Source organism: Escherichia sp. E4702, assembly GCF_963883545.1.
Lineage (GTDB): Bacteria > Pseudomonadota > Gammaproteobacteria > Enterobacterales > Enterobacteriaceae > Escherichia.
Map to the genome: position 1 here is coordinate 343,715 of NZ_CAWORF010000017.1, position 208,199 is coordinate 551,913.

A 208,199-nucleotide genomic window follows, 5' to 3' on the forward strand; every position below is an offset into this window, starting at 1 on the left:
CGGCAGGGATAAGACGAAAAATCCGAGATTAGTTAATCATATATGAATCCAGTACCCGCGCAGCGTGAATATTTCCTCGACTCCATCCGCGCCTGGTTGATGTTGTTAGGGATCCCTTTTCATATTTCTTTAATCTATTCAAGCCACACCTGGCATGTGAATAGCGCAGAACCATCCTGGTGGCTGACACTTTTTAACGATTTCATCCACTCGTTCCGCATGCAGGTATTTTTCGTTATTTCTGGTTATTTTTCCTACATGCTTTTTTTGCGCTACCCATTGAAAAAATGGTGGAAAGTTCGCGTCGAACGTGTGGGGATCCCGATGTTAACGGCCATTCCTCTGCTGACCTTGCCGCAATTCATTATGCTGCAGTATGTCAAAGGCAAAGCAGAAAGCTGGCCTGGCCTGTCATTATATGACAAATATAATACACTGGCCTGGGAATTAATTTCGCACCTGTGGTTTTTACTGGTATTGGTGGTCATGACGACACTTTCCATATGGATATTTAAGCGCATCAAAGATAATTTAGATAATTCCGATAACAAAAATAAAAAATTCTCAATGGCTAAACTATCGGTGATCTTCTTATGCCTCGGCATCGGCTATGCGGCAATAAGAAGAACGCTCTTTATCGTTTATCCGCCTATTTTAAGCGATGGCATGTTCAATTTTATTTTCATGCAGACGCTGTTTTATATGCCGTTTTTTATCCTTGGCGCATTAGCTTTTATTTTCCCTAATCTTAAAGCCTTGTTTACCACACCTTCTCGTGGTTGCACACTCGCTGCAGCAATGGCATTTGTCGCATATTTGCTCAATCAACGTTACGGTAGCGGCGATGCCTGGTTGTATGAAACCGAGTCGGTGATCACGATGGTACTCGGCTTGTGGATGGTGAATGTGGTTTTCTCCTTTGGTCACCGTTTGCTCAATTTTCAGTCGGCGCGGGTGACCTATTTTGTAAACGCATCGCTGTTTATCTACCTGGTTCACCACCCGTTAACGCTGTTTTTCGGCGCATACATCACCCCGCATATCACCTCAAATTGGCTTGGTTTTCTCTGCGGTCTGATATTTGTGATAGGGATTGCGATAATTCTGTATGAAATTCATTTACGCATTCCGTTGTTGAAGTTTTTGTTCTCCGGAAAACCGGCTATTAAGCGCGAGAATGATAAAGCACCAGCCCGCTGAGCCACGCTTACAATAACCATTCAACGGGTAATATTGACGCCAGTCTGACCAAAACCCGCTTCCAGAAACTGGTTGCGGGTTCTTTTTTGAGAATAATTTCTTCCTTCCCGTGGCGATCGACCCAGTTAATCCGCCCCCACCGATCCAAACGCAACTGCCAGGCCGCATCATACTGACTCTGAATAAAGCGTTTATCGATCAGTTGCGCCAGCGTTTTGCTCTCTATTACCAGGCCCATTTCAGTGTTGAGCAATGTTGAGCGCGGGTCGAAATTGAATGAACCAATAAATACAGTTTTGCCATCGACACTGAAGGTCTTGGCATGCAGACTGGCACCGGAATTCCCGGTTATTCCGCGGTCGTGCAGTGTACCGGGTTGTTCCTGCGTCGGCTTCAGCTCATAGAGTTCCACGCCATAACGGAGCAATTTTTTGCGCCAGCGTGCGTAGCCAGCATGCACCACAGCGACATCATTGGCGGCAAGTGAGTTGGTTAAGATTGCTATCTTTACCCCTTTTCTTACCATTCGTAACAGTTGCGCTACACCTGCACGCGTCGGCACAAAATAGGAAGAGATAATATCAATCCGCTCGCCGGGTGACCCCATGATATCGAACAGACGCTGCGGCAGAAGGGAATGGCGTTTTGCTTTGCCCTCCCCTTTCGCAGGATCATCACTTAATAAACGCGTTTTTGCCCAAATAAGCGGTAACGCCCCCTCAACGAGTTGATTCATAAAAGGGCTTGATTCCAGTTTATGCAAATAGCGATGCGTGATGCTGTCATTATGCCAGGATGCGGGTAGCTCAATACGATCAGCCATTTCACCTTCTGGCACATCCAGAACATGCTGCAAGGGTGAAACTGATTTGCAATACCAGTAGCGGGCGAAATCATCAGCGACGTCCTCAACAACCGGCCCCATTGCCATCACATCTAAATCTGAAAAAAGCGGTTCTTCTCCTGCTCCAAAATATGCATCGCCGATGTTTCTCCCCCCCACCAGCGTCACCACGCCATCGACGGTAAAACTCTTATTGTGCATACGTCGATTGAGACGGGAAAAATCGGTGATATAGCCAAGCGGACGCAATAAGCGAAATGAGAAAGGATTGAAAAGTCGAACTTCAATCCGCGGATGACTATCGAGCAAGCGTAAAATGTCATCAAGTCCGGGTGTATTGTTGTCATCAAGCAACAAACGAACGCGAACGCCACGCTTCGCGGCGGCTAACAGAGCGGAAAACAGTAACCGCCCCGACATATCGTCCTGCCAGATGTAATACTGAACATCCAGCGTATGTTCCGCCATTTCTGCCAGGCGATAACGTGCGGCAAACGCATCCAGACCTTTATCAAGGGGGAAAATGCCGCACAGTCCTGGATGTTGCGAACACAAGGGCAACACCGCGCTCGCCAGCCGGGGCAAATCATTCATCTCCTTGTTGGGTAAGGAGTCTTTCGTAGAGATGGGCGTTTTCTTCATCATAACAGACAAAGTATACCTGCTCGGGTAAAGCGTGACGGGTAATAAATTCCGAAACGGTTTTTACTGCTATTTCAGCCGCTGCAGCGCGTGGGTATCCATAAACACCAGTACTAATGGCAGGGAAAGCTACCGATGTATAACTGTTCGCCGCCACCAGTCGCAGACTATTGAGATAGGCATCCTGTAATAGCTGATCTTCATTTTGTTCTCCGCCGCGCCACACTGGTCCAACAGTATGTACAACAGCTTTGGCGGGGAGATCGCCTGCGAGGGTAATTACTGCGTGTCCCGTAGGGCAGTCGCCCTGTTGTTGTCTGACTTTTAAACAGGCATCCAGCAGCGCCGGACCGGCAGCGCGATGTATAGCGCCATCGACGCCGCCTCCCCCCATCAACGATGGATTTGCCGCATTAACAATCACATCAACGGTCAGTTTGGTAATATCGCCCTGTACAACATGAATACGCGATTTCATAACGCCTCCTTACACCATCTTGTTTCTTAAGTGTACAGCAGGGTTTTTAGAGAAATCGCATTTTTCTTGTCGGCGACGTGAGTGGTTCAGAAACTTAGTTATATTCGATATTCATCACAGCCAGCTTTTTCTGCTCATCAAGATACTGCACTTTTACTGAGGCAATTTGCGCATTTTTAACTTTGCCGCTCATTAGCTCTTTGCTGGAATACGTTTTGCTCTGTACAGGACCATTTTGCATACAGGTCATTTCAACTGGCGCTTGTAGGGAGCTCACGTCACACGCCGGTTCCACAATTTGACCATAAAAATGAATCACGCCACCTTGCGCATTGCTTTCCGCTGTTGCAAAGAAAGGAAAAACCAGGCTGCCAAGCATAAGGGAGTTTAATAACGGTCTGAACATCTCTTCTATTTCCTCAATGATTAATCATCCTTGAGGGTGTGTTATCCATGCTTTCAGGTGGCCGATTCGTATCAGACCATTCTCTTCCGGCTCATTTTATGCTCAACTATCAATACATTAAGACTTTCCTGAAGAGGGCGGCCATTGTTGTGATAAATGAAGTGACTGTCCATCAGAAACAGTAACAACTATTTTCACCCGATCGTCCGGGGAAATATTTAAACTCAACTTCGTCAAGGCAATGGGTTGATTAGCGGGTAATGAAAGGGTCTTTTCTTGCTTCGTCTGACTTTGTCCCGAACTGCCTTCACGCAGAGATAATATTTGCACCCGGCACAAGCATGATTGCGTCAGAGTAACCTCAGGAATAATGGTGTACATGTCACCTTGTTGGGTTGTATTAAAGGTTATCTGGCTGGAAAGCGCCGCGAGAAGTAATAACGCGTTCATACTATTCTCCCGAAAAAAAAACAGGGCTTGCGCCCTGTTTCTGTAATACAAATTCTGTATTAGTACTGATGAGCGGTCGCGTTGTTACCAAAGCCAACCTGAGTTACGTTGACACTGGAGTTAGATGCAGTCTGGTCAACTGCTGCACCGTTGCCGCCACCGAACTGTTTAACAGTCATTTCAGAGTTTTTACCGTTCCACTGATCCAGTGTCGCGCTGTTACCAAAGCCACGTTGGGTCAGTTCAATTGAGCTGTCATCAGAACCTTGTCCCACATCTGCGCCGTTACCGCCGCCGTGCTGGGTAATTGTCAGATCAGAGTTGCGGGCATCAGCCTGCAATGCAACAGCAGAGTTACCGCCACCGTATTGGTAAATATTCAGTTCTGAATTCGGGCCGCTGTTATTACCGCCACCACCGTGGTTGCCGCCGCCACCACCGTACTGAGGAATAGAACCTGCCAGAGCGCTACCGGAGAATACGATTGCTGCAATTGCTGCTACTTTTAAAAGTTTCATGTAAAACCCCCATCGGATTGATTTAAAAGTCGAATGGAAATTAACGCTGTGTTACGCGAATAGCCATTTGCGACTGTCTCTGCACTACAATTGCCGTTTTTTGAGTACCATGCTGCGTAATATTTGCTTTATTACCAGAACCTTTCTGGATAATCATTGCAGTATTACCATATGCGCCCTGCGAAATACTGGCATCGTTGGCATTGCCCGCCTGATCAATATACGCAAGGTTATAATCTCCTGTCTGGTCAATCTTTGCCCGGTTGTTATTACCATCTTGCGAAACAACCGACAAAAGTTTAGAGCCTCCCTGCCGTAACTGTGCACTATTATTAGCACCAGCTTGACCAATTATGGCTGCCTGATTAAATGAAGACTTACTCAATTCATTTACCGCAAAGTTATACTCTGAATTAGCTAAATCATAACCTGCCGCGGCTGCAATCCCAGGCGCACCCAGTACTGTTAACATCATAAATAACAATCTGTTTTTCATGTTGTCACCCTGGACCTGGTCGTACATTTAAGAAATTTAAATCATTTCAACTTGGTTGTTAACGCAAACCGTTTTTTGTTAACGCTGCGTTACGATGGAAAGTATGTCTGCGGAAATATTTTTAATAACTCACCCGCGCGTTGTATTTTTCTTTTTTTACTCATGCCAAAGTATTAAAACTCGCGTAAATACGCTGTTATTTACGCAAAAATTATTTTGTTTACTTTTAAACCGTCGTTTTTTGACCACGAAAATTCGACAAACTATCTCTCCTCATGATTCACGAAGATTCTGTCGATATGTTTACCTGACAAGCCGTCACAAACATCATTTTTTTGCAGCCAAAAATTGTCCATGAAGAGAATCTGAAAATGCAGACAATTTTAGCGCAACAAAAGGACCAGAGATAAATAAATTTTATAAAAACAATCATGTAGTTACGCGTATTTGTATGACTTTTCAAAATTGTGCAATAAAAGCCATATGTACAACTTTTCTATCATTACCAAACTTAACAACCCCTTAATGTTAACAAATTTAATTACTAGATTACATTTTGTTACATGTTTAACACTTGATTTAAGATTTGTAATGGCTAGATTGAAATCAGATGTAATCCATTAGTTTTATTTTTTACCCATTTAGGGTTGATTTATTACTACACACAGCAGTGCAACATCTGTCAGTACTTCTGGTGCCTTTATTGAATAAAGGCAGCTGTCAGGTGTGCGATTAATAAAAAGAGCGGGGTTTCATCATGTTTAATGAAGTCCATAGTATTCATGGTCATACATTACTGTTAATCACTAAACCTTCCTTGCAAGCGACTGCGTTATTGCAGCATTTAAAACAATCGCTGGCAATCACAGGAAAACTACATAACATTCAACGTTCTCTGGACGATATATCTTCTGGCTGCATTATTCTGTTGGATATGATGGAAGCAGATAAAAAACTCATCCATTACTGGCAGGATACATTAAGCAGAAAACACAACAACATCAAAACACTGTTGTTAAATACTCCAGACGATTACCCGTACCGCGACATTGAAAACTGGCCTCATATCAACGGTGTTTTTTACGCCCTGGAGGATCAAGAACGCGTCATCAATGGGTTGCAAGGCGTCTTACGCGGGGAATGCTACTTTACGCAAAAACTTGCCAGCTATCTGATTACACATTCAGGTAACTATCGTTATAACAGCACGGAATCTGCCCTCCTTACTCATAGGGAAAAAGAGATCCTTAATAAACTGCGTATCGGCGCCTCCAATAACGAGATTGCTCGTTCGCTGTTCATCAGCGAAAATACGGTTAAAACGCATCTTTATAATCTTTTCAAGAAGATAGCAGTCAAAAACCGGACTCAAGCAGTCTCATGGGCAAACGATAACCTCAGGCGATAAAGCCATGAAACGTTATTTATGCTGGGTTGTAGCAGCGAATATTTTCTTCGCTGCGGGGAATGTTCACGCCGTAGAGGTAGAAGTACCGGGATTGTTAACTGACCATACTGTTTCATCCATTGGACACGATTTTTATCGTGCCTTTAGTGATAAATGGGAAAGTAGCTATACCGGGAACTTGACGATTAATGAAAGGCCCAGTGCACGATGGGGAAGCTGGATCACCATAACGGTAAATCAGGACGTTATTTTCCAGACTTTTTTATTCCCATTGAAAAGAGACTTCGAGAAAACTGTTGTCTTTGCACTGGCACAAACTGAAGAAGCACTGAACCGTCGACAGATTAGTCAGGCTTTACTGAGTACGGGCGATTTAGCGCCTGATGAATTTTAAATTAAATTGTCCGGAGGCTGCAATGCGTGTCAAACATGCAGTAATTCTACTCATGCTAATTTCGCCAATAAGTTGGGCCGGGAATATGACCTTCCAGTTCCGCAATCCTAATTTTGGTGGCAACCCCAATAATGGCGCTTTTTTACTAAACAGCGCCCAGGCACAGAACTCGTATAAAGATCCAAGCTATGATGATGACTTTGGTATTGAAACGCCCTCGGCGTTAGATAACTTCACCCAGGCCATTCAGTCACAAATATTAGGTGGGCTGCTGACAAATATTAATACGGGTCAGCCAGGACGAATGGTGACTAACGAATATATCGTCGATATTGCCAACCGGGATGGTCAGCTGCAACTGAACGTAACCGATCGTAAAACGGGTCAAACGTCCACGATTCAGGTTTCGGGATTACAAAATAACTCAACCGATTTTTAAGCCCCAGCTTTGTAAGGAAAATAATATGCAGCGCTTATTTGTTTTGGTTGCAGTCATGTTGCTGAGTGGATGCTTAACAGCACCACCAAAAGAAGCCGCCAAGCCGACATTAATGCCTCGAGCTCAAAGCTACAAAGATTTAACCCATTTGCCTTCGCCAACGGGCAAAATCTTTGTCTCGGTATACAACATCCAGGATGAAACTGGACAATTTAAACCCTATCCGGCGAGTAACTTCTCCACCGCAGTTCCGCAAAGCGCGACCGCCATGTTGGTCACCGCATTGAAAGATTCGCGTTGGTTTGTACCACTGGAGCGTCAGGGCCTACAAAACTTACTGAACGAACGTAAGATTATTCGTGCGGCACAAGAAAACGGCACCGTTGCGCTCAATAACCGGATCCCGCTACAGTCGCTGACGGCAGCCAATATCATGGTTGAAGGGTCGATTATTGGTTATGAAAGTAATGTGAAATCGGGCGGTGCCGGGGCGAGATACTTCGGTATTGGCGCCGATACGCAGTACCAACTTGACCAAATCGCGGTGAACTTGCGTGTCGTTAATGTCAGCACCGGTGAAATCCTGTCATCAGTGAACACCAGTAAGACCATTCTTTCCTATGAAGTCCAGGCCGGCGTCTTCCGCTTTATCGACTACCAGCGGTTACTGGAAGGGGAAGTAGGATATACCTCGAACGAACCCGTTATGCTATGCCTGATGTCGGCGATTGAAACCGGTGTTATCTTCCTGATTAATGATGGTATCGACCGCGGTCTGTGGGATTTGCAGAATAAAGCAGATCTGAAGAATGACATTCTGGTGAAATACCGCCATCTGTCAGTACCGCCGGAATCCTGATCCATAAAAATGCCGGAGTATTAATCCGGCTTTTACATATTCAATATAAAGCGTGATTCTCTCACGCTTTATTTTTTACTTGTTGCTCATGGTTAGCGGTCTTAGCACTGCGCGCCGCCAACCAAAGCCCACTGTTTTTCATCGCGTAACCAAACACCAGCCCAAGCGCCAGAGATGGCAATACCAGTTTCCAGTTTCCCTGCGCGGCAAACGTCGCACACGCACCGATAAATGTACCCGGAACAAATGACAGCAATAGCTGTTTGGCCTGAATACACATCAGGAAAGCGACAATGCCAGTCATGACATAGCCAACTATTTCCAGATGGGGTGCCAGCGCACTACCGTAAATAATGACCATTGCCCACACCACACCGCTAAGCAGCGTTGCAGCGGAGATCGCCAACCCTTTCAGGCCGCCTTGCGGACAGGCAAAGTAGGCCGTGCAGCCAAGGAAACCCGCCCAGCTGAGTAAACCAAGGGAAACGGCCACCCATCCCCAGATACCGGAGAGAATGCCCGTTGTGATTGCAATAGAGAGAAGTATGTTCATGCCGCGAATGATAGCAGAAAACGCGGCCATGAATGAGATCGAGCACACATTTTATGCAACGTAGAGTTTGATGTTGCATTCACTAGTGATCACGATCACACTTATTCTTCTTTTTCTTCCTCAAGTTCATCCCACATTGCGCCGATAGCATCGCGGGTCAGTGGTGCCATAGTGCGCCAGAACGGCGTGGTTGCATGGGCCTCAATTTTACCGAGAAATGCGCCACACCACGGCAACAGATACTCGCTGAACAACGTTTCCAGTGCTTCGCTTTCATCTTCCGTTGACTGATCTTCCAGCCAGGAAGCCGCAAGCAGTAACGTGCCGATGTGATCGGCTGGCGTATCTGCTAACGGCATCCCGCGTTCTGAAAGAAAAGCACGCACTTCCGCTTCCGTCGCGCCCTCTACCCAGGCACTGCGGTAAGGCGGTACTGCACATTCATCGCCGATAAACAGCGCATTGTAATCGGCAGATACTTGCGCCATATCACAACTTTTCTGCAAGCGTGCCAGCAACTCATCCTGCTCCAGAGGCCAGCTCGCCGCCAATTTTCCCTCACGAATCAGGGTAAACAGCGGAACCAGTAAAGGGTCCTGCGGTTGGCGGTAATAAAGTGACCCCAGTACACGACACAGGATAGAAAACTCGTTCATTTATTTATTTCCATAAAAGCAATTAAAGTTCAGCAAATTCCGCAATCGGCGCCATACCGCGGGATTCCAGGAAGTTGAGTAAACGGCGCGGTGAAACATTCAAAATGCGTTCTTCTGGAAAATCAACCGCGTCAAGAATTTTACGACACTCTTCAAAATCACCCATAGTAAACGCGGTATGAGAATCCGAGCCTAATGCCACCCAACCGCCAGCATCGCGCACCGCAGCGGCAACTGCACGGCAGTTATCTTCACTGCCTTTGCGCGAGTGTAGGAAGGACGAATTATTGATTTCCAGCGCTACCTGGTGTTTCGCGGCTGCTTCCGCAACTGCTTTGAAATCAATGGAATATTTCGGATTGCCCGGATGGCTTATTATGTGCACATTGCCGCTGGCGATAGTCGCGATCATCGCTTGCGTATTGGTCACTTCATCATGTGGTGCAAAAACCGGTTCATGAAAACCAGCAATGATTAAATCCAGCGACTCAAACATTTTGCCGCTACAGTCAATTTCACCGTCAACATTTTTAATGTTGGCTTCAATGCCGCGCAGGATCCCTACCCCATCAACCACTCGTGGCCAAATACGCATATTAATGAAATGCCAGTGATGCGGCGCATCTTCCATATCCGGGCCGTGATCGGTAATTGCAAAAAGCTTGATTCCCTTCTGTTTAGCCTGGGCAATGTAGTCACTTAATGTGCTGTATGCATGCGTGCTGGCAACGGTATGCATATGTAGGTCGACGGGATACATAACTCTCTCCTGTATTCAATTCTTGCCAAGGATAGCAGGAATCCTGGCGCTTTATTAGTAGCCTCGAACTCGGTCGACTTGCCCACTGACAGCCTCACCTCTTTCTAGCTGGGAAATGGTGCGCGAAATATACTCCACCGCTTCGACGGGGCGAGTAATAGCTGCCACATGTGGTGTTATCGTGACGCATGGATGTTGCCAGAGCGGGCTTTCCGGCGGTAAAGGTTCACGATTAAAAACATCCAGCATTGCTCCTTTAATCTTGCCACTTTCCAGCGCCGCGAGCAGGTCATCTTCCACCACATGGACGCCACGCGCCAGATTAAGAAGATACGCGCCATCCGGTAATTGATTGAATAATTGTTGATTAATAATGCCGATCGTTTCGGGCGTATTCGGTAACAGATTAATCAGTACCCGGCATTGACTCAGAAATGCCTTCAGCTCCTCGCTTCCAGCAAAGCTTTGTACATCTGGCCAGGATTTACGACTGCGACTCCAGCAACGCAGCGGAAAGCGCCATGTTTGTAGACTCTGTGCGACTTTACCGCCCAACACGCCAGCGCCCAGGATGCCAATTGTAAAATCTTTCCGATGATATTCAGGCAGCGGTTGCCAGTGTGAAGCATTTTGCTGGATTCGATAATCGTCAAAACGTCGGAACCAATGTAGCACCTGGCTAACAGCATATTCCTGCATTTGCTCGCCCATACCGGTATCTTCCAGGCGGAAAAGCGGAATGGAGGGTTTAAGCATTTCAGGGTGTGCCTGTAGTTTACTCAATATAGAATCCACTCCGGCACCTAGTGCAAACACTGCTTTAAGATCGCGTCCTGCCAGCATTTCAACAGGAGGATGCCAGACTAATGCATAATCCGCGCCCTGGTTATCTCCGTTTTTCCAGGCTCTGACCCTGGCATGAGGTATCGCTTTACTCAGCGCCTCAATCCACCATTTTGAGTCAAAGGTTGGGTGATAAAAGATGATATCCATATTGGCTCCCGAAAAGAGTTAAGCGGAATTTATTCGCGCTTATTGTTATGATCTGCAAGGAACATCAGAATAGCAAATCTGCTGTCGGTGGTAAAAAAAGCAAAACTTGCTTATTTAAGCCACAAATTGATTGAAGTTTGAATAAACGCACTTTTTTTAAAAAAAGTTTGTTGACCCGAGGCGACTATTTCCCTAAATTAGCGCCCGTTCCAGCAAGACAGGAACAACAATTTGGTGAGGTGTCCGAGTGGCTGAAGGAGCACGCCTGGAAAGTGTGTATACGGCAACGTATCCGGGGTTCGAATCCCCGCCTCACCGCCATATTTTAAGAAGAGCTCGTACGAAAGTATGGGCTTTTTTTTTGCATGTTGCACAGCCCGGCGGGGATGAGAAGCCCGGCCCCGGGTTCGACAACTGGCGCCAGCCAGTTGGACAGACCGTTAACGCAGTGAACGGGCTGCCCGCAGGGCGAGCGAAGGGAGTCAATCCCCGCCTCACCGCCATATCTTAAGAAGAGCTCGTACGAAAGTACGGGCTTTTTTTTCGCATGTTGCACAGCATGGCGGGGATGAGAAGCCCGGACCCGGGTTCGACAACTGGCGAAAGCCAGTTGGACAGACCGTGAACGCAGTGAACGGGCTGCCCGCAGGGCGACGAGGAATTTCCCAACATAGTCTCCTGTTGCGTTCAGAAAGGATGAGGTAAGCGATACCTTGTTTTGTAAAATCATTTTTGCATTAGATAATACCGAAATATTATTTATTATTTACCAAGGCAAAAGCTGAATATAAATGTACAAAGTGATTCAATTCTAACTATTGCGGGTAAATGGATGGGAGTATCCTTTAATAACAGACAGCATGACTATGCTCTTCTGAAGCGAGCACAAGACAAAAGAGTTTCCGATATTGCTTTAGGAACTCTTGATACAAAAGATCCTGATGCTGATACTCACCTGCTTCTTGTTGAAGCAAAATAAATCTTAACTCTTACGAAACAGGTTGGCATTCAGGCACTCCAGACTCGCATATGTTCATGATCTACAAACAAAGACTCAAGATGTCATATCTGCGATGAATTCTACAAATTCTAAAATGGAGGATAAAGCATGAACTTAACTGAAATTTCAAAAGAAATTGAAAAATTGAAATACCATATAAGTATCCTTGGTGACATAATCGATTACCATAATCATCCTGTGGAGTCATTAACTATTTCAATGGATTGGAATGAAAGAAACATTAATCGTACACATGATATATTTGAAAAATACGATGAAAAATTAAGCAACAATGAAAAATTAAAATGGTATGAATTTGAAAACGACTTAAAAGATGAACTCGATATTGAATACCAAATGGTAAAACAAGTTATTCTTGCTTTTTACAAAAACCATCAGTGGACAGATGTTTGTTATCAATATGCGCTGAGTTTTGGCCCCAACATACCTGCTGAGTTTTACCAAATTATTCGCCACAATAACTGATTGTTTGTCTGGTAGTAGGCTAAATCTATTACCAGATAAATGCATTTGTTCATAATCATTTATTTATCCACTAATCTATCGCACAAACTGATATGGAATTGATTCGGGCGATGAGGCAGTAAATTATATACGATATTAATAATAATTTTGCGCATGTATTAATATCAATCAGTATAGTTTTCATAGTAAATCAATTTAAGGATAGAACCATGTATAATACAAAGCGGATTGCCTGGTGTGCATATAAAAAAGGGTATCATACAGGGGAGAGTATAAAATGGTTTTCATATTTCCACTCAATTCTTACTGGAGCCTGCTTTACCTTTTTTATTGGGCTTTTTAGTGTACCCCCTGTTAACATCTCCAATAGTTTTCCGCTGTGGTGGGCTACGTTAGGGTTCGCAATATCAACATTACTGAACACAGGCTTCTCATTATTTTACATATTCGCAAGTGGCGAAAGGGAATTCATTTTTGAACTACACTCATATAGTAAAGTCGGTAACTTATTGATTATTATTTCATTAGCACTACCAGTAATTTCATTTATCATGTTACTTTTTTATTACTCCACACATATTGGCGTAATTATTTTATTTGTCACCGCCATCATTTTATTGATAATAAAAAGAATGTTTTCAGAGATAAAATCAACGAAGGATAAAATAGAAAAGAAAAAGTTATGGTCAATTGAAAACGAAAAGTTTGATGATTATGATACAATATGTGAACATTATGACTTTCCAATTTTCACACCAGAAGAACAAACCCAGAGAAATATTGAGTTTTATTTCCTTATCAAAATAAATAAAATTATTAAAAATTTTCAAGACAGCAACCCTCAAATCGACAACATGGATAATATTGATTTTTTCAATAACGAATTACTCAGCATTATTCATGAAATGTATAACAGCAGAAATTTCCACCCGGGAATTTTATCAAAAAAAACAAAGGAATTGATTTTATTAACCATGACCGACAACAATGAATTGAACAAGGAAAAAATCGCAGAAGAGCTGACAAAACTGAATGAATATATTGAGAACAGACTTTATTATTTAAAATAGCTATCCTGCATTGCAACTAAACCGGCTGTAGGTAGTTTCAGATAAATTTGCACTCCGGGCATACACAGCAAAAACAAAGCCCGGTTAGCCCGGGCTCTGCGCTTGTAATACGCTTAACTATAGGCATGTAGCGTACGTTGGCAAAGTGCCGAACGTACGCAATCATTTTTGCCGAACCGGACGATCCCGACCATTTCATCTTCTTCGAAACGTTCCAGCGCGTCACTTAATCCGGAGCGCACGCCGCGAGGCAGATCGCATTGCGTGATATCACCATTGACGATAACCGTTACGTTTTCCCCGAGGCGGGTTAAAAACATTTTCATTTGCGCGGCAGTCACATTCTGCGCCTCGTCAAGAATGACAACTGCATTTTCAAAGGTACGTCCACGCATATAGGCGAACGGCGCGATTTCCACCTTCCCTATTTCCGGTCGCAGGCAATACTGCATAAAGGAAGCCCCCAGGCGCCGGACCAGCACGTCATAGACCGGACGAAAATAGGGAGCAAACTTTTCTGCGATATCCCCAGGTAAGAAGCCAAGATCTTCATCGGCTTGCAAAACTGGACGGGTGACGATGATCCTGTCGACATCCTTATGTATCAGGGCCTCTGCCGCTTTTGCCGCACTGATCCAGGTTTTACCGCACCCGGCTTCGCCCGTAGCGAATATCAGCTGCTTACTCTCAATAGCCTTCAGATAGTGCAATTGCGCTTCATTTCGCGCCACGATTGGCGAAGTATCGCGACTGTCGCGGGCCATACCAATGGCTTCTACGCCGCTCATCTGCACAAGCGAGGTGACCGATTCTTCTTCACGCTGTTTATGGCTGCGTGAATCCCGTCTCAGCACACGTTTCGCTTCGCGACGAGCTTTGATCACTGCTTTTTGTCTTCCCATGGAGAGCACCTTGAGTTGTTTGTATTCATCACACGCGCCGTTGGCAGCGCGATTATGCGCACGAACATCAGAGGGTTGGCTTCCTTGTAAGCCATAGTTTGCTTTTGGAAATAACACCGAAAACGGCTACGCGCACCATTTACGGCGTCGGTAACACGAGAAAAGGGAGGAAGTGAGTAAAAATACAGAGTGACGAAGTTGCTACCGGAGGAGAAATCTCCGCGTTTGGTCGAGCGTTGATTGTCAAAAACATGTCCAGTACAGGACGTTACCATCCGCGATCTCCATAGTGACTGACTATCACTGCCGGGAACTACCGCTGTTACTTAATAAGTACAACAGTTTTCGCATTCATTGCAACAATATATTTACTTATATTTAACCATAAAACACCATTTCAGTGACATTAGTTTCTACTGGAAAGATGACAGAGTAATGACAGTGATGAAAAAAGCTGTGTGCTTTCAGCAGGATTCGCATCAGGCATCTGCGCACGAACGCCGGATGCGGCGTAAACGCCTTATCCGCCTAAAAACATTAAACCTGCAATAGCGCCCTTCCCAGGTAATCATTCGCATTCTTCACCCCCGGTAGCGCAAAAAAATAACCGCCGCCGATAGGTTTAACGTATTCCTCCAGCGCTTCGCCATTGAGCCTTTTTTGTACTGTCAGGAAGCCCTTTTCCAGATCGTGTTGGTAGCAGACAAACAATAACCCCATATCCAGTTGCCCGGAGTTGGTGACGCCCAACGAATAACTGTAGCCACGACGCAGCATCAGGCTGGATTCACTCTCCGCCGTGCGGGGATTCGCCAGACGAATATGGCTGTCCAGCGCAATCACCTTCCCTTCCGGATCGCTGGCGTAATCCGGCACATCGTGCTCATGCTTCATCCCCAGCGGCGCACCGGTTTGCTTATCACGGCCAAAAATCGTCTGCTGTTCTTTCAGCGGCGTTCTGTCCCAAAATTCCACTCGAAACTGAATCAAGCGTACTGCCTGATAGCTGCCACCGATTGTCCACGCAGGCTCCTGCTGATCTGCCGTCACCCACACCACTTGTTGCATCAACTTATCATTCTGGCTATCGGGATTGGCGGTGCCGTCTTTAAAACCCAGCAAATTTATCGGCGTCTCTTTGCCTTTACTACGCGCTGCGTGATCGGAAATAAACCCTTCCCGCTTCCAGCGCGCACTGAGCAAATCCGGCGTGTGTTTGATGATATCGCGCAGCGCATGGATCACCGTATCCTGGGTGTTGGCGCAAATTTGTAGCAACACATCACCATGACATAACGCCGCATCCAGCGAGTCGTTGGGGAAACGCGTCATCTTCTGCAACTTTTTCGGCATCTGCGGCGCAAGCCCAAAGCGCTCATCAAACAATGAGTGGCCCACCGATAACGTGATGGTGAGATTATCGGGCACAATGTAGTCGCCAAGAATGCCGGAATCGAGTGGTGGCAGGCGCGGATTTGGCGTTTCTGGTGCTGCTCCGCCCTGAGTCAGAAAAGCAAAACGCTGAGTCAACAAGCGAAACAACCGCTCAAGATCGGCTTTATCGCTGGCAAGCACATCAAACGCCACCAGCATCATTGCGGCCTGTTGTGGCGTCAGGATCCCTGCCTGATGCTCACCATAAAACGGCTGTTTCTCATTGCGTGCATCCGGTGAAAGCGTACCCGGCGCACTTTGCGTTTTTTGTGCATGAGCGACCGGACAACTTCCCGCCAGCGCCAGTGCACCAATCCCTTTCAGTAAACGTCGGCGTGACGGTTCATTCACACCGTTTTCATCTTCATACTGCATAACGCTTAGTCCAGCCCCAGCACACCGCGAAGTTGCGCCAGATCTTCCGCCAGCGCAGTAATCGGCCCTTTCAGTGCATTCCGGTCGGCATCGGTCAGTTTGTCGTAGGTTTCAAAACCGTCTTTGGTACGGTATTTCGCCAGAATGGTATCGACCTTTTTGAAGTTAGCATCGACTTTTGCCAGCAGCTCCGGGTTGGCTTTTTGTAGTTGTGGACGCAGCAGATCGACTATTTTCTGCGAGCCTTCAACGTTAGCCTGGAAATCCCACAGATCGGTGTGGCTGTAGCGATCTTCTTCACCGCTGATTTTGCTGGCTGCCACTTCCTCAATCAGTCCGGCTGCGCCGCCGACCACTTTTGAAGGTGGGAAAGCCAGTTCACTGATGCGTTTTTGCAAATCGACCACATCGGTATAAAGCTGGTCAGTGTACTGATCCATTCCTTTGGTGGTGTTGTCGCCAAACAATGCTTTTTCCAGACGGTGGAAACCAGTGAATTTCGGATCGGCGGCTTTTTGCTCGTAATCATCTTCACGGGCGTCAATGCTGCCATCCAGATCGGAGAACAGTTCAGCAATCGGTTCGATGCGCTCATAGTGCTGGCGCGTTGGCGCATACAGTGCTTTCGCTTTTTCGATATCGCCTGCTTTAATAGCGTCGGTAAAGGCTTTAGTGTCGGTCACCAGCTGCGTGGTTTCCGTCATGACATACGCTTTATATGCAGTAATTGCACCACCAAGACTTAACAGCGCATCACTTTGCGCCGCATCCGCCGTTGCCTCACCTTTGACGATTAACTTCCCTTTCGGGTTAGTCAGCAGGCCGCAGGTCATATCGTATTCGCCAGGCTGTAAATTCGCCGTCATTTTCTGGCTAAAGCCAGGGGCGATATTTTCCCGCTCTTCCACCACCATCACGCCTTTAAGGATCTCCCACTCCAGCGCCTTCTGACTGTGGTTCTGAATGATAAATTGCGTTTTCCCGGCGTTAACCGTAATGGACATCGGTTCGCACTGCTTGTCTGTCACGGTCACTTTGACCTGCGGCACATCAGCGGCGTTAGCCATAAAAGCAGAAGAAAACAGCGCAGCCACGCTCAACTGCAATGCGTTACGGCGGAAGTTAATGGTCATGACGAGACTATCCCTTTAAAGTATGTTGTAACTAAGCAAGAGTTTGCGTCGTATTTGCTACGCAGAACGAGACGCTGTCGCCCCTGCGCGTGGTGGCAGGGCAAATGCCACCAGCGCCGGGATGAGATAAATAAACCAGACGGCGACTTCGCTGACGCTCGGTGCTTCCTGATAGCCAAAAATCCCTTCCATCAGTGTGCCAAACAGCGAGTGAGTTGAGAGCACCGCGCTCATATCGAAGGCGATTTCCTGAAAGTGGTTCCACAATCCGGCTTCATGAAATGCGCGAATGGCACCAGCTGCCAGCCCTGCGGCGACGAAGAGAATAAACAGACTGGTCCATTTAAAAAATGCACCAAGATTGAGGCGAATACCGCCCCAGTAGAGCAGGAAGCCGAGCACCACGGCTGTAGCAAGACCGAGCATTGCACCCAGCGGCGGCCAGATCCCGACATCTTGTTGAAATGCCGCCAGCAGGAAAAAGACCGACTCCAGCCCTTCCCTTGCAACGGCAAAAAAACCATCATCACCAGCGCCCAGCCATGATGATTTCCACGCTGCAATGCGCTATCGACTGCCTGTTCCAGTTGCACTTTGACGTTGCGCGACACTTTACGCATCCAGAAAACCATCCAGGTAAGGATCACCACGGCGATCACCGCCACGATACCTTCAAACAGTTCCTGTTCTTTTTGCGGGAATTCGCCGGTGGTTTCATTAATGAAGATACCCAAGCCCAGGCACAACGCAGCGGCAAGCAATACGCCAATCCACATCACACCAATCCACCGGCCTCGCTGGGTACGCTTAAGATAGCTGGCAATCAAACTGACAATCAGCGCGGCTTCAAGTCCTTCGCGCAACATAATGAGAAACGGAACAAACATGCCACCACCCTTAAACGTTTTTCTGAGTCAATCTATGCAAAGAAAAGTAAATCGCAGTGATAGCGATTATCATTACGGCGAGGAAAAACACAAGCAGAATGTAGTAATAGTGATGAGAAAATGTAAAATTTTTTTGAGAGAAAACACAGAGGGCAATCACCGATTGCCCTCTGCTTGCTTCCCATTATAACGTGGGATTTTCGTTAAAACGCCTTCCCTTAGCTTTCCTGCAACCGTGACGGCGGCGCTGAATGATAGTGCGCATCTGCTTCAGCAAAGCGTTTTTGCATCGCCGCTGACGGCGCTTTACCCAGCAAACTGAACACCACAATCCCGATACTGCCGAAGATAAAGCCCGGAATAATTTCGTACAGACCCAGCCAGCCGAACTGCTTCCAGACGATAACCGTCAGCGCACCGATGATCATCCCCGCCAGCGCACCGTTGCGCGTCATGCGTGACCACATCACCGAGAACAGCACCACCGGACCAAACGCCGCGCCAAAGCCTGCCCACGCGTAGCTCACTAAGCCCAGCACGCGGTTTTCCGGGTTTGCCGCCAGCGCAATCGCCACCAGCGCCACTACCAGCACCATCACACGCCCTACCCACACCAGTTCTTTCTGGCTGGCATGTTTACGCAGAAACGCTTTATACAAATCTTCAGTAATCGCACTGGAACATACCAGCAACTGGCAGCTTAAGGTTGACATCACCGCCGCCAGAATCGCCGACAGCAGAATCCCGGCAATCCACGGGTTAAACAGAATTTGCGCCAGTTCGATAAACACACGCTCGGCGTTCTGATTTACCGCACCAGCCAACGCCGGATGATCGTTAAAGTAAGCAATCCCAAAGAAGCCAACAGCCACCGCCCCTGCCAGGCAGAGGATCATCCAGGTCATACTGATACGACGCGCATGGACAATACTATGGTGAGAATCCGCCGCCATAAAACGCGCCAGAATGTGCGGCTGACCGAAGTAACCCAGCCCCCAGCCCATCAGCGAGATAATGGCAACAAAGTTCAGCCCTTTGAGCATATCCACGTTTTCGATGCTCTTTTGTTTGATCACTTCCAGCGAGTCGCCAAAGCCACCGACACTGATAATGACGATAACCGGCGTCAGGATCAGGGCAAAAATCATCAGGCTGGCCTGTACAGTGTCAGTCCAGCTCACCGCGAGGAAACCGCCAATAAAGGTGTAAAGGATCGTCGCCGCAGCTCCTGCCCACAGAGCCGTTTCGTAGCTCATGCCGAAGGTGCTTTCAAACAGACGCGCGCCTGCCACAATGCCCGAAGCGCAATAAATGGTGAAGAACAGCAAAATAACCAGCGCGGAGATAATGCGCAAAATGCGGCTTTTATCTTCAAAGCGCCCGGTGAAATAATCCGGCAGAGTTAAGGCGTTATTATTGTATTCGGTATGAACACGCAACCGCCCGGCCACCAGCTTCCAGTTAATCCACGCGCCTAATGTCAGGCCAATGGCGATCCAGCTTTCGGAAATCCCGGAAAGAAAAACCGCGCCCGGCAACCCCATTAACAGCCAGCCGCTCATATCCGACGCACCCGCCGATAATGCCGTCACGAATGGCCCAAGGCTACGACCGCCCAGAATATAATCGTCAAAGTTTTTCGTTGATCGCCAGGCGATAAACCCAATCAATATCATGCCAAAGATATAGACACAAAATGTCACCAACATCGGTGTGCTAATAGCCATCTAAAGTCTCCAAAAATTATTATCGGCAATGTCGAAACTTGCCGTTATATCTGCCACCGGAACGGGGTAACAGAGTTTATGTTTTACCAGGGCGACCGTATCCTGCCGGAAGTGCTGGTTATTCACAATCGATTTAACACATCATTTACATCAAATTTTATTGCCCAGCGATACTATTTTTCATCAGGTTGCACTTCCTCACATTTTTTACGGTTGCACCTTTCAAAAATGTTAACTGCCGCAGAGAAAAAGTCTGCGTTACTTTTTTAATCCCTGTCATATCGATTTCTTTTATTAACATTTCATTCATTTTTAAGCTTGCTACGTAAGTCACATTTAACGCGGTTGCACAAAGTTGCAACATAATAGATATTTCACGATAACGTTAAGTTGCACTTTTCAGAACAACAGGAGTAATGGCATGGGAACCACCACCATGGGGGTTAAGCTGGACGACGCGACGCGTGAGCGTATTAAGTCAGCCGCGACACGTATCGATCGCACACCGCACTGGTTAATTAAGCAGGCGATTTTTTCTTATCTCGAACAACTGGAAAACAGCGATACCTTGCCGGAGCTGCCTGCACTGCTTTCTGGCGCGGCCAATGAGAGCGATGAAGTACCAACTCCGGCAGAGGAACCACACCAGCCATTCCTCGACTTTGCCGAGCAAATTTTGCCCCAGTCGGTTTCCCGCGCCGCTATCACCGCCGCGTATCGCCGCCCGGAAACTGAAGCGATTTCTATGCTACTGGAACAAGCTCGCCTGCCGCAGCCGATTGCCGAACAGGCGCACAAACTGGCGTATCAACTGGCCGATAAACTGCGTAATCAAAAAAACGCCAGTGGTCGCGCAGGTATGGTCCAGGGGTTATTGCAGGAGTTTTCGCTGTCATCGCAGGAAGGCGTGGCGCTGATGTGTCTGGCAGAAGCGTTGTTGCGTATTCCCGACAAAGCCACCCGTGATGCGTTAATTCGCGACAAAATCAGCAACGGTAACTGGCAATCACACATTGGTCGTAGCCCGTCCCTGTTTGTTAATGCCGCCACCTGGGGGCTGCTGTTTACCGGCAAACTGGTTTCCACCCATAACGAAGCCAGCCTCTCCCGCTCGCTGAACCGCATTATCGGTAAGAGCGGTGAACCGCTGATCCGCAAAGGTGTGGATATGGCGATGCGCCTGATGGGCGAGCAGTTCGTCACGGGTGAGACCATCGCGGAAGCGTTAGCCAATGCCCGCAAGCTGGAAGAAAAAGGTTTCCGTTACTCTTACGATATGCTGGGCGAAGCCGCACTGACTGCCGCAGATGCACAAGCGTATATGGTTTCCTATCAGCAGGCGATTCACGCCATTGGTAAAGCGTCTAACGGTCGTGGCATCTATGAAGGGCCGGGCATTTCAATCAAACTGTCGGCGCTGCATCCGCGTTACAGCCGCGCCCAGTATGACCGGGTAATGGAAGAGCTTTACCCGCGTCTGAAATCACTCACCCTGCTGGCGCGTCAGTACGATATTGGTATCAACATTGACGCCGAAGAGGCCGATCGTCTGGAGATCTCCCTCGATCTGCTGGAAAAACTCTGTTTCGAGCCGGAACTGGCAGGCTGGAACGGCATCGGTTTTGTTATTCAGGCTTATCAAAAACGCTGCCCGCTGGTGATTGATTACCTGATTGATCTCGCGACCCGCAGCCGTCGCCGTCTGATGATTCGCCTGGTGAAAGGCGCGTACTGGGATAGCGAAATCAAGCGTGCGCAGATGGACGGCCTTGAAGGTTATCCGGTTTATACCCGCAAGGTGTATACCGACGTTTCATATCTCGCCTGTGCGAAAAAGCTGCTGGCGGTGCCGAATCTAATCTACCCGCAGTTCGCGACGCACAACGCCCATACGCTGGCAGCGATTTATCAACTGGCAGGTCAAAACTACTATCCGGGTCAGTACGAGTTCCAGTGCCTGCATGGTATGGGCGAGCCACTGTATGAGCAGGTCACCGGGAAAGTTGCCGACGGCAAACTTAACCGTCCGTGTCGTATTTATGCCCCGGTTGGCACACATGAAACGCTGTTGGCGTATCTGGTGCGTCGCCTGCTGGAAAACGGTGCTAACACCTCGTTTGTTAATCGTATTGCCGACACCTCTTTGCCACTGGATGAACTGGTCGCCGATCCGGTCACTGCTGTAGAAAAACTGGCGCAACAGGAAGGGCAAACGGGATTACCACATCCGAAAATTCCCCTGCCGCGCGATCTTTACGGTCAGGGGCGCGACAACTCGGCAGGGCTGGATCTCGCCAATGAACACCGACTGGCCTCGCTCTCTTCTGCCCTGCTCAACAGTGCACTGCAAAAATGGCAGGCCTTGCCAATGCTGGGACAACCGGTAGCGGCAGGTGAGATGTCGCCCGTTATTAACCCTGCGGAACCGAAAGATATTGTGGGCTATGTGCGTGAAGCCACGCCGCGTGAAGTAGAACAGGCGCTGGAAAGTGCGGTTAATAACGCGCCAATCTGGTTTGCCACTCCTCCGGCTGAACGCGCGGCGATTTTGCATCGCGCTGCCGTGCTAATGGAAAGCCAGATGCAGCAACTGATTGGTATTCTGGTGCGTGAAGCCGGAAAAACCTTCAGTAACGCCATTGCCGAAGTGCGCGAAGCGGTCGATTTTCTCCACTACTACGCCGGACAGGTGCGGGATGATTTCGCTAACGAAACCCACCGTCCATTAGGGCCTGTGGTGTGTATCAGTCCGTGGAACTTCCCGCTGGCTATTTTCACCGGGCAGATCGCTGCCGCACTGGCGGCAGGTAACAGCGTGCTGGCAAAACCGGCAGAACAAACGCCACTGATTGCCGCGCAAGGGATCGCCATTTTGCTGGAAGCGGGTGTACCGCCAGGCGTGGTGCAATTGCTGCCAGGTCGGGGTGAAACCGTGGGCGCGCAACTGACGGGTGATGATCGCGTGCGCGGGGTGATGTTTACCGGTTCAACCGAAGTCGCTACGTTACTGCAACGCAACATCGCCAGCCGCCTGGATGCTCAGGGTCGCCCGATTCCGCTCATCGCTGAAACCGGCGGCATGAACGCGATGATTGTCGATTCTTCAGCACTGACCGAACAAGTCGTAATAGATGTGCTGGCCTCGGCGTTCGACAGTGCGGGTCAGCGTTGTTCGGCACTGCGCGTGCTGTGTCTGCAAGATGAGATTGCCGACCACACGTTGAAAATGCTGCGCGGCGCAATGGCCGAATGCCGGATGGGTAATCCGGGTCGCCTGACCACCGATATCGGTCCGGTGATTGATAGCGAAGCGAAAGCCAATATTGAGCGCCATATTCAGACCATGCGTAGCAAAGGCCGTCCGGTGTTCCAGGCGGTGCGGGAAAACAGTGAAGATGCCCGTGAATGGCAAAGCGGCACCTTTGTCGCCCCGACGCTGATCGAACTGGATGACTTTGCCGAATTGCAAAAAGAGGTCTTTGGTCCGGTGCTACATGTGGTGCGTTACAACCGTAACCAGCTGCCGGAGCTGATCGAGCAGATTAACGCTTCCGGTTATGGTCTGACGCTTGGCGTCCATACACGTATTGATGAAACCATCGCCCAGGTCACTGGCTCGGCCCATGTTGGTAACCTGTATGTTAACCGTAATATGGTGGGTGCAGTGGTTGGTGTGCAGCCGTTCGGCGGCGAAGGGTTGTCCGGTACCGGGCCGAAAGCAGGCGGTCCGCTCTATCTCTACCGTCTGCTGGCGAATCGCCCGGAAAGTGCGCTGGCGGTGACGCTCGCGCGTCAGGATGCAGAGTATCCGGTCGATGCGCAGTTGAAAGCCGCATTGACTCAGCCGCTAAATGCACTGCGGGAATGGGCAGCAAATCGTCCAGAATTGCAGGCGTTATGTACGCAATATGGCGAGCTGGCGCAGGCAGGAACACAACGATTGCTACCAGGGCCGACGGGTGAACGTAACACCTGGACGCTGCTGCCGCGTGAGCGCGTGTTGTGTATTGCGGATGATGAGCAGGATGCGATGACTCAGCTCGCCGCCGTGCTGGCGGTAGGCAGCCAGGTGCTGTGGGCGGATGACGCGCTGCATCGTCAGTTAGTGAAGGCATTGCCATCGGCAGTCAGCGAACGTATTCAACTGGCGAAAGCGGAAAATATAACCGCTCAACCGTTTGATGCGGTGATCTTCCACGGTGATTCGGATCAGCTTCGCGCATTGTGTGAAGCGGTTGCCGCACGGGATGGCGCAATTGTTTCGGTTCAGGGTTTTGCCCGTGGCGAAAGCAATATCCTGCTGGAACGGCTGTATATCGAACGTTCGCTGAGTGTGAATACCGCTGCCGCTGGCGGTAACGCCAGTTTAATGACGATCGGTTAAACAGGTAGCCGGAGGATGTTACAACCTCCTCCGGCATCTTTAACGTGGTCGAATCCCCTCAATAATAATCCGCTGCACGTTTTCAACCGTTTGATTGAAAAACACCTCATCGCGCAACGTCGCGCCTGTCACCGCCTCCACCTGAGGGGCAAAATCGGCGTAATGTTGAGTGGAAGCCCAAATCATAAAAATCAAATGCTGCGGATCAATCGGCGCGAGTTTGCCGCTTTTGACCCAACCGGCAATCAGCGCCGATTTTTCATCAATTAATGCCTTCAAATCGCCCGTCAGTTCATCCATTAACAACGGCGCGCCTGCCAGCATCTCCATACAGAACAGGCGCGAAGCCTGCGGATAATCGCGGGAGACTTCCAGCTTCAGACGGATGTACTCTTTGATCGCCGCCAGCGGGGCGAAATCTTCACGAAACGCTTTTAACGGTGCCAGCCAGATATCGAGAATTTGCCGCAGCACGGCAATATACAGCGCCTCTTTTGACGGGAAGTAATACAGCAGATTGGTTTTTGAAACACCCGCCAACTCTGCAATTTGCTCCAGCCGTGTGCCGTGAAAACCGAATTGCGAAAAAGTGTCCAGTGCCGCGCTAAGAATCGCTTTTTTCTTCGCGCTTACTGCGCGCGAACGTTTACCCGTTGTTTTCACTGCGCCTTGCGTCATGCGCTCTCCCCTCTTGTAGATTGGCAACAGGATAGCAAAACCCCCGCCCGGCCTCGACCTTCTGCACTCTCATCGCGCACGAACGCATGTTTTATGTGCAACTGTTTTGACCGTTTAGTCCACTTTTTACCAGTCATTTTCAACAACCAAACATTAACGCATTAATAACATTGAACTTTTAAAAACTGGCATCCGCTTTGCAAACAAGCCAATACGCGGCTGAAAAGGATATGCAGGATGCAGCGCCCCGTCTGACTTTCACTTTACGAGACGAAGAGAGGTTGATGATGAAAATTGGCGTATTCGTACCTATTGGCAACAACGGCTGGCTCATTTCGACCCACGCGCCGCAGTACATGCCGACCTTTGAACTGAATAAAGCATCGTGCAAAAAGCGGAGCACTACCATTTCGATTTCGCCCTGTCGATGATCAAACTGCGTGGCTTTGGCGGCAAAACTGAGTTCTGGGATCACAACCTTGAGTCGTTCACCTTGATGGCGGGGTTGGCGGCCGTGACCTCGCGCATTCAGATTTACGCCACTGCTGCCACCTTAACGTTACCTCCGGCAATCGTCGCCCGTATGGCCGCAACCATTGACTCCATCTCTGGCGGGCGTTTTGGCGTCAACCTCGTGACTGGCTGGCAAAAGCCCGAGTATGAGCAGATGGGTATCTGGCCTGGCGATGACTATTTCTCCCGTCGTTACGACTATCTCACCGAATATGTTCAGGTGCTGCGCGACCTGTGGGGCACGGGGAAAAGCGATTTTAAAGGCGATTTTTTCACCATGAATGATTGTCGCGTCAGTCCGCAACCGAGTGTCCCCATGAAAGTGATCTGCGCCGGGCAAAGCGACGCTGGCATGGCGTTCTCCGCTCAGTATGCCGATTTCAACTTCTGTTTCGGCAAAGGCGTAAATACCCCTACGGCTTTCGCCCCGACCGCTGCGCGGATGAAACAGGCCGCAGAGCAAACCGGGCGCGACGTTGGCTCTTATGTGTTGTTTATGGTGATTGCCGACGAAACCGACGATGCCGCTCGCGCCAAATGGGAACACTACAAAGCGGGCGCGGATGAAGAGGCGTTAAGCTGGCTAACCGAACAAAGTCAGAAAGATACCCGCTCCGGTACTGACACCAACGTCCGTCAGATGGCCGATCCCACTTCGGCGGTAAACATCAATATGGGGACGTTAGTCGGTTCTTACGCCAGTGTCGCGCGCATGTTAGATGAAGTCGCAAGCGTGCCTGGTGCCGAAGGCGTGCTGTTGACCTTCGATGATTTTCTGTCGGGAATCGAAACCTTCGGCGAGCGCATTCAACCACTGATGCAGTGCCGCGCCCATCTCCCTGCGCTGACTCAGGAGGTGGCATGATGACAACCTTAACCGCTCGACCGGAAGCCATTACCTTCGATCCGCAGCAAAGTGCGCTGATCGTGGTGGATATGCAAAACGCTTATGCCACGCCAGGCGGCTACTTAGATCTCGCCGGGTTTGATGTCTCAACCACTCGCCCGGTCATTGCCAACATTCAAACCGCCGTGACCGCAGCGCGAGCGGCAGGGATGTTGATCATCTGGTTTCAAAATGGCTGGGATGAACAGTATGTCGAGGCTGGCGGCCCCGGCTCACCGAATTTTCATAAATCGAACGCCCTGAAAACCATGCGTAAGCAGCCGCAGCTGCAGGGGAAATTGCTGGCGAAAGGCTCCTGGGATTATCAACTGGTGGATGAACTGGTGCCGCAGCCTGGCGATATTGTGCTGCCGAAGCCGCGCTACAGCGGTTTCTTCAATACGCCGCTGGACAGCATTTTGCGCAGCCGCGGAATACGCCATCTGGTTTTCACCGGTATCGCTACCAACGTCTGCGTCGAATCGACGCTACGCGACGGCTTTTTTCTGGAGTATTTCGGCGTGGTGCTGGAAGACGCAACTCACCAGGCGGGGCCGGAATTTGCGCAGAAAGCTGCGTTGTTCAATATCGAAACCTTTTTTGGCTGGGTCAGCGACGTCGAAACGTTCTGCGACGCGCTTTCGCCCACGTCTCTTGCCCGTATTGCCTGAGGAACTTACTTATGCCGAAATCCGTAATTATTCCCGCTGGCAGCAGCGCACCGCTGGCCCCCTTCGTTCCCGGCACGCTGGCTGATGGCGTGGTGTATGTCTCCGGTACGCTGGCTTTTGATCAACATAATAACGTGCTGTTTGCCGATGACCCAAAGGCGCAAACCCGCCACGTTCTGGAAACCATCCGCAAGGTTATCGAAACTGCGGGCGGCACGATGGCGGACGTGACCTTCAACAGCATCTTTATTACCGACTGGAAAAATTACGCCGCGATTAACGAAATCTACGCCGAGTTTTTTCCGGGTGATAAACCGGCGCGATTCTGCATTCAGTGCGGACTGGTAAAACCTGACGCGCTGGTGGAAATCGCCACAATTGCGCATATCGCCAAGTGAGGCCGCGATGAAACTTTCACTCTCACCTCCCCCTTATGCTGATGCGCCCGTAGTGGTGTTGATTTCAGGTCTTGGCGGTAGCGGCAGTTACTGGTTACCGCAACTGGCGGTGCTGGATCAGGAGTATCAGGTAGTCTGTTACGACCAGCGCGGCACCGGCAATAATCCCGACACGCTGGCAGAAGATTACAGTATCGCCCAGATGGCAGCGGAACTGCATCAGGCGCTGGTAGCCGCAGGGATTGAGCGTTACGCGGTGGTCGGCCATGCGCTCGGTGCGCTGGTGGGAATGCAGCTGGCGCTGGATTATCCCACGTCGGTAACTGTGCTGGTCAGCGTTAACGGCTGGCTACGAATAAACGCCCATACGCGCCGCTGTTTTCAGGTTCGCGAACGATTACTGTATAGCGGCGGCGCACAGGCATGGGTGGAAGCGCAGCCGTTGTTCCTCTATCCCGCCGACTGGATGGCGGCCCGCGCACCTCGCCTGGAGGCAGAAGACGCGCTGGCACTGGCGCATTTTCAGGGCAAGAATAATTTACTGCGTCGACTTAACGCCCTCAAACGCGCTGACTTTAGTCACCATGCGGATCGCATCCGCTGCCCGGTGCAAATCATCTGCGCCAGTGATGATCTGCTGGTGCCATCAGCATGTTCCAGTGAGCTTCATGCCGCCCTGCCCGATAGCCAGAAAATGGTGATGCGCTATGGCGGACACGCCTGCAACGTGACCGATCCCGAAACGTTTAATGCTCTGTTACTCAACGGGCTTGCCAGCCTGTTACATCACCGTGAAGCCGCCCTGTAAGGAATTGCTATGAACGAAGCCGTTAGCCCTGGTGCGCTTAGCACCCTGTTCACCGATGCCCGCACTCACAACGGCTGGCGGGAGACACCCGTCAGCGATGAGACGCTACGGGAGATTTATGCCCTGATGAAATGGGGGCCGACATCAGCTAACTGTTCTCCGGCACGGATCGTGTTTATCCGCACGGCAGAAGGAAAAGAACGTCTGCGCCCGGCGCTTTCCAGCGGCAATCTGCAAAAAACCCTGACCGCGCCCGTCACCGCTATCGTCGCCTGGGACAGTGAATTTTATGAACGGTTACCGCAACTGTTTCCTCACGGCGATGCCCGCAGTTGGTTTACTTCCAGCCCGCAACTTGCCGAAGAAACAGCGTTTCGCAACAGCTCCATGCAGGCGGCCTATCTGATCGTTGCCTGCCGTGCGCTGGGGCTGGATACCGGCCCGATGTCGGGTTTCGACCGTCAACACGTGGACGACGCCTTTTTGCGGGCAGCACGCTGAAAAGCAATCTGCTGATTAATATCGGCTATGGCGATAGCAGCAAACTTTTTGCGCGCCTGCCACGTCTGTCCTTTGAAGAAGCCTGCGGGCTGTTGTAAGGAGCAAACTATGAACATTGTCGATCAACAAACTTTTCGCGATGCGATGTCCTGTATGGGCGCGGCGGTCAATATCATCACCACGGACGGTCCAGCCGGGCGCGCCGGGTTCACCGCCAGCGCCGTCTGCAGCGTGACCGACACGCCGCCCACATTACTGGTGTACCTGAATCGTGGGGCGTCCGTCTGGCCGGTATTCAATGAAAATCGAACGCTGTGTGTAAATACACTTAGCGCCGGGCAGGAGCCGCTTTCAAACCTTTTTGGCGGCAAAACGCCCATGGAACACCGCTTTGCCGCCGCCCGCTGGCAGACGGGTGTGACCGGATGCCCGCAACTGGAAGAGGCGCTGGTTTCGTTTGACTGCCGTATCAGCCAGGTGGTGAGCATCGGCACCCACGACATTCTGTTTTGCGCCATCGAGGCGATTCATCGTCACGCCACCCCCTACGGCTGGTGTGGTTCGATCGCAGTTATCACGCGCTGATGCGCCCTGCTTGTTAACCTCCTTAAGGAGACAGCTGATGGCAATGTTCGGTTTTCCTCACTGGCAGTTAAAATCGACCTCTACAGAGAGCGGCGTGGTCGCGCCGGATGAACGATTGCCGTTTGCTCAGACGGCAGTAATGGGCGTTCAACACGCGGTGGCGATGTTTGGCGCGACGGTGTTAATGCCTATCCTGATGGGGCTGGATCCCAATCTTTCCATTTTAATGTCGGGGATCGGCACGTTACTGTTTTTCTTTATTACCGGAGGACGCGTTCCCAGTTATCTCGGTTCCAGCGCGGCTTTTGTTGGTGTGGTGATTGCTGCAACGGGCTTTAACGGCCAGGGCATTAACCCGAATATCAGCATTGCGCTGGGCGGGATTATCGCCTGTGGGCTGGTTTATACCGTCATTGGCCTGGTGGTGATGAAGATCGGTACGCGCTGGATTGAACGCCTGATGCCGCCCGTAGTGACGGGCGCGGTGGTGATGGCGATTGGCCTGAACTTAGCGCCTATCGCGGTAAAAAGTGTATCGGCTTCGGGCTTTGATAGCTGGATGGCGGTAATGACGGTGCTGTGTATTGGGCTGGTGGCGGTGTTTACCCGTGGCATGATCCAGCGGTTGTTGATTCTCGTAGGGTTAATTGTCGCCTGTCTGCTGTATGGCGTGATGACCAACGTTTTAGGGCTGGGAAAAGCCGTCGATTTTACTCTCGTCAGTCATGCTGCCTGGTTCGGTCTGCCACATTTTTCCACTCCTGCTTTTAATGGTCAGGCAATGATGCTGATTGCGCCCGTGGCGGTGATTCTGGTGGCGGAAAACTTAGGTCATCTCAAGGCAGTCGCCGGGATGACCGGACGCAATATGGACCCGTATATGGGGCGGGCATTCGTCGGTGATGGGCTGGCAACGATGCTTTCCGGCTCTGTCGGCGGTAGCGGCGTGACCACCTATGCTGAAAATATCGGTGTGATGGCCGTGACGAAAGTCTACTCAACGCTGGTGTTTGTTGCTGCTGCCGTCATCGCCATGCTGTTGGGCTTTTCACCGAAATTTGGCGCGCTGATTCATACCATTCCTGCAGCGGTGATTGGTGGTGCATCAATTGTTGTGTTCGGGCTAATTGCCGTCGCAGGCGCGCGGATCTGGGTACAAAACCGTGTGGATTTAAGCCAGAACGGCAATTTGATAATGGTCGCGGTAACGTTAGTGCTGGGCGCGGGTGATTTTGCTCTCACGCTGGGCGGCTTCACGTTGGGAGGGATCGGCACGGCAACTTTTGGCGCGATTTTACTCAATGCGTTGTTAAGCAGAAAGTTGGTTGACGTTCCACCGCCAGAAGTTGTTCATCAGGAGCCATGAACAGAAAACCGCCGGGATTACCGGCGGTGCAGATTGTTGACAACGTACGCATTGTTCATGCCGGATGCGGCGTAAACGCCTTATCCGGCCTACAAAACAGTGCAAATTCAATATATTGCAATCTTCTGTTAGGCCTGATAAGCATCGCGCATCGGGCAAGCTTACATTTGTCATCAGTATCAACCGCCGGGTAACCGGCGGCGATGGCTTTTTGACGAGGTACAGACAAAAATGCATTCGTCATTGATTAGCCCGGCTAGTTGTCGCTTTTGCCGTGGCTGCTTTTGCCACCTTTTTTACCTGCTTCAGATGCGCGCTGCGGGTCATTTTTGAAATTCCCCCCGCTGTGCTGTCCACCTTTTTTACCTGCTTCTGATGCTCTTTCGCGGTCTTCTGCAAAATTACCTGAACCGCCTCGATGGTTTGCCATTACTGACCTCCGTCTTGATGTAGACATCATATTGCATTGCATAGAATTAACGCGGCGTATGGCGGTGCCATATTTTCGCTACGTGGGACTAAGCTTAGTGAACTGACGCGGGTGGACCCGCGTTTGGTAATATCCTGCAACAGGTTCTGCGCGAGAATAGATATCATTTCCAATAATTATCCATAAGCCTCTCTTATGATTAAAAAAAACGCTATGGGATAAAAATGTATCATTTTGCGACAAATTTACGCGCTTGTGAAAGTTGTTATAAATCAAATAAGTGGTTGTGAAATTTGCACTCTGAAAAGGACGTCTTATCTTTAAAAGAGTGGTAGCGAATCGCTACGGAATAGAGATAACACGAGGAGTGGTTAGAAATGGCTAAAGTTCTGGTGCTTTATTATTCCATGTACGGACATATCGAAACGATGGCGCGCGCAGTCGCTGAAGGCGCAAGCAAAGTCGATGGCGCAGAAGTTGTTGTTAAGCGTGTACCGGAAACCATGCAGCCGCAATTATTCGAAAAAGCAGGCGGTAAAACGCAAACTGCACCCGTTGCAACTCCGCAAGAACTGGCCGATTACGACGCCATTATTTTTGGTACGCCAACCCGCTTCGGCAATATGTCCGGGCAAATGCGTACCTTCCTCGACCAGACGGGCGGCCTGTGGGCTTCTGGCGCATTGTACGGAAAACTGGCGAGCGTCTTTAGCTCTACCGGCACTGGCGGCGGTCAGGAACAAACCATCACATCCACCTGGACGACACTTGCGCACCACGGCATGGTGATTGTCCCTATTGGCTACGCAGCGCAGGAACTTTTTGACGTCTCGCAGGTTCGCGGCGGAACGCCGTACGGCGCAACCACCATTGCAGGCGGTGACGGTTCACGCCAACCCAGCCAGGAAGAGTTGTCTATCGCACGTTATCAGGGGGAATATGTCGCTGGTCTGGCAGTTAAACTCAACGGCTAATCTTCAACAGGAGGATACGCATGCCAACTCAAGAAGCGAAAGCTCATCACGTGGGTGAATGGGCATCTCTGCGCAATACGTCGCCGGAAATAGCCGAGGCCATTTTCGAAGTCGCCGGGTACGACGAAAAAATGGCGGAAAAGATTTGGGAAGAAGGTAGCGATGAAGTGTTAGTCAAAGCCTTTGCTAAAACCGATAAAGATTCGCTTTTTTGGGGCGAACAGACCATCGAACGTAAAAACGTTTAATCAGCGACTCCCCCGCTTCTCGCGGGGGAACTTTCAAATTGTTGACAACGTGCGCTTTGTTCATGCCGGATGCGGCGTGAACGCCTTATCCGGCCTACATGATCGTGCAAATTCGATATAGTGCAATTCTCGGGTAGGCCTGATAAGCGTAGCGCATCAGGCAATCTCACGTTTGTCATCAATCTCATATTCCCCCGCTTCTCGCGGGGGAGCTTTCTGTTATTTCACCGCTTCATTCAACACGCTATCAAACTTATCCATTGGGCAAAAACCGTTGGCATCTATCGGGCAGCCGGTTAATTCCAGCGTCACACGCTGCGCAGGGGCCTGCAACGTTAACGCATCGGCATTACGCAACTGTTCCGAACTCTGGTACACATACTCGATTTTCATCAAATCGCGATTAGCTTTGCTGTCATGCCAACGCTGGAAAACGATTTTGCCGCCAATCGGCGTGCGTTCGTTCTGGTCATGCAACTGATACGGTTTGAAATCCAGCGCCGTTAACAGAGAGGCAATGTTTGAGTCGTGCCCAACCAGCACTGTGATTTTCGGCGCACTGGCACGATCGGTAACCAGGGCTTTGTCGATATAACTGACCAGCGGTTTCGCGACATTACGCGCCACTTCCGGTGAAGTAAACAGGCTATCCTGGTAACCGTTTTTCAGTTTCGACAACACTTTCCATTGTTGATCTGATTTGATTTCCCCCCAGGCCACCTGATCCATCGGGAAACCTTCGTAGTATTGCAGGGTGAACGCGTCCACCAGCGAGTTGCCCACTTTTAGCGGCCCGGAAACGCCTGGTTCTTGTTGATACTTCGCGCTAAAGATATTTTTACCGTCCACCAGCGAACACTGCTGTTTCTCTTTGCAGGCTGGTGAATCTTTATAGTTAACGATTTTTTCCAGTAACTGGTAGCTGTCGGTAAGCTGAAGTTTGCCGAGCTCTTTTTCCATTGCCGCTACCGCCTGCTCACTGAATGCGGCGGAATCATCGGTGATCACCGGGTTAAAGGTTGGGTCCATAGTGCCCATTTTTTCCTGGTGATGAACAGGAATATCACACCCAGGGAATGCGCCGGTAATAAAGAACTGTGCGGTCGCAACGGTTCGTTGCAGACTATTGGCATAGGCATAAACGGTGTCCGGCGGCGGGCATTCACCCGTTTTCACTATTCCCTGCTCTGCCAGCCACTCACGCATGTAATGGCCCATATACACTTCCAGCACGCCGCCTTTGGTCGTGAGTTGTCCACCGGGAACATCCCACTCCGGCCATTTATTCGGCGTCGACTGCTCAAGCACACTGCCATTATTTGCCAGAGGCGCACGTAAGTTATGACGGCTCATGAGTAGCACTTGCTGTAATTGATAGCCTTCCGGCACGGTCTGTGCCTGAGCATTCGAAGAGAGTAAAACCATCCCAGCCACGGCCGCAGCGATTAGCGTTTTTTTTCATTCCCATCACCTCTTTAGTTATCAATCAATTAAGAGTGTGACAGAAATATGGCATTTTTCCGGGAACAGGTTCGCAATTTAGCAGATGACGAGGCGGGAAACCGTCAGGCGATAACGGACAATAGTCGCGCTATCGCCTGGTTTGTATCGTTAAACTAATATCTGAAACAGCAAGGCAAAAAGAATGATATTGGCAATGACAATGGCCCAACCGTTATAAAGCATATATTTCAGGTGAGTTGATTGTGCCAGCCCCATTTGACCGAACATATCCGATGAAGGGAAAGGCCCAAACCAGTCCACTTGCGATGAGGCTAATAATACTGCCGTTGTACCCTGTGGCGGCACTCCCGCAGCCATCAACATCGGACCAAATATTTTATGCGTGAAGGTCATCTGAGCAACAGCAGCACCTGGCACATGACCGATAATGTTAAAGGCAAAAATGCAGAAGCAAAGCCATGCCGGAGATATCCCGGTTAACAGTGGTTGTGTGTATTCGAGCAATCCCTGATACGCCTGCAGGCTATCCATAAGTTCCAGAATCGGGTTATACAGCCAGTAGAGCAGAAACATCCACACCAGTCTGCCACAGCCTTTATACAGCGCTTGCAGGATCCCGGTTGGGCTTAATCCGCCCACCAGCCCGGTGATCAACGCCACCAACAGCATAACGATAATGGCAAAACTAAAACCTGCTTTTATCACTACACCGATTACCGCCATCACAATAATGGTTGCAGCAAATGCCAGGGCGCTGAGTTTGCGACGACGATCGCGGGCAGGATCCTCTTCTTCCTGAGTTTTCTCTGAGAGATCCACTTCGTAGTGTAATTTTCCTTCCGTCATCTTCTGAATTCGCCCGGCCATTATCCAGCCAGCAAATAACGTCACGGCGCTCATTGGCAGCCCGACGTACATCAGGTATTGCGGATAAGTCAGGCCGCCGAGTTGTAAAATCGTCACGGTACTGGGAGTAAATGGCCCGGTAAACAATCCCACTGACCCCGCCGTCATCATCAGTGCAGCCACTGTAGGCGGTGTCAGCCGTACTGCCGCCGCCACGGGAATAATCACCGCAACAATAATGGCGTTGCCGCCTGCCATAGTACCCAGCGCGCCACAGATGAGAATGGATGAGACGACGATACCAAATTTGACCCGTGTCTGGCTGGAAAGCCCGATACGATGCACCACAAATTTGACCAGTTCAACGGCGGCTCCGGTACGTGTTGCCACTTCACCTACGCCTGCGCCAAGCATAATGATCAAACCAACAGTGGCGATAAACGATCCCGTCGATTTTGCCAGCATGGCGCCCATTTCAGGTAAGCCGGTGGAAGTCATTATCATCGCAATAATAATCGATGAAATAACCGCCAGAACAATATCGACGCCTATCAACGAGAGCACCGCTAACGCCACCAGTGGTGTAAAACCAAGCAGTCCGAGTTCATTACCTGGACGCCCCTGGCACCAGAACGCTATCAGTAAAAATGCAATCAATAACAAGCCAATAATGACATTCTTTTTGGTGATATTTTGTCTGGTTAGTGAACCACCAGCGAGCATTGAGTCACTCATATAACTCCTTAACCCCATCGAATCGACTTTCAATATCAGCCGATATATTTGGACAGCTCAGAAAATATCCCCCCTCGTTATTATTGTTAGCAAAATGCACTGAGGGTTTGTCCGGGTACTACAGGTATTATTCTGAGTTCGTAATTAACCCCTTTAGGTGGGCAAATAACGCATTGTTACCAGAACAGGCGTTACGCATTAAATTTATGTTAACTTAGTGTTACCATGAAATGACTTTTTATCTATCGTCTATAACTCTGGGTTAACTCTTAATGAAACTGCGCCACCTGGAAATCTTCTATGCTGTGATGACATGCGGGACACTTTCACGGGCAGCGGAATCGCTGAATATTTCCCAGCCGGCCGCCAGTAAAGCGTTAAAAAACGCTGAGCAAAAACTCGGTTTTCAGCTCTTTCAGCGAGTTCGTGGCAAGCTTCTTCCAACCAGCGAAGCGATCACACTTTTTGAAAAAGCGCAGTCGATTTATCACGAACTCGACAACCTGCGACTGCTGGCCGATAACCTGACGCGAGATCCGCGAGCCAGAATAGCCCTGGGATGCCTGCCAAGCCTGGGATTAAGTCTGGTGCCGGAAATAGTCACGGCGTTTTACCAGCAGAATGCGAATCTGGTCATGACACTGACGACAGAGCACACTGAAACGCTGGTTAAAAAACTTGATCTGCGTGAGATTGATCTGGCCCTGACGCTACAGCCGATTCAACAGGGGGAAATTATGACGACGCTGATCGCCGAAGTTCCGCTGGTTTATATCGACCGGGACTATCGCCAGGGCGCAGTAGAAATAGACAAGATTGACCAACAACGCTGGATTTCTCCCGGCCCTCATTCCCTTTCCGATGCAATAGCTAAACGACGTGATTTTTTGACGACGCGCCTGAATGTCCAGACCTATTACATGGCCACGGAATTTGTAAAACGCGGAATGGGATGCAGTATTACCGATATTTTCTCTGCCCGTCATAACCTCCCGGCAGAGACGATTCACCCCATCGCCCCGCCAATGAAAATTGACCTTTGCTTGCTACGCCGCGCCGACGTTTCACTTAGCCCCATTACACAAAAATTTGTCGATTTCCTCTGTCAGCAATTACGTCTCCAGCTGCGAGCCATTAACCTTGAGTTATACCCTGAAAATAAAAAGTCAATTGCCCCTCAGGTCTAAATGCTTTGACATAACCCCAACGCATTTATTAGCGGTGGATATCTCAGGTGATGAAAAAACGCATTGTAATTATTGGCGGCGGGGTAATTGGTCTGGCAACAGCATGGGTGCTGGTAAAACAGGGCCATCAGGTGCAATTGTTAGAACGCAACAGCCAGGCAGGCGTCGCCACCAGTTTCGCTAATGGTGGGCAACTCAGTTATCGCTACGTTGCTCCTCTGGCGGATAAAGGCGTACCGATGCAGGGAATTAAATGGATGGGGAAAAGCGACTCCCCCCTCAATATGCGTTTGCGCATGTCATTTAGCCAGTGGCGCTGGTTGCTGGAATTTTTACTGGCCTGCAATAGCCGGACAAATAAACTCAATGGCGACCATATTTTACGCTTATCACTGTTAAGCCGTCAGGTCATGGAAGAGTGGCTGCTGGAAGATAATCTTGATGATTTTCACTGGCGCCGTTCTGGCAAACTGATTATTCATCGCCGCCCGCAAGATTTAGCCAAAGCGGCAAAAGGCATTAATCCGCAATTTCAACAGGCTTTGTCACGCGAAGAGTGCGTTCATCTTGAACCAGCACTAAAACATATTGGTCATTCATTGTGTGGCGGTATTTACTCCCCCGGCGATGAAACGGCGGACTGCTATAAGTTCTGCCAGGCATTACTTGCCAAACTTAATGCCAGCGCAAATTTTTCGCTACAAACCGATTGTGAAGTTTTGCAGTTGAATAAAAAAGGCGAGCGCATTGATTCCATCACCACCAGCACAGGAACACTGGTTGCTGATGATTATGTCGTTGCCGCGGGTAATGGCAGTAAGCATTTACTTGCCGAAACCGGGACTCACGTACCGCTCTGCGGTCTGAAAGGTTACAGTCTGACGCTCCCCTTCCCACAAGAAATGGGGATCGCACCGCAAATCAGTGTCACCGACTATGGTCATAAAATTGTCTATGCCCGCCTCGGTGAGCGGTTGCGTATCGCCGCCATGGTCGATATTGGCTATGACGGAAATGAATTGCGCCCTGAACGAATCAATGCCTTAAAGCAGATCGTAGCTAACAGTTTTCCGCAACTGCAAGGTATCGATGATGCTGAATTATGGACAGGTATGCGTCCATCCACCCCTGCGGGTCCGCCACTATTAGGACGGGCGAAGTATCAAAATCTGTGGATGAATCTTGGTCAGGGCAGTCTGGGCTTTACGCTGGCGGCGGGTAGTGCCGTGGTGTTAGGCGCGCTGCTGTCGGGCGAAGATCCTACAATTTCCCTTGATGGACTGACATGGAGCCAATCAGCTTGAATATCAAACGTAATAACCCACAACCTCGTCTTGCCGCCAGTGTGGAATATGGCAATCTTGTATTTCTCTCCGGTCAGACACCGAAGAGCAATACGCCTTACATCGCGCAACAAACGCGCGAAGTGCTGGAGAAAATCGACGCATTACTTGCTGAAGCTGGCAGTGATAAATTTCATCTCTTGTCCGCTCAGGTATGGCTGAAAGATATCAGCCGCGATTTTGCCGATTTCAACGACGTATGGGTTAACTGGCTGCCAGAAGGATATAGCCCGGCACGTGCTGCCGTGCAGGCTGAGATGGCCCGCCCGGAGATTCTGGTTGAAGTGATGGTCACTGCGGTAAAAGCCGGATAATTCACCATTTTCCGCCCCCTGACAACGTCGTCATGGGGCTTAAACACCCCCTCTTTTACCTGCCAAAATTCAGGCTGAAAATATCATTTTTAGTTATGTTTTTATCACTGGCCTACGATTTTTTCTGATTTCCCCTACACTTAACTCTGATACCTTGTCAGGGGTTTCCCTTTGTCTGTATTGATTTACGCGAGATAACGCTATGGAATTAAAGGATTATTACGCCATCATGGGTGTGAAACCGACGGACGATCTCAAGACAATCAAGACCGCCTATCGTCGACTGGCCCGCAAATACCATCCAGATGTCAGCAAAGAGCCCGATGCCGAAGCCCGCTTCAAAGAGGTCGCTGAAGCCTGGGAAGTGTTAAGTGATGAACAGCGTCGCGCTGAATATGATCAGATGTGGCAGCATCGCAACGATCCGCAATTCAACCGCCAGTTCCAGCATGGCGACGGTCAGAGTTTCAATGCCGAAGATTTTGACGATATCTTCTCGTCAATTTTCGGTCAACATGCCCGCCAGAGCCGTCAACGCCCCGCCACACGTGGCCACGATATTGAAATTGAAGTTGCGGTATTCCTGGAAGAAACGCTTACTGAGCACAAACGTACCATCAGCTATAACCTGCCGGTTTATAACGCCTTTGGCATGATCGAACAGGAAATCCCGAAAACGCTGAATGTGAAGATCCCGGCGGGCGTCGGCAATGGCCAACGTATCCGCCTGAAAGGCCAGGGGACGCCAGGCGAAAACGGTGGTCCAAATGGCGACCTGTGGCTGGTGATTCATATAGCCCCGCATCCGTTGTTTGATATTGTCGGTCAGGATCTGGAAATTGTGGTGCCGGTTAGCCCGTGGGAAGCGGCTCTGGGTAGCAAAGTCACTGTACCAACCCTGAAAGAAAGCATTTTGTTGACCATTCCGCCAGGCAGTCAGGCCGGGCAACGATTGCGCATTAAAGGCAAAGGTCTGGTAAGCAAAAAACAGACTGGTGACTTGTATGCGGTACTGAAAATCGTCATGCCGCCGAAACCGGATGAAAATACTGCCGCGCTGTGGCAACAACTGGCAGACGCCCAGTCGTCTTTTGATCCACGTAAAGATTGGGGGAAAGCATAATGGCTCATGTTACGGTGACTTTTACCATTACCGAATTTTGCCTGCATACCGGCATTTCTGAAGAGGATTTGAATGAAATTGTCGGTTTGGGGGTGGTTGAACCGAGAGAGATCCAGGAAACAACCTGGGTATTTGATGACCATGCCGCCATTGTGGTGCAACGCGCGGTACGTCTGCGTCAAGAACTGGCGCTGGACTGGCCTGGGATCGCGGTGGCGCTGACGTTAATGGATGATATTGCACATCTGAAACAGGAAAACCGTCTGTTACGCCAGCGGCTTTCCCGGTTTGTGGCTCACCCGTGAGTGTGGCTGCCGGATGCGATGACGCATCTTAGCCGGTCTACAAAGATCACCGTTCCCGTAGGCCGGATAAGGCGTTCACGCCGCATTCGGCGGCGCTGCCATAATGCCTGATGCGACGCTTAACGCGTCTTATCAGACCTACAAAAATCACCGTTCCCGTAGGCCGGATAAGGCGTTCACGCCGCATCCGGCGGTTGTGCCATAATGCCTGATGCGACGCTTAACGCGTCTTATCAGGCCTACCAATCGGCATTATCTCTATTGGTTATCGCAAGCAATAACTGGCTTAGTGCCGCGTAAAAACCAAAGCTGTCATACTGATGGCAACGCACAGCAAACTCTGGTAACCATTGCCGCAGCGCCGTCAGTGTTTTTTGCCGCAGATTGTCGATTCTTCGCGCAGGAACGGTTCCCTCTCCGAGCGAAAAATACAGATGACTCAACAACTCCAGATAGATCGCCAGATGATCTGCCGGTTCGTTAAAATTGCCACTGGTTTCCATACCTGCCTCAGCTAACAAGCGTTTAATCTCTTGCTCGTCCTGTTTATAGGCCGAAGCATACGGCAGCGCCGCTTGTTTGTCGGTCATCAGAAACAGGCCGCAAAAGTCAGCGGCCAGTTCCAGACGGGCATCGTCACGTACCGTCAAGGCGGCGATTTTAGCTTCCAGTTCGTTCACCGCCGCAGCCAGCGGCGGTTCGCTTTTCAGCAAAGAAAACCATTCAGCCATCTGCACACTGGCGATTTGCGTCAGTTGTTCATCATCCAGTTCACGGGAGAACAACTGCGCCAGCCAAGCGTAAACACAGGCAATCTGTTGTGGCGTAAGGATAGTCATGATTTCACCTGTGACGCCGGAACATATTCGCACTGCGCCACCATCTCTACGGGACCATCAAACGCCGTCACCTGCTCCACTGTTCCGCTGTACTTCTCAATTTCCACCAGCGTAGTGTGCGCACTGGTCGCCTGCGCTAGCTGCGAAGTACCGATGTCGATGGTCAACACGTTGGGGTTACCGTATTTACACAGCGCACCAGGCTCGCCGCCTTTATCTGGATCGTACCATGCCCCTTCATGAATTCGCGCCACACCGGGTGCATAGCGGTCAGAAACTACTGCCCCTGCCAACACCTGACCGCGAGCGTTAAAGACGCGTACCACATCACCGTTACGAATGCCGCGCGCGCTGGCATCCTGCGGGTTAATGAACACTGGCTCTTTACCTGCTACCATATATTGCTGACGCAGCGTTTCCGACTCACATAACTGCGAGTGAAGTCGGAAATCCGGATGCACAGATTGCAGATGCAACGGATATTTCTGCGAGCCGGGCCCACCGTGGGAGCGTTCGATTTTCTCAAACCACATCGGATGTCCCTGACAATCGTCATAGTTCATGTCGGCAATGGTTTTCGAGTAGATCTCAATCAGGCCACTCGGCGTGCCCAGCGGTTCGAGATCCGGATCTTCGCGGAATGCCTGGTGGCGAACAAACATCTGCGGATGGTCAAACTCGACGTACTCTTTGTTATTCCAGAAGTCATCAAACGCTGGCAGATGAACGCCGCGTCCTTTGCCTTGTTGTACACCTTCCTGCCAGATGCGTTTCAGCCAGCCCATTTCGTCCAGCCCTTCGGTAAAGGCTTCTTCGCGATTAAAGCGACGGCACAGCTCGCGGAAAATATCAAAGTCGTTACGCGCCTCGAACTGCGGCGGCACGGCCTGTTTCATGGCGATAATGCCACGGTTGGAGTGGTTGCCGTACTGGTCGAGATCGTTACGCTCAAACTGCGTGGTCGCAGGCAGCACGATATCGGCAAAGCGGCAGGTTGAGGTCCACTGGTTATCTATGGCGATAACCGTTTCCAGCTTGCGCCAGCCTTCAATAATGCGATTGATCTGCTGATGGCGATGGAACGGGTTAGTTCCGGCAAAAATACACATTTTCAGCGGCGGCAGTTTTACCGATTTACCATTCCAGTTGATTACTTTCCCCGGTTCGAGGATCGCATCGACAAAACGGGCAATCGGAATGGTACTGCTGTAGCCTTTGTAGTCGCTGTTGTCGTGGACAGGCGGAATCGACGTTGAGCCGGAGAAACCGCTCAGAATGACGCCTTTACGCCCCGGCGTGCCTGCACCGTTATAGTGCCAGCCAAAACCAAAGCCACCGCCCGGCAGGCCAATTTGTCCCAGCATCGCCGCCAGAACCACAACCATCCACGCCCACTGTTCACCGTGCTGCATACGCTGTACGCACCAGCCAGCAATAATCTGCGTTCTGTTGGCCGCCATCTGCCGCGCCAGCCCGCGAATGGTTTCGGCATCAATGCCAGTCAGTTTTTCAGCCCATGCGGCATCTTTCGGCTGACCGTCTTTCTCGCCCAACAGATAGGGCAGAAACTGCTCAAAGCCCACGCAGTAGTTAGCGAGGAAGTTTTTGTCGTACAGGTTTTCGCTGTACAACGTATGCGCCAGCGCCAGTTGCAGCGGCACGTCAGTTTGCGGGTTAACCGCAATGTGCTTCACATGCTCGCGCCCCAGATACTCATGGGTGGATGTGACAACCGGATCGATGCTGATGACCTCAATTTCACCGGCTGCGACTTTCGCTTTTAGCTGCTCGTAATATTCATAAACATCGTGATCCGGGCACCACCAGTTTGCCTGCTGGTTTTTCAGCAAATCGGAGCCCCACAGCACAATGGTTTTGCTGTTCTGCAAGACCAGTGGCCAGGAGGTTTGCTGTTCATACACTTCCATGGAGCCAACGACACGCGGCAGGATCACCTGCGCAGCACCGGTGGAGTAATCCCCGCCGGTACCAACGCTATTACCATGCAAGGCAATAGCTTTCGCCAGCATCCCCGAAGCGTTATGGAACATCCCCGTCGATTGCCAACCGCTGGCGGTCAGCAAGGCACTCGGCCCGTGAGTTTTCTGTACGCGTTCCAGTTCTTCATAGAACATGTCGAGGGCTTCATCCCAGCTCACGCGCACAAAACGGTTATCACCGCGCTGGGAGGTGTCGCTCAGATGGCGCTTACGCAGCCAGTCCACGCGTACCATCGGATAACGAATACGCGCCGCGTTGTGTACGTGGTCAGGCAATCCGGCGATCATTTTCGACGGATATTTATCCAGTTCGAACGGTTTTGCCGCCACAAAGCGCCCCTCCTTCACCGTCGCGCGGATAGCCCCCCAGTGCGAGCCGGTAAGAATGCCCTCTTTCGAGGTGACGGCCTCAGTCGCCGCTTGCGCCGCAGTCGCACGGCGCGGCGTTAACAATGACGGCCCCAGCATCCCGGCGACAGTTAAGCCGCCGAGTTGTGCCAGAAAACGCCGACGTGATGCCTGAAAGAGATCGTTATTGTTCATTATTTTTCTTCCTTCTTATCGCCGTGAGCCTTACCTGCGGTGTCAGACGCATTCATTTGCAGATATTTCAACAAGGTGCGTTCTTCACGTTTATCGAGGCTGGTAAAGCCAATCATGCCGTTGAGCGTGCCGATCCAACCGTTAGCGTCAAAGTGGGATATTTCCGGTGCGCCGTGGCACTGGTTACAGGTGCCGTTGTACAGCGAATCCGCATAAGCCCAGATCGGTTTGATATCGTTCACCATATCGCCTTTCTTCATCCACGCGGTGGCCTGCAACTTGCTCCACTCGGTATTGGTGTCGGCAACGGTGGTTTTCTCCAGCGTTTTCACCTGCTGCTGCACATCGCCACGAATCGAGGCAACAAAGATACGTTTACCTGGGAATTGGGTGAGTACACGCTGACGTCCGGCGCTTTCCGTCCAGCCGGTAATTTCAATTTGCAGCCAGTCGCCGTCACGTTTAAGGACTTTCACTTCCGAGGCGGGCAGCAGAGAACCAGACGCTTCTTTATCGCCTTTCGCCGCATAAATCGGCTTAATATCAATGGAGTACAGTGTGTCACCACTATCATTAGCACTGGCGCGCAGCTCATCGAACTGCTTACGGAAGCCGCTACTCATATCCGGTAACTGGTGGGCAATACCTTTATGACAGTCAATGCAGGATTGATTATCTTTCGCTGCCACCTTCATCTGACGTGCCGCTTCAGGATGCTGCTTCGCATGATCCATCGCATCGTAGTTATGGCAGGAGCGGCAGGTTGCCGAGTTGTTTTCTTTCATTCGCGCCCATTCACGCTCGGCAAGTTCCGCGCGTTTGGCTTCGAATTTCTCAGGTGTATCAATGGAGTGGGCAATAAAGGTCTGGTAGATATCGTTGCTCGCTTCCAGTTTGCGCTTCACCATGCCTGGAATATCCGGCGGGATATGACAGTCATGGCATTCAGCTCGCACGCCGGAGGCGTTCTGGAAATGCACCGACTGTTTATATTCTTCATACACCGGTTGCATACTGTGGCAACTGACACAAAATTCGGTTGTGCTGGTGACTTTGATCCCAACGTGTGGCAATACAATCAGCGCAATGCCAATCACAATCCCAATAGCGACCAGCGCCAGTACCGACCAACGAGCACTGGGTCGGCGTAGCACGTTCCAGAGTTTCCGCATAATAGCCCCTGTAAAATTATGGTTTAGTGAAGCGATCTTAATGAGCAAATATGAACAGCGGCACTGGTCAGGATGAACGGCTTACGGCAGAATATGAACAGATATGAACAGAATGAGAAAAACCCTCTGATGCCACATCACATTGTTATTGTTGAAGATGAGCCGGTTACCCAGGCGCGATTACAAACCTACTTCACTCAGGAGGGGTATACCGTTTCCGTTACGGCGAGCGGTGCCGGGCTACGGGAAATTATGCAAAATCAATCAGTGGATTTAATTCTGCTGGATATCAATTTGCCCGATGAAAATGGCCTGATGTTAACCCGCGCCCTGCGAGAACGCTCAACGGTGGGGATTATTCTGGTTACCGGACGCAGCGATCGGATTGACCGGATTGTTGGGCTGGAAATGGGCGCAGACGATTACGTCACCAAACCGCTGGAACTGCGCGAACTGGTAGTACGGGTGAAAAATCTGCTCTGGCGAATCGACCTCGCGCGACAAGCTCAACCGCTCACTCAGGACAACTGCTATCGCTTTGCCGGTTATTGCCTGAATGTGTCGCGCCATACGCTGGATTTGGATGGCGAACCGATTAAACTGACCCGCGCAGAGTATGAAATGCTGGTGGCGTTTGTGACCAATCCCGGCGAAATTCTCAGCCGCGAACGTCTGCTGCGTATGCTCTCTGCCCGTCGGGTGGAAAACCCTGACCTGCGCACTGTCGATGTGTTAATTCGTCGTTTACGTCATAAACTCAGCGCGGATTTACTGGTGACACAACATGGCGAAGGTTATTTCTTAGCCGCTGATGTGTGCTGATAAAAATAGACCGGACGAAATCCCCCTGGCGACAGCGAGCGGCGGATATGTTCGCGGTCGGCATTTTTCGGCGTCAGGACTAAAATCGGTGGGCTGACATTATCAGACACCGATTGCCCCTGTAATTGCCTGATGGCCTGCTCAACCGCCAGTTCCCCCTGCCAGACCATTTGATCGCTGGCAGCCATAATCACTCTTCCCCGCTTCAGCCCGCGATACACCTGATGTGAAAGATAAAACGACACCACAGTAAGCGGCGTTTTCAGGTTGCGCCCTTCACCCATTGCCGCCTCTGCCGCAATGGCCGTTCCGGCAACGACGTCGATTTCTGGATGGCGTTCCAGCATCTCCTGCAACAGGTTACGCTGGATTTCAATATCGTTATCGCCGAGCGCAATATCGACAATACGCACCGGGCTTCCGGCTATGGCTGCGCGAAAACCCTCTACCATCTCCTTACTGCCCCCGGCGTTATCGGGGCCGGGCATCAACAGCACGTTCAATGGTTTTCCGTGGCTCCATTGCACCAGATATCGCCCTGGTTGATAGCCCATCTGAAACCAGGGCACGCCAACGCGGCTTTTCACCTGGGGAGCATCAATAGCATTTACCAGTTCGATCACCGGCAGACTTGCTACCTGCGTTTGCAGGTCGGGAAATGACGTCGTGCTACTACCGAGCAAAATGGCCTCTGCGCCCCACTGTTTACACTGGTCGATTTGTGCTTGCTGGGTAGCCAACTGGCTGTAGCCGCCTGCCTCCAGCACTTTTAAATCCACACCGTAGCGGCGAGCAGCCTCCTGCATACCATAGTTCAACGATAACCAGTATGAATCTTTCAGGCTGGGGTAAAGCGCACACAACTTCCAGGGACGATTTGCCTTTAACGGCATAACAGGTTGCACCGTGAAATGCTGCGCATCATGCCAGCGCAGCAGATTATCAGCCGAAAATGCCGACAACATGAAAAGGGAAAGAAGTAAAAATAGCAGTACGCGCATGATAGCCTCATCAATAATAAGGCTTTATGCTAGATGCATTCCGCTTTGCGACTCAACCTTTTTCACCTTAAGTACACTGACCGTGAATTTAACCCTGACCCGAAGACTCTGGATGGGCTTTGCCCTGATGGCGCTGTTAACCCTGACCAGTACCCTGGTGGGATGGTACAACCTGCGTTTTATCAGCCAGGTGGAAAAAGACAACACTCAGGCATTGATTCCTACCATGAATATGGCGCGCCAGTTGAGCGAAGCCAGCGCCTGGGAACTTTTCGCCGCGCAGAACCTGACCAGTGCCGATAACGAAAAGATGTGGCAGGCACAGGGGCGAATGCTCACCGCACAAAGCCTGAAGATTAATGCGTTGCTGCAAGCGTTACGGGAACAAGGTTTTGACACCTCCGCTATTGAACAACAGGAGCAGGAGATCTCCCGTTCGTTACGTCAACAAGGGGAACTGGTGGGGCAGCGTTTGCAACTGCGCCAGCAACAACAGCGACTCAGTCAGCAGATAGTCGCCGCCGCCGATGAGATCGCACGCCTGGCGCAAGGTCAGGCGAATAATGCGGCAACCTCCGCCGGAGCGACCCAGGCCGGGATTTACGATTTGATCGAACAACATCAGCGTCAGGCCGCAGAAAGCGCACTCGATCGGCTAATTGATATCGATCTTGAGTACGTTAACCAGATGAATGAACTGCGCCTTAGCGCCCTGCGGGTGCAGCAAATGGTGATGAATCTGGGGCTGGAACAGATCCAGAAAAATGCGCCAACGCTGGAAAAGCAGCTCAATAATGCGGTGAAAATTCTGCAACGTCGGCAAATACGCATTGAAGATCCGGGAGTTCGTGCTCAGGTCGCAACAACGTTAACTACCGTTAGCCAATATAGCGATTTGCTGGCGCTGTATCAGCAGGACAGCGAAATCAGCAATCGCCTGCAAACTCTCGCCCAAAATAACATTGCCCAGTTCGCACAGTTTAGTAGCGAAGTCAGTCAGCTGGTCGACACCATTGAGCTGCGTAATCAGCACGGGCTGGCGCATCTGGAAAAAGCCAGTGCACGCGGGCAATATAGCCTGTTATTGCTGGGAATAGTTTCTCTTTGCGCACTGATTCTGATCCTCTGGCGCGTGGTTTATCGCTCAGTCACGCGTCCACTTGCCGAACAAACGCAGGCTCTGCAACGCTTGCTGGATGGTGATATCGACTCCCCTTTCCCGGAAACCGCTGGCGTGCGGGAGCTGGACACCATCGGGCGGCTGATGGATGCTTTTCGCAGCAGTGTTCATGCGCTTAATCGCCACCGCGAACAGCTGGCGGCGCAGGTCAAAGCGCGTACAGCTGAATTGCAGGAACTGGTGATAGAACACCGACAGGCACGGGCGGAAGCAGAAAAAGCCAGCCAGGCAAAATCGGCGTTTCTGGCTGCGATGAGCCATGAGATCCGCACTCCGCTGTACGGAATTCTCGGCACCGCGCAGTTGCTGGCAGATAACCCGGCGCTTAACGCCCAGCGTGATGATTTGCGGGCGATTACTGACTCTGGCGAATCATTACTGACCATCCTCAACGATATTCTCGATTATTCGGCTATCGAAGCTGGTGGCAAGAATGTTTCGGTCAGCGATGAGCCCTTTGAACCGCGCCCACTGCTGGAAAGTACCCTGCAATTAATGAGCGGACGGGTTAAAGGTCGTCCGATTCGACTGGTAACGGAAATTGCCGACGATCTCCCAACCGCGTTAATGGGCGATCCGCGCCGTATTCGCCAGGTTATTACCAATTTGTTGAGTAATGCCCTGCGTTTCACCGATGAGGGGCAGATTATCCTACGCAGCCGCATTGATGGCGAGCAATGGCTGGTCGAAGTGGAAGACAGCGGCTGTGGTATTGATCCCGCGAAACTGGCTGATATCTTTCAGCCATTTGTTCAGGTGAGCGGCAAGCGCGGCGGCAGTGGACTGGGACTGACTATCAGTACCAGTCTGGCTCAGGCGATGGGCGGCGAACTGACCGCCACCAGCAGGCCGGGAGTAGGAAGCTGTTTTGGCTTACGGTTACCGTTACGTGTTGCCACTGCGCCTGCACCAAAAACAGTCAATCAGGCGGTGCGTCTGGACGGTTTACGATTACTGTTGATTGAAGATAACCCGCTAACGCAGCGTATTACCATCGAGATACTTAACACCAGTGGCGCTCAGGTCGCAGCCGTAGGAAATGCCGCGCAGGCTTTAGAGACGCTGCAAAATAGTGAACCGTTTGCTGCCGCACTGGTGGATTTTGATCTGCCGGATATCGACGGCATTACACTTGCCCGGCAACTTTCGCTGCAATATCCGTCGCTGGTTTTGATTGGCTTTAGCGCCCATGTCATCGACGAAACGCTGCGCCAGCGTACCAGTTCGCTATTTCGCGGAATTATCCCTAAACCGGTGTCGCGTGAAGTGCTTGGTCAGTTACTGGCGCACTATCTGCACCTGCAAACACATAACCATCAACCACTGGATGTATCGCAGCTCAATGAAGATGCGCAGTTAATGGGGGTGGAGAAAATCCACGAATGGCTGACATTATTTAAACAACATGCCCTGCCCCTTCTCGATGAAATGGACACTGCTCGCGCCATACACGACAGCGACAAAATCAAACGTGCCGCGCATCAGTTGAAAAGCAGCTGTGCCAGTCTGGGCATGCGCAGTGCCAGTCAGTTGTGCGGACAACTTGAGCAGGAACCATTAACCGCGGTCCTGCCGCGTGAAGAAATTACGCGTAGCATCGCGGCCCTGGAACTGTGGCTGAATAAGAAAGCCCCGAACCCGATGTGAATCAATATCATCCCGTTAAGAAAACTTAGAATAGTGGCATTTGGTATGCAACTTAACGGGCGGGCAAAATTATGACAGAGAAAAAAAGAATCCGCTGGCAGCGACGGCCAGGCACGACGGGCGGTAAATTACCGTGGAATGACTGGCGCAATGCCACGACCTGGCGTAAAGCGACGCAATTATTACTGTTGGCAATCAATATTTATATTGCCGTCACCTTTTGGTACTGGGTGCGCTATTACGAAACAGCAGGTAATACGGCATTTGTCGCCAGACCGGGTGGCATTGAAGGTTGGCTGCCGATTGCTGGTCTGATGAATCTGAAATACAGCCTTGCAACAGGTCAGTTACCTTCCGTGCACGCCGCCGCGATGCTGTTATTGGTCGCTTTTATCATTATCAGCTTACTGCTGAAAAAAGCCTTTTGTTCGTGGCTATGCCCTGTTGGTACGCTCTCTGAATTAATTGGCGATCTCGGAAAAAAAGTGTTTGGTCGACAATTCGCCCCTCCACGCTGGCTGGATATTCCTCTACGCGCGGTGAAATACTTGCTATTAAGCTTTTTTCTTTATATCGCGTTATTCATGCCCGCCCAGGCGATTCACTATTTTATGCTATCGCCTTATAGCGTGGTGATGGACGTTAAAATGCTCGATTTCTTTCGCCATATGGGGAAAGCGACATTAATCAGCGTGACGGTTTTGCTGATTGCCAGCCTGTTTATTCGCCATGCCTGGTGTCGTTATCTTTGCCCATATGGCGCGCTGATGGGACTGGTTTCGCTATTATCGCCGTTTAAGATTCGTCGCAATGTCGAAAGCTGTATCGACTGCGGTAAATGTGCGAAAAATTGCCCATCACGGATCCCGGTCGATAAATTAATTCAGGTCAGAACGGTGGAATGTACCGGTTGTATGACCTGCGTGGAGTCATGCCCGGTGGCCTCAACATTGACCTTTTCGCTGCAAAAACCTGCGGCAAATAAAAAGGTCTTTGCCTTGTCTGGCTGGCTCATGGCACTACTGGTATCAGGAATTATGTTCGCGGTGATTGCTTATGCGATGTATGCGGGAGTATGGCAAAGCCCGGTGCCGGAGGAGTTGTACCGACGCTTAATTCCACAAGCGCCAATGATTGGTCACTAAATTAGCAACAAGCGGAACATCACCTCGCACGGGGTGATGTTCACAAAATCACATTATTTTGATTTTGACATCATAACTTTCAAGCCCGGTCATTTTCTCCCGCGCGGTGAAGCGAATTTCAGAGACTTCTTTCCCTGTGTTCTTGTTAAATTCGGCGATTTTTTGCGCGATAAAATCTGAGATTTCCGTTTCGGCTTGTTTTTTTAGCTCTTCAATATTCACTGTTAACCTCTTCTGGTCTTAAAAGACAGCAACACGCCAGTAAGGTGTTGGTTCCCGGTACCTGGTCAGGTAAGAAATGTTATAAGCTATCTCCCTGAAAGATTCAATAATCAACAGGTTATCGCTTATTATACATACAGAGTTGAGGAAAAATAAGCCAGATATAAAAAAGGCTCCACGAGGGAGCCTGATATTATTTGGTGAAATCCAGTGGTGTCTGGTCAGTGCGTATTTGCAATGCGATGTTATCAAAGGTGATCATCATCGACTTGCAGAAAATACACTTTGCACCTAAAGGGTTTCGCTCCGTCACATCGAATGCCGATGTGCGGTACTGTGAACCATGACAACATGGACAGCGGAAATGGAGATGCTGAGTAATAGCGGCAACCTTAGAGCGTAACAACGTTCGCTGCCGAGGGACCACGTTGCCCCTGCTCAATAGAAAATTCGACTTTCTGATTTTCGTTCAGCGTGCGGAATTCATTGCTCTGGATGGCGGTGAAATGGACGAAAACGTCCTTGCTGCCATCATCAGGAGTGATAAAGCCGAAACCTTTATCTGCGTTAAACCATTTTACTAAACCAGTCATTTTATTAGACATATTTTTACTTCCTTCATTTTGGGCCTTTCGGCAAACAGGGCTTTAATACAGAAACTACTTAGTGTTCAGGAGAGAGACTCAAAAGAAGGGGATAATGCCTGATAATGAGAACTGCTTTAGTAAACTACTTTGTATGATGTCTGTCTTTCAAACCGACGCAGCTATTAACGCATGATAAATAAGATTAAGCAAACTTTATTTTGGCCGTCCAGCGGTCTTAAATAAAACTGGCTTTATTTTATTTAGACCGTATAGTGCAGCGCAGATTTATCAGTAAGGAATTTGTTTGTCCCGTAAAATGACAGGAATTGTCAAAACCTTTGATCGCAAAAGCGGCAAAGGATTCATCATCCCCTCCGACGGTCGTAAAGAAGTCCAGGTCCATATTTCCGCATTCACCCCCCGCGACGCAGAAGTGCTCACCCCAGGGTTACGCGTGGAATTTTGCCGCGTCAATGGCCTGCGTGGCCCCTCAGCGGCAAACGTTTATTTGTCCTGATGGAGAGTGCATGCCGGAATGCGTGCTTCATTCACGATTTGCGTAAAATCCGCCAACGAACACATGCCCTGCGCGTTTCTTTCGCCACACTCAGCCAACGTTAACGCCACTTTGCCTGGCGGCGTTTTTAGCGACAACGGAGTTTTGTCACGCATCTGCTGTAGGGTCTGGAATACCAGCGATACATGAATCCACTGGCTGTTATCACTAAGTCGCCGCCAGCGTTCAAAAACCAGTTCGCCCCCCGGTGGGGTATTATCCGGCTGGCCTGGTAGCGTCCAGTTAAGCTCTAACGCGCCCCCCAGATTCGCCAGATTAGTGTCGTGTCCGGCAATAAATAGCAGTGAAGTGGGTAATGTCACGCCATAAACCTGTTGTTGCGTGTTATTTGGCGTCAGCGCCGTCAGCACTAAATCCAGCAACGGCGTGGCACGACTACGGGCAACATCTGGTGTCCGTTGCAGCAAATAAAACTGCGCGTTATGCAGACTTAGCAAGGTGTTCCACTGGTGTGAATCAGTAATTCGTCCCCAGCCAGGCTCCGGCATTCCCTGTGCCTGCTGCAGGAGAAATATCTCCGTCAGCATTGAAGCCAGGCTTGCCGCACCGGTCAGGGATACATTGTCATCACTCACTTTGAGTTCGGACGGCAATGCCTGAGTCAACGTACAACTTTCGTCCTGATTGTCTCGTTTAAGGCACAGATTTGATTGCTGGAAATTGAGAACCTGCTCCAGTTCGCGAAATGCGGTTTGCCGATGCTCGGTAAACTCCGCTATCGATCCCCCTGCTCTACTGAGAATAGTCGCGGTAACGTTCGGCTTATCCAGTTGGCAAACGCCAGTTTTAAGGGGATTAAACAGGGGATCGGGCAGGGAAGTATCTGGCTGGGTATGTACTGTAATCGTACAGTTGGGTGCCAGCCCGGCAGCAAAGGCTTCACCTGTTTTACGCGTACGTTCATCGACATCCGCAATAATCGCAACCTGATCAGGTTTCGGGCAGCCATTTTTTGCCAGTAAACCGTCAGCGACCAGGCGTTGGCGTTGATAATGCCCAAGATAAGTGACCAGTTCGCCGCCACGCGGGGTCAACCAGCCCAATTTCACCGGCCACTCGGGCCATGTGTCTGGAGTGACATCCTGCATGAGTGGCGTGGCTTTGGTGGGCGCACGCACGCCATGACGGCTGACAATCACCACCCGCTCCAGCTTCAGTTCCGGCTCACTCTGAGCGAATGCTGGTGGCGAGGTTAACGGAATCAGAAGAGATAAAAATGGGATCAAAATCGCTTTCATCGATATGTTTCCGTTTTTCATATCCGACATGACTGCCTGATGCGACGCGTCGTATCAGGCCTAAGTTCGTTGTACGCCAGTCATCCCTTCAGACGCGGATCCAGCCATACCAACACGACGGTAGAAAGCGAACACATCAACAAAATGCCGACGAACCACAATAGATACCACATTGTTCTTGCTCCTTAGTACAGCTCATGATCGTGACGGCGCAGCGTTTCAGTCGTCATACGACCCCACATTTTGTAGTAGCTCCATAAAGTGTAGAGCAACACTATTGGCAAAAATATCAGTACAATTACTAACATAATGCTAAGTGTCAGTTGGCTGGAGGTACTGTCCCATACGGTCAGGCTGGATATCGGACTGATACTCGAAGGCATAACAAAGGGAAATAACGTAACGCCAGCGGTGAAAATCACACCAAATTGCATCAATGACGCCATCAGAAATCCCCAACCGGGGCGACCACGGTAAATTGCCATCGCCGTCAGTAACGGGCAGAAGAAGCCGAGCAGTGGGAAGATCCACAAAACTGGCGATTCGATGAAGTTATTCATCCAGGCGCCTGGCAGTACCGTCACCATTTTCATCAGTGGATTGGACGGACCGTTGACATCCTGAGCGAGTAACACAAAGCCATCAATACCGACCCACAGCCAGTAACCCGCCAGCAGGAAGCAGAGCATCACCAGCAGCGCAGCATGTTTGGTCGCCAGTTGTGAACGCAGATGAATAGCGCCAACGGTTTTCAGCTGCAACCAGACGCCCCCTTGCAAAATCACCATACCCAGACTGAGCAAGCCGCACAGCAAAGGGAATGGCGTCAGCAACTGCCAGAAGCTACCGAGATAATCCACGCGTAATTGCGGTGTGAAGGCAAACGGCACGCCGAGCAACAAGTTGCCGAAGGCGATACCAAAGACCACTGGCGGGACCAGACTACCAATGACCAGACCGGCATCCCACATTTTGCGCCAGCGGGCATCCGCTATTTTGCTGCGATAATCAAAAGCTAACGGGCGGAAGAACAGCGAGCACAGCACCAGGATCATCGCCACATAAAAGCCAGAAAACGCCGCTGCATAGACTCTGGGCCAGGCGGCAAATAATGCCCCACCTGCGAGGATCAGCCAGACCTGGTTACCCTCCCAGTGAGCGCCAACGCTGTTGATCACTATCCGGCGTTCATCATCGTCACGCGCCACCAGTGGCAGCAGACAACCGATCCCCATGTCAAATCCGTCGGTGACCATAAAGACCACCAGAATGACGCCCATCAGCAGCCACCAGATGAACCGTAATGTTTCATAATCAAACATGACTCTCTCCTTTACCCCTGTTGCTGCGCTGGTTGTTCACTCTGCATCGCACTCGGCCCCAGGCGGGCATATTTCTGCATCAGGTAGACTTCGGCGATTAAGAACAGGGTGTAAAGCCCTACGATCATGATCAGAGAGAAGGCCAGTTGGCCCGTGGTTAATGCAGAGTGCGCGGAGTATGTCGGTAAGATGTCCTGAATCGCCCACGGCTGACGACCAAACTCGGTCATAAACCACCCGGCTTCAATGGCAATCCACGGCAGTGGCAAACTCCAGAGCGCCATTTTCAGCACCCAGCGATGTTGATCGATTTTGCCGCGCAGCGTCTGGACGATCGCAATCAGCATCACCAGTAACAGCAGCGAACCGCAGCCAACCATGATGCGGAAACTCCAGAATACCGGCGCAACTTGCGGGATTGCGCCACGCATCGCCGCCTGGTACTGCGCAGCAGTGACATGATTCATATCCGGTGCATAGCGGGAGAGCAGCATGCCGTAACCGAGATCGCCTTCTAACTCGCGAAACGCCTGTAATACATGCGGCTCGCGGTTGCCCTGCGATATCTCCTGCATTAACAGCCAGGCTATGCGTCCCCGTTGCAGCCGTGGGTAGGTTTCGGCCATCAAATTTTTCAGCCCGGGAACAGGTTTATCCAATGAATGAGTGGCGAGGATCCCTAACAGGGCCGGGATTTTAATGGCAAAAGCGTTGCGTTCTTGATCTTGTTCCGGCCAGGCAACGAGATGGAACGGCGCGGGTGCAGGTTCGGTTTGCCACTCCCCTTCCATCGCCGCCAGTTTTACCGGCTGTACTCGTGCGACTTCATATGCAGAGCTGTCTCCGAGTTGCAGCGCGCCGATTATTGCCAGGGTCCCGAAGACAGAACCGATGGCAAACGAGCGGAGTGCAACGTCGCGCTCCCGCCCACGCAGCAAATACCACGCGCTGATCGCCATAATGAACATTGCCCCGGTCACATAACCTGCCATCACCGTGTGCACAAATTTCACCTGGCTGACAGGGTTAAAGACCAGATCGCTGAAGCTGGTCATCTCCATACGCAGGGTATCGATATCGAAATGCGCCCCGGTCGGGAACTGCATCCAGCCATTGGCATTCAAGATCCACAATGCGGAGATATTTGAACCGAATGCCACCAACCAGGTGACCAACAGGTGTTGGTATTTATTCAGGCGTTGCCAGCCGAAGAAGAACAGACCGACAAAAGTGGATTCGAGGAAGAAGGCCATTAATGCTTCCATCGCCAGCGGTGCGCCGAAAATGTCGCCTACATAGTTGGAATAGAATGACCAGTTAGTACCAAACTGAAACTCCATCGTCAGGCCAGTGGCCACGCCGAGAGCAAAGTTGATACCGAAGAGCTTACCCCAGAAACGCGTCATATCGCGGTAGATTGTTTTGCCGGTAACCACGTAAATAGTTTCCATGATGGCCAGCAAAAAAATCAGCCCCAGGGTAAGGGGCACAAATAAAAAGTGATACAGCGCGGTCAGCGCAAACTGCCAGCGCGATAAGTCAATAACATCCCACATGCTAACTCCTGTAGGCGAAGAGAGGGTAATAACCCTTTAATAGTAGATCCCTCTTTTTATCCTTACAGTTTGTAGGTAGTTGTATTCGCTAATTGCGATATTCACAGGACCGAAAGCGATATTTGCCACCGTTTTTACTGTTGTGCGCTTTCCGCCAGCCACTGACAAACCTCGCCAAGACGCTGCGCAGAGTCCGCCAGATCTTCCGACGCAGCCAGCACAACTTCGGGTATCGGGCAGATTTCATAACTCTCAAGCAGCGGGCCTTTTAAGGTGTCCATACAGCGTAAATGCCAGACATGGCGTAATCCCGTAGCGTTGATATAGCTCTCGCCATAGCCAATGGTGCGAATCTGAATATTGCCCGACCCACAGAGACGTGAGAGAAAAAGCCGGTCAGCTTCGCTGATGGGTAACTGCGTCAGGTTAATACTGTGCGGCTGCGCGTCGGGGTTTCGCACATGCGCCAGCAACTCATGGGCCAGCGGTAAGCCATTCATCAGGCCAACGATGGGGGGCGGTAATAGCGAATCTGTCGGCAGCGCGTTTTGCGTTGCCGCCTGCCACAACGCCAGCGGCGCGCAACCAGCCTCCAGTTTGTCCTCCAGCAACTGTTCGCCGCGACGTCTGCGTACACGCCATAATCCACAGAAGATCGCCTCCTGAATTTCACTTTCACTGCCGTCAGCGTGCTGGATGCGCACTGACACTTCCCCTTCCCCAAGCAGCGTATTGATGAAATGACGATCGTCGGCGTTGAGATTTAACAGATCGACTGCCAGCACCTCACCCAGCGGCGGCTGGCGTTCACTTAGTTGATGTTGTAACTCGTTTAACAGCGCAATCACCTGCGGGCTATGCACACATTGCTCCAGTGCCGCCATACTTGGTTCATCATTCACCTGACAGGTAATCGGCAGTGGATTCATACTGAAACTGTCGTCGCCAGGTTGTGTTCCCGGTCCCAGCAGATGGAAGAAAGTGTCGCTCATGAGGCTCGCTCCTGTTGCGGTTCGACAAGCCCACGCATCAGGTTTATCAGCTCCGCCCACGGGTGAATGCCGTTCAACACGCCGCGATAGCGACCGCCGGTAAACACCAGGGTGGCGGGAAAGCGAAAAACACCAAAGCGATCGCCAATGGCTTCGCTTTGCGCAAGATCGGCAATCGCCACCTTCCACGCATAGTCTGGAAACTCGCGCAGTAGCTCGCCGATCATTACCGGATTGTCGCTGACTTCAGGCGTCCGTTTTGGGTCACAGCTTAACAACACCACACTGTCTGGCGTTTGCGTAAGCCAGTCATCAAGATGGGATTCACTGACCGGCGTCCAGCCGCGCGCCAGCATTCGTTGCCACAACGCATCAAATGGTGTGTCGTTGCTCATCCCTGCTCCTCCAGCGTCATCCGGTACTGGCGCAAACGAACGCCTTCGTAATTTTCCATCGACAGACAGTCATAATTGAGACAACGAGACTCCTCAGTCGGTTGCGGTACAACTCCCCACTCAGCCAGCTGGACCAGCGCCGCCTGTTCCGCAGCGGGCAGTTGCTCCCGCGCCAGTTCGCTCAGGCTGCCGCCGTAGTCGTCGAGCATCGCGGGTTGCAGGCCGACGAGGGCAATGTGTGCTGGCAGATGTCCGCGGATATCTGCCAGCGCCAGCACTTCGGAGAAACTGTTCTGGTGCAGGCTCATTTTCTTCGCGCTGAGATAGGCCGGAATACGTTCTCCGGCATAGGTTTGTAGCGTTCCTGGCTCCAGCCCATAATCAATGGCATCGAGAATCAACAAGTGGCTGGCGCTTTCGACATAGCCCAGCAAGTTCAGCCCCTGAGTGCCGCCATCAACAATCTCCACTTCCTCGGGCCAGTGATAATGGGCATACAGCCGTTCTGCCACCCGCACGCCGAAGCCTTCATCGGCCCACAGCAGGTTGCCCAGCCCCATTACCACCACGCGTTGCTCGCTCATGAACGCTCCTTGTTGCTTTTGACTTTAAAAAATTTGTGGCTGCGGTAGCCGTTCACCATGGTGGAGATCACCGTGTCGTCAGACATAATGTCTTCACGCAACGCCATGTACACATGACCGATCACAAACGCGCCAATCAGCCACATCCCCAGCCGATGCCAGCTGTGAATGTCCATTGAGTTGCCGCCCGTCCAGTAGAAAAATTCCACCACGTAACGGAACGGTGTGAAGATGGCGTACTGACTGTGTTCGCTGAACAGCGCAAAACCGGTGATGATCATAAAAACGGACATCAGGAAATAGCCGAACATCGCGGCCTGGGCGATGGGATTATGACCAATATCAGCACTCGGGCGTTTTGCCAGAAACAGATACCAGCGAATTTCATACCACACGCCCAGCCACCAGCTTTTACGCCACACTGGCACGATAAACAGCTCGCGGGAGTAGCGATTACCAACAAATGCCCAGTAGATCCGCATCAGTAATACCACGGTAAAAATCATCCCGGCGCTGAAGTGAATTAACCGGATGTACCCCATGTAGAACAGATAAGTCGCCTCGCCGCTGACCGAAGGCAGCGGTTTGCCAATAAAGTAGCCAGTAACCATCAACACTGCCATGCACAGCACCGTCAGCCAGTGCCAGATCCGCACGGGCGCTTCAAAGACATAGTGGCTGACAACGTTGTCGCTTTTCTGTTGCATGATGATTCTCCTTCGCTGTTAACGCACCTGCACGGAGATAAGCTCGCTACCGTCGTTGCCCAGCACGTGAGTTGAACAGGCGAGGCACGGGTCGAAGCTGTGCAAAGTACGCAGGATTTCCAGCGGCTGTTCAGGAATAGCCATTTTGGTGTTCATCAGCGCCGCTTCATACGCACCAATTTGCCCTTTGGGATCGCGCGGGCTGGCGTTCCAGGTGGTCGGCACCACGCACTGATAGAGATCAATCTTGCCATCGCGAATGGCGGCCCAGTGGCCTAACGCCCCGCGCGGCGCTTCGGTAAAACCGACGCCCCGGCACTCTTTCGGCCAGGTCGCAGGCTCCCATTTTTCGGTAGAGGCAGTGGCGAGATTGCCGTTTTTCAGGTTGGTCATCAGCTTGTCGAAGAAGTACTGCAACTTACCTGCGGCCCACTGCGCTTCGTGCGCGCGGCACAGAATGCGGCCTAAAGTCGACTGGATGCCGGAAAGCGGCAGGTTCAGCGCCGACATCATGCGATCGACCGACTCAACGGTCGCAGCATCGCCTTTGTGGTAAGCGATTAACGTGCGCGCCAGTGGCCCCACTTCCATCGCATGGCCGCGCCAGCGTGGCGCTTTGATCCACGAGTAGCGTTCCTGTTCATTCAGCTGCTGAATGTTGGTGTCACTGCCTTTGACATCGCCGGGGTTGTACCACGGATCGGTAATACCATCGAAAGGATGACGTCCAACCCGATCGTCGGGATAACGATACCAGGCGTGATCGACAAACTCCTGCACCTGCTGCGGATCCACTAAATCTACTGGCAACACGTTTTTGAAGTCGCCGTTAATTACTGCGCCGCCAGGCATCAACAAACTTTTCTCACCAAAGTCGTTGGCGATATCGGGGAACGCACCGTAGCTGAGGACGCATTGATCCGAAAGGCCCGTGCCGATCTCGCTCCACGGTTTGTTGAACTGGCCGATGGCTAAAGCGTCGGGGATCATCACGTTATTAATGAAGTCCGCCGTACGGGTAATGATCGACTGCACCAGGTTCAGGCGTTCCATATTGACCGCCCCGACCGCGCCGCTTTCGTCAATGTTAATGGCGCAAGGCATCCCGCCGACAATCCAGTTTGGATGCGGGTTTTTACCGCCAAAGACCGCGTGGATTTTGACAATTTCACGCTGGAAATCGAGAGCTTCGAGATAGTGGGCAAAGCCCATCAGGTTGGCTTCTGGCGGCAGTTTATATTGCGGATGGCCCCAGTAGCCGTTGCGGAAGATCCCCAACTGCCCGCCTTCAACAAATTTCTTCAGTCGGTTTTGCACATCGAAGAAATATCCAGGAGACGATTTCGGCCACGAGGAGAGGCTTTGCGCCAGTTCGGAGGTTTTACGCGGATCGGCTTTCAGCGCATCTAACACATCGATCCAGTCCATCCCGGCGAGCTGATAGAAATGCACCAGGTGATCGTGGCACCAGAGCGTTGCCAGCATAATATTGCGGATGATATTGGCGTTGTCCGGCACTTTAATACCGATGGCATCTTCGATGGCGTAAACCGAAGCCAGGGCGTGTACACCGGTGCAAACGCCGCAAATACGTTCAACGAACGCCCACGCATCGCGCGGATCGCGCCCTTGCAGGATGATCTCCAGTCCGCGAAACATCGTGCCGCAGGAGACGGCATTGGTTATCACATTCTGATCGTTGATGTTTACTTCGCAGCGCATATGGCCTTCGATGCGCGTGATCGGGTCGACCACCAGGCGGCGCCCGGCATTGTTGATGGTGTATCCCTGAGTTTCGTACTGAGTGCTCATGCCTGTTTATCCTCGTTGCCCGGCTGTTGTTCTGCTTCTGCAAGTTGCTGGTTATGACGTCTGCGCTGGTCAACGGCGCTGGCGACTGCATGTACGCCAACCGCCGCAGCCACCACGCCAAGCGCGGTTAAGCCGACGGTATCGGCGGTGGAGTGAGTCCCCATTTGCGGAATATCGACCACGCGGCTGTAGAACGAGCCGCGATCCCAGAAGCCATTTTCAGAACAGCCAAGACAACCGTGACCAGACTGGATCGGGAAGGAAACGCCATCGTTCCAGCGGGTAGAGGAACAGGCGTTATACGTAGTTGGCCCTTTGCAGCCCATTTTGTACAGGCAGTAACCTTTACGCGCCGCGTCATCATCCCAACTCTGGACGAACTCTCCGGCGTCGAAGTGGGCGCGGCGATAGCATTTATCGTGAATACGCTGACCATAGAACATCAGCGGACGCCCCATTCTGTCGACATCCGGCAGGCGATCGAACGTCACCATGTAAGTAATGATGGCGCTCATCACATCCGGGATCGGCGGGCAGCCAGGCACTTTGATAATGGGTTTGTCGGTGATGACTTTGTCGATAGGCGTTGCCTGCGTCGGATTAGGTCGCGCGGCCTGCACGCAGCCCCAGGACGCGCAGGTTCCCCAGGCGATAATCGCACTGGCCCCGGCAGCGGCACGTTTGAGTTTCTCAATAAACGGTCGACCGCTGCTGATACAGAACATCCCCTGCTCGCCCAGCGGCGGATTGCCCTCTACCGCAAGGATATATTTGCCATTGTATTGTGTGATGATGTCTTCAAAGACTTCTTCCGCCTGAGTTCCGGCGGCAGCCATCAGAGTATCGTCGTAGTCGAGAGAAATAAGGGAAAGAATGACATCCTTCGCCAGTGGGTGAGCGGAGCGGATAAAAGATTCGGTACAGCAGGTGCATTCCAGACCGTGGATCCACACCACCGGAATGCGCGGTTTATTTTCCAGCGCCCAGGCAATCTTTGGTGCCATTCCCGCGCCTAATCCCAGCGAGGTTGCAGCCAGACTGCAATATTTGAGAAAGCTGCGCCGGGTGACTCCCTGACGCCGCATGGCCTGGTAAAATGTCTCCTCGTTATTCATATCGCACGTCTCTTCTCCTTGCGACACCAGCAGGACGCCGGGCGCTTATGGGTCGGCAAGCGACGTCCCTGTAGCAAGGCAAACCATCGTTTTACGTGAGATGCTGAAAACGAAAGCTCATCCTTATGCACTGGCGCACGTCGCCAGAAAGTATTGTTAATAAATCGTAGTGAAACTTTTGCACAAAACAATACAAACAGTGTGGATTTGTCTTTTAGCGATAAAAATGGACCTTATTTTCCTTAAGGTTTGGCGCAGAAGAATTACGAGCCCATTTTTATGGCGACAGAATGTCCAAATTGCTGTTATTTCAAGCTATCGACACGCATTTGTCTGTTTTTCAAGCAAACAAACAAATTGGGGGTTTACACGACGCATCGGGATGTTTATAGTTCGCGTCATTCCGGAAGTGTGGCCGAGCGGTTGAAGGCACCGGTCTTGAAAACCGGCGACCCGAAAGGGTTCCAGAGTTCGAATCTCTGCGCTTCCGCCAAATAAGATAAGGGGTTAGCTAAATGCTAACCCCTTTTTCTTTTGCCTGTCAAAATGCTATACCACACTCAGTGGCTTAACCATCCTCTGCTAAACCTGTTCCAGATCAAATGCGTAAAGATGGGTAAAACCTCTGGGTAGCTTTCGGCATTATCATTATGCTGCTTCATTAATTACATCTGTCATAGAGAGTGACTCAATGGATCGTATTGTTAGTTCTTCACATGACCGTACATCGCTGCTTAGCACCCATAAGGTGCTGCGTAATACCTATTTTCTCCTGAGCCTGACACTGGCCTTTTCGGCGATTACCGCGACGGCCAGTACGGTTCTGATGCTGCCATCTCCGGGGCTGATTCTGACGCTGGTGGGTATGTATGGTTTGATGTTCCTGACCTATAAAACGGCGAATAAGCCGACCGGGATTATCTCCGCGTTCGCGTTTACCGGTTTTCTGGGTTATATCCTCGGGCCAATTCTGAACACCTATCTGTCAGCCGGAATGGGTGACGTAATTGCCATGGCGTTGGGCGGTACGGCATTAGTGTTCTTCTGCTGCTCTGCGTATGTGCTGACCACTCGCAAAGATATGTCGTTCCTCGGCGGTATGCTGATGGCGGGTATTGTTGTTGTCCTGATCGGGATGGTGGCGAATATCTTCCTGCAACTGCCTGCTCTGCATCTGGCGATCAGCGCGGTGTTCATTCTGATCTCCTCTGGCGCAATTCTGTTTGAAACCAGCAACATCATCCACGGCGGTGAAACGAACTACATTCGTGCCACTGTGAGCCTGTATGTGTCGCTGTATAACATCTTCGTTAGCCTGTTGAGCATTCTGGGCTTCGCCAGCCGCGATTAATCTCGCCCGCTATCTCTTTCTGAGCCTCGCTTTATGCGGGGCTTTGTTTTTTGTTACACTGCCGCCAGTCTGACTAAGGTAGTAAATAATTATGCTGATCTTCGAAGGTAAAGAGATAGAAACCGATACCGAAGGCTATCTCAAAGAGAGTAGCCAGTGGAGCGAACCACTGGCGGTGGTCATTGCAGAGAACGAAGGTATTACACTGTCGCCAGAACACTGGGAGGTGGTGCGTTTTGTGCGTGACTTCTACCTGGAATTTAATACATCTCCGGCAATTCGTATGCTGGTTAAAGCGATGGCGAATAAATTTGGTGAAGAGAAAGGCAATAGCCGCTATCTGTACCGACTGTTCCCGAAAGGCCCGGCAAAGCAAGCCACCAAAATTGCTGGCCTGCCTAAACCGGTAAAATGCATTTAACGAATACGGAAATCCGTTAACTCCCCGGAGGGATGATGCGGCTCGCTAAGCACCCGTTCCACACGCGCTGAACGCGGGCCGCCGCTTTTTAACCACTGCATTAATTTTTCCACCTGCCCTTCTTCACCGCAGGCAACGACTTCCACGCTGCCATCGTCAAGATTTTTGGCGTAACCAGTTAATCCCAATCTTTTCGCTTCGTACTGGGTGGTATAGCGAAACCCTACGCCCTGAACCCGGCCGTATACCCAGGCAATTATGCAGACTTTCGACATGACTGCTCCCCTTATCCTTAATGGACGCGTTGCAAATCCATGGAAAACTCCGGACAATGGCGCCCATTTCTTTGCATCGACAGAATAGTTAATTATGAGTGTACGTTTAGTGTTAGCCAAAGGGCGCGAAAAATCATTACTTCGTCGCCATCCGTGGGTTTTTTCCGGCGCCGTTGCCCGGATGGAAGGTAAAGCCAGCCTCGGAGAAACCATCGATATTGTTGATCATCAGGGAAAATGGTTAGCACGCGGCGCTTATTCGCCAGCATCGCAAATCCGTGCGCGCGTCTGGACGTTTGACCCGTCCGAATCCATCGACATTGCCTTTTTTACTCGCCGTTTACAACAGGCGCAAAAGTGGCGCGACTGGCTGGCGAAAAAAGATGGCCTCGATAGCTATCGTTTAATCGCTGGCGAATCTGATGGCCTGCCTGGCATTACTATCGACCGCTTCGGCAATTTTCTGGTGCTGCAACTGCTGAGTGCTGGCGCAGAGTATCAGCGCGCGGCATTAATTAGCGCCCTGCAAACGCTCTATCCGGAGTGCGCAATTTACGACCGCAGCGACGTCGCTGTACGTAAAAAAGAAGGTATGGAGCTGACCCAGGGTCCCGTTACCGGCGAGCTGCCGCCTGCCCTGCTGCCGATTGAAGAACACGGTATGAAGCTGCTGGTGGACATTCAACACGGCCACAAAACGGGCTACTACCTGGACCAGCGTGACAGCCGCCTGGCTACCCGCCGCTACGTTGAAAATAAACGCGTACTCAACTGTTTCTCCTATACCGGTGGTTTCGCCGTCTCGGCATTAATGGGTGGATGCAGCCAGGTAGTCAGTGTCGATACTTCGCAGGAAGCCCTGGATATCGCGCGGCAGAACGTTGAGCTGAACAAGCTGGATCTGAGCAAGGCTGAGTTTGTCCGTGATGACGTTTTTAAATTGCTGCGTACCTATCGCGATCGCGGTGAAAAATTTGACGTTATCGTGATGGACCCGCCGAAGTTTGTTGAGAATAAAAGCCAGTTGATGGGCGCATGCCGTGGCTATAAAGACATCAACATGCTGGCCATTCAGCTGTTGAATGAAGGCGGAGTTCTCCTGACTTTCTCATGTTCTGGCCTGATGACCAGCGATTTATTTCAGAAAATCATCGCTGACGCCGCAATTGATGCCGGTCGTGATGTACAATTTATAGAGCAGTTCCGTCAGGCCGCCGATCACCCGGTGATCGCTACCTACCCGGAAGGGCTATATCTGAAAGGGTTTGCCTGTCGCGTCATGTAACTTGAAAAGTGAAATTTTGCCCATATATCAAAGGTAAAGATTTCCCGGGAGGTGACTATGATTGCCAGCAAATTCGGTATCGGCCAGCAGGTCCGCCATTCCCTGTTAGGTTATCTCGGAGTGGTCGTGGATATCGACCCGGTTTACTCGCTCTCTGAACCGTCGCCTGATGAGCTGGCGGTGAATGACGAGCTTCGTGCCGCTCCGTGGTATCACGTGGTGATGGAGGATGACAACGGCCTACCGGTTCATACCTACCTGGCTGAAGCCCAGCTAAGTAGCGAATTGCAGGATGAACATCCAGAGCAACCGTCAATGGATGAGCTAGCGCAGACTATCCGCAAACAACTCCAGGCGCCGCGTCTGCGTAACTAATCCTCATAAACATGCCCGGAAGGTTTTCGCCTTCCGGGTATTTTTTTATTTCGCCAGGCCCAGACGAGGGATCTCAATCGCCGGGCAGCGATCCATCACCACGTTTAGCCCTGCATCACGCGCCAGCACTGCCGCCTGTTCATTTATAACACCCAGCTGCATCCATAAGGTTTTCGCACCAATAGCGATCGCCTCCTGCGCCACGCCCCATGCTGCTTCTGAATTACGGAAAACATCGACCATATCCACTTTTTCCGGAACCTCCGCCAGCGTGCCGTAACCTTGCTGGCCTAACAGCGTTTTACCGGCGACCTTTGGCGAGACGGGAATAACGTGATAGCCCTGATCGAGCAGATACTTCATTACGCGATAACTTGGACGATCGGGTTTGTCACTTGCTCCCACAAGCGCAATGGTGCGAGTGGACGTTAAAATGCCTGCAATATCGGTTTCTTTCATCATTTCCTCCAGACTATTTACCAAAGTGTACGACAATCCCGACATGCCAACCATGTAGCTACTACGAATGTATGAGAGCAAAAGCAGAAAACATGTCTATATGTTAGTAAGTATGATTAAAGAAAAATTTTGATACATTATTAGTCGGGCGGTCTTTGGACAGGAGCTACCTATGAAAACCGGCATTATGACCACCTTGATTGCACTGTGTTTGCCGGTATCCGTTTTTGCCACCACACTGCGGCTATCCAGCGATGTTGATCTCCTGATACTCGACGGTAAAAAGGTTTCCAGTTCTCTGCTTCGCGGTGCTGATAGCATCGAACTGGATAATGGACCACATCAGTTAGTGTTTCGCGTTGAAAAGACAATCCATCTTTCCAGTAACGAAGAGCGACTTTATATCTCCCCGCCGCTGGTCGTTAGCTTTAATACCCAGCTCATTAGTCAGGTGAATTTTCGTCTCCCTCGCCTGGAGAATGAACGAGAAGCGAACCATTTTGACGCAGCGCCGAACCTTGAATTGTTAGATGGCGATGCGACGCCGATTCCGGTGAAGCTGGATATTCTCGCCATTACCTCTGCCGGGAAAACAATCGATTATGAGCTGGAAGTCGAACGCTATAACAAATCCGCGAAACGCGCTTCGCTACCGCAATTTGCCACTATGATGGCGGACGACAGTACACTGCTCTCCGGCGTTTCGGAACTGGATGCAATTCCTCCGCAGTCACAGGTGCTCACTGAACAACGGCTGAAGTATTGGTTTAAACTGGCTGACCCACAAACGCGTAATAACTTTCTGCAATGGGCGGAAAAACAACCTTCTTCCTGAGATTTTTGTGCCTGTGCGCAGGCTTTTTCAGTCTTTATCTTGCAGCGATAAGTGCTTACAGTAGTCTGTAGGAAAGTTAACTACGGATGTAAATTATGGAACTGACAACTCGCACAATGGCGGCGCGTAAACATATTGCGCTGGTGGCACATGATCACTGCAAGCAAATGCTCATGAGCTGGGTGGAACGGCATCAGCCGCTTCTGGAGCAGCACGAACTTTATGCAACGGGCACCACGGGTAACTTAATTTCCCGCGCGACAGGAATGAACGTCAACGCGATGCTGAGCGGCCCGATGGGCGGCGATCAGCAGGTTGGCGCATTGATCTCAGAAGGGAAAATTGATGTGCTGATTTTCTTCTGGGACCCGCTGAATGCTGTACCACACGACCCCGACGTGAAAGCGTTGCTGCGTCTGGCGACGGTGTGGAACATTCCGGTCGCCACCAACGTGGCAACGGCTGATTTCATCATCCAGTCACCACATTTCAACGACGCTGTAGATATTCTGATCCCGGATTATCAGCGTTATCTCGCAGAACGCCTGAAGTAAGTTCGCACAGGCGGCACTCGCCGCCTGCTTCTTACGGTTTCCTTGCTACCGGTACATCCAGTTTTTTCAGGTCGTCCACAAAGGGAGAAGGATTCTCTTTGCTGAACAGTACCCAAACCCGATGCCGTGCGCGAGTGAGCGCAACGTACATCAATCGCCGTTCTTCGGCGTCCGGGTAGTCCTCTACCGGTGGCAGTAGCGCCTCTTCCATAATGGACTCACGCGCCACAGCCGGGAAGCCATCACTCCCCTTCTGCAAACCAACGATGATGACGTAGTCGGCCTGTTGCCCTTTGCTGGCATGAATGGTCATAAAGTCGATTTGCAGCTTCGGCCAGCGCGTCGTGGCTTTATCCAGAGTAACGGGCTTCAGATGGTGGTAACGCGCCAGTACCAGAATGCGCTCTTCGGGTTTGACATAACCAGATAGCTTGTCCAGTAAAGCGTCAAGCTGACTCTCATCCAACAAGGTGACGGCTTTTTTGTCACCATTCGTTAAGCTATTCAGCGGTTTTTTCAACTGATTAGGGTTCTGCTGAATAAAACGGTTTGCCACCTCTCCGATACGGCTATTGAAACGGTAAGTCGTGTCTAAATCACAGCGATCGCCTTCACCAAAGTTTTCATGGAAGGCCGTGGTGAGCGACATTTGCGCGCCGCTGAAGCGGTAAATAGCCTGCCAGTCATCGCCAACGGCAAACAACGTTGTCTGACTATTTTGTTTACGCAATGCTGCCAGCAAGGCCGCTCGCTGTGGGGAGATGTCCTGGAATTCATCAACCAGAATATGTTTCCACGGGCTGATAAACCGCCCTTTCTCAAGGATAGCAATCGCCTGATGAATCAGACCTGAAAAATCGACGGCATTTTCCGCTTTCAGCGCACCTTTCCAGGCTTTCAGCAACGGTGCCATCAATTTGATTCGTTTACTGAACAGATCCCGAATCTCTTCTGGCGCACTGGCAATCATTTCAGCCTGCGCGCCACCGTGCATCCGCATCAGACTGACCCAGCGATCGAGGCGAGATGCGAGACGACGCTGCAATTTTTCATCATCCCAGAAGTTGCCTTCTGGCACTGACCACTGCAGTTCTTCCATCAACCATTGTCGCCAGCCCTTCGCCTGTGCTTTCTTTTCACTACACTGCTTGCGCCACTCAGCAATAAAGAGTTCATGGCGGGCTGCGGTGTCATTTTCCAGGTTGCTGACTGTCGGTACTTTTTTGCTGCCTTGCTGAATAATATGCAGGGCCAGAGAATGAAACGTGCGCGCGGTAATCTCTTCGGTATGCAGCCGTTCGCGGATCCGCTCGTCCATCTCTTCCGCCGCTTTTCGGCCAAACGCCAGCAATAAAATTTGCTCGGGAGATGCTTCACCACGCGCCAGTAACCAGCCTGCGCGCGCCACCAGCACAGACGTTTTTCCGCTTCCTGCGCCAGCCAGCACTAACAGGGAATGCTCACCATTAACCACCGCCCGGGCCTGCGCCGGATTAAGCGGTGAAGACTCAACCTGACGGAAAAAATCCGCATATTCGTTAAGCATGGTTTCGGTATACGCCTGATTATGCTGCAACCGACTGCCTTCAATATCTTTCAGCCAGGCCTGACATTTGCGCCACGCCTCACGACAGTTATCAAATTCCTCCAGGCGATTAACCGGTAATGGCAACGCTGACAAAGCCTGACGAATTTGTTGCTGTACCCCAGTGGTTTGCTCCCGCGTCAGCCATTTATTTTCTCCAGTGCGGGCAGCAATAAGATCCAGTTGTTGCTGCAATACGCCAGCGGCAATTTCGCTCATTTCCTCGCTCCAGCGCCGCCAGTGAGCATCAAGATGATGGTGAAAACGCTGCGTCTCTGCCCATTCAGTGCCATGCAGACGCACGACTTTTTCATCAGGCAATACAAATTCCAGCTCACCCCATACCAAACCACGTTTGCAGTGAATAGCCAGTAATTGATTGAAAGGAATAAGGTATTCGTGGCGATCGCCGGAAACTTTTATCCCGGCATTGAGGATCACCGCCCGATCGTAAGGGTGCTGTGCCAGACGTTTGCCAAGAGTTGTCGCTTTCAGTTCCATGTCTCTGTAGATCCACACGATGTCATTTCTTATCAGTGTAACCGCCAGAGAAAACGTGCTCCAGCCCAAAAAAACGTTACAATTGCCGCCCATTACTGAAAACCACAGTAAAGCGAGGTTTTATGCGTACCGTTTTGAACATTCTGAACTTTGTGCTTGGCGGATTCGCCACCACTCTTGGCTGGCTGTTAGCGACCCTGGTCAGTATTGTGCTGATTTTTACCTTACCGCTGACACGATCCTGCTGGGAGATAACCAAACTGTCTCTGCTGCCTTATGGCAATGAAGCTATTCATGTCGATGAACTAAACCCGGCAGGCAAAAATGTGCTGCTTAACACTGGCGGTACGGTGCTGAATATTTTCTGGCTGGTTTTCTTCGGCTGGTGGCTATGTCTGATGCATATCGCAACAGGTATCGCGCAATGCATTTCCATCATTGGTATTCCGGTTGGTATTGCGAACTTTAAAATTGCCGCTATTGCACTGTGGCCGGTCGGACGCCGCGTGGTATCGGTAGAAACAGCTCAAGCTGCGCGTGAAGCCAATGCACGTCGCCGTTTCCAATAATCCAACATTATGGCCTTTATGCTAAGTCCTTTGCTCAAACGCTATACCTGGAACAGCACCTGGCTGTATTACGTGCGCATTTTTATCGCACTTTGCGGCACTACTGCGTTTCCGTGGTGGCTGGGTGATGTAAAACTTACGATTCCGCTGACTCTCGGAATGGTGGCGGCAGCACTGACCGATCTCGACGACCGACTGGCGGGACGTCTGCGTAATCTCATTATTACGCTGTTCTGTTTTTTTATTGCCTCGGCTTCAGTAGAGCTGTTATTTCCGTGGCCCTGGCTGTTCGCCATTGGTTTAACGCTCTCCACCAGCGGCTTCATTTTGCTCGGCGGCCTGGGTCAACGCTATGCGACCATCGCTTTCGGTGCATTGCTGATTGCCATTTACACGATGTTGGGAACCTCCCTGTATGAGCACTGGTATCAGCAGCCTATCTATCTGCTTGCTGGTGCGGTTTGGTACAACATCCTGACGCTTATTGGTCATTTGCTGTTCCCTGTCCGCCCGTTGCAGGACAACCTGGCACGTTCTTATGAACAACTGGCGCGGTATCTGGAACTCAAATCACGTATGTTTGATCCTGATATTGAGGATGAAAGCCAGGCACCGCTGTATGATTTGGCGCTCGCCAACGGGCAACTTATGGTGACGCTGAACCAGACGAAAATCTCGTTGCTGACCCGCTTACGCGGCGACCGCGGTCAGCGGGGAACGCGTCGTACACTACATTACTATTTTGTAGCGCAGGATATCCACGAGCGGGCAAGCTCTTCACATATTCAGTATCAAACGCTGCGAGAACATTTTCGCCACAGCGATGTGCTGTTCCGCTTCCAGCGCCTGATGTCGATGCAGGGACAAGCTTGCCAACAATTGTCACGCTGTATTTTGCTGCGTCAGCCTTATCAGCACGATCCACATTTTGAACGCGCTTTTACGCATATTGACGCCGCACTTGAGCGGATGCGCGAAAACGGTGCGCCCGCCGATCTACTAAAAATACTGGGATTCCTGCTGAACAATTTACGTGCCATAGATGCCCAACTGGCGACTATTGAATCAGAACAAGCCCAGGCGCTGCCCCACAATGCAGACGAAAATGAACTCGCCGACGACAGCCCTCGCGGGTTTAGCGATATCTGGCTGCGTCTTAAACGTAACTTAACGCCGGAGTCTGCACTCTTCCGCCATGCAGTGAGAATGTCGCTGGTATTGTGTGTTGGTTACGCCATCATTCAGATAACCGGAATGCATCACGGATATTGGATCCTGCTGACAAGTCTGTTTGTCTGCCAGCCAAACTATAACGCCACGCGCCACCGTCTGAAGTTAAGGATTATTGGTACGTTGGTGGGTATTGCGATTGGTATTCCTGTGCTGTGGTTTGTTCCGTCACTGGAAGGACAACTGGTGCTGCTGGTGATTACCGGCGTGCTCTTTTTTGCCTTCCGTAACGTGCAATACGCTCATGCAACGATGTTCATTACGCTTCTGGTGTTACTGTGCTTCAACTTGCTGGGTGAAGGTTTTGAAGTCGCGCTGCCTCGCGTAATCGATACACTGATCGGCTGTGCAATAGCATGGGCGGCGGTGAGCTACATCTGGCCCGACTGGCGGTTTCGCAATCTGCCGCGAATGCTTGAACGCGCGACGGATGCTAACTGCCGTTATCTCGATGCCATTCTTGAGCAATATCATCAGGGGCGTGACAACCGTCTGGCGTATCGTATTGCCCGTCGCGATGCTCACAACCGTGATGCTGAACTGGCGTCGGTGGTGTCGAATATGTCCAGTGAACCGAACGTCACACCGCAAATTCGCGATGACGCATTCCGTTTACTGTGCCTTAACCATACGTTTACCAGCTATATTTCTGCCCTCGGCGCACACCGCGAACAGTTAACCAACCCTGAAATTCTGGCGTTTCTTGATGACGCAGTTTGCTATGTTGATGACGCGCTACATCATCAACCTGCCGATGAAGAACGCGTCAATCAGGCATTAGCTGGCCTGAAACAGCGGATGCAACAACTTGAACCGCGGGCAGACAGCAAAGAACCTCTGGTCGTACAGCAAATCGGGTTACTGATTGCATTACTGCCAGAAATTGGCCGTCTGCAACGTCGGATTACTCAAGTTCCTCAGGAAACTCCTGTTTCGGTGTAATAGAATCTGCCCATTCTGCAAGCTCCTGGCGGCGTGCCACCGGGAGCGCAGCTTCATGAATACCGATAATTGCGCCTTCAAGCATGAACAGAATCTTTTCTGTCACCAGACTGTTATGCTGCCGTAGTCGCAACCAGCACATTTTCGCCCCAAGTATACGTAGCGCCCGAACATCCTTAATCCCCACTTCCCCGAGAATCGCTTCCAGGTGATAAGACATATTGGGCAAATCTTTCAGCCGTTGCTGGGTGTCGCGCGTACTTTTCTCTTTAAGCGCAGCGTCCAGCGAATATTTCGACAGCCGCACCAACTTCTGTTGATTCCGCCATAAGCTTTCATCAACCCGGTAGTAATTGAGAGTAACGGGGCGGCCACACTTTTTGTATGTCAGCCAGACTGGCGGATGTTTTACACAGTACTGTGCGCTTTGCTCACAAGCCCGAAGATACAACTCACCATCAGAAACCATCGCAAACACTGTATCGTCAACGGTCAGACTGTAACTGCCAAACAACGATCGATATTCAATAGTGCCTAACATCGATAGATATTCTTGTGACTTATAGATCCGCTTGTAGGAGAGGCTTTTCATAAAATTCCTTTTAAAATCATAATATAAAAGAATAATTCACATTAACGGATCCGTTAAATACGAAAATAGGCAACTTATTCTCAAGGGGCAAGATTAATTTAAGTTTTCAGGTCACCAACGACAAAAATTGCGAGGCTCTTTCCGAAATTTGTGTTGATCTTTGTTGTCACTGGATGTACTGTATATTCATACAGTAACTCACAGGGCTGGATTGATTATGTACACTTCAGGCTACGCAAATCGTTCTTCGATGTTCTCCTCCACAGCAAGCAAAATTGCGCGTGTCTCTACGGAAAACACTACAGCCGGGCTAATTAGTGAAGTTGTCTATCGCGAAGATCAGCCCATGATGACGCAACTCCTGCTTTTGCCATTATTACAGCAACTCGGCCAACAATCGCGTTGGCAACTTTGGTTAACGCCACAACAAAAACTAAGTCGTGAATGGGTTCAGGCAGCGGGACTACCCTTAACTAAGGTGATGCAGATAAGCCAGCTTTCCCCTTGTCACACCGTGGAATCGATGGTTCGTGCTTTGCGTACGGGAAATTACAGCGTAGTGATCGGTTGGTTGGCAGACGATCTGACAGAAGAAGAGCATGCTGATCTTGTCGATGCCGCCAATGAAGGTAACGCAATGGGGTTTATTATGCGTCCAGTAAGCACACACTCTCACGCCACGAGACAACTTTCTGGGCTAAAAATTCACTCAAATTTGTATCATTAAGTAAATTTAGGATTAATCCTGGAACTTTTTTTGTTAACCCGTAGACGCTTTCACTTGTCACTAATTTTACTTGTGGAGGCTTGTCTGAAGCGGTTTCCGCGATTTTATCCTGTAAAGTATCGTTAACAAAAAAGGTTAAACGTACCTTATACAAGTCTTTTTTTTCATATGCCTGACGGAGTTCACACTTGTAAGTTTTCAACTACGTTGTAGACTTTACATCGCCAGGGGTGCTCGGCATAAGCCGAATTTATCGGCAGAGTTACAATTGAGCAGATCCCCCGGTGAAGGATTTAACCGTGTTATCTCGTTGGAGATATTCATGGCGTATTTTGGATGATAACGAGGCGCAAAAAATGAAAAAGACAGCTATCGCGATTGCAGTGGCACTGGCTGGTTTCGCTACCGTAGCGCAGGCCGCTCCGAAAGATAACACCTGGTACACTGGTGCTAAACTGGGCTGGTCCCAGTACCATGACACTGGTTTCATTCCTAACAATGGTCCGACCCACGAAAACCAACTGGGTGCAGGTGCTTTTGGTGGTTACCAGGTTAACCCGTATGTTGGCTTTGAAATGGGTTACGACTGGTTAGGTCGTATGCCGTACAAAGGCGACAACATCAACGGCGCATACAAAGCTCAGGGCGTTCAACTGACCGCTAAACTGGGTTACCCAATCACTGACGATCTGGACATCTACACTCGTCTGGGTGGTATGGTATGGCGCGCAGACACCAAGGCTAACGTACCTGGTGGCCCATCCTTTAAAGACCACGACACCGGCGTTTCTCCGGTATTCGCAGGTGGTGTTGAGTACGCGATCACTCCAGAAATCGCTACCCGTCTGGAATATCAGTGGACCAACAACATCGGTGACGCTAACACCATCGGTACTCGTCCGGACAACGGTCTGCTGAGCCTGGGTGTTTCCTACCGTTTCGGTCAGGGCGAAGCAGCTCCAGTAGTTGCTCCGGCTCCGGCTCCGGCTCCAGAAGTACAGACCAAGCACTTCACTCTGAAGTCTGACGTTCTGTTCAACTTTAACAAAGCAACCCTGAAACCGGAAGGTCAGGCTGCTCTGGATCAGCTGTACAGCCAGCTGAGCAACCTGGATCCGAAAGACGGTTCCGTAGTTGTTCTGGGTTACACTGACCGCATCGGTTCTGACGCTTACAACCAGGGTCTGTCCGAGCGTCGTGCTCAGTCCGTCGTTGATTACCTGATCTCCAAAGGTATCCCGTCTGACAAGATCTCCGCACGTGGTATGGGCGAATCCAACCCGGTTACTGGCAACACCTGTGACAACGTGAAACAGCGTGCTGCTCTGATCGACTGCCTGGCTCCGGATCGTCGCGTAGAGATCGAAGTTAAAGGCATCAAAGACGTTGTAACTCAGCCGCAAGCTTAAGTTCTCGTCTAATAAAAAACCCCGCTACTGCGGGGTTTTTTTTCATCTGTAGTAAAGTAAATGACCTTCGCCAGTTATTCCTTACCAAGTAATGCCTGCAAATCCTGCTTCAAAGAAGACATTTTATTCGCATACTTCTCTTTGTGTTCCGCATCTTCAATCAGCTGGACAATCGTTTCGGATAGCGTTTTACCACGACGTTGCGCAAGCCCTGCTAACCTTTGCCAGACAATAAATTCCAGATCGATAGATTTCTTGCGCGTATGCTGATGCTCCGCATTAAAGTGCCGTTTTCGTCTGGCCCGAATCGTCTGTTTCATGCGATTAAGCAGCTCTGGATTCATATGTTTTTCAATCCAGCCATTTACGAGTACAGGTTCGTTCTCCAGCGATAGCAACACATCGACGGCTTCCTGGGCGGCACTGGCCTCTATGTAACGGGTGATCAACTCACCTTCACGGTGCTTCTTCACCAGATATTTCCATTTCCAACCACTTTCAAGATTTTCAAGTTGTTGATATTTCATAGCGATCTCAATGTTACCGTGTAACTCTTTACAGAATATCAGCTTTTTACCTGCTTGATGAAAAGAATCTCTGTCCTGTGAGCTTTAACGCCCATGCCGGGACTTTTGTCGGTGCTTTCTACGTGTGCTGCAGTGCCGGTTACGGTATAATCGCGCCTTTGACAACAGACTAAAAAACATCGACTTTGACCATTACGAAACTTGCATGGCGTGACCTGATTCCTGATACCGAAAGCTATCAGGAAGTATTCGCACAGCCACATTTGATTGACGAAAACGATCCTTTATTCAGTGATACTCAACCGCGACTGCAATTTGCGCTTGAGCAGTTGCTGCACGCGCGGGCATCATCCTCTTTTATACTGGCAAAAGCGCCGGAAGAATCCGATTATCTGAATCTTATAGCCGATGCTGCACGCACGCTACAAAGCGATGCAGGCCAACTGATGGGCGCTCACTATGAGATTTCCGGCCACACCATACGCTTACGGAACGCAGTTAGCACTGACGATAATTTTGCGACCTTAACCCAGGTTGTTACTGCTGACTGGGCTGAAGCCGAACAGCTTTTTGGCTGTTTGCGCCAGTTTAATGGCGACATTACCTTGCAGCCAGGACTGGTACATCAGGCCAATGGCGGCATTTTGATTATCTCCTTGCGTACACTGCTGGCCCAGCCATTGCTGTGGATGCGTCTGAAGAACATCGTCAACCGCGAACGCTTCGATTGGGTAGCATTTGATGAGTCGCGCCCTCTCCCCGTCTCTGTACCTTCAATGCCATTGAAGCTGAAAGTCATTCTGGTAGGCGAACGCGATTCATTGGCCGATTTCCAGGAGATGGAGCCAGAACTGTCTGAACAAGCGATCTATAGCGAATTTGAAGATACTCTGCAGATAGTCGATGCCGAATCCGTAAGCCAGTGGTGTCGCTGGGTGACTTTTATCGCCAGACTTAACCACTTGCCAGCGCCAGATGCCGACGCCTGGCCGGTACTTATCCGCGAAGCAGTACGCTATACCGGTGAGCAAGAAACGCTGCCACTTAGTCCGCAGTGGATCCTCCGCCAGTGTAAAGAGGTCGCTTCATTGTGCGAAGGTGATACCTTCTCTGGCGAGCAGCTAAACTTAATGCTACAGCAGCGGGAATGGCGCGAAGGTTTCCTCGCCGAGCGCATGCAGGATGAAATCCTTCAGGAGCAGATCCTGATTGAAACCGAAGGTGAACGCATCGGGCAAATTAACGCCCTTTCGGTCATTGAATTTCCAGGCCATCCACGCGCATTTGGCGAACCTTCTCGCATTAGCTGCGTTGTGCATATTGGCGATGGTGAATTCACCGACATCGAACGGAAAGCGGAGCTTGGCGGCAACATTCACGCTAAAGGGATGATGATCATGCAGGCGTTTTTGATGTCGGAACTTCAGCTTGAGCAACAGATCCCTTTCTCGGCGTCACTGACCTTTGAGCAATCATACAGTGAAGTGGATGGTGACAGCGCATCAATGGCCGAGCTCTGCGCTCTGATCAGCGCCCTTGCTGATGTCCCGGTGAATCAGAGTATCGCCATTACAGGTTCAGTGGATCAGTTTGGTCGCGCCCAGCCTGTGGGCGGTCTGAATGAGAAAATCGAAGGCTTCTTTGCTATCTGCCAGCAGCGTGAGTTAAGTGGGAAGCAAGGTGTGATTATCCCCAGCGCTAACGTTCGCCATTTAAGTCTTCACAGTGAACTGGTGAAGGCAGTAGAGGAAGGCAAATTCACCATCTGGGCAGTGGACGATGTGACTGATGCACTGCCGTTATTATTAAATCTGGTGTGGGATGGCGAAGGCCAGACGACGCTGATGCAAACTATCCAGGAACGTATCGCGCAAGCATCGCAACAGGAAGGGCGTCACCGTTTTCCGTGGCCACTACGTTGGCTGAACTGGTTTATTCCGAACTGATCGGACTTGTTCAGCGTACACGTGTTAGCTATCCTGCGTGCTTCAATAAAATAAGGCTTACAGAGAACATGGTAGATAAACGCGAATCCTATACAAAAGAAGACCTTCTTGCCTCTGGTCGCGGTGAACTGTTTGGTGCTAAAGGCCCACAATTGCCAGCACCGAACATGCTGATGATGGACCGTGTGGTCAAAATGACTGAAACGGGCGGTAACTTCGACAAAGGGTATGTAGAAGCAGAGCTGGATATTAATCCGGACCTGTGGTTCTTCGGTTGCCACTTCATCGGCGATCCGGTAATGCCGGGCTGCCTAGGCCTGGACGCGATGTGGCAGCTGGTAGGATTCTACCTCGGCTGGCTGGGCGGCGAAGGTAAAGGCCGCGCCCTGGGCGTTGGCGAAGTGAAATTCACAGGCCAGGTGCTGCCGACGGCGAAAAAAGTGACCTATCGTATTCACTTTAAACGCATTGTTAACCGTCGTCTGATTATGGGCCTGGCGGATGGCGAAGTGCTGGTTGATGGTCGTTTGATCTATACCGCCAACGACCTGAAAGTGGGTCTGTTCCAGGATACGTCTGCATTCTGATTTTAATCAGACAGAGTATATAAAGGCGAAACCTCCGCAATGCGGAGGTTTCTTTTTAAAGAGACAGAATCAGGCCATTACTACCCTGTCCGCCATGGCTTCTCGCCAGCCTCCCAGCCATTGTGACCTTTGATTCAGCGTCTGATAGGGACACATTTCTTTTGAGCGTCCGGCGATGCCGGCCTGATAACCACGTTGATGTGCCCGTTCCAGGCGATCTCGTTTTTGTCTCTTCATGCCTCGTTTCCCTCATACTGGTTTCTGGTGGAAAAGAAAACAGTGATTACTAAATGTGCAATCACAGTTAAGCAATACCGCGAATCATAACTGCCGTCAATGCGCAAAATTCACGCCACTGCCATATTTGTGAGCTACACGGGCATGTCGGTTGTACAAAAAATGTGAAGCGGAACAAGTTTTCCCATGGCTTATAAACAAAAAAACCGCCTCAGGCTACATGCCGGAGACGGTTATATTTACAAATCTTTATAATTAAGGTAGACGCTTTATCTCTTGCGCAATAGTAGCGGCTTCCTGACTCCAGACACTGGCCAGTACTTTCACCATTTCATCGTAGCCATCCTGATTCTGCACCCCTTCCACACGGAACGGACGTTTTATCAGTTGTCCCTGATGGTTTAGTAGCCACTCGCCGCTCACAATCACCTTACCATCGTAACGGCCGTTAAACTCCGTCACAGTCACATTAAGCGTGTCCTGGGTGCTTCCCAAAGGCTGGGAAGCTACGACCCAACCGGGCAGTTGCGCACTCAGGTTAGCGACCAAAGTATTGCGCAACTGTTGATCCAGCGGGCTGGCCCACAGGTTGTTATTGGCAATCACATACTTCACATCACTGGTTTGATAAACCACACCATTCCCCGCCAGATAATCAGGAACAACGACCTGCTCTACCCATAGCAGGCGGTTACCCTGGCTGGCGGTACTTTGCGTACCGCTCTGCACCACAGGTAATTGGTAATAGTTTTTGTTAATTTCACCGGAGCTGCATCCGGCCAGCCACAGTGCCGCTATCGTCACTAGCCACTTTTTCATTGTTTCGCCCTCTTCGGCTCTGGATCTTTTTTATCCTTCGCTTCAAATACCAGCGCGTTGCTCTTCTCGTTGAGCGTTTTCAGAACCGGTTGCAGTTCACGCAATACCTGATCAAGACGCTGCATATCCGCCACCATCTTGTTATAAGCTGCGGAACCCGGCTGGAAGCCCTGCATGCTGCGATTCAATTCGCGCAGTGTCGACTGCATATCCGTCGGCAACTGTTGCATCGACTGGCTGGCAAGGATCTTGTTCATACTATCCAGCGTAGTCTGCAGGTTTTTCATCGTGCGCTGACTTTCCGACAACGTACTGGTCGCCTGTTCAATCATCGGATTCAACGGCAGTTTGTTAATCTTATCCAACGCTTCCATCAGACGTTGCTGGATTTGCGCCAGACCACCGCTAACGGTCGGGATTATTTGATAGCCATTAAACTCACGCACACCGGTAATTGCCGGAGCATTTGGATAGAAGTCCAGATCGACGTACAGCGCTCCCGTGACCAGATTCCCGGTTTTCAGTGAACCGCGTAAACCGCGCTTCAGCAATTCGGCCAGGTGTTCTACCACATCAGCATTTTCACCTAACTGCATTTTCAGTCGTTCTGGTTCAATACGCACCATGACTGGAATGCGATAATCATCGTTAAAGACCTGACGCATATTCGGCGCAAAGAATGGCACTTTGCTTACCGTACCGAGACGAATACCGCGGAATTCCACTGGCGCGCCAGGTTGCAGACCGCGTACCGAATCTTTAAAGAACATCAGATAATCAATGTGATCTGTGTACAGTGAATCCTGGATACTCTTCTGATCATCATACAAAACGAATGACGTTTTTGGCGCAACCGGCTGTCCCAAATCCAACCCTTCAGGCACGTCAAAGCTGACACCACCACTTAGCAACGTCGTCAATGACCCCATCTCTACGCGCATCCCCGCCGAGGTCAGATCCACTGCTATGCCGCTATCTTTCCAGAAGCGAACGTTGCTCGTTACCAGGCGGTCATAAGGCGCATTGATGAACAGTTGATAGCTGATATTACGCTTCTGGGTATCGAAGGTGCTGGTTTCAACCGACCCTACGCGATAACCACGAAACAGCACGGGATCTCCCGCCGTGAGTTGCCCAGCTTTGTTGCTGTCAAGAATGACACGGATCCCTTTGGCATCTGGTGGGGCCAACGGTGGAGAATCAAGCAAATCATATTTTGTTTGCTTGCTGCCTGCAGCCCCCGGTTGCAACTCGATATACACACCGGAAAGCAACGTACCAAGGCCACTAATGCCTTCACGACCAATTTGTGGTTTCACTACCCAAAAGACCGTATCTTTGTGCAGCAGTTTTTCCATACCGGCGTTGAGACGCGCTTTGATTTCAACATGCGTTAAATCATCAGCCAGCGTGGCACTTTCGACCACACCGACGTCCACGCTACGACTTTTAATGGTAGTCTTGCCGCCTTCTATTCCTTCCGCATTAGCAGTGATCAGGGTAACTTCCGGCCCTTGATGACTGTAATGATAAAAAAGTACCCAAGCCCCGATGAGTGCCGTAACGATGGGAAATATCCACACAGGGGACCAGTTCTTCACTTTCTGGATTTTGGCTTCCCCACTATTAGATTCCATACTGTCAGGACTCCTCATGCTCTGGTTCAGGTTGACGATCCCACGACAAACGTGGATCAAACGTCATCGCAGAAAACATTGTCATAATGACGACTAAAGCAAACATTAATGCACCCATTGCCGGATAAATACTCATTAAGCCTCCCATACGCACCAGCGCCGAGAGCACCGCTATCACGAAAACGTCAATCATTGACCAGCGGCCTACAAACTCAACAACTTCGTAAATCAAATGCATTCTTTCACTATCACGCTTGCCGTGCCCTTTCGCATCCCAGCACAGCCAGGCTATGGCGATCATCTTTAAAGTTGGCACCATGATACTGGCTAAAAAGATGACGGCGGCAACCGGATAAGAGCCTTCGCTCCATAATAAGATAACCCCGGCGAGAATGGTCGACGGCATCTTAGAGCCTAAAAAATCGGTCACCATAATGGGTAAGATGTTCGCCGGGAGATATAACATGATCGACGTAAAAAGCAGTGCCAGCGTCCATTGCAGACTGTTTTTGCGTCGAACATATCCTTTGGTGCCACAGCGCGGACACACTGGATCATCGGCAGGAAGAATTGCCGTACAGCATGAGCAAGAGCGCAGCCCCTGGCGTATTCCCGTTATGCCCGGTTTCAGCGTCTGGTGAAGCTCTGGCATCGGGGCAATATCATCCCATAACCAGCGGCGATCAACGCACTGAAAGGCGCGTAATTGCAGCACACAAAATAAACACCAGGGAATGAAACTACTGCCCACGCCAATGCTGCCGTAAGCCATCAGTTTGACAAAACTGACCAACACACCGGCAAGGAAAATCTCCGCCATTCCCCAGGTTTTAAGCTGAAAAAGTACCCGCCCCAGTTGTTCTTTTAAACGAACTGGTATTTCCGCGCGATTAACCAACAGTAAAATAGTAATCAGGCAAAACGCGGGGACCAGTTGTACAAACAACAGGAAAAAAAGTACCGAGGCTGGCATAGTCCTCGGAAAACAGTACGCCCGGGATTTCCAGCAACGTAATCTCACTGGTTACCCCTGCAACGTTCATATTGACAAAAGGGAACAGGTTGGACAGCAGCAGCATGAACAGTGCAGCCAACGCATAAGCGGTAGGACGCTGTCGAGGGGCATCCCACGCAACGGTTAACGTTGTGCCACACCGAGGACATGCCGCCTTCTGACCATGCTCAAGGTGGGGTAAAACCACCAGCATGTCACACTGCGAACACAGGATGTGCTTCGCGGCATGATGATGTTCGCACATTGGTACTCCTTAATGATGCGCTATTCTACAGAATGCTGACATAGCACTCGCTTGCCGGATGCTGAACTACCGCATTATCCGCTCAGGGAGCTCGTGGAAACGCAATAAATTGACGTTTCCACCCAGGCCAGACAAGCGTAGCGCATCAGACAATTTGGCCGTTGTCAGCAGTCTCTCTTTTCACTTAACTGATTAGCGATCAGCCACCATTTTTTAATGCTTCAAGATACTCCCAACGTTCAAAAGCCTGCTCCAGTTCCTGTTCAGCGGCAGTCAGATCAGCGAGCACTTTTTGCGTATGCTCATGGGGCTGGCTGAAGAAAGAGGCATCTGCCACCTGCGCCTGTAAGGCTTCCAGTTTTGCTTCCAAATCTTCAAGCAGTTGCGGTAGCTGTTCTAATTCGCGCTGCAATTTATAGCTTAGTTTGCTACTGCTGCGTTTTACAGTTTCTGCTTTCGGCGCAGCTACTTCTTCGTTTTTTTTCACCGCAGGCTGTTTTAACACCACATACTGTTCTTGCTGTCCGCGCGCGTCGTGATAACCGCCGACATAACGGCCAATTTTGCCGCCACCTTCGAAGATCCAGCACTCTGTTACGGTGTTATCAACAAACTGACGATCGTGACTAACCAGCAATACTGTACCCTGGTAGCTGTCGATCAGCTCTTCAAGCAGTTCCAGCGTTTCAACATCGAGATCGTTGGTCGGTTCGTCGAGGATCAGTAAGTTACTGGGTTTCAGGAACAGACGCGCCAAAAGCAGACGGTTACGTTCCCCGCCAGAGAGCGCGCGCACCGGCGTCATCGCCCGTTTCGGATGGAACAGGAAGTCCTGTAAATAACCCAGTACATGGCGCGGTTTACCATTAACCATCACCTCTTGCTTACCTTCAGCAAGGTTATCCATCACCGTTTTGTCGGGATCGAGTTCCGCACGGTGCTGGTCAAAATAGGCGACTTCCAGTTTAGTGCCGACGTGAATGCGTCCGCTGTCCGGCTGAAGTTGACCAAGCATCAGTTTCAGCAGCGTGGTTTTGCCACAGCCATTCGGGCCAATCAGGGCAATTTTATCGCCACGTAGTACCTGGGCAGAAAAATCTTTCACCAGTTGCTTACCGTCAACCTGGTAGCAAACGTCTTCCATTTCGAAAACGATCTTACCGGAGCGACTGGCCTCTTCTACCTGCATCTTTGCAGTACCCATTACCTCGCGACGTTCACCGCGTTCACGACGCATTGCTTTCAGCGCACGCACGCGGCCTTCATTACGGGTACGACGCGCTTTGATCCCCTGACGGATCCACACTTCTTCCTGTGCCAGTTTGCGATCGAACTCGGCATTTTGTAGTTCTTCCACGCGCAGGGCTTCTTCTTTTTCCAACAAATACTGGTCGTAATTACCCGGATAGGTGACCAGTTTGCCGCGATCGAGATCGACAATACGCGTCGCCATATTGCGAATAAATGAACGGTCGTGGGAGATGAAAATAATCGTACCGTTGAACGTTTTCAGGAAACCTTCCAGCCAGTCGATGGTTTCAATATCCAGGTGGTTAGTCGGTTCATCGAGCAGCAACACGCGCGGATTGCTCACCAGCGCTCGCCCTAATGCGGCTTTACGCAACCAGCCGCCGGAAAGCGACGACAGCGCGACGTTAGGATCTAATCCCAGCTGTGCCAGCACTTCGTTGATGCGGTTTTCCAGTTGCCACAGGTTGTGGTGATCCAACTGTTCCTGAACCTTCGCCAGTTCGTTGAGATTCTTCTCGCTCGGGTCGTTCATCACCAGGCGCGAAATATCGTGATAGCGTTTCAGGTATTCCGCTTGTTCTTCAATGCCTTCGGCAACGAAATCATAAACGCTACCCTCAACGTTACGCGGCGGATCCTGCTGCAAACGCGCAACGATCAGATCCTGCTCGTAAATAATGCGACCGTCATCCAGCCCCTGTTCACGGTTGAGGATTTTCATTAACGTCGATTTGCCTGCGCCGTTACGGCCCACCAGACAAACACGTTCGTTATCTTCGATATGCAGTTCTGCGTTATCGAGAAGCGGCGCGTCGCTGAACGACAGCCATGCGCCATGCATACTGATTAATGACATTACTATTCCTTTCAGGCTGCGGTAATCAGCCAGCAGTTGTGGATCTGGCGGTTACGGGCGAAATCCTGGGAGAGCGTTTTTTGCGTAATTTCTTGTGCTTTCAGTCCCAGTTTTGCCAGTCCGTCAAGATCCATACGGAAACCACGTTTGTTGTTCGAGAACATGATCGTCCCACCTGCACGCAGCAGACGTTTCAAATCTTTCATCAGCGCCAGATGATCGCGCTGAACATCAAACGCATCTTCCATTCGTTTTGAGTTAGAGAAGGTTGGCGGATCGATAAAGATCAGATCGAACTGTTCATTAGCCTCACGCAACCACGCCAGGCAGTCGGCCTGAATGAGGCGATGCGCACGACCGGTTAAGCCATTAAGGCGCAGGTTTCGTTCTGCCCACTCCAGATAGGTACGCGACATATCCACCGTAGTGGTGCTGCGCGCGCCGCCTAATCCCGCGTGCACGGTGGCGCTACCGGTATAGGAGAACAAGTTGAGGAAATCTTTGCCTTTGCTCATCTGACCGAGCATACGACGGGCGATACGGTGATCGAGGAACAAACCAGTATCAAGATAATCCGTCAGGTTCACCCACAAGTGAGCGTTATATTCGGTAACTTCCAGAAACTCGCCCTTCTCGCCCAGTTTCTGGTACTGATTTTTGCCCTTCTGGCGTTCACGGGTTTTCAGCACCAGTTTGTTTGGCGCAATCCCGAGTACCGAAATGGTCGCCGCGATAATATCGAACAGACGTTGACGCGCTTTGTGCGCATCAATGGTTTTTGGTGGCGCATACTCCTGCACCACCACCCAATCGGCGTAGCGGTCAACGGCAACGTTGTATTCCGGTAGATCGGCGTCGTACAGGCGGTAGCATTCAATGCCTTCCTGACGCGCCCACTTCTCGAATTTTTTGAGGTTCTTACGCAGACGGTTGGCGTAGTCTTCTGCCACCATTGCCGGTTTGCTGTCTGGAGTGCTTTCGGCAACGTGGTAATTTTTCTGCACGCAGTCTAATGGACCGTTTTTCGCTTTGTACTGTTTGTCTGCACGCAGCTGCAGGCAACTTAACAGATCCGGCGAGGCACTGAATAAAGAGAGATTCCAGCCGCCGAACTGATTTTTCATGATTCGGCCCAGCAGGCTATGCAGCGCAATCAGCGCCGGTTCGCTGTCCAGACGTTCGCCGTATGGCGGGTTGCTCAACACTGTACCGTACGGCCCTTTCGGCAGAGGATTGGTCAGTTGCGCGACATCTTTCACTTCAAAAGTGATCAGTTCGCCAATCCCCGCAAGACGGGCGTTAGTGCGCGCACGTTGAATCACCCGCGCATCGCTGTCGGAACCGTAGAAATGAGAGTTGTACTCAGCCAGACCTTTACGGGCGCGGGTTTGCGCTTCCGCTTTTACTTCTTGCCAGATAGCTTCATCATGTTGCGCCCAGCCGCTAAAGCCCCAACGCCCGCGGTGCAAGCCCGGTGCGCGGTCGGTCGCCAGCATCGCCGCTTCAATCAACAACGTACCAGAACCACACATTGGATCGAGCAGCGGTGTTCCTGGCTGCCAACCGGAACGCATCACAATTGCCGCCGCCAGAGTTTCTTTGATCGGCGCAATACCTGCACGATCACGATAGCCGCGCAGATGCAAACCATCACCACTTAAATCGAGAGCGATGCTGGCGGTTTCTTTATTTAGCCAGACGTTCACGCGGATATCCGGCGCATCGCGATCGACATTCGGACGCGGCAGATTCTTACGGGTGAAAGCATCAACGATCGCATCTTTGACTTTCATCGCGCCGTACTGGCTGTTGCGGATGGTGTCATTCAGACCGCTGAAGTGGACAGCAAAGGTCGCGCCAGGATTAAACATCTCTGTCCAGTTGATCGCCTGAACGCCGAGATAAAGGTCTAAGTCACTGTAAACCTTACACTCGCCCAGCGGCAACATAATACGCGAGGCCAGGCGACTCCACATCAGGCTCTGGTAAACAAGCCGCGTGTCGCCCTTGAAATGGACCCCACCCTGAACCACCTGGCATTCAACGGCCCCCAGGTTTTCGAGTTCAGTTTTTAACAGCTCTTCCAGCCCACGGGCCGTACTGGCAAACAGAGAATTCATATCGTCACTTTTACTCTAAGGCCTACCGCAGTAGGCGTAATTGTTGCAGTCAGTTTGGACATGGACAGCACGGAGAAACCGGAACGTACACCAGTACGTGAGGATTTCGAGCACTGCCCAGGGCTAAACTGACAAATAAAATAGCCTAACGGGATAGGCACTAAGAAAATTGTTGCGCATTATAGCTAATAAGCGCGTCATGTCATAAAGTTGAGGGCTTATTTTCATTTGAGGACCGCACCGTGACGACATTAACCCGGCTTTTTATTCATCCTGTTAAATCGATGCGCGGCATCGGTCTGACGCATGCTCTGGCTGATGTCAGCGGTCTGGCCTTCGATCGCATCTTCATGGTCACAGAACCTGACGGTAGGTTTATTACTGCCCGCCAGTTTCCGCAGATGGTGCGGTTTACCCCTTCGCCCGTGCATGACGGCTTACATCTCACCGCGCCAGATGGCAGCAGCGCATACATCCGTTTTGCTGATTTCGCTATGCAGGACGCGCCAACCGAAGTGTGGGGTAACCATTTTACTGCACGCATTGCGCCAGATGAGATCAACAAATGGTTAAGCGGCTTTTTCTCCCGTGAAGTGCAACTGCGCTGGGTAGGACCGCAGATGACACGGCGCGTAAAACGCCATAACACTGTACCCTTGTCGTTTGCTGATGGCTATCCGTATCTGCTCGCTAATGAAGCCTCACTGCGTGATGTGCAGCAACGCTGCCCGGCAAGTGTAAAAATGGAGCAATTTCGCCCCAATCTGGTGGTTTCCGGCGCGGCAGCCTGGGAAGAAGATACCTGGAAAGTGATTCGCATTGGCGATGTGGTGTTTGACGTGGTAAAGCCCTGCAGCCGCTGTATTTTCACCACTGTCAGCCCGGAAAAAGGACAAAAGCATCCGGCAGGCGAACCGTTAAAAACGCTGCAATCATTCCGCACTGCCCAGGATAATGGCGATGTCGATTTTGGTCAGAATTTAATTGCCCGCAATAGTGGCGTTGTTCGTGTTGGTGATGCAGTGGAAATTCTTGCAACTGCACCGGCGAAAATCTACGGCGCGGCAGCCGCAGACGATACTCTCCCGACAACGCAGCAAATGGATGCAAATGTAGATATCGACTGGCAAGGACTGGCATTTCGCGGTAATAATCAACAGGTTTTGTTGGAGCAATTAGAAAATCAAGGGATTCGGATCCCCTATTCTTGCCGCGCGGGCATATGCGGAAGTTGTCGGGTTCAGCTTCTGGAAGGCGAAGTCACCCCGCTGAAAAAATCAGCTATGAGCGACGACGGGACAATTCTTTGCTGTAGTTGTGTACCGAAGACTGCATTGAAACTGAAAGGTTAAACGGCCTGTTCAAGGCTGAAGCTGTCATAACTCATATGAGGTTTCAGTCTGTCATTCATAATTTTGATGGCGTCACCCAGTTGCATGGCGCGACCAGCGATGACAACACAAGGCTGCGCAAGGAGACACAGCGCGGCATTTTCGCCAGATTCAACAACCAGAAGGCTGACTTGTTCATTGGTATCGCTTAACCAGACACAGGCTGCATCACCCGGCACTGGCGACCACATTTCACCATGAGAAACAAAATGCCAGCTTTTCGGCATTTGCGGTTTGAGATAACGAACTGCCACCAGCGCATTAAGCACCAGTTCAGCTTTTTGTTCTTTTGATAAGTTAAGGTCGCGGCATTTTTCTTCAAACGAGAAATAGAGCGCGGCGTCATCAACGCAGAATCCCGCTGGAGAAAAGGCATCTGGTGTCAACATCTTGCGCGCAAAACGTGAGCGAAATAGCATGCCATTGGCTAGATCAAGCATCATTCGATCATGCTCTTCATCATAATACCAACGCCAATTATCGTCTGGTTTAATTCGCATATGCTTCTCCTCTACCCTATAAATCCACTGCAACATATTCCATTGTCGCTTCGCTTAATAACCTCAACAAAAAAGTACAAAATGTCTAAATAAGTAACAGCAATGAATATAAAACAACCAGGGCTGAAAATAAAGCCCTGATTATCTTATAAAGAGAAAATGAAAGAAATAATTAGATATGGTTAACGATTTCTTTAATCAGCGGCGGACCTTTAAAAATAAAACCGGAATAAATTTGCACCAAAGAAGCCCCTGCAGCAATCTTCTCGCGAGCAGCAATTACCGAGTCAATACCACCAACACCAATAATCGGTAAGCGGCCGTTTAATTCCTGCGACAAGCGACGAATAATTTCCGTACTTTTTAATTGTAAGGGACGACCACTTAAGCCACCGGTTTGATCACAATTTTTCATCCCCTGAACCAAAGAACGATCGAGTGTCGTATTAGTTGCAATGACGCCATCAATATTATGGCGAACTAAACTATCGGCAACCTGGATCAACTCTTCTTCAGAAAGATCCGGCGCGATCTTCACTGCTATTGGTACATATTTGTGGTGGTGCGCTTGCAGATCATTTTGTTTATTTTTAATTGCCGTTAATAAATCATCCAGAGCTTCGCCATATTGCAGAGTGCGTAATCCCGGGGTATTTGGTGATGAAATATTGATGGCAATATATCCTGCATAGGCGTAGATTTTTTCCATACAAATCAGATAGTCATCTTTGCCTTGCTCAACCGGCGTATCTTTATTTTTGCCGATATTGATTCCCAGAACACCGTCGTAGTGGGCTTTTTTAACGTTCTCTACGAGGTTATCAACGCCGAGGTTATTAAAGCCCATACGGTTTATTAAACCTTCAGCATCGACCAGGCGAAAAAGACGCGGTTTGTCGTTTCCTGGTTGTGGACGCGGGGTAACAGTACCGATCTCGATCGATCCAAATCCCATTGCACCAAGGGCATCAATACACTCCCCGTCTTTATCAAGACCGGCAGCCAGGCCAAGCGGGTTTTTAAAGGTCAGTCCCATACAGTTAACCGGCTTCGCTGGAACATTTTGCCGAACAAGCGCTTCAAAGGGTGTTCCGGTGATGCGGCGTAATTGCTGAAAAGTAAACTCGTGTGCGCGCTCTGGATCGAGCTGGAAAAGGGCTTTACGAACGAAGGGGTAGTACATGAACTCTCCTGGATTCCCGGTGTGCAAACCGGGGGCGTATTATGTGCGAGTTCGCAGCAAAAGGGAATTGACCTGCGGCAATAAATAGCAAACGTTTTCTTGTTGCGCCTTTTTTATGCTTTTTTTGGCTTTCCTTCTTCAGATAAATCATTTCGACTCACGAACGCCCTCTGTCAGACTGACCGAATTGTTATCAATGTTAACAAAATAAGAACGATTGGTTATAAGGAGAGAGTATGCGTGTCATCACCCTGGCGGGTAGTCCTCGCTTTCCTTCTCGCTCCAGTTCCTTACTGGAATATGCGCGGGAAAAACTGAATGGCCTGGATGTTGAGGTTTATCACTGGAATCTGCAAAACTTCGCCCCGGAAGATCTGCTCTATGCCCGTTTCGATAGTCCGGCACTCAAGACCTTCACCGAACAGCTGCAACAGGCCGATGGACTGATAGTCGCTACACCTGTGTATAAAGCCGCCTATTCTGGCGCGCTGAAAACCCTGCTCGACCTACTGCCAGAACGCGCTTTGCAAAGCAAAGTGGTACTGCCACTGGCGACGGGCGGCACGGTGGCTCATCTGCTGGCGGTCGATTACGCCCTTAAACCAGTTTTAAGCGCGCTGAAAGCCCAGGAGATCCTGCACGGCGTGTTTGCCGATGACTCGCAGGTGATTGATTACCAGCACAAACCCCTGTTCACGCCAAATCTGCAAACCCGTCTTGATACCGCGCTGGAAACCTTCTGGCAGGCGCTGCACCGCCGTGATGTTCAGGTTCCTGACCTTCATTCTCTGCGAGGTAATGCCCATGCGTAACATCATTAAACTGGCGCTGGCGGGATTACTTAGCGTCTCAACACTTGCAGTTGCTACGGAGTCGACTCCAGAAGCGTTACATATTGGCTACCAGAAAGGTAGCATTGGTATGGTGCTGGCAAAAAGCCACCAGTTACTGGAAAAACGCTATCCGCAAACAGAAATCTCGTGGGTGGAGTTTCCCGCAGGTCCGCAAATGCTGGAGGCGTTAAACGTTGGCAGTATTGATCTCGGCAGTACGGGGGATATTCCACCCATCTTTGCTCAGGCCGCCGGGGCTGATTTGGTATACGTGGGCGTCGAGCCGCCGAAGCCAAAAGCCGAAGTGATTCTGGTTCCAGAAAACAGTCCGATCAAAACCGTAGCCGATCTTAAAGGCCACAAAGTTGCCTTTCAGAAAGGTTCCAGTTCGCACAACCTTTTACTGCGCGCCCTGCAACAGGCCGGGCTTAAATTCACCGATATCCAGCCCACTTACCTGACGCCCGCCGATGCCCGCGCCGCGTTCCAGCAAGGTAACGTCGACGCCTGGGCTATCTGGGATCCCTACTACTCCGCCGCGTTATTACAGGGCGGCGTGCGGGTGTTGAAAGATGGCACTAGTCTCAATCAAACCGGATCGTTTTATCTGGCAGCTCGTCCCTATGCAGAAAAAAACGGCACCTTTATTCAGGGTGTGCTCACAACCTTTAGTGAGGCCGATTCATTAACCCGCAGCCAGCGCGAGCAAAGCATCGCTTTACTGGCAAAAACAATGGGCTTACCGGCTCCGGTAATTGCCTCGTATCTGGATCATCGTCCTCCCACCACCATCAAACCGGTTAACGCCGAGGTTGCCGCCTTACAGCAGCAAACGGCAGATCTGTTTTATGAAAACCGTCTGGTGCCGAAAAAAGTCGATATTCGCCAGCGCATCTGGCAGCCCACGCAACTGGAAGGAAAACAATTATGAGTCTGAATATGTTCTGGTTTTTACCGACCCACGGTGACGGGCATTATCTGGGAACGGAAGAAGGTTCACGCCCGGTTGATCATGGTTATCTGCAACAAATTGCGCAAGCGGCGGATCGTCTGGGCTATACCGGTGTGCTAATTCCAACGGGGCGATCGTGTGAAGATGCGTGGCTGGTGGCGGCGTCGATGATCCCGGTGACGCAGCGGCTGAAGTTTCTTGTCGCCCTGCGCCCCAGCGTAACCTCACCTACCGTTGCCGCCCGCCAGGCCGCCACGCTTGATCGTCTCTCTAACGGACGCGCGTTGTTTAACCTGGTCACAGGCAGCGATCCACAAGAGTTGGCAGGCGACGGCGTATTCCTCGACCATAGCGAGCGTTACGAAGCTTCGGCGGAATTTACCCAGGTCTGGCGACGTTTATTGCTGGGCGAAACGGTGGATTTCAACGGCAAACATATTCATGTACGCGGAGCCAAACTGCTCTTTCCACCAATTCAACAGCCCTACCCCCCGCTTTACTTTGGCGGATCGTCAGACATCGCCCAGGATCTGGCCGCCGAACAGGTTGATCTTTATCTCACCTGGGGCGAACCGCCGGAACTGGTTAAAGAGAAAATCGAACAAGTGCGTGCGAAAGCTGCCGCGCATGGACACAAAATTCGTTTCGGTATTCGTCTGCATGTGATTGTTCGTGAAACTAACGACGAAGCGTGGCAGGCCGCCGAGCGGTTAATCTCGCATCTTGATGATGAAACTATCGCCAAAGCACAGGCCGCATTCGCTCGGACGGATTCCGTAGGACAACAGCGAATGGCGGCGTTACATAACGGCAAGCGCGACAATCTGGAGATCAGCCTAATTTATGGGCGGGCGTTGGCTTAGTCCGCGGCGGTGCCGGGACGGCGCTGGTGGGCGATGGTCCGACGGTCGCTGCGCGAATCAACGAATACGCCGCGCTTGGCATCGACAGTTTTGTGCTTTCGGGCTATCCACATCTGGAAGAAGCGTATCGGGTTGGCGAGTTGCTGTTCCCGCTTCTGGATATCGCCATCCCGGAAATTCCCCAGCCACAACCGCTGAATCCGCAAGGCGAAGCGGTGGCGAATGATTTTATCCCCCGTAAAGTCGCGCAAAGCTAAGGAACACGATGATGGCAACGCCAGTGAAGAAGTGGTTATTGCGCGTTGCCCCCTGGTTTTTACCGGTGGGCATCGTGGCGGTGTGGCAACTGGCCTCCTCAGTTGGCTGGCTGTCGACGCGTATTTTGCCCTCTCCGGAAGGAGTGGTGATGGCGTTCTGGACGCTCTCCGCCAGCGGCGAATTGTGGCAGCATCTGGCGATCAGCTCCTGGCGGGCGTTGATTGGCTTTTCAGTTGGCGGATCGCTGGGGTTGATTCTGGGGCTGATTAGCGGACTATCTCGCTGGGGAGAACGGCTGCTGGATACCTCAATTCAGATGTTGCGCAACGTGCCGCATCTGGCGCTGATCCCGCTGGTGATTTTGTGGTTTGGCATTGATGAATCCGCGAAAATCTTTCTGGTGGCGCTCGGCACGCTTTTCCCCATTTATATCAATACCTGGCACGGCATCCGTAATATCGATCGCGGGCTGGTGGAAATGGCGCGTAGCTATGGCTTATCCGGATTACCGCTGTTTATCCATGTGATCCTGCCTGGCGCCCTACCCTCAATTATGGTCGGCGTGCGTTTTGCATTGGGCCTGATGTGGCTGACGCTGATTGTTGCCGAAACCATTTCTGCCAATTCCGGTATTGGTTATCTGGCGATGAATGCGCGGGAGTTTTTGCAAACGGACGTGGTGGTAGTCGCTATTATTCTTTACGCCCTGCTCGGCAAACTTGCTGACGTCAGCGCGCAGCTGTTAGAGCGTCTCTGGTTGCGCTGGAACCCGGCTTATCATCTGAAGGAGGCCACGGTATGAATACTGCTCGTCTGAACCAGGGCACACCATTGTTGCTCAATGCAGTAAGCAAACATTACGCGGAAAATATCGTCCTGAACCAACTGGATTTACATATTCCGGCAGGTCAGTTTGTGGCGGTGGTGGGCCGCAGCGGTGGTGGCAAAAGTACCCTGCTGCGCCTGCTGGCCGGGCTGGAAACGCCAACCGCAGGCGATGTGTTGGCAGGCACCACACCGCTGGCTGAAATTCAGGAAGACACGCGAATGATGTTTCAGGATGCGCGTCTGCTGCCGTGGAAATCGGTGATTGATAACGTTGGGTTAGGCCTTAAAGGCCAGTGGCGCGATGCCGCGCGTCGGGCGTTGGCTGCGGTAGGACTAGAGAATCGCGCCGGGGAATGGCCTGCCGCACTTTCAGGCGGGCAGAAACAGCGAGTGGCGCTGGCAAGAGCGTTGATTCATCGACCGGGTTTATTGTTGCTTGATGAACCGCTCGGGGCACTGGACGCCTTAACGCGACTCGAGATGCAGGATTTGATTGTGTCACTTTGGCAGGAGCACGGCTTTACCGTACTGTTGGTGACGCATGATGTGAGCGAAGCGGTGGCGATGGCTGACCGGGTGCTGTTAATTGAAGAAGGAAAAATTGGTCTGGATTTGACGGTGGATATCCCCCGTCCGCGCCGGTTAGGATCAGTGCGATTAGCGGAGCTGGAAGCGGAAGTGTTGCAGCGGGTGATGCATCGTGGGAATTCTGAACAACCGATTCGGCGTCAAGGTTAATATGCCGGATGCGGCGCACAAAACCAGCAATTTCAACGGGCTTGCAGGCCTGATAAGACGCGTCAGCGTCGCATCAGGCAGTTGGACACGGTTGCCGGATGCGGCGTGAACGCCTTATCCGGCCTACAAAACCAGCAATTTCAACGGGTTTGTAGGCCTGATAAGACGCGTCAGCGTCGCATCAGGCATGTTTGTATCAAGCCAGAGCTTTAGTTATCTTCTCGTACAGATCGCCAGAGAGATTTTCCAGCCCTTTCAACTGTTCCAGCGCCGCGCGCATTTTCTCCTGACGTTTGGCATCGTAACGTTTCAGGCGAATCAACGGCTCAATCAGACGTGAAGCCACCTGCGGGTTACGGCTGTTCAGGTCAGTAAGCATTTCCACCAGGAACTGGTAACCGCTGCCATCTTCGGCATGGAACGCTGCCGGGTTGCTGCCCGCAAACGCGCCAATCAACGAACGAATACGGTTCGGGTTACTCATGGTAAATGAGCGATGCTGCAACAGGCCTCGCACCGTCTCCAGCACATTCGCCGCCGGGCTGGTAGCTTGCAGGATAAACCATTTATCCATCACCAGACCGTCCTGATGCCACTTATCGTCATATTCCTGCATCAACTTGTCACGGCATGGCAACTGCGCAGCAACCGCCGCAGAGAGCGCCGCCAGCGCATCGGTCATATTGTTCGCTTCGTGGAACTGCTTGCTCACCAGCACATCAGCCAGATGCGTTTCACCAAAAGCGAGGAAGCGCAGGCAGGCATTACGCAGAGTGCGTTTCGCAATATCTTCATGCTCAACGCGATACTCGCTCTGGTAATTCGCGTTATAGATTGCCAGCAGCTCATCCGCCAGTTCAGTCGCCAGAGTACGGGTGAGTGCTTCGCGCACTTCGGCAATGGCAATCGGATCAATGATATCGAACAGTTCCGCCATTTCATTGACGGAAGGCAGCGTGAGGATTTCTGCCGCCAGTGCCGGGTCAATCTTCTCATCGAGTAGCACCGCGCGGAAAGCATCAGCCACATGCACCGGCAGAGACAGCGGCTGTCCTTGCTGATGACGGGCGACGTTCAGCTTGATGTAGGTTGCCAGCAGACTTTGCGCCGCATCCCAACGGGAGAAATCATTACGCGCATGACGCATCAGGAAGGTCAGTTGCTGATCGCTCCACTTATATTCCAGTTTCACTGGCGCAGAGAATTCGCACAGCAGCGCAGGCACCGGCTGGAAGTAGACATTATCAAAGACAAAGGTCTGTTCTGCCTGAGTGACGTTCAGCACGGAATTGACCGGATGACCGCCTTTCTGCAACGGGATCACTTTGCCTTCGTTATCATACAGTTCGATGGCAAACGGAATATGCAGCGGCTGTTTTTCTGCCTGATCCGGTGTGGCTGGCGTGCGCTGGCTGATGGTCAGGGTGTACTGCTCAGTTTCCGGATTGTAGTCGTCTTTGACGGTCACAATCGGCGTGCCGGACTGGCTGTACCAACGGCGGAAATGGGAGAGATCGACATTCGACGCATCTTCCATTGCCTGAACAAAGTCGTCACAGGTCGCTGCGCTACCATCATGGCGCTCGAAATAGAGCTGCATCCCTTTCTGGAAGTTTTCTTCGCCCAGCAGGGTGTGGATCATACGAATCACTTCCGCGCCCTTCTCGTAAACGGTCAGGGTGTAGAAGTTGTTCATCTCAATAACCATGTCCGGGCGGATTGGGTGCGCCATCGGGCTGGCATCTTCCGCAAACTGCAATCCGCGCATGGTGCGCACATTATTGATACGGTTTACCGCGCGGGAACCAAGGTCAGAGCTGAATTCCTGATCGCGGAAGACGGTTAAACCTTCTTTCAGGCTGAGCTGGAACCAGTCGCGGCAGGTCACACGGTTACCGGTCCAGTTATGGAAATATTCGTGACCAATAACGCGCTCAATATCAAGGTAATCTTTATCGGTGGCGGTGTCGGTGCGCGCCAGCACATATTTGGAGTTAAAGATATTCAGACCTTTATTCTCCATTGCGCCCATATTGAAGAAATCCACCGCAACAATCATATAGATGTCGAGGTCATACTCCAGGCCGAAGCGTTCTTCATCCCACTTCATGGAGTTTTTCAGCGAGGTCATCGCCCACGGCGCGCGATCAAGGTTACCGCGATCGACGTAAAGCTCCAGCGCTACTTCGCGACCAGAACGCGTGGTGAAGGTGTCGCGCAGTACATCAAAGTCGCCTGCCACCAGCGCAAACAGGTAGCACGGTTTCGGGAACGGGTCCTGCCACTGTACCCAATGACGTCCGTTTTCCAGTTCGCCTTGCGCAACGCGGTTACCGTTGGAAAGCAGGAATGGATATTTGGTTTTATCGGCAATAATTTTGGTGGTAAAACGCGCCAGCACGTCCGGGCGGTCAAGATAATACGTAATATGGCGGAAACCTTCGGCTTCACACTGGGTGCAAAGCGCATCGCCTGACTGATAAAGTCCTTCCAGCGCGGTATTCGCTGCCGGACTAATTTCATTAACAATCTTGAGCGTAAAACACTCCGGTAAATTACTGATGACCAGTGCGCCCTCTTCTTCTTTCCAGGCGGTCCACGGCTCATCATTAATATGAATAGAAACCAGTTTAAGATCTTCGCCATCAAGACGAAGCGGTGCATCTGATGCACCGTGACGGACAGCCTGGCTGACTGCGGTAACTACCGTCTTTTGCGCGTCCAGGTCAAAGGTCAAGTCAATATCAGTAATCTGGTAATCCGGCGCACGATAATCGTGACGGTATTTGGCTTGTGGCTGTTGAGTCATAAATAACCTTTAGCATCTTTTATAGAGTCTGGTGTTCAGTCTATTCCTGTTGCGTAAATCTCGCTACGCAGAATCTTCATCTTTTCAGGTACAAACGCTTTTATTGCTACATTTGTATAACATACACAGCGCAACGCTATCGACCATAAAGGTGGCATATGGTGTGATCGGGGTTCAATAAATTGCGAAACAAGGTATACTCCAGCAGTTTCCTAAGATGTTTATTGTACTAAACGCTCCCGTAAGAGGACGCTACTGCGCACCTATGACACAATTCGCTTCTCCTGTTCTGCACTCGTTGCTGGATACAGATGCTTATAAGTTGCATATGCAGCAAGCCGTGTTTCATCACTACTATGATGTGCATGTCGCGGCGGAGTTTCGTTGCCGTGGTGACGATCTGCTGGGTATTTATGCCGATGCTATTCGTGAACAGGTTCAGGCGATGGAAAACTTGTGCCTGCGGGATGATGAATATCAGTGGCTCTCTGCCCTGCCTTTCTTTAAAGCCGACTATCTCGACTGGCTGCGTGAATTTCGCTTTAATCCGGAACAGGTCACTGTTAGCAACGATAACGGTAAGCTGGATATTCGTTTAAGCGGTCCGTGGCGTGAAGTCATCCTATGGGAAGTTCCTTTGCTGGCGGTCATTAGTGAACTGGTACATCGCTATCGCTCACCGCAGGCCGACGTTGCGCAAGCCCTCGACACACTGGAAAGCAAATTAGTCAACTTCTCGGCGTTAACCGCCGACCTTGATATGTCGCGCTTCCATCTGATGGATTTTGGCACTCGCCGCCGTTTTTCTCGCGAAGTACAAGAAACCATCGTTAAACGCCTACAACAGGAAAAGTGGTTCGTTGGCACCAGCAACTACGATCTGGCGCGTCGACTTTCCCTCACGCCGATGGGAACCCAGGCACACGAATGGTTCCAGGCACATCAGCAAATCAGCCCGGACCTTGCCAACAGCCAGCGAGCTGCACTTGCTGCCTGGCTGGAAGAGTATCCCGATCAACTGGGGATTGCGTTAACCGACTGTATTACGATGGATGCATTCTTACGTGATTTCGGCGTGGAGTTTGCCAGCCGCTATCAGGGCTTGCGTCATGACTCTGGCGACCCGGTAGAATGGGGCGAAAAAGCGATTGCACATTATGAGAAACTGGGGATTGATCCGCAAAGCAAAATACTGGTTTTCTCCGACAATCTGGATTTACCTAAAGCGGTTGAGCTTTATCGCCACTTCTCTTCTCGCGTGCAATTAAGTTTTGGCATTGGCACACGCCTGACTTGTGATATTCCTCAGGTAAAACCCCTGAATATCGTGATTAAACTGGTGGAGTGTAACGGTAAACCGGTGGCGAAACTTTCTGACAGCCCTGGCAAAACTATCTGCCATGACAAAGCGTTTGTCCGCGCGCTACGTAAAGCATTCGACCTTCCGCACATTAAAAAAGCCAGTTAATATCATCAGGGAGCCATAACGGCTCCCTTTTTTACCTTTTATTCCGAAATCTTTTGTCCCATCTGCGAATTCTGCTTGTCTGATTGCAGATGCCAGGTAACATAGGTATCCCCCCATTGACGGGTGGACAAGTGTTTATTTTTTCCGACTATTAACAGAGAGAATATTATGAGCGTTGTGCCTGTAGCCGACGTACTCCAGGGCCGCATAGCCGTTGACAGCGAAGTCACCGTGCGCGGATGGGTACGTACCCGCCGAGATTCAAAAGCTGGCATCTCCTTCCTCGCCGTTTATGACGGTTCCTGCTTTGATCCTGTACAGGCTGTCATCAATAATTCTCTGCCCAATTACAATGAAGACGTACTGCGTCTGACCACCGGTTGCTCGGTCATTGTGACGGGTAAAGTCGTGGCATCGCCGGGCCAGGGGCAACAATTTGAAATTCAGGCCAGCAACGTTGAAGTTGCCGGTTGGGTTGAAGATCCAGACACTTACCCGATGGCCGCAAAACGCCACAGCATCGAATATCTGCGTGAAGTCGCTCACCTGCGTCCGCGTACCAACCTGATTGGCGCAGTAGCGCGCGTTCGCCACACGCTGGCACAGGCGCTGCATCGCTTCTTTAACGAGCAGGGCTTCTTCTGGGTTTCTACGCCGCTGATTACCGCGTCCGATACCGAAGGCGCTGGCGAAATGTTCCGCGTTTCAACGCTGGATCTGGAAAACCTGCCGCGTAACGATCAGGGCAAAGTCGATTTCGATAAAGACTTCTTTGGTAAAGAGTCTTTCCTGACCGTATCTGGTCAGTTGAACGGCGAAACCTATGCCTGTGCGCTGTCGAAAATTTATACCTTCGGCCCGACCTTCCGTGCTGAAAACTCCAACACCAGCCGTCACCTGGCGGAATTCTGGATGCTGGAGCCAGAAGTCGCGTTTGCTAACCTGAACGATATCGCCGGTCTGGCTGAAGCCATGCTGAAATATGTCTTCAAAGCAGTTCTCGATGAACGCGCTGACGACATGAAATTCTTCGCTGAACGCGTAGATAAAGATGCCGTTTCACGTCTGGAACGCTTCATTGAAGCAGACTTCGCCCAGGTTGATTACACCGACGCAGTGACCATTCTCGAAAACTGCGGCAGGAAGTTTGAAAACCCGGTTTACTGGGGTGTAGATCTCTCTTCTGAGCACGAGCGTTATCTGGCGGAAGAACACTTTAAAGCACCGGTAGTGGTTAAAAACTATCCGAAAGACATTAAAGCGTTCTATATGCGTCTTAACGAAGACGGTAAAACCGTTGCCGCAATGGACGTTCTGGCGCCGGGTATTGGTGAGATCATTGGTGGTTCGCAGCGTGAAGAGCGTCTGGACGTGCTGGATGAGCGTATGCTGGAGATGGGCCTGAACAAAGAAGATTACTGGTGGTATCGCGATCTGCGTCGCTACGGTACTGTTCCACATTCCGGTTTCGGTCTTGGCTTTGAACGCCTGATTGCCTACGTGACCGGCGTACAGAACGTGCGTGACGTGATTCCTTTCCCACGTACCCCGCGTAACGCCAGCTTCTAATTCACTTCCTGAAAGAGCCAGCGCACGCTGGCTCTTTTTTTATCCCCTTCTGTCAAGTTATCTGTTTGTTAAGTCAATCAATCTATTTGCAACCCCTCAAGGCCCCTCTTCCTGTTACGGAATATTTCTCTGAAATATTTGCGAACAAAAAATTAACCCACAGTCTTATTGCGGATTAGCAATTTCTTAGCTGATAGCACAATTTTTATACTTATTTTTGGCTTTCTGGACGCCTGAAAGCGTGATTCAGTGTGAATGCGGGGATAAATGATCAGAAAGAAAATTTTCGTTTAGTTAATTTAAATATAAGGAAATCATATAAATAGATAAAATCCACTGCAAATATCATTAAAGTCCAATGGAAATATGACGGCGTTCACAAAGTTCCTTAAATTTTACTATTGGTTACACATTTTTGCTTTTTGTAACTATATCTTTATCTTTGTAGCACTTTCACGGTAGCGAAACGTTAGTTTGAATGGAAAGATGCCTGCAGATACATAAAACACCAAACTCTCATCAATAGTTCCGTAAAGATTCATTGACAGAACTTATTGGCGGCAGTGGCAGGTGTTATAAAAAAAACCATGAGGGTAATAAATAATGATGAAGCGCAATATTCTGGCAGTGATTGTCCCTGCTCTGTTAGTAGCAGGTACTGCAAACGCTGCAGAAATCTATAACAAAGATGGCAACAAAGTAGATCTGTACGGTAAAGCTGTCGGTCTGCATTATTTTTCCAAGGATAACGGTGAAAACAGTTACGGTGGCAATGGTGACATGACCTATGCCCGCCTTGGTTTTAAAGGGGAAACTCAAATCAATTCCGATCTGACCGGTTACGGTCAGTGGGAATACAACTTCCAGGGTAACAACTCTGAAGGTGCTGACGCTCAAACTGGCAACAAAACCCGTCTGGCATTCGCTGGTCTGAAATACGCTGACGTAGGTTCTTTCGATTACGGTCGTAATTACGGTGTTGTTTATGACGCACTGGGCTACACCGATATGCTGCCAGAGTTCGGTGGTGATACCGCATACAGCGATGACTTCTTCGTTGGTCGTGTTGGCGGCGTTGCAACTTACCGTAACTCCAACTTCTTTGGTCTGGTTGACGGCCTGAACTTCGCTGTTCAGTACCTGGGTAAAAACGAGCGTGATACTGCACGACGTTCTAACGGCGACGGTGTTGGCGGTTCCATCAGCTACGAATTCGAAGGCTTTGGTATCGTTGGTGCTTATGGTGCAGCTGACCGCACCGACCTGCAAGAAGCTCAGCCTCTCGGCCAGGGTAAAAAAGCTGAACAGTGGGCAACTGGCCTGAAGTATGATGCAAATAACATCTACCTGGCAGCAAACTACGGTGAAACCCGTAACGCTACCCCGATCACTGGTGGCTTTGCCAACAAAACGCAAGACGTTCTGTTAGTTGCGCAATACCAGTTTGACTTTGGCCTGCGTCCGTCCATCGCTTACACCAAATCTAAAGCGAAAGACGTAGAAGGCATCGGTGATGTTGATCTGGTGAACTACGTTGAAGTGGGCGCAACCTACTACTTCAACAAAAACATGTCCACCTATGTTGACTACATCATCAACCAGATCGATTCTGACAACAAACTGGGCGTAGGTTCTGACGACACCGTTGCCGTAGGTATCGTTTACCAGTTCTAATAGCAGACCTCTTTGTTAAATGCCGAAAAAACAGGACTTTGGTCCTGTTTTTTTATGCCTTCCAGAGCAATCTCACGTCTTGAAAAAACAGCCTGCGTTTTCATCAGTAATAGTTGGAATTTTGTAAATCTCCCGTTACCCTGATAGCGGACTTCCCTTCTGTAACCATAATGGAACCTCGTCATGTTTGAGAACATTACCGCCGCTCCTGCCGACCCGATTCTGGGCCTGGCCGATCTGTTTCGTGCCGATGAACGTCCCGGCAAAATTAACCTCGGGATTGGTGTCTATAAAGATGAGACGGGCAAAACCCCAGTATTGACCAGCGTTAAAAAGGCTGAACAGTATCTGCTCGAAAATGAAACCACCAAAAACTACCTCGGCATTGACGGTATTCCTGAATTTGGTCGTTGTACTCAGGAACTGCTGTTTGGTAAAGGTAGCGCCTTAATCAATGACAAACGCGCACGTACAGCCCAGACCCCAGGTGGTACCGGTGCATTACGTGTAGCTGCCGATTTCCTGGCAAAAAATACCAGCGTTAAGCGTGTGTGGGTGAGCAACCCAAGCTGGCCAAACCATAAGAGCGTATTTAACTCTGCGGGTCTGGAAGTTCGTGAATACGCTTATTACGATGCGGAAAATCACACTCTGGACTTCGACGCTTTAGTTAACAGTCTGAACGAAGCTCAGGCTGGTGACGTTGTCCTGTTCCACGGCTGCTGCCATAACCCTACCGGCATCGATCCTACACTGGAGCAATGGCAAACACTGGCACAGCTTTCTGTTGAGAAAGGCTGGCTGCCGCTATTTGACTTTGCTTACCAGGGTTTCGCCCGTGGTCTGGAAGAGGATGCTGAAGGTCTGCGCGCTTTCGCGGCTCTGCATAAAGAGCTGATCGTCGCCAGTTCCTACTCTAAGAACTTTGGCCTGTACAACGAGCGTGTTGGCGCTTGTACTCTGGTTGCCGCAGACAGTGAAACTGTCGATCGTGCATTCAGCCAGATGAAAGCAGTAATTCGCGCAAACTATTCTAACCCACCGGCTCACGGGGCTTCGGTTGTTGCCACGATCCTGAGCAACGAGGCTTTGCGTGCGATCTGGGAACAAGAGCTGACCGATATGCGCCAGCGTATTCAGCGTATGCGTCAGTTATTTGTTAATACACTGCAGGAGAAAGGCGCAAACCGCGACTTTAGCTTTATCATCAAACAGAATGGTATGTTCTCTTTCAGTGGCCTGACAAAAGAACAGGTACTGCGTCTGCGTGAAGAGTTTGGCGTGTACGCAGTTGCTTCTGGTCGAGTGAACGTGGCCGGAATGACGCCTGATAACATGGCGCCGCTGTGCGAAGCGATTGTGGCTGTGCTGTAAGCGTTAAAACCAATGAAGCCCGCGGAAAGCGGGCTGAGACTGATGACAAACGCAACATTGCCTGATGCGCTACGCTTATCAGGCCTACGCGTCCCCTGCAATATTTTGAATTTGCACGATTTTTGTAAGCTGGATAAGGTGCTCGCGCCGCATTCGGCATAAACAAAGCGCACTTTGCCAGAAATCCAGGCCCGCATTAAAAGCGGGCTTTTTTATGCGCCTTTACCAGACGGGCATTTCGTCTTGCAGGAAGGGATTATGCAGGCGCTCATAACCAAGAGTGGATAATGGTCCGTGACCCGGAATAAATGTCACGTCATCCCCCAATGGCAGCAATTTATCTTTGATTGAAGAAATCAGTTGTTTGTGATCGCCTCGTGGGAAGTCACTGCGCCCTACTCCGCCTTTGAAAAGGACGTCGCCAGAAATCAACAGTTTTGCCTGATTATCAAAGAAAACCACATGGCCTGGCGTATGCCCTGGGCAATGTAACACCTGTAAAGTCACATTCCCTATGCTGATAGTGTCGCCTTCATTCAGCCAGCGATCTGGCGTTAATGGCTGACACTCTTCCAGGCCAAACATGCGACTCTGCGCAGGCAAGTCTTGCAGCCAGAACTCATCTTCTTTTTCCGGGCCAAGCACTGGCACGCCGTAGTGTTGTGCCAGTTCCGCCGCTGCGCCAACGTGGTCCAGATGACCATGCGTCAGCAGGATCTGCATTAGCGTCAGGCCACTGGCGTCAACTTCCTGTTTGATTTTTTCCGCATCGCCGCCCGGATCAACCAGTGCGGCCAGGCGAGTTTGCTCACACCAGATCAATGAACAGTTCTGGGAAAATGCGGTGACCGGAATAATACGATAGTTCATACTGCCCCTGTTTCGTTAAGCGATTGTTACCAGTGCCGCGCTGGCCCGGTATCAATATGCACAAAGTTACTGCGTGGGTAATATCCTACACCACCTGCGCGCATAGATAACGCTGCTTTGCGTATATTGCTTAACGCAATACCTTCAATATGGAAGTCCATCGCCTGCCCTTTAGTGTGATAGCTTTTCTTTGCTACTCCACGGCTGTGGGCGCGTAATTCGTTATTGGTGTCAATCGAACGGTAGCCAGATATGAGCTGTACTGGCTTGCGAGTGCCTAACAACCCTTGCAGGCGATATAACTGGTCGAATAATCCTGGGTCGATGGACCTTATTTTGTTCGCGCGGAAATCGCGGAAAAAATGGTTTAGTTTTGCCAATTCTTCCTGAATATAGCCTCTGCCATCGAAAAACTCCGCCTTAATTGACTCTCCGGTATGGAGATTGTTAAGTGTCAAAATGCGCGGACGTGGGGTAGAGAGTGTCGCAAATGAAGGCGTCGGCAGGATGGCGGCACCAAGTGCAACGCCACCAAGCGCCAGTAGTTTGCGGCGATTAGCGTCGAATTTGTCCATGATAATCAAGTCTACAGGTCAATGTTATCGTTTATATGCACTTCTGGCGCACAAGAGGCACCTTAACCGCCCATAAAGCTGACGTCAAGATGACTCACCCCCAGCAGCGACGGGGGCTACAGAGAATAGCCCCCGAACATGCCAATTATTACGACAACAGATTTTCCCGAACTACTTCATTTATCTGATTAATTGTTCCGCTTTTGAGACAATTTGCGAGCTGGATCGTGCAGGCAGATCATAATTGTAAATATCTGTACGATATTGGGTACGACCATCTGCACCAACAAAGGCGGTCAGATAGTAAAGATTAACCGGTATCGATTGACGAATATTAACGTAACGGGTATCACCCCGCTTCAGAGCATCGGAGATACGCTTGTCATTCCAGCCAGCATCCTGCAGCAGCATATTTGCCAGATCCGACGCCTTATTCACCCGCACACAGCCAGAACTCAACGCGCGTGTTTCACGTTTGAAAAGATTGTGATTCGGCGTGTCATGCAAATAGATAGCGTCTGAACTCGGCATATTAAATTTATACCGTCCTAGCGAATTTCGCGGACCAGGAGCTTGCTGGAAGCGGAACGGCAAATTCGATGCGGTGATCGTCGACCAGTCAATCTGCCACGGGTCAAGCGCATCTTTGCTGTTCCAGCCGCGCATCACCGTATAGCCATGACTTTCCAGATAACCAGGATCGTTACGCACCTTTGGCAGAATATCTTTGCGTGCCAGCGTCGGTGGTACGTTCCACGGCGGGTTTACCACCACATTGTTTAAGGCACTGCTCATCATCGGCGTTTTGCGATCGGGACGACCGACAATGACCCGTGAATCCAGCACTTGATTGCCGTTCTGATAATAGACCAGCGAATAGGCCGGAATGTTAACCATAATGCCAGTAGAAAGCTCGGATGGTAGCAAGCGCAATCGCTGGATATTGAGCGCCAGCACGCCCGCTCGCTGTGCAGGCGTGACGTTTAACCAGTCTCGCGTTGCCGGGCCAATAGAGCCATCTGCCCCTAAGCCTTGCCATGCCTGAAAACGTTTCACGGCTTCCACCAGCTCATTATCATAAGCAGCTCGGACGGCTGGCGCAGATTTACTGCGAGCTGTAGTTTGCTTATCCATCGGCTTAGTTTCGGCTGTTTCGATTGCAGCGGCAGACGGACTAACTACCGCGCCTGTCGATGTTTCATCGCCCGGCAGTGCTATTTTCGGCCCACCTTCGAGCATACCTGTACGCTGCAAAATCTCGCGCAGCGCCGGGACATCGTTACTCCATTGACCAGGGCGTAGCGTTGCTTTACCGGTCAGTTGCGGCCACGGTTTGGAATCACTCAATAAGGTCAGCAAAGATTCATGCATTGCTGAATATTGCGGATGCTGTGGTGCCAACCCTGAGACAAACGTGGTCAATTGACCGTTATCCAGCGCCACCTGCCAATGGTTAATGACCGAGAGCGGCGGTGTTGAGAGCGCATAAGGTTTACTGCTGTACAGCCAGCGGGTACCTTTGACCGGAATGTTTGCGACGAAATGGAGATACCCCATCATTGCATCCGATAGCACCACATCGCGCGCCATACCGTTAACGCCAGGGTCAGTCAGTAACTCCACCCATTTGTTAAACTGCGGTTGAAAACCGGCAATCGCCACTTCCGCCAACTGCTGCTGGAAAGCTTTAACTGCATCACGATTTTCCCACATCGGCTGCATATCGCGTGCTGCATACAAGAGTTGAAGCTGGTTAAGATAAACCGGCTTATAACCTGCAGGTAATTGTGATTCAATTTGCGTGCGGGCCTTTTCTGCCGCACCTTCAGGTAGCGGTTGGATCCCCGCCATTATTGCCGTGGCTTGCGCCTGCGGCAGTACATCTCCCTGTTCACTTACAGCCACCGGGCTGTCACCAGGGATAACCTCAGGCTCATCAGCCTGCACACTGAACAGTGGAGCGAATGTTACGGCCAGGCACAAACTGATTGCCGAAAGCCGACGACCACACATCATGTTAAGCAACATCCCTTGCCCCCTGTTTTTATCATACTCTGAATAGCCAGGCTGTTTTATCTTAACTGCCTTTACAACGCCAATACTCATGAAAGTATGACGAGCAAGCCTGTTACTTATCAAGCTTACCTTCAGTATATAAACGTCGGTACGTTTTTACACAACCTAATGTAAAGAAGTTTAAAGAAAAGCGCGCCATAATGCGGTATTTTTTTAGTGCAGAAACGGAGTTTTTCGAAAAAAAAGGCGGCATCGCTGCCGCCTTGAACTTAACTTGCCTGAGAAGGCGCTTCATCTGTTCCTGGAAGCGTTTCAGGGAGTTGCGGCGCAAATCCTCGCAGGCCGACTACGTGAACGTGTTCGGTATTCTGGAAGACTTTACGCACCAGTTTATAGGTGGTGCCTTTCTCCGGGCTGATATTTTCAGGTGCCGCGATGATGAGCTGCATTTGCAAACGCTCACACAATTCAAACAGCGTGGCGATGGAACGGGCATCCAGTCGCGCAGCTTCATCGAGGAATAGCAGACGGCAAGGAGAGATATCTTTACCGCGCAGGCGGCGAGATTCATCTTCCCAGCTCTGTACTACCATCACCAGAATCGACATACCCGTACCGATAGCCTCACCGGTCGACAGTGCGCCAGACTCCGCGCGCAGCCAGCCATCGGAACCACGGTTAACCTCAACTTCCATCTCCAGGTAGTTACGGTAATCCAGAAGTTCTTCACCAATGGTCTGCGGCGTGCGCTGGCCCATATCAATTTGTGGGTTAAGTCGCTGATACAGTTTTGCCAGAGCTTCCGAGAAGGTCAGACGGTTGCTCTTGAACAGATCCTGATGTTGCTCATGCTGTTCTGAAAGCACGTCAAGCAGCATGGCGTGGGTTTCACGCACGTTCACGTTCAGACGCACACTGTTCACCTGACCGAACGATACGCTCTGCAAGCCCTGGTTGAGCATGCGGATACGGTTCTGTTCGCGCTGAATGGTTTTGCGAATGATGTTCGCCACACTGCGGGAGCTGATCGCCAGTTTCTGTTCGCGAGAAGTTAACTCTTCGGTCAGACGGCTAAGTTCGATTTCCATCTGCTCGATAGCTTCCACCGGATCATCGGTACGAATAATATCCTGGCGAATACGTTCGCGCAGATGCTGATAAACCGCCACGAAGAACTGGATTTTGCGCTCAGGTCGTTTTGGATCTTCCGACATGCGCAGCACGTCGCGCAGATGTTCGTTATCCGCCACCGCCAGACGCAGCGCACCTAAGGCCTTATCCGACATGGAACGTAAATCATCGGCAGAGAGATAAGCCAACTCACGACGGTGTAAGCGGCGTTCAACGCCATTATCTTTCACCATGCGCATGACTGCACACCAGCCCGCTTTGGCGGTCACTACCTGCTCGCGCATCTCGAAGTAATCACGCTCCAGCTTGCGCAGTTTGCGGGTCAGGTTGTCCATCTCCGCTTCGCAGAAGGTCAGCGCTTTTTCCAGTTGATTGCGGCGTGAACGGTTATTGCTCAGTTGCGCATGCAATTCGTCACGACGAATACGCGCCCGCTCTTCTGCCCCGCTATCGGCGCGCACGCCGATATCCTGCAGTTCACGTTGCAGATCGTTGAGCAGCTCTTTTTTGGTGTCGTAAGAACTTTTCAGCGAAGCCAGTACCTGGTTGTACTGACTCAACTGCGCAGCGTGTCCGCGCAACGCTTCACGAGCGCGGGTACGCTCCGCTTCCGCCTGCTCCAGACGTTCGCGCAGTTTTTCGTTGAGATCGCTGTTCCCACTAAGCATTTCTGCCGAGTCAGAGTAGCTAAAGTGCGCACGACGCTGCACCACTTCAGTCAGGGCAAATGCCTGTTGACGGGCATCGCGCTGCATCTGCTGAGAATACGCGTAATCTTCTTTTAACTGTTCGAACTGTTCCGGGTCGCTCTGCAACACAGAAACGATCGGCTCCAGTTTCGCCAGTTGGTTGCCAAACTGCTGAACAAAACGCGCAGCTTCCTGAGCTTCATCAAGACGTTCGCGAATTTCATCGACACGATCCGCCAGTGAGTCATCCGCTAACAGGTTGAGACGCGGCAGGATACGGTTCAGTGCCGCAACGCCCTCTTTCGCCTGCTCAAACTGAATTCGCTGCTGCTGGTTATCATTTTCATGATTACTCAACGCCCGCTCCAGTTCGACACGACGGCTGTTCAGTTGGCGAATTTCGGCTTCCGGATCAGACTCAAACGCCACTGCCAGATGGCTGCCAATAAAGCGGCTGAATGCCTGATGCAGTCGCTGGGTTTTCTGAACATCAAAGGAGAGCGTAGCAAAGCGTTCAGAGAGCAATTCGCGCTCGGCGTGCAGGCTTTCGATCCGGCTTTCACGCGCCGCGCGACCAAACAGCGGCACTTCCGGGAAACGTGAATAACGCCACTGACGCTCGGCGGTTTTCACCACCACCGCTTTTTCCAGCTCATCGACGTTGAACACGCTATCATCGAACGACTGCGGATCTCCCTCGATCAAGTAGAGATCTTCCGGGCAATCGGTTAAGCCTTCCAGCTGTTCGGCCACCTGTGACAGATCCGGCACCACAATGGCGTGGCGAGACGGGCCATACAACGCCGAGAAGTACGGCGCATCGTCCAGGCTAACGTCGTCATAAATTTCTGACAGCAGCACGCCGCCAAAGCGTTCCGCCAGCGCATTCAGACGCTGGTCTTCGGAGCCGCCTGGCTGGCTTAAACGTTCGATCTCTTCATCGACAGCGTTTTTGCGCGCGCCCACTTCATCACGTTCAACAATCGCTTCGCGCTCACGCTCCAGCAGTTGTTGCAGATATTCGGTGACGTCCTGGCTGCAGGTGAACTCTTCACCGCACTGCTCGCTCAACTGATTGAGGCTGTTTTGCGCTGCCAGCCAAACCGGCGCACGCTGCATCAGGCTCTGAATACGGGATTGCAGCTGTTCCTGTTCCTGACGCAGTGCCATACGCTCTTCACGGGCGTTGGAAACGCTGTCAGAAAGAGAGGCAATACGCGCTTCCAGTTCCTGATGCAGGGCTTCCAGTTCGTCGATATCAAAATTCTTGCCCTGACGTTTGCAGAAATCTGCCAGCAGACGCTCAGCTTCTTGCTGCTCGCGCAGACGCTGTTCCAGTTCGCTTAAACGCATCCGCAGTGGCTGAACCTGCTCTGCCAGGTGACGCTGATCGACCCCTTCGCGCAGCAGTTCGCGGGCGACATCCCACGCCTCGTTACGCGCCAGCGGACCGTTGATTGCAACCACCAGCTGATAAGCCTGCTCAAACTGGCTGTGCGCGGTTTGCGCCATGCTCATTTTCTGCTCAAGAGAGAGCATTTTTTCAGTCGCTTCCAGCTCTTTCGCCTGGAAGGTTTCCAGCCATTCGGCGGCGCTGTCGGCGGTTAAGTCTGGCAGATGGCACAGTTCTTTGGCACGATTAAGCGCAGCAATCGCCTGGTTGTACTGGATCGCGCGCGTTGCTGGACGTCCAGCGCCTGCTGGTAGTCGGCAAGCTGGCTTTTCAGCTCGTCCACTTCCAGTTCGGCGGCTTCTGCGCGCGCTTCGTTCTCTTCCTGGCGTTCGATGGCTTCTGCCACCACTTCGTTTTGCTCTTCCAGACGGATCTGCAGCTCATCGAGATCCGCTTCGTAGCGTTCGATCTTCTCCTGCTGACGCAGTGCGGTTTGCACCAGGTTCAGGTGATCGCTGGCCGCCTGATAATCCGCTTCCAGATCGCCCTCGGCACCGTTGTGCTCTGCCAGTTCACGCGCCATATCGACGTGTTTGTACTGCTCAGCCGCCAGTTGCTGACGCGAAGTGTGTAGCTCGCGACGAAACTCCAGCGCCTTATCGAGATGAACACGGCGCTCGTTGGCGTGACGCATGTAGTCCGCTGCCACGTAGTTGGTGGCTTCGCTGATCAGATGCTTAAACAGGTCACGGTCAGACTGGGTGACGCGAATCGCTTCCAGCGTCATGCGGTTTTCGCGCAGCGCCGCTTCCATGTCCTGGAACGCTTTACGCACGCCGCTGTTTTCCGGCAGCAGGTAGTCGCGCAGAGAACGGGTAATGGCGCTGGAGATCCCGCCATACAGCGAGGCTTCGATCAGACGATAGAATTTACTACGATCAGACGCTGAGCGCAGACGACGCGCGATGATGCCCAGATCGAACATCAGCGAGTGGTAATCGGTAATGGAGTTGAACTGTTTAAACTGCACGCCTTCCATCGCCTCGAGCTTGTCTTTCAGCTCGTTAAGCGGCAGCACGCGCGCCTGACGTTCGTTCAGGGATTCGGTCACCAGCTGTGTCGGCTGCACCGACATCGGCAGTCCCTGAATGGCAAACGGCTTGATATCCACTTTACGATCGCGTCCGGCAACCTGTTGCAGACGCACACCGACCACCACGCGCTGGTGGCGCGAGTTAATGGTGTCGAGCATCGAATAACAGACACCCGCTTTCAGCTTACCGTGCAGACCTTTATCGCGCGAACCACTGGTAGCCCCGGCTTCCGTGGTGTTACGGAAATGCAGCAGGGTCAGGTCGGGAATGAGCGCCGTAACAAACGCCGCCATGGTAGTAGATTTACCCGCCCCGTTACCGCCGGAAAGCGTCGTAACCAGCTCATCCAGGTCAAAAGTTCGGGCAAAAAAGCCGTTCCAGTTAATCAGCGTCAGTGAGCGAAATTTACCGCGTTCAATCATTATTCTTCCTCTCCGCTATCTGGCTGACTCTCTTCAGTTTCGTCATTGAGTTGCAGGTGATTTTCAATCGGCATTGCTTCACCATCGCGAATCAGTCGACGTTGTGCTTCACGCGGATCGTCGCCCGCACGCACATCGGCACCAAAGCGGAACACCGATTCGGTAATGCGGAACTTGCTGCTGTCGTGGCCCATAAACCACACCATGCCTAAGCGACGCAGACGGTTGAGCGAAGAGCGTACTTTTTCCTGCAACTTCTGGCGGTCAACGTCTGAACCGGTAGAACGATTGTTCACCAGTTTCAGCAATTTTGCTTCATCGGCCAGGGTGAGCAGTTCGTCATACAGTTCCTGCTGGGTAAAGATCCCCTCGTTGGCCAGCCGTTCCGGGCTGAGATAGAGATAACAGAGGATTTTACCGACCATCATGTCCAGTTCAGACAATACGGAACGTGGGATGATGGTGGTGGAACGTGGACGTAAATAGAAGAAACCTTCCGGCGCGCGGATTAACTCCACGTTATAACGCGCGTAAAATTCTTCCAGATATTCCTGAAAATCCATCAGGAAAGCATGATTATCCAGTTCGTCGAGGCCAATATGGCGGCCTGAACGTAAGGCGCTATCCAGCGCCGGAAATAACGGATTCGCCAGCGCCTGCGCCAGCTTAACCGGCATCACTTGTTCAATATTTGTCGATGACATGCGCCTGTACCTTGGCTCCGTAATCATTAATCGGCTGCCATTTCGCTGGCAGTCCGGTGAAGTCTGCTTGCGCTACGCCGAGGCGTACCGCCTGATCAATTACAATACGCGCGACGTCAAAGTGACGCGCACGCGGATACTGCGCCAGATATTCGCGTACCACCAGACCAAGATCCAGCGGTACTTGTCTGGTTTTATAGACGGCGAGCTGCTCTTCGATAATCGCGGCGAGTTGTTCGCGGATCTCGTTAAACTCTTCGTACTCTAAATCTGGCGGAAGTTCCCCGGTCACTTCTTCATCGCGCAGTGCCATCTCTTCGTCACGCATATCCAGCAGACGATCGGCATTGGCGTAAGTCAGCGCCCACGGCTCATCAAAATAGGTTTGTACCGACTGGCGTAAACGCTGGGCAAAGACGCGGTTTTTATCCATATCGATAGCGGTACGAATAAATTTGTGTACGTGGCGATCGTAGCCAATCCACAAGTCGATGGATTGCTGGCCCCAACTGATAATACGGTCGAGTTTGCTCTGCAGATCGAACACCAGACGATCGACAAAATGCAGGTCGTCATGGGTCATCGTCGCATCCTGAATGCGCAACAGATTGGCCTGGAGTTTGTCGCCTGCCGCTTCCAGCGTATCCTGCAATTCACGCAGCGTTCCGGAAGTTTCCGAAAGCAACAATTCACAGCTGGAGATCGCCGCCCGCCAGTCTTTATTCAGCAACTGAGCGATATCGTCCTTCACCTGCTGCTGCTGTTCGTCCATCAGACGTTGCGTCAGGTCGATGCTGTCGAAAATTTCCGCTACCGAATATTTCAGCGGCGCATAGACGTTGCGGTGCCAGTGAAATTCATCACCGCCCTCTTCGGCGGCATCGGCTGCACGTTTTAACTCACCCGCCACAATCGACAACTGCATAGAAAGGCGCAACGTAGAAAACTCGCGCTGACGGATGTAGTAGTCAGTAATGCCGATGCCGAGCGGCGTCAGGCGATAAATAGCATTCCCTTCCGCCTGCTCGCTGGTAAAGCGGTTCAGCAGACGTTGACGTACCATATCGTTGATCGCGTTGTTGGCGCGCACGCCGATGGTTTCGCTGGTTTGCTCAAACGCATCACTCACATGGCGGAACGCATCCACCAACTCGCCTTCACTCATCTCACCATCAAGACGCTCGCCATTCAGCGTGGCAACCGCCAGCAGAAAAGAGAGTCGGTCTACCGGCAGCGAGATGGAGAAGTCATTTTTTCTGGCCCAGGCAACCAGTTCGGGGACTGTCTGGGATAATTCACTCATACTTTATCCTTGCTCTGCGGTTTGTGCGCGGTGACATGAATATAACGCCCCAGGTTAATATACGGTTCCTGACGGCAATAACGCGTTTCTAATTCAAGTAATGCTTCATAGCTGTCGCGCTGTTGGTGCTTTTCACGCAGATAATCATGAAACACGCGAACGCCTGTCTTACCCATAATTTGCCAACCAGCTTCTTCCAGCCACAGATAAACCTGCGCCGGGTCGCGTGGATAATCTGGCGAAAGCGTCCGTTTTTTCTTTTTCGGCATTCCCGCCTGCACGTAATCAAAATTCCCGGCGACCATGTTATGCATCAGCAAGCCGTGCGCATTGTAGAACATTAATGACAACACGCCGCCTGGACGCAACACTGACCACAGGGTCTGCAATACGCTGCGGGGATCGGCCACCCACTCCAGCACCGCATGGAACAATATCAGATCAACGGGCGTTTCCAAATGTGAAGCAACATCCTGAGCGGCGCAATGTATAAATTGCATGTTGTCGCTCACACCTTTTGCTTCTGCCGCCTGTTTTGCGCGGTCGATCATCTGCGCAGAGAGATCGCATAAAATGACCTGATGCCCGCGCTCGGCCATTTTGATTGCGGTCTGCCCTTCTCCACCGCCAGCATCCAGTACACGCAGTTTTTGCGGGCCCATTTCCGCCAGCACGCGATCGAGATCCTGCCACAGAATAGCCTGTCGAAGCTGCCCTTTGGTGGTGCCGTAAATGTTACGGGAAAACTTTTCCGCAATATCATCAAAATTGCGATCCTGCATTGCTTTCTCCACCGGTTGGCTAAGACGTTTTCTGATAAAGACGCTATTTTGTCACAGCCACGGCGAGAATGAACCCGTCTGGTGTAATATCGCTGGCGATCCCTTGCTATATGGTCAAAAAAGGAACCAGAAAGGATGCTTTTTACACTGAAAAAAGTGATTGGCGGCATGCTGCTGCCACTTCCGCTGATGTTGTTGATTATTGGTGCTGGCCTGGCGCTGCTGTGGTTTAGCCGTTTTCAAAAAACCGGGAAGATTTTTATTAGCATTGGGTGGCTGGCGCTCTTGTTATTGAGTTTGCAACCGGTAGCCGACCGCCTGCTGCGTCCCATCGAAAGCACCTATCCGACATGGAATAATTCGCAAAAAGTGGACTATATCGTGGTGCTCGGAGGTGGTTATACCTGGAACCCGCAGTGGGCACCGAGCTCTAATTTAATCAATAACAGTTTGCCGCGCCTGAATGAAGGTATTCGCTTATGGCGCGAAAATCCGGGATCAAAGCTGATCTTCACGGGAGGCGTAGCAAAAACCAATACGGTGAGTACAGCGGAAGTAGGTGCCAGAGTGGCGCAATCGCTGGGTGTCCCACGCGAGCAAATTATCACACTGGATTTACCAAAAGATACCGAAGAAGAAGCTGCCGCAGTGAAACAGGCGATTGGCGACGCCCCTTTCCTGCTGGTGACATCTGCGTCTCATTTGCCGCGCGCGATGATCTTTTTTCAGCAGGAAGGGCTAAATCCGCTGCCAGCCCCGGCTAACCAGTTGGCAATCGACTCGCCGCTTAATCCGTGGGAACGGGCAATCCCGTCTCCGGTCTGGTTGATGCATAGCGACCGCGTTGGCTATGAAACGCTTGGCCGCATCTGGCAGTGGCTAAAAGGTGCGTCAGGCGAGCCAGGGCAGAAGTGATTTAGTCGCCAGATCAAAGTTGCTACGGTTAAACCGCCCGGTATTGACCAGTTGTGCAACTTCATCCCATAACACATACAGCCAACGCCGCCAGATGAAAGACTCCGCCACTGGCGCGCGTTGCAGGTAACTCCAGAGCAAATCTTCCGCCAGGGTGTTATCCATCAACCGGAATAATTCATACTCACGCGGCGCCCAGAGCATTAACCCCGGTCCGACCATCGCCAGGAGCTGATCGCTACGGGAATCTTTCAGCATGCTACGCAAACAGAAATTGCCGTGAATCAGCACACAATTATCGTTAAAACCTTCAAACAACACCGGCAGACATTCACGAGTGCGAAACAGGATCCGCTTATCCTGCATGGTTAAACCTGTGTTATTAAACTGATTGAGCGTCGCCCACAGCATTTCAACGTGCTGACGATACCAGGAAGGCCAGAAATTTTCCTGAGTATTGTCAACCGCGCCAACACATCCGCGGCTGTCCTGACGGTGCCAGGCCAGCAACGCTTCAACAATTTGATCTTTCAGATGTTCCCAGCGCTCTGGCGTTCTTGCGGGAGCTTCCACAGAAACACCGCGCATCCGCTCCAGCAACAAGACATCGGGACCGGGATGTTCTTCATGCGTCATCACGCCATAGATAGTCGGCATGCGAACAGTCCCGCTCCGAGCCAGCATGGTGGTTTTCCATGCCAGCTGTCTGGCCTGCCCCGGGGTAGAAAAACTTCGCGCCATGAGCGGCATCGGGTTTCCCTGGCTGTCATACAACGCCCACAGAGTTGTGTCTGCTTTTTCATTCACACACTCTATACGACTCAATCTTTCGCCCAGTAAATGGCTTAGTTCGGCACGCAGCTGTTCCATTCAGATTACCCTCATAAAAGCTACTGCTTTCATAATGAGCGCCAATGTAAAAGATGTCACCTGAATGAGATCAATTGTTGAAGGGAAAAAATGAAGAGAATCGTAACGCTACGACACTCCTCCCAAAATTGAGATGGAGTGTCGTGGGGAAAAATTAAGCCATTTCAGCGCGAACACGCTCAAGATCTTCGGGAGTATCTACACCGGTGCCAGGAACCTCCTGGGCGACAGCAACATGGATTTTTTCTCCATACCACAGCACACGAAGCTGCTCTAGCATTTCGATATGTTCTAACGGGCTTGGCTGCCAGTTAACATAGCGGCGGATAAAACCTGCACGATAGCCATAAATGCCGAGATGGCGCAGGAAGTTATCTCCTACGGTTTCCAGACCTTTCGCAAAACGGTCACGATCCCACGGAATAGTGGCGCGCGAGAAGTAGAGCGCATAACCTTCGGCGTCGAGAACAACTTTAACCGCATTCGGATTAAAGGCTTCTTCCGCACTGTGGATAGGCACAGCCAGGGTCGCCATTCCAACCTGACGCTGGGCAAGGTTATCGGCAACCTGACGAATGATTGTCGCGGGGATCATCGGTTCATCACCCTGCACATTCACAATCACCGTGTCGTCGCTGAACGCGCATTTTTCGACAACTTCCGCCAGGCGTTCTGTACCTGACTGGTGATCTGCACGCGTCATGCATACTTCACCGCCAGCAGCTTCAACAGCGCGGGCGACATCCTCATGATCGGTTGCGACGATGATGCGCTCGGCACCTGATTCGCGCGCGCGTTCGAGTACATGAACAATCATAGGTTTGCCGTTAATATCGACCAGCGGCTTACCTGGCAGACGCGTGGAAGCGTAGCGCGCGGGAATAATGACCACAAAACTCATGATTTACTCTCATCAGCAGTCAGCACGCGGGCTTCCGTTTCCAGCAGCACTGGAATGCCATCGCGCAGCGGAAAAGCCAGGTTGTCCAGTTTGCAAATAAGCTCTTGTTTTTCCTGGTTATACCAAAGTTTGCCATTGCAAACCGGGCAGGCAATGATTTCAAGCAGACGATGATCCATAGTTCCTCCAGATGGATCGGGTTATGAATGCATAAATCTTATCATAATCATTTATGCGTCGGGGTCTATTTCCCAGCCGGTGCGGCAATCGGTAAAGAAACCGTGCGGGCAGCGCCCTATTGTTACTCGTGTTGCCTGCTGCCAGTGAGCAAAATCAGTAATCGCCTGACGCAGCCCTTTTTGAAGGGTCACTGTTGGTTTTACCCCATCCTGTAACCAGAGAGAGAGCACTTCAAAGATGCCAGTCTGGCGATGCATCTTAGAATCCATTCGCCCAACTAATTGCCCACGATGCAATAACGGTAGAACGAAATAACCATACTGGCGTTTGGGTGCTGGCGTGTAGCACTCCAGCCGGTAGCTAAAATCAAAAAGTTGCTCTGCCCGTTTACGATCCCAGACAACAGGATCAAAAGGCGAAAGTATCGCGCTGTGCGTTGCAGTGAGCTTTCCGGCTAGCGCACGTTCGAGTAGCGGCAGCAAATCAGCATGCAGCCAAAGATTACCCAATTTTTCAACATGCACAGCAATGATTTGCTGCTGTTCAGCCCTCGCTTCGCGCCACGCCGCCAGCGCCGGACGTTTCAGCCGGTAGTAATCCGCCAGCCACTGTTCGCGAAATATTCCCAGGCTGCGCGCACTGTTATCCAGCATGATGATTTCTGCTTCTGTTTGCGAAACGAGATCGCGCTCATCATCCCAGTCAGGCATGACACGGTGGGTTAAATCATAAACGCGCTGGAAGTTGCGCCGTTCAATCACCATCACCTTTCCGGCGGTAAAGAGCCCTTCCAGATGCCGTTTATGCGGCTTCCACTCCCACCAACCGCTCGCCCCTTTACGAGGATGCTCAAAATCGGCTGAACGTACCGGCCCCTTATCATGAATATGCTGAATTAACTGTGCAATTTCCGCCGCATGTTCCTGCATCCAGGCATCTTTGTATTTCCAGCCCATTTTTTCAGGTGCCAGCATGCGGTGGCGAATAAGACGAAAATCGCTACGCGGCATAAAGCAGGCTTCATGCGCCCAGTATTCCATTAATTCGCCACACGCCAGAGACTCATCCAGCCACTGCGCAGGATAATTTCCCAGACGACTGAAAAGCACCAGATATGGACTACGGGCAACGATATTAATGGTGTCAATTTGCAGCAAGGACATGCGAGAAATGGTAGCCAGAATATCTTCCGGCGACGCGCGACGACGGGGCTTGTTTAACAGGCCTTGCGCGGCAAGGTGAAGATTACGCGCATCAGCAAGGGAGAGGTGCGGCAGCGACATTCATGACTCCATCAATCGAACGCTGCCGCGGCGTAACTAGTTGCCAGAAGCCAGCGAAGTTAGTTGCGCAAGCAGTTTTGCTGGTTCATCACCTGAAAGCTGTGCGTCAACGGGCAAATACCACCAATTTTCTTCTGCAAAAGCCAGGCATTTCACCGCATCTTTTTCAGTCATTACCAGCGTTTGCCCGGCGCTTACCAACGCGCTAACATCCGCATGATTCAAAGACTGATGATCGGCCAGCGGTACACATTTTTCCGGTTGTACGCCGCACATCTTCAGCGTGGCAAAAAAGCGCGGCGGATGCCCAATCCCCGCCATCGCCACCACATGTTCAAGCTGAGCAACGTCACAACGCGTACCGGTACGTAAATTCACCGCCTGACCCGGCAGCAGATGCATGGGGATTTCACCGCTGCGGGGGACACCGCCGTTGACGATTACCGCATCAACCGATTTTAAGCGCCCCGCGCGCTCGCGCATTGGCCCCGCAGGCAACCACCAGCCATTGCCAAAGCGACGCACGCCATCGATGACGACGATTTCCACATCACGCGCCAGACGATAATGCTGTAAACCGTCATCAGTCACGATAATTTGCACATCGGGATATTGCGCCAGAATGGCTTTTACCGCATCTGAACGGACAGGAGAAACTGCAACAGGTGCACCCGTACGCTGATAAATCAGCACCGGTTCATCGCCCGCCTGTGCGGTGGTGGTACCTGCCGACAATAACAGCGGATACGACTCAGCTTTACCGCCATAGCCCCGGGACACTACGCCAACACGAATACCGCGTTTTTGTAGTTGTTCCACCAGCCAGACAACCACCGGAGTTTTTCCGTTGCCGCCTGCGGTGAGATTACCAACCACGACAACCGGTACGGGGGCACGCCAGGCGCGCTTCAGTTTTAGTTTATAGCAAAGACGGATAACGCCACTCACCAGACCATACAGCCAGGAGAGTGGCAGCAGTAGCCGCCACAAAGGCGACTCGCCAGACCAGATTTTTTCGATCATTGGCCAAACTGCATTTTATGAAGTTGTGCGTAGACTCCACGGTGCTCAAGCAAATCGTTATGCGTACCGCGTTCCACAATGATCCCGTCCTCGACGACCACAATTTCGTCTGCCTTTTCAATGGTAGACAAGCGGTGGGCAATCACCAGAGAGGTACGGTTTTTCTGCAACTCGTCCAGCGCCGCCTGAATCGCGCGTTCGGATTCGGTGTCCAGCGCCGAGGTGGCTTCATCCAGAATCAGAATTGGGCTATCACGCAGCAAGGCACGGGCAATGGCAATACGCTGGCGCTGACCGCCAGAGAGCAACACGCCGTTTTCACCAATCACCGTATCAAGACCGTTATCCATCTTATTGATAAAGTCCATGGCGTAGGCCATACGTGCCGCTTCTTCAATCTGCTCACGGCTGTACTGTTCAGTACGGGCGTAAGCAATGTTGTTGGCAACCGTGTCATTAAACAGATGGACATTCTGCGACACCAGAGCAACCTGGTTACGTAAAGACGCCAGGGTATACTCGCGCAGATCGTGACCATCCATCAGGATCTCGCCTTCATCGATATCATAAAAACGGGTGATCAGGCTGGCGATGGTCGATTTACCCGACCCCGAACGCCCTACCAAAGCCACTGTTTTCCCTGCCGGGATCTTCAGGTTGATATTACGCAGCGCAGGGACTTCACGCCCTGGATAGGTAAAAGTGACATTGCGGAATTCAACGTCACCAGTAGCACGCTCAATCTCGCGTTTACCTTCGTCTTTCTCCTGTTCACTATCCAGAATGGTAAACAGCGTCTGACATGCTGCCATCCCGCGTTGGAACTGGGCGTTAACGTTGGTCAGCGATTTCAACGGACGCATCAGTGCAATCATCGAAGAGAAGACGACAGTAATCGTACCGGCTGTCAGGCTATCCATCACGCTTGGGAAGCTCGCAGCGTAGAGAACAAATGCCAGTGCCAGAGAGGCGATCAGCTGAATGATCGGGTCAGAGATGGATGAGGCAGAAACCATCTTCATGCCCTGCAAACGCATCTTGTTGCTGACCTTATCAAAACGCTTTGTTTCTACTTCCTGGCCGCCAAAAATCAATACTTCTTTGTGGCCTTTCAGCATCTGTTCAGCACTGGTGGTCACCTGCCCCATGGTGTTCTGCATGTTTTTACTGATGCTGCGAAAACGCTTCGACACGATACGAATCGCAATCGAGACAATCGGCGCCAGCACAATCAAAATGATCGACAGCTGCCAGCTGTAATAGAACATCATGGCGAACAGACCGATAATGGAAGCACCTTCACGCACCACCGTAATCAGCGCGCCGGATGACGACGAAGCAACCTGTTCAGAATCGTAAGTAATACGTGAAAGCAGTGTCCCGGTTGACTGTTTGTCAAAAAATGACACTGGCATTCCCATCATGTGGCCGAACAGACGTCGACGCATGGTCATGACCACTTTTCCTGATACCCAGGAGATACAGTAGCTGGAGATATAACTGGTGATACCACGTAAAATCATCAGGCCGATAACCACCAGCGGCATCCACATCAGCACGGAGCGATCTGTTTTACCAAAGCCATCATCGAGAAGCGGCTTAAGGAGCGATAACATGAAGGTATCGCTGGCTGCGTTGAGAATTAACGCTATGCCCGCCACGATCAGACCCGCTTTAAAAGGCGCAATGGTTGGCCACAGTCGGCGGAATGTCTGCCACGTAGAGAGATCTTTGTCGTTATGCATTCAAAAAACCAGCATTTGTTGAAATAGCCGCATATTCTACCCGTTATCCACTGGCACGCCAAACCACTGATGATACCAACGAGGTAAAATTTGCTCCCTTAAGCTGCTCACCCGCCAACCTTGCGCTGAAAAATAGACCGTTATTTGCCCCTGATGTTGGGTATCAACCCATTGATATCCTTGTAGTTTATAGCGAAGTTTAACTTTACTGGAGGGCAGTCGCCATGCGTTATAGCGCGATGCCGATGCCAGTGCCATTTTTCCATTTACCCGCTGAATTAATGGCACCGATGACGAGGTATTACTGCCGTGATGGGGTACCTGAATCAAAGTTGCCTGAACCTGTTGCCAGTAATGACTTAGCATTTTTTGTTCAGCGGGGGCTTCAATATCGCCAGTCAAAAGAATGCTATGTGTTCCATCATCAACCTTAATCACACAGGAATGGTTATTTCCCTTTTCGTTACTCCCTTGCAAAGGCCAGTGCACACTAAACTGCAATCCTTGCCACTGCCACGCTTCGCCACGCACGCAGGGCTGATGATGCACCCAGTTTAAGGGGCTTCTTACCCATAACGTCGGCCAGGCATGTAATATCGAGTCCAGCCCACCCCGATGATCAAGATGTTCATGACTAAGAATAACGCCTACCGGTTCAAGGTCATGCCAGCGGAGCCAGGGAATAATCAGTTGTTGCCCACTGTCCCCCTCCGGCCAGGCGAGCCCTGTATCATAGAGAACCGCTTTACCGTTTCGAGCGATCACCATTGCCAGCCCTTGCCCGACATCAAGCATATAAACCTGCCACTCATCAGACCGTGGTTTTTGCCACAGTGGCCAACACATTATAATTCCTCCAGCCATACACACCGCAGGCAACGTTTGCCATGCGTTTAGTCGCCATATCACCAGTAATAACCAGGGCGAAAATGATAGCCATTGCCAACGTTCAGCAATGCTTATCCACCCTTCAGGCAAACTCTTTAACCCCCAAAAAAGTAAAGCTAAGGACCGATCGGCAAGAAACCATATACCTTGTTCCAGGATTAATGGCCCGCTTAAATGCACAACCATCGCGGCGAGGATCAACGGAACCGAAATAAATGTCACTAAGGGAATAGCGAACAAATTTGCCATAAATGAAGTCAGACTAATGCCATGAAATATGACTATTTGCACCGGCATTAGCAGGAGTGTGATACCAAGTTGCAGATGGATAAGTGAAACAATAGATTGCAATACAGGCGGCAATGGCCAGACTGGGCAGGGAAACCACTGATACCAAAATATCAGCGCTGCCACCGCTGCGGCAGAGAGCCACAAACTTTGCGAGAGGATAGCGACAGGATCCATCAGCAGAATTGCTGCCAGGCAGCATATCCACACATCCCAACCACTCCATTGCCGGCCGCTCAATTTGAGCGCTCCCCAGGTCGCAAGCGCCACCACGGTACGCAATGCAGGCGGCTGCATACCGGTAAGCCAGGCATAAAAAGCAGCGCAGCAAACTCCACCGATTAATGGCATCTGCCAGTAAATCCAACGCCCGGGGAGGAAAATTTGCCCGCCACGAATTAGCCCCGCAGCCAGTAATGCTGCAAAAGCGATGTGTAAACCCGATATCGCCATTAAATGTGCCGTACCGGTATCGCGCATTATATTTTTAATTTCTTTAGATACCGATAACCGTTCACCCATTCCTAAGCCGAGCATCACCGTCTGCCATGAATACGGCTGCAGCGTCGTTTGCAGGGATGCCAGATATTGCGCACGTAGGCTACAACCTGGTTCAATGACGCTTGCTTGCAGAAAACGTCCGGTAAGTGGCTGATGCTGGGCAATGGCATAACGCTGGCTGTCAAAGCCGCCATCATTAAGTTGACCGTGAACAGCACGCACTTTCAGTTTCATCGACCATCGTTGCCCAGCGCATACCGATTGTGGCAAATATTCGCCATATAGCGCGATGCCTGGCGCGGGAAATAACCGCCGCCCTTGTAGATGAGTAATTTGCCCGTAATGCGTGGTCATGCCGTCAGTGGCGGTAATCTCGACGACTGCATCCTGCGTCGCGCCAGTTAAGTTTTCTCCTGCCCACAGAATTTGCTTCGCCGCCAACACGCCCCAAAGAAAAAACAGCAATGTCAGCGTGAAATAACGGACGACTTTAACAGGAATAAATGCCAGTACGCAGACGAATACAGTCAGACTCGCGAGAGTTAATGTCCCAGGCAACTGCGGCAAAATCAGCAGCGGAAAAATCCCGCAAATTATGCACAGGCTAACTGTCGTTATTTTCATGCACTCCTCCCTGTTTTTGGAAAGTGTGCAACTTTGTTGAGTGGTTGTCTGGCGGGAGTTTTGCGTTGCCCGAGGCACGTTCAGAAGAATTTAGCAGGATCATGAAAACTGTACACAACTCTGCGAGATAGCTTCCAGAAGCATATTGCAGAAATGAAAAAAGCACCCGACAGGTGCTTTTTCCGCGTTCAAGTTTTACTAAAACTTAACCGTAAATATTGGCGCGATCGCGCAGTTCTTTACCTGGTTTAAAGTGAGGAACGTATTTTCCTTCCAGCTCTACTTTATCGCCAGTCTTCGGATTACGTCCGGTACGCGGTGCGCGGTAGTGCAAAGAGAAACTGCCGAAACCGCGGATTTCAATACGCTCGCCCTGCGCAAGAGTCGAGGCCATATGCTCCAGCATCTCTTTTACTGCATCTTCAACCGTCTTGGCGGGAATGTGCGATTGCTGGGTGGCAAGTCTTTCTATCAATTCTGACTTGGTCATGATTCCTCCGGTTCCTTAAAGGCAAATTTAACGGCTGCTGTTGCTGCATTGATTAAGGGCGGCCGTAGCCGCCCTTAGTGCTTGATTACAGGACGAAACCTGCAATCTGTCAAGTAAACTCAGCAAACTTCGGAATAAAAATCCCGAAGAGTCAGAGAATTACTCGCCTTTAGCTGCTTTGAAAGCTTCAGCCATTGCGTTGTTGGAGAAGTTTGCATCTTCCTGTTTGTTAACAGTTGCGATTGCATCTTTCTCGTCAGCTTCGTCTTTCGCACGAACAGACAGGCTGATTGCGCGGTTTTTACGATCAACGCCAGTGAATTTAGCTTCAACTTCGTCGCCAACGCTCAGAACCAGGGTAGCGTCTTCAACGCGGTCACGGGATGCTTCAGAAGCACGCAGGTAACCTTCAACGCCGTCAGCCAGTTCTACGGTTGCGCCTTTAGCGTCAACTGCAGTTACTTTACCGGTTACGATAGCGCCTTTCTTGTTCAGAGCAACCCAGTTGTTGAACGGATCTTCTGCGAGCTGTTTAACGCCCAGGGAGATACGTTCACGTTCTGCGTCAACCTGCAGAACAACTGCCGCGATTTCGTCGCCTTTTTTGTATTCACGAACTGCTTCTTCGCCTGCAACGTTCCAGGAGATGTCAGACAGGTGAACCAGGCCGTCGATGCCGCCGTCCAGGCCGATGAAGATACCGAAGTCAGTGATAGACTTGATTTTACCTTCAACACGGTCGCCCTTGTTGTGGGTTTCCGCGAACTGCTGCCACGGGTTAGCTTTGCACTGTTTCAGACCCAGGGAGATACGACGACGTTCTTCGTCGATATCCAGAACCATAACTTCCACTACATCGCCAACGTTAACAACTTTGGACGGGTGGATGTTCTTGTTGGTCCAATCCATTTCGGAAACGTGTACCAAGCCTTCAACGCCTTCTTCGATTTCAACGAAGCAGCCGTAGTCGGTCAGGTTGGTCACGCGACCAGTCAGTTTGGTACCTTCCGGATAACGTTTAGCGATAGCTACCCACGGATCTTCGCCCAGCTGTTTCAGGCCCAGGGATACACGGGTACGTTCGCGGTCGAACTTCAGCACTTTAACAGTGATTTCGTCGCCCACGTTGACGATTTCGCTCGGATGCTTAACGCGTTTCCAGGCCATGTCAGTGATGTGCAGCAGGCCGTCAACGCCGCCCAGATCAACGAATGCACCGTAGTCAGTGAGGTTCTTAACGATACCTTTAACTTCCATGCCTTCCTGCAGGTTTTCCAGCAGCTGATCGCGCTCTGCGCTGTTTTCGGATTCGATAACGGCACGACGAGAAACAACAACGTTGTTGCGCTTCTGATCCAGCTTGATTACTTTGAATTCAAGCTCTTTGCCTTCCAGGTGCAGAGTGTCACGCACCGGACGAACGTCTACCAGAGAACCTGGCAGGAACGCACGAATACCGTTCAGCTCAACAGTGAAGCCGCCCTTAACTTTGCCGTTGATAACACCGGTAACAGTTTCAGCATCTTCGTAAGCTTTTTCCAGCGTGATCCAGGCTTCGTGACGTTTAGCTTTCTCACGGGACAGCAGAGTTTCACCGAAGCCGTCTTCTACTGCGTCCAGAGCAACGTCAACTTCGTCACCTACCTGGATTTCCAGTTCGCCCTGGGCGTTTTTGAACTGCTCAGCCGGGATGGCAGACTCAGATTTCAGACCAGCGTCAACCAGTACTACATCTTTGTCGATAGCAACAACAACGCCACGAACGATAGAACCCGGGCGGGTTTCGATTTCTTTTAAGGACTCTTCAAAGAGTTGAGCAAAAGATTCAGTCATGTTTAATCTTCAGGTTTATATTTAACGTCCACCTGGCTCCGTGCCGGATGGGGTTGTTTAACATACCCGCTGTCATTCCATTGCAACGGGGGTACTGCAAATTCGGTCGCTTATGCGAGAGCCAATTTTTGGCGCGCGTAGTGTAACGCTTTTTCAATCACTTGCTCAATGCTTAAGGTGGTGGAATCCAAAACTAAAGCATCGGCTGCCGGAACCAAGGGCGCTACCGCGCGATTACGATCGCGGTCGTCGCGTTCTTTGATCTCGGCCAAAAGGCGCTCAAAGTTAACACTAAAGCCCTTCTCCTGCAACTGTAGCATGCGGCGATGCGCACGTTCTTCCGAGGAGGCGTCAAGGAAAATTTTTACTGGCGCATCAGGGAATACCACTGTCCCCATATCGCGACCATCGGCGATCAAACCGGGTAACTCCCGGAATGCGCGTTGGCGACGCAATAATGCTTCACGAACGCGTGGGAATGCAGCGACTTGTGAAGCAGCATTCGCCACTTCCTGAGTACGAATTTCGCTGCTGACATCTTCCCCTTCGAGGATCACTTCCAGATTGCCATTGGTCGACACAAAACGTACATCCAGATGGGATGCCAGCGGCACCAGCGCATCTTCCGACGCAACATCAACATGGTGATGTAATGCCGCCAGTGCCAGTACGCGATAAATTGCACCCGAGTCCAGCAGATGCCATTGCAACGCTTCCGCCATAGCCTTACACAAGGTGCCTTTCCCTGCACCGCTTGGGCCATCAATGGTAATAACCGGGGCAATTGCCGTCATCTTTATCTCCTTAAAACAGGCGTACCGTTAACATAACCGCGCGCATTATACGCGTCGGCGCCACAAATCGTTAACGTTGTGTGCAAAAACCAGTTTTGTCTGTATTCAGATGGGGATTTATTGCGCAATTATAGCGGGCTGGCGAAAGACCAGCCCGAAAGATGACAATGATTTACTTACCGGAGGCGATACGATCGCGGATGTGCTGTGCACGCTCTGCTGATGGTGGATGAGAGTCAAACATAGATTGAGTACGACCACCATCCAGGCTGGCCAGTTTTTCAAAGCTACCGACCAGTCCCTGGGTGTTAATGCCACGTTTCTTCAGCAGATCAAAGGAGAAATCATCTGCTTCAGACTCTTTATCGCGGGAGTACTTAGCATTGATAGCGCCTTCTGCGATATCGCCCAGTTGCGAGCGAGAAAGCTGGGAAGCAACACCGCTGGTGGCGGAAATTGCATCGCGTGCGGCAACAATCGCATAAGATGCTTTCATTTCAGCCAGAGAGTGACCCAATGCAACGTGTCCCAGTTCATGACCCAGAACGCCTTCAATTTCGTTGTCGTTCATCATGTCCATCAGGCCACTGTAGACACGGACACAGCCGTTTGCCATCGCCCATGCGTTAACGTCGCTGGTCATATAAACCTTATAGTTAACCGGCGTACCGTTAATGTTGTTACCCAATGCTTTGGCGATTTTTGCCAGACGTTTACCGTACTTGCTGGATTTGCTTGCAACTTGATTGCCGCTGTCCATTTCGGTACAGCCCTGATTGGCAATGGCTTTTGCATCGGCGTCGCTTAACGTTGCAGCTTTATAGGCATTTAAACCGGAGCTGATAGCCATATTGGTATCAATACCGTGCGTATTTTGACACCCTGTCAGTAGTGCTGCAGAAGTCGCAATCGCCAGCAGTAATTTAGTATTCTTCATGTGAATCATCCGTTGATTAATCATATATAAATATTATGTATCAATAAGTTACATTGATAATCGACGTTACCACTGTTCAAAATGACTCACAAGGTCCGAAAAAAAAACGCCGGCAATGTGCCGTAATGCCGATCAGTTAAGGATCGGTTGACCGATCCAGTGGCTGTGTAAGAATCCGGAAATGCTCACCCGTTTCCGGATTTTTTTATGCACATTGGACAGGCTCTTGATCTGGTATCCCGTTACGATTCCCTGCGTAACCCACTGACTTCTCTGGGCGACTATCTGGACCCGGAACTGATTTCCCGCTGCCTTGCCGAATCCGGCACCGTCACCCTGCGTAAGCGCCGCCTTCCTCTTGAAATGATGGTCTGGTGTATTGTCGGCATGGCCCTTGAACGTAAAGAACCGCTTCATCAGATCGTTAACCGTCTGGATATCATGTTACCCGGCAATCGTCCCTTCGTTGCCCCCAGCGCCGTGATCCAGGCCCGTCAGCGGCTGGGAAGCGAAGCCGTCCGCCGCGTGTTCACGCAGACAGCGCAGCTCTGGCATAACGCCACGTCGCATCCGCACTGGTGCGGCCTGACCCTGCTGGCCATCGATGGTGTGTTCTGGCGCACACCGGATACGCCGGAAAACGATAGTGCCTTTCCCCGCCAGACACATGGCGGAACCCCGGCACTCTACCCACAGGTTAAAATGGTCTGTCAGATGGAGCTGACCAGCCATCTGCTGACAGCAGCGGCCTTCGGCACGATGAAAAACAGCGAAAATGAGCTCGCGGAGCAACTGATAGAGCAGACCGGCGATAACACCCTGACCTTAATGGATAAAGGTTATTACTCACTGGGACTGCTGAATGCATGGAGCCGGGCGGGAGAACACCGTCACTGGATGATCCCGCTCAGAAAGGGTGCGCAGTATGAAGAGGTCAGGAAACTGGGTAAAGGCGACCATCTGGTGAAGCTGAAAACCAGTCCTCAGGCGCGAAAAAAGTGGCCGGATCTGGGACAGGAGATGACAGCCCGCCTGCTGACCGTGACGCGCAAGGGAAAAATGTGCCATCTGCTGACGTCGATGACGGACGCCATGCGTTACCCCGGAGGGGAAATGGCGGACCTGTACAGTCATCGATGGGAGATAGAACTGGGATACAGGGAAATGAAACAGACGATGCAACTGAGCAGGCTGACGCTGAGAAGTAAAAAGCTGGAGCTTGTGGAGCAGGAGTTATGGGGCGTGTTACTGGCGTATAATCTGGTGAGATATCAGATGATTAAAATGGCGGGCCATCTGAAAGGATACTGGCCGAATCAGCTGAGCTTCTCAGAATCATGCGGCATGGTCATGAGAATGCTGATGACCCTTCAGGGGGCTTCACCAGGTCGTATTCCGGAGCTGATGCAGGATCTTGAAAGTATGGGACAACTGGTAAGGTTGCCGATAAGAAGGGAAAGGGCCTTCCCCAGGGTGGTAAAGGAAAGGCCCTGGAGATACCCCACAGCCTTAAAAAAAGGCCAGTCAGTTGCTTAACTGACTGGCATTAGAGCAACGTCTCCGGTTTTTTGTTTTGAGCGCACGACTTAATTGGTTGCAGGATATTCCTGAATAGTGACCTGCAATGTCAGTTTTTTATCGTCACGCATCACCACCACCGGAATCACCGAACCTGGTCGAATTTCTGCCACTTGATCCATTGTCTCCAGAGCGGAGATTGCAGGTTTGTTGTCCACTGAGATAATCAGATCGTTGACCTGGATACCGGCATTAGCCGCCGGGCCATCAGGTGACACTTCATTAACCACAATCCCTTGCAGTTGATCGATACCACCACCTTGCGCGTGTAATGGTGCGATTTCGCGGCCGCCAATACCGATATAGCCACGAATAACACGTCCATCGCGGATTAGCTTATCCATAATTTTGGTTGCCAACTGGAAGGGAATGGCAAAACCGATGCCTTCTGGAGTTTCGCCATCGTTACTCTTATCAAACGACAGTGTGTTGATGCCCATCAGTTCGCCCAGCGAGTTCACCAGTGCACCGCCGGAGTTGCCGTGGTTAATGGATGCATCGGTTTGCAGAAAGTTTTGCCGCCCGGTCGGGTTCAGGCCGATGCGACCCGTGGCGCTGATAATCCCCTGGGTAATGGTTTGCCCGAGGTTGTACGGGTTGCCGATCGCCAGCACTACATCGCCAATGTGCGGTATGCGACGAGAATTGATTGGAATGGTGGGTAAACCGCCAGTGGCATTAATTTTGAGCACCGCCAGATCGGTCAGTGAATCAGAGCCAACCAGCAACGCTTCAAAAACACGACCATCCTGTAAGGCGACGATGATCTGATCGGCGTCGTTGATTACATGTTTATTGGTAATGATATAACCACGTTGATCCATGATCACACCTGACCCTAGCGTACGGATCTCAAGCTGGTTGTGTGAGGATGTGTTCAAACCACGGTTATAGACATTTACCACAGCTGGCGCGGCGCGGCGGACCGCCAGATTATAACTGGCAGGCGTCTCGTCAGCACTGTCGAATTGCGGTGTGGAAAGCGGGTTAATGCTGCGCAGCGAAGGCATGGCAACCAGCAAAATCGCACCGACAATTAATCCAATCGCAACGGATCGTAAGAGCTTCACAAACATGATGGAGGTGTCATTAAAAAAGGGAACGGCAGCAGCATATCACGAGTTAACCGGACATCACACGTCAGCCTGATGCCCGGTTTATGACATTAACGCATTAGCAGGTAAATGCTCTCATTACCGCGCATGATTTGCAGGGCAATAATAGCCGGTTTGGTTGCCAGTACTTTGCGCATCTCAGCAATCGAGTTCACCCGATTGCGGTTCACGCCAATAATTACATCATCTTTCTGTAAACCTGCCTGAGCGGCGGGGCTGTCTTTGACAACTTCGTCAATCTTAATGCCTTTTCCGCCATCTTTTAGCTGACTGTCACTCAACGTTGCGCCTTCCAGCGCCGGTGTAATCATCTCTGCACTGGCTGAAGAAGATGTGCTGGTATCAAGCGTCACTTCCACTTCCTGCGGCTTGCCGTTACGTAACAGACCAAGCTTCACTTTAGTACCAGGTTCAGTGGTGGCGATGCGGGAACGCAACTCGGCGAAGCTATTGAGCGGTTTGCCGTTGAGGCTGGTAATAATATCGCCTGCTTTCACGCCCGCTTTTGCCGAGCCAGAACCTGGCAGCACTTCGCTGACAAAGGCGCCGCGCTGAACATCTAAATTAAACGCTTTGGCGATATCGGCACTCATCTCGGTACCTTTAATGCCTAACAGACCGCGTTTAATTTCACCAAAGTCAATAAGTTGCTGCGCCAGGGTACGCGCCATATTGCTGGGGATAGCAAAACCAATCCCGACGCTACCGCCGCCAGGGGCAAGAATTGCGGTGTTAATACCAATCAACTCGCCGTTAAGGTTTAACAGCGCACCGCCGGAGTTACCCCGGTTAATGGAAGCATCGGTCTGGATAAAGTTTTCCAGACCTTCGAGATTTAACCCGCTGCGACCTAATGCGGAAACAATGCCTGAAGTCGCGGTTTGCCCAAGGCCAAACGGGTTACCGACAGCGACGGCAAAATCACCGACGCGCAGTTTGTCGGAGTCGGCAATGGCGATTTGCGTTAATTTGCTCGGATTCTGAATTTGTAGCAGGGCGATATCGCTCTGGTCATCGCTGCCAATCAATTTCGCATCAAACTCGCGTCCGTCATTGAGCTGAATACTGATTTTCTGTGCCTGATTGATGACGTGATTGTTGGTCAGCACATAACCTTTATTGGCATTGATGATGACACCGGAGCCTAAACCTTCAAAGGGTTGCGCAGGTTGATCCGGTAAATCATCGCCAAAAAATTTTTTGAATTCTTCCGGGATTTTCTGTTCCTGGCTGGCAGTCCCTTCAACTCGCACGCTTACCACCGCGGGAAGCACTTTTTCCAGCATCGGGGCCAGGCTGGGCAATGGCGCCTGACCGGCAACCTGGCCGGGAATCGACGCGACAGCCTGAAACGGCGCCGAGAGAGTTAACCCGACACTTAACGCTAATGCACTCAACAGCTGGGTTTGTTTTTTCATTATTCCTGCTCTCGTACCTGAATGATAAGAAAAAGAGATTCAAAACAGTTTGATGTTATTGAATTTTCAGACGGCTAACAATGAGACACCAGATTAAATGATAGTCGGGGAGGGAGAGAAGAGGAGGGCGCAATGGCTGCGCCCGCAAAATAAATTAGTCGCGCTTTGCGCCAGTGCGCAGCAGGCCAGATGCGCCTTCAGAATAGTCGCGTGGCATCTGCACCGGTGCCTGATCGTTGCTGGCTTCAGACTCAGCCAGACGATTACGGAACGGGTTTGCTTCTGCGGACAGTTCCGGCAGCAGGCTGCTGGAGCTTTTCGCCATGTGTTGATACAACTGGCGATAGTCATGCGCCATGGTATCCAGTAATTCCGCGCTGCGGGCAAAGTGGTTAACCAACTCTTCGCGATACTCGTCCAGTTCAGCTTTATTTTTTTCCAGTTCGTACTGCAACGCCTGTTGCTGGCGTAGTTTACGATTACCAAAACGCATGGCCACAGCACCAATAATGATGCCGACGACTAACCCAATTAGCGCATATTCCCAGGTCATGAACATCTCCCGTTGTCTTTTGTTTCCGTAGGGTGTTGGCTTCAGGCTCCATGCCTGCGGCTGATTATGCCACTATAACCGTTAATTCCACAGAAGTGGAATCCCGACTGCATATCGCGTAGTGTAGAACGGCCTTTTTTTCGTCAACCGTGAACAACGGCACACCGATTATTCAAGGAATAACAAGAACATCATGCAAAGCGTAACCCCAACATCGCAATACCTGAAGGCGCTCAATGAAGGCAGCCATCAACCTGACGACGTACAAAAAGAGGCCGTCAGTCGGCTGGAGATTATCTACCAGGAATTAATCAACAGCACGCAGCCCACTGCGAGGGCGAGTGGGTTAATGGCGCGAGTCGGTAAACTGTGGGGTAAGCGCGAAGAGGCAAGCAGTGCGCCGGTGCGTGGCTTATATATGTGGGGCGGTGTAGGACGCGGGAAAACCTGGCTGATGGACCTTTTCTATCAAAGTTTGCCGGGTGAGCGGAAACAGCGCCTGCACTTTCACCGTTTTATGCTGCGCGTGCATGAAGAACTGACTGCATTACAGGGGCAGACTGACCCGCTGGAAATTATTGCCGATCGCTTCAAAGCAGAAACCGATGTCCTCTGTTTTGATGAATTTTTTGTTTCGGATATTACCGATGCCATGTTGCTTGGCGGTTTAATGAAAGCCCTGTTCGCTCGCGGAATAACGCTGGTCGCAACGTCAAATATTCCGCCTGATGAGCTTTATCGTAATGGTCTGCAACGAGCGCGTTTTCTACCGGCTATCGACGCCATTAAACAGTATTGCGATGTAATGAATGTCGATGCAGGCGTCGATTATCGACTACGAACGCTTACCCAGGCGCATTTATGGCTGTCGCCGCTCAATGATGAAACCCGTGCGCAAATGGATAAACTTTGGTTGGTGCTGGCGGGGGCGAAACGCGAAAATTCACCGACGTTAGAAATTAACCATCGACCGCTGGCGACAATGGGCGTTGAGAATCAGACGCTTGCCGTCTCTTTTACCACCTTGTGTGTCGATGCCCGCAGCCAGCATGACTATATAGCGCTCTCACGCCTGTTTCACACAGTGATGTTGTTTGATGTGCCAGTCATGACGCGGTTGATGGAGAGCGAAGCACGACGTTTTATTGCGCTGGTGGATGAGTTTTACGAGCGCCATGTCAAATTAGTGGTGAGCGCAGAAGTGCCTTTGTATGAAATTTATCAGGGCGAGCGACTGAAGTTTGAGTTCCAGCGTTGCCTGTCACGTCTACAAGAGATGCAGAGCGAAGAGTATTTGAAGCGCGAGCATTTGGCGGGGTAAAACCTGCCATAAATCACAAAAAGGGGTCGATCTTTGACCCCGACTTCTCTATAATCCTGCGACCCCACGTTACAAGAAAGTTTTTTTTCCCGAAACTTTTTGTGTGCTGGCATAGGCTATTCGAAGGGGTAGGTTTGCCGGACTTTGTCGTGTGAACCTCAACAATTGAAGACGTTTGGGTGTTCACCAACGTGTAACTATTTATTGGGTAAGCTTTTAATGAAAACTTTTACAGCTAAACCAGAAACCGTAAAACGCGACTGGTATGTTGTTGACGCGACCGGTAAAACTCTGGGCCGTCTGGCTACTGAACTGGCTCGTCGCCTGCGCGGTAAGCACAAAGCGGAATACACTCCGCACGTAGATACCGGTGATTACATCATCGTTCTGAACGCTGACAAAGTTGCTGTAACCGGCAACAAGCGTACTGACAAAGTGTACTATCACCACACCGGTCACATCGGTGGTATCAAACAAGCGACCTTTGAAGAGATGATTGCTCGCCGTCCTGAGCGTGTGATTGAAATCGCGGTTAAAGGCATGTTGCCAAAAGGCCCGCTGGGTCGTGCTATGTTCCGTAAACTGAAAGTTTACGCGGGTAACGAGCACAACCACGCGGCACAGCAACCGCAAGTTCTTGACATCTAATCGGGATTATAGGCAATGGCTGAAAATCAATACTACGGCACTGGTCGCCGCAAAAGTTCCGCAGCTCGCGTTTTCATCAAACCGGGCAACGGTAAAATCGTTATCAACCAACGTTCTCTGGAACAGTACTTCGGTCGTGAAACTGCCCGCATGGTAGTTCGTCAGCCGCTGGAACTGGTCGACATGGTTGAGAAACTGGATCTGTACATCACTGTTAAAGGTGGTGGTATCTCTGGTCAGGCTGGTGCGATCCGTCACGGTATCACCCGCGCTCTGATGGAGTACGACGAATCCCTGCGTTCTGAACTGCGTAAAGCTGGCTTCGTTACTCGTGACGCTCGTCAGGTTGAACGTAAGAAAGTCGGTCTGCGTAAAGCACGTCGTCGTCCGCAGTTCTCCAAACGTTAATTGCTTTCTGCTTCGGCAGAATACAATTTGCGAAAAAAACCCGCTTCGGCGGGTTTTTTTATGGCTAAAGTCCGATTCCAGCCTCTTTTCCCTCTCTCTTCAGCATTATTCTCTTTTTAATAGTATTTTCCACGTACTGTAGAAAAGGATATCGCGATGGGATTATTTAATGCATTGTTTAACAAGAAAGAATCTTTAACGTTGTCGAATAAATGGGAGTTCTTTATTACAACAGTGGATGACCATGTCACGGGCATACGTGTTGATATCGGCGCCATTCAGGACGAAAGATTTGATCGACTTAACCACACCTGGTTCTTTCGTGTGCGTTATACCCATTGTTATGAAAACGGTTTACCGCAGCCTGATGAAACACAACGTTTAAATCGTATCGAGGACTGGCTTGAGGAGAGGGGCAAGGCATTACCGATTTGGTTGGTGGGGGTGGTAACACAAGAAGGCTGGCGCGATTTTGTTTTCCAGTCGGAAAAAGATCTGGACTGGGAAAGAACGCTGGATAAATTGCTCGCGGGTGGCCCGGAAGTCTCTTGCAGCTATAGTATGAGTAAAAACGATAACGGAAATTACTATCGCCAGTTCCTGTATCCGTCGAAATATGACTGGAACTGGATACACGATTCCCGCGTATGCCGTGGGCTGCTGGAACATGGTGACGATTTGACTCTTCCACGCACCATTGATTACTACGCGACATTGCCGACAGAAGCTGCTGCACGCGCCTTTGCGGAGGACGTGACGAAATTGCCATATGGCATTACGCTGGTGAGCATTCGGATGAACGACCAACAACCAGGGTATATGGCGTCATTTACTAACACTGATGCTCCTGAACAATGGCATATGACCGAGATTACATGCCAGCTTACCGATTTGGCTGAAAAGCATGGCGGTAGTTTTGATGGCTGGGGCGCACCGATAGCAACGGCGTAGAAGAGGCAGACAACATTTCTGGTGGGGATTAAGTCAAGCATTTCAGACTAAGGAACATCTCTTTTTCCCCATTTCCGGCATCGACTCACCACAAAGGTCGCAAAATCTGGTAAACTATCATCCAATTTTCTGCCCAAATGTCGGGTATTGCTCATTTTTTGTTTGTTTTTCGAACAAAGAGAGTCGTTCCTTACTGGGTAACACAACTTCTGACTGGCCACCTGGTGGCTGGTAGCAGTAAAAATTCTGACTATACCTGGAGGTTTTCATGGCTGTCGCTGCCAACAAACGTTCGGTAATGACGCTGTTTTCCGGTCCTACTGACATCTATAGCCATCAGGTCCGCATCGTGCTGGCTGAAAAAGGTGTAAGTTTCGAGATCGAACACGTGGAAAAGGACAATCCGCCTCAGGATCTGATTGACCTCAACCCGAATCAGAGCGTTCCGACCCTGGTGGATCGTGAGCTGACCCTGTGGGAATCTCGCATCATTATGGAATACCTGGATGAGCGTTTCCCGCATCCGCCACTGATGCCTGTTTACCCGGTAGCTCGCGGTGAAAGCCGCCTGTACATGCACCGCATCGAAAAAGACTGGTACACGCTGATGAACACCATCATCAACGGTTCAGCCTCTGAAGCGGATGCCGCACGTAAGCAACTGCGCGAAGAACTGCTGGCGATTGCGCCGGTCTTCGGTCAGAAGCCGTACTTCCTGAGCGATGAGTTCAGCCTGGTCGATTGCTACCTTGCTCCGCTGCTGTGGCGTCTGCCGCAACTGGGCATCGAGTTCAGCGGCCCGGGTGCGAAAGAGCTGAAAGGCTATATGACCCGCGTCTTTGAGCGTGACTCTTTCCTTGCTTCCTTAACCGAAGCTGAACGTGAAATGCGTCTGGGCCGGAGTTAATCTGTATGGATTTGTCACAGCTAACACCACGTCGTCCCTATCTGCTGCGTGCATTCTATGAGTGGTTGCTGGATAACCAGCTCACGCCGCACCTGGTGGTGGATGTGACGCTCCCTGGCGTGCAGGTTCCTATGGAATATGCACGTGACGGGCAAATCGTACTCAACATTGCTCCGCGTGCGGTCGGCAACCTGGAACTGGCGAATGATGAAGTGCGCTTTAACGCGCGCTTTGGCGGTATCCCGCGGCAAGTTTCAGTACCGCTGGCTGCTGTGCTGGCTATCTACGCCCGTGAAAATGGCGCAGGCACAATGTTCGAGCCTGAAGCTGCCTACGACGAAGATGCCAGCATCATGAATGATGAAGATGTATCGGCAGATAATGAAACCGTTATGTCGGTCATTGATGGCGATAAGCCAGATCGCGATGATGATAATCATCCTGATGATGAACCGCCGCAACCGCCACGTGGTGGTCGCCCGGCATTACGTGTTGTGAAGTAAAACAAAAACAGGCCCAGGTGGCCTGTTTTGTCGTTTTAAGGGCTTAATAAAATAGCGTAATTGTGGCGATCATATTCACCACGAATCCGACTGCCATTGGGATCGCAGTCCGCTTCACCACTTCAAAGGGCGAAACGCCTGCTATTCCTGAAGTTACTACCACTACCGCAGTAATCGGCGAAACTGCACGCGCCAGCGTTGTGGCAAAGTGCATCGGCATAATCATCACTACCGCGGGTACGTGCAGTCCAGCTGCGATATTCGGAATAAGGCTGGCAAATGACATAAATGGCGCATTGCCGGAGCCCATCACAATGGCACAAATGGCAATTACCAGCGCCATAATAATCATCACGCCAATGCCACCAAGGCCAGAATGCTCGGCGCCTTTGATAACCGCATCAACGGTGCCAATCGTCGTTAAGCCTTTCGCAAATATTTCACCCGCGACCACCAGCGTTACCACGTTGGCAAACTGCGTACCCATGCCGTCAAAAAACGCCTGCACATCGTCCATTGTTTCGCGCAAGTTATGCTTGCGGAAGAACTCAACAAACATCGTCACCGTCAAACTCAGTAACATCACCACCACCAGATGCAGTTCTGACTGCATCAGCCCGACGTGGGCGAGGAACAGCGAGCCGAGCATCAGGATTAACGGCATCACCGGTAAAATGGCGTAATAGAGCGGTGGGACATTGTTGAGATCCTTTTGCTCCGCCTGTTCGTGATTGATATTTTTATCTTTTTTGTCAAAAGCGCGTTGTACGAAAAAGTGGGAGATTGCCACTGAGAGAATGACACAAGAGGCGACCGGTAGCTGATAGTGGAAGAAGTAAGTGGCGATTTTCATTCCCGCTACCTGGGCGGCAAAAATGGAGTTCGTTTCCAGAATCCCCCATTCAATAGACATGGTGGTCGCTATAACCGCCACCGCAGAGAGGCGACTTACTCCCAGACTCACCAGCGTCGGAAATAACGTGACCATCAGCAACATACCCAGACCGGAGGCGCTGGTAATAAACTGCGCCATGATTTGACCGATGACGTAAGTTGCCGACAGTATGAGATACGGTGAGCGAATGAGCTTTAACGGGCGGCTTAACAAGCTCACCATCGCCCGACTGGCTCCTATGCGCTCCATATAGCGGGCATAACCGCCCACCGCCATAATCGACAGCCCCAACCCGGCAATGCGGTTGGACAGCATGCGCAGGATTTCATTATAAATATCGACGATCAAGTAGCCGCTGCTTTTGGCGGGATCGAGTACACCCCCAAACCCTAACCAGACACCACACATCATCAGGAAGATACCCGCTGCGGCCAGCACCACCTGTGGTTTGTAATTTTTAAGGATCAAATAGCCCATCGTTATTAACACGATGACAGAAATAATTATGCCGAACATTGTTCAACTCCGTGTCAAAAGAATATGGTCAATCCCATTAACGGCAGATTGAAAACAATGATGTTATATTTTTTACAAGGTTATTTATGGTGTTGGTGTCGAATTTTTTAATCGTAATAAAGAGAATTTTTCATTATAAAATATATATTTATGATTATTTCGCAAGAACACGTTCATAATATTCATAATGTCTATGAATATTCTTGTAAATAATTTAGCTGGGATGTTTTTATCTACGTTATATTTATTTTTCGCAAAAGTTAATTATTAAATTAATTACGATAATGATGGTGTACGAAGAGTAAAACCCTTCGTTTCACCCTGCTTTCATTCCTGTGATAGGATGTCATTGATGATGTTAATCACACTGACCTTAAAGAATGGGCCTTATGAACGCATTTGATTCGCAAAACGAAGATTCTTCACCTGCAATTGGTCGCAACTTGCGTAGCCGTCCGCTGGCGCGTAAAAAACTCTCCGAAATGGTGGAAGAAGAGCTGGAGCAGATGATCCGCCGCCGCGAGTTTGGCGAAGGGGAGCAGTTGCCGTCTGAGCGCGAACTCATGGCGTTCTTTAACGTCGGGCGTCCTTCGGTGCGTGAAGCACTGGCGGCGTTAAAGCGTAAAGGTCTGGTGCAAATAAATAACGGTGAGCGCGCTCGCGTCTCGCGTCCTTCTGCGGACACCATCATCGGCGAGTTGTCCGGTATGGCGAAAGATTTCCTTTCTCATCCAGGAGGGATAGCCCATTTCGAACAGTTACGTCTGTTCTTTGAGTCCAGCCTGGTGCGCTATGCGGCTGAACATGCCACCGATGAACAAATCGATTTGCTGGCAAAAGCCCTGGAAATCAACAGTCAGTCGCTGGATAACAATGCCGCGTTCATTCGTTCAGACGTTGATTTCCACCGCGTACTGGCGGAGATCCCGGGTAATCCGATCTTTAAGGCAATCCACGTTGCCTTGCTCGACTGGTTGATTGCCGCGCGCCCAACGGTCGCCGATCAGGCATTGCATGAGCATAACAACGTCAGCTATCAACAACATATTGCGATCGTTGACGCGATCCGCCGCCACGATCCCGACGAAGCCGATCGCGCGTTGCAATCGCATCTCAACAGCGTTTCTGCCACCTGGCACGCCTTCGGCCAAACCACTCACAAAAAGAAATAATGCCACTTTAGTGAAGCAGATCGCATTATAAGCGTTCTGTATGATGTGTTGCTTATTTGATCTGGTATAACAGGTATAAAGGTATATCGTTTCAACAGACAAGCATCACTTCAGAGGTATTTATGGCAACGAATTTACGTGGCGTGATGGCCGCACTCCTGACTCCTTTTGATCAACAACAAGCACTGGATAAAGCGAGTCTGCGCCGCCTGGTTCAGTTCAATATTCAGCAGGGCATCGACGGTTTGTACGTGGGTGGTTCGACAGGCGAAGCCTTTGTGCAGAGCCTTTCCGAGCGTGAACAGGTAATGGAAATCGTCGCCGAAGAGGCGAAAGGTAAGATTAAATTAATCGCTCACGTAGGTTGCGTCAGTACTGCTGAAAGCCAACAGCTTGCGGCTTCAGCCAAACGTTATGGCTTCGATGCCGTCTCCGCCGTTACGCCGTTCTACTATCCTTTCAGCTTTGAAGAACACTGCGATCACTATCGGTCAATCATTGACTCGGCGGATGGTTTGCCGATGGTGGTGTACAACATTCCGGCACTGAGCGGGGTAAAACTGACTCTGGATCAGATCAATACACTGGTTACGTTACCTGGCGTAGGTGCGCTGAAACAGACCTCTGGCGATCTTTATCAGATGGAGCAGATCCGCCGCGAACACCCGGATCTGGTGCTCTATAACGGTTACGACGAAATCTTTGCTTCCGGCCTGCTGGCGGGCGCAGACGGCGGTATCGGCAGCACTTACAACATCATGGGTTGGCGTTATCAGGGTATCGTGAAGGCGCTGAAAGAAGGCGATATCCAGACCGCGCAGAAGCTGCAAACTGAGTGCAACAAAGTCATTGATTTGCTCATTAAAACCGGCGTATTCCGCGGCCTGAAAACCGTCCTGCACTATATGGATGTGGTGTCTGTTCCGCTGTGCCGTAAACCGTTTGGTCCGGTAGATGAAAAATATCTGCCAGAACTGAAGGCGCTTGCTCAGCAGTTGATGCAAGAGCGCGGGTGAGTTTTTTCCCCTCGCTCGCCCCTACCGGGTGAGGGGAACTAAGCGCATCTGTACCCTACAATTTTCATACCAAAGCGTGTGGGCATTGCCCACCGCGGGAGACTCACAATGAGTACTACAACCCAGAATATCCCGTGGTATCGCCATCTCAATCGTGCGCAATGGCGCGCATTTTCCGCTGCCTGGTTGGGATATCTGCTTGATGGTTTTGATTTCGTTTTAATTGCCCTGGTACTCACTGAAGTACAAGGTGAATTCGGGCTGACAACGGTACAGGCGGCAAGTCTGATTTCCGCAGCCTTCATCTCTCGTTGGTTCGGCGGCCTGATGCTTGGCGCTATGGGCGACCGCTACGGGCGTCGTCTGGCAATGGTCACCAGTATCGTTCTCTTCTCGGTCGGGACGCTGGCCTGCGGCTTTGCGCCTGGCTACATCACTATGTTTATCGCTCGTCTGGTGATAGGCATGGGGATGGCGGGTGAATACGGTTCCAGCGCCACCTATGTCATTGAAAGCTGGCCAAAACAGCTGCGTAACAAAGCCAGTGGTTTTCTGATTTCAGGCTTCTCTGTCGGTGCTGTCGTTGCCGCTCAGGTCTACAGCCTGGTGGTTCCGGTCTGGGGCTGGCGTGCGCTGTTCTTTATCGGCATTTTGCCGATCATCTTTGCTCTCTGGCTGCGGAAAAACATCCCGGAAGCGGAAGACTGGAAAGAGAAACACGGGGGCAAAGCACCGGTGCGCACGATGGTGGATATTCTCTACCGTGGTGAACATCGCATCGCCAATATCGTGATGACGCTGGCGGCGGCTACTGCGCTGTGGTTCTGCTTCGCCGGTAACCTGCAAAATGCCGCAATCGTCGCTGTTCTCGGGCTGTTATGCGCCGCAATCTTTATCAGCTTTATGGTACAGAGTACGGGCAAACGCTGGCCAACGGGCGTAATGCTGATGGTGGTTGTGTTATTTGCTTTCCTCTACTCGTGGCCGATTCAGGCACTGCTGCCAACGTATCTGAAAACCGATCTTGCTTATGACCCGCATACTGTCGCCAATGTGCTGTTCTTTAGCGGCTTTGGGGCGGCGGTGGGTTGCTGTGTCGGCGGCTTCCTCGGTGACTGGCTGGGAACGCGCAAAGCCTACGTTTGTAGCCTGTTAGCCTCGCAATTGCTGATTATTCCGGTATTTGCGATTGGCGGTGCAAACGTCTTGGTACTTGGTCTGTTGCTGTTCTTCCAGCAGATGCTCGGTCAGGGGATCTCCGGGATCTTACCGAAACTGATTGGTGGTTATTTCGATACCGATCAGCGTGCGGCGGGCCTGGGTTTTACCTACAACGTTGGTGCACTTGGCGGCGCACTGGCGCCGATCATTGGTGCGCTGATTGCTCAACGTCTGGATCTGGGCACGGCACTGGGATCGCTTTCGTTCAGTCTGACGTTCGTGGTGATCCTGCTGATTGGGCTGGATATGCCTTCTCGTGTTCAGCGTTGGCTGCGCCCGGAAGCATTGCGTACTCATGACGCTATCGACGGCAAACCATTTAGCGGTGCCGTGCCGTTTGGCAGCGCCAAAAACGATTTAGTCAAAACCAAAAGTTAATCCTGTTGCCCGGTCATGTGCCGGGCCTTTTGCTAAGGGAAGAAGTATGTCGTTACTTGCACAACTGGATCAAAAAATCGCCGCCAACGGTGGCTTGATAGTCTCCTGCCAGCCGGTGCCTGACAGCCCACTTGATAAACCGGAAATCGTCGCTGCCATGGCATTAGCGGCAGAGCAGGCGGGTGCGGTTGCCATTCGCATCGAAGGTGTGGCAAATCTGCAAGCCGCGCGTGCGGTGGTGAGTGTGCCGATTATCGGGATTGTGAAACGCGATCTGGAGGATTCTCCGGTACGCATCACGGCCTATATTGAAGATGTCGATGCGCTGGCGCAGGCGGGCGCGGACATTATCGCCATTGACGGCACCGACCGACCGCGTCCGGTGCCTGTTGAAACGCTGCTGGCACGTATTCACCATCACGGTTTACTGGCGATGACCGACTGTTCCACGCTGGAAGACGGCCTGGCATGCCAAAAGCTGGGCGCCGAAATTATTGGCACTACGCTTTCTGGCTATACCACGCCTGAAACGCCAGAAGAGCCGGATCTGGCGCTGGTGAAAACATTGAGCGACGCCGGATGTCGGGTGATTGCCGAAGGGCGTTATAACTCGCCTGCTCAGGCGGCGGATGCGATGCGCCACGGCGCGTGGGCGGTGACGGTCGGTTCTGCAATCACACGTCTTGAACACATTTGTCAGTGGTACAACACAGCGATGAAAAAGGCGGTGCTATGACCACACTGGCGATTGATATCGGCGGTACTAAACTTGCCGCCGCGCTGATTGGCGCTGACGGGCAGATCCGCGATCGCCGTGAACTACCTACGCCTGCCAGCCAGACTCCGCAGGCGCTGCGTGATGCCTTATCCGCATTAGTCTCCCCGTTACACGCTCATGCGCAACAAGTTGCCATCGCTTCAACCGGGATAATCCGCGATGGCAGCCTGCTGGCGCTGAATCCGCATAATCTCGGTGGATTGCTACACTTTCCGTTAGTCAAAACACTGGAACAACTTACCGATTTGCCGACCATTGCCATTAATGATGCGCAGGCCGCAGCATGGGCGGAGTATCAGGCGCTGGAAGGCGATGTAACCGATATGGTCTTTATCACCGTTTCCACTGGCGTCGGCGGCGGTGTAGTGAGCAGCGGCAAACTGCTTACCGGCCCTGGTGGTCTGGCGGGACATATCGGGCATACGCTTGCCGATCCGCATGGTCCAGTCTGTGGCTGTGGACGCACAGGTTGCGTGGAAGCGATTGCTTCTGGTCGCGGCATTGCAGCGGCAGCTCAGGGGGAGTTGGCTGGCGCGGATGCGAAAACCATTTTCACGCGCGCCGGGCAGGGCGACGAGCAGGCGCAGCAACTGATTCATCGCTCCGCACGCGTGCTGGCAAGGCTGATCGCTGATATTAAAGCCACAACTGATTGCCAGTGCGTAGTGGTCGGTGGCAGCGTTGGTCTGGCAGAAGGGTATCTGGCGCTGGTGGAAACGTATCTGGCGCAGGAGCCAGCGGCATTTCATGTTGATTTACTGGCGGCGCACTACCGCCATGATGCAGGTTTACTTGGGGCTGCGCTGTTGGCCCAGGGAGAAAAATTATGATGATGGGTGAAGTACAGTCATTACCGTCTGCTGGGTTACATCCTGCGTTACAGGACGCGTTAACGCTGGCATTAGCTGCCAGACCGCAAGAAAAAGCGCCGGGTCGTTACGAATTACAGGGCGACAATATCTTTATGAATGTCATGACATTTAACACTCAATCGCCCGTCGAGAAAAAAGCGGAATTGCACGAGCAATACATTGATATCCAGCTGTTATTAAACGGTGAGGAACGGATTCTGTTTGGTATGGCAGGCACTGCGCGCCAGTGTGAAGAGGTCCACCATGAGGATGATTACCAGCTTTGCAGCGCCATTGAAAACGAGCAAACCATCATCTTAAAACCGGGAATGTTCGCCGTGTTTATGCCAGGAGAACCGCATAAACCAGGATGCGTTGTTGGCGAGCCTGGAGAGATTAAAAAGGTTGTGGTGAAGGTTAAGGCTGATTTAATGGCTTAAAATTTAGTTGGATAGCTCGTTTTATAAATTCGCCAGACACTGTCTGGCGAATTCATTGTTATCTCGCTTAAACTTCCAGCCAGTTCATAATACCGTCTGCCGCCTTACGACCTTCGGCAATAGCGGTCACCACCAGATCGGAACCACGGACGATATCACCGCCAGCAAAGATTTTCGGGTTGCTGGTCTGGAAGGCGTTGTCGTTGCTTTCCGGGGCGATAATGCGCCCCTGCGAATCCAGCTCGACGCTGTGTTTTGCCAGCCATTCCATGCTGTGTGGGCGGAAACCAAACGCCATGATCACCGCATCTGCCGGAACGATATGTTCGGAACCTGCAACAATCTCCGCGCGGCGACGGCCTTTGGCATCCGGTTCGCCCATTTCGGTACGCACCATTTTCACGCCGCTGACTTTACCGTTGCCATTCACTTCTATACCCAGTGGCTGGACGTTGAATTTGAACTCAACACCTTCTTCCCGCGCGTTTTTCACTTCGCGGCGGGAACCCGGCATGTTCTCTTCATCACGACGATAGGCACAGGTAACGTGCTTCGCCCCCTGGCGTACAGACGTGCGCACGCAGTCCATCGCGGTATCGCCACCGCCAAGGACCACCACGCGTTTACCTTCCATGCTGACGAACGGTTCTTCACGAGTTTCACCAAAGCCCATTAACTGTTTGGTGTTGGCGATAAGGAACGGCAGCGCTGCGTACACGCCATCGGCGTCTTCGTTTTCCAGCCCGCCGCGCATTGACTGATAAGTCCCGACGCCAAGGAACACGGCATCGTAATCACTCAGCAGATCGTCCAGCTGCACGTCGCGGCCCACTTCGGTATTGAGTTTGAATTCAATACCCATCCCGGTGAAGATTTCACGGCGGCGCGTCATTACCTCTTTTTCCAACTTGAAGGCCGGAATACCGAAGGTCAGCAATCCGCCAATTTCCGGGTGACGGTCGAAGACGACCGCTTTTACGCCGTTGCGCGTCAGGACATCCGCACACGCCAGACCGGCCGGGCCTGCGCCGATAATCGCCACTTTTTTACCGGTCTGTTTCACGCCGGACATATCCGGACGCCAGCCCATCTCGAACGCTTTATCGTTGATATAGCGCTCAATGTTGCCGATGGTCACTGCGCCAAACTCATCGTTCAGGGTGCAGGAACCTTCGCACAGACGATCCTGCGGGCAGACACGTCCGCACACTTCCGGCAGGGTGTTAGTCTGGTGCGACAGTTCCGCCGCTTCAAAAATACGCCCCTCATTGGCGAGCTTCAGCCAGTTCGGGATGTAGTTGTGTACCGGACATTTCCACTCGCAGTATGGGTTGCCGCACGACAGGCAGCGGTCAGCCTGCGCTTTGGCCTGGCCTTCGGAAAACGGCTCGTAAATTTCAACAAACTCAATTTTGCGGATCTTCAGCGGTTTCTTTGGCGGATCAACGCGCTGCAGGTCGATAAATTGATAAACATTCTGACTCATTGTTGCTACCCCTTACTGCGCCTGCACGCGCAACTCTGCTGCGCTACGACTACGGTGACCCAGCAGTGCTTTTACATCACTGGACTTCGGTTTAACCAGCGCAAATTTAGTGGCGAAGGTTGACCAGTTCGCCAGAATCTCTTCACCGCGCTGAGAGCCAGTATGCTGAACATGCTCGGTGATAAGACCACGCAGATGCTCTTCATGGATCGCCAGATCGTCAACGCTTAAGACCTCGACCAGTTCCGGGTTAACGCGTTTGCGGAAATCGCCACTTTCATCGAGAACGTAAGCGAAGCCGCCGGTCATACCCGCACCGAAGTTAACGCCGGTTTTACCCAGAATACAGACAATACCGCCCGTCATATATTCACATCCGTTATCGCCAATGCCTTCTACCACGGTGATAGCACCGGAGTTACGCACGCCGAAACGTTCACCCGCGCGGCCTGCGGCATACAGACGACCACCGGTCGCGCCATACAGGCAGGTGTTGCCGATAATGCTTGCTTCGTGGCTGCGGAAGGCTGACCCAACCGGAGGACGAATGGCGATTAAGCCGCCCGCCATGCCTTTACCAACATAGTCGTTGGCATCACCGGTCAGGTACAGTTCTACGCCGCCTGCGTTCCACACGCCGAAGCTCTGGCCTGCGGTGCCGTTGAAGTACGCTTTGATAGGATCGGCTGCCAGCCCCTGATCGCCGTGCGTCTGGGCGATATAGCCTGAAAGCGACGCGCCGACAGAACGGTCGGTGTTGCGAATATCGAACCAGAAGGTTTTGCTCTGGCGTTCATCGACAAACGGTTTCGCCTGTTGCAGCAACTGCGCATTCAGCAGGCCGTTATCAAACGGCGGGTTGTTTTCGGTGCAGTAGAGCGCCTTACCTGGATGCGGCTCGGCAGTCTCCAGCAACTTCGACAGCGCCAGTTTCTGCTGTTTGGCGGTGAAACCGTCCAGCTCTTTCAGCAGGTCGGTGCGACCAATCAGATCCACCAGACGCGTTACGCCCAACAGTGCCATCAGCTCGCGGGTTTCACGGGCGATAAACTCAAAGTAATTCGTCACCTTGAACGGCAGGCCGTGATAGTGATTCTTACGCAGTTTGTCGTCCTGAGTTGCTACACCCGTGGCGCAGTTGTTCAGGTGGCAGATTCGCAGATATTTACAGCCGAGCGCGACCATTGGGCCAGTGCCGAAGCCGAAACTTTCTGCGCCGAGAATCGCCGCTTTGATGATATCAACGCCGGTTTTCAGGCCGCCATCGACCTGCAAACGGATTTTATGACGCAAGCCGTTGGCAACCAGCGCCTGTTGTGTTTCAACAAGCCCCAGCTCCCACGGACAGCCTGCGTATTTCACCGATGAAAGCGGACTTGCGCCGGTGCCGCCGTCATAGCCTGCAATGGTAATTAAATCGGCATAAGCTTTCGCCACGCCGGTGGCGATGGTGCCAACGCCCGGTTCGGAAACCAGCTTCACGGAGATCATCGCTTTCGGGTTAACCTGCTTGAGGTCGAAAATAAGCTGCGCTAAGTCCTCGATAGAGTAGATATCGTGGTGCGGCGGCGGGGAAATCAGCGTCACGCCCGGCACCGAATAGCGCAGTTTGGCAATGTAAGGAGTGACTTTATCACCCGGCAACTGACCGCCTTCGCCCGGCTTCGCGCCCTGGGCGACTTTAATCTGAATGACGTCGGCGTTAACCAGATATGCCGGAGTAACGCCGAAGCGACCGGAAGCCACCTGCTTGATGCGCGACACTTTGTTAGTGCCGTAGCGGGCAGGGTCTTCGCCGCCTTCACCGGAGTTCGAGTTACCGCCGATGCTATTCATCGCTTCCGCCAGCGCCTCGTGGGCTTCCGGGCTTAACGCGCCGATAGACATCGCGGCGGTATCAAAGCGTTTAAACAGTTCGCTTGCCGGTTCAACATCAGCGATGTTGACCGCGTTTTCACCCGGCGTAATTGCCAGCAGATCGCGCAGCGTGGTTGCCGGACGCTCATTAACCAGCTTCGCGTATTCCTGATAGTCGCTGTACTCGCCGCTCTGGACCGCCTGTTGCAGCGTGCGCACCACGTCCGGGTTGTAGGCGTGGTATTCGCCACCGTGCACGTATTTCAGCAGGCCGCCCTGGCTGATGGGCTTACGCGCCAGCCAGGCACGTTTCGAGAGATTCAGTAGATCCTGCTGGAAGTCTTCAAAGCTTGCTCCGCCAATGCGGCTGACCGCCCCCTGGAAGCACAGGCCCACTACATCATCGTGCAGACCGACCGCTTCAAACAGTTTCGAGCAGCGATAAGAGGCGATGGTGGAGATGCCCATTTTGGACATGATTTTGTACAAGCCTTTGTTGATGCCGTTACGGTAGTTCAGCATCACGGTACGATAATTTTTGGCAATCGCCTGAGTGTCTACCAGGCGGCCCAGCGTTTCATAGGCAAGGTACGGATAAATAGCCGTCGCGCCGAAGCCCAGCAACACGGCAAAGTGGTGCGGATCGCGGGCGCTGGCAGTTTCGACGATGATGTTGGCATCGCAACGCAGGCTTTGATCGACCAGACGAGTTTGGATCGCGCCAACCGCCATCGGGGCCGGAACCGGCAGGCGATCTTTAGCGATATTCCGGTCGGAGAGCACCAGCAGCACAGTGCCGCTACGTACCATTTTTTCGGCTTTGTCACACAGCTCTTTGACCGTCGCTTCGAGCGTGGTTTTGGTGACGTCAAAGGTGATATCCAGCGTATCTGCGCGGTAGTGCTCCTCTTTCATCGTCGTGAGCTGTTTGAAATCCGAGTAGAGCAGAATCGGCGATTTAAAGCTTAAACGGTGCGCCTGGCCCTCTGCTTCGCAAAAGACGTTCATTTCACGACCGATACTGGTGGCGAGTGACATAACATGCGCTTCGCGCAACGGGTCGATTGGCGGGTTGGTTACCTGGGCAAACTGCTGACGGAAGTAGTCGTAAATAATGCGCGGCTGACTGGAGAGCACGGCGAATGGAGTGTCGTCGCCCATCGAACCGACGGCTTCCTGACCGTTTTCGCCCAGCACACGGATTACAGAGTCCAGCTCTTCCGCGCTGTAGTTAAACTGTTTCTGGTAGCTGGCAAGCGTGTCGTCGTCCAGTTCGCGGCTACCCACTTCTTCATCGGGCAGATCTTCAAACGGTACCAGACGGCGGACGTTTTTCTCCATCCACTCTTTATATGGATGGCGGCTTTTCAGATCGTCATCGGTTTCTGCCGAGTGCAGAATGCGCCCACTGCGGGTGTCGATCACCATCAGTTCGCCTGGCCCGACGCGGCCTTTTTCGACCACTTCGTCAGGCTGATAATCCCAGATACCGACTTCAGAGGCGCAGGTGATGAGTTTGTCTTTGGTGATGACGTAGCGCGCCGGACGCAGACCGTTACGGTCGAGGCTGCAGGCGGCAAAACGACCGTCAGACATCACGATGCCCGCCGGGCCATCCCACGGCTCCATATGCATGGAGTTAAAGTCGAAGAACGCGCGCAGTTCCGGGTCCATATCCGGGTTGTTCTGCCAGGCGGGTGGTACTAACAGACGCATAGCACGGATGATATCCATCCCGCCTGCCAGCAGCAGTTCCAGCATGTTATCCATCGAGCTGGAGTCAGAGCCGGTTTCGTTGACGAACGGCGCGGCGTCGTGCAGGTCAGGGATCAGCGGTGTCTGGAATTTATAGGTACGCGCACGCGCCCATTGGCGGTTACCTGTGATGGTGTTGATTTCACCGTTATGCGCCAGATAGCGGAACGGCTGCGCCAGCGGCCAGCGCGGTACGGTGTTAGTGGAGAAGCGCTGGTGGAACAGGCAAATGGCTGATTCCAGACGCAGGTCCGCAAGATCCAGATAAAAGCGCGGCAGATCCGCCGGCATACACAGACCTTTATAGATGTTCACCAGATTCGACAGACTACAGACGTAGAAGTCTTTGTCGGCTTCGAGACGCTTTTCAATGCGGCGGCGGGCGATAAACAGACGGCGCTCCATATCACGCGGACGCCAGCCAGCCGGAGCGTTAACGAAAATTTGCTCAATGCGTGGCAGAGAAGAGAGGGCGATTTCACCCAGCACGCCTTCGTTAGTGGGGACATCACGCCAGCCGACAATCGACAAGGTTTCGCGTTGCAGTTCTTCTTCAACGATGCGGCGTGCGGCAGCGGCGAGTTCAGGATCTTTATTCAGAAAGAGCATCCCGACGGCGTAGTTTTTTGCTAAACGCCAGCCGCGCTCCTGCGCAACGATGCGAAAAAAGCGATCCGGTTTTTGTAATAGCAGGCCGCAACCGTCACCGGTTTTACCATCGGCGAGAATCGCGCCACGGTGCTGCATTCGGGCCAGTGCGTGTATTGCAGTACGCACTACCTTGTGGCTAGGTTCGCCTTCTATGTGGGCGATCAGGCCGAAACCACAGTTATCCTTCTCAAGGGATTTATCGTACAACATATCAGTGAACCTCCCCAGGCTCTGCGGGAACCCCACTTCCGAACCGCTGCGCACGGGCACAGAAAGAGCGTGGCGACGGGGTTTGCGTGTCATACGCTTACCTCGCATTCGCCCCCTTTTTTGTCCTTTTCGCATCGGTTAATACGGTGAAGAGGGGATCTCAATTACTGCATAAATATGATGAGCAGGCTGCTCATCCAGAAAGCTTCCAGCGGATTTCCAACTTATCGGGAAAGCTGATACAGGTCAAATGGCAAGCTTATTGGTCTGGAAATGTGCTTTGGCGCAAAATTCTTTGTTAATTAATTGAAATTAAAGAATATATGTTCTTTGGGCTTAATGCGATGCTCATAAGGGAAACATTCAGTTCCTGACTGCCTTAGAGGCGTGATAGCCCTTATCCTGCCTTGAACAGGCAGAGAAGCCAGTATTTTATACTGCTTTAATCGGCAATGGCGTTTCATGCTACTGTTTTTGCCTAAAATCTATAAGGAGATAAAAAAATCCGATGCCAGATAAGCAAAAGTAATTCATGTTGTTCTGCATGGAATTTCATTAATTGTGATTGATTATGCAGTTGATAAAAGCAGGGCAGGGCGATTGATCCAGGTCATCGCCGAATTGAGCTAAAAATGGCAGGCTTTGGCCTCTTTTCAAGGCGCGGTCTATCAGATTATGCAGTTACAGAAATTAGTCAATATGTTTGGTGGTGATCTTACCCGTCGTTACGGGCAAAAGGTGCATAAGCTGACGCTGCACGGCGGTTTTAGCTGCCCTAACCGTGACGGTACCATCGGGCGTGGTGGCTGCACGTTCTGTAATGTTGCCTCGTTTGCCGATGAAGCGCAGCAGCATCGTTCCATTGCCGAGCAACTGGCGCACCAGGCGAATTTAGTTAACCGCGCTAAACGCTATCTGGCTTACTTTCAGGCGTATACCAGCACCTTTGCTGAAGTTCAGGTGCTGCGTTCTATGTATCAACAGGCGGTAAGCCAGGCCAATATCGTTGGTTTGTGTGTTGGTACCCGCCCGGACTGCGTGCCAGATGCGGTGCTTGATTTGCTTTGTGAATATAAAGACCAGGGCTATGAAGTGTGGCTGGAACTGGGGCTGCAAACCGCACACGACAAAACGCTGCATCGCATCAATCGCGGCCATGATTTTGCCTGTTATCAGCGTACAACTCAGCTGGCACGTCAGCGCGGTCTGAAGGTGTGTTCTCACTTAATTGTCGGGCTGCCTGGCGAAGGGCAGGCTGAATGTTTGCAAACGCTGGAGCGAGTGGTTGAAACCGGCGTGGACGGCATAAAGCTGCATCCGCTGCATATTGTGAAAGGCAGCATTATGGCGAAAGCCTGGGAAGCGGGGCGTTTGAACGGTATTGAACTGGAGGATTACACGCTCACTGCCGGAGAAATGATTCGCCATACGCCGCCGGAAGTTATCTACCACCGCATTTCCGCCAGCGCCCGTCGCCCGACGCTACTTGCACCGCTATGGTGTGAAAATCGCTGGACGGGGATGGTTGAGTTGGATCGCTATCTTACTGAACATGGCGTACAGGGATCGGCGCTGGGACGTCCGTGGCTACCTCCAACGGCGTAGACCATTGAGGGGAATTCCGCATTTCTCACACAATTTATAACGTAACTGCCAGAATTGGGTATTATTGGGGCAGGTTGTCGTGAAGGAATCCCCTAATGAAGCAAATTCGTCTGCTGGCGCAGTACTATGTTGACCTGATGATGAAGTTAGGTCTGGTGCGCTTCTCAATGTTGCTGGCGCTGGCCCTCGTCGTTCTTGCCATTGTGGTACAAATGGCGGTAACCATGGTGCTGCATGGTCAGGTCGAAAGCATTGATGTTATCCGCTCTATTTTCTTTGGTTTGTTGATTACGCCATGGGCGGTCTACTTTCTTTCGGTAGTCGTTGAGCAGCTCGAGGAGTCACGGCAACGCCTGTCACGACTGGTGCAAAAACTGGAGGAGATGCGCGAGCGCGATTTGAGCCTCAACGTTCAGTTAAAAGATAATATTGCCCAGCTAAATCAGGAAATCGCCGTTCGTGAAAAAGCAGAAGCAGAACTGCAGGAAACCTTCGGTCAGCTGAAAATTGAAATCAAAGAGCGCGAAGAGACGCAAATTCAACTCGAACAACAATCTTCGTTCTTACGTTCCTTCCTTGATGCTTCACCCGATCTGGTTTTTTACCGTAACGAAGATAAAGAGTTTTCCGGCTGTAACCGTGCGATGGAACTGCTGACCGGGAAAAGCGAAAAACAGTTGGTGCATTTGAAACCTGCGGACGTTTACTCGCCGGAAGCCGCAGCGAAAGTCATTGAAACCGACGAGAAGGTGTTCCGTCATAATGTGTCACTGACCTATGAACAGTGGCTGGATTATCCGGATGGACGCAAAGCCTGCTTTGAAATCCGTAAAGTGCCGTACTACGACCGCGTGGGTAAACGCCACGGCTTGATGGGGTTTGGCCGCGACATTACCGAGCGTAAGCGTTATCAGGATGCGCTAGAACGCGCCAGCCGCGACAAAACAACCTTTATCTCCACCATCAGTCATGAGTTGCGTACGCCGCTGAACGGTATCGTCGGCTTAAGCCGAATTCTGCTGGATACAGAGCTCACCGCCGAGCAGGAAAAATATCTCAAAACTATCCATGTTTCCGCCATCACTTTGGGGAATATCTTCAACGATATTATTGATATGGATAAGATGGAGCGACGTAAAGTTCAGCTCGATAACCAGCCGGTTGATTTCACCAGCTTCCTGGCCGATCTGGAAAACCTCTCCGCACTGCAGGCGCAACAAAAAGGCTTGCGCTTTGTTCTTGAACCAACACTGCCGTTGCCGCATCAGGTGATTACCGACGGGACTCGCTTACGCCAGATCCTGTGGAACTTAATCAGTAACGCTGTGAAATTTACCCAGAAGGGCCAGGTGACTGTTCGCGTACGTTATGACGAAGGCGACATGCTGCATTTTGAAGTGGAAGACTCCGGCATCGGTATTCCACAGAATGAACTGGATAAAATTTTCGCCATGTATTACCAGGTGAAAGACAGCCACGGTGGCAAACCTGCAACCGGTACGGGTATTGGCCTGGCGGTTTCTCGTCGACTGGCGAAAAATATGGGCGGTGATATCACAGTCACCAGCGAACAAGGTAAAGGCTCGACCTTTACCCTGACGATCCACGCGCCGTCGGTGGCGGAAGAAGTGGATGACGCGTTTGATGAAGATGATATGCCTTTACCGGCGCTGAATGTGCTGTTGGTAGAAGACATTGAGCTGAACGTCATCGTTGCCCGTTCGGTGCTGGAAAAACTGGGCAACAGCGTTGATGTGGCGATGTCTGGTAAGGCAGCACTGGAGATGTTTAAGCCGGGCGAATACGACCTTGTATTGCTGGATATTCAGTTACCAGATATGACCGGGCTGGATATATCACGCGAACTGACGAAGCGTTATCCGCGGGAAGATTTACCACCGCTGGTGGCCTTAACCGCCAACGTGCTGAAAGACAAACAAGAGTACCTCAATGCTGGAATGGATGATGTGCTGAGTAAGCCGCTTTCTGTTCCGGCGCTAACCGCGATGATCAAGAAATTCTGGGATACCCAGGATGATGAGGAGAGCACGGTGACGACAGAAGAGAGTGGTAAATCAGAAGCATTGCTCGATATTCCCATGCTGGAACAGTATCTCGAACTTGTAGGACCGAAGCTGATTACCGACGGGTTGGCCGTGTTTGAGAAGATGATGCCGGGCTATGTCAGCGTACTGGAGTCGAACCTGACGGCACAGGACAAAAAAGGCATCGTTGAGGAAGGACATAAAATTAAAGGCGCAGCGGGTTCAGTGGGGTTACGCCATCTACAACAGCTGGGGCAGCAAATTCAGTCTCCCGATCTTCCTGCGTGGGAAGATAATGTTGGTGAATGGATTGAAGAGATGAAAGAAGAGTGGCGTCACGACGTAGAAGTGCTGAAAGCGTGGGTGGCAAAAGCCGCTAAAAAATGACCCCGGCTAAACCGGGGTGCGCGAATACTGCGCCAACACCAGGGAAATCTTGGCTGCGCCGTAATTTTTTATGATAAGTAACAAAGGCACAGCACTGTTTTTCAGGCCGCATGCAGTTAAGATAGCAAATCTTAAATGATTTGTTACATGAATCAGTTAAATGTGTGATGCGTAGCGTTTTTATTAAAAAAATTAATGTGTTTCAGTCAATTGCGAAAGGATGATCACAATGAAGAAAATTGGCGTAGTTCTGAGCGGATGCGGCGTCTATGACGGTTCTGAAATTCATGAAGCGGTATTGACGTTATTAGCGATATCTCGCAGCGGCGCGCAGGCAGTTTGTTTTGCTCCAGATAAGCAGCAGGTTGATGTCATCAACCATTTAACCGGTGAAGCAATGGCGGAAACGCGCAATGTGTTGATTGAAGCGGCGCGTATTACGCGTGGTGAGATCCGCCCTCTGGCACAGGCTGATGCCGCCGAACTGGATGCGTTAATTGTGCCGGGTGGATTTGGCGCGGCAAAGAATTTGAGTGATTTTGCCAGTCTTGGCAGTGAATGCAGCGTAGACCTTGAGTTAAAGGTGCTGGCACAAGCGATGCATCAGGCCGGAAAACCGCTTGGCTTTATGTGTATTGCCCCGGCAATGTTGCCGAAAATCTTCAATTTCCCGCTGCGTTTGACTATCGGTACAGATATCGATACCGCAGAAGTGCTGGAAGATATGGGCGCGGAGCATGTGCCATGTCCGGTAGATGATATTGTCGTTGATGAAGACAATAAGATTGTTACCACACCTGCGTATATGTTGGCACAGAACATTGCGGAAGCAGCAAGTGGCATTGATAAGCTGGTTTCCCGCGTACTGGTTCTGGCGGAATGAGCAAACGCCGCGTAACGGCGTTCGGTTTCGTTCGCCGTTTCATTCTGCGGTTACTGATTGTCCTCGTTGTGCTCTGGGGCGGGGGTATAGCGCTGTTTAGTATAGCGCCAGTCCCGTTCTCTGCGGTGATGGCCGAGCGTCAGCTAAGTGCCTGGCTGCATGGCAACTTTCGTTACGTGGCGCATTCTGACTGGGTCAGTATGGATCAAATCTCGCCGTGGATGGGGCTGGCGGTGATTGCCGCAGAAGATCAGAAATTTCCCGAGCACTGGGGTTTTGATGTCGCTTCCATTGAGAAAGCCCTGGCGCACAACGAGCGCAATGAAAACCGCATTCGCGGCGCATCAACAATTTCGCAGCAGACAGCCAAAAATCTCTTTTTGTGGGATGGGCGAAGTTGGGTAAGAAAAGGGCTGGAAGCCGGATTAACACTGGGGATAGAAACGGTCTGGAGCAAAAAGCGCATCCTGGCGGTTTACCTGAATGTCGCCGAATTTGGCGAAGGTGTGTTTGGCGTCGAGGCTGCGGCACAGCGTTATTTCCATAAATCTGCCAGCAAACTTACCCGTTCGGAAGCAGCGTTACTGGCGGCTGTATTACCCAATCCACTTCGTTTCAAAGTTACTGCACCTTCGGGCTACGTGCGTAGCCGTCAGGCGTGGATTTTGCAGCAAATGCATCAGTTAGGCGGTGAGTCGTTTATGCAACAACACCAGCTGTATTAGGCTTCGCGCGAGGAGAGGGCGAGCTTTTTGCTGTCACGCGGTTGCGCCTCTTTTTGCAGAGCAACAGCTAACGCTGGTTGAGTGATAAAACGTCGCCACAACCGCTCTTGCTTACGCAGACAACACCACTTCGACCAGGTCGCCAGTGGAATCAACGTGCTTTCACCAATGTTGTCACAGACGACAGGGATAATTTCTGACTCACTGATGCGGTGGCAGAGGATATTCTGCGGCTTCAGCGACATCGTCACGATGTGGTTATTCTGCAAATAACGCTTTAACTGTTTTAGTAACTGACGCAGTTGCGCGATATCTTCTTCGTAATGGCATTGTTTAGCAAATTCGCTCAGTGTAATAGACGGTTTGCCATCAAAATCGGCAATGACATCGTAGACATAACCGGTTCCGCAATCAGTCTCAACCGTACCGTGATAGCGCGGAATACCGCTCCAGTCTTTCAAACGACGACCAAGATGCGCATAGTACTTTAACTCACGGCGGATCTCTTTATCACCACCGTCGCCACGGTGGTAGACAATTTTAATACAGCGTTGGGCATCTTCCGGATGCGCATAACATTTTCGATGTCTTCCGGTGCCCAGGGGACTTTGTTCAGATAAGCGAATCATGCCATTTCCTGGAGGTATTTTCTGACTGTCTCCAGTATGAGGGCTTAACTTAAACAAAACCTAAACAAGCTTTTTTAAGGTTTTCTTAAGGTTTTATACTTACAGAAAAGCGCACGAAATGTACAATTTGCGAGAAATGGGGATATTTGGGGTTTGTGCTTTTTTCGTACGTTAGGGCGGAAGGGGCGTGTCTGGGGGAATTAATTGTCGGAATGACGAAGATTAATCTTCGTCAAAACCTGAGTTAAAGAGGGCGATGACGGCGGCCAGCGCCTCAACTTCCTGCGGACCGGTCGCTTCGACTTCAATCTGTCGTCCTTTGGCAGAATCCAGCATCAACAGCGCAATAACGCTGTTGGCTTCAGCCTCGGTGCCTTCGTCATTACGTAAAAGCACTTCGGCGTCAAAACCCTGCATTAATTCAAACAGTTTCATAGCAGGCCGGGCATGCATGCCCAGCTTGTTAGTGATTTCGACAGTTTGTTTGACGGTCATGGTTTACGTTTTTCCAGCGTGCGATGGCGTGACTGGACGTTTTTACCGCGTGAGCGGAAGTAGTCAGCCAACTGTTCTGCAATATACACCGAACGGTGTTTCCCGCCAGTACAACCAATGGCGACCGTCAGGTAGCTACGGTTGTTGGTTTCCAGCATAGGTAACCATAGCTCAAGATAGCTACGCGTCTGGTAGATAAAATTGTGTACTTCTGTGTGCCTATCGAGGAATGCGGCGACAGGTTTATCAAGGCCCGTCATCGGACGCAGTTTCGGATCCCAGTGTGGGTTCGGCAGGAAACGTACGTCAAAGACGTAATCCGCGTCGATAGGAATACCGTGCTTGAAGCCGAAGGATTCAAAGACCATTGTCAGTTCACGCTCGCGTTTACCCAGCAGGCGGGTACGCAGCATTTCTGCCAGTTCATGAACGGACATTTCAGACGTATCGACAATCAGATCCGCCCGTGAACGCAGCGGTTCCAGCAGATCGCTTTCTTTGTCGATAGCACTTTCCAGCGACAGGTTTTTGCTGGAAAGCGGATGCAGGCGGCGCGTATCGCTGTAACGACGAATCAGCGTGTTACGATCGGCATCGAGAAACAGGAGTTGCGGTGAGAAAGCATCAGGCAGATTGCTCATCGCCTGTTCGAATATTTCTGGCGACTCTGGCATATTGCGGACATCAATGCTGACGGCGGCAGAAATCTCGCGATCGGCCAGAGTCCGAGCCAGATCGGGTAACAGCACTACGGGAAGGTTATCCACGCAGTAAAAACCCATATCTTCCAGCGCCCGCAGGGCGACAGATTTGCCTGACCCTGAACGTCCGCTGACGATCATCAGTACCATGTACTGTTTCTCCTCACAACGTCTAAAAGAGACATTACAGAATAACTACGTTTCATCCGGAGTACCTTCGGTATCCGTAATGATTTGATACAGCTCTTCATCGCTCTGGGCTGCACGTAAACGGCGGCAGATAGTTTTGTCCGCCAGACGTTTCGCGACCAGCGAAAGAGTGTGCAGGTGCGTTTTGGTTTGGTCTGCGGGTACCAACAGGGCAAAAAGTAAGTCTACCGGCTGGTTATCGATGGCATCAAAAGCAATGGGTGTTTCTAGCTGAACGAAAACGCCAACCGCGCGTAGGGTATCTTCTTCCAGTTTGCCGTGCGGAATGGCAATGCCATTACCAATACCGGTACTGCCCATTTTTTCCCGCGTCAGAATAGCTTCAAAAACCACCTGCGGCGGCAGGCTAAGTTGTTTTGCCGCCAGTTCGCTGATGATTTCCAGGGCGCGTTTTTTGCTCTGACAGTGGACGCGGCTTCGCGTACATTCCCTGTTAAGAACACTGCTAAGCTGTAGAGTTGTATCATTATTTGTCATAATTTCACCTAAGAATCTGCCCACTCAAACAGTGGGGCAGATTCGGAGCATTAACCGTACAAATGGCCTGTTGTGCCATACAACAGGCCGCCATGCACTTGCTAATTGCCCGGACAATTAGTGTTGTTTCAATTTATCTTTATGCTTGGTTAGCTGACGTGCCAACTTATCAATTAAGCCATCAATGGCGGCGTACATGTCCTGACCTTCCGCGCTGGCATGAATTTCGCCACCGTTAACATGCAGTGTTGCATCTGAGGTGTGGGTGACTTTCTCCACTTTCAGAACAACATAAACCTGGTTGATTCGGTCAAAATATTGCTCAAGTTTGGCAAACTTTGAGGTGACAAATTCGCGCAGGGCCTCGGTGATCTCGACGTTATTTCCGGTAATGTTGAGCTGCATAGTGTCTTCCTTATCGGTTGGGTCAAACGAGCTGTTTACGCTGGTTTGACGGCGGAATGGATAAAGACTCTCGGTACTTCGCAACAGTGCGGCGTGCCACCATGATACCTTGTTCTGACAACAAAGAGGTTAACTTGCTGTCGCTCAACGGTTTCGCTGGGTTTTCCGCCGCGATTAATTTCTTCACCAGTGCACGAATCGCCGTGGAAGAGGCTTCGCCACCCCCTTCGGTATTGACGTGACTGGAAAAGAAATACTTCAGTTCAAAAATGCCTCGTGGACTATGCAGGTACTTTTGCGTGGTCACGCGAGATATCGTCGATTCATGCATCTCGACGGCCTGGGCGATATCAGCCAGCACCATCGGTTTCATATATTCTTCGCCTTGCTCAAAGAAGGCTTGCTGTTGTTCAACAATACAGCGACTGACGCGCAGCAGCGTATCGTTACGGCTTTCCAGGCTCTTAATCAACCATTTAGCATCCTGCAGATTGCTGCGGATAAACTGACTGTCGCCATCGTTACGTGCGTTATTGCACATTGAGGCGTAATGCTGGTTGATTTGCAGACGTGGAATACTGTCGCTGTTCAGTTCAACCGTCCACTGGCCGTTATGCTTACGCACCAGCACATCAGGGATGACATATTCCGGTTCACCGGTCTGGATCGACTGGCCAGGACGTGGATCGAGTGACTGGATCAGATTGACGGCTTCTTTCAGCACATCTTCTTTCAGACGCGTGACGCGCATTAATGAGCGAAAGTCGTGATTGGCCAGCAGATCGAGATGATCGCTAATGATCAGTCGAGCTTCTTCCAGCCACGGCGTGGTTTTATCGAATTGGGAAAGTTGGATCAGCAGACAGTCACGCAGATCTTTCGCTGCCACACCGACCGGATCAAAACGCTGGATGCGTTTCAGAACTGCTTCAACTTCATCGATGTCGATCTCTTCATCGCCCATACTTTCGAGAATATCTTCCAGCGGGACGGTCAGATAACCGGTGTCATCAACGGCATCGACGATGGAGGTGGCGATAGCGCGGTCAGTGTCGGAAAACGGTGTCAGCTGGACCTGCCACATCAGATAATCCTGCAAGGTCTGCGTCGTTTCGCCCTGATAGACCGGCAGCTCGTCGTCGATGTAGTCACCGCTGGTGCCTGATGGCGTACCGGCGGTGTAGATGGTATCCCAACTGGCATCGAGCGGCAGCTCTTCCGGCATCTCTTTTTGTTCGAGCGCGTCAGCGGTATCCAGCGTTTCGCTGTCTGGCGTTTCGTGAGTGTCGATTTCATCATGAGTGTCGATTTGCTCAAGCAATGGATTACTTTCCAGCGCCTGCTGTAGCTCCTGCTGAAGCTCCAGCGTGGACAACTGCAACAGACGAATCGCCTGTTGTAGCTGAGGCGTCATTGCCAGTTGTTGGCTAAGCCTGAGTTGCAAACCTTGCTTCATGTTCAGAATCGTACTCTCCTGCTAAAACGTCGCAAACTTCTACCCTATCAGAGTCTGAAGTCTTCCCCAAGGTATACACGCTTAACATGTTCATCTTGTAAGATTTCTGTCGGCGTGCCATGAGCGATTAAATGCCCCTGACTGACGATATAAGCGCGTTCACAAACAGCCAACGTTTCACGCACGTTATGGTCGGTGATAAGCACGCCCAGGCCGCTGTCGCGCAGGTGTTCAATGATACGTTTGATGTCGATAACCGAGATCGGGTCAACCCCGGCAAATGGTTCATCGAGGAGGATAAATTTCGGATTCGCAGCCAGTGCGCGCGCAATTTCTACACGACGGCGTTCACCACCGGAGAGCGATTGCCCCATGCTGTCGCGTAAATGCTCAATGTGGAACTCTTCCATCAGCTCATTCGCGCGATCTTCACGCTGTTCAGCGGATAAGTCGTCACGAATTTGCAGTACCGCCATCAGGTTATCGTAAACGCTGAGGCGACGGAAAATAGAGGCTTCCTGCGGCAAATAGCCGATACCGCGACGCGCACGCGCATGCAGCGGCAGAAGGCTGATATCGTCGTCATCAATAATAATGTTGCCCGCATCGCGCGGCACAATGCCAACGACCATGTAGAAAGTGGTCGTCTTACCGGCACCGTTTGGCCCCAGCAGACCGACAATCTCCCCGGAGTTGACGGTCAGGCTGACGTCTTCCACCACGCGGCGGCCTTTATAGGCTTTTGCAAGGTTCTTTGCAGTTAAAGTTGCCATAACGAATTAATTACCCTTCTTCTGCGCCGGGGTCTGGCCTTTGTTGTTTTTGTCCTGCAACTGTGACGGCACCAGAACGGTGGTCACACGCTTACCTTTGTCACTGAAAGCCTGCATTTTCTGCTCTTTCACCAGGTAAGTGATCTTATCGCCCTTAATATTGCTATCGACCTGCTGCAGATAAGCATTACCCGTCAGAACGACAAAATCTTTTGCCAGTTCGTAGTGCATCTGGGAAGCGTGACCTTCAACGGGTTTACCGTTGTCCTGCATCTGGTAGAACGTTGCCGGTTTACCGTAGCCGTCAATCACCTCTTTACCTTGTTCGCCGCCCGGACGGGTAACGACCACTTTATCGGCATTAATTTTAATGGTGCCTTGAGTCACGACGACATTACCGGTAAAGGTAACCACGTTGCCTTGCATATCAAGAGATTGCTGGTCCGACTCAATGTGGATCGGTTGGTCAGTATCTCCGGTAACGGCAAATGCCGGAATGCTGGCGGCCAGAAGTGAGCTGGCAAGCACAAGATTAAGGCTGAGTTTGTTTGTTTTGAATTTCATAGGATGTTCTAACCTTTTCAATCAGCTCGGCATTCTTGCTGCGTAAGTTGCCGCGCATTTTCAGACCGCTGGAGTTAAATGTTGTTCCGTATAACGTGACGAGGTCTTCAGAGGTAACATCCTGCGTCACCAGATTGATCTGCGCGTTATCCGTCGTGATTCTGCGAAGTTGAGAGTCCGGCACGAGTGCGTTGACTTCAACGTGTCCATATAAATAGAGCATCCGGTCATTGGTTAGCTTGGCTTTATCTGCTTTAACCGACCATGTCGGGATTTTATCCTTATCAAACGTGGTAAGTACGGGTTGCGTAAACCACGAAACGGCCTGATCGGAATAATATTCAACGTGTTGAGCAATCAATCGATAGCTTAGGGCTCCTTCTGGGTTATAGACGAGCGTGTCCGTATGCTCGCTTTTATAGGTGGGATCATTGTTGTTGACGACCACCTGGGCGGTATCGTCTTTCTCGGTCATGTTAACGCCGATCATCACCAGAACCGCCAGTGATAGCACAATGATAACCCAACGTCTGGCTTTACTCATATCGATTGCCCTTTGGCTTCATCCAGTTTGCCCTGCGCCAGAAGTAATAAGTCGCAAACTTCACGAACCGCGCCACGACCGCCAGCAATGCGCGTCACGTAATCAGCGCGCGGAATCAATAGCGGATGCGCATCGGCTACGGCCACGCTTAAGCCCACTTTTTCCATCACTGGCCAGTCGATAAGATCATCACCAACGTAAGCCACGTTTTCTGGCGCAATCGCCAGTTTTTCCAGCAGATCGCCAAAGGCGATAAGCTTGTTTGATTGCCCCTGATACAGATGAGTGATCCCTAACGTTGCACACCGATCTTCTACCAGTTTAGCCTTTCGTCCAGTAATGATGGCGACTTCAATATCAGAGGTGAGCGCACAGCGGATACCGTAACCGTCACGAACATTGAACGCTTTCAGCTCTTCGCCATTGTTACCCATATAAATCAGACCATCTGACAATACGCCATCAACGTCGAGGATCAGCAGACGAATGTTCTCTGCTTTTGCCATCACATCGGCGCTAACAGGGCCGTAACAGGTCGCAAGCGACGCACCTGCTTTACTCATTGTTGTTTATCCTTGAATCTTTACACTACGCCAGCACGCAATAAATCGTGCATATGTAACACACCGAGTAAATGGTCGCCATCGGCAACCATTACGGAAGTGATATGGCGGGACTGCATTAAGTTCAGCGCCTCAACGGCCAGAATGCCAGGACGTACACGAATTCCCCCCGGCGTCATCACATCGGCAATACCTAACTGACGGACATCCACGCCCATATCGAAGACACGGCGTAAATCACCGTCGGTAAAGATGCCTTCAATCATCATATTGTCATCGCAAATGACGGTCATACCAAGATTTTTGCGGGTGACTTCCAGCAGCGCATCGCGCAGGCTGGCCGTTTTCTTGACATGCGGGATCTCGTCGCCCGTATGCATAATATCGCTGACGCGAAGCAGAAGTTTACGACCAAGTGCGCCGCCTGGATGCGAAAGTGCAAAATCTTCGGCGGTAAAGCCGCGCGCTTTCAACAAGGCGACGGCGAGCGCATCTCCCATGACCAGCGTCGCGGTAGTACTGCTGGTTGGCGCCAGCCCTAACGGACAAGCTTCTTTTGCTACTTTAACACACAGATGCACGTCTGCTGCGCGTGCCATGCTGCTCTCCGGACGACCGGTGATGCAAATTAACGGTACATGCAGGCGTTTGAGTACCGGGATTAAGGCCGTGATTTCGCTGGATTCACCTGAGTTAGAAATCGCAATGACCACGTCCTGCGGGGTGACCATGCCTAAATCGCCATGTGCGGCCTCACCGGGATGGACGAAAAATGACGGAGTACCGGTGCTGGCAAAGGTTGCTGCCATTTTGCGCCCAATGTGTCCCGATTTACCCATTCCCATGACCACGACTTTACCTTTACACCAGAACATCTTTTCACAGGCGAGCGTGAAATTCTGATTGATGTATTGATCAAGCTCTGCCAGGCATTCACGTTCAATCGCCAGGACTTCTTTACCTGCTTGCTGAAAGTCAAAACCCGGTTGCAACTCTACGTGCGACATAATGCGTTTCCAGTTATTCAACGAGTATTGGCGATAACCAGTACAACATCGCCAGCCATACGACAAATCCGCCTGTTAATAATACCCCAATGCCACGGCCAGATTGCCGGGAGCGTCGCCAGCATAGCAACGCAAAAATAATACTGACCAACAGCATCACGCTGCAGTCACGGCTGTACGCCAGTGGGTTAACCTCCCCGGGCGTTATCAGCGCGGGTAAACCCAGCACGATGACAATATTAAAAATGTTTGCGCCAATGATATTACCGACAGCAATGTCGTTTTCACCTTTGCGAAAACCTGCTATCGCGGTTGCCAGTTCCGGCAGACTAGTGCCGATAGCGATTGCCGTCAGACCAATAGTCAACTCGCTGATGGCAAAGTAATTCGCCAGTACGGTGGCGTTGTCAATCACCATCCGCGTTGCTACCGGCATGATAATCAATGCAATGCCGAGCCATAAAAACGCGACAGGTAAACCGCCTTCGCGCGGTAGCTCTGCAAGCTGTTCTCTGGTCAGGCTGTCAGTCCCCTGACGTTCTGCCTGACGTGCAAGTTTAACAATGAACAGCAGCCATAGCACAGCCAGAAAGAGGAGAAAGATACCATCGCTGCGACCAAGTTGTCCGTCATAGAGTACGGAACCGGCCACCACACTGACTAATAACATTAATGGTAATTCACGGCGCAGAACATCGGAATGTACGGTAAAAGGGCGCACCAGCGCAGCCAGACCGAGGATCAGTAAAATATTGATTATGTTTGAGCCGAGTGCTGTGCCGACGGCTAAATCTCGTTGTTCATGCAGCGACGCGGCAAGCGAAACGATTATTTCTGGAAGTGACGTACCAATACTGACCACCGTCATGCCGATGATCAGCGGTGGGATGCCAAAAGTGCGGCAAAGAATAGAGGCGGCAAATACCAGACGGTCGGCACTGTAAACGACCAAAAGTAAACCAACAATTAACAGTGCCGTAGCTAAAAGCATCTAACGTCCTTTCTTCAGGTATACTCGCCGGTCCGCTGAAGATTTTCAGAAAGCCGTAATGAATTCTTAATTTTGACTTTATGCGGCTAAAAAGTAAAACAAATGCCAGCTTTCGCTAACCGCGGCGGGTAATATTCTGTAAATATGTTGGGTTCAAGGTTAAATTGAGCGCCATGCTTAGAAAATCAACGCAAGACAAAGGGTGAATTATGGAGCAGTCTGTGGCGAATTTAGTCGATATGCGCGATGTCAGTTTTACGCGTGGCAATCGCTGCATCTTCGATAATATTTCCCTGACCGTGCCGCGAGGGAAGATCACGGCGATTATGGGGCCATCAGGCATCGGTAAAACGACGCTACTCCGTCTGATTGGTGGGCAAATCGCGCCAGATCATGGCGAGATCCTTTTTGATGGCGAAAATATTCCGGCGATGTCTCGTTCGCGCCTGTATACCGTGCGTAAACGGATGAGCATGTTGTTTCAGTCCGGAGCGCTGTTCACCGATATGAACGTTTTTGACAACGTCGCCTATCCACTGCGTGAACATACCCAACTTCCCGCACCATTGTTGCATAGTACGGTGATGATGAAGCTGGAAGCAGTGGGGCTGCGCGGAGCGGCTAAACTTATGCCATCGGAGCTTTCAGGCGGGATGGCGCGTCGTGCGGCGCTGGCGCGTGCAATTGCGCTGGAGCCGGATCTCATCATGTTTGATGAGCCGTTTGTTGGGCAAGATCCCATCACTATGGGCGTACTGGTGAAGCTGATTTCCGAGCTGAACAGCGCGCTGGGCGTAACCTGTGTGGTGGTTTCTCACGATGTGCCGGAAGTCTTAAGTATTGCGGATCACGCCTGGATCCTGGCAGACAAAAAGATTGTCGCTCACGGTAGCGCCCAGGCGTTGCAGGCGAATCCTGATCCTCGCGTACGTCAGTTTCTGGACGGGATTGCTGACGGACCAGTTCCGTTCCGTTATCCTGCCGGCGATTATCACGCTGATCTTTTACCAGGGAGTTAAGCCACTCATGCTGTTAAATGCGCTGGCGTCGCTCGGACATAAAGGGATTAAAACCCTGAGAACGTTCGGGCGGGCCGGGTTAATGTTATTCAATGCGCTGGTCGGCAAACCGGAATTTCGCAAACATGCGCCGCTGTTGGTGCGTCAGCTCTATAATGTCGGCGTCCTGTCGATGCTGATTATTGTGGTTTCTGGCGTGTTCATCGGAATGGTGCTGGGTCTGCAAGGTTATCTGGTGCTGACCACTTATAGTGCGGAAACCAGTCTGGGGATGCTAGTGGCCTTGTCGCTGCTGCGCGAACTGGGGCCGGTGGTCGCAGCACTGCTGTTTGCCGGACGTGCCGGTTCGGCGTTAACTGCGGAAATCGGTTTGATGCGCGCCACAGAGCAGCTCTCCAGCATGGAGATGATGGCCGTGGACCCACTGCGCCGCGTCATTTCCCCACGTTTCTGGGCTGGGGTAATTTCACTACCGCTGCTGACGATAATTTTCGTCGCCGTGGGGATCTGGGGCGGATCGCTGGTCGGCGTCAGTTGGAAAGGTATTGATAGTGGATTCTTCTGGTCGGCAATGCAAAACGCCGTCGACTGGCGTATGGATCTGGTCAACTGTCTGATTAAGAGCGTGGTGTTCGCTATTACGGTGACGTGGATTTCGCTGTTTAACGGTTATGACGCCATCCCGACCTCTGCCGGGATTAGCCGGGCAACCACTCGTACCGTTGTCCACTCGTCTCTGGCCGTTCTGGGGCTGGATTTTGTGCTGACCGCATTGATGTTTGGGAATTGAGTTCATGCAAACGAAAAAAAATGAAATTTGGGTGGGTATCTTTTTATTAGCAGCACTGCTGGCGGCGCTGTTTGTTTGCCTGAAAGCGGCAAACGTGACGTCAATGCGAACTGAACCGACCTACACGCTTTATGCGACGTTCGATAATATCGGCGGCCTGAAAGCGCGCTCTCCGGTTAGTATTGGTGGTGTTGTCGTAGGCCGGGTTGCAGATATTACGCTGGACCCAAAAACCTATCTACCGCGCGTGACGCTGGAAATTGAACAACGTTATAACCACATTCCTGATACCAGTTCGTTGAGCATTCGTACTTCCGGTTTGCTTGGGGAACAATATCTGGCATTAAACGTCGGTTTTGAAGACCCGGAACTAGGGACTGCTATTCTGAAAGAGGGGGATACGATTCAGGACACCAAATCTGCGATGGTTCTGGAAGATCTCATTGGTCAGTTCCTTTACGGCAGTAAAGGTGATGACAATAAGAATAGTGGCGATGCGCCAGCCGCTGCGCCAGGTAATAATGAAACCACTGAACCTGTGGGTACAACGAAATAATTTCAGGAGAACCGACGCATGTTTAAACGTTTAATGATGGTCGCTTTGCTAATGATTGCACCGCTGAGTGCGGCAACCGCGGCAGATCAGACTAATCCCTATAAGCTGATGGACGAGGCGGCACAGAAAACGTTCGATCGCCTGAAGAATGAACAATCGCAAATTCGGGCTAATCCGGATTACCTGCGTACCATCGTCGATCAGGAACTGCTTCCATACGTACAGATAAAATACGCCGGTGCGCTGGTACTGGGTCAGTACTACAAAAGCGCGACCCCAGCCCAGCGTGAAGCCTACTTTGCCGCTTTCCATGAGTATCTGAAGCAGGCTTACGGTCAGGCGCTGGCGATGTATCACGGTCAGACCTATCAGATTGCGCCAGAACAGCCGTTGGGTGATAAAACCATTGTGCCTATCCGCGTCACCATTATTGACCCGAATGGCCGTCCACCGGTACGTCTCGATTTCCAGTGGCGTAAAAACTCTCAGACTGGCAAGTGGCAGGCTTATGACATGATTGCCGAAGGCGTCAGCATGATCACCACGAAACAAAATGAGTGGGGGACTTTACTGCGCACGAAAGGCATCGATGGTCTGACCGCACAACTGAAGTCTATTTCTCAACAGAAAATCACCCTGGAAGAGAAAAAATAATGAGCGAGTCACTGAGCTGGATGCAGACGGGTGACACCCTGGTATTGACCGGAGAGCTGGATCAGGACGTTCTGCTGCCGCTGTGGGAAATGCGTGACGAAGCGGTGAGGGGGATTACCCGCATCGATCTTAGTCGAGTGTCCCGCGTTGATACGGGTGGACTGGCGTTGCTGCTCCATCTGATCGATCTGGCGAAAAAGCAAGGCAACAGCGTGACGCTTCAGGGGGTAAACGACAAGGTGTATACCCTGGCAAAATTGTATAATTTGCCGTCTGATGTCCTGCCTCGTTAATTTTTTTCAGGCTGGATAAGGCGTTACCCGCCAGTCCGGCAAACCTACCAGTAAGTCGAGCCTTGTCTGATTAATCAGCAAGGCTTTTTGCTTATTTATGACAGCGCAACTTTGCTCTAAGATGTTTCGCTGGTTTATTAACTGATGAATGAAGATCCCATGGAAAATAATGAAATTCAGAGCGTGCTGATGAACGCTCTTTCCCTCCAGGAAGTCCACGTTTCCGGCGATGGTAGCCACTTTCAGGTTATTGCCGTGGGTGAGATGTTTGATGGCATGAGCCGGGTTAAAAAACAGCAGACGGTTTACGGTCCGCTGATGGAATATATTGCGGATAACCGCATTCATGCTGTGTCGATCAAAGCGTATACCCCTGCGGAGTGGGCGCGTGATCGCAAACTGAACGGCTTTTGAGCTATGGGCGATACGCCGGTAGCGGATATGAATTGTTAACTGAGAACATACTAAATGGATAAATTTCGTGTTCAGGGGCCAACGAAGCTCCAGGGCGAAGTCACAATTTCCGGCGCTAAAAATGCTGCTCTGCCTATCCTTTTCGCTGCACTGCTGGCGGAAGATCCGGTGGAGATCCAGAACGTCCCGAAACTGAAAGACGTCGATACATCAATGAAGCTGCTTAGCCAGCTTGGCGCCAAAGTAGAACGTAATGGTTCTGTGCATATCGATGCCCGTGACGTTAATGTCTTCTGCGCGCCTTACGATCTGGTTAAAACCATGCGTGCCTCTATCTGGGCGCTTGGGCCGCTGGTGGCTCGTTTTGGTCAGGGGCAGGTTTCTCTGCCTGGTGGTTGTACGATTGGTGCTCGTCCGGTTGATTTACATATTTCCGGCCTTGAGCAATTAGGCGCGACCATCAAACTGGAAGAAGGTTACGTTAAAGCTTCCGTCGATGGCCGTCTGAAAGGCGCGCACATCGTGATGGATAAAGTCAGTGTTGGTGCAACCGTGACCATCATGTGTGCTGCAACCCTGGCGGAAGGCACCACAATTATTGAAAACGCGGCGCGTGAACCGGAAATCGTCGATACCGCGAACTTCCTGGTTACGCTGGGCGCGAAAATTAGCGGCCAGGGTACCGATCGTATTGTCATCGAAGGGGTGGAACGTTTAGGTGGCGGCGTTTACCGCGTCCTGCCGGATCGAATTGAAACCGGTACTTTCCTGGTTGCTGCGGCGATCTCTCGCGGCAAAATCGTCTGCCGTAACGCCCAGCCAGATACCCTTGACGCTGTGCTGGCGAAACTGCGTGACGCTGGGGCGGACATCGAAGTAGGCGAAGACTGGATTAGCCTGGATATGCACGGCAAACGTCCGAAGGCCGTTAACGTACGTACTGCGCCGCATCCGGCGTTCCCGACCGATATGCAGGCCCAGTTCACGCTGCTGAACCTGGTGGCAGAAGGAACGGGATTCATCACCGAAACGGTCTTTGAAAACCGCTTTATGCACGTACCTGAGCTGAGCCGTATGGGCGCGCATGCCGAAATTGAAAGCAATACCGTTATTTGTCACGGTGTTGAAAAACTTTCCGGCGCACAGGTAATGGCAACCGATCTGCGTGCTTCAGCAAGTCTGGTGCTGGCTGGCTGCATTGCGGAAGGTACTACGGTTGTTGATCGTATTTATCACATCGATCGTGGCTACGAGCGCATTGAAGACAAACTTCGCGCGCTTGGTGCTAACATTGAGCGTGTGAAAGGCGAGTAATCGTCTGATAGCTGGCAGCCCCGTTCGCGGGGCTACCGCCAGGCTACTCATTTTTGCGGTTTGGTGTAGCTGCGCATCAACTGTGATCTGTCGATAAACTCATGGGTCAGCGGGTCATGATAGCGTGATGGCCAGATAACCCAGGGATCAGTTCCTAATGCTTTCGCAATAATCATCTCTCCTTTTGGCCAGGGACGCGATAATGCATTCGCCAGTGTCGAGGAACTCAAACCATTTCTGCGAGATTCTGCCGCCATTGACGTTCCTCTTTTCCGCAAACCCGCAATGATATCGGCGGGATGCCAGTCAATGAAATTATTCTCCATCTTTCCTCACTCCTTAAGTTGGTCGCTTTCATTCAGAACATGCGTTCTGCCAGGAATCACTATACTCCTGATGGCGCATTGTTCTAAAAAGTTCCTGTAAGGAGTGTGAATATTCAGAATATATTAAGATAAGTCATCTGTATTTCAGACAATTTTGCGATTGATTGAGGATTTTTTGGAGTTTATTAGAATTATCCCGCGCAGTACGCGGGATAACAGGAAGGGATTAACGATCGCGTTGAACAGCGATGTGTGCGAGGCCGATTAACGCCTCTCGCCATGGGGTATCCGGTAACACTTGCAATGCAGCAATGGCTTTGTCTGCTTCTTCTTCCGCACGCTGATGTGTCCATTCCAGAGAGCCGCAAGCGTTCATTGCTTCCAGAACCGGTTCCAGAAGATGTCGACCGTTCCCTTGTTCGATGGCGGAACGGATCATCTGTGCCTGTTCTGGTGTGCCATGATGCATCGCATGCAGCAGCGGCAGCGTCGGTTTACCTTCGTTCAGATCATCACCAACATTTTTGCCCAACTGTTCGCCATCGGCATTGTAATCGAGCAAATCGTCGATCAGCTGGAAAGCCGTGCCGAGGTAACGACCATAATCTTGCAGGCCTTTTTCCTCTTCCGGCGTACAGCCTGCCAGAATACCGGAACACTGAGCCGCAGCCTCGAACAGACGTGCGGTTTTGCTGTAAATAACGCGCATGTAGTTCTCTTCGGTGATGTCCGGATCATTAACGTTCATCAGTTGCAAAACTTCACCTTCCGCGATGACGTTTACAGCCTCTGACATCACTTCCAGCACTTTGAGCGAGCCGAGGCTGGTCATCATCTGGAACGCACGGGTATAAATAAAATCGCCTACCAGCACGCTGGCAGCGTTACCAAAAGCGGCGTTGGCGGTAGCTTTACCTCGGCGCATATCTGATTCATCCACAACGTCGTCGTGTAGCAGGGTCGCCGTGTGGATAAACTCAATTAGGGCAGCAATGGTGACATGTGCATTCCCCTCATAGCCAACAGCTCGTGCAGCCAGTACAGCAATCATCGGACGAATACGTTTACCGCCGCCGCTGACGATGTAATAGCCTAACTGATTGATCAGTTGGACGTCGGAATTAAGCTGCTCGAGAATTGCTGCATTAACACCCGCCATATCTTGCGCGGTTAACTCATTGATTTTTTCTAAATTCATCGCAAAAGCCGGGCTTTTCGCCCCGATTACCTTACTGTGAACAGAGGCAACTTAGGGTTTATGGTTAGGAATATAGAGTGATTGTACTGAAAAAATGGCACAGATAAACGTTACCGTACAAGTTGTGTTTTTTTTCTTCGTGTATTGACTGTAGCACTTGTCAAAGGCGTGCGTTTTGCGTAATATTCGCGCCCTATTGTGAATATTTATAGCGCACTCTGAATCATTGAAAAGGTGTGCGCGGAAGCGGAGTTTTATATGTACGCGGTTTTCCAAAGTGGTGGTAAACAACACCGAGTAAGCGAAGGTCAGACCGTTCGCCTGGAAAAGCTGGACATCGCAACTGGCGAAACTGTTGAGTTCGCTGAAGTGCTGATGATCGCAAACGGTGAAGAAGTCAAAATCGGCGTTCCTTTCGTTGATGGCGGCGTAATCAAAGCTGAAGTTGTTGCTCACGGTCGTGGCGAGAAAGTTAAAATCGTTAAGTTTCGCCGTCGTAAACACTATCGTAAGCAGCAGGGCCATCGTCAGTGGTTCACTGATGTGAAAATTACTGGCATCAGCGCCTAAGACCTGAGGAGAGATTTCAAATGGCACATAAAAAGGCTGGCGGCTCCACACGTAACGGTCGCGATTCAGAAGCTAAACGCCTGGGCGTTAAGCGTTTCGGTGGCGAATCCGTTCTGGCGGGTAGCATCATCGTTCGTCAACGTGGTACCAAATTCCACGCTGGCGCTAACGTAGGTTGCGGTCGTGACCACACTCTGTTTGCTAAAGCAGACGGTAAAGTGAAATTCGAAGTTAAAGGCCCGAAAAACCGTAAATTTATCAGCATCGAAGCTGAATAAGTTTTTCGCGTCCCGGTAACGGATGAAAGCCCCGCAACACGTTGCGGGGCTTTTTACATTCGATAACCGGTAAAATGCGCATGGTGCGGCGTTAATCCGCAAATGCGCTTTGCAGGGAATACGGTATGAAGCAGCAGGCAGGCATTGGCATTCTTTTGGCGCTCACCACAGCAATTTGCTGGGGGGCGTTGCCAATCGCAATGAAGCAGGTGCTGGAGGTGATGGAGCCTCCGACAATCGTGTTTTACCGTTTCTTGATGGCGAGTATTGGTCTTGGTGCCATTCTTGCGATGAAGAAGAGGTTGCCGCCATTACGCGTGTTTCGTAAGCCACGCTGGTTGATTTTGTTGGCAGTGGCGACCGCTGGGCTGTTTGGGAACTTCATCCTGTTCAGTTCATCCTTGCAATACCTGAGCCCGACCGCTTCGCAGGTGATTGGGCAACTCTCGCCAGTTGGCATGATGGTTGCCAGCGTATTTATCCTGAAAGAGAAAATGCGCAGCACTCAGGTTGTAGGGGCATTGATGCTCCTGAGCGGCCTGGTGATGTTTTTTAACACCAGTCTGGTCGAGATATTTACAAAGCTCACCGATTACACCTGGGGAGTTATCTTTGGGGTCGGTGCGGCGACGGTCTGGGTGAGTTATGGCGTGGCGCAAAAGGTTTTATTGCGTCGGCTGGCCTCACCGCAGATCCTGTTTTTACTGTACACTTTATGTACAATTGCGCTCTTCCCTCTGGCAAAGCCAGGAGTGATAGCGCAGCTTAGCCACTGGCAGCTCGCATGTTTAATTTTTTGCGGACTGAATACCTTGGTAGGATATGGCGCCCTGGCGGAAGCGATGGCTCGCTGGCAGGCAGCGCAGGTGAGTGCGATCATCACGCTCACCCCACTGTTTACGCTGTTTTTTTCAGATCTTTTATCACTGGCCTGGCCCGATTTCTTCGCCAGACCGATGTTAAACCTTTTAGGTTATCTCGGTGCGTTTGTCGTGGTTGCGGGCGCGATGTATTCCGCCATTGGTCATCGTATTTGGGGCGGATTACGTAAGCATACAACGGTGGTATCGCAACCCCGCGCAGGCGAATGATTTACGGAGAATAAAATGAAGTTTGTTGATGAAGCATCGATTCTGGTCGTTGCAGGTGATGGCGGTAATGGTTGCGTGAGCTTCCGCCGCGAAAAATATATTCCGAAAGGCGGCCCGGATGGCGGCGACGGCGGTGACGGTGGTGACGTATGGATGGAAGCCGACGAGAACCTGAACACGCTTATCGATTATCGTTTTGAAAAATCTTTCCGTGCAGAGCGCGGTCAAAACGGCGCAAGCCGCGATTGTACCGGTAAGCGCGGTAAAGACGTGACGATTAAAGTGCCGGTAGGTACGCGTGTAATCGACCAGGGTACCGGTGAAACCATGGGCGATATGACCAAACACGGTCAGCGTCTGCTGGTTGCCAAGGGCGGCTGGCACGGTCTGGGCAATACCCGTTTCAAATCGTCCGTTAACCGTACACCACGGCAGAAAACCAACGGTACGGCGGGCGATAAGCGCGAGCTGCTGCTGGAGCTGATGCTGCTGGCTGATGTCGGTATGCTGGGGATGCCAAATGCCGGTAAATCGACATTTATCCGCGCTGTCTCGGCGGCTAAACCGAAAGTAGCGGACTATCCGTTTACTACGCTCGTACCAAGCCTTGGCGTGGTACGTATGGACAACGAGAAGAGCTTCGTTGTTGCTGATATCCCGGGGTTGATTGAAGGCGCTGCGGAAGGCGCAGGTCTGGGCATTCGCTTCCTGAAACACCTGGAACGTTGCCGCGTCCTGTTGCACCTCATCGATATCGATCCGATTGACGGCACCGATCCGGTTGAAAATGCGCGTATTATTATCAGCGAGCTGGAAAAATACAGCCAGGATCTGGCGGCGAAACCACGCTGGTTAGTCTTCAACAAGATCGACCTGCTGGATAAAGCAGAAGCTGAAGAGAAAGCGAAAGCGATCGCTGAGGCGCTGGGCTGGGAAGATAAATATTATCTGATCTCTGCGGCGAGCGGACTGGGCGTGAAAGATCTCTGCTGGGATGTGATGACCTTTATCATTGAAAACCCGGTCGTGCAGGCAGAAGAAGCGAAACAGCCTGAGAAAGTCGAATTCATGTGGGATGATTATCACCGTCAGCAGCTTGAAGAGATTGCTGAAGAGGATGATGAAGACTGGGATGACGACTGGGACGAAGACGACGAAGAAGGCGTTGAGTTCATTTACAAGCGTTAATCACTGATGACAAACGCCAAATAAGCCTGATGCGCTACACTTATCAGGTCAGGCCTACAAGATGATTGCAATATATTGAATTTGCACGATTTTGTAGGCCGGATAAGGCATTCACGCCGCATCCGGCATAAACAAAACGCGCTTTGTCAATAATCTGAAACCCCGGCCATGTGCCGGGGTTTCTTTTTGACTAATTGTTCTGGTAAATATCTTTATACAAACGGCTTTCAAAACGTACCAACGGAATACGGCGATTACGCTGATCCGCGGGTTCTACTGCGTAACCAGAAAGATATTGTACGAACGCCATTCGTTGCCCACTTGCTGTGGTGATGAATCCTGCCAGGTTATACACGCCCTGCAACGAACCTGTTTTCGCTGAAACTTTACCATCTACTCCCGCTTGATGCAGACCTGCACGGTACTGCAACGAACCATCGTAGCCTGCCAAAGGTAGCATTGAGATAAAGTTAAGCTCATTGTCGTGTTGGGCAATGTATTGCAGCACCTGCATCATGGTGGCTGGTGCAATCAGGTTATGCCGTGAAAGCCCTGAACCATCTGCAATAATCGTGTTGCCAATATCCACACCCGCCTGCTTACGCAGGATCTGACGCACGGCGTCCGACCCGGCCCGCCATGTCCCAGGGACATTAAAGCGCGCATGACCAATCATGCGAAAGACGGTATCGGCGATCATGTTGTCGGACTTTTTCAGCATAATCTTAAGCAGATCGTGCAAAGGGGCCGACTGTTTACTGGCAACCACCGTTCCTGGGTCGTTAACCTGCGTTTGTCGCAGTAGCGTGCCGGAATAAGTAATGCCTGCCTGTTTTAACTCATCTTTCAGAATCGCTCCGGCGTAGCTGGCGCCATCCTGTACGGCAAAAGCCAACGGGAGCGGCTCAGAACGTTGTGGTAGGCATCCGGTTAACGTAAAGCGGTTAAGGTCGCCTGGCACCACATCCAGCTCGCAATATTGCGCTTCGGCTGAACCACGGGGGAGAGTGCGTACCTGGCTGAACATCGTTACAGGGTAATAAGAGGCCACGCGAACAAAGGCCATATCACCGGGTTTTTGGGCACTGTAGAGCGAGACGGAAAAGCAATTGCGGTCAACAATGGCGGCGGCAGGCGGGGCGCTAAAGCATTGTGTCATATCGTTCCAGGGCCAGCCGGGGGCTTTATCGTGACTGGCAAAAATGGACGTGTCTATGAACACATTGCCCTCGATTTGGGAGACGCCTGATTTTTTCAGGGTCGCCACCATATTACGAATATCCTGACGTTTTAACGTCGGATCGGCACCAAATCGCGCCACTAAGTCACCCTTGAGTACGCCGTTTTCCACATTGCCTTTGGTTTCAAGCGTCGTGGTAAAACGAAAATCGGGGCCAAGTTGAATCAACGCCGCCAGCGCAGTGATCACCTTCTGCGTACTGGCGGGCAGCGCCATTTGCTGACTATGGTAATCAATAGCGGGGGCAGACGCGCCGACTTTTTGCACCATCAGGGCAAGGTTGGCGCCAGCGGGGAGTTGAGTAATGTACTCATCTACATTCGCGGCCTGAACACTGAACGCTATACAGCTGGTCAATCCGATGATAAATCTGGAAAATCGCATAATCTCGCGCTAACAACCTGGAATCGAGCCGTCATACTACGGCGCAACGCCCTATAAAGTAAACGATGACCCTTCGGGAACTTCAGGGTAAAATGACTATCAAAATGTGAATTATTGCTGGCCTGGGACCTGTTCCCGGGTCGGTATTTTTTGCTTCTGGCCCCGACGAGGAGTTGTGCCGGGCATGCCGAACAGCCGGGGCGAGTGGAGACTCTCCCCATCAGGAATATTCAAGAGGTATAACAAATGCAAGCTATTCCGATGACCTTACGCGGCGCTGAAAAATTACGCGAAGAGCTGGATTTTCTGAAATCTGTGCGCCGTCCTGAAATCATTGCTGCTATCGCGGAAGCGCGTGAGCATGGCGACCTGAAAGAAAACGCCGAATACCACGCAGCTCGTGAACAGCAGGGCTTCTGCGAAGGCCGTATCAAAGACATCGAAGCCAAGCTGTCGAACGCGCAGGTGATTGATGTCACCAAAATGCCAAACAATGGTCGCGTGATTTTTGGCGCTACCGTAACGGTGCTGAATCTGGATTCTGACGAAGAACAGACCTATCGCATCGTAGGCGATGACGAAGCTGACTTTAAACAAAACCTGATTTCTGTAAACTCGCCTATTGCTCGTGGCCTGATTGGCAAAGAAGAAGATGATGTCGTGGTCATCAAAACGCCGGGCGGCGATGTAGAATTTGAAGTAATTAAGGTGGAATACCTGTAAGAATTACCCAATACTCAAAATGTTGATGTATTGTAAAGAAAGGAAAAAGGCCGCTATGCGGCCTTTTATCAACGAACAGAGCGTGGCATTTTGCTCTCCTGCTTGCGGAAAATCCCTCGTTTTACACAGCAAATGTGTGTAACTTTAGGATAATCTTAGCGTGGCAGCGAGATTTTACGTTCTTTAGTTGGACGATAAAGCACCAGCGTTTTACCGATGACCTGTACATTACAGGCGCCGGTTTCGCGCACGATAGCTTCCACGATCAAGGTTTTAGTTTCGCGATCTTCAGTGGCGATTTTCACCTTGATGAGTTCATGGTGCTCTAACGCTTGTTCAATCTCGGCCAGCACCCCTTCGGTCAAACCATTACTGCCAAGCAGAACAACTGGCTTGAGCGGATGTGCCAGACCTTTCAGGTGCTGTTTTTGTTTAGTACTCAGATTCATCGTATTTTTTTGCTTACGTTGGGATTGAAAACGGGTCATTCTACCGCCATCTCCCATATATCGCCAAATAGGCGCGTAAAAATTTACGCAATTGGTTACGATGAGTTATCCCAATGGGAAAGTTAAATGACAGGTAAGAAGCGTTCTGCCAGCTCCAGTCGCTGGCTTCAGGAACACTTTAGCGATAAATATGTTCAACAGGCACAGAAAAAGGGGTTACGTTCCCGTGCCTGGTTTAAACTTGATGAAATACAGCAAAGTGACAAACTCTTTAAACCGGGAATGACGGTTGTCGACCTTGGTGCTGCGCCAGGTGGTTGGTCACAATATGTGGTCACCCAAATTGGCGGCAAAGGCCGTATCATCGCTTGCGATCTTTTACCTATGGATCCTATCGTTGGTGTGGACTTTCTTCAGGGCGATTTTCGTGATGAACTGGTGATGAAAGCACTGCTGGAGCGCGTAGGCGACAGCAAAGTCCAGGTTGTCATGTCCGATATGGCACCAAACATGAGCGGAACACCGGCGGTGGATATCCCCCGTGCCATGTATCTGGTGGAACTGGCGCTAGAAATGTGTCGTGATGTATTAGCGCCAGGTGGCAGTTTTGTAGTGAAGGTGTTCCAGGGCGAAGGTTTCGATGAGTATCTAAGGGAAATTCGCTCCCTGTTTACGAAGGTCAAAGTTCGTAAGCCGGACTCTTCTCGTGCACGTTCGCGGGAAGTGTATATTGTAGCGACCGGGCGTAAACCCTAACCGGGAGATTTCAGACGAAAGTTTGAAAGATGCTGGATATAGAGTATCCTGACGCTGTTTTTAACACAGTTGTAATAAGAGGTTAATCCCTTGAGTGACATGGCGAAAAACCTAATACTCTGGCTGGTCATTGCCGTTGTGCTGATGTCAGTATTCCAGAGCTTTGGGCCCAGCGAGTCTAATGGACGTAAGGTGGATTACTCTACCTTCCTACAAGAGGTCAATAACGACCAGGTTCGTGAAGCGCGTATCAACGGACGTGAAATCAACGTTACCAAGAAAGATAGTAACCGTTATACCACTTACATTCCGGTTCAGGATCCGAAGTTACTGGATAACCTGCTGACCAAGAACGTCAAGGTTGTCGGTGAACCGCCTGAAGAGCCAAGCCTGCTGGCTTCTATCTTCATCTCCTGGTTCCCGATGCTGTTGCTGATTGGTGTCTGGATCTTCTTCATGCGTCAAATGCAGGGCGGCGGTGGCAAAGGTGCCATGTCGTTCGGTAAGAGCAAAGCGCGCATGCTGACGGAAGATCAGATCAAAACGACCTTTGCTGACGTTGCGGGCTGCGACGAAGCAAAAGAAGAAGTTGCTGAACTGGTTGAGTATCTGCGCGAGCCAAGCCGCTTCCAGAAACTCGGCGGTAAGATCCCGAAAGGCGTCCTGATGGTCGGTCCTCCGGGTACCGGTAAAACGCTGCTGGCGAAAGCGATTGCAGGCGAAGCGAAAGTTCCGTTCTTTACTATCTCCGGTTCTGACTTCGTAGAAATGTTCGTCGGTGTGGGTGCATCCCGTGTTCGTGACATGTTCGAACAGGCGAAGAAAGCGGCACCGTGTATCATCTTTATCGATGAAATCGACGCCGTCGGCCGCCAACGTGGCGCAGGTCTGGGCGGTGGTCACGATGAACGTGAACAGACTCTGAACCAGATGCTGGTTGAGATGGATGGCTTCGAAGGTAACGAAGGTATCATCGTTATCGCCGCGACTAACCGTCCGGACGTTCTGGACCCGGCACTGCTGCGTCCTGGCCGTTTCGACCGTCAGGTTGTGGTTGGTCTGCCAGATGTTCGCGGTCGTGAGCAGATCCTGAAAGTTCACATGCGTCGCGTACCATTGGCACCCGATATCGACGCGGCAATCATTGCCCGTGGTACTCCTGGTTTCTCCGGTGCTGACCTGGCGAACCTGGTGAACGAAGCGGCACTGTTCGCTGCTCGTGGCAACAAACGCGTTGTGTCGATGGTTGAGTTCGAGAAAGCGAAAGACAAAATCATGATGGGTGCGGAACGTCGCTCCATGGTGATGACGGAAGCGCAGAAAGAATCGACGGCATACCACGAAGCAGGCCATGCGATTATCGGTCGCCTGGTTCCAGAACACGATCCGGTGCACAAAGTGACGATTATCCCGCGCGGACGTGCGTTGGGTGTGACCTTCTTCCTGCCTGAAGGCGACGCAATCAGTGCCAGCCGTCAGAAACTGGAAAGCCAGATTTCTACGCTGTACGGTGGTCGTCTGGCAGAAGAGATCATCTACGGGCCGGAACATGTTTCTACCGGGGCGTCCAACGATATTAAAGTTGCGACCAACCTGGCGCGTAACATGGTGACCCAGTGGGGCTTCTCCGAAAAACTTGGTCCGCTGCTGTACGCGGAAGAAGAAGGTGAAGTGTTCCTCGGTCGTAGCGTGGCGAAAGCGAAACATATGTCCGATGAAACTGCGCGTATCATCGACCAGGAAGTGAAGTTACTGATTGAGCGTAACTACAATCGTGCGCGTCAGTTGTTGAACGACAACCTGGATATTCTGCATGCGATGAAAGATGCGCTCATGAAATATGAAACCATCGATGCACCGCAGATTGACGACCTGATGGCACGTCGCGATGTACGTCCGCCAGCGGGCTGGGAAGAACCAGGCGCTTCTAACAATTCTGGCGACAATGGTAGTCCAAAGGCTCCGCGTCCGGTTGATGAACCGCGTACGCCGAACCCGGGTAACACCATGTCAGAGCAGTTAGGCGACAAGTAAGTTCCCGCATCAGATGACTGTATTTGTACCGAAAACCCCGGGGCGTGCTCCGGGGTTTTTTCTTATCAATTCATACCAGGGATAACACCATGAAACTCTTTGCCCAGGGCACTTCACTGGACCTTAGCCATCCTCACGTAATGGGGATCCTCAACGTCACGCCTGATTCTTTCTCCGATGGCGGCACGCATAATTCGCTGATTGATGCGGTGAAACATGCGAATCTGATGATCAATGCTGGCGCAACGATCATTGACGTTGGCGGCGAGTCCACACGTCCAGGGGCTGCGGAAGTGAGCGTTGAAGAAGAGTTGCAACGTGTTATTCCTGTGGTTGAGGCAATTGCTCAACGCTTCGAAGTCTGGATCTCGGTAGATACATCCAAACCAGAAGTGATCCGTGAGTCAGCTAAAGCAGGCGCTCACATCATTAATGATATCCGCTCCCTTTCCGAACCCGGCGCCCTGGAAGCTGCCGCTGAAACTGGTTTGCCAGTTTGCCTGATGCATATGCAGGGAAACCCAAAGACCATGCAGGAAGCACCAAAGTATGACGATGTCTTTGCCGAGGTAAATCGCTACTTTGTTGAGCAAATAGCACGCTGCGAACAGGCGGGTATCGCAAAAGAGAAATTGTTGCTCGACCCCGGATTCGGTTTCGGTAAAAATCTCTCCCATAACTATTCATTACTGGCGCGTCTGGCTGAATTTCATCATTTCAACCTGCCGCTGTTGGTGGGTATGTCACGAAAATCGATGATTGGACAGCTGTTGAACGTGGGGCCGTCCGAGCGCCTGAGCGGTAGTCTGGCCTGTGCGGTCATTGCCGCAATGCAAGGCGCGCACATTATTCGTGTTCATGACGTCAAAGAAACCGTAGAAGCGATGCGAGTGGTGGAAGCCACTCTGTCTGCAAAGGAAAACAAACGCTATGAGTAATCGTAAATATTTCGGTACCGATGGGATTCGTGGTCGTGTTGGGGATGCGCCGATCACGCCTGATTTTGTGCTTAAGCTGGGGTGGGCTGCGGGTAAAGTGCTGGCGCGCCACGGCTCCCGTAAGATCATTATTGGTAAAGACACGCGTATTTCTGGCTATATGCTGGAGTCGGCGCTGGAGGCGGGTCTGGCGGCTGCCGGTCTTTCCGCACTCTTCACTGGCCCGATGCCAACACCGGCCGTGGCTTATCTGACGCGTACCTTCCGCGCCGAAGCTGGGATTGTAATTTCTGCATCACATAACCCATTTTATGATAACGGGATCAAATTCTTTTCTATTGACGGCACCAAGCTGCCGGATGCAGTTGAAGAAGCCATTGAAGCTGAAATGGAAAAAGAGATTAGCTGCGTTGATTCGGCAGAACTGGGTAAAGCCAGCCGTATCGTTGATGCCGCGGGTCGCTATATCGAGTTTTGCAAAGCCACGTTCCCGAACGAACTTAGCCTCAGTGAACTGAAGATTGTGGTGGATTGTGCAAACGGTGCGACTTATCACATTGCGCCTAACGTGCTGCGCGAGCTGGGAGCGAATGTTATCGCTATCGGTTGTGAGCCGAACGGCGTAAACATCAATGCCGAAGTGGGCGCAACTGATGTTCGTGCGTTACAGGCGCGCGTACTGGCTGAAAAAGCAGATCTCGGTATCGCCTTTGACGGTGACGGCGACCGCGTGATTATGGTTGACCATGAAGGCAATAAAGTCGATGGCGATCAGATCATGTATATCATCGCGCGTGAAGGTCTTCGTCAGGGCCAGCTGCGTGGTGGCGCTGTGGGTACATTGATGAGCAATATGGGGCTGGAACTGGCGCTGAAACAGTTAGGTATTCCATTTGCTCGTGCGAAAGTGGGCGACCGCTACGTACTGGAAAAAATGCAGGAGAAAGGCTGGCGCATCGGTGCCGAGAACTCCGGTCATGTGATCCTGCTGGATAAAACCACTACCGGTGACGGCATCGTTGCTGGTTTGCAGGTGCTGGCGGCGATGGCGCGTAACCATATGAGCCTGCACGACCTTTGCAGTGGCATGAAAATGTTCCCGCAGATTCTGGTTAATGTGCGTTACACCGCAGGTAGCGGCGATCCGCTTGAGCATGAGTCAGTTAAAGCCGTGACCGCAGAGGTTGAAGCTGCGCTGGGCAACCGTGGACGCGTGTTGCTGCGTAAATCTGGCACCGAGCCGTTAATTCGCGTGATGGTAGAAGGTGAAGACGAAGCGCAGGTAACCGAATTTGCGCATCGCATCGCTGACGCGGTAAAGGCAGTTTGATTCGATAGCTAACTGGCTAAAAAGGCGGCGCTTGTCGCCTTTGTTCTTCTTAAGCACATCGGTTTTGCTGTTTTTTTCCGCAGTTGATACAATGCGATAAAATTGCCCTTGCGAAGGTCATTCGCTTTGGTTAGTATTCACACCCGCTTCAGTGGGAAAGATTAAAAACTCCCGCTTTATTGGTTGAAGCATTGGTACGCGGCAACTCCGCAAGGAACAGGTTGATTATGTACGAAGCTCTTTTAGTAGTTTTCCTTATTGTAGCAATTGGCCTTGTAGGTCTGATCATGCTGCAGCAAGGTAAAGGCGCTGATATGGGAGCCTCCTTCGGAGCAGGCGCTTCTGCTACGCTGTTTGGTTCAAGTGGTTCTGGTAACTTCATGACCCGCATGACGGCGCTGCTGGCAACGTTATTCTTCATCATCAGTCTGGTGCTGGGTAACATCAACAGCAACAAAACCAATAAAGGTAGCGAATGGGAAAACCTGAGTGCGCCGGCGAAAACCGAACAAACTCAGCCAGCTGCTCCGGCTAAGCCGACCAGCGATATCCCGAACTAAAAAGTAGTATCTGTGCTGAGGTGGTGGAATTGGTAGACACGCTACCTTGAGGTGGTAGTGCCTAACGGGCTTGTGGGTTCGAGTCCCATCCTCAGTACCAATATTCCGAAAGAAAGACGCTGAAAAGCGTCTTTTTTCGTTTTGGTTCCAGCTTGATAATCACAGAATGGATGCCTGGCATCTGTTTCTCACACCGTTGTTTGACTGGCCCAGTTGCTCGTACTATGAGGCGGCAGTTTTAGTACGCGTGTATTAAAAAATTTCCTTCCTTTTGATGTGTACGTGAGTTTGTGGTGTCAACACCATTTCAAGTACAGATACGGATATATTTACTCCTCGATAAACCACCATTCACCTGTCAGTATTTAACTACTGATGACTACGTTCTATGTATTCCTTAGAGACACATTGACGATTTTATTTGATTGCTGATAACGCGATGGCTACATCATTTAAAACAAAAAACCAAACATGTCTCGGTCCATATAAATCAGAGTAGAAAAATATGTCTGACATAAGATCGAACACTGTGGATTATTATTTGTATTGATTGTGAACGCGGATTTCTGGATGACAGTATTCAACAAATTTGTTAGAAGTTTGAAAGAGCATTGGTTGTTATATTTCTGCGTTATTGTGTTTGGCAGTACGAACTTAGTCGCTTCTTCTGGGGCACATATGGTTCAGCGATTGCTGTTCTTCGTTCTGACCATCCTGGTTGTTAAACGTATATCATCCCTTCCGCTTCGCCTGCTTTTTGCCGCACCATTTGTGTTGCTGACAGCGGCGGACATGAGTATTAGCCTCTACTCATGGTGTACCTTTGGTACAACTTTCAATGATGGATTTGCGATTAGCGAGCTGCAGAGTGATCCAGATGAAGTTGTCAAAATGCTGGGGATGTATATCCCTTATCTGTGTGCTTTTGTCTTGTTATCTCTTCTTTTTTTTACAGTAATAATAAAATATGATGTTTCCTTGCCGACAAAAAAAGTGACAGGAATATTATTGCTGATTGTCATTTCGGGCAGTTTATTTTCCGCTTGTCAATTTGCTTATAAAGATGCAAAAAATAAAAAAGCGTTCAGTCCATATATACTAGCATCGCGATTTGCTACCTATACGCCGTTTTTCAACCTTAATTATTTTGCTTTAGCAGCAAAAGAGCATCAAAGATTACTCTCAATTGCAAACACGGTGCCGCATTTTCAATTATCAGTCAGGAATACAGGTATTGATACCTACGTGTTGATTGTAGGGGAGTCTGTACGTGTCGACAATATGTCTTTGTATGGATATACACGCTCTACGACACCGCAAGTCGAAGCACAAAGAAAACAGATCAAACTGTTTAATCAAGCAATAAGCGGTGCACCTTACACTGCGCTGTCGGTTCCCCTTTCTTTAACTGCTGATTTCGTTTTGAATCATGACATTCATAATTACCCCGACAATATTATTAATATGGCGAATCAGGCAGGATTTCAGACTTTCTGGCTAAGCTCGCAATCCGCTTTTCGGCAGAATGGTACAGCAGTCACCAGTATCGCCATGCGCGCCATGGAAACAGTGTATGTCAGAGGATTTGATGAATTGTTGTTGCCGCATTTATCGCAAGCGTTACAGCAAAATACGCAGCAAAAGAAACTGATTGTTCTTCATTTAAATGGAAGCCATGAACCGGCTTGTAGCGCCTATCCGCAATCCAGCGCCGTGTTTCAACCGCAGGACGATCAGGATGCCTGCTATGACAACTCCATTTATTACACAGATAGTTTGCTAGGTCAGGTTTTTGAATTATTAAAAGATCGCCGCGCCTCGGTCATGTATTTTGCCGACCACGGCCTGGAACGTGACCCTACGAAGAAGAACGTCTATTTTCATGGAGGCAGGGAGGCTAGCCAGCAGGCATATCATGTCCCGATGTTTATCTGGTATAGCTCCGTTCTTGGGGATGGCGTGGATCGCACAACGGAAAACGATATCTTTTCCACTGCTTACAATAATTTCCTTATTAATGCGTGGATGGGGGTAACAAAGCCGGAGCAACCGAAAACGCTGGAGGAAGTGATTGCACACTATAAAGGAGACTCACGGGTTGTGGATGCAAACCATGATGTTTTCGATTATGTGATGCTGAGAAAGGAGTTTACAGAGGATAAGCAGGGTAACCCCACCCCCGAAGGGCAGGGTTGATGTTGAATTACTGGCCTTTATTTTCCTGATTCTCCACCTGCGGCACGCCTGAAGCGGCAGAGGAGGAAAGCAGGCCAGTTTTGGCATAACCGAACAGCTTCTCGCGGGTATCGGTAATATCCAGGTTACGCATGGTCAGTTGACCAATACGATCTTCAGCCGTAAACATAGAGTCGCCTTTCTCCATGGTCAAACGCTCTGCTTTATAGGTCAGGTTGTCAGAGACGGTATTGAGGATCGAGTAGTCGTTCCCGCGACGCAGTTCCAGCGTCACTTCACCAGTGATCTGGCTGGCAACCCAGCGTTGCAGAGAGTCACGCAGCATCAGCGCCTGGGAATCAAACCAACGCCCCTGGTACAGCAGACGGCCCAATTGACGACCATGTGCATGATACTGCTCAATGGTGTCTTCGTTGTGAATACCGGTCAACAGACGTTCATAAGCGATATGTAGCAGTGCCATCCCCGGAGCCTCGTAAATACCCCGGCTTTTCGCTTCGATGATACGGTTTTCAATCTGGTCGCTCATGCCCAGGCCGTGACGACCGCCGATGCGGTTAGCTTCCAGCATCATTTCTACGTCGTCGCTAAAGGTTTTACCGTTCAGCGCCACCGGATGACCTTGCTCAAAGCGTACTGTGACTTCTTCTGCCGGGATCTTCACGCTCTCATCCCAGAACTTCACGCCCATAATCGGGTTGACGATTTTGACGCTGGAGTTGAGGTATTCCAGATCCTTCGCTTCGTGCGTTGCACCAAGCATGTTGGAGTCTGTGGAGTAGGCTTTTTCGACAGACATTTTGTAGTCGAAACCGCAGGCAATCATAAATTCAGACATCTCATGACGGCCGCCCAGTTCATCAATAAAGTCAGTATCAAGCCACGGTTTGTAAATCTGCAGTTCAGCATTGGTCAGCAGACCGTAACGATAGAAACGTTCGATATCGTTTCCTTTATAGGTGCTGCCGTCACCCCAGATATTCACGCCATCTTCTTTCATGGCAGCAACCAGCATGGTGCCGGTCACGGCGCGGCCCAGCGGCGTCGTGTTGAAATAGGTCAGGCCGCCGGTGGTGTTATGAAATGCGCCACATTGAATAGCGGCAATACCTTCAGCCACCAGTTGTTTGCGGCAGTCGATCAGACGTGCGTTCTCCGCGCCGTATTCCATGGCACGACGAGGGATCGCATCGTAATCCTCTTCGTCTGGCTGGCCCAGGTTTGCAGTATATGCATAAGGAACCGCTCCCTTTTTTCGCATCCACAGCAGTGCGGCACTGGTGTCCAGACCGCCAGAGAAAGCGATACCAATACGTTGACCTACCGGGAGATGCTTGAGAATCGTCGTCATAAAATAACACCCTGCTTAATTAACTGATGATGAGCCTGGATTTCCGCTCTAACTGAATTTTTATGCAAAATAAATGAGTTTTCATTTAATCATCTTTTATCGGAGACAGGAAGAGTTTAGTGTGTTTTTTGTAAAATAATGCGCTTAAGGGAGAGCAGGAGAAGGCAAAAGTATTCAACAAATGAAAGTGAACAGGGTATTCATTCACGTGATTAGCAATAAATGTTGACAAAATGTGGCGTGGATCACTATAATGCCCGCAGATTTTACGTCCCGTCTCGGTACACCAAATCCCAGCAGTATTTGCATTTTTTACCCAAAACGAGTAGAATTTGCCACGTTTCAGGCGCGGGGTGGAGCAGCCTGGTAGCTCGTCGGGCTCATAACCCGAAGGTCGTCGGTTCAAATCCGGCCCCCGCAACCACTTTCCCTTAGAGTTCTTTTTCAAATATACTGTGAAGACTTCGGCCTTCGTAGTAGGATTTGAAAAAATCCTTCTGGAAAGTGCTCCAGACCGCAGTTGCGGTTATAGGGTTCAGTTATATAAAGCCCCGATTTATCGGGGTTTTTTGTTATCTGACTACAGAATAACTGGGCTTTAGGCCCTTTTTTTATGTCTTGGGGGTGGGCTTGTCCACATTAGAGCAAAAATTAACAGAGATGATTACTGCGCCAGTTGAGGCCCTGGGTTTTGAGCTGGTTGGCATCGAGTTTATTCGCGGTCGCACATCCACACTGCGCATCTATATTGATAGTGAAGATGGCATCAATGTTGATGATTGTGCTGATGTGAGCCACCAGGTAAGTGCTGTGCTGGATGTTGAAGATCCCATCACCGTTGCTTATAACCTGGAAGTCTCCTCACCGGGTCTCGATCGCCCACTGTTCACGGCTGAACACTACGCCCGTTTTGTCGGAGAAGAGGTGACTCTGGTTCTCCGTATGGCGGTACAAAACCGTCGTAAATGGCAGGGCGTTATCAAAGCGGTAGACGGTGAAATGATCACAGTTACCGTCGAAGGTAAAGATGAAGTGTTCGCGCTGAGTAATATCCAGAAGGCGAACCTGGTTCCCCACTTTTAATAGTCTGGATGAGGTGAAAAGCCCGCGATGAACAAAGAAATTTTGGCTGTAGTTGAAGCCGTATCCAATGAAAAGGCGCTACCTCGCGAGAAGATTTTCGAAGCATTGGAAAGCGCGCTGGCGACAGCAACAAAGAAAAAATATGAACAAGAGATCGACGTCCGCGTACAGATCGATCGCAAAAGCGGTGATTTTGACACCTTCCGTCGCTGGTTAGTTGTTGATGAAGTCACCCAGCCGACCAAGGAAATCACCCTTGAAGCTGCACGTTATGAAGATGAAAGCCTGAACCTGGGCGATTACGTTGAAGATCAGATTGAGTCTGTTACCTTTGACCGTATCACCACCCAGACGGCAAAACAGGTTATCGTGCAGAAAGTGCGTGAAGCCGAACGTGCGATGGTGGTTGATCAGTTCCGTGAACACGAAGGTGAAATCATCACCGGCGTGGTAAAAAAAGTAAACCGCGACAACATCTCTCTGGATCTGGGCAACAACGCTGAAGCCGTGATCCTGCGCGAAGATATGCTGCCGCGTGAAAACTTCCGCCCTGGCGACCGCGTTCGTGGCGTGCTTTATTCCGTTCGCCCGGAAGCGCGTGGCGCGCAACTGTTCGTTACCCGTTCCAAGCCGGAAATGCTGATCGAACTGTTCCGCATTGAAGTGCCAGAAATCGGCGAAGAAGTGATTGAAATTAAAGCAGCGGCTCGCGACCCGGGTTCTCGTGCGAAAATCGCGGTGAAAACCAACGATAAACGTATCGATCCGGTAGGTGCTTGCGTAGGTATGCGTGGCGCGCGTGTTCAGGCGGTTTCTACTGAACTGGGCGGCGAGCGTATCGATATCGTCCTGTGGGATGATAACCCGGCGCAGTTCGTGATTAATGCGATGGCACCGGCAGACGTTGCTTCTATCGTGGTGGATGAAGATAAACACACCATGGATATCGCCGTTGAAGCCGGTAACCTGGCGCAGGCGATTGGCCGTAACGGTCAGAACGTGCGTCTGGCTTCGCAGCTCAGCGGTTGGGAACTCAACGTAATGACCGTTGACGACCTGCAGGCTAAGCATCAGGCGGAAGCGCATGCAGCGATTGACACCTTCACCCGTTATCTCGACATTGACGAAGACTTCGCGACTGTCCTGGTAGAAGAAGGTTTCTCGACGCTGGAAGAACTGGCCTATGTGCCGATGAAAGAGCTGTTGGAAATCGAAGGCCTTGATGAGCCGACCGTTGAAGCACTGCGTGAGCGTGCTAAAAATGCACTGGCCACCATTGCACAGGCCCAGGAAGAAAGCCTCGGTGATAACAAACCGGCTGACGATCTGCTGAACCTTGAAGGGATAGATCGTGATTTGGCATTCAAACTGGCCGCCCGTGGCGTTTGTACGCTGGAAGATCTCGCCGAACAGGGCATTGATGATCTGGCTGATATCGAAGGGTTGACCGACGAAAAAGCCGGAGCACTGATTATGGCTGCCCGTAATATTTGCTGGTTCGGTGACGAAGCGTAATAAACTGTAGCAGGAAGGAACAGCATGACAGATGTAACGATTAAAACGCTGGCCGCAGAGCGACAGACCTCCGTGGAACGCCTGGTACAGCAATTTGCTGATGCAGGTATCCGGAAGTCTGCTGACGACTCTGTGTCCGCACAAGAGAAACAGGCTTTAATTGACCACCTGAATCAGAAAAATTCAGGGCCGGACAAATTAACGCTGCAGCGTAAGACACGCAGCACCCTTAACATTCCTGGTACCGGTGGAAAAAGCAAATCGGTACAAATCGAAGTCCGCAAGAAACGCACCTTTGTGAAACGTGACCCGCAAGAGGCCGAGCGCCTTGCGGCGGAAGAGCAAGCGCAGCGTGAAGCGGAAGAGCAAGCCCGTCGTGAGGCAGAAGAATCGGCCAAACGCGAGGCGCAACAAAAAGCTGAACGTGAGGCCGCAGAACAAGCTAAACGTGAAGCCGCTGAACAAGCGAAACGTGAAGCTGCGGAAAAAGACAAAGTGAGCAATCAACAAGACGATATGACTAAAACCGCCCAGGCTGAAAAAGCCCGCCGTGAGCAGGAAGCTGCAGAGCTCAAGCGTAAAGCTGAAGAAGAAGCGCGTCGTAAACTCGAAGAAGAAGCACGTCGCGTTGCTGAAGAAGCACGTCGTATGGCGGAAGAAAATAAATGGACTGATAACGCGGAACCAACTGAAGATTCCAGCGATTATCACGTTACTACCTCTCAACATGCCCGTCAGGCAGAAGACGAAAGCGATCGTGAAGTCGAAGGCGGCCGTGGCCGTGGTCGTAACGCGAAAGCAGCGCGTCCGAAGAAAGGCAACAAACACGCTGAATCAAAAGCTGATCGCGAAGAAGCGCGTGCAGCGGTACGTGGCGGTAAAGGCGGAAAACGTAAAGGTTCTTCGCTGCAGCAGGGCTTCCAGAAGCCAGCTCAGGCCGTTAACCGTGACGTTGTGATCGGCGAAACCATCACCGTTGGCGAACTGGCTAACAAGATGGCGGTTAAAGGCTCTCAGGTCATCAAAGCGATGATGAAACTGGGCGCAATGGCGACCATCAACCAGGTTATCGACCAGGAAACCGCACAGCTGGTAGCCGAAGAGATGGGCCACAAAGTTATCCTGCGTCGTGAAAACGAGCTGGAAGAAGCGGTAATGAGCGACCGTGACACGGGCGCTGCGGCTGAACCGCGCGCACCGGTTGTGACCATCATGGGTCACGTTGACCACGGTAAAACCTCTCTGCTGGACTACATTCGTTCAACGAAAGTGGCCTCTGGCGAAGCGGGCGGCATTACCCAGCACATTGGTGCATACCACGTTGAAACTGAAAACGGCATGATCACCTTCCTGGACACCCCGGGGCACGCCGCGTTTACTTCAATGCGTGCACGTGGTGCGCAGGCAACGGACATCGTAGTCCTGGTTGTTGCTGCAGACGACGGCGTAATGCCGCAGACCATCGAAGCTATCCAGCACGCGAAAGCGGCGGGTGTTCCGGTGGTGGTTGCTGTGAACAAAATCGATAAACCAGAAGCCGATCCGGATCGCGTTAAGAACGAACTCTCTCAGTACGGCATCCTGCCAGAAGAGTGGGGCGGCGAAAGCCAGTTCGTACACGTATCTGCAAAAGCGGGTACCGGTATTGATGAACTGCTGGATGCTATCCTGCTGCAGGCTGAAGTCCTTGAACTGAAAGCCGTGCGTAACGGGATGGCGAGCGGTGCGGTTATCGAATCCTTCCTCGATAAAGGTCGTGGTCCGGTTGCTACTGTACTGGTCCGCGAAGGTACTCTGCATAAGGGCGATATCGTTCTGTGTGGCTTCGAATACGGTCGTGTTCGTGCGATGCGTAACGAACTGGGTCAGGAAGTGCTGGAAGCGGGTCCGTCCATTCCGGTGGAAATCCTCGGCTTGTCCGGTGTTCCGGCTGCGGGTGATGAAGTTACCGTTGTACGTGACGAGAAGAAAGCACGTGAAGTTGCACTGTACCGTCAGGGCAAATTCCGCGAAGTTAAACTGGCTCGTCAGCAGAAATCTAAACTCGAGAACATGTTCGCCAACATGACCGAAGGCGAAGTTCACGAAGTGAATATCGTCCTGAAGGCAGACGTACAGGGTTCTGTGGAAGCGATCTCCGACTCCTTGCTGAAACTGTCTACTGACGAAGTTAAAGTGAAGATCATCGGTTCTGGTGTAGGTGGTATCACCGAAACCGACGCCACCCTGGCGGCAGCGTCCAACGCCATCCTGGTTGGCTTCAACGTTCGTGCTGATGCCTCTGCACGTAAAGTGATTGAAGCGGAAAGCCTGGATCTGCGTTACTACTCCGTCATCTATAACCTGATCGACGAAGTGAAAGCGGCGATGAGCGGTATGCTGTCTCCGGAACTGAAACAGCAGATTATCGGTCTGGCGGAAGTTCGTGACGTGTTCAAATCGCCGAAATTTGGTGCCATCGCAGGCTGTATGGTTACTGAAGGTGTGGTTAAACGTCACAACCCGATCCGCGTCCTGCGCGACAACGTGGTTATCTACGAAGGTGAGCTGGAGTCCCTGCGCCGCTTCAAAGATGACGTTAACGAAGTCCGTAACGGTATGGAATGTGGTATCGGCGTTAAGAACTACAACGACGTCCGCACTGGCGATGTGATCGAAGTATTCGAAATCATCGAGATCCAACGTACCATCGCTTAAGGTTTTTAGGGTTCCATGCGGGATAAGGCGTTTATGCCGCATCCGGCATGGATTGCCTGATACGACGCTGGCGCGTCTTATCAGGCCAACGTGAACAGCCCTTCCACCTGAAATTAATTTTTAAAAAGGGGCTAACAGCCCCTTTTTTGTCAGGAGAATTTATTATGGCGAAAGAATTTGGTCGCCCGCAGCGCGTAGCGCAGGAAATGCAAAAAGAGATCGCTCTCATCCTGCAGCGTGAAATTAAAGATCCTCGTCTGGGCATGATGACCACCGTTTCCGGTGTCGAAATGTCTCGTGACCTGGCGTATGCCAAAGTATATGTGACGTTCCTCAACGACAAAGATGAAGACGCGGTTAAAGCGGGCATCAAAGCGTTGCAGGAAGCTTCTGGTTTCATCCGCAGCCTGCTGGGTAAAGCGATGCGCCTGCGTATCGTGCCGGAACTGACCTTCTTCTACGACAACTCACTGGTTGAAGGGATGCGTATGTCAAACCTGGTGACCAGCGTGGTCAAACATGACGAAGAGCGTCGTGTTAACCCGGACGACAGCAAGGAGGACTAATGAGTCGTCCTCGTCGTCGCGGTCGCGACATTAACGGCGTTTTGTTGCTGGATAAACCGCAGGGTATGTCCAGCAACGATGCGCTGCAAAAAGTGAAACGTATATATAACGCCAACCGTGCCGGACACACCGGCGCGCTGGACCCGCTGGCGACCGGCATGTTGCCGATTTGCCTCGGGGAAGCGACGAAGTTTTCCCAGTATCTGCTGGACTCCGACAAACGCTATCGGGTGATTGCGCGTCTTGGACAGCGTACCGATACTTCTGACGCCGATGGACAAATCGTTGAAGAACGTCCGGTAACCTTTAGTGCAGAGCAACTGGCGGCGGCGCTGGATACCTTCCGTGGCGATATCGAACAGATCCCTTCAATGTATTCAGCACTGAAATATCAGGGCAAAAAACTGTACGAATACGCGCGTCAGGGCATTGAAGTTCCGCGTGAAGCGCGTCCGATTACCGTTTATGAATTGCTGTTTATTCGCCATGAAGGCAATGAGCTGGAGCTGGAAATTCACTGCTCAAAAGGCACTTATATCCGCACTATCATTGACGACCTGGGTGAAAAACTCGGCTGTGGCGCGCATGTTATTTACCTGCGCCGTCTGGCGGTAAGTAAATATCCGGTTGAACGGATGGTGACCCTGGAGCACCTGCGAGAACTTGTTGAGCAAGCTGAACAGCAGGATATTCCGGCTGCGGAGTTACTTGATCCATTACTGATGCCAATGGACAGTCCAGCTTCGGACTATCCGGTGGTGAATCTTCCGTTAACGTCTTCTGTTTACTTCAAAAATGGTAACCCAGTTCGTACATCTGGTGCGCCGCTGGAAGGACTGGTTCGTGTTACAGAAGGTGAGAATGGCAAGTTTATCGGTATGGGTGAAATTGACGATGAAGGCCGCGTTGCGCCTCGTCGCCTGGTGGTTGAATATCCGGCGTAATGTTAACCGTCTTGCGATAACAGGTCGCTACGAGTAGAATACTGCCGCTTAACGTCGCGTAAATTGTTTAACACTTTGCGTAACGTACACTGGGATCGCTGAATTAGAGATCGGCGTCCTTTCATTCTATATACTTTGGAGTTTTAAAATGTCTCTAAGTACTGAAGCAACAGCTAAAATCGTTTCTGAGTTTGGTCGTGGTGAAAACGACACCGGTTCTACCGAAGTTCAGGTAGCACTGCTGACTGCACAGATCAACCACCTGCAGGGTCACTTTGCAGAGCACAAAAAAGATCACCACAGCCGTCGTGGTCTGCTGCGCATGGTTTCTCAGCGTCGTAAACTGCTCGACTACCTGAAACGTAAAGACGTAGCACGTTACACCCAGCTCATCGAGCGCCTGGGTCTGCGTCGCTAATTCTTGCGAGTTTCAGAAAAGGGGCCTGAGTGGCCCCTTTTTTCAAACTGACGGCAGCAATTCACTGGAAACTAATGTATTGTTGCTATGAATGATCTTCCGTTGCAGAGGTTCGCGCGGCTAATGAGAGGCTTTACCCACATTTGGCTGGGTTAGGGTTGTCATTAGTCGCGAGGATGCGCAGAAGATCGGGTATTAACACCAGTACCGTAAGGTGCTGTCTAAGAAAGAAAAGGGTATTACATTGCTTAATCCGATCGTTCGTAAATTCCAGTACGGCCAACACACCGTGACTCTGGAAACCGGCATGATGGCGCGTCAAGCCACTGCCGCTGTTATGGTTAGCATGGATGACACCGCGGTATTTGTTACCGTTGTCGGCCAGAAAAAAGCCAAACCAGGTCAGGACTTCTTCCCTCTGACCGTTAACTATCAGGAGCGTACCTACGCTGCTGGTCGTATCCCGGGTAGCTTCTTCCGTCGTGAAGGCCGCCCAAGCGAAGGCGAAACCCTGATCGCGCGTCTGATTGACCGCCCGATTCGCCCGCTGTTCCCGGAAGGCTTCGTCAACGAAGTTCAGGTTATCGCCACCGTGGTTTCTGTTAACCCGCAGGTTAACCCGGATATCGTCGCGATGATTGGTGCTTCCGCAGCACTGTCTCTGTCTGGTATTCCGTTCAATGGTCCGATTGGTGCTGCCCGCGTAGGTTACATCAATGACCAGTACGTACTGAACCCGACTCAGGACGAGCTGAAAGAGAGCAAACTGGATCTGGTTGTTGCGGGTACTGAAGCCGCTGTACTGATGGTTGAATCTGAAGCTGAACTGCTGAGCGAAGACCAGATGCTGGGCGCAGTAGTGTTCGGTCATGAACAACAGCAGGTTGTTATTCAGAACATCAATGAACTGGTGAAAGAAGCCGGCAAACCGCGTTGGGACTGGCAGCCGGAGCCGGTAAACGAAGCGCTGAACGCGCGCGTTACTGCACTGGCTGAAGCTCGTCTGAGCGATGCTTACCGCATCACCGACAAACAAGAGCGTTATGCGCAGGTTGATGTCATCAAATCTGAAACCATCGCGACGCTGCTTGCTGAAGACGAAACCCTGGACGAAAACGAACTGGGTGAAATTCTGCACGCGATCGAGAAAAACGTTGTTCGTAGCCGCGTACTGGCAGGCGAACCGCGTATCGATGGTCGTGAAAAAGATATGATCCGTGGTCTGGATGTGCGTACTGGCGTGCTGCCGCGTACTCACGGTTCTGCGCTGTTCACCCGTGGTGAAACGCAGGCGCTGGTTACCGCAACGCTGGGTACTGCACGTGACGCGCAAGTTCTTGATGAACTGATGGGCGAACGTACTGACACCTTCCTGTTCCACTACAACTTCCCTCCGTACTCCGTAGGCGAAACCGGCATGGTCGGTTCTCCGAAGCGTCGTGAAATTGGTCACGGTCGTCTGGCGAAGCGCGGCGTGCTGGCAGTAATGCCGGATATGGACAAATTCCCGTACACCGTACGTGTTGTGTCTGAAATCACCGAGTCCAACGGTTCCTCTTCTATGGCTTCCGTGTGCGGCGCTTCTCTGGCGCTGATGGACGCAGGTGTGCCAATCAAAGCCGCTGTTGCGGGTATCGCAATGGGTCTGGTGAAAGAAGGCGACAACTACGTTGTACTGTCTGACATTTTGGGTGACGAAGATCACCTGGGCGATATGGACTTCAAAGTTGCGGGTTCCCGCGACGGTATCTCTGCACTGCAGATGGATATCAAAATTGAAGGTATCACCAAAGAGATCATGCAGGTTGCACTGAACCAGGCTAAAGGTGCGCGTCTGCACATCCTGGGTGTAATGGAACAGGCGATCAACGCGCCGCGTGGCGATATCTCTGAGTTCGCTCCGCGTATCCATACCATCAAGATCAACCCGGACAAGATCAAAGACGTTATCGGTAAAGGCGGCTCTGTTATCCGTGCCCTGACCGAAGAAACTGGCACCACCATCGAAATCGAAGATGACGGTACTGTGAAGATCGCAGCGACAGATGGCGAGAAAGCGAAACACGCGATTCGTCGTATCGAAGAGATCACTGCAGAAATCGAAGTGGGCCGCGTCTACAATGGTAAAGTGACCCGTATCGTTGACTTTGGCGCATTTGTTGCCATCGGCGGCGGTAAAGAAGGTCTGGTACACATCTCTCAAATCGCTGACAAACGCGTTGAGAAAGTGACCGATTACCTGCAGATGGGTCAGGAAGTACCGGTGAAAGTTCTGGAAGTTGATCGCCAGGGCCGTATCCGTCTGAGCATTAAAGAAGCGACTGAGCAGTCTCAACCTGCTGCAGCACCGGAAGCTCCGGCTGCTGAACAGGGCGAGTAAGGTTGCCATTTGCCCTCCGCTGCGGCGGGGGGCTTTTAACCGGGCAGGACGCCTTGTTAGCAACCGGGAACAGGACGTTCATTCAACCGTGGTCTTCGGGAGTGGGAAATGAAGCCTTTTTTGCGCTGGTGTTTCGTTGCGACAGCACTTACGCTTGCAGGATGCAGTAATACTTCCTGGCGTAAAAGTGAAGTCCTCGCGGTACCATTGCAACCGACTTTACAGCAGGAAGTGATTCTGGCACGTATGGAACAAATCCTTGCCAGTCGGGCTTTAACCGATGACGAACGCGCACAGCTTTTATATGAGCGCGGAGTGTTGTATGATAGTCTCGGTCTGAGGGCATTAGCGCGTAACGATTTTTCGCAAGCGCTGGCAATCCGACCGGATATGCCTGAAGTATTCAATTACTTAGGCATATATTTAACGCAGGCAGGCAATTTTGATGCTGCCTATGAAGCGTTTGATTCTGTACTTGAGCTTGATCCAACTTACAACTACGCGCACTTGAATCGCGGGATCGCATTATATTACGGCGGTCGTGACAAGTTAGCGCAAGATGATCTGCTGGCGTTTTATCAAGACGATCCCAATGATCCTTTCCGTAGTCTGTGGCTTTATCTCGCCGAGCAGAAGCTCGATGAGAAGCAGGCTAAAGAAGTGTTGAAACAGCACTTCGAAAAATCGGACAAGGAACAGTGGGGATGGAACATTGTCGAGTTCTACCTGGGCAACATTAGCGAACAAACGTTAATGGAAAGGCTCAAGGCGGACGCAACGGATAACACCTCGCTCGCTGAGCATCTCAGTGAAACCAACTTCTATTTAGGTAAGTACTACCTAAGTCTGGGGGATTTGGACAGCGCCACGGCACTGTTCAAACTGGCGGTTGCCAACAACGTTCATAACTTTGTTGAGCACCGATACGCATTGTTGGAATTATCGCTCCTGGGCCAGGACCAAGATGACCTGGCAGAATCGGACCAGCAATAGCTGACGTACACATCAGCCCGTAATCTTTTTTGATTGCCATCACCTTAACGGGTGAGGGCGTTGTTGTTCGTTAATACACCTACTTTGAGCCGGTTCACACTTTTCAATGAAAATTGCTGATCAATTTCATGATGAGTTATGTAGACTGGCCGCCATTAATTTTGAGGCACACGTACTACATGGCTGAATTCGAAACCACTTTTGCAGATCTGGGCCTGAAGGCTCCTATCCTTGAAGCCCTTAACGATCTGGGTTACGAAAAACCATCTCCAATTCAGGCAGAGTGTATTCCACATCTGCTGAATGGCCGCGACGTTCTGGGTATGGCCCAGACGGGGAGCGGAAAAACTGCAGCATTCTCTTTACCTCTGCTGCAGAATCTTGATCCTGAGCTGAAAGCACCACAGATTCTGGTGCTGGCACCGACCCGCGAACTGGCGGTACAGGTTGCTGAAGCAATGACGGATTTCTCTAAACACATGCGCGGCGTAAACGTGGTTGCCCTGTACGGCGGCCAGCGTTATGACGTGCAATTACGCGCCCTGCGTCAGGGGCCGCAGATCGTTGTCGGTACTCCGGGCCGTCTGCTGGACCACCTGAAACGTGGCACTCTGGACCTCTCTAAACTGAGCGGTCTGGTTCTGGATGAAGCTGACGAAATGCTGCGCATGGGCTTCATCGAAGACGTTGAAACTATTATGGCGCAGATCCCGGAAGGTCATCAGACCGCTCTGTTCTCTGCAACCATGCCGGAAGCGATTCGTCGCATTACCCGCCGCTTTATGAAAGAGCCGCAGGAAGTGCGCATTCAGTCCAGCGTGACTACCCGTCCTGACATCAGCCAGAGCTACTGGACTGTCTGGGGTATGCGTAAAAACGAAGCACTGGTACGTTTCCTGGAAGCGGAAGATTTTGATGCGGCGATTATCTTCGTTCGTACCAAAAATGCGACTCTGGAAGTGGCTGAAGCTCTTGAGCGTAACGGCTACAACAGCGCCGCGCTGAACGGTGACATGAACCAGGCGCTGCGTGAACAGACACTGGAACGCCTGAAAGATGGTCGTCTGGACATCCTGATTGCGACCGACGTTGCGGCCCGTGGCCTGGACGTTGAGCGTATCAGCCTGGTAGTTAACTACGATATCCCGATGGATTCTGAGTCTTACGTTCACCGTATCGGTCGTACCGGTCGTGCGGGTCGTGCTGGCCGCGCGCTGCTGTTCGTTGAGAACCGCGAGCGTCGTCTGCTGCGCAACATTGAACGTACTATGAAGCTGACTATTCCGGAAGTAGAACTGCCGAACGCAGAACTGCTGGGCAAACGTCGTCTGGAAAAATTCGCCGCTAAAGTACAGCAGCAGCTGGAAAGCAGCGATCTGGATCAATACCGCGCACTGCTGAGCAAAATTCAGCCGACTGCAGAAGGTGAAGAGCTGGATCTCGAAACTCTGGCAGCCGCACTGCTGAAAATGGCACAGGGTGAACGTACTCTGATTGTTCCGCCAGATGCGCCGATGCGTCCGAAACGTGAATTCCGTGACCGTGATGATCGTGGTCCGCGCGATCGTAACGACCGTGGCCCGCGCAGCGACCGTGAAGATCGTCCGCGTCGTGAACGTCGTGACGTTGGCGATATGCAGCTGTACCGCATTGAAGTGGGCCGTGATGATGGTGTTGAAGTTCGTCATATCGTTGGCGCGATTGCGAACGAAGGCGACATCAGCAGCCGTTACATCGGTAACATCAAGCTGTTTGCTTCTCACTCCACCATCGAACTGCCGAAAGGTATGCCGGGTGAAGTGCTGCAACACTTTACGCGCACTCGCATTCTCAACAAGCCGATGAACATGCAGTTACTGGGCGATGCACAGCCGCATACTGGTGGTGAGCGTCGTGGCGGTGGTCGTGGTTTCAGTGGCGAGCGTCGTGAAGGTGGTCGTGAAGGCGGTCGTAACTTCAGCGGTGAACGCCGTGAAGGTGGTCGTGGTGATGGTCGTCGTTTTAGCGGCGAACGTCGTGAAGGCCGCGCACCGCGTCGTGATGACTCTACCGGTCGCCGTCGTTTCGGTGGTGATGCGTAATTCACGCTGACCTGCAGAACTCTGCCGTAAAGTAAAATATACAGCCCCGATTTTAACAATCGGGGCTTTTTTTCTGTCTTTTGTACTCATGTACTGGTACAGTGCAATACATAACAACGCAGTCGCACTATTTTTCACTGGAGAGAAGCCCTCATGGCAACACTAACCACCACCCAAACGTCACCGTCGCTGCTTGGCGGCGTGGTGATTATCGGCGGCACCATTATTGGCGCAGGGATGTTTTCTCTGCCAGTGGTCATGTCCGGTGCGTGGTTCTTCTGGTCAATGGCGGCGCTGATCTTCACCTGGTTCTGCATGCTGCATTCCGGATTGATGATTCTGGAAGCTAACCTGAATTACCGGATCGGTTCGAGTTTTGACACCATCACCAAAGATTTGCTGGGCAAAGGCTGGAACGTGGTCAACGGCATTTCCATTGCCTTTGTGCTCTATATCCTGACCTATGCCTATATTTCTGCCAGTGGTTCGATTCTGCATCACACCTTCGCAGAGGTGTCGCTGAACGTCCCGGCACGCGCGGCGGGTTTTGGTTTTGCACTGTTGGTGGCGTTTGTGGTGTGGTTGAGCACCAAAGCGGTCAGCCGGATGACGGCGATTGTGCTGGGGGCGAAAGTCATTACCTTCTTCCTTACCTTCGGTAGCCTGCTGGGGCATGTACAGCCTGCGACATTGTTCAACGTCGCCGAAAGCAATGCATCTTATGCGCCGTATTTGCTGATGACCCTGCCGTTCTGCCTGGCGTCGTTTGGTTATCACGGTAACGTGCCAAGCCTGATGAAGTATTACGGCAAAGATCCGAAAACCATCGTGAAATGCCTGGTGTACGGTACGCTGATGGCGCTGGCGCTGTATACCATCTGGTTGTTGGCGACAATGGGCAACATCCCTCGTCCGGAGTTTATAGGCATCGCCGAGAAGGGCGGCAATATTGATGTGCTGGTACAGGCGTTAAGCGGCGTGCTGAACAGCCGTAGTCTGGACCTTCTGCTGGTCGTGTTCTCAAACTTTGCGGTAGCGAGTTCGTTCCTTGGCGTAACGTTGGGTTTGTTTGACTATCTGGCAGATCTGTTTGGTTTCGACGACTCGGCTATGGGCCGTTTGAAAACAGCGTTGCTGACCTTTGCCCCGCCTGTTGTGGGTGGCCTGCTGTTCCCGAACGGATTCCTGTACGCCATTGGTTATGCTGGTTTAGCGGCTACCATCTGGGCGGCAATAGTTCCGGCGCTGTTGGCCCGCGCATCGCGTAAACGCTTTGGCAGCCCGAAATTCCGCGTCTGGGGCGGCAAACCGATGATCGTGCTGATTCTGGTGTTTGGCGTTGGTAACGCACTGATCCATATTTTATCGAGCTTTAATTTACTGCCGGTGTATCAGTAATTGCACGAGCCGGATGAGTTGTTTTCATCCGGCAATATTGAACAAATACGCGAGATCGTATCAAATAAAACCCTGTTTATTATAAAGTTCTTCAGCGAGTGCTTCCCCGTTTTCATCAAAAAAAGCATCGGCGATAGTTAAATTTTCTGCCTTAGGATTTGCCGTTATTCTGCTACCATTGGCATCAAATTCGAGCGCGATAGCTGTCTCCGAACCCCACCAGTAATAATAAATTAGCGCAAAATTACTTTCACCCGGCGTAATAAATTTCTCGATTCCCCGCACACAGGCCATGAGTGGCATGAAGATTTCATAGCTCTCTGAGATAAATATGTGATCCATAGTGACTATCTGTGTTTCTTTATTAAAGTTGATATGTTCGGCATAAATATTCTTTTCACTGTCACCAGAATTACAAGCTGCAAGATTGTTAAGCATTTTTGCAGGATCGCCGTACAACCGCTGCTTCTCGATAAACCATGGCAACCAGTCGTCATAGTCTTTGATATTTGTTGCTGGTGAATGGAAAAACTTCTCGAGGTTACTCTCAGTAATATGTGCGTGAAGAAAAAAGGAAGCAGGTTCACTCATGATTATTTTCTCTGGTAATAAGTCGATTTATTCATATCCCTGTTCGGTGATGATAAAACGATTACTATTTTATAAAAGTACAGAACTGGACCTTTCCTCTATTTCATATCATAGAAAAATATATACTTGAACTTGGTCAGAATAAGCGGAATACGAAAATGGGGCGTAAAGGACTACTCGCTATTGTATTGTTGAGCTTGTTTATCGCTTTGATTTTAAAATTTTTCTGGCCCACCCCGCACGATGAACATGTTTTCCTGCCCGTTGAACAACCTGTCATATCGTCTTTAAAAATCATTCACCCCGGCGACCAGTTATTTATCCGCATTCTAAAAGCGGAAGATAAGCTTGAACTGTGGGCAAGCGCCAATAACAAGCCTTACGAACTCTACAAAACCTGGACTATATGCGCGTGGTCTGGTGGCTTAGGGCCAAAACACAAACAGGGTGATGGTAAAAGCCCGGAAGGCTTTTATGCCACCAACAAAGGGTTGCTTAACCCAAACAGCCGCTATCATCTGGCATTTAATATTGGTTACCCGAATGCTTACGATCGGGCAAACGGCTACACCGGTGATTTCATTATGGTTCACGGGAATTGTGTTTCGGCGGGCTGCTATGCCATGACCGATGCCGGTATTGAAGAGATTTATCAACTGGTGGCGCAGGCGCTAAACAGCGGGCAGAAGAGCGTGCCTGTCCATATATTCCCATTTACGATGAACGACGAAAATATGCGCCAGGCGCAAGCATGGCCGGAATATAATTTCTGGCGTATGTTGAAGCCCGGCTATGATTACTTTGAAAAAAATCACCGATTGCCAACCATCACCGTTGAAAACCGGCGTTATAAAATTAGCCCAACAACTCTTCCTTAACATCCATCGCCAGCTCAAACGAATGCAGGCGCGCCTGGTGGTCGAAAATCTGCCCGTTAACCATAATCTCATCGGCGTCGGTTTCGCGCAGGATCGACTGCAAGCCACGACGCACTTTCGTTTTATCGCCCACCAGCGACATACTCAGTGCCTGCTGCACGCCATACTGCTCGGACGGCGACCAGAACTGATCCATATTTTGAATCGGCGGCGGCAGTTGCCCGGTTTCGCCACGGCGCAGCTTCACAAAGGCTTGCTGCATCGAAGTAAACAGGAATTCGGCATCGCGGTTGCTGTCGGCAGCGATAATATTGATGCACACCATCGCGTACGGTTTTTCCAGCCGTGCTGACGGTTTGAAGTTGCTGCGATAAAGATGCAGCGCCTGGAACAGCATATCCGGCGCGAAGTGTGAGGCAAACGCGAACGGCAGACCAAGCTGCGCTGCCAGTTGCGCACTGTAAAGGCTGGAGCCTAGCAACCACACCGGGATTTTCTCACCATAGCCCGGTACCGGGCGCACATGCGGATTGGGATCGCGGGCGTCAAACCAGTCCACCAGCTCCGCGACATCGCTGGGGAAATTATCAATATCGCCGCTCATATGACGACGTAGCGCCATCATTGTCCGCTGATCGCTACCTGGAGCACGTCCCAGCCCTAAATCGATTCGCCCCGGATAGAGTGTATTAAGCGTGCCGAACTGTTCGGCAATGACCAACGGTGAGTGGTTAGGCAACATCACGCCGCCGGAACCCAGATGCAGCGTGGTGGTATTCGCCGCCAGATAGCCAATCAATACCGACGTTGCAGCACTGGCAATGCCGGTCATATTGTGGTGTTCAGCCAGCCAGTAGCGATGATAGCCGCGCTTTTCAGCCAGACGGGCGAGGTCGAGAGAGTGGGAGAACGCTTCTCGTGCTGAAGAACCTTCGGGAATGGGGGCCAGATCGAGTAGCGAAAACGGAATGGTTTTATCAGTCATAACAGCTCACTTTGTTACCGATTAATCTTTAATACTGCATTAAAGAGTAGTTAAAGTTGTTAACAAAGTGAGCTATATACTTACGCTTGCAGCTCCAGCCCGGCCAGCCGCCGCCAGTAGCCGTTACAGTCGCTGTTTGCCGTCAACGGTAGTGCCGCAGCGCCATTTTCATTAGCGCGGAAGGCGTCGAGCATCGCGAAAGTGTCAGTACCCTGCGGTGACAGGCGGACCACATCAACCAATCCCTGCATGGATGCCAGCTCGTTACCGAGGTTGTAAACGTAGCCGCTCATGGTCTGAATGCCGTTGAGTACAAACACTTGTTGGTTTTCCTGCGACAGCACGTTGCGCCCGTTCGGATACTTAATGCAGCAGGTTTCACACTCATCTTTCGGGCGGTCTTCCGAACGCGCGGTAAAGCAGCGGGCGGAGTAGGCCAGCGGCAGATGACCGTAGCTCAAGACTTCCACTTCAAACTGGTTGCGAATGCCCAACTCATCGCACTGATTAAGCAGATTCACCAGCCAGTCGCGGGAAAGCTCCACCGGCATACACCAGCGCATCATGCCCTGTTTAAGCAATATTTTCAGCGTCACCGCGTTGTAGCAGTTCAGCGCATGTCCGGCGACGAACGGCAGTTTGCGTTCAGCGCACATATTCACCACGCCGAGGTCGCTGGCTTCAATCAGAAACTCACCGTTCTCAACATAGCGTTTCAGTTCGCCCAGTTCAGAGGATGCCTGCACCAGCGCCAGCGTGGAGAGCACAATCTGCTTGCCACTCCCGGCGAGCGATTTTGCCATCTCCAGCCAGTCGCCAACTTTGGTTGCCCGGCGCTTGCTGCATACCGCTTCACCAAGATAAATCACGTCGGCGCTGCTGGCGGCGGCCTGCTGATAAAATTCTTCCAGCGTCTCTTTTGGCCAGTACCACAGCACTGGCCCTAAGGAATATTTCATTGCTTTTCTCACTGCCATTTACGGTGATACGCGCCAAGGGTGGTCTGCGTGCCTTCGGACATCGACCCGAGCGTCTCCATCCACGCGCTTTGCGGTATGAAGTTTTGCGGATCGGCCTTACAACGGTCGATAGCCTGACGCCAGACTTTCGCCACCTGGCTGACATACGCCGGGCTACGCTGGCGGCCTTCAATTTTCACCGAAGCAATATTCGCCGCCATTAACTCCGGCAGCAGTTCCAGGGTATTGAGACTGGTTGGTTCTTCAAGCGCGTGATAACGCTCGCCGTCCACCAGATAACGCCCTTTACACAACGTCGGATAACCTGCGTTTTCGCCGTCCTGATAACGGTCGATCAGCACTTCGTTCAGGCGGGATTCCAGCCCCTGCGGCGTTTGTTGCCAGCGCACGAAGCGGGCCGGAGAACACGCGCCCACGGTGTTGGGCGATTCCCCCGTCAGATACGACGACAGATAGCAACGCCCTTCCGACATAATGCACAGGCTGCCGAAAGCGAACACTTCCAGCGGTACAGGGGTAACACGCGCCAGTTGTTTTACCTGATGAATCGACAACACGCGCGGCAGCACCACGCGAGCAACGTCAAAATGGCGATGATAAAAGTTAATCGCCTCTTCATTGGTCGCCGAAGCCTGCACCGATACGTGACGCTCAATATGCGGGTATCGCTCGGCGGCGTACTCCAGCATGGCGAGGTCGGCGAGGATCAGCGCGTCGGCACCCAGCTGCGCCGCCATATCCACGGCGCGCTGCCAACGGGCGTAACCGTCCGGATGCGCAAAAGTGTTAATTGCGATGTGAAGTTTGCGGTGATGTTGATGAACAAAACTCACCGCTTCCTGCAATTTTTTCTCGGTAAAGTTAAGGCCGGCGAAGTGGCGGGCATTAGTATCATCTTTTAGCCCGATATAAACAGCATCTGCGCCGTTTTCGATGGCCGCCTTAAGCGCCGGGAGATTTCCGGCAGGGCAGAGCAGCTCCATAATTTTTCCTGAAGGTTGCGCAGTCAAAGCGCAAAAATGTTAACGAACTGGGATTTTAGTTAACCCTGCTGCGACAATTTTTGATTTAAGGCAGTTAAAGTTGTATTGGTGGTAGCTGCAATTTCATATGGAATTGTTGATTTATACCGCTATGTTATTTTTCCAATATGGCAAAATAGGATGATTGTTGAAGCAGGGAGTAAAACTCGTGTTGGATAAACTGCGTTCCCGCATTGTGCATTTGGGGCCATCTCTGTTGAGTGTACCGGTAAAACTGACGCCATTTGCGCTTAAACGCCAGGTTCTTGAGCAGGTCTTAAGCTGGCAATTCCGTCAGGCGCTGGACGACGGCGAGCTGGAGTTTCTTGAAGGCCGCTGGTTAAGTATTCATGTGCGTGATATTGACCTGCAATGGTTTACCTCGGTGGTGAATGGCAAACTGGTTGTCAGCCAGAACGCGCAAGCTGATGTGAGTTTTAGTGCCGACGCCAGCGATCTGCTGATGATTGCGGCGCGTAAACAAGATCCAGACACGCTCTTCTTCCAGCGTCGGCTGATGATTGAAGGCGATACGGAGCTGGGGCTGTATGTGAAAAACCTGATGGACGCCATTGAACTGGAGCAGATGCCGAAAGCCTTACGTATGATGCTGCTGCAACTGGCGGATTTTGTTGAGGCGGGAATGAAAACCGCGCCTGAAACCAAACAGACATCGGTAGGTGAACCATGCTAATTCGAGTAGAAATTCCCATTGATGCGCCGGGTATTGATGCCCTGCTGCGTCGTTCATTCGAAAGCGATGCGGAAGCGAAGCTGGTTCACGATCTGCGTGAAGATGGCTTTCTGACGCTGGGGCTGGTGGCGACAGATGACGAAGGTCAGGTCATTGGCTATGTGGCATTTAGTCCGGTTGATGTGCAGGGCGAAGACCTGCAATGGGTCGGCATGGCTCCGTTGGCGGTTGATGAAAAATACCGTGGACAGGGGCTGGCACGCCAACTGGTCTATGAAGGACTCGATTCGCTTAATGAGTTTGGCTATGCCGCAGTGGTGACGCTGGGCGATCCTGCGCTGTACAGTCGTTTCGGCTTTGAGCTGGCTGCGCATCACGATTTGCGTTGTCGCTGGCCGGGCACTGAAAGCGCCTTCCAGGTACATCGTTTAGCGGATGACGCGCTGAACGGCGTAACCGGGCTGGTTGAGTATCACGATCACTTCAATCGCTTTTAATCTCCGGGGTTTGCAGACTCCTTAATAGCTCTGCAAACCCTGCGCCTTCCGCTACCAGACGCTCTTTTTGCCGTTTGGTCAGTTGCTTAACGCGATATTCTGCCCGTAGCGCCAGCGAACGATCGCCCACTGGCGCGGAAAACGCCAGCGTTAGTTCACCTTTCCCGCGCAGTGCTTTCGCCCCTTTGCCGCTTTGGTGCTGCTGATAGCGGCGTTCGACATCCGTGGTGATCCCGGTATAAAGCTTATTGTCGGCGGTACGGATCAAGTAAAGAAACCAGGGTGTCATCGTCTGCGTCACATGTTAAGGTCTGGCCCACAGTATAAAAGAGAACAGCAATGGAAACACTCACCGCCATCAGCCGTTGGCTGGCAAAACAACATGTTGTCACCTGGTGTGTGCAGCAGGAAGGGGAACTGTGGTGCGCCAATGCCTTTTATCTTTTTGATGCGCAGAAAGTCGCCTTCTACATTTTGACGGAAGAAAAAACGCGTCATGCGCAGATGAGCGGGCCGCAGGCGGCGGTGGCCGGAACGGTAAACGGTCAGCCGAAAACGGTAGCGTTAATTCGCGGTGTGCAGTTTAAAGGCGAGATCCGCAGGCTGGAAGGTGAGGAAAGCGACCTTGCGCGCAAGGCGTACAATCGTCGCTTTCCGGTTGCCAGAATGCTGCCGGCCCCGGTGTGGGAAATCCGGCTCGATGAAATCAAATTCACCGACAACACGCTGGGCTTTGGTAAAAAACTGGTCTGGCTACGCGGCTCAGGCACCGAGCAGGCGTAACGCCTCGCGGTTAAACGCTGGCAGATCGTCCGGCGTCCGGCTGGTAACCAGCTGATCTTTATCGACCACTACTTCCTGATCGTAAAATTCCGCGCCCGCGTTTTTAACATCAATAATGATCGGTTTAACCGCGGTCAGTTTGCGCCCCCGAATCACATCGGCGCTGATCAGCAGCTGCGGGCCGTGACAGATGGCGAAAACCGGTTTGCCGCTATTCACAAAATCTCGGGTAAAGGTGACAAAACGGTTGTCGCCACGCAGATAATCTGGTGAATGACCGCCCGGTAGCAGCAGGGCATCAAACTCCGCTGGCGTCACTTCATCGATGGATTTATCGATGGTCACGCTGGCTTCTCCTTTTTTGCCTTTCACCGTTTTACCCGCTTGTTTTTCAATGGTAATCACTTCGTGTCCGGCTTTACGGAACTCGTCTGCGGGTGAAGTGAATTCTGAATCCTCAAATTCATCAGTGATTAAAACGGCAATCTTCTTACTCATGTTTCCTCCGCGTTGTTGCATTGGATGAGGCGAATTTCTCACGATCGGGGATAATTACCTCGTAGACTATTAAGCCTGGTGCATGTACCAGGGAGCGCAAGGCGGACAATTCTGTAAAGGAGCGAAGATGAGTCAGGTACTGATTACAGGCGCAACGGGGCTGGTGGGCGGTCACCTGCTGCGGATGTTGATTAATGAACCGAAAGTTAACGCCATAGCCGCGCCGACGCGACGCCCGTTGGGCGATATGCCAGGGGTGTTTAATCCCCATGACCCGCAACTGACCGACGCGCTGGCGCAGGTCACCGATCCCATTGACATTGTGTTTTGTTGTCTCGGCACCACGCGGCGAGAAGCGGGGAGCAAAGAGGCGTTTATTCATGCCGATTACACGCTGGTAGTGGATACCGCATTAACCGGGCGGCGGCTGGGCGCGCAGCATATGCTGGTGGTCAGTGCTATGGGTGCTAATGCCCACTCGCCGTTTTTCTATAACCGCGTCAAAGGGGAGATGGAAGAAGCATTAATCGCCCAGAACTGGCCGAAATTGACCATTGCTCGCCCGTCGATGTTACTGGGCGATCGTAGCAAACAGCGGATGAACGAAACGCTTTTTGCGCCGCTGTTCCGTTTGTTACCCGGTAACTGGAAATCCATTGATGCGAGAGACGTGGCGCGGGTCATGCTGGCAGAGGCGATGCGGCCCGAGCATGAAGGTGTGACTATTTTAAGCTCTTCAGAATTACGCAAAAGAGCTGAATAATTATTCCCAAGAATTGATAGTGAGCGTAATATTCACACGCTCAATTATCATAACTTATTCCTGGGGAATGCTATGACTGGTCAGTCTTCATCTCAGGCGGCAACGCCCATTCAGTGGTGGAAACCCGCGCTTTTCTTTCTCGTTGTCATTGCCGGTCTCTGGTATGTGAAATGGCAGCCTTACTACGGCAAAGCGTTTACTGCCGCTGAAACCCACAGTATTGGTAAATCTATCCTTGCGCAGGCGGATGCTAATCCGTGGCAGGCGGCGTGGGATTACGCGATGATCTATTTCCTCGCAGTATGGAAAGCGGCGGTGCTGGGGGTGATCCTCGGTTCGTTGATTCAGGTGCTGATCCCGCGTGACTGGTTGTTGCGTACGCTTGGGCAATCGCGCTTTCGCGGCACGCTGCTGGGAACGCTGTTTTCGCTGCCGGGTATGATGTGTACCTGCTGTGCGGCTCCGGTCGCGGCAGGGATGCGTCGCCAGCAGGTGTTGATGGGCGGTGCACTGGCATTCTGGATGGGGAATCCGTTGTTAAACCCGGCGACGCTGGTGTTTATGGGGTTTGTCCTTGGCTGGGGCTTTGCCGCGATTCGTCTGGTGGCGGGGCTGGTGATGGTGTTGCTGATTGCGACGCTGGTGCAAAAATGGGTGCGTGAAACACCGCAAACGCAGACACCGGTCGAAATTGACATACCGGAATCGCAGGGCGGTTTTTTTAGCCGCTGGGGCAGGGCGCTATGGACGCTTTTCTGGAGTACGATCCCGGTTTATATCCTTGCAGTACTGGCGTTGGGTGCAGCTCGCGTCTGGTTATTCCCCCATGCCGATGGTGCTGTCGATAACAGCCTGATGTGGGTGGTGGCGATGGCGGTAGCGGGATGCTTGTTTGTCATTCCGACGGCAGCAGAAATTCCGATTGTACAAACGATGATGCTGGCAGGTATGGGAACTGCTCCGGCGCTGGCATTGTTGATGACGCTTCCAGCGGTAAGTTTGCCGTCGTTGATAATGCTGCGCAAAGCGTTCCCGGCGAAAGCCTTATGGCTGACGGGGGCGATGGTGGCAGTGTCAGGCGTGATTGTCGGCGGGCTGGCGCTGTTGTTCTAATTTGAGGGAAAACATGTCGGATGCGGCCTTATCCGCCTACGGTTTGCATCGTTGTAGGCTTGATAAGACGTGGTAAGCGTCGCATCAGGCAACGGCAGTTGGATGCGGCGTAAACGCCTTATCTGACCTACGTTTTGTGTCGTTGTAGGCCTGATAAGACGCGGCAAGCGTCGCATCAGGCATAGNGAGTCGGATGCGGCGTAAACGCCTTATCC

At 51.3% G+C, this 208,199-nt stretch carries 192 protein-coding genes, 4 tRNA genes and 8 pseudogenes; 105 read left to right on the top strand and 99 right to left on the bottom strand.

Translation table 11 applies throughout. The features are described from left to right. Positions 1-42 precede the first annotated feature (42 nt). Positions 43-1,200, top strand: coding sequence for a glucans biosynthesis protein MdoC (gene mdoC, locus AACU94_RS11040; RefSeq protein ID WP_135489430.1), 1,158 nt, complete (start codon positions 43-45; stop codon positions 1,198-1,200). Positions 1,201-1,207: 7 nt separating this feature from the next. Here the strand turns inward: mdoC and clsC are convergent, their stop codons facing one another. From clsC to csgB, 6 genes are all read right to left on the bottom strand, one after another. Then, positions 1,208-2,689 (bottom strand): cardiolipin synthase ClsC, encoded by a 1,482-nt coding sequence (gene clsC, locus AACU94_RS11045; protein ID WP_130222070.1) that lies wholly within the window; start codon positions 2,687-2,689, stop codon positions 1,208-1,210. After that, on the bottom strand, positions 2,631-3,164 hold the full coding sequence (gene ymdB / locus AACU94_RS11050) for an O-acetyl-ADP-ribose deacetylase (RefSeq protein ID WP_130258283.1): 534 nt from the start codon (positions 3,162-3,164) through the stop codon (positions 2,631-2,633). Before ymdB ends, clsC begins: the two co-directional genes overlap by 59 nt. A 94-nt stretch (positions 3,165-3,258) precedes the next feature. Next, positions 3,259-3,570 (bottom strand): type 1 fimbrial protein, encoded by a 312-nt coding sequence (locus tag AACU94_RS11055; RefSeq protein WP_130205471.1) that lies wholly within the window; start codon positions 3,568-3,570, stop codon positions 3,259-3,261. A 117-nt stretch (positions 3,571-3,687) separates the two neighbouring features. Continuing rightward, positions 3,688-4,020, bottom strand: coding sequence for a curli assembly chaperone CsgC (gene csgC / locus AACU94_RS11060; RefSeq protein ID WP_000992819.1), 333 nt, complete (start codon positions 4,018-4,020; stop codon positions 3,688-3,690). A 59-nt stretch (positions 4,021-4,079) separates the two neighbouring features. After that, complete coding sequence (gene csgA / locus AACU94_RS11065; RefSeq protein WP_000771421.1) at positions 4,080-4,538, bottom strand: curli major subunit CsgA; 459 nt, start codon at positions 4,536-4,538, stop codon at positions 4,080-4,082. Between the two features lie 40 nt (positions 4,539-4,578). Further along, the gene (gene csgB / locus AACU94_RS11070; protein WP_130215852.1) at positions 4,579-5,034 is read right to left on the bottom strand and encodes a curli minor subunit CsgB; all 456 of its coding nucleotides are present in this window, start codon (positions 5,032-5,034) and stop codon (positions 4,579-4,581) included. Between the two features lie 757 nt (positions 5,035-5,791). Here csgB and csgD point away from each other — a divergent pair. Genes csgD through csgG form a run of 4 tightly spaced genes read left to right on the top strand, consistent with a single transcriptional unit; the run spans position 5,792 to position 8,134 of the window. Then, positions 5,792-6,442 (top strand): biofilm master transcriptional regulator CsgD, encoded by a 651-nt coding sequence (gene csgD, locus AACU94_RS11075; protein WP_064528493.1) that lies wholly within the window; start codon positions 5,792-5,794, stop codon positions 6,440-6,442. A gap of 4 nt (positions 6,443-6,446) precedes the next feature. Beyond that, positions 6,447-6,836, top strand: a complete 390-nt coding sequence (csgE, locus tag AACU94_RS11080) for a curli production assembly/transport protein CsgE (RefSeq protein ID WP_135384690.1) — start codon at positions 6,447-6,449, stop codon at positions 6,834-6,836. A 22-nt stretch (positions 6,837-6,858) separates the two neighbouring features. After that, positions 6,859-7,275: a curli production assembly/transport protein CsgF gene (csgF, locus tag AACU94_RS11085; RefSeq protein WP_064528489.1), complete on the top strand. Its 417-nt coding sequence runs from the start codon at positions 6,859-6,861 to the stop codon at positions 7,273-7,275. A gap of 25 nt (positions 7,276-7,300) precedes the next feature. After that, positions 7,301-8,134 carry a curli production assembly/transport protein CsgG gene (csgG, locus tag AACU94_RS11090; protein WP_135489431.1) on the top strand — a complete coding sequence of 278 codons (834 nt, stop codon included), beginning with the start codon at positions 7,301-7,303 and terminating at the stop codon, positions 8,132-8,134. Positions 8,135-8,195: 61 nt separating this feature from the next. On the opposite strand, the gene AACU94_RS11095 is transcribed toward csgG, so the two are convergent. The 4 genes from AACU94_RS11095 to ghrA form a co-directional block, all read right to left on the bottom strand. Further along, a complete protein-coding gene (locus AACU94_RS11095; protein ID WP_130205460.1) occupies positions 8,196-8,687 on the bottom strand; it encodes a DUF1097 domain-containing protein in 492 nt (163 codons plus the stop codon). 101 nt (positions 8,688-8,788) lie between these two features. Further along, positions 8,789-9,343, bottom strand: a complete 555-nt coding sequence (gene ycdY / locus AACU94_RS11100) for a molecular chaperone YcdY (protein ID WP_130205458.1) — start codon at positions 9,341-9,343, stop codon at positions 8,789-8,791. Between the two features lie 22 nt (positions 9,344-9,365). After that, a complete protein-coding gene (gene ycdX / locus AACU94_RS11105) occupies positions 9,366-10,103 on the bottom strand; it encodes a zinc-binding phosphatase (RefSeq protein WP_135489432.1) in 738 nt (245 codons plus the stop codon). Positions 10,104-10,157: 54 nt separating this feature from the next. Further along, positions 10,158-11,096, bottom strand: a complete 939-nt coding sequence (ghrA, locus tag AACU94_RS11110) for a glyoxylate/hydroxypyruvate reductase GhrA (protein WP_135489433.1) — start codon at positions 11,094-11,096, stop codon at positions 10,158-10,160. A 233-nt stretch (positions 11,097-11,329) separates the two neighbouring features. Between ghrA and AACU94_RS11115 the strand changes: the two genes are divergently transcribed. The 3 genes from AACU94_RS11115 to AACU94_RS11125 all read left to right on the top strand — a co-directional run bounded on the left by AACU94_RS11115 (position 11,330) and on the right by AACU94_RS11125 (position 13,652). Next, a tRNA-Ser gene (locus tag AACU94_RS11115) sits at positions 11,330-11,417 on the top strand. Between the two features lie 787 nt (positions 11,418-12,204). After that, entirely contained in the window at positions 12,205-12,582 is a 378-nt protein-coding gene (locus tag AACU94_RS11120; RefSeq protein ID WP_130215847.1) for a DUF1878 family protein, read from the top strand. A gap of 209 nt (positions 12,583-12,791) precedes the next feature. After that, the gene (locus tag AACU94_RS11125) at positions 12,792-13,652 is read left to right on the top strand and encodes a hypothetical protein (RefSeq protein ID WP_135489434.1); all 861 of its coding nucleotides are present in this window, start codon (positions 12,792-12,794) and stop codon (positions 13,650-13,652) included. Between the two features lie 113 nt (positions 13,653-13,765). Here the strand turns inward: AACU94_RS11125 and phoH are convergent, their stop codons facing one another. The 6 genes and pseudogenes from phoH to AACU94_RS11155 form a co-directional block, all read right to left on the bottom strand. Continuing rightward, positions 13,766-14,554, bottom strand: a complete 789-nt coding sequence (gene phoH / locus AACU94_RS11130; RefSeq protein WP_167850467.1) for a phosphate starvation-inducible protein PhoH — start codon at positions 14,552-14,554, stop codon at positions 13,766-13,768. A 537-nt stretch (positions 14,555-15,091) separates the two neighbouring features. Next, positions 15,092-16,363 carry an iron uptake transporter deferrochelatase/peroxidase subunit gene (gene efeB / locus AACU94_RS11135; protein ID WP_135489435.1) on the bottom strand — a complete coding sequence of 424 codons (1,272 nt, stop codon included), beginning with the start codon at positions 16,361-16,363 and terminating at the stop codon, positions 15,092-15,094. A gap of 5 nt (positions 16,364-16,368) precedes the next feature. Then, positions 16,369-17,496: an iron uptake system protein EfeO gene (gene efeO, locus AACU94_RS11140; protein WP_135489436.1), complete on the bottom strand. Its 1,128-nt coding sequence runs from the start codon at positions 17,494-17,496 to the stop codon at positions 16,369-16,371. A 57-nt stretch (positions 17,497-17,553) separates the two neighbouring features. Continuing rightward, positions 17,554-18,383: pseudogene (gene efeU / locus AACU94_RS11145) on the bottom strand (iron uptake transporter permease EfeU). A gap of 218 nt (positions 18,384-18,601) precedes the next feature. Then, positions 18,602-20,110, bottom strand: coding sequence for a sodium/proline symporter PutP (gene putP, locus AACU94_RS11150; protein WP_001018479.1), 1,509 nt, complete (start codon positions 20,108-20,110; stop codon positions 18,602-18,604). 157 nt (positions 20,111-20,267) lie between these two features. Continuing rightward, a complete protein-coding gene (locus AACU94_RS11155) occupies positions 20,268-20,474 on the bottom strand; it encodes a hypothetical protein (protein WP_135381141.1) in 207 nt (68 codons plus the stop codon). 57 nt (positions 20,475-20,531) lie between these two features. Between AACU94_RS11155 and putA the strand changes: the two genes are divergently transcribed. Next, complete coding sequence (gene putA, locus AACU94_RS11160; protein ID WP_135489437.1) at positions 20,532-24,494, top strand: trifunctional transcriptional regulator/proline dehydrogenase/L-glutamate gamma-semialdehyde dehydrogenase; 3,963 nt, start codon at positions 20,532-20,534, stop codon at positions 24,492-24,494. A gap of 39 nt (positions 24,495-24,533) precedes the next feature. Here the strand turns inward: putA and rutR are convergent, their stop codons facing one another. After that, the gene (gene rutR, locus AACU94_RS11165; protein ID WP_000191701.1) at positions 24,534-25,172 is read right to left on the bottom strand and encodes an HTH-type transcriptional regulator RutR; all 639 of its coding nucleotides are present in this window, start codon (positions 25,170-25,172) and stop codon (positions 24,534-24,536) included. A gap of 287 nt (positions 25,173-25,459) precedes the next feature. On the opposite strand from rutR, the pseudogene rutA reads away from it, so the two are divergent. From rutA to rutG, 7 genes and pseudogenes are all read left to right on the top strand, one after another. Next, a pseudogene (gene rutA / locus AACU94_RS11170) lies at positions 25,460-26,550 on the top strand (pyrimidine utilization protein A). Beyond that, positions 26,550-27,242, top strand: coding sequence for a peroxyureidoacrylate/ureidoacrylate amidohydrolase RutB (rutB, locus tag AACU94_RS11175; RefSeq protein ID WP_032255822.1), 693 nt, complete (start codon positions 26,550-26,552; stop codon positions 27,240-27,242). The pseudogene rutA and the gene rutB overlap by 1 nt, the downstream one beginning before the upstream one ends. A gap of 11 nt (positions 27,243-27,253) precedes the next feature. Further along, positions 27,254-27,640, top strand: a complete 387-nt coding sequence (gene rutC, locus AACU94_RS11180) for a 3-aminoacrylate deaminase (RefSeq protein ID WP_001126780.1) — start codon at positions 27,254-27,256, stop codon at positions 27,638-27,640. A 7-nt stretch (positions 27,641-27,647) separates the two neighbouring features. Further along, positions 27,648-28,448, top strand: coding sequence for a pyrimidine utilization protein D (gene rutD, locus AACU94_RS11185; protein ID WP_135489438.1), 801 nt, complete (start codon positions 27,648-27,650; stop codon positions 28,446-28,448). 9 nt (positions 28,449-28,457) lie between these two features. Next, a pseudogene (locus AACU94_RS11190) lies at positions 28,458-29,047 on the top strand (malonic semialdehyde reductase). 10 nt (positions 29,048-29,057) lie between these two features. Further along, positions 29,058-29,551, top strand: a pseudogene (gene rutF, locus AACU94_RS11195) (NADH-dependent FMN reductase RutF). A 20-nt stretch (positions 29,552-29,571) separates the two neighbouring features. Beyond that, on the top strand, positions 29,572-30,900 hold the full coding sequence (gene rutG / locus AACU94_RS11200; RefSeq protein WP_135489439.1) for a pyrimidine utilization transport protein G: 1,329 nt from the start codon (positions 29,572-29,574) through the stop codon (positions 30,898-30,900). 256 nt (positions 30,901-31,156) lie between these two features. Here rutG and AACU94_RS11205 read toward each other — a convergent pair whose 3' ends face one another. After that, positions 31,157-31,330: a con-10 family general stress protein gene (locus AACU94_RS11205; RefSeq protein WP_001273658.1), complete on the bottom strand. Its 174-nt coding sequence runs from the start codon at positions 31,328-31,330 to the stop codon at positions 31,157-31,159. Between the two features lie 377 nt (positions 31,331-31,707). Between AACU94_RS11205 and wrbA the strand changes: the two genes are divergently transcribed. Further along, positions 31,708-32,304, top strand: coding sequence for an NAD(P)H:quinone oxidoreductase (gene wrbA / locus AACU94_RS11210; protein WP_001151442.1), 597 nt, complete (start codon positions 31,708-31,710; stop codon positions 32,302-32,304). Between the two features lie 20 nt (positions 32,305-32,324). Then, positions 32,325-32,552, top strand: coding sequence for a YccJ family protein (locus AACU94_RS11215; protein ID WP_001143120.1), 228 nt, complete (start codon positions 32,325-32,327; stop codon positions 32,550-32,552). A gap of 219 nt (positions 32,553-32,771) precedes the next feature. Here the strand turns inward: AACU94_RS11215 and agp are convergent, their stop codons facing one another. Both agp and AACU94_RS11225 read right to left on the bottom strand, forming a co-directional pair. Further along, complete coding sequence (gene agp / locus AACU94_RS11220) at positions 32,772-33,998, bottom strand: bifunctional glucose-1-phosphatase/inositol phosphatase (RefSeq protein ID WP_276606036.1); 1,227 nt, start codon at positions 33,996-33,998, stop codon at positions 32,772-32,774. A 165-nt stretch (positions 33,999-34,163) separates the two neighbouring features. After that, the gene (locus AACU94_RS11225; RefSeq protein WP_135489442.1) at positions 34,164-35,597 is read right to left on the bottom strand and encodes a gluconate:proton symporter; all 1,434 of its coding nucleotides are present in this window, start codon (positions 35,595-35,597) and stop codon (positions 34,164-34,166) included. A gap of 272 nt (positions 35,598-35,869) precedes the next feature. Here AACU94_RS11225 and AACU94_RS11230 point away from each other — a divergent pair, with 272 nt between their 5' ends. The 5 genes from AACU94_RS11230 to cbpM all read left to right on the top strand — a co-directional run bounded on the left by AACU94_RS11230 (position 35,870) and on the right by cbpM (position 39,869). Beyond that, positions 35,870-36,784, top strand: a complete 915-nt coding sequence (locus AACU94_RS11230) for a LysR family transcriptional regulator (protein ID WP_130215827.1) — start codon at positions 35,870-35,872, stop codon at positions 36,782-36,784. 50 nt (positions 36,785-36,834) lie between these two features. After that, a complete protein-coding gene (locus AACU94_RS11235) occupies positions 36,835-38,088 on the top strand; it encodes a D-amino acid dehydrogenase (protein WP_130258273.1) in 1,254 nt (417 codons plus the stop codon). Then, positions 38,085-38,441, top strand: a complete 357-nt coding sequence (locus tag AACU94_RS11240) for a RidA family protein (protein WP_135489443.1) — start codon at positions 38,085-38,087, stop codon at positions 38,439-38,441. The genes AACU94_RS11235 and AACU94_RS11240 overlap by 4 nt, the downstream gene beginning before the upstream one ends. A gap of 202 nt (positions 38,442-38,643) precedes the next feature. Then, entirely contained in the window at positions 38,644-39,564 is a 921-nt protein-coding gene (gene cbpA / locus AACU94_RS11245; protein WP_130205426.1) for a curved DNA-binding protein, read from the top strand. Beyond that, the gene (cbpM, locus tag AACU94_RS11250) at positions 39,564-39,869 is read left to right on the top strand and encodes a chaperone modulator CbpM (protein ID WP_135489444.1); all 306 of its coding nucleotides are present in this window, start codon (positions 39,564-39,566) and stop codon (positions 39,867-39,869) included. The genes cbpA and cbpM overlap by 1 nt, the downstream gene beginning before the upstream one ends. Positions 39,870-40,108: 239 nt before the next feature. Here cbpM and torD read toward each other — a convergent pair whose 3' ends face one another. The 3 genes from torD to torC are packed head-to-tail and all read right to left on the bottom strand — an operon-like array spanning position 40,109 to position 44,423. Then, positions 40,109-40,708: a molecular chaperone TorD gene (gene torD / locus AACU94_RS11255; protein WP_135489445.1), complete on the bottom strand. Its 600-nt coding sequence runs from the start codon at positions 40,706-40,708 to the stop codon at positions 40,109-40,111. After that, on the bottom strand, positions 40,705-43,251 hold the full coding sequence (gene torA / locus AACU94_RS11260; protein WP_135489446.1) for a trimethylamine-N-oxide reductase TorA: 2,547 nt from the start codon (positions 43,249-43,251) through the stop codon (positions 40,705-40,707). The genes torD and torA overlap by 4 nt, the downstream gene beginning before the upstream one ends. Beyond that, entirely contained in the window at positions 43,251-44,423 is a 1,173-nt protein-coding gene (torC, locus tag AACU94_RS11265) for a pentaheme c-type cytochrome TorC (protein ID WP_130258269.1), read from the bottom strand. The genes torA and torC overlap by 1 nt, the downstream gene beginning before the upstream one ends. A gap of 129 nt (positions 44,424-44,552) precedes the next feature. Between torC and torR the strand changes: the two genes are divergently transcribed. Next, positions 44,553-45,245: a two-component system response regulator TorR gene (gene torR / locus AACU94_RS11270; protein ID WP_130258268.1), complete on the top strand. Its 693-nt coding sequence runs from the start codon at positions 44,553-44,555 to the stop codon at positions 45,243-45,245. Here torR and torT read toward each other — a convergent pair. After that, positions 45,218-46,246 (bottom strand): TMAO reductase system periplasmic protein TorT, encoded by a 1,029-nt coding sequence (torT, locus tag AACU94_RS11275; RefSeq protein ID WP_130258267.1) that lies wholly within the window; start codon positions 46,244-46,246, stop codon positions 45,218-45,220. The two genes, torR and torT, sit on opposite strands and share 28 nt — an antisense overlap. Before the next feature lie 82 nt (positions 46,247-46,328). Here torT and torS point away from each other — a divergent pair, with 82 nt between their 5' ends. Further along, positions 46,329-49,073, top strand: a complete 2,745-nt coding sequence (torS, locus tag AACU94_RS11280) for a TMAO reductase system sensor histidine kinase/response regulator TorS (RefSeq protein ID WP_135489447.1) — start codon at positions 46,329-46,331, stop codon at positions 49,071-49,073. Between the two features lie 71 nt (positions 49,074-49,144). Beyond that, entirely contained in the window at positions 49,145-50,218 is a 1,074-nt protein-coding gene (locus tag AACU94_RS11285; RefSeq protein WP_135489448.1) for a 4Fe-4S binding protein, read from the top strand. Between the two features lie 48 nt (positions 50,219-50,266). On the opposite strand, the gene AACU94_RS11290 is transcribed toward AACU94_RS11285, so the two are convergent. From AACU94_RS11290 to cspG, 4 genes and pseudogenes are all read right to left on the bottom strand, one after another. Next, positions 50,267-50,440 carry a GnsA/GnsB family addiction module toxin gene (locus AACU94_RS11290; protein WP_130205410.1) on the bottom strand — a complete coding sequence of 58 codons (174 nt, stop codon included), beginning with the start codon at positions 50,438-50,440 and terminating at the stop codon, positions 50,267-50,269. After that, positions 50,430-50,665: pseudogene (locus tag AACU94_RS11295) on the bottom strand (protein YmcE). The gene AACU94_RS11290 and the pseudogene AACU94_RS11295 overlap by 11 nt, the downstream one beginning before the upstream one ends. After that, entirely contained in the window at positions 50,634-50,822 is a 189-nt protein-coding gene (ymcF, locus tag AACU94_RS11300) for a cold shock small protein YmcF (RefSeq protein WP_130205730.1), read from the bottom strand. Before ymcF ends, AACU94_RS11295 begins: the two are co-directional and overlap by 32 nt. 10 nt (positions 50,823-50,832) lie before the next feature. Then, positions 50,833-51,045, bottom strand: a complete 213-nt coding sequence (gene cspG / locus AACU94_RS11305; RefSeq protein WP_000066493.1) for a cold shock protein CspG — start codon at positions 51,043-51,045, stop codon at positions 50,833-50,835. Positions 51,046-51,331: 286 nt separating this feature from the next. Here cspG and cspH point away from each other — a divergent pair, with 286 nt between their 5' ends. After that, positions 51,332-51,544 carry a cold shock-like protein CspH gene (gene cspH, locus AACU94_RS11310; protein WP_130205408.1) on the top strand — a complete coding sequence of 71 codons (213 nt, stop codon included), beginning with the start codon at positions 51,332-51,334 and terminating at the stop codon, positions 51,542-51,544. On the opposite strand, the gene AACU94_RS11315 is transcribed toward cspH, so the two are convergent. From AACU94_RS11315 to hyaA, 10 genes are all read right to left on the bottom strand, one after another. Further along, positions 51,532-52,842 carry an AppA family phytase/histidine-type acid phosphatase gene (locus AACU94_RS11315; RefSeq protein ID WP_135489449.1) on the bottom strand — a complete coding sequence of 437 codons (1,311 nt, stop codon included), beginning with the start codon at positions 52,840-52,842 and terminating at the stop codon, positions 51,532-51,534. The genes cspH and AACU94_RS11315 overlap by 13 nt on opposite strands. 80 nt (positions 52,843-52,922) lie before the next feature. Then, the gene (cbdX, locus tag AACU94_RS11320) at positions 52,923-53,015 is read right to left on the bottom strand and encodes a cytochrome bd-II oxidase subunit CbdX (protein WP_032161491.1); all 93 of its coding nucleotides are present in this window, start codon (positions 53,013-53,015) and stop codon (positions 52,923-52,925) included. 12 nt (positions 53,016-53,027) lie between these two features. Further along, on the bottom strand, positions 53,028-54,164 hold the full coding sequence (appB, locus tag AACU94_RS11325; protein ID WP_135489450.1) for a cytochrome d ubiquinol oxidase subunit II: 1,137 nt from the start codon (positions 54,162-54,164) through the stop codon (positions 53,028-53,030). A gap of 11 nt (positions 54,165-54,175) precedes the next feature. Beyond that, complete coding sequence (appC, locus tag AACU94_RS11330; RefSeq protein ID WP_135489451.1) at positions 54,176-55,720, bottom strand: cytochrome bd-II oxidase subunit 1; 1,545 nt, start codon at positions 55,718-55,720, stop codon at positions 54,176-54,178. A gap of 134 nt (positions 55,721-55,854) precedes the next feature. Further along, positions 55,855-56,712, bottom strand: a complete 858-nt coding sequence (locus AACU94_RS11335) for a hydrogenase expression/formation protein (protein WP_135489452.1) — start codon at positions 56,710-56,712, stop codon at positions 55,855-55,857. Continuing rightward, positions 56,709-57,107 carry a hydrogenase-1 operon protein HyaE gene (gene hyaE, locus AACU94_RS11340; RefSeq protein WP_135489453.1) on the bottom strand — a complete coding sequence of 133 codons (399 nt, stop codon included), beginning with the start codon at positions 57,105-57,107 and terminating at the stop codon, positions 56,709-56,711. Before hyaE ends, AACU94_RS11335 begins: the two co-directional genes overlap by 4 nt. Beyond that, positions 57,104-57,691: a hydrogenase 1 maturation protease gene (gene hyaD, locus AACU94_RS11345; RefSeq protein ID WP_135489454.1), complete on the bottom strand. Its 588-nt coding sequence runs from the start codon at positions 57,689-57,691 to the stop codon at positions 57,104-57,106. The genes hyaE and hyaD overlap by 4 nt, the downstream gene beginning before the upstream one ends. After that, positions 57,688-58,398, bottom strand: coding sequence for a Ni/Fe-hydrogenase b-type cytochrome subunit (gene hyaC / locus AACU94_RS11350; protein WP_135489455.1), 711 nt, complete (start codon positions 58,396-58,398; stop codon positions 57,688-57,690). The genes hyaD and hyaC overlap by 4 nt, the downstream gene beginning before the upstream one ends. Positions 58,399-58,416: 18 nt before the next feature. After that, positions 58,417-60,210, bottom strand: a complete 1,794-nt coding sequence (gene hyaB / locus AACU94_RS11355) for a Ni/Fe-hydrogenase large subunit (RefSeq protein WP_135489456.1) — start codon at positions 60,208-60,210, stop codon at positions 58,417-58,419. Next, entirely contained in the window at positions 60,207-61,325 is a 1,119-nt protein-coding gene (hyaA, locus tag AACU94_RS11360) for a hydrogenase 1 small subunit (RefSeq protein ID WP_010344442.1), read from the bottom strand. The genes hyaB and hyaA overlap by 4 nt, the downstream gene beginning before the upstream one ends. A 405-nt stretch (positions 61,326-61,730) precedes the next feature. On the opposite strand from hyaA, the gene AACU94_RS11365 reads away from it, so the two are divergent. The 3 genes from AACU94_RS11365 (at position 61,731) to tusE (ending at position 63,097) form a co-directional block, all read left to right on the top strand. Further along, positions 61,731-61,818, top strand: a tRNA-Ser gene (locus AACU94_RS11365). 198 nt (positions 61,819-62,016) lie between these two features. After that, the gene (yccA, locus tag AACU94_RS11370) at positions 62,017-62,676 is read left to right on the top strand and encodes an FtsH protease modulator YccA (protein WP_000375136.1); all 660 of its coding nucleotides are present in this window, start codon (positions 62,017-62,019) and stop codon (positions 62,674-62,676) included. Positions 62,677-62,767: 91 nt separating this feature from the next. Continuing rightward, the gene (tusE, locus tag AACU94_RS11375) at positions 62,768-63,097 is read left to right on the top strand and encodes a sulfurtransferase TusE (protein ID WP_000904443.1); all 330 of its coding nucleotides are present in this window, start codon (positions 62,768-62,770) and stop codon (positions 63,095-63,097) included. Here tusE and yccX read toward each other — a convergent pair. Next, positions 63,094-63,372 carry an acylphosphatase gene (yccX, locus tag AACU94_RS11380; RefSeq protein ID WP_000048252.1) on the bottom strand — a complete coding sequence of 93 codons (279 nt, stop codon included), beginning with the start codon at positions 63,370-63,372 and terminating at the stop codon, positions 63,094-63,096. The genes tusE and yccX overlap by 4 nt on opposite strands. 94 nt (positions 63,373-63,466) lie before the next feature. Between yccX and rlmI the strand changes: the two genes are divergently transcribed. Next, complete coding sequence (rlmI, locus tag AACU94_RS11385; protein WP_064528417.1) at positions 63,467-64,657, top strand: 23S rRNA (cytosine(1962)-C(5))-methyltransferase RlmI; 1,191 nt, start codon at positions 63,467-63,469, stop codon at positions 64,655-64,657. Positions 64,658-64,714: 57 nt separating this feature from the next. Next, complete coding sequence (hspQ, locus tag AACU94_RS11390) at positions 64,715-65,032, top strand: heat shock protein HspQ (protein WP_001295356.1); 318 nt, start codon at positions 64,715-64,717, stop codon at positions 65,030-65,032. Between the two features lie 45 nt (positions 65,033-65,077). Here the strand turns inward: hspQ and AACU94_RS11395 are convergent, their stop codons facing one another. After that, positions 65,078-65,491: a CoA-binding protein gene (locus AACU94_RS11395; RefSeq protein ID WP_064528416.1), complete on the bottom strand. Its 414-nt coding sequence runs from the start codon at positions 65,489-65,491 to the stop codon at positions 65,078-65,080. A 172-nt stretch (positions 65,492-65,663) separates the two neighbouring features. On the opposite strand from AACU94_RS11395, the gene AACU94_RS11400 reads away from it, so the two are divergent. Both AACU94_RS11400 and mgsA read left to right on the top strand, forming a co-directional pair. Further along, the gene (locus AACU94_RS11400; RefSeq protein ID WP_130205387.1) at positions 65,664-66,326 is read left to right on the top strand and encodes a DUF2057 family protein; all 663 of its coding nucleotides are present in this window, start codon (positions 65,664-65,666) and stop codon (positions 66,324-66,326) included. A 95-nt stretch (positions 66,327-66,421) separates the two neighbouring features. Then, complete coding sequence (gene mgsA / locus AACU94_RS11405) at positions 66,422-66,880, top strand: methylglyoxal synthase (protein ID WP_064528411.1); 459 nt, start codon at positions 66,422-66,424, stop codon at positions 66,878-66,880. A 31-nt stretch (positions 66,881-66,911) separates the two neighbouring features. Here mgsA and helD read toward each other — a convergent pair whose 3' ends face one another. Next, positions 66,912-68,966: a DNA helicase IV gene (helD, locus tag AACU94_RS11410; protein WP_135489492.1), complete on the bottom strand. Its 2,055-nt coding sequence runs from the start codon at positions 68,964-68,966 to the stop codon at positions 66,912-66,914. A gap of 122 nt (positions 68,967-69,088) precedes the next feature. Between helD and AACU94_RS11415 the strand changes: the two genes are divergently transcribed. Further along, on the top strand, positions 69,089-69,535 hold the full coding sequence (locus tag AACU94_RS11415; protein ID WP_032161476.1) for a YccF domain-containing protein: 447 nt from the start codon (positions 69,089-69,091) through the stop codon (positions 69,533-69,535). Positions 69,536-69,544: 9 nt separating this feature from the next. Continuing rightward, positions 69,545-71,707, top strand: a complete 2,163-nt coding sequence (gene yccS, locus AACU94_RS11420; RefSeq protein WP_135489457.1) for a YccS family putative transporter — start codon at positions 69,545-69,547, stop codon at positions 71,705-71,707. Here yccS and sxy read toward each other — a convergent pair. After that, entirely contained in the window at positions 71,670-72,299 is a 630-nt protein-coding gene (gene sxy, locus AACU94_RS11425; RefSeq protein WP_130222097.1) for a CRP-S regulon transcriptional coactivator Sxy, read from the bottom strand. The genes yccS and sxy overlap by 38 nt on opposite strands. A gap of 217 nt (positions 72,300-72,516) precedes the next feature. On the opposite strand from sxy, the gene sulA reads away from it, so the two are divergent. Beyond that, positions 72,517-73,026 carry an SOS-induced cell division inhibitor SulA gene (sulA, locus tag AACU94_RS11430; RefSeq protein ID WP_064528402.1) on the top strand — a complete coding sequence of 170 codons (510 nt, stop codon included), beginning with the start codon at positions 72,517-72,519 and terminating at the stop codon, positions 73,024-73,026. Positions 73,027-73,382: 356 nt separating this feature from the next. Further along, a complete protein-coding gene (ompA, locus tag AACU94_RS11435) occupies positions 73,383-74,435 on the top strand; it encodes a porin OmpA (RefSeq protein ID WP_064528817.1) in 1,053 nt (350 codons plus the stop codon). Between the two features lie 74 nt (positions 74,436-74,509). Here the strand turns inward: ompA and matP are convergent, their stop codons facing one another. Then, the gene (gene matP, locus AACU94_RS11440; RefSeq protein ID WP_135489458.1) at positions 74,510-74,962 is read right to left on the bottom strand and encodes a macrodomain Ter protein MatP; all 453 of its coding nucleotides are present in this window, start codon (positions 74,960-74,962) and stop codon (positions 74,510-74,512) included. 185 nt (positions 74,963-75,147) lie between these two features. On the opposite strand from matP, the gene AACU94_RS11445 reads away from it, so the two are divergent. After that, a complete protein-coding gene (locus tag AACU94_RS11445; RefSeq protein WP_135489459.1) occupies positions 75,148-76,908 on the top strand; it encodes an AAA family ATPase in 1,761 nt (586 codons plus the stop codon). A 68-nt stretch (positions 76,909-76,976) separates the two neighbouring features. Then, complete coding sequence (gene fabA / locus AACU94_RS11450; RefSeq protein ID WP_000227926.1) at positions 76,977-77,495, top strand: bifunctional 3-hydroxydecanoyl-ACP dehydratase/trans-2-decenoyl-ACP isomerase; 519 nt, start codon at positions 76,977-76,979, stop codon at positions 77,493-77,495. Between the two features lie 69 nt (positions 77,496-77,564). Here the strand turns inward: fabA and rmf are convergent, their stop codons facing one another. From rmf to rlmKL, 6 genes and pseudogenes are all read right to left on the bottom strand, one after another. Continuing rightward, positions 77,565-77,732 carry a ribosome modulation factor gene (gene rmf, locus AACU94_RS11455; protein ID WP_000828648.1) on the bottom strand — a complete coding sequence of 56 codons (168 nt, stop codon included), beginning with the start codon at positions 77,730-77,732 and terminating at the stop codon, positions 77,565-77,567. A 255-nt stretch (positions 77,733-77,987) separates the two neighbouring features. Further along, positions 77,988-78,551: a membrane integrity-associated transporter subunit PqiC gene (pqiC, locus tag AACU94_RS11460; RefSeq protein WP_130222099.1), complete on the bottom strand. Its 564-nt coding sequence runs from the start codon at positions 78,549-78,551 to the stop codon at positions 77,988-77,990. Beyond that, complete coding sequence (gene pqiB / locus AACU94_RS11465; protein ID WP_130205377.1) at positions 78,548-80,188, bottom strand: intermembrane transport protein PqiB; 1,641 nt, start codon at positions 80,186-80,188, stop codon at positions 78,548-78,550. The genes pqiC and pqiB overlap by 4 nt, the downstream gene beginning before the upstream one ends. 4 nt (positions 80,189-80,192) lie before the next feature. Then, positions 80,193-81,447: pseudogene (pqiA, locus tag AACU94_RS11470) on the bottom strand (membrane integrity-associated transporter subunit PqiA). A 199-nt stretch (positions 81,448-81,646) separates the two neighbouring features. Next, positions 81,647-83,554 (bottom strand): ABC transporter ATP-binding protein, encoded by a 1,908-nt coding sequence (locus AACU94_RS11475; RefSeq protein WP_135489460.1) that lies wholly within the window; start codon positions 83,552-83,554, stop codon positions 81,647-81,649. 11 nt (positions 83,555-83,565) lie between these two features. After that, positions 83,566-85,674 carry a bifunctional 23S rRNA (guanine(2069)-N(7))-methyltransferase RlmK/23S rRNA (guanine(2445)-N(2))-methyltransferase RlmL gene (gene rlmKL, locus AACU94_RS11480; RefSeq protein ID WP_064528388.1) on the bottom strand — a complete coding sequence of 703 codons (2,109 nt, stop codon included), beginning with the start codon at positions 85,672-85,674 and terminating at the stop codon, positions 83,566-83,568. A gap of 242 nt (positions 85,675-85,916) precedes the next feature. Here rlmKL and ycbX point away from each other — a divergent pair, with 242 nt between their 5' ends. Continuing rightward, positions 85,917-87,026, top strand: coding sequence for a 6-N-hydroxylaminopurine resistance protein YcbX (gene ycbX, locus AACU94_RS11485; protein WP_135489461.1), 1,110 nt, complete (start codon positions 85,917-85,919; stop codon positions 87,024-87,026). Here the strand turns inward: ycbX and zapC are convergent. Next, positions 87,023-87,565 carry a cell division protein ZapC gene (gene zapC, locus AACU94_RS11490; protein WP_064528385.1) on the bottom strand — a complete coding sequence of 181 codons (543 nt, stop codon included), beginning with the start codon at positions 87,563-87,565 and terminating at the stop codon, positions 87,023-87,025. The two genes, ycbX and zapC, sit on opposite strands and share 4 nt — an antisense overlap. 172 nt (positions 87,566-87,737) lie before the next feature. Continuing rightward, positions 87,738-88,748, bottom strand: a complete 1,011-nt coding sequence (gene pyrD, locus AACU94_RS11495) for a quinone-dependent dihydroorotate dehydrogenase (protein WP_130205367.1) — start codon at positions 88,746-88,748, stop codon at positions 87,738-87,740. Positions 88,749-88,984: 236 nt separating this feature from the next. On the opposite strand from pyrD, the gene ssuE reads away from it, so the two are divergent. From ssuE to ssuB, 5 genes and pseudogenes are all read left to right on the top strand, one after another. Next, on the top strand, positions 88,985-89,560 hold the full coding sequence (gene ssuE / locus AACU94_RS11500; RefSeq protein WP_130215779.1) for an NADPH-dependent FMN reductase: 576 nt from the start codon (positions 88,985-88,987) through the stop codon (positions 89,558-89,560). Then, positions 89,553-90,512: an aliphatic sulfonate ABC transporter substrate-binding protein SsuA gene (ssuA, locus tag AACU94_RS11505; protein WP_135489463.1), complete on the top strand. Its 960-nt coding sequence runs from the start codon at positions 89,553-89,555 to the stop codon at positions 90,510-90,512. The genes ssuE and ssuA overlap by 8 nt, the downstream gene beginning before the upstream one ends. Next, a pseudogene (ssuD, locus tag AACU94_RS11510) lies at positions 90,509-91,653 on the top strand (FMNH2-dependent alkanesulfonate monooxygenase). The gene ssuA and the pseudogene ssuD overlap by 4 nt, the downstream one beginning before the upstream one ends. A gap of 11 nt (positions 91,654-91,664) precedes the next feature. After that, on the top strand, positions 91,665-92,456 hold the full coding sequence (gene ssuC / locus AACU94_RS11515) for an aliphatic sulfonate ABC transporter permease SsuC (RefSeq protein ID WP_135489493.1): 792 nt from the start codon (positions 91,665-91,667) through the stop codon (positions 92,454-92,456). Further along, complete coding sequence (ssuB, locus tag AACU94_RS11520) at positions 92,453-93,220, top strand: aliphatic sulfonates ABC transporter ATP-binding protein (RefSeq protein ID WP_130222108.1); 768 nt, start codon at positions 92,453-92,455, stop codon at positions 93,218-93,220. The genes ssuC and ssuB overlap by 4 nt, the downstream gene beginning before the upstream one ends. A 196-nt stretch (positions 93,221-93,416) precedes the next feature. Here the strand turns inward: ssuB and pepN are convergent, their stop codons facing one another. Then, a complete protein-coding gene (gene pepN, locus AACU94_RS11525; protein WP_130258247.1) occupies positions 93,417-96,029 on the bottom strand; it encodes an aminopeptidase N in 2,613 nt (870 codons plus the stop codon). A gap of 265 nt (positions 96,030-96,294) precedes the next feature. Between pepN and pncB the strand changes: the two genes are divergently transcribed. The 4 genes from pncB (at position 96,295) to aspC (ending at position 102,114) form a co-directional block, all read left to right on the top strand. Further along, entirely contained in the window at positions 96,295-97,497 is a 1,203-nt protein-coding gene (gene pncB / locus AACU94_RS11530) for a nicotinate phosphoribosyltransferase (protein ID WP_130205357.1), read from the top strand. A 168-nt stretch (positions 97,498-97,665) separates the two neighbouring features. Next, positions 97,666-99,066 (top strand): asparagine--tRNA ligase, encoded by a 1,401-nt coding sequence (gene asnS, locus AACU94_RS11535; protein ID WP_135489464.1) that lies wholly within the window; start codon positions 97,666-97,668, stop codon positions 99,064-99,066. 603 nt (positions 99,067-99,669) lie between these two features. Further along, positions 99,670-100,740: a porin OmpF gene (ompF, locus tag AACU94_RS11540; protein ID WP_130205353.1), complete on the top strand. Its 1,071-nt coding sequence runs from the start codon at positions 99,670-99,672 to the stop codon at positions 100,738-100,740. 183 nt (positions 100,741-100,923) lie between these two features. Then, positions 100,924-102,114, top strand: a complete 1,191-nt coding sequence (gene aspC, locus AACU94_RS11545; RefSeq protein WP_130205351.1) for an aspartate transaminase — start codon at positions 100,924-100,926, stop codon at positions 102,112-102,114. Between the two features lie 222 nt (positions 102,115-102,336). On the opposite strand, the gene gloC is transcribed toward aspC, so the two are convergent. From gloC to cmoM, 7 genes and pseudogenes are all read right to left on the bottom strand, one after another. Then, on the bottom strand, positions 102,337-102,984 hold the full coding sequence (gene gloC, locus AACU94_RS11550) for a hydroxyacylglutathione hydrolase GloC (RefSeq protein WP_135489465.1): 648 nt from the start codon (positions 102,982-102,984) through the stop codon (positions 102,337-102,339). Between the two features lie 26 nt (positions 102,985-103,010). After that, on the bottom strand, positions 103,011-103,559 hold the full coding sequence (locus tag AACU94_RS11555; protein WP_130205347.1) for a YcbK family protein: 549 nt from the start codon (positions 103,557-103,559) through the stop codon (positions 103,011-103,013). 180 nt (positions 103,560-103,739) lie between these two features. After that, the gene (gene ldtD, locus AACU94_RS11560; protein WP_135489466.1) at positions 103,740-105,587 is read right to left on the bottom strand and encodes a L,D-transpeptidase; all 1,848 of its coding nucleotides are present in this window, start codon (positions 105,585-105,587) and stop codon (positions 103,740-103,742) included. Positions 105,588-105,844: 257 nt separating this feature from the next. After that, positions 105,845-110,304, bottom strand: a pseudogene (mukB, locus tag AACU94_RS11565) (chromosome partition protein MukB). Further along, positions 110,304-111,008: a chromosome partition protein MukE gene (gene mukE / locus AACU94_RS11570; RefSeq protein ID WP_001602111.1), complete on the bottom strand. Its 705-nt coding sequence runs from the start codon at positions 111,006-111,008 to the stop codon at positions 110,304-110,306. Before mukE ends, mukB begins: the two are co-directional and overlap by 1 nt. Continuing rightward, entirely contained in the window at positions 110,989-112,311 is a 1,323-nt protein-coding gene (mukF, locus tag AACU94_RS11575) for a chromosome partition protein MukF (protein WP_130205341.1), read from the bottom strand. The genes mukE and mukF overlap by 20 nt, the downstream gene beginning before the upstream one ends. Further along, the gene (gene cmoM, locus AACU94_RS11580; protein WP_135486372.1) at positions 112,308-113,093 is read right to left on the bottom strand and encodes a tRNA uridine 5-oxyacetic acid(34) methyltransferase CmoM; all 786 of its coding nucleotides are present in this window, start codon (positions 113,091-113,093) and stop codon (positions 112,308-112,310) included. The genes mukF and cmoM overlap by 4 nt, the downstream gene beginning before the upstream one ends. 135 nt (positions 113,094-113,228) lie before the next feature. Here cmoM and elyC point away from each other — a divergent pair, with 135 nt between their 5' ends. After that, positions 113,229-114,008 (top strand): envelope biogenesis factor ElyC, encoded by a 780-nt coding sequence (gene elyC / locus AACU94_RS11585; RefSeq protein ID WP_135489467.1) that lies wholly within the window; start codon positions 113,229-113,231, stop codon positions 114,006-114,008. Here elyC and AACU94_RS11590 read toward each other — a convergent pair. From AACU94_RS11590 to ycaL, 11 genes are all read right to left on the bottom strand, one after another. Further along, positions 113,985-114,878 carry a YcbJ family phosphotransferase gene (locus AACU94_RS11590; RefSeq protein ID WP_130205335.1) on the bottom strand — a complete coding sequence of 298 codons (894 nt, stop codon included), beginning with the start codon at positions 114,876-114,878 and terminating at the stop codon, positions 113,985-113,987. The two genes, elyC and AACU94_RS11590, sit on opposite strands and share 24 nt — an antisense overlap. Positions 114,879-115,032: 154 nt before the next feature. Continuing rightward, on the bottom strand, positions 115,033-115,779 hold the full coding sequence (kdsB, locus tag AACU94_RS11595; protein ID WP_064528339.1) for a 3-deoxy-manno-octulosonate cytidylyltransferase: 747 nt from the start codon (positions 115,777-115,779) through the stop codon (positions 115,033-115,035). Further along, the gene (gene ycaR / locus AACU94_RS11600) at positions 115,776-115,958 is read right to left on the bottom strand and encodes a protein YcaR (protein ID WP_000350058.1); all 183 of its coding nucleotides are present in this window, start codon (positions 115,956-115,958) and stop codon (positions 115,776-115,778) included. The genes kdsB and ycaR overlap by 4 nt, the downstream gene beginning before the upstream one ends. 51 nt (positions 115,959-116,009) lie before the next feature. Continuing rightward, positions 116,010-117,242 carry a crosslink repair DNA glycosylase YcaQ gene (gene ycaQ / locus AACU94_RS11605; RefSeq protein ID WP_135489468.1) on the bottom strand — a complete coding sequence of 411 codons (1,233 nt, stop codon included), beginning with the start codon at positions 117,240-117,242 and terminating at the stop codon, positions 116,010-116,012. Positions 117,243-117,278: 36 nt separating this feature from the next. After that, on the bottom strand, positions 117,279-118,265 hold the full coding sequence (gene lpxK, locus AACU94_RS11610; protein ID WP_130215751.1) for a tetraacyldisaccharide 4'-kinase: 987 nt from the start codon (positions 118,263-118,265) through the stop codon (positions 117,279-117,281). Then, positions 118,262-120,010, bottom strand: a complete 1,749-nt coding sequence (gene msbA / locus AACU94_RS11615) for a lipid A ABC transporter ATP-binding protein/permease MsbA (RefSeq protein ID WP_130205329.1) — start codon at positions 120,008-120,010, stop codon at positions 118,262-118,264. The genes lpxK and msbA overlap by 4 nt, the downstream gene beginning before the upstream one ends. Positions 120,011-120,046: 36 nt before the next feature. Continuing rightward, positions 120,047-122,311 (bottom strand): ComEC family protein, encoded by a 2,265-nt coding sequence (locus AACU94_RS11620; protein WP_135489469.1) that lies wholly within the window; start codon positions 122,309-122,311, stop codon positions 120,047-120,049. A 205-nt stretch (positions 122,312-122,516) separates the two neighbouring features. Further along, the gene (gene ihfB, locus AACU94_RS11625) at positions 122,517-122,801 is read right to left on the bottom strand and encodes an integration host factor subunit beta (RefSeq protein WP_000167336.1); all 285 of its coding nucleotides are present in this window, start codon (positions 122,799-122,801) and stop codon (positions 122,517-122,519) included. 159 nt (positions 122,802-122,960) lie between these two features. Beyond that, positions 122,961-124,634: a 30S ribosomal protein S1 gene (gene rpsA, locus AACU94_RS11630; RefSeq protein WP_000140327.1), complete on the bottom strand. Its 1,674-nt coding sequence runs from the start codon at positions 124,632-124,634 to the stop codon at positions 122,961-122,963. A 110-nt stretch (positions 124,635-124,744) separates the two neighbouring features. After that, the gene (gene cmk / locus AACU94_RS11635) at positions 124,745-125,428 is read right to left on the bottom strand and encodes a (d)CMP kinase (RefSeq protein WP_135489470.1); all 684 of its coding nucleotides are present in this window, start codon (positions 125,426-125,428) and stop codon (positions 124,745-124,747) included. 172 nt (positions 125,429-125,600) lie between these two features. Further along, positions 125,601-126,365 carry a metallopeptidase YcaL gene (gene ycaL / locus AACU94_RS11640; protein ID WP_130205325.1) on the bottom strand — a complete coding sequence of 255 codons (765 nt, stop codon included), beginning with the start codon at positions 126,363-126,365 and terminating at the stop codon, positions 125,601-125,603. A gap of 207 nt (positions 126,366-126,572) precedes the next feature. Between ycaL and AACU94_RS11645 the strand changes: the two genes are divergently transcribed. Then, positions 126,573-127,901, top strand: a complete 1,329-nt coding sequence (locus AACU94_RS11645; RefSeq protein ID WP_135489471.1) for an IS4 family transposase — start codon at positions 126,573-126,575, stop codon at positions 127,899-127,901. Between the two features lie 50 nt (positions 127,902-127,951). On the opposite strand, the gene degS is transcribed toward AACU94_RS11645, so the two are convergent. The 3 genes from degS to zapG all read right to left on the bottom strand — a co-directional run bounded on the left by degS (position 127,952) and on the right by zapG (position 131,029). Further along, entirely contained in the window at positions 127,952-129,019 is a 1,068-nt protein-coding gene (gene degS / locus AACU94_RS11650; protein ID WP_064529496.1) for an outer membrane-stress sensor serine endopeptidase DegS, read from the bottom strand. An 89-nt stretch (positions 129,020-129,108) separates the two neighbouring features. Further along, on the bottom strand, positions 129,109-130,476 hold the full coding sequence (gene degQ, locus AACU94_RS11655; RefSeq protein ID WP_130219168.1) for a serine endoprotease DegQ: 1,368 nt from the start codon (positions 130,474-130,476) through the stop codon (positions 129,109-129,111). Positions 130,477-130,630: 154 nt separating this feature from the next. After that, positions 130,631-131,029 (bottom strand): Z-ring associated protein ZapG, encoded by a 399-nt coding sequence (gene zapG / locus AACU94_RS11660; protein WP_010345273.1) that lies wholly within the window; start codon positions 131,027-131,029, stop codon positions 130,631-130,633. Between the two features lie 193 nt (positions 131,030-131,222). Here zapG and zapE point away from each other — a divergent pair, with 193 nt between their 5' ends. The 6 genes from zapE (at position 131,223) to sspB (ending at position 135,767) form a co-directional block, all read left to right on the top strand. Further along, on the top strand, positions 131,223-132,350 hold the full coding sequence (zapE, locus tag AACU94_RS11665) for a cell division protein ZapE (RefSeq protein ID WP_135489472.1): 1,128 nt from the start codon (positions 131,223-131,225) through the stop codon (positions 132,348-132,350). A 219-nt stretch (positions 132,351-132,569) separates the two neighbouring features. Then, on the top strand, positions 132,570-132,998 hold the full coding sequence (gene rplM / locus AACU94_RS11670) for a 50S ribosomal protein L13 (RefSeq protein ID WP_000847559.1): 429 nt from the start codon (positions 132,570-132,572) through the stop codon (positions 132,996-132,998). Positions 132,999-133,013: 15 nt separating this feature from the next. Continuing rightward, on the top strand, positions 133,014-133,406 hold the full coding sequence (rpsI, locus tag AACU94_RS11675) for a 30S ribosomal protein S9 (RefSeq protein ID WP_000829818.1): 393 nt from the start codon (positions 133,014-133,016) through the stop codon (positions 133,404-133,406). Positions 133,407-133,562: 156 nt separating this feature from the next. After that, the gene (locus AACU94_RS11680; protein ID WP_135489473.1) at positions 133,563-134,357 is read left to right on the top strand and encodes a DUF695 domain-containing protein; all 795 of its coding nucleotides are present in this window, start codon (positions 133,563-133,565) and stop codon (positions 134,355-134,357) included. 268 nt (positions 134,358-134,625) lie between these two features. Beyond that, complete coding sequence (sspA, locus tag AACU94_RS11685; protein ID WP_000257293.1) at positions 134,626-135,264, top strand: stringent starvation protein SspA; 639 nt, start codon at positions 134,626-134,628, stop codon at positions 135,262-135,264. A gap of 5 nt (positions 135,265-135,269) precedes the next feature. Further along, on the top strand, positions 135,270-135,767 hold the full coding sequence (gene sspB, locus AACU94_RS11690) for a ClpXP protease specificity-enhancing factor (protein WP_064529500.1): 498 nt from the start codon (positions 135,270-135,272) through the stop codon (positions 135,765-135,767). Between the two features lie 43 nt (positions 135,768-135,810). Here the strand turns inward: sspB and dcuC are convergent, their stop codons facing one another. Next, entirely contained in the window at positions 135,811-137,178 is a 1,368-nt protein-coding gene (dcuC, locus tag AACU94_RS11695) for an anaerobic C4-dicarboxylate transporter DcuC (RefSeq protein ID WP_130223750.1), read from the bottom strand. Positions 137,179-137,558: 380 nt separating this feature from the next. Between dcuC and nanR the strand changes: the two genes are divergently transcribed. From nanR to nanQ, 6 genes are all read left to right on the top strand, one after another. After that, a complete protein-coding gene (gene nanR, locus AACU94_RS11700) occupies positions 137,559-138,350 on the top strand; it encodes a transcriptional regulator NanR (RefSeq protein ID WP_130204540.1) in 792 nt (263 codons plus the stop codon). 122 nt (positions 138,351-138,472) lie between these two features. After that, entirely contained in the window at positions 138,473-139,366 is an 894-nt protein-coding gene (gene nanA / locus AACU94_RS11705) for an N-acetylneuraminate lyase (protein ID WP_130219177.1), read from the top strand. Positions 139,367-139,474: 108 nt separating this feature from the next. After that, positions 139,475-140,965 (top strand): sialic acid transporter NanT, encoded by a 1,491-nt coding sequence (gene nanT / locus AACU94_RS11710; RefSeq protein WP_135489474.1) that lies wholly within the window; start codon positions 139,475-139,477, stop codon positions 140,963-140,965. 46 nt (positions 140,966-141,011) lie between these two features. Beyond that, a complete protein-coding gene (locus tag AACU94_RS11715) occupies positions 141,012-141,701 on the top strand; it encodes an N-acetylmannosamine-6-phosphate 2-epimerase (RefSeq protein WP_135489475.1) in 690 nt (229 codons plus the stop codon). Then, positions 141,698-142,573: an N-acetylmannosamine kinase gene (nanK, locus tag AACU94_RS11720; RefSeq protein WP_135489476.1), complete on the top strand. Its 876-nt coding sequence runs from the start codon at positions 141,698-141,700 to the stop codon at positions 142,571-142,573. The genes AACU94_RS11715 and nanK overlap by 4 nt, the downstream gene beginning before the upstream one ends. Continuing rightward, positions 142,570-143,034 carry an N-acetylneuraminate anomerase gene (gene nanQ / locus AACU94_RS11725; protein ID WP_135489477.1) on the top strand — a complete coding sequence of 155 codons (465 nt, stop codon included), beginning with the start codon at positions 142,570-142,572 and terminating at the stop codon, positions 143,032-143,034. The genes nanK and nanQ overlap by 4 nt, the downstream gene beginning before the upstream one ends. A 67-nt stretch (positions 143,035-143,101) precedes the next feature. Here nanQ and gltD read toward each other — a convergent pair whose 3' ends face one another. Both gltD and gltB read right to left on the bottom strand, forming a co-directional pair. Further along, positions 143,102-144,520 (bottom strand): glutamate synthase subunit GltD, encoded by a 1,419-nt coding sequence (gene gltD / locus AACU94_RS11730; RefSeq protein ID WP_032185200.1) that lies wholly within the window; start codon positions 144,518-144,520, stop codon positions 143,102-143,104. 12 nt (positions 144,521-144,532) lie between these two features. Further along, the gene (gltB, locus tag AACU94_RS11735; protein ID WP_135489478.1) at positions 144,533-148,993 is read right to left on the bottom strand and encodes a glutamate synthase large subunit; all 4,461 of its coding nucleotides are present in this window, start codon (positions 148,991-148,993) and stop codon (positions 144,533-144,535) included. Between the two features lie 675 nt (positions 148,994-149,668). On the opposite strand from gltB, the gene AACU94_RS11740 reads away from it, so the two are divergent. The 4 genes from AACU94_RS11740 to mtgA all read left to right on the top strand — a co-directional run bounded on the left by AACU94_RS11740 (position 149,669) and on the right by mtgA (position 154,638). Next, on the top strand, positions 149,669-150,598 hold the full coding sequence (locus tag AACU94_RS11740; RefSeq protein ID WP_064529852.1) for a TIGR01212 family radical SAM protein: 930 nt from the start codon (positions 149,669-149,671) through the stop codon (positions 150,596-150,598). Between the two features lie 95 nt (positions 150,599-150,693). After that, positions 150,694-153,030, top strand: a complete 2,337-nt coding sequence (gene arcB, locus AACU94_RS11745) for an aerobic respiration two-component sensor histidine kinase ArcB (protein ID WP_130219189.1) — start codon at positions 150,694-150,696, stop codon at positions 153,028-153,030. Between the two features lie 229 nt (positions 153,031-153,259). Then, entirely contained in the window at positions 153,260-153,913 is a 654-nt protein-coding gene (elbB, locus tag AACU94_RS11750; RefSeq protein ID WP_135489479.1) for an isoprenoid biosynthesis glyoxalase ElbB, read from the top strand. Further along, positions 153,910-154,638: a monofunctional biosynthetic peptidoglycan transglycosylase gene (mtgA, locus tag AACU94_RS11755; protein ID WP_135489480.1), complete on the top strand. Its 729-nt coding sequence runs from the start codon at positions 153,910-153,912 to the stop codon at positions 154,636-154,638. The genes elbB and mtgA overlap by 4 nt, the downstream gene beginning before the upstream one ends. Here mtgA and yrbL read toward each other — a convergent pair. The 12 genes from yrbL to AACU94_RS11815 form a co-directional block, all read right to left on the bottom strand. Further along, complete coding sequence (gene yrbL, locus AACU94_RS11760) at positions 154,635-155,267, bottom strand: PhoP regulatory network protein YrbL (RefSeq protein WP_135403600.1); 633 nt, start codon at positions 155,265-155,267, stop codon at positions 154,635-154,637. The two genes, mtgA and yrbL, sit on opposite strands and share 4 nt — an antisense overlap. Before the next feature lie 222 nt (positions 155,268-155,489). Further along, a complete protein-coding gene (npr, locus tag AACU94_RS11765) occupies positions 155,490-155,762 on the bottom strand; it encodes a PTS phosphocarrier protein NPr (RefSeq protein WP_000216792.1) in 273 nt (90 codons plus the stop codon). Continuing rightward, entirely contained in the window at positions 155,759-156,613 is an 855-nt protein-coding gene (gene rapZ / locus AACU94_RS11770) for an RNase adapter RapZ (protein WP_000243741.1), read from the bottom strand. Before rapZ ends, npr begins: the two co-directional genes overlap by 4 nt. Before the next feature lie 45 nt (positions 156,614-156,658). Beyond that, positions 156,659-157,150 (bottom strand): PTS IIA-like nitrogen regulatory protein PtsN, encoded by a 492-nt coding sequence (ptsN, locus tag AACU94_RS11775; protein WP_000183677.1) that lies wholly within the window; start codon positions 157,148-157,150, stop codon positions 156,659-156,661. A 117-nt stretch (positions 157,151-157,267) separates the two neighbouring features. Then, positions 157,268-157,555 (bottom strand): ribosome hibernation promoting factor, encoded by a 288-nt coding sequence (gene hpf, locus AACU94_RS11780; RefSeq protein ID WP_001176602.1) that lies wholly within the window; start codon positions 157,553-157,555, stop codon positions 157,268-157,270. Between the two features lie 22 nt (positions 157,556-157,577). Continuing rightward, positions 157,578-159,011: an RNA polymerase factor sigma-54 gene (rpoN, locus tag AACU94_RS11785; protein WP_135489481.1), complete on the bottom strand. Its 1,434-nt coding sequence runs from the start codon at positions 159,009-159,011 to the stop codon at positions 157,578-157,580. Positions 159,012-159,058: 47 nt separating this feature from the next. Next, positions 159,059-159,784: an LPS export ABC transporter ATP-binding protein gene (gene lptB / locus AACU94_RS11790; protein ID WP_000224099.1), complete on the bottom strand. Its 726-nt coding sequence runs from the start codon at positions 159,782-159,784 to the stop codon at positions 159,059-159,061. Positions 159,785-159,790: 6 nt separating this feature from the next. Further along, positions 159,791-160,348 (bottom strand): lipopolysaccharide ABC transporter substrate-binding protein LptA, encoded by a 558-nt coding sequence (gene lptA, locus AACU94_RS11795; RefSeq protein ID WP_130219197.1) that lies wholly within the window; start codon positions 160,346-160,348, stop codon positions 159,791-159,793. Next, the gene (gene lptC, locus AACU94_RS11800; protein WP_064529518.1) at positions 160,317-160,892 is read right to left on the bottom strand and encodes an LPS export ABC transporter periplasmic protein LptC; all 576 of its coding nucleotides are present in this window, start codon (positions 160,890-160,892) and stop codon (positions 160,317-160,319) included. The genes lptA and lptC overlap by 32 nt, the downstream gene beginning before the upstream one ends. Then, positions 160,889-161,455, bottom strand: coding sequence for a 3-deoxy-manno-octulosonate-8-phosphatase KdsC (gene kdsC / locus AACU94_RS11805; RefSeq protein ID WP_064529519.1), 567 nt, complete (start codon positions 161,453-161,455; stop codon positions 160,889-160,891). The genes lptC and kdsC overlap by 4 nt, the downstream gene beginning before the upstream one ends. A 20-nt stretch (positions 161,456-161,475) precedes the next feature. Then, on the bottom strand, positions 161,476-162,462 hold the full coding sequence (gene kdsD, locus AACU94_RS11810) for an arabinose-5-phosphate isomerase KdsD (protein WP_130204572.1): 987 nt from the start codon (positions 162,460-162,462) through the stop codon (positions 161,476-161,478). 13 nt (positions 162,463-162,475) lie between these two features. Then, positions 162,476-163,453: a calcium/sodium antiporter gene (locus tag AACU94_RS11815; protein ID WP_130219199.1), complete on the bottom strand. Its 978-nt coding sequence runs from the start codon at positions 163,451-163,453 to the stop codon at positions 162,476-162,478. A gap of 209 nt (positions 163,454-163,662) precedes the next feature. Here AACU94_RS11815 and mlaF point away from each other — a divergent pair, with 209 nt between their 5' ends. The 7 genes from mlaF (at position 163,663) to murA (ending at position 168,493) form a co-directional block, all read left to right on the top strand. Continuing rightward, positions 163,663-164,472 carry a phospholipid ABC transporter ATP-binding protein MlaF gene (gene mlaF / locus AACU94_RS11820; protein WP_000438245.1) on the top strand — a complete coding sequence of 270 codons (810 nt, stop codon included), beginning with the start codon at positions 163,663-163,665 and terminating at the stop codon, positions 164,470-164,472. A gap of 7 nt (positions 164,473-164,479) precedes the next feature. Beyond that, on the top strand, positions 164,480-165,262 hold the full coding sequence (mlaE, locus tag AACU94_RS11825; protein WP_000925792.1) for a lipid asymmetry maintenance ABC transporter permease subunit MlaE: 783 nt from the start codon (positions 164,480-164,482) through the stop codon (positions 165,260-165,262). Positions 165,263-165,266: 4 nt separating this feature from the next. Continuing rightward, the gene (gene mlaD / locus AACU94_RS11830; RefSeq protein ID WP_130223776.1) at positions 165,267-165,818 is read left to right on the top strand and encodes an outer membrane lipid asymmetry maintenance protein MlaD; all 552 of its coding nucleotides are present in this window, start codon (positions 165,267-165,269) and stop codon (positions 165,816-165,818) included. Positions 165,819-165,836: 18 nt separating this feature from the next. Next, positions 165,837-166,472 carry a phospholipid-binding protein MlaC gene (gene mlaC, locus AACU94_RS11835; RefSeq protein WP_130204580.1) on the top strand — a complete coding sequence of 212 codons (636 nt, stop codon included), beginning with the start codon at positions 165,837-165,839 and terminating at the stop codon, positions 166,470-166,472. After that, positions 166,472-166,765: a lipid asymmetry maintenance protein MlaB gene (gene mlaB, locus AACU94_RS11840; RefSeq protein ID WP_130204582.1), complete on the top strand. Its 294-nt coding sequence runs from the start codon at positions 166,472-166,474 to the stop codon at positions 166,763-166,765. The genes mlaC and mlaB overlap by 1 nt, the downstream gene beginning before the upstream one ends. 159 nt (positions 166,766-166,924) lie before the next feature. Then, the gene (ibaG, locus tag AACU94_RS11845; RefSeq protein ID WP_010379217.1) at positions 166,925-167,179 is read left to right on the top strand and encodes a BolA family iron metabolism protein IbaG; all 255 of its coding nucleotides are present in this window, start codon (positions 166,925-166,927) and stop codon (positions 167,177-167,179) included. A 54-nt stretch (positions 167,180-167,233) separates the two neighbouring features. Next, positions 167,234-168,493: a UDP-N-acetylglucosamine 1-carboxyvinyltransferase gene (murA, locus tag AACU94_RS11850; RefSeq protein ID WP_135489482.1), complete on the top strand. Its 1,260-nt coding sequence runs from the start codon at positions 167,234-167,236 to the stop codon at positions 168,491-168,493. 47 nt (positions 168,494-168,540) lie between these two features. On the opposite strand, the gene sfsB is transcribed toward murA, so the two are convergent. Both sfsB and ispB read right to left on the bottom strand, forming a co-directional pair. Next, positions 168,541-168,819 carry a DNA-binding transcriptional regulator SfsB gene (gene sfsB / locus AACU94_RS11855; RefSeq protein ID WP_064529526.1) on the bottom strand — a complete coding sequence of 93 codons (279 nt, stop codon included), beginning with the start codon at positions 168,817-168,819 and terminating at the stop codon, positions 168,541-168,543. A 226-nt stretch (positions 168,820-169,045) separates the two neighbouring features. Beyond that, positions 169,046-170,017, bottom strand: coding sequence for an octaprenyl diphosphate synthase (gene ispB, locus AACU94_RS11860; RefSeq protein ID WP_135489483.1), 972 nt, complete (start codon positions 170,015-170,017; stop codon positions 169,046-169,048). 258 nt (positions 170,018-170,275) lie between these two features. Here ispB and rplU point away from each other — a divergent pair, with 258 nt between their 5' ends. The 4 genes from rplU (at position 170,276) to cgtA (ending at position 173,144) form a co-directional block, all read left to right on the top strand. Next, on the top strand, positions 170,276-170,587 hold the full coding sequence (rplU, locus tag AACU94_RS11865) for a 50S ribosomal protein L21 (RefSeq protein WP_000271401.1): 312 nt from the start codon (positions 170,276-170,278) through the stop codon (positions 170,585-170,587). Positions 170,588-170,607: 20 nt separating this feature from the next. After that, on the top strand, positions 170,608-170,865 hold the full coding sequence (gene rpmA, locus AACU94_RS11870; protein WP_000940595.1) for a 50S ribosomal protein L27: 258 nt from the start codon (positions 170,608-170,610) through the stop codon (positions 170,863-170,865). A gap of 125 nt (positions 170,866-170,990) precedes the next feature. Continuing rightward, positions 170,991-171,956 (top strand): DMT family transporter, encoded by a 966-nt coding sequence (locus AACU94_RS11875; RefSeq protein ID WP_000813011.1) that lies wholly within the window; start codon positions 170,991-170,993, stop codon positions 171,954-171,956. Positions 171,957-171,971: 15 nt separating this feature from the next. After that, a complete protein-coding gene (gene cgtA / locus AACU94_RS11880; protein WP_135489484.1) occupies positions 171,972-173,144 on the top strand; it encodes an Obg family GTPase CgtA in 1,173 nt (390 codons plus the stop codon). 190 nt (positions 173,145-173,334) lie between these two features. Here cgtA and dacB read toward each other — a convergent pair whose 3' ends face one another. Continuing rightward, the gene (gene dacB, locus AACU94_RS11885) at positions 173,335-174,768 is read right to left on the bottom strand and encodes a serine-type D-Ala-D-Ala carboxypeptidase (protein ID WP_130219205.1); all 1,434 of its coding nucleotides are present in this window, start codon (positions 174,766-174,768) and stop codon (positions 173,335-173,337) included. Between the two features lie 246 nt (positions 174,769-175,014). On the opposite strand from dacB, the gene greA reads away from it, so the two are divergent. Beyond that, positions 175,015-175,491, top strand: coding sequence for a transcription elongation factor GreA (gene greA / locus AACU94_RS11890; RefSeq protein WP_064529530.1), 477 nt, complete (start codon positions 175,015-175,017; stop codon positions 175,489-175,491). Positions 175,492-175,646: 155 nt separating this feature from the next. Here the strand turns inward: greA and yhbY are convergent, their stop codons facing one another. After that, positions 175,647-175,940: a ribosome assembly RNA-binding protein YhbY gene (yhbY, locus tag AACU94_RS11895; protein WP_001054420.1), complete on the bottom strand. Its 294-nt coding sequence runs from the start codon at positions 175,938-175,940 to the stop codon at positions 175,647-175,649. A gap of 126 nt (positions 175,941-176,066) precedes the next feature. Between yhbY and rlmE the strand changes: the two genes are divergently transcribed. The 7 genes from rlmE to AACU94_RS11930 all read left to right on the top strand — a co-directional run bounded on the left by rlmE (position 176,067) and on the right by AACU94_RS11930 (position 183,754). Further along, positions 176,067-176,696, top strand: coding sequence for a 23S rRNA (uridine(2552)-2'-O)-methyltransferase RlmE (gene rlmE / locus AACU94_RS11900; RefSeq protein WP_000145975.1), 630 nt, complete (start codon positions 176,067-176,069; stop codon positions 176,694-176,696). A gap of 99 nt (positions 176,697-176,795) precedes the next feature. Next, entirely contained in the window at positions 176,796-178,730 is a 1,935-nt protein-coding gene (gene ftsH, locus AACU94_RS11905) for an ATP-dependent zinc metalloprotease FtsH (RefSeq protein ID WP_064529531.1), read from the top strand. 89 nt (positions 178,731-178,819) lie between these two features. Further along, complete coding sequence (gene folP, locus AACU94_RS11910) at positions 178,820-179,668, top strand: dihydropteroate synthase (RefSeq protein ID WP_130223786.1); 849 nt, start codon at positions 178,820-178,822, stop codon at positions 179,666-179,668. Further along, positions 179,661-180,998 carry a phosphoglucosamine mutase gene (glmM, locus tag AACU94_RS11915; RefSeq protein ID WP_000071134.1) on the top strand — a complete coding sequence of 446 codons (1,338 nt, stop codon included), beginning with the start codon at positions 179,661-179,663 and terminating at the stop codon, positions 180,996-180,998. Before folP ends, glmM begins: the two co-directional genes overlap by 8 nt. Before the next feature lie 227 nt (positions 180,999-181,225). Then, a complete protein-coding gene (gene secG, locus AACU94_RS11920) occupies positions 181,226-181,558 on the top strand; it encodes a preprotein translocase subunit SecG (RefSeq protein ID WP_001295556.1) in 333 nt (110 codons plus the stop codon). Positions 181,559-181,572: 14 nt separating this feature from the next. Beyond that, positions 181,573-181,658: transfer RNA gene (locus tag AACU94_RS11925), tRNA-Leu, on the top strand. Between the two features lie 470 nt (positions 181,659-182,128). Continuing rightward, the gene (locus AACU94_RS11930) at positions 182,129-183,754 is read left to right on the top strand and encodes a phosphoethanolamine transferase (RefSeq protein ID WP_135489485.1); all 1,626 of its coding nucleotides are present in this window, start codon (positions 182,129-182,131) and stop codon (positions 183,752-183,754) included. A gap of 7 nt (positions 183,755-183,761) precedes the next feature. Here AACU94_RS11930 and argG read toward each other — a convergent pair whose 3' ends face one another. Beyond that, entirely contained in the window at positions 183,762-185,105 is a 1,344-nt protein-coding gene (gene argG, locus AACU94_RS11935; RefSeq protein WP_130259101.1) for an argininosuccinate synthase, read from the bottom strand. A 347-nt stretch (positions 185,106-185,452) separates the two neighbouring features. Here argG and AACU94_RS11940 point away from each other — a divergent pair. The 12 genes from AACU94_RS11940 (at position 185,453) to mtr (ending at position 199,180) form a co-directional block, all read left to right on the top strand. Next, positions 185,453-185,529: transfer RNA gene (locus tag AACU94_RS11940), tRNA-Met, on the top strand. 206 nt (positions 185,530-185,735) lie between these two features. Then, the gene (gene rimP, locus AACU94_RS11945) at positions 185,736-186,188 is read left to right on the top strand and encodes a ribosome maturation factor RimP (protein ID WP_001300397.1); all 453 of its coding nucleotides are present in this window, start codon (positions 185,736-185,738) and stop codon (positions 186,186-186,188) included. A gap of 27 nt (positions 186,189-186,215) precedes the next feature. After that, complete coding sequence (gene nusA / locus AACU94_RS11950; protein WP_130204598.1) at positions 186,216-187,703, top strand: transcription termination factor NusA; 1,488 nt, start codon at positions 186,216-186,218, stop codon at positions 187,701-187,703. Between the two features lie 24 nt (positions 187,704-187,727). Beyond that, positions 187,728-190,400 (top strand): translation initiation factor IF-2, encoded by a 2,673-nt coding sequence (infB, locus tag AACU94_RS11955; RefSeq protein ID WP_130204600.1) that lies wholly within the window; start codon positions 187,728-187,730, stop codon positions 190,398-190,400. A gap of 164 nt (positions 190,401-190,564) precedes the next feature. Beyond that, on the top strand, positions 190,565-190,966 hold the full coding sequence (gene rbfA / locus AACU94_RS11960) for a 30S ribosome-binding factor RbfA (protein ID WP_001040205.1): 402 nt from the start codon (positions 190,565-190,567) through the stop codon (positions 190,964-190,966). After that, positions 190,966-191,910 carry a tRNA pseudouridine(55) synthase TruB gene (gene truB / locus AACU94_RS11965; RefSeq protein WP_000089698.1) on the top strand — a complete coding sequence of 315 codons (945 nt, stop codon included), beginning with the start codon at positions 190,966-190,968 and terminating at the stop codon, positions 191,908-191,910. The genes rbfA and truB overlap by 1 nt, the downstream gene beginning before the upstream one ends. 148 nt (positions 191,911-192,058) lie before the next feature. Next, on the top strand, positions 192,059-192,328 hold the full coding sequence (gene rpsO, locus AACU94_RS11970) for a 30S ribosomal protein S15 (protein ID WP_000059470.1): 270 nt from the start codon (positions 192,059-192,061) through the stop codon (positions 192,326-192,328). Positions 192,329-192,572: 244 nt separating this feature from the next. Continuing rightward, a complete protein-coding gene (pnp, locus tag AACU94_RS11975) occupies positions 192,573-194,708 on the top strand; it encodes a polyribonucleotide nucleotidyltransferase (RefSeq protein WP_001592748.1) in 2,136 nt (711 codons plus the stop codon). A 108-nt stretch (positions 194,709-194,816) separates the two neighbouring features. Next, complete coding sequence (gene nlpI / locus AACU94_RS11980; RefSeq protein ID WP_000802080.1) at positions 194,817-195,701, top strand: lipoprotein NlpI; 885 nt, start codon at positions 194,817-194,819, stop codon at positions 195,699-195,701. 106 nt (positions 195,702-195,807) lie between these two features. Further along, complete coding sequence (gene yrbN / locus AACU94_RS11985; RefSeq protein ID WP_010723222.1) at positions 195,808-195,888, top strand: protein YrbN; 81 nt, start codon at positions 195,808-195,810, stop codon at positions 195,886-195,888. Beyond that, positions 195,881-197,782, top strand: coding sequence for an ATP-dependent RNA helicase DeaD (gene deaD, locus AACU94_RS11990; RefSeq protein ID WP_135385444.1), 1,902 nt, complete (start codon positions 195,881-195,883; stop codon positions 197,780-197,782). Before yrbN ends, deaD begins: the two co-directional genes overlap by 8 nt. 153 nt (positions 197,783-197,935) lie before the next feature. Then, positions 197,936-199,180 (top strand): tryptophan permease, encoded by a 1,245-nt coding sequence (gene mtr, locus AACU94_RS11995; protein WP_135489486.1) that lies wholly within the window; start codon positions 197,936-197,938, stop codon positions 199,178-199,180. Positions 199,181-199,240: 60 nt separating this feature from the next. On the opposite strand, the gene AACU94_RS12000 is transcribed toward mtr, so the two are convergent. Next, positions 199,241-199,771: a cytoplasmic protein gene (locus AACU94_RS12000; RefSeq protein ID WP_130223794.1), complete on the bottom strand. Its 531-nt coding sequence runs from the start codon at positions 199,769-199,771 to the stop codon at positions 199,241-199,243. Between the two features lie 158 nt (positions 199,772-199,929). Here AACU94_RS12000 and AACU94_RS12005 point away from each other — a divergent pair, with 158 nt between their 5' ends. Then, positions 199,930-200,649 carry a L,D-transpeptidase family protein gene (locus AACU94_RS12005; RefSeq protein WP_135489487.1) on the top strand — a complete coding sequence of 240 codons (720 nt, stop codon included), beginning with the start codon at positions 199,930-199,932 and terminating at the stop codon, positions 200,647-200,649. Here AACU94_RS12005 and AACU94_RS12010 read toward each other — a convergent pair. The 3 genes from AACU94_RS12010 to ubiU form a co-directional block, all read right to left on the bottom strand. Beyond that, the gene (locus tag AACU94_RS12010; RefSeq protein WP_135489488.1) at positions 200,627-201,634 is read right to left on the bottom strand and encodes a luciferase-like monooxygenase; all 1,008 of its coding nucleotides are present in this window, start codon (positions 201,632-201,634) and stop codon (positions 200,627-200,629) included. The two genes, AACU94_RS12005 and AACU94_RS12010, sit on opposite strands and share 23 nt — an antisense overlap. Before the next feature lie 80 nt (positions 201,635-201,714). Beyond that, positions 201,715-202,593, bottom strand: coding sequence for a U32 family peptidase (locus tag AACU94_RS12015; protein WP_135410501.1), 879 nt, complete (start codon positions 202,591-202,593; stop codon positions 201,715-201,717). A gap of 8 nt (positions 202,594-202,601) precedes the next feature. After that, complete coding sequence (gene ubiU / locus AACU94_RS12020; RefSeq protein ID WP_130204614.1) at positions 202,602-203,597, bottom strand: ubiquinone anaerobic biosynthesis protein UbiU; 996 nt, start codon at positions 203,595-203,597, stop codon at positions 202,602-202,604. A gap of 208 nt (positions 203,598-203,805) precedes the next feature. On the opposite strand from ubiU, the gene ubiT reads away from it, so the two are divergent. After that, complete coding sequence (gene ubiT / locus AACU94_RS12025) at positions 203,806-204,330, top strand: ubiquinone anaerobic biosynthesis accessory factor UbiT (protein WP_046081285.1); 525 nt, start codon at positions 203,806-203,808, stop codon at positions 204,328-204,330. Further along, entirely contained in the window at positions 204,324-204,827 is a 504-nt protein-coding gene (locus tag AACU94_RS12030; RefSeq protein ID WP_000908553.1) for a GNAT family N-acetyltransferase, read from the top strand. The genes ubiT and AACU94_RS12030 overlap by 7 nt, the downstream gene beginning before the upstream one ends. Here AACU94_RS12030 and yhbQ read toward each other — a convergent pair. Beyond that, complete coding sequence (gene yhbQ / locus AACU94_RS12035) at positions 204,814-205,116, bottom strand: DNA damage response exodeoxyribonuclease YhbQ (RefSeq protein ID WP_130204616.1); 303 nt, start codon at positions 205,114-205,116, stop codon at positions 204,814-204,816. The two genes, AACU94_RS12030 and yhbQ, sit on opposite strands and share 14 nt — an antisense overlap. Before the next feature lie 50 nt (positions 205,117-205,166). On the opposite strand from yhbQ, the gene AACU94_RS12040 reads away from it, so the two are divergent. Next, entirely contained in the window at positions 205,167-205,610 is a 444-nt protein-coding gene (locus AACU94_RS12040) for a YhbP family protein (protein WP_130259096.1), read from the top strand. Here the strand turns inward: AACU94_RS12040 and yhbO are convergent. Then, positions 205,590-206,108, bottom strand: a complete 519-nt coding sequence (gene yhbO / locus AACU94_RS12045; RefSeq protein WP_000037608.1) for a protein/nucleic acid deglycase — start codon at positions 206,106-206,108, stop codon at positions 205,590-205,592. The two genes, AACU94_RS12040 and yhbO, sit on opposite strands and share 21 nt — an antisense overlap. 127 nt (positions 206,109-206,235) lie before the next feature. Between yhbO and AACU94_RS12050 the strand changes: the two genes are divergently transcribed. Together AACU94_RS12050 and AACU94_RS12055 are read left to right on the top strand one after the other, a co-directional pair. After that, positions 206,236-206,871 (top strand): NAD(P)H-binding protein, encoded by a 636-nt coding sequence (locus AACU94_RS12050; RefSeq protein ID WP_000084526.1) that lies wholly within the window; start codon positions 206,236-206,238, stop codon positions 206,869-206,871. A 72-nt stretch (positions 206,872-206,943) separates the two neighbouring features. Then, positions 206,944-207,984, top strand: coding sequence for a permease (locus tag AACU94_RS12055; protein ID WP_135489489.1), 1,041 nt, complete (start codon positions 206,944-206,946; stop codon positions 207,982-207,984). Positions 207,985-208,199 lie beyond the last annotated feature (215 nt).

Bases quoted from the DNA above. Each gene is read 5' to 3' on its own strand.
- mdoC (WP_135489430.1), top strand. From the start codon at position 43: ATGAATCCAGTACCCGCGCAGCGTGAATATTTCCTCGACTCCATCCGC.
- clsC (WP_130222070.1), bottom strand. From the start codon at position 2,689: ATGATGAAGAAAACGCCCATCTCTACGAAAGACTCCTTACCCAACAAG.
- ymdB (WP_130258283.1), bottom strand. From the start codon at position 3,164: ATGAAATCGCGTATTCATGTTGTACAGGGCGATATTACCAAACTGACC.
- AACU94_RS11055 (WP_130205471.1), bottom strand. From the start codon at position 3,570: ATGTTCAGACCGTTATTAAACTCCCTTATGCTTGGCAGCCTGGTTTTT.
- csgC (WP_000992819.1), bottom strand. From the start codon at position 4,020: ATGAACGCGTTATTACTTCTCGCGGCGCTTTCCAGCCAGATAACCTTT.
- csgA (WP_000771421.1), bottom strand. From the start codon at position 4,538: ATGAAACTTTTAAAAGTAGCAGCAATTGCAGCAATCGTATTCTCCGGT.
- csgB (WP_130215852.1), bottom strand. From the start codon at position 5,034: ATGAAAAACAGATTGTTATTTATGATGTTAACAGTACTGGGTGCGCCT.
- csgD (WP_064528493.1), top strand. From the start codon at position 5,792: ATGTTTAATGAAGTCCATAGTATTCATGGTCATACATTACTGTTAATC.
- csgE (WP_135384690.1), top strand. From the start codon at position 6,447: ATGAAACGTTATTTATGCTGGGTTGTAGCAGCGAATATTTTCTTCGCT.
- csgF (WP_064528489.1), top strand. From the start codon at position 6,859: ATGCGTGTCAAACATGCAGTAATTCTACTCATGCTAATTTCGCCAATA.
- csgG (WP_135489431.1), top strand. From the start codon at position 7,301: ATGCAGCGCTTATTTGTTTTGGTTGCAGTCATGTTGCTGAGTGGATGC.
- AACU94_RS11095 (WP_130205460.1), bottom strand. From the start codon at position 8,687: ATGAACATACTTCTCTCTATTGCAATCACAACGGGCATTCTCTCCGGT.
- ycdY (WP_130205458.1), bottom strand. From the start codon at position 9,343: ATGAACGAGTTTTCTATCCTGTGTCGTGTACTGGGGTCACTTTATTAC.
- ycdX (WP_135489432.1), bottom strand. From the start codon at position 10,103: ATGTATCCCGTCGACCTACATATGCATACCGTTGCCAGCACGCATGCA.
- ghrA (WP_135489433.1), bottom strand. From the start codon at position 11,096: ATGGATATCATCTTTTATCACCCAACCTTTGACTCAAAATGGTGGATT.
- AACU94_RS11120 (WP_130215847.1), top strand. From the start codon at position 12,205: ATGAACTTAACTGAAATTTCAAAAGAAATTGAAAAATTGAAATACCAT.
- AACU94_RS11125 (WP_135489434.1), top strand. From the start codon at position 12,792: ATGTATAATACAAAGCGGATTGCCTGGTGTGCATATAAAAAAGGGTAT.
- phoH (WP_167850467.1), bottom strand. From the start codon at position 14,554: ATGGGAAGACAAAAAGCAGTGATCAAAGCTCGTCGCGAAGCGAAACGT.
- efeB (WP_135489435.1), bottom strand. From the start codon at position 16,363: ATGCAGTATGAAGATGAAAACGGTGTGAATGAACCGTCACGCCGACGT.
- efeO (WP_135489436.1), bottom strand. From the start codon at position 17,496: ATGACCATTAACTTCCGCCGTAACGCATTGCAGTTGAGCGTGGCTGCG.
- putP (WP_001018479.1), bottom strand. From the start codon at position 20,110: ATGGCTATTAGCACACCGATGTTGGTGACATTTTGTGTCTATATCTTT.
- AACU94_RS11155 (WP_135381141.1), bottom strand. From the start codon at position 20,474: ATGTTGCAACTTTGTGCAACCGCGTTAAATGTGACTTACGTAGCAAGC.
- putA (WP_135489437.1), top strand. From the start codon at position 20,532: ATGGGAACCACCACCATGGGGGTTAAGCTGGACGACGCGACGCGTGAG.
- rutR (WP_000191701.1), bottom strand. From the start codon at position 25,172: ATGACGCAAGGCGCAGTGAAAACAACGGGTAAACGTTCGCGCGCAGTA.
- rutB (WP_032255822.1), top strand. From the start codon at position 26,550: ATGACAACCTTAACCGCTCGACCGGAAGCCATTACCTTCGATCCGCAG.
- rutC (WP_001126780.1), top strand. From the start codon at position 27,254: ATGCCGAAATCCGTAATTATTCCCGCTGGCAGCAGCGCACCGCTGGCC.
- rutD (WP_135489438.1), top strand. From the start codon at position 27,648: ATGAAACTTTCACTCTCACCTCCCCCTTATGCTGATGCGCCCGTAGTG.
- rutG (WP_135489439.1), top strand. From the start codon at position 29,572: ATGGCAATGTTCGGTTTTCCTCACTGGCAGTTAAAATCGACCTCTACA.
- AACU94_RS11205 (WP_001273658.1), bottom strand. From the start codon at position 31,330: ATGGCAAACCATCGAGGCGGTTCAGGTAATTTTGCAGAAGACCGCGAA.
- wrbA (WP_001151442.1), top strand. From the start codon at position 31,708: ATGGCTAAAGTTCTGGTGCTTTATTATTCCATGTACGGACATATCGAA.
- AACU94_RS11215 (WP_001143120.1), top strand. From the start codon at position 32,325: ATGCCAACTCAAGAAGCGAAAGCTCATCACGTGGGTGAATGGGCATCT.
- AACU94_RS11225 (WP_135489442.1), bottom strand. From the start codon at position 35,597: ATGAGTGACTCAATGCTCGCTGGTGGTTCACTAACCAGACAAAATATC.
- AACU94_RS11230 (WP_130215827.1), top strand. From the start codon at position 35,870: ATGAAACTGCGCCACCTGGAAATCTTCTATGCTGTGATGACATGCGGG.
- AACU94_RS11235 (WP_130258273.1), top strand. From the start codon at position 36,835: ATGAAAAAACGCATTGTAATTATTGGCGGCGGGGTAATTGGTCTGGCA.
- cbpA (WP_130205426.1), top strand. From the start codon at position 38,644: ATGGAATTAAAGGATTATTACGCCATCATGGGTGTGAAACCGACGGAC.
- cbpM (WP_135489444.1), top strand. From the start codon at position 39,564: ATGGCTCATGTTACGGTGACTTTTACCATTACCGAATTTTGCCTGCAT.
- torD (WP_135489445.1), bottom strand. From the start codon at position 40,708: ATGACTATCCTTACGCCACAACAGATTGCCTGTGTTTACGCTTGGCTG.
- torA (WP_135489446.1), bottom strand. From the start codon at position 43,251: ATGAACAATAACGATCTCTTTCAGGCATCACGTCGGCGTTTTCTGGCA.
- torC (WP_130258269.1), bottom strand. From the start codon at position 44,423: ATGCGGAAACTCTGGAACGTGCTACGCCGACCCAGTGCTCGTTGGTCG.
- torR (WP_130258268.1), top strand. From the start codon at position 44,553: ATGCCACATCACATTGTTATTGTTGAAGATGAGCCGGTTACCCAGGCG.
- torT (WP_130258267.1), bottom strand. From the start codon at position 46,246: ATGCGCGTACTGCTATTTTTACTTCTTTCCCTTTTCATGTTGTCGGCA.
- AACU94_RS11285 (WP_135489448.1), top strand. From the start codon at position 49,145: ATGACAGAGAAAAAAAGAATCCGCTGGCAGCGACGGCCAGGCACGACG.
- cspG (WP_000066493.1), bottom strand. From the start codon at position 51,045: ATGTCTAATAAAATGACTGGTTTAGTAAAATGGTTTAACGCAGATAAA.
- AACU94_RS11315 (WP_135489449.1), bottom strand. From the start codon at position 52,842: ATGAAAGCGATTTTGATCCCATTTTTATCTCTTCTGATTCCGTTAACC.
- cbdX (WP_032161491.1), bottom strand. From the start codon at position 53,015: ATGTGGTATCTATTGTGGTTCGTCGGCATTTTGTTGATGTGTTCGCTT.
- appB (WP_135489450.1), bottom strand. From the start codon at position 54,164: ATGTTTGATTATGAAACATTACGGTTCATCTGGTGGCTGCTGATGGGC.
- appC (WP_135489451.1), bottom strand. From the start codon at position 55,720: ATGTGGGATGTTATTGACTTATCGCGCTGGCAGTTTGCGCTGACCGCG.
- AACU94_RS11335 (WP_135489452.1), bottom strand. From the start codon at position 56,712: ATGAGCGACACTTTCTTCCATCTGCTGGGACCGGGAACACAACCTGGC.
- hyaE (WP_135489453.1), bottom strand. From the start codon at position 57,107: ATGAGCAACGACACACCATTTGATGCGTTGTGGCAACGAATGCTGGCG.
- hyaD (WP_135489454.1), bottom strand. From the start codon at position 57,691: ATGAGCGAGCAACGCGTGGTGGTAATGGGGCTGGGCAACCTGCTGTGG.
- hyaC (WP_135489455.1), bottom strand. From the start codon at position 58,398: ATGCAACAGAAAAGCGACAACGTTGTCAGCCACTATGTCTTTGAAGCG.
- hyaB (WP_135489456.1), bottom strand. From the start codon at position 60,210: ATGAGCACTCAGTACGAAACTCAGGGATACACCATCAACAATGCCGGG.
- hyaA (WP_010344442.1), bottom strand. From the start codon at position 61,325: ATGAATAACGAGGAGACATTTTACCAGGCCATGCGGCGTCAGGGAGTC.
- yccA (WP_000375136.1), top strand. From the start codon at position 62,017: ATGGATCGTATTGTTAGTTCTTCACATGACCGTACATCGCTGCTTAGC.
- tusE (WP_000904443.1), top strand. From the start codon at position 62,768: ATGCTGATCTTCGAAGGTAAAGAGATAGAAACCGATACCGAAGGCTAT.
- yccX (WP_000048252.1), bottom strand. From the start codon at position 63,372: ATGTCGAAAGTCTGCATAATTGCCTGGGTATACGGCCGGGTTCAGGGC.
- rlmI (WP_064528417.1), top strand. From the start codon at position 63,467: ATGAGTGTACGTTTAGTGTTAGCCAAAGGGCGCGAAAAATCATTACTT.
- hspQ (WP_001295356.1), top strand. From the start codon at position 64,715: ATGATTGCCAGCAAATTCGGTATCGGCCAGCAGGTCCGCCATTCCCTG.
- AACU94_RS11395 (WP_064528416.1), bottom strand. From the start codon at position 65,491: ATGAAAGAAACCGATATTGCAGGCATTTTAACGTCCACTCGCACCATT.
- AACU94_RS11400 (WP_130205387.1), top strand. From the start codon at position 65,664: ATGAAAACCGGCATTATGACCACCTTGATTGCACTGTGTTTGCCGGTA.
- mgsA (WP_064528411.1), top strand. From the start codon at position 66,422: ATGGAACTGACAACTCGCACAATGGCGGCGCGTAAACATATTGCGCTG.
- helD (WP_135489492.1), bottom strand. From the start codon at position 68,966: ATGGAACTGAAAGCGACAACTCTTGGCAAACGTCTGGCACAGCACCCT.
- AACU94_RS11415 (WP_032161476.1), top strand. From the start codon at position 69,089: ATGCGTACCGTTTTGAACATTCTGAACTTTGTGCTTGGCGGATTCGCC.
- yccS (WP_135489457.1), top strand. From the start codon at position 69,545: ATGGCCTTTATGCTAAGTCCTTTGCTCAAACGCTATACCTGGAACAGC.
- sxy (WP_130222097.1), bottom strand. From the start codon at position 72,299: ATGAAAAGCCTCTCCTACAAGCGGATCTATAAGTCACAAGAATATCTA.
- sulA (WP_064528402.1), top strand. From the start codon at position 72,517: ATGTACACTTCAGGCTACGCAAATCGTTCTTCGATGTTCTCCTCCACA.
- ompA (WP_064528817.1), top strand. From the start codon at position 73,383: ATGAAAAAGACAGCTATCGCGATTGCAGTGGCACTGGCTGGTTTCGCT.
- matP (WP_135489458.1), bottom strand. From the start codon at position 74,962: ATGAAATATCAACAACTTGAAAATCTTGAAAGTGGTTGGAAATGGAAA.
- fabA (WP_000227926.1), top strand. From the start codon at position 76,977: ATGGTAGATAAACGCGAATCCTATACAAAAGAAGACCTTCTTGCCTCT.
- rmf (WP_000828648.1), bottom strand. From the start codon at position 77,732: ATGAAGAGACAAAAACGAGATCGCCTGGAACGGGCACATCAACGTGGT.
- pqiC (WP_130222099.1), bottom strand. From the start codon at position 78,551: ATGAAAAAGTGGCTAGTGACGATAGCGGCACTGTGGCTGGCCGGATGC.
- pqiB (WP_130205377.1), bottom strand. From the start codon at position 80,188: ATGGAATCTAATAGTGGGGAAGCCAAAATCCAGAAAGTGAAGAACTGG.
- AACU94_RS11475 (WP_135489460.1), bottom strand. From the start codon at position 83,554: ATGTCATTAATCAGTATGCATGGCGCATGGCTGTCGTTCAGCGACGCG.
- rlmKL (WP_064528388.1), bottom strand. From the start codon at position 85,674: ATGAATTCTCTGTTTGCCAGTACGGCCCGTGGGCTGGAAGAGCTGTTA.
- zapC (WP_064528385.1), bottom strand. From the start codon at position 87,565: ATGCGAATTAAACCAGACGATAATTGGCGTTGGTATTATGATGAAGAG.
- pyrD (WP_130205367.1), bottom strand. From the start codon at position 88,748: ATGTACTACCCCTTCGTTCGTAAAGCCCTTTTCCAGCTCGATCCAGAG.
- ssuE (WP_130215779.1), top strand. From the start codon at position 88,985: ATGCGTGTCATCACCCTGGCGGGTAGTCCTCGCTTTCCTTCTCGCTCC.
- ssuA (WP_135489463.1), top strand. From the start codon at position 89,553: ATGCGTAACATCATTAAACTGGCGCTGGCGGGATTACTTAGCGTCTCA.
- ssuC (WP_135489493.1), top strand. From the start codon at position 91,665: ATGGCAACGCCAGTGAAGAAGTGGTTATTGCGCGTTGCCCCCTGGTTT.
- ssuB (WP_130222108.1), top strand. From the start codon at position 92,453: ATGAATACTGCTCGTCTGAACCAGGGCACACCATTGTTGCTCAATGCA.
- pepN (WP_130258247.1), bottom strand. From the start codon at position 96,029: ATGACTCAACAGCCACAAGCCAAATACCGTCACGATTATCGTGCGCCG.
- pncB (WP_130205357.1), top strand. From the start codon at position 96,295: ATGACACAATTCGCTTCTCCTGTTCTGCACTCGTTGCTGGATACAGAT.
- asnS (WP_135489464.1), top strand. From the start codon at position 97,666: ATGAGCGTTGTGCCTGTAGCCGACGTACTCCAGGGCCGCATAGCCGTT.
- ompF (WP_130205353.1), top strand. From the start codon at position 99,670: ATGATGAAGCGCAATATTCTGGCAGTGATTGTCCCTGCTCTGTTAGTA.
- aspC (WP_130205351.1), top strand. From the start codon at position 100,924: ATGTTTGAGAACATTACCGCCGCTCCTGCCGACCCGATTCTGGGCCTG.
- gloC (WP_135489465.1), bottom strand. From the start codon at position 102,984: ATGAACTATCGTATTATTCCGGTCACCGCATTTTCCCAGAACTGTTCA.
- AACU94_RS11555 (WP_130205347.1), bottom strand. From the start codon at position 103,559: ATGGACAAATTCGACGCTAATCGCCGCAAACTACTGGCGCTTGGTGGC.
- ldtD (WP_135489466.1), bottom strand. From the start codon at position 105,587: ATGTTGCTTAACATGATGTGTGGTCGTCGGCTTTCGGCAATCAGTTTG.
- mukE (WP_001602111.1), bottom strand. From the start codon at position 111,008: ATGTCATCGACAAATATTGAACAAGTGATGCCGGTTAAGCTGGCGCAG.
- mukF (WP_130205341.1), bottom strand. From the start codon at position 112,311: ATGAGTGAATTATCCCAGACAGTCCCCGAACTGGTTGCCTGGGCCAGA.
- cmoM (WP_135486372.1), bottom strand. From the start codon at position 113,093: ATGCAGGATCGCAATTTTGATGATATTGCGGAAAAGTTTTCCCGTAAC.
- elyC (WP_135489467.1), top strand. From the start codon at position 113,229: ATGCTTTTTACACTGAAAAAAGTGATTGGCGGCATGCTGCTGCCACTT.
- AACU94_RS11590 (WP_130205335.1), bottom strand. From the start codon at position 114,878: ATGGAACAGCTGCGTGCCGAACTAAGCCATTTACTGGGCGAAAGATTG.
- kdsB (WP_064528339.1), bottom strand. From the start codon at position 115,779: ATGAGTTTTGTGGTCATTATTCCCGCGCGCTACGCTTCCACGCGTCTG.
- ycaR (WP_000350058.1), bottom strand. From the start codon at position 115,958: ATGGATCATCGTCTGCTTGAAATCATTGCCTGCCCGGTTTGCAATGGC.
- ycaQ (WP_135489468.1), bottom strand. From the start codon at position 117,242: ATGTCGCTGCCGCACCTCTCCCTTGCTGATGCGCGTAATCTTCACCTT.
- lpxK (WP_130215751.1), bottom strand. From the start codon at position 118,265: ATGATCGAAAAAATCTGGTCTGGCGAGTCGCCTTTGTGGCGGCTACTG.
- msbA (WP_130205329.1), bottom strand. From the start codon at position 120,010: ATGCATAACGACAAAGATCTCTCTACGTGGCAGACATTCCGCCGACTG.
- AACU94_RS11620 (WP_135489469.1), bottom strand. From the start codon at position 122,311: ATGAAAATAACGACAGTTAGCCTGTGCATAATTTGCGGGATTTTTCCG.
- ihfB (WP_000167336.1), bottom strand. From the start codon at position 122,801: ATGACCAAGTCAGAATTGATAGAAAGACTTGCCACCCAGCAATCGCAC.
- rpsA (WP_000140327.1), bottom strand. From the start codon at position 124,634: ATGACTGAATCTTTTGCTCAACTCTTTGAAGAGTCCTTAAAAGAAATC.
- cmk (WP_135489470.1), bottom strand. From the start codon at position 125,428: ATGACGGCAATTGCCCCGGTTATTACCATTGATGGCCCAAGCGGTGCA.
- ycaL (WP_130205325.1), bottom strand. From the start codon at position 126,365: ATGAAGAATACTAAATTACTGCTGGCGATTGCGACTTCTGCAGCACTA.
- AACU94_RS11645 (WP_135489471.1), top strand. From the start codon at position 126,573: ATGCACATTGGACAGGCTCTTGATCTGGTATCCCGTTACGATTCCCTG.
- degS (WP_064529496.1), bottom strand. From the start codon at position 129,019: ATGTTTGTGAAGCTCTTACGATCCGTTGCGATTGGATTAATTGTCGGT.
- degQ (WP_130219168.1), bottom strand. From the start codon at position 130,476: ATGAAAAAACAAACCCAGCTGTTGAGTGCATTAGCGTTAAGTGTCGGG.
- zapG (WP_010345273.1), bottom strand. From the start codon at position 131,029: ATGACCTGGGAATATGCGCTAATTGGGTTAGTCGTCGGCATCATTATT.
- zapE (WP_135489472.1), top strand. From the start codon at position 131,223: ATGCAAAGCGTAACCCCAACATCGCAATACCTGAAGGCGCTCAATGAA.
- rplM (WP_000847559.1), top strand. From the start codon at position 132,570: ATGAAAACTTTTACAGCTAAACCAGAAACCGTAAAACGCGACTGGTAT.
- rpsI (WP_000829818.1), top strand. From the start codon at position 133,014: ATGGCTGAAAATCAATACTACGGCACTGGTCGCCGCAAAAGTTCCGCA.
- AACU94_RS11680 (WP_135489473.1), top strand. From the start codon at position 133,563: ATGGGATTATTTAATGCATTGTTTAACAAGAAAGAATCTTTAACGTTG.
- sspA (WP_000257293.1), top strand. From the start codon at position 134,626: ATGGCTGTCGCTGCCAACAAACGTTCGGTAATGACGCTGTTTTCCGGT.
- sspB (WP_064529500.1), top strand. From the start codon at position 135,270: ATGGATTTGTCACAGCTAACACCACGTCGTCCCTATCTGCTGCGTGCA.
- dcuC (WP_130223750.1), bottom strand. From the start codon at position 137,178: ATGTTCGGCATAATTATTTCTGTCATCGTGTTAATAACGATGGGCTAT.
- nanR (WP_130204540.1), top strand. From the start codon at position 137,559: ATGGGCCTTATGAACGCATTTGATTCGCAAAACGAAGATTCTTCACCT.
- nanA (WP_130219177.1), top strand. From the start codon at position 138,473: ATGGCAACGAATTTACGTGGCGTGATGGCCGCACTCCTGACTCCTTTT.
- nanT (WP_135489474.1), top strand. From the start codon at position 139,475: ATGAGTACTACAACCCAGAATATCCCGTGGTATCGCCATCTCAATCGT.
- AACU94_RS11715 (WP_135489475.1), top strand. From the start codon at position 141,012: ATGTCGTTACTTGCACAACTGGATCAAAAAATCGCCGCCAACGGTGGC.
- nanK (WP_135489476.1), top strand. From the start codon at position 141,698: ATGACCACACTGGCGATTGATATCGGCGGTACTAAACTTGCCGCCGCG.
- nanQ (WP_135489477.1), top strand. From the start codon at position 142,570: ATGATGATGGGTGAAGTACAGTCATTACCGTCTGCTGGGTTACATCCT.
- gltD (WP_032185200.1), bottom strand. From the start codon at position 144,520: ATGAGTCAGAATGTTTATCAATTTATCGACCTGCAGCGCGTTGATCCG.
- gltB (WP_135489478.1), bottom strand. From the start codon at position 148,993: ATGTTGTACGATAAATCCCTTGAGAAGGATAACTGTGGTTTCGGCCTG.
- AACU94_RS11740 (WP_064529852.1), top strand. From the start codon at position 149,669: ATGCAGTTACAGAAATTAGTCAATATGTTTGGTGGTGATCTTACCCGT.
- arcB (WP_130219189.1), top strand. From the start codon at position 150,694: ATGAAGCAAATTCGTCTGCTGGCGCAGTACTATGTTGACCTGATGATG.
- elbB (WP_135489479.1), top strand. From the start codon at position 153,260: ATGAAGAAAATTGGCGTAGTTCTGAGCGGATGCGGCGTCTATGACGGT.
- mtgA (WP_135489480.1), top strand. From the start codon at position 153,910: ATGAGCAAACGCCGCGTAACGGCGTTCGGTTTCGTTCGCCGTTTCATT.
- yrbL (WP_135403600.1), bottom strand. From the start codon at position 155,267: ATGATTCGCTTATCTGAACAAAGTCCCCTGGGCACCGGAAGACATCGA.
- npr (WP_000216792.1), bottom strand. From the start codon at position 155,762: ATGACCGTCAAACAAACTGTCGAAATCACTAACAAGCTGGGCATGCAT.
- rapZ (WP_000243741.1), bottom strand. From the start codon at position 156,613: ATGGTACTGATGATCGTCAGCGGACGTTCAGGGTCAGGCAAATCTGTC.
- ptsN (WP_000183677.1), bottom strand. From the start codon at position 157,150: ATGACAAATAATGATACAACTCTACAGCTTAGCAGTGTTCTTAACAGG.
- hpf (WP_001176602.1), bottom strand. From the start codon at position 157,555: ATGCAGCTCAACATTACCGGAAATAACGTCGAGATCACCGAGGCCCTG.
- rpoN (WP_135489481.1), bottom strand. From the start codon at position 159,011: ATGAAGCAAGGTTTGCAACTCAGGCTTAGCCAACAACTGGCAATGACG.
- lptB (WP_000224099.1), bottom strand. From the start codon at position 159,784: ATGGCAACTTTAACTGCAAAGAACCTTGCAAAAGCCTATAAAGGCCGC.
- lptA (WP_130219197.1), bottom strand. From the start codon at position 160,348: ATGAAATTCAAAACAAACAAACTCAGCCTTAATCTTGTGCTTGCCAGC.
- lptC (WP_064529518.1), bottom strand. From the start codon at position 160,892: ATGAGTAAAGCCAGACGTTGGGTTATCATTGTGCTATCACTGGCGGTT.
- kdsC (WP_064529519.1), bottom strand. From the start codon at position 161,455: ATGAGTAAAGCAGGTGCGTCGCTTGCGACCTGTTACGGCCCTGTTAGC.
- kdsD (WP_130204572.1), bottom strand. From the start codon at position 162,462: ATGTCGCACGTAGAGTTGCAACCGGGTTTTGACTTTCAGCAAGCAGGT.
- AACU94_RS11815 (WP_130219199.1), bottom strand. From the start codon at position 163,453: ATGCTTTTAGCTACGGCACTGTTAATTGTTGGTTTACTTTTGGTCGTT.
- mlaF (WP_000438245.1), top strand. From the start codon at position 163,663: ATGGAGCAGTCTGTGGCGAATTTAGTCGATATGCGCGATGTCAGTTTT.
- mlaE (WP_000925792.1), top strand. From the start codon at position 164,480: ATGCTGTTAAATGCGCTGGCGTCGCTCGGACATAAAGGGATTAAAACC.
- mlaD (WP_130223776.1), top strand. From the start codon at position 165,267: ATGCAAACGAAAAAAAATGAAATTTGGGTGGGTATCTTTTTATTAGCA.
- mlaC (WP_130204580.1), top strand. From the start codon at position 165,837: ATGTTTAAACGTTTAATGATGGTCGCTTTGCTAATGATTGCACCGCTG.
- mlaB (WP_130204582.1), top strand. From the start codon at position 166,472: ATGAGCGAGTCACTGAGCTGGATGCAGACGGGTGACACCCTGGTATTG.
- ibaG (WP_010379217.1), top strand. From the start codon at position 166,925: ATGGAAAATAATGAAATTCAGAGCGTGCTGATGAACGCTCTTTCCCTC.
- murA (WP_135489482.1), top strand. From the start codon at position 167,234: ATGGATAAATTTCGTGTTCAGGGGCCAACGAAGCTCCAGGGCGAAGTC.
- sfsB (WP_064529526.1), bottom strand. From the start codon at position 168,819: ATGGAGAATAATTTCATTGACTGGCATCCCGCCGATATCATTGCGGGT.
- ispB (WP_135489483.1), bottom strand. From the start codon at position 170,017: ATGAATTTAGAAAAAATCAATGAGTTAACCGCGCAAGATATGGCGGGT.
- rplU (WP_000271401.1), top strand. From the start codon at position 170,276: ATGTACGCGGTTTTCCAAAGTGGTGGTAAACAACACCGAGTAAGCGAA.
- rpmA (WP_000940595.1), top strand. From the start codon at position 170,608: ATGGCACATAAAAAGGCTGGCGGCTCCACACGTAACGGTCGCGATTCA.
- AACU94_RS11875 (WP_000813011.1), top strand. From the start codon at position 170,991: ATGAAGCAGCAGGCAGGCATTGGCATTCTTTTGGCGCTCACCACAGCA.
- cgtA (WP_135489484.1), top strand. From the start codon at position 171,972: ATGAAGTTTGTTGATGAAGCATCGATTCTGGTCGTTGCAGGTGATGGC.
- dacB (WP_130219205.1), bottom strand. From the start codon at position 174,768: ATGCGATTTTCCAGATTTATCATCGGATTGACCAGCTGTATAGCGTTC.
- greA (WP_064529530.1), top strand. From the start codon at position 175,015: ATGCAAGCTATTCCGATGACCTTACGCGGCGCTGAAAAATTACGCGAA.
- yhbY (WP_001054420.1), bottom strand. From the start codon at position 175,940: ATGAATCTGAGTACTAAACAAAAACAGCACCTGAAAGGTCTGGCACAT.
- rlmE (WP_000145975.1), top strand. From the start codon at position 176,067: ATGACAGGTAAGAAGCGTTCTGCCAGCTCCAGTCGCTGGCTTCAGGAA.
- ftsH (WP_064529531.1), top strand. From the start codon at position 176,796: ATGGCGAAAAACCTAATACTCTGGCTGGTCATTGCCGTTGTGCTGATG.
- folP (WP_130223786.1), top strand. From the start codon at position 178,820: ATGAAACTCTTTGCCCAGGGCACTTCACTGGACCTTAGCCATCCTCAC.
- glmM (WP_000071134.1), top strand. From the start codon at position 179,661: ATGAGTAATCGTAAATATTTCGGTACCGATGGGATTCGTGGTCGTGTT.
- secG (WP_001295556.1), top strand. From the start codon at position 181,226: ATGTACGAAGCTCTTTTAGTAGTTTTCCTTATTGTAGCAATTGGCCTT.
- AACU94_RS11930 (WP_135489485.1), top strand. From the start codon at position 182,129: ATGACAGTATTCAACAAATTTGTTAGAAGTTTGAAAGAGCATTGGTTG.
- argG (WP_130259101.1), bottom strand. From the start codon at position 185,105: ATGACGACGATTCTCAAGCATCTCCCGGTAGGTCAACGTATTGGTATC.
- nusA (WP_130204598.1), top strand. From the start codon at position 186,216: ATGAACAAAGAAATTTTGGCTGTAGTTGAAGCCGTATCCAATGAAAAG.
- infB (WP_130204600.1), top strand. From the start codon at position 187,728: ATGACAGATGTAACGATTAAAACGCTGGCCGCAGAGCGACAGACCTCC.
- rbfA (WP_001040205.1), top strand. From the start codon at position 190,565: ATGGCGAAAGAATTTGGTCGCCCGCAGCGCGTAGCGCAGGAAATGCAA.
- truB (WP_000089698.1), top strand. From the start codon at position 190,966: ATGAGTCGTCCTCGTCGTCGCGGTCGCGACATTAACGGCGTTTTGTTG.
- rpsO (WP_000059470.1), top strand. From the start codon at position 192,059: ATGTCTCTAAGTACTGAAGCAACAGCTAAAATCGTTTCTGAGTTTGGT.
- nlpI (WP_000802080.1), top strand. From the start codon at position 194,817: ATGAAGCCTTTTTTGCGCTGGTGTTTCGTTGCGACAGCACTTACGCTT.
- yrbN (WP_010723222.1), top strand. From the start codon at position 195,808: ATGAAAATTGCTGATCAATTTCATGATGAGTTATGTAGACTGGCCGCC.
- deaD (WP_135385444.1), top strand. From the start codon at position 195,881: ATGGCTGAATTCGAAACCACTTTTGCAGATCTGGGCCTGAAGGCTCCT.
- mtr (WP_135489486.1), top strand. From the start codon at position 197,936: ATGGCAACACTAACCACCACCCAAACGTCACCGTCGCTGCTTGGCGGC.
- AACU94_RS12000 (WP_130223794.1), bottom strand. From the start codon at position 199,771: ATGAGTGAACCTGCTTCCTTTTTTCTTCACGCACATATTACTGAGAGT.
- AACU94_RS12005 (WP_135489487.1), top strand. From the start codon at position 199,930: ATGGGGCGTAAAGGACTACTCGCTATTGTATTGTTGAGCTTGTTTATC.
- AACU94_RS12010 (WP_135489488.1), bottom strand. From the start codon at position 201,634: ATGACTGATAAAACCATTCCGTTTTCGCTACTCGATCTGGCCCCCATT.
- AACU94_RS12015 (WP_135410501.1), bottom strand. From the start codon at position 202,593: ATGAAATATTCCTTAGGGCCAGTGCTGTGGTACTGGCCAAAAGAGACG.
- ubiU (WP_130204614.1), bottom strand. From the start codon at position 203,597: ATGGAGCTGCTCTGCCCTGCCGGAAATCTCCCGGCGCTTAAGGCGGCC.
- AACU94_RS12030 (WP_000908553.1), top strand. From the start codon at position 204,324: ATGCTAATTCGAGTAGAAATTCCCATTGATGCGCCGGGTATTGATGCC.
- yhbQ (WP_130204616.1), bottom strand. From the start codon at position 205,116: ATGACACCCTGGTTTCTTTACTTGATCCGTACCGCCGACAATAAGCTT.
- AACU94_RS12040 (WP_130259096.1), top strand. From the start codon at position 205,167: ATGGAAACACTCACCGCCATCAGCCGTTGGCTGGCAAAACAACATGTT.
- yhbO (WP_000037608.1), bottom strand. From the start codon at position 206,108: ATGAGTAAGAAGATTGCCGTTTTAATCACTGATGAATTTGAGGATTCA.
- AACU94_RS12050 (WP_000084526.1), top strand. From the start codon at position 206,236: ATGAGTCAGGTACTGATTACAGGCGCAACGGGGCTGGTGGGCGGTCAC.
- AACU94_RS12055 (WP_135489489.1), top strand. From the start codon at position 206,944: ATGACTGGTCAGTCTTCATCTCAGGCGGCAACGCCCATTCAGTGGTGG.